This window comes from Bradyrhizobium sp. FW305-F6 (assembly GCF_058782905.1).
The window spans coordinates 939,359-1,165,172 of the sequence record NZ_JBYSYD010000002.1; the positions used below are offsets into that span (position 1 = coordinate 939,359).

The following is a 225,814-nucleotide window of genomic DNA, read 5'->3' on the forward strand; positions in this document are numbered from 1 at the left end:
AACGACGCCCGCTTCGTCCTGATGTCGCTCACGGAAAAGGCGACGGCCGAGATCGAGAAATTATCGAAGCGAAAGCTCGCCCTGAACTCGACGATGTTCAACGATCTGAACGAGAAGACCCTGGCTGAATTGAATGCCTCGCTGGCAACGATCGCCAAGAACGCCCGGCTGGCTGCGCGATTGCTGGCGATCGACGCGTCTTGATCGGCAGATGCAGGATGCGGGGGTGGACGCCCGAGCCGGACGCTGCTGTCGTCGCGCCGCGGGGTCCTGCAAAGCCCGCCGCCCAAGCGAAAACGCGACGAGATTTGGATGAACCGTCATCGCACTTTCGGTTGTCGTTCGCGCCTGATCTTTCCGGAAAACCAATTCGGCCTTTTTCCGGATCATGCTTTAGAGCCGGGTCACCGCGTCGAGCTTACGGGCAGCTCCAAGCTTGCTGGCGAGCCACTCCACAATGAAGTCGTCAACGGCGACGAAATTCTCGACCTCGCCGAACGGATGCGGGACATTGTTGGGCACGACCACCGAGCAATCGGCTCCAATCCGCCGGTAGTCGGCTTGGAGTTCGAGAGCATCCTGCTCCCAGACCATCGAGCGGCTCCCGACGACCATGAGCAGCGGGCACGGGACTCGACGCGGCGGCAGCACAGCCTCTCTCGAGATCCCGTCGGGGACGGCCTGCCCGGTCATCCAGCGAAGTGACGCCTGGCACATGACCGGACGCACCAGCCCGCCGTCGCAGACGGCCGCCGCGATCCTGCGATCCGAAAGCGCAAGGCGGGAGGCATGAGCGGCGCCCACTCCTTCGCCATAGATACCGATCCGCCGCGGGTCGACATCAGGGCGTGCTTCCAGATAGTCCAACCAGAACTGAAGCCTGTGCTCCGGCTTGAAGGAGCGATGAACGGTCGAATTGGCCGGGTCGACGAGCAGGAGCGACATGGTCCCGCAGAGTGCGACGGGCAACAGCCTGCTGATCATCGAGCCCAGGGTAGCATCGTCGTCACCGACGCAGATCACCGCCGGCGCGGCAGAGCCGTAACGAAGCGCCGGCAGAAAGAAGCCGGCCAGAGCGCCTTGATCGAAGCAGTCGATCTTGACGCGCTCGATCGGCAGACCAGCCTCCGTCTCCAGGCCTCTCAGGCCGGTGCCGACCTCGTCTGCGAGGGCGGCACTCTCGACATCTCCCGGATTGCACAGACTTCTGACGACTTCGAGGGCCGTCAACGAGCACAGCCACGCCTCCCCGGCAATCTGAGCCGAACGCGTTTCGCGCGCAGATTCGGCCAATGTCCGGTAGTCGTCGGCGACCCTCAACCAGTCCGAAATCCACAGATGCCGGTGCTGCTCGCGCGCAAGCTCCGCGACCGACAGGCTTTGGAAGAAATGGGAGGCTCGATCCCGCAAATGTGCCAGATCTCGTCCGGCGCCGTCGCACGAACGGTGAAGAGGATATTCAGCTTGCATGTCAGCCCCCGAACGACGCCGCCCAGGATTGCCCGGACTTGCCGGCATCGCGCTCTGCGCGGCGCCACGCGGCAAAGCTGCTGCGCGCGGTTAGCATTCCATACGAGCGGGCTTGGGCACAAAGTCCCGGCCGGCTCACCCCAATCGTCACGTCCCCAGCTCCGTCGCTGATACACAGTCAGGCGCCGCGTAACCTTCCGGCTCTGCGCAGCGGGCTTCGTCATTTCTTGTTGCGATCGGCCTCAAAACCACCCGTGCCGACACAAGAGACATGCCTGTGTAAGCCCCGATTGTGAAGGCACGTTATGGTGAAGGATGCAGCGCATTACCATCAAGTGCCAAGCCGTAGGACAACGTCAAGAACGCCCATTGTGACAGTCATTCGCGAACGACTTGTGACAACGATGGTCGCGCCCCGGCGAGTGCAATGGCCGCAACGCGCCCAATCAGGAAAGCGAAGTCGTCCCTGAAAGCCCTTACCCCGGGGCACTGCCATTCCCTTGTATGCATTATCCCAGTTGCCATCCTCCCGCACTTCGCTTTACATGCCGCCAAAACCCGACCGCGGATGACGGATGGGGCTGAAAATCACACAGATCTTCAAGGGATGAAGCATGGCGCGCAACATATTGATTCTCGGAGCTTCTTACGGCTCGCTGCTGGGCACCAAGCTGCTGATGGCCGGGCACAACGTGACCTTGGTCTGCCGCGCCAAGACTGCGGAGCTGATCAACCGCGACGGTACCGAGGTGCGTATCAAGCTGCGCGACGAGGCGGTGCACCGTGCGATCTTCTCGCGCGACCTGCCCGGTAAGCTCGATGCGGTGACGCCCGCCAATGTCGATCTCTCCCGCTATGATCTGGTCGGCCTTGCGATGCAGGAGCCGCAATACACCAACCACACCGTGCGCGTGCTCATGATCAAGATCGCCGCTGCGCGGCTGCCGTGCCTGTCGATCATGAACATGCCGCCATTACCCTACCTGAAGCGGATTCCGGCGCTCGCCGACATGGATCTCGAGGAGGCCTACACCAATGCGCAGGTGTGGGAGCGGTTCGAGCCGGGCCTGGTGACGCTGTGCTCGCCCGACCCTCAGGCGTTTCGTCCGCCGGAGGAAGCCGCCAACGTGCTTCATGTCGGCCTGCCCACCAATTTCAAGGCATCGGTCTTCGCCGACGAAAAGCACAACAAGCTGCTGCGCGAGCTCGAGGCCGACATCGACGCGGTGACGCTCGGCGGCCACGACGTGCCGGTAAAGCTGAAAGTGTTCGACTCGCTGTTCGTGCCCCTGGCCAAATGGTCGATGCTACTCACCGGCAACTACCGCTGCATCACGCCGAACGAGCCGCAATCGATCCGCGACGCCGTGCATGGCGATCTTGCGCGTTCGCAGACGATCTACGAGCATGTCGATGCGATCGCCCGCCGCCTCGGCGCCGATCCCCAGGACCAGGTGCCGTTCGCGAAATACGCCAAGGCCGCGGAGAGCCTGCTCAAGCCGTCGTCGGCGGCGCGCGCGGTCGCCAGCGGCGCGCCCTTCATCGAGCGCGTCGATCTCCTGGTGAAGCTGATCTCACATCAGCTCGGCGTGCCCAACACCGAGATCGACCGCACGGTCGATACCGTGGACCAGAAGCTGAACGAGAGGATCGTACAAGGCGGCTCCGGGTCGCAGTAGCGCCGCCGCGTCCAGCGACGCCGGCGCTCAGGCCGTCAGAAATGATTGCAGCCAGATCAGGCCGGTCACGGCGACCAGCGTCACCGCGCCGGTGCGCGTGACGAGGTCGGGACGCCCGAGGCGACGGGCGCCGCGGCCGAGCGTTGCCCCGAGAATGATCCACGCGGCGCCTGCGGTGACGATCTGAAGTGCGATTGCGCCGAGCCAGGGCAGCAGTTCGAGCGGCCCGGCTCTTAGAGGCAGGAGCAGGAAAGCGAAAACCAGCGCTTTCGGATTCAACAAGGTCGTCAGCAGCACCTGACCGAACGTCACCGCAGCGCCGTCGCGCAGCGCGCGCGTGTTGACGCGCCAGAGCATGACGGCGAGGCACAGGACGTAGATCGTCACGGCGACGCGGAGCACGAGCGCCGCGATCGGAATGTCGCTGATGACCGGACCAAGCGCCAGACGCAGCACCGCGATCGCCAGCAGATAGCCGCACAGCTCCGCCGCGAGCAGGTGAAGGGAGCGCCAGATGCCGGCCGCTGCACCCGATGTCGCGAGCAAGGTGTTGGTCGGCCCCGGCACCGCCAGCAGAAAATAGGTCGCCGTGAAGAAGGTCAGAAAAGTCATACGGCCAGATAGCAGGTCCAGGCCGCGCGGATCTTGATCTGCGTCATTTCCGGCCGAGCAACGCTTCCGCTCTCGTGTGGCTCGGCGCGGCACTGTTCCCGGTGTGGCATGAACTCGACGATGCCCTTCAGGGACCCGGACGCTCAAGGGCCCTTCACATCGCGCGCTTGCGGAGCGGCGAATCACGACTGGGTGAGACAATCGCGTGCGCAGTGCCATCACCGGCGCTTCGCAGCGAAGCGCGCCAATTTCGGGGGCGAAACGACCTCCCCTGACGCGCCGGTCCGTCATTCCCGCAAGCGCCGCATGCGCGCACGGAGGGCTCGCATCCTTGCCAGCGCCAAGAAGATGAGTGCTATATGTTTCTAAGTCAGGTTTCAGAAACCTGTTTGCCGGTCTGTCGTCCGGCGCGATCGCAATGCGACTGAGAGAACAAGAAAAAGAAGAATGGACCAGGCGATGCTGAGCGTCGTCCGCGCAGTGGAGGCAGGCGCGACGACCATGAAGGGCGTGATCGACGCCACCGGATTATCCCGTCTCAAGATCGAACGTGCATTGACCGCGCTGGAGAAGCAGAAGCTGCTGGTCCGCGACGGCTACGGGTTCCGCGCGACCGGCCTGCCGAAGGCGGCGCGTCCGGCCCGGCAATGCGGCTCGTGCAACGCCTGCTGCGATATCCTCGAAGTGGCGGCTGTCGACAAGCCGGTGAACCAGCTGTGCAGGCACTGGCAACAGGGGACCGGATGCACCATCTACGACCGCCGCCCGCAAATGTGCCGGTCGTTCACCTGCGCCTGGCTTCAGGGCCATCTCGATGACGACTGGTTCCCGGAGCAGGCCGGCCTCGTGGTGCATTTCAGCCAGGACGCCGTCAATGTCACCGTGGACGACGATTGTCCGGACCGCTGGCGCGAGGAGCCGTATTTCAGCCGGCTAGCCGAATGGTCGCTGAACGGAATCAGGCGAATCGGCAACCGCGGTTATGCCACGCTCGTCGTCGCCGGCAACGACCGCTTCCTGCTGCTTGGACGCACCATCGTTCCCGAGCCGACGCTGTCAGGCACCGCCTTCCTGCCGCTCACGGCCGATACCTTCCGGTTCTGGCGGGCGACATCGCCCGAGCATTTGCAGCGGCTTCACGAGCGCATCGCCGAGATCGAGCGGATCAGGCAGGAACTCGGCTCGTGCGCGATTCCAGCGAACGAGGACGACGATCCGCAGCCCCCGTACCGGCCCGCACTACTCCGGTTGTCCGGCCACGCCTAAACGCTGCCGTAGGCAACGCGGCATGATTCACCCCGCACCGCTCGACGCGCCCCGGCTGGATTGATAAGCCCCTGTCCGCGAATGACGGGACTTGAGTCGGGGACATGACGGTTGCGATCGAGATGGGGCAGACCACGGCAGGCGCCGCGGCCGCCATGGACCTCGAGGAACTATTGGCGACCCGCCTCCTGGTGCAGGGCAATTCGGGCTCCGGCAAGTCGCATTTGCTGCGGCGGCTGCTGGAACAGAGCGCACCGTGGGTGCAGCAGGCCATCATCGACCCCGAGGGCGACTTCGTCACGCTGGCCGAGCGCTTCGGCCATCTCGTGATCGAGGCCGAGGACCACACCGAGCGCGGCCTTCAGGTCGCCGGGGAGCGCGCGCGGCTGCATCGCGTCTCCACCGTGCTCAATCTCGAAGGCTTGGATGCCGAGAACCAGATGCGCAGGGCCGCCGCGTTCCTCGGCGGGATGTTCGACGTCGACCGCGACCATTGGTACCCGATGCTGGTGGTCGTCGACGAGGCGCAGCTGTTTGCGCCTGCGGTGGCCGGCGAAGTCTCGGACGAAGCACGAAAGCTCTCGCTCGGCGCCATGACAAATTTGATGTGCCGCGGCCGCAAGCGCGGGCTCGCCGGCATCATCGCGACGCAACGTTTGGCCAAGCTCGCCAAGAACGTCGCGGCGGAAGCCTCGAACTTCCTGATGGGCCGGACCTTCCTCGACATCGACATGGCGCGCGCCGCAGACCTGCTCGGCATGGAGCGGCGGCAGGCCGAAGCCTTTCGCGATCTCGAGCGCGGCCAGTTCATGGCGCTGGGACCTGCGCTGTCGCGCCGCCCCTTGCGTCTGAACATCGGCCCGACCGAGACCTCACCGCGCAACTCGACGCCGCGGCTGATGCCGTTGCCGGAGGCGATGCTGGAGGATGCGCGCGCCGTGATCCTGGCGGCGCCGCCGCCGGATGCCAGCCGGCCGCAGCGACGGCCGGCACCGGATCTGCTGGAGCAGCTTCGCGCGGCGAAGGCCGCCGCGGTCCCGGAGATCCGGCCAGAAGCGGTCGAGATTCCCGTCAGTGCCGAGGAGCTCGCCGAACGGCGCGAGCGCGTGGATCGCACGTTACGCGCCGTGATGGCTGAGCCCGATGCCGGCTTCCGCGCCATCGGCGTGCTCTATCAGGAGTTCGTGGTCCGCTGCCGCATCGAGGGGCTCGGCGCGGCCGTGCCCGATCTCAACGAATTCCGCCGCATGCTGACCCATGCGCGCGCCGGGCTTGGCGCCGATCTCACCGACGACGACGCCTGGCAGGACGTGTCGCTGCGCGCCTCGATCCTGCCCGACGACATGCAGGGCGTGTTCATGATGATCGCGCGCGCCGCGAAGGAAGGCTGGCCCTGCCCCGGCGACGCCGCGATCGCGCGCGCCTATGGCTCGCATTCGCTGCGCCGGGCGCAGCGGCTGCTGAGCTATATGGAGGAGCAGGGCCTGATCGTGGTCCAGCTCGACGGCGCCGGCCGCCGGATCGTGACGCTGGTGGAGCTCGCCTGGGCCACCGCGCCGGGCGATCCCCATGGCGACGATTTGGCGGCGGAGCCCGCACTACGCGCAGCGTCGCTCTGAGCTGCGGTATCAGGAACGCCTCATCGCGGCGAGACGGTCGCAGCGCGTGTCCAGCCCAGCGCCGGCGCGACCGTCCCCGCAACGAGATCGATCGAACGCAGGACATGCGGGTGCGGCGGGTCGACCGAATGCACCTGGAACACGAGATCCGTCACCCGGTCCAGCGTGGTATCCGAGGCGAGCGAGGCGATGACGTCGCCGGCATCACCGACATGGGTGTCGAACGCCGCGATCATCGCCTCCAGCGCCTCGCCCGGATCGGCGTGGCCGCCCTTGAGGAACTGCGGTCGCGCCCGGCGCAATCCTATGTCTGCAAAGCGCAGCGCATCACCACGGTCGTCGGCGACGAAGACGCTGCGCGAGGCCATGATGCGCGGCTCGCAGCCCCGCGGCAGCGCTGCGAGATAGGCATCGATGATCGGATACTGGATCTCGGCGAGCGACGCGTTCGGCGCCTCCTTGGTTCGCGGCTGGGTGCGCGAGAGCAACAGACCATCGCCGGCCTCGCCGGCGCGGACGCCGCCGGCGACCGAGAACGTAGCCTGCCAGATGCGCTTGTCCAGCTGCGGCCGCTGCGGATAGAGCGTGTCGCCACCATGAAGCGGCTTGCCGGTCAGGGCCTGGCGGACGATGTCGAGATTGCGGGCGAAGACCTCGTTGCGCCGGGCGCTGTCGAGGCCGAAAGCGGCGAATGCCGATGGATTGCCGCCGGTGCCGACGCCGAGCTCGAAGCGGCCGTTGCAGAGGAGATCGAGCACCGCGGCGTCCTCCGCCACCCGCACCGCATTCTCTAGCGGCAAGGTCACGATGCCGGTGCCGAGGCGGATGCGCGAGGTTTGTGCGGCGACGTAGCCGAGGAAGGTGAAGGGCGACGGCAGTCCGCCCTCGCGCTCGTGGAAATGCTGCGCGATCCACGCGGAATCGAGCCCCGCCTGTTCCGCGTGGACGATCTGCTCGGCGGCGATGCGATACCGCTCGGCGGCCGAGGCCTCGTCGAGCAGCCGTGTGAAGAAGCCCAGGCGCTTCAGGTTCGCAAAGCGTTTCATATGACCCCTGCGAGGATGGTCACGGCCTGATGATGTCGGTTGCCGCGGTTCCAGACAAGCGGGCATGGTGCCAGGTTTGCTCGCGGGTTCGCCCCTTCCCGCGTATCCGGGAATGGCGGGCTCGCATCGATGAGCGTCGCGCTCCCTCCCTCGCGGCTGCGACGCTCAGGCCCGCCCGCCCTCTTTGACACCCCCGAGCCTGACGTGCTGAACTGGCGAGCGTTGAGCCGGTGACGACGTTTCTTCATGAAGGTGGAGGGCATCCGATGAACGAGAACGAGATCCGCAATCTGATCGCAGAGGTGAAGCAAGGCACGCTGTCGCGGCGCTCGTTCATCAGGACGATGGCGGCGGTCGGGATCGCGGCGCCGATCGCGAGCCAGATCCTGGCCTGGCACGACGTGGCGATGGCAAACGCTACGCTCTCCTACAAGCCGACCAAGGCCGGCGGCGGCGGCACGCTCAAGATCCTGCTCTGGCAGGCACCCACTTTGCTCAATCCGCATTTCGCGCTCGGCACCAAGGACCAGATCGCCGCGCGCATCTTCTTCGAGCCGCTCGCCGGCTGGGACAAGGAGGGCAACCTGATCCCCTGCCTCGCCGCCGAGGCTCCGACCAAGGCGAACGGCGGCCTTGCCGCCGACGGCCTGAGCGTGATCTGGAAGCTGAAACGGGGCGTGACATGGCATGACGGCAAGCCGTTCACGGCCGACGACGTCGTCTTCACCTGGCAATACGCCGCCGATCTCGCGACCGCGGCCTATACGACCGGCTCCTACAAGGACATCAAGGTCGAGAAGATCGACGACCATACGGTCAAGGTGAACTTCAAGGCGCCGACGCCCTTCTGGGCCGATCCGTTCGTCGGCTCGGTCGGGATGATCCTGCCGAAGCATCATTTCGGCGACTATGTCGGCGCGAAGTCGCGCGAGGCGCCCGGCAATCTGAAGCCGGTCGGCACCGGCCCCTACAAGTTCGTCGAGTTCAAGCCGGGCGACATGATCCGCGCCGAGCGCAATCCCGACTATCACATCAAGAACCAGCCGCATTTCGACGCGGTCGAAGTCAAGGGCGGCGGCGACGCGGTCTCCGCGGCGCGCGCGGTGCTGCAGACCGGCGAATACGACTTTGCCTGGAACATGCAGGTGGAGGAGGAGGTCCTCAAGCGCATGGAGGCGGGCGGCAAGGGCAAGCTCGACATCACGCCGTCGGGCAATGTCGAGTTCATCATCCTCAACACGACGGACCCCTGGACCGAGGTCGATGGCGAGCGCTCCAGCGTCAAGTCCAAGCACCCGACGCTATCCGATCCCGCCGTTCGCCGCGCGATCAACCTGTTGATCGACCGCGATTCGATCCAGAAGTTCATCTACGGCCGCGGCGCGGTTGCGACCGCGAGCTTCGTCAACGCGCCCAAGCAGTTCAAGTCGCCGAAGCTCAAATACGAGTTCGACATCGACAAGGCCAACAAGATCCTCGACGAGGCCGGCTGGACCAAGGGCGCGGACGGCGTCCGCGAGAAGGACGGCAAGAGGCTGAAATACGTGTTCCAGACCTCGACCAACGCCCCGCGGCAGAAGACCCAGGCCATCATCAAGCAGGCCTGCCAGAAGGCCGGGATCGAGATCGAGATCAAGGCGGTCACCGCCTCGGTGTTCTTCTCCTCCGACGTCGGCAACCCCGACACCTATTCGAAATTCTATGCCGATATGGAGATGTACAATACGACGCAGCCGCAGCCCGATCCGGAGCGCCTGCTGAACCAGTGCGTGTCCTGGGAGATCGCCACCAAGGACAACAAATGGCTGGGCCGCAACAACTCGCGCTATTCAGATCCAGAAGCCGACAAGGCCTACAAGGCGGCCCAGAACGAGCTCGATCCGGCCAAGCGCGCCGCGCTGCTGATGAAGGTCGACGAGATCTTCTGCGGGGCCAACGTGTTCCTGCCGCTGCTCTCGCGCCACATCGTCAACGCCAGCGTCAACAATTTGATGATCGACATTTCGGGCTGGGACACCATCACGTGGAATGTGGCGGCGTGGTATCGAACCTGAGGGGAGCTCGGCTAGGACTCGCAGCTCCCAGGCACCCTACAATGCGCCGAAGGACGACGTGAACGTAGGTCGCACAAGTTCAGTTGCGGCCAGTAATTCCTCCACTGTGTGCGCCAGATCACAGCAGAATCGAGTAGCATGCCCTACAAAGATGGGGCATGGCCGCAAACAAGGTAACGGCGGTACGCACGAGGCTGGGAAGACGATCAACAGCTATGGACTTTGCGAAGCCGCCACGGTGAAGAACCCGGCGGCTTTTCCTTTTGCAGGCCACGCTTAGTGCCAGGTCGTGTCCGCTTCCACGATCACCACCCTGACTTCAGGGTCTTCCGCCGCGTTGCAGGCGCAGGGCATGCCCTCGCCGCAGCGGCAGCCGCCGAGCTTGTCGCTCCAGACCCGGAGCGGATGGTTTTCGCAGACCCATCCGAGACCCTGGCAGAACGGGCAGGTCCTTTCGGTCACAGCGTATCCGGGGTCCGCAGCGTGTTCGACCCATCCTCGTTGCGCAGCTCCTGCTCGGCGGCGTGCCAGAATTCCTCCTCGCGCCCTTCCGGCTTGCCGGCCTGCTCCCACAGGCGATGCGCGCGTTCTCTGATGTCTTGTTCGGTCGGCTCGGACAATTGCACCTCCTGTTGGAAGCACGGCCCCACCGTGGGGGGTATGGGGGGCTTGGAGGCGGGGCCGTGCAGGCCAGCATCGGCGGCGACGCTGACCCGCGGATTCAAGCGTCGACCATGGGCAAGAGTTCCTTCGCGCCTCTGAGGACCTGCAAGAGGTCACGCCCTTGTCAGAGCCGACCGTCAGAAGTGAAGCGGTCGCGACCTCATGCGACGACCCGGACCCAGGCCGGCGTCAGTTCCCCTTCCGTGACGGCATAAGACGTTGCAGCAGCAAGTCGTTCGACTGGGCCGGTAAGGTGGGCAACCGCCGCTTCAGTTCGGCAAAGGCGCGATCGGTGATGTCGAGCGTATTGTCGATGTCCCCCGCCGTCATGGCGGCGTTGAAGAACATGTTGTGATAGGGGTGAAGATAGGCGCCCGATCGCACCGCAAAGCCGGTCCAGAAGTAACCCTTCCGCATGTCGGGATCGTCCTCGAACAGGATCTGCGGCATCTGCGAAGGACCGGTCTGCCGAACCGGAATGCCGTGCGCGGAGGACTGGGCTGCGATGCCCGCCCGCAACCGGGTGGAGTTGGCGATGATCCGTTCGAGATAATCGGTCGTTCTGATCTCGCGAAGGGTTGCGATGGCTGCCGCCATCGGCACGGCAGAGAACCAGAAAGAGCCGGTCACGAAAATGCTGGATGCGGCGCCGCGCACCTTCTCCGAGCCGACAAGTGCCGAGATCGGATAACCGTTGGCGAGCACCTTTCCCCATGCGCTGAGATCCGGCTGCACGCCATGGACGGACCAGCTGCAATCGCGCGAGAGGCGGAAGCCGGTACGCACCTCGTCCAGGATCAGCAACGCGTCGGCATCATCACAAAGCTTTCTCAGCCCGACCGCATATTCGGTCGACGGCGTGTACTGGTCGGCGAATGTCTCGTGGCGAAACGGCGTCGCGAACACACCGGCGACATCGCCGTCCGCCTTGCGGAACGCGTCCGCCGCGCTGTCGAGATCATTGTAGTCGAAATAGACGATGTGGGCTCTGTCTTCCGGGGCAATGCCCGTCATGTTGGGCGTGTTCCAGGGCGCCGCGCCATGATAGGTGCCCCTGGCCACCAGGATCTTGTTGCGACCCCGATATGCCCTCGCCGTGACCATCGCCATCGACGTCGCGTCGCTGCCGTTCTTGCAGAACATGGCCCAGGCGGCGTGGCCGATCATGGCCACGAGATCCTCGGCCAGCACGACCATGGCCTCGGACGGCCCGGTCATCGTGTCCCCCATCGCGGCCTGGGCCTGCGCGGCTTCTTCGACGACGCCGTGCCGATAGCCCAGCAGATTGGGACCGAAGGCACACATGTAGTCGACATAGCGATTGCCATCGCAATCCCAGAGATAGGCTCCTTGCGCCCGCGAGAAGAACTGGGGGAACTCTTCCGGCAGCAAGGCAACGGACTCATGTCCATACATCCCCTTGGGGATGACCTGCCGGGCACGTTCGCGCAGTTCGGTATCCTTGGAGTTTCTCTTCATGAATGTCCCCGTGAGATTGGAGGGGCCCGCGCCTCGTCGTGACCGACGTCGTGGTCTCTAGCTCGCATTCGCGATCGCGGGACGTAGCTGTCTCCACGGCCTCGCCGCCTCGAAGGCGGCTGCGGCCTGCAGGACGCCGAGATCGTCGAAGCGCCGGCCGACGATCTGCAGACCCACCGGCAGACCTGCGCGGGTCATCCCGCAGGGCACACTCGCCGCAGGGTGGCTCGACATGTTGAAGGGGTAAAGGAATTCGGACCATTCGAGCCAATCCCAATCGTGCTCGGGCCAATGCTCCGGCCTGACGCGTTCCACCGGGAACGCCGCAACGGAGGCCACAGGCGTAACGAGATAGTCCCGGTCCTCCAGGAAGGTCGATATCTGCGCGACGTAGGCGAATTTGCGCTCACGCATGTTGATAAAGTCGGTTGCTGAGTAGTCGGCTCCCGCGCGAATGCAGGCGACGAGATCGCTGCCCATCCGGCTCTCCCACTCCGGCAGCAGCCCGGCCCGCCTTCCCCAGAGAACCTTCCAGAAGAAACGCCCCAGTTCCGGGCCGAGCGGCCCCCACGATGGGGTCACGTTCTCCACCTCTGCCTGAAGCTCCCCGGCAAAAACCTTGACCGCAGATTCGACAATCTCCGCGATCTCGTCGTCAACGCGGGCGTGACCGAGATCCGGACTGAAGGCGATGCGCTTGCCCTTCATCGAGGCCCTGAGCTTGGCGCGGTAGGCATCGGGCCCAGCTTCGCAGGACGTGTGGTCGAGCGGATGCGGACCGGCCATGACCTCCAGCATCAGCGCGGCGTCGGACACCGTTCTCGTCATCGGTCCGATATAGGTGGCGTAGTCGTTGTTGGAGACGGGCGCGTAGGGGACCCGTCCATAGGTCGGCTTCAACCCGAAGACGCCGCAGAAATGGGACGGCATTCGAATCGAGCCGGCGCCGTCCGAGCCGAGATGCAGCGGTCCAAAGCCGGCTGCGGCCGCAGCGCCCGCGCCGGCCGATGAGGCGCCGGCGTTGAATCCGCGTTTCCATGGATTGTGCGTCACGCCCGTCACCGGATTGCGGCTGATGCCGGACCAGGCGAGCTCCGACATTGTGGTCTTGCCCAGGATGACCGCCCCTGCCTCGCGCAGCCGCGCGACGACGACATTATCGCCGGCCGCAACCGCGCCCTTCAGTGCGTGCGAACAGGTCGCGGTCTCGTAGCCGGCCACATCGAAGGCATCCTTGATCGTGACCGGCACCCCTTCGAGAGGACGTGCCTCGCCGTCGCGCAGGCGCCGCTCCGAGTCCTTGGCTGCGGCCAAGGCGTCGTCGCGCATGACGACGGAGAACGCGTTGATGGCCGGATCGAGCGCCTCGATCCGTTGCAGGATAGCCGAGACGGTCTCTACCGGGGAGAGTTCGCGGCGATCGTAACGATCCTTCAATTCCAGGGCTGTCGCGTAGCCCATCTCGGCATGCAAGTCGTTCATGTCGTCAGCCGTCCTATGTCTGCGTCGGCCGCCGTCGCAACGCTTCAGCAGCTTCGAAAATCAAGCCTTCTTCACACCATAGAACTGCGAGAAGCCCGAGGGAATGTCACTGAGCTTTTGCGAATATGCCGCCGGCTGCGCGAAGTACCCGAGCGGCAGGTAAGGGGTGTCCTGCATCGCCTGCGTCTGGATGTCGCGTACGAGGCGCATTCTGTCCTCGCCATGGGCCGACAGGAACGCCAGGCGCAGCGCCTCGATCTTCTCGCTGCGCGGCCAGCCGAACGTGCCGGCCCGCCCGATCCCCCTCAGATAGGAGTGTGCCGCAGGATTGATCGCCGACGCGCCGGGCACGTAGTTGCACCATGCGCTCCAGCCACCCTGATCGAGGGGGCGCTGCGAAGCGATGCGCTGCAGGACGGTGCCCCAATCGGAGACCTGATAGTCGACCTCGAGCCCGATCTTTCGGAACATGTCGGCAGCGACGAGGCTCATGGAATTGAGCGCATGCAGGTCGGTCGGAACGACGAAGACAATACGCTCGCCCTTGTAGCCGGCTGCCTCGAGGTCACGCTTTGCCTTGGCGTAGTTCGGCGCTCCAGCAAAAGCGTCCATGCCGGCATCGTTGGCGTAAGGCGAGCCGGGCAGGAAGAAGCCGACATTGTCCTTCCAATAATCCGTATTGGTGCCCATCACCGCGGTCATGAACTCGGACTGGCTTATGGCGGACAGAATGGCGCGCCGGATCGCGGGATTGTCGAACGGAGGCACGAGATGATTCAGCCTGATCATCCCGAGATAACCCCCGGTATCCTTGACCTCGACCTTGAGGTGGCGCCGCTTGGCAAGCAGCGGCAGCAAATCTGGTGTCGGCTGCTCCCACCAGTCGACTTCACCGACCTGGAGGGCTGCCGCGGCCGTGGCCGCATCCGGCAGAACGCGCCAGATCACGCGGTCCACATGCACGACCTTGGGTCCGGCCATGAAGCTGGCAGCGCCAGAAAATCGCGGCACATATCCGCCGAAGCGCCTGTACACGACCTGAGATCCGACGACGCGTTCGTCGGCCACGAACTGGAAGGGCCCGCTGCCGATCATCTGCTTGACCTGTTCGGTGCCCGGCGTGAGCGCCAGGCGTTCGGGCATGACTGGGCACACGCTCGAGGGCTTGCCGAGCGCATAGGGCAGCAGGGGAAATGGCTTCTTCAGCTCGAACACGATCTTGTAGTCGGAAACCGCGGTGAGCTCGGCCGTCGCCTCGCGCAGGTCTCCGCCGAAAACGTCGCGGCTCCACCAGCGCTTGATGCTGGCTACGGCGTCTCGCGCCAGAACCGGCTCTCCATCGTGGAACTTCAGGCCGTCGCGCAGCGTCAACGTCCAGCGCAGCCCGTCGCGGTCGATCTGGTGACCGGCCACCATCTGCGGCTGCGCCTCGAAATGCTCGTCGACGCCATAAAGCGTATCGAACACCATCAGCGCGTGGTTGCGGGTGACGAGGCCGGTCGTCTGCACGGGATCGAGCAAGGTCAGATCGGATTGCGGAACGAAGGTCACGACCTTCTCGCCCGCCGCCGAGGCCAGATTGGGCGCGGCCATCGAGGCAGCGGCCGAACTTGCGACCTTCAGAAAGTCTCGTCGGTTCATGGCACCCTCTCTAAGCGACGGATCCACGCAGGGATCGACCTCGCCCGAACGATAGTGATAATAATTTCGATTAACAAGTTGGGTTTTTGAGCAGGATCGCCCAAGCCGGAATCGCAGCAATTTCATCCAGATAATCCAATCACTGCGAAATCAGCCGAATAAATCATCAGAGTGACGCCCAGATCAACGGCAGCCTCCATAACGGGGGCGCCGAGCTGGTTGAGAATTAATCGAATAAAATATCAATATTTGGAGCCATCTCGGGGCATTGCCTGGTGGGATCGGCTCAGGTCGCCCTCCCCTCCGCCGGAGACGAAGCACCATCACTGAGAGCGAGGTCGCAGACAGTCTTGATGGAAGGCGCGTCGCTCACGGCCGGCGCCGCTCGACGATTTCCGGCAAGTAGCACCGCAGATAGACGGTGGCGCATCTGATCGATTCCGAGAGATACTCAGGTGTGATGGAGCGATGCAGGCTGTACGACAGCGCCCAGATTCCATCGACGAGCGCGATCGACACCGCCACCCACTTCTCGAGATCCGGTAGGTTGGGCATGTCGAAGGTCGCGCGCAGATAGGCCGTTCGTTGCCTTGCGAGGTCGGCGTTGCCGCTCAGATCGGTATTCCTGACCTCCACGCTGACGCCTGCCCCCATGAACAGGCGCAAGGCGGCGGGATTGCGATTCAAATGCGCGGCGCCGGCTCTCTGGCTGTTGGCGATGTACTCCTGCCAGCTCTGAGGCGGAGGATGAACGGGCGTCCGCGCGCGCGCGGCGATGTCTGCATGATAGCGCTGCGCCAGAGCGACGAAGGCTGCATTCCGATTTGGAAAGAAGTGATAGACCGAGGCGAGAGGCACGCCGGATTTCTCCGCGATCTGGGCCAGGCTGATATCCTCGTCGAGCTTCTCGGCAAGCAATTCGGCCGTGGCATCGAGCAGGAGTTGAAGCCGTTCGCGGCCACGCTTGCGCATGGGCGACCGTTGCCCATCAGCCACTCCTTTGCCAGTACCGGAATTATTCGTCATCACGCACGGAGATTCGGACGATGCTCCCTGGACCCTCAACGTAGTAGCGCCGACCCAGGACCAAGGATGCCTGGAATTTAGTTAGCATCATCCAAATCAGGGGATCAACAACAGCCCATAGGCTGCAGCGATCAAGCAGGGCTTGCTTGCCGCAAAAAGCCGGGCGCATCGACGAAAGCGGGCGCGGTCTGGATCGCATCGAGCTCGTTGCGCCCGATGCGCCGGCGAAGCACCTCGATGCGTCCTTCGTCGGTATCGAATTGAAACGATGTCCTCTGCCGCGCCGCCGAGCACTTTCAGGATGTCGCGGGGACCGCTCCTGACCGCGGCCGCAAGCGCTGCGGCCGCGTCCTCCGGCGTCGTCATGCGACCTTCAACGCGGCCTCGCTGTCGGCGTTGAGGAATCCGGTCAGCCGTTGCCTGATCAGTCGCTCCGCATCCGCCATGATGCGGTCGATCAGTTCCTTGACCGTCGGAATGTCGTGAATGAGCCCGACGACCATCCCGCAGCTCCAGGCACCCGCATCCATCTCGCCATCGACCATCACCTTGGGATAGACGCCGGCGACCTGATCATGGATGTCCTCGATCTTGAGGCTCTTGCCCTTCTCGCGCTCGACCTCAAGGAGATGCTCGACGCCCTTGTTGTTCAGCACCCGCTCGGTATTGCGGAGCGCGCGCATGACGAGGCGGGTGTCGAGCTCGGATGCGGCGACCAGCGCCTTCTTGACGTTCTCGTGCACCGGCGCTTCCTTGGTGGCGATGAAGCGCGTGCCCATGTTCATTCCGGAAGCCCCCATCGCCAGCGCCGCAACCAGGCTGCGCGCATCGGCCATGCCGCCGGACGCAATGAAGGGGATCTTCAGCTCATCGGCAGCCCGCGGCAGCAGGATCATGTTCGGAATGTCGTCCTCGCCGGGATGACCGCCGCACTCGAAGCCGTCGACGCTGACGGCATCGCAGCCGATCTGCTCGGCTTTCAGCGAATGCCGGACGGAGGTGCATTTGTGGATCACCTTGATGCCGCCAGCCTTCAGCGCGGGCATGTATTGCTCGGGGCTGCGACCGGCCGTTTCGACGATCCTGACGCCGCCCTCCCTGATCGCGGCGATGTATTCCGGATAAGGCGGCGCGCTGAAGGTCGGCAGGAAGGTCAGGTTGACGCCGAACGGCTTGTCCGTCATGTCGCGGCAGCGCGCGATCTCCTTGGCCAGCAGCTCCGGTGTGCGCTGCGTCAGGCCCGTGATCAGGCCGAGCCCACCCGCGTTCGACACCGCGGCCGCCATCTCGGCGAAACCGACATAGTGCATGCCGCCCTGGACGATCGGATGCTCGATGCCGAACAGTTCAGTGATCGCTGTCTTCACGAATGACCTCCCCGCGTTTCCGCTCAGTGAATGATTTCGAACAGACCGGCAGCGCCCATGCCGCCGCCGATGCACATGGTGACGACGCCGTACTTCGCCTTGCGCCGCCGGCCCTCGATCAGAAGGTGGCCGGTGAGCCGCGAACCCGTCATGCCGTAGGGGTGGCCGATCGCGATCGAGCCGCCGTTGACGTTGAGCTTGTCCGGATCGATGCCGAGCTTGTCGCGGCAATAGATCACCTGCACCGCATAGGCTTCGTTGAGCTCCCAGAGGTCGATGTCGTCGATCTTCAGATTGTGGCGCTTGAGCAGGCGCGGGATTGCGGCCACCGGACCGACGCCCATCTCGTCCGGCTCGACGCCGGCGGCGACGAAGCCGCGGAAAATGCCGAGCGGCTTGAGGCCCTTCCTGGCCGCGATCTTGTCGCTCATGATCACGCAGGCCGAAGCGCCGTCCGACAGCTGGCTGGCATTGCCCGCACTGATGGTCTTGCCCTCGAACACCGGCTTGATCCTGGCGAGGCCCTCCGCGGTGGTTTCCGGTCTCGGGCCTTCGTCCTTGGTGAGCGTCACCTGCTCATAAGTGACCTCCTTGGTGTCCTTGTTGACGAGCGCCATCTTCGTCGTGAGCGGCACGATCTCGTCGTTGAACCGGCCCGCCTGCAGCGCAGCGCCGACACGGCGCTGGCACTCGAGGCTGTATTCGTCCTGCTTGTCGCGGCCGATATTGTAGCGCTCCGCCACGACCTCGGCGGTATCGAGCATCGACATGTACATTTCGGGCTTCATCGCCATCAGCTCGTCGTCGACGGCGTGGAACCTGTTCATGTGCTCGTTCTGCACGAGGCTGATCGACTCGATGCCGCCGCCAATCGCGACCTCGACGCCGTCGAGCATGATCGAACGTGCGGCCACGGCGATGGCCTGCAGGCCCGAGGCGCATTGCCGGTCGATGGTGGTGCCGGCGACCGTGACGGGCAGGCCGGCCCGGATCGCGCCCTTGCGCGCCACGTTCATCACCATGGTGCCCTGCTGCATCGCGCAGCCCATCACCACGTCCTCGACTTCGCCGGGCGCGATGCCTGCCCGCTTCACCGCTTCGGCCATCACATGCCCGGCCATGGTCGGGCCGTCCGTGTTGTTGAGCGCGCCGCGATAGGCCTTGCCGACGGCGGTCCTTGCGGTGGAAACGATGACTGCTTCAGTCGTCATGCTGGCCTCTTCTCTCTACGCGGCCGCGTCCAGCTGTGCGTAACGCAGCACGTGGAAGGCGGGATCGCCGAACTGGATGTTGATCGAGGAGATACGCTTGAAATAGTGCCCGACGTTGAGCTCGTCGGTCATGCCCATGCCGCCGTGAAGCTGCACCGCCTGGTCGGCGACGAACTTGCCGGCATAACCGATCTTCGACTTCGCGCCGGAGGCAAGCCGCGACAGCTCGGCATCGCCGGAGTTCAGGCTGAGGGTCAGATGCTGCATCAGCGAGAGTGCCTCCTGATGCGCGATGAACATGTCGACCATGCGGTGCTGGAGAACCTGGAACGAACCGATCGTCGTGCCGAACTGCTTGCGGGTCTTGGAATAGTCCAGCGTTGCTGAATTCAGCTCGCCGATGGCGCCGACGGCTTCGGCGCACAGCGCGCCGATGACGCGGTCGCGGCAGGCCTCCAGCGCACCGACGCCCTCTCCTTCCCTGCCCAGCAACTGCGCGCGAACCCCGCGCAGGCTGATCTCGGCGGCGCGCCGGCCGTCGATGGTCTTGAAGCTCTGGAGATCGAGGCCCGCGGCATGGCGGTCGACCACGAACAGGCCGACACCGCCGCGGTCGTGCTGTCCCCCGCTGGTCCGGGCCGAGACGATCAGATGATCCGCCCAGGGCGCCGCCACCACCATGGTCTTTTCGCCGCTCAGGACATAGTCGCTTCCCTCGCGCCGCGCCTGGGTCGCGACGTTGGCGAGATCGAATCGGGAGGCCTTCTCCGTCCAGGCCAACGCCCAGAGCTTGCTGCCGTCGATGATGCCTGGAATGAGATCCTGCTTCTGCTCCGGCGTGCCCAGATGCTCGATCAATCCGCCGGCCAGCACCACCGTCTCGACGAAGGGCTCGACGACAAGGTGACGGCCGAACTCATGCATGATGATCATGGTCGACAACGGACCGCCGCCGAGACCGCCCGCTTCTTCTGAAAACGGTGCCGCGAGCAGGCCGAGCTCCGCGAAGGCCTGCCATTGCGTCCGGCTGAAGCCCTCCTCGCTCGCCACGATCCTGCGCCGCGCCTCGAAATCGTATTGATCCCGCAGCAGCCGCTGCACGCTGGAGCGCAGCAACTCCTGTTCTTCCGTGAACTGGATATCCATCCGATCCTCCCGATGCGCCGCGGCTAGAGGCCGAGCACGGCCTTGGCGATGATATTGCGCTGGATCTCGTTGGATCCGCCGTAGATGCTGAGCTTGCGCGCGTTCAGATACTTCTCCGACGCGGTATGAGCGTGCTCAGGCCCCGGCATGAAGTGGTTGGCGCCGGCCGGGTGCTCGCGGATGGCAAGGCCGTAATTGCCGATCGCGCGATGGGTGAGCTCGGTGATGTCCTGGAAGATCTCGGTGCCGCGGATCTTGAACAGCGAGGCCGCCGGGCCCGGATCGATGCCGCGCGCCATTTGGGCGACGACGCGCAATTCCGTGGCCTCCAGCGCCAGCACATCGAGCTCGACGCGGGCGATGTCCCGCAGAAACTCGAGATGCGCCGGGTCGTCGGCCGGGATCTCGGCCTTCACGATCTGCTTCAGCTTGCTGATGTAGCGGGTGGAGCGGCCGATGCCGGCCATGCTGGTGCGCTCGTTGCCGAGCAGGAATTTGGCGTAGGTCCAGCCCTTGTTCTCCTCGCCGACCAAATTCTCCACGGGCACGCGGACGTCTTCTAGGAAGACGTCGTTGACCTCGTGGCTGCCGTCGATCGTGATGATCGGCCGCACGGTGACGCCCGGCGATTTCATGTCGATCAGCAGGAAGGAGATCCCCGATTGCGGCTTCGCATTGGGATCGGTCCGCACCAGGCAGAAGATCCAGTCCGCGTGCTGCGCCAGCGTGGTCCAGGTCTTGTGACCGTTGACGATGTAATAGTCGCCCTCGCGTACCGCCTTGGTCCTGACGGTCGCGAGGTCCGAGCCGGAGCCGGGCTCCGAATAGCCCTGACACCACCAATCCTCGCCCGACAGGATGCGCGGCAGGAAACGCTTCTTCTGTGCCTCGTTGCCGAAGGTATAGATGACGGGACCGACCATGGTGACGCTGAACGCCAGCGGCGGCAGCGTTCCGGCCCGTGAGGTCTCCTGTTCGAAGATGAAGCGCTGCGTGATCGACCAGCCGGGACCGCCATACTCCTTGGGCCAAAGGGGCGCGATCCAGCCCTTCTTGTGGAGAATCCGGTGCCAGAGCAGCGACTGCTCCTTGGTCAGATCGGTCTCGGGGTTGGGGACGCGCATCTCCTCCGGATAGTTCTCCGCAATGAATGTGCGAACCTCGTCGCGAAATGCAGCGTCCTCAGGGGAAAGCTTGAGCTCCATCGCACTGCTACCACTTCTCACCGAACGGGCGGATCTCCAGCTCGAAGGTCCAGGCGCTGCGTGGCTGCTGATAGAGCTGCCAGTAGGATTCCGCGACGGAAGACGGCGGCATCAGGAGGTCGGGATTGTCGAGCGCGTTCGGACCGAGCGCTTCGAGCCGGCGCTGGCGCACCCATTCGGTGTCGACGCCGGAATCGATGATGAGATGCGCCACGTGAATGTTCTTCGGACCCAACTCCCGCGCCATCGCCTGCGCCACCGCCCGCAGGCCGAACTTGGCGCTGGCAAAGGCGGCATAGCCGATGCCGCCGCGCAAGCTCGCCGTCGCGCCGGTGAAGAAAATGTTGCCCTTGCCGTGCGGCAGCATCAGCCGCGCCGCTTCGCGGCCGGCCAGGAAGCCGGAATAGCAGGCCATCTCCCAGACCTTGCGGAAGACGCGCTCGGTCGTATCGAGAATCGGAAAATTGACGTTGGCGCCGATGTTGAAGATGCAGACGTCCAGCGGCGCATGCTTGTCGGCATCATTGAGGAAGGAGATGACCTCCTCCTCCTTCCGCGCGTCGAGCGAGCGTGCATGGATCTCGCCTCCGGCCGCCTCGATCTCCTTGACCAGCGGCTCGAGCTTCGCGCCGTTCCTGCGACCGGCAAAGACGGTGAAGCCCTCCGAAGCGAACTTCTTGGCAATCTCGCCGCCGATGTAGTCGCCGGCACCAATCACGGCCACGGTCGCGTTTCTCTTCTGCACGGGTCGTCTCCCGGTTGGGTTGAACGTTTCGAAGCTGTTCTGCGGATGGCGGCCGGCGGCGCTATGCTGTCCTGGCGACCGGCTGCCTGGTCTGCTCGAGGATGGACTCCTCGACGTCGCGAAGCTGATCCTTGCCGAAGAACATCTCCTTGCCAACGAAGAAGGTCGGCGAGCCGAACGCTCCCCGGCTGACGGCGTCGTTGGTCAGATCGATGAGCCTCTTCTTGACGTCGTCCTGCTGCGCGCGAGCGATCAGTTTATCGATATCGATGCCGGAGGAGATGAAGGCACTCCTGAAGATTTCGGGATCGTCCATCTTCTTCGGCTCTTCCCACATATGGTGGTAAGCCGCCCGGAAATAGGCCTCGAAAACGCCTTCGAATTGGGCGGCGACGGCGCCGCGCATCAACATCAGCGTATTGACCGGGAAGAACGGGTTCTGGCGAAACTTCGTGACCTTGTGGCGGCGGATGAACCGCTGAGTCTCGAGCGCCTGGTACTCCGGCTTGTTCTTGATGCCGCGAAGGGAATCGAATGGCGACATGTTGCCGGTGGCCTTGTAGATGCCGCCGAGCAAGACAGGGACGTAGTCGAACCGGACGCCGGTGCGCTGCTCGATGCCCGGGATGGCCAACTCCGCCAGATAGGCGTTGGGGCTGCCGAAATCGAACTGGAATTCAACTTTCAGGGTCATGTCGCCTTCCTCCGGGAGCGTGGGCAGCTGCCGGCGTCGCAGCAGCGCCGGCCTATTTTTTATCATCATATAGTTCTAAAATAGAACTGTCAATTGTCGGGCGGGTCGCCGAGCACGTAACAGCTCCGAGTCTATTGTTTGGAGCTCAGTACCTATCTAGAATGCAAAGAAGGCTACACTGGCCTCCGGGACGATTCGAGGCCCGCATGCGGGTTGCTGGAGTGTTTGAATGAAGTGGAAAGAACTCGAGGAAGAGCCGTGTTCGATGGCCCGGACCATCGGCGTGATCGGCGACCGCTGGACGCTCCTGATCCTGCGCGAATGCTTCCTGCGTACCCGCCGCTTCGAAGGCTTCCAGTCGGCGCTCGGAATCACCAGGCATTTGCTGGCCGAACGGCTGAAGAAGCTGGTGCGGCAGGGCATCCTGCGGCGCATTCCCTACCAGGAATCGCCCAAGCGCCATGAGTACATCCTGACCCAGAAGGGGCTCGATCTGTATCCGATCATGATGGCGATCGTGCATTGGGGCGATACCCACATGGTCGACGAGCGCGGCAGGCCGTTGCTGCACCAGCACCGCAAATGCGGCAAGGACTTCGATCCGGTCATGGTGTGCTCCGAATGCGGCGAGCCGCTTTCGGCCAAGGAGGTTCACACGCATCCGGGGCCGGGCGCCCGCAGCACCCCGGCGGACCCGGCGCCCGCGGCCGCGAAGACCAAGGCGCGCTCCCGCGCCGCCTGAGCATTCTCGGCAAACCTGCAACCCGCGGGCCGCCGGCGTCACTCCCATATCCGGATCACGTCGCCCGCCGTCTCGCGCGCATAGAGACGTTCGACCTGCTCCGCGCGGACTTTCAACACGGCGCGCTGATTGACATAGGCCTTGTCGGTGATCTCTCCTGCCGCCATTGACGGCGGATCCTTCAGAAGGATGAAGGAGCAGATCTTTTCGCTGCTTCCGACCCCCTCGTTGTAGCTCCGGAAGCGATCCTTCAGGAACTGGATGACGAGAGCATCGGAGGTCAGGTCTCCCCCTGGAGCTGCCGCGAGCCTGGCCGCCTCGGTCGGGTTCAGCCAGCAGAGCAGCGCGCACGCCTCGCGATTTTCACCGGCAACGACGATGTCCAGCAGGACCCCGCCGGCTGCGGCGAGAACGGCCGCGCGCATGTTTCCGACCGGGACCCAGGTGCCGTTCGCGAGCTTGAAATTTTCCGAGATCCGCCCGGTGAAGCGCAGCCCCCGCTCCGGCTTCTCCGGATCCAGAAACGAGACGGTATCGCCGATCCGGTAGAAGCCTTCTTCATCGAAGGCCTTGTCGGTGAGGTCAGGCCGGCCGAGATAACCCGGCGTGACATTGGGTCCCTTCACCCTGGCCTCGTAGGAATCGGAGACCGGGAGCAATTTGAGCTGGAGCCCCGGCGCCGGAAGCCCGATCTCGCCCGGCCGGTCCGTCGCCCAATGCGTCGTGCTGATGGTCGGCGCGGTCTCCGTCGTGCCGTAGCCCGCCATCACCGGAATCCGCCGTCCCGTAATCGAGGAGGCCAACCGATACAGCTTCTCCAGCGTACCTTGCGAGATGGCAGCGCCCGCGTAGGTCATGCGGTCCATCCGCTTGAACACGCCGGCGCCGAGCTCGGAATCCTGCTCGATTGCGTCGCAAAGCAGATTGTAGCCGGCGGGGACGTTGAACATGGCGGTCGGCGAGATCTCCTTGAGGTTGGCGAGCGTCTTGTGAAACAGCTGCGGGACCGGCCGGCCGTCATCGATGTAGAGCGTTCCGCCGTTCTTGAGGATGCCGTGGAGGATGACGTTGCTGCCCATGGTGTGGTGCCAGGGCAACCACTCCACCTGGACCGGCGCCGTCGGCGGCGACACCAGCAGGCTGCTCATCTGCAGCGAGCTCGCCATCATGCGGTGGGTGTTGAGCACGCCTTTCGGAGAGCCCGTCGAGCCCGACGTGAAGAGAATCTTGGCGACATCGTCGCAAGCAACGGCGCGGCAGGCACGGTCAAATTCCTCGTGACCGGATCGGTCAGTCAGCACGCGGAAGGGGACCGTGTCCGGCGCGCCGTCGACGCTGATCCATGTCGCCTCGGCCAGTTCGGGGATGGAGCGGCCGGCGGAGAAGTCGCGCCCGCTTTGCACGAACACGACATTCGGCCGCAGCACTTCCGCGACCTCCTTGAGCCGCGCAAGCCCGCCGGGCATCAGCGTGTAGTTCGGCGAGATCGGCGCCAGGATGATTCCGACCGCCATCGCCGCAAACGACATCACGGCGTTCTCGATCGAGTTTCCCGACAGGATCGCCAGTTTGTCGCCCGGCCTGGCGCCCATCTCGATCAGGCTTTGGCCGACCGCCTGGACCTGCGACCACGCCTCGCGATAGGTGATCTCGTCCCATCCGCCTTTCGCATTGCGCTGCGCGAGGAAGACCCGGTCCGGAGCCGCCTCCGCCCAGCTCGGCAGAAAATCGGTGATGCGCCAGTCACAGGGCGTCCATGCGAGGGGCGAGCTCAGGACCAGCGTGCCGTCGGAGCGGCGCTCGATGTGCAGCTCCCTCGGCGCAAACTTCAGTGCCGTCGTCATCAACATGATCTCCTGGCTTGCCGGAAGCCGGCTCCGCGCCCCGTTACGATTTCCGCCGCACGCTCATTCGGACCTGGCGTCCAGCACGTCTCCGAAGGCTTCCCAGGTGGCGCCGTTCCATCGCTGCAGGCGCATCTGGGTCCAGATCATGTTCTCGGTTTCACTGGTGTTGACCTTGATTCCCGGCAGCGCGGTCGGGACGACGAAGTCCCGCAGATTCTTGGCCTGCGCCACGATGTTCTTGCGGGAGAGATCATTCCCGCATTGCTTCAGGATCTGCTCGAGCAGGATGCCCTGCTGATAGCCGGTCAGATAACTGCCGTTGGTGACGTCGACGCCCGGCAGGTATTTGTCGAGGAAGGCGCGGTACGCCTGCATGCCGGGATCGTCTTTCCAGGCGGGATCCAGCAGGTCCTTGTTGATGGTCCCGACGATCACGCCGACCGACTTGTCGAGACCGGCGGGCGTGAGCGTGCCGCCGACCGAGCTGGACGGGAAGTTGATGATGACGGTCGCCTTCCAGCCGATCAAGGAGGCCTGCCGGATCGCCTGCGCGGCGAATTTCGGCGTGCCCGCGATCACCAGGGCCTCGGCGCCGGAGCTCTTCAGATTGGTGATCTGTGAATCGATGGTGGGTTCGGACACCTCATAGGAGGCGGCGACGACCTTGCGATCGAAATCCTTGCCGAGAAACGTTTTGAAGGCGTTGAGATAATCTTTGCCGAGATCGTCGTTCTGATAGAGGATCGCGTATTTGGCGTTCGGCAGCGTCCGCGTCAGATATTTGGCGTAGATCTTTCCTTCGGTGTCGTAGCTGACGAGGCCCGTCGTGGTCAGCGGGTGGCTGGCGATTTCGGTGAACTTGGACGATCCGCTGACGATCGCGATGCTGGGTACGTTCTTCGCCTTCAGATATTTTGCCGTCGCCGAAATGCCGGGCGTGCCCAGTTGGCCGAACATGAAGGCAATTTCGTCGCTCTCGACGAGCTTGCGGGCCTGCTCCACCGCCTTGGGCGGGCTGTAGGCATCGTCATAGGCGATATAGTTGATCTTGCGCCCATTGATGCCGCCGCGATCGTTCACGGACTGGATGTAGGCGACCAGGCCCTTGCCGACGACGCCGATCGATGAGGCAGGTCCACTGAAAGGAAACACCCCGCCGATCTTGATCTCCGTCGCCGTAACACCCGGCTCGTCCGAGGCGAATGCCGGGCTGCTCAACAGCAACGCCAAAACAGCAAGGCTCTTCCATTTCGTCAGCATGACCCGTCCTCCCTTGTTGCCCGCCCGCGCGGAGCATCGACGCCACCGAAACAGCGTCGCACCCGACCGGGCTTGCGGCCGTTGAACCCGGCCGTCTCAGAGCAACATACAGTTCTTTTTTTGAACTCGTCAAGTGGAGGGGGTGGTCATCGTGAAACGGCGACGGGCCTACGTCGGCGATCGCAGGCTGCACATTTGTCATTTTTGCCGACCTTATGGGCCCGTTTTCAGCAGCTTTCCCGGACTGAACGACGGCCTGACAGGGGCCGGTCTATTCATTCTATTATGATACTGACTGAGGCGTGAAGGACCAGACGCGCGCTGCGCAAATAGCCCTGCTCGAAAAAGCAATTCGGCTTCCCGCAACAAGTCGGCTGGTTTGCGCGTGAATCGCGAGACACGAAGCAAGGGCGCGCCATGTTCGCCAGCCTCGAATCCCTCTGGTAGACTTCGACCTGCGCGACCGCAGTTGCGCAGCTGATGGCGCCGACGTGCCTGGTGCAGGCGCCGGCGATCGTGACATTCGCAACGGAGAAGATCATGGCATCGCATGACGGGACGAGGATGTTGGCCGGCCAGGTGGCGCTGGTGACAGGCGCAGGGCGAGGGCTCGGCCGCGCCTTTGCGGAGAAGCTCGCCGCGCTCGGCGCCGGCGTTGCGATCCACGGCATGCGCGAGAACGGGCCGGCGGAATATGGCGAAGGCACCACGCTGACCGCGGTGGCCGCGGAGATCGGCCGGGACTACGGCGTGCGCACGCAGCGCGTACTCGGCGACCTCACCAGGAGCGAGGATATCGCGCGCGTCATCGCCGAGACCGAAGCCGCGCTCGGGCCGATCGACATCCTCGTGCACAATGCCGGCGGCGACATCGCGGCCGCGGGCGGCAAGCCCGATCCGAACGACGCGGTGAACATCACCGAGCCCGACGTGCGCGCGGTGCTGGAGCGCAATCTGCTCTCGACCATCCTGACCTGCCAGGCGGTCGCGAAGGGCATGATGGAGCGGCGCCGCGGCCGCATCGTCACGCTCGGCTCGGTCGCGGCCTTCAAGGGCCGCACCAACGGCGCGATCTATGCGGTGTCGAAGGCCGGCGTCACGCATTATACGCGCTGCCTCGCCGACCAGCTCCGCCCCTTCGACATCGCGGTCAACTGCATCGCGCCCGGCGACACCCGCACCGGCCGTTTCCTCGGCACCCGCGCCGTCGATCCCGACCGCATGGTCGAGACCGGCACGCTCGACCGCATCGCCACCGTCGACGAGGTCGCGCGCGTGGTCGAGTTCTTTGCCGGCCCGATGGGCGCGTTCGTCTCGGGCCAGGTGCTGCGCATCGACGGCGGCGGACAGGCATGGCCGGCGTAAGCGTTGCGGCGGAGAGGGACCGGATGGGGTGCGGGGTAGAACATCGTGAGAGGAGCCGCGCTCTGCGGTGCAGCGTCGAACCGGCCAATGCGTCGCATCGTGCGAGGGATTCTGGATTGCTTCGTCGCTCCGCTCCTCGCAATGACGGACTGTGGCGCTGCAAGTGCTTCTCCAATCTCCACTGTCATTCCCCGCGCAGGCGGGGAATCCAGTACGCCGCGGCCTCTCGGTTCAATTACGACGACCTCTGGAATACTGGATCGCCCGCCTTCGCGGGCGATGACAGCGAGTGTGTGGCGACAGACACGCCTTCGCGGCCTCGCGGCGCAATCCGCCCGAGCTTTGCTTGGCCACGCCACCCTCCAAAACCAAGAGGGCGCAGGGAAGGCCGGGTGCTGACAACGCACCCGCGGTCTGCTGCGCAATAGGCACACGCAGAAGAACCGCACAGCAGCATACAGGTGGTGCCGATCACTCGGCCTTCCCTGCGCGATGGTCGGACGGCTTATGCCGCGCTCTCCCGGGAGCCGAACTTTCCCTCTGGCCTCCCTCGCCCTCACGGAATTCACCGTCCCTCGCACCGGTTGACGCGAGAGCCGCATCCGCAAGAGCTTGACCGTAGCAACGACGGCCAGGACCACACGGTTTTGCCGTACGCACGGCCCGCCATTTCGCCGCAGTTTTCCCAATGCCGTCGACAGCGCCGGAAACTTACAGACGAGACGAAACCTAGCAGCGCCGTTCGTCCGCGCGCGGCCGCGAGCTCACCGGGGACTACCCTCCCTGCCCGCGCCTCTCGCGCCCGACGCTGCCGCGTCCACCGCAAGCCCGGCTCGCGAACAAGACGACGACGCGATCGCCCCTCAGGATGAGCCGGGATGGACGAGACATACGCCTTTTCCGAAATTCGGTAAAGGGGAATATTTTCGCGGGGAGGGGTTGACGGGGCCGGGAAACAGGGGCGCGGCTCGACTGCTTCGCATTCAGAAAGTGATGACCAGCCTATGTCACCAAGTAGGCATACATAAACATCCTGCGGTCCATCGATCGCGACCTATTCGCTCGTCTGGATAGCCCTGAACAGCCTTCGTGCAGTCTCTTCGGCTCCCTCCGACCATTGCGCCCCAACTCTATCAGCCAAGATGGGCGAATATGCATAAATATCTTCGGGCCTAACATCATGCCAGACTGGCAAAATGACCCGTTTCTTCTCCACGAGCTCGCGCGTGAATATTGAATCGTACTCGACCTTCGTCCAACCACTGTTCTTCAGAAAATTTGGCGTAAGTATCAGCACACACTTCGGGCATTCTCTCAATCCGCGCTCGATCCCCTCCCGCAAGCTATCTCCGACGTGCAGTGAGTACTGATCAAACCAAACTGGGCACATCAATTTTTGCAATTCTAGCGCCAATGGCTCGGCGATGAGTTTCTTATCCCGACTGTCGTGTGAAATAAAAGCAAGCGGCCTCTCGAATTGATTACGATAGTTCATGTACTCGACGCTTCTGAATGCCAGTTTGTGCCCGACTAACGCCGCCTCGCTCGTAAGGCGATCGCGATATTCCGGCTTCACGGGGCGCTCCGAATAAAGATAGATCATACCGGTGAATAGTAAATCCTTGCCATCCGTTGTCTCATTGGAAAAGCCGGCAATCACACCGGTGCGCTTGACAGGCAGATCCAGCAAGTGCGGCACTTCGCGCAGTGCAAACGCTTCCGGAAGCTCAACTTCGAGCATCTCTGGAATGTAGAAGGAGATGTATTGAGCGCGTGCTTCGAAATCGAAGTGAATGCGGGCAGTAATTTGGCCAATCTCTTCTCCGCTCTCGTTTTTGAACGACCATTCTTCGTGCGCGGTCAGATTACTTGCGCCGTCCTTGATGAAGTATTCCTTTAAGGTCGCCACCGATCTCTCTCCTGCCCCGGTTGGACTTGATGAAGGGGATTAGGTCGGGCGAAGTTCGTAGGATGGTAGAGCGAAACGAAACCCATCTATACCACCCGACATAAAGCGTGATGGATTTCGCAAGAGCTCTACCCATCCTAGGCGCCGCGGGATTTGCCCTAGTTAGGGTGCCACCACCCTAAACCAGTCACGCATGGTCTGCCTAATTCGGGCCAGTTCCTCTTCTGGGATCGTACTCATGTGGCAGATGGTATTGCGAAGGTGCACTAAGAGGCGCGCTTCTTGAATAAGGCCTTTGTCGCGGATTAGGTCGTCAAAGCCTTCCTTCCACTTTTCATCGATGACCTTGAGCAGCTGCGGCAAGGTCATGAGAGCGGATTTGTCGCGCGATCCTAGCGACATCCAGCTCTTTACTTCCTCCTTCGCCTCCAGATCTCGAATTTCCTTCTGTACATCACCCGGCACGAGATCAAACCAATTCTGCACGGTGCCTTCTTTTGAGAGCACTTCAACGATCATTTCTCGGAGGTACGCCTCGAATACGAAGAATAGCTTGTAAGGCTCCGAAGCGGCGACCGCGTTCCGCACGCTCTCCGGCACGAGCAACGCAAGATCAACTTCATCGGACAGCGCGAGGGTCTCTTTTGGAACAACGCTCTCGATTTTAGAGATCGTTCGGTCGGCTGTTTTGCCGAGCATCACGAAAAGAGAAGCGGTCGCATCCACCGTCATTGAAACGTCTTCCGGATGGCGTTGAAGATATTCAGGTAGACGTCCTCCGTCGCGCTTGAAGGGAGCACGACTTGGATGTTGTAGTGAAACTCTGTCCGAAGGCCTTTGATTTTGCGACCAGCACTGCTTCCGTGATCGTCGGCCTCCCCGTCGTTATATTCCCTTTCCTTTTCCCGCTTCGGAAACTCCGGGGTCGGTGGGACAAAATCGGCCAACTTAACCACAGCGCCGAATGTCTGCGCGATGCGCTGCGTCATATCTTCATCTGTCCCGGCCACCTGAGCGACCAAGCCTTTCAGCTCCTGCCCAGTGCGCGTGAACGCCTCTTCGTCCGCGTCGAAAAGTGGACCATAGGCCTTCCTTATGCCGTTGCCGATGACGATGCGCCGCTGCTTCTCCGATCCTTTTAGCTTGCTGTATTCTGGCGTGGGCTTGTTCGACCCATCAATGAAACCGAGATTGCGGAGGAAAGGGATGAGGGGGCGATCACCTGTGGCCTTAAGCCCGATAGGTCCCTGGAGAAAAGCGTGCGTAAAACTTTCAGGAATTTTCGCGCTCGCAATCTTATCAAAAAGTGCGGCGACGTTTTTGTAGCTGCTCAAGTACGGCAATTGGACGGCCATAAAAAGTACTCCTCAGCGAATCAGCCAAGGGCAAAATTAGCACTCCCGTTTACTGAGATCGCTTTGAGGGTGCAGTATCCCACTGTTTCACATGCCAACCCACAGCCCTGCATACCGCATCGGGAGGCTCTTGGGTTTCTGTCTCTCTTGGAACGTAGTCAAGTCCTAAGCTCTGCTCGACTAGATGCTACGTGCTTGAAACATTGGTAGCGGGGGAGGGACTCGAACCCCCGACCCCAGGATTATGATTCCCGTGCTCTAACCAGCTGAGCTACCCCGCCACAGGGATCGCGGCGGCAACTGAGGCCGATCTCGCGAACGCGCGGCATATAAGGAAGGGGGCGGGGGTAAGTCAACGCCAAAAGCTTCCGCCTTCGCCGGGCTTCCGCCTTCGCTAAAGCTTCGGCGGACAGGTCGGCGGGACGAGTCGGCGAGGCCATTTCGGCGCCGGATTTTCCCGTTTTGAAGACCAGACTCGCGGAGCGTCCCCTCACCCGGATCGCATCTGCGATACGCTCCGGCCTCTCCCCGGCGGGGAGAGGCGAAGGGAAGCGGCCGCTATTTCGGCCGCACGTTTGGATCGCCGCCGGGGGTGCCGGGGGGCGGAATCACGGGGGTGTTGCTGTCAGTGCTGGGCGCGGGGGCGTGCATGTCGGGGTCGACGCCGGCGGGCGGACAGAGCACGCCGTCGGTCTTGGCGAGCTTGTCGCCGAGCGGTTCCCGGGACTGACCGGTGGTGGTGCCGTCGGGGGTGGTCGCCAGCCGGTCGGATGGGGCACAGCCGGCGGCGCGTTGCGGGGATGGCGGTGCGGTCGCTTGCGGCGGCGTTGCCGGGGCGGGTGGCGCCTGTGCGATCGCGCTGCCGGAGGCGGCGATCAGGAGGCTGGCCAGAATGACGTTCGATGTGGTGCGCATGGGAGGCAAACGCGCGGCTGGGGCGCGATGTTCCCGGGCGCAGTGCGATGTGATCGGGGGTGGGATTTGCGGTGTTTTCCGCGTCGTCGAGCGGAGCGAACTGTCCGCTCGCGGGATATTGCCTGGTGGAAAGAGCCCTCTCCCCGGCCCTTCCCCGCGCGCGAGGGATGGAGCGCAGCGGCTGCTTGGCTGCGCGCTCGACAAAATCGCGCTTACGACTTCACGTAGCGGATCAGGGAGAAATGGCCCATCGGCGGCATGGGGCGGCGCTCGGTGAGGGTGACGCCGCCGTGCCTGGCGGCCCAGTTCACGAGGCGCGCCCAGGGGAATTCCGGGCGCCAGCCGAGGCGGCGGGCGATGGGGGCGAAGGCGAGCTCGAACAGTTTTCGCGGACCCGCCTCGGCGCCGATGTGGTTGACCAGGATCAGCTCGCCGCCGGGCCGAAGCACGCGCACGAACTCGTCGAGCGTGCCCTCGGGATCGGGCACGGCGGTGATGACGTATTGCGCCACCACCGCGTCGAAGAACGCATCGGGGAAAGCGAGGTTCTTCGCGTCCATCACCGAGAGCACTTCGACGTTGGACAGGCGAAGCGTGCGGACGCGCGCCTGCGCCTTGCGCAGCATCGGCTCGGAAATGTCGACGCCGCAGATCTTCGTGGTGCGCGCGTATTCGGACAGCGACAGGCCGGTGCCGACGCCGACGTCGAGCACACGGCCGCCGATGCGGTCGGCCTCGGCGATGGTCGACTGCCGTCCGGCGTCGAACACCTTGCCGAACACGAGATCATAGACCGGCGCCCAGCGGCCATAGGCCTTCTCGACCCCGGCCCGCGAGATGTCTGCTGCCATGCCCCCTGCCCTTACGCTTTTCTAGTGTGTGATGCGTGTTGGTGAAATCGATGCCGGCTCCGCGCTCGGTCTAGCGCCTCTCCCGCTCGCGGGAGAGGTCGACACGCTCGCAAGAGCGTGGCGGGTGAGGGTTCTTTCCTCTCGCGATATATCGCTGGTGGAGAGAGCCCTCTCCCCTACCCTCTCCCGCAGGCGGGAGAGGGGGTGCACCTTCGCTGCGGCTAGGGTGGGGCTCAATCTCATTACGCTCAGCCGCGCACGGCTTCCGCGAGCGGACGCGAGGTGGCTGCGCCAAACTTCGCTGCGGCGCTTTGAATAAAGCCGCCGCCGAGCACGCGGGCCTGGCCGCTGGCTGCGTCGTAGAACACGCAGGCCTGGCCGGGCGAGACGCCCTCCTCGCCGGCGACGAGCTCGACCTCGTAATGGCCATTGCCGCCGCGCAGCCAGGCTGCTTGCGGGCTGCGGGTCGAGCGCACGCGCACGAACATCTCGAGGCCGCCGCCGATGGCGCGATCGATGTCGCCGCCGCCGATCCAGTTGACGTCGCGCAGTGCGATGCGGTGCATCTTCAGCGCATCGCGCGGGCCGACAACGACGCGGCGCTGCGCAGCATCGAGCCGCACCACGAACAGCGGCGAGCCGGAGGCGATGCCGAGACCGCGGCGCTGGCCGACGGTGAAATTGGCGATGCCGTTGTGCCGGCCGAGCACGCGGCCCTCGAGATCGACGATGTCGCCGGGATCCATCGCGTTCGGCCGCAGCCGCGTGATGATGTCGGTGTAGCGCCCCGTCGGCACGAAGCAGATGTCCTGGCTGTCGTGCTTGTCGGCGACCGCAAGGCCGAAGCGGCGCGCGAGCTCGCGCGTCTCGGGCTTGGTCATGTCGCCGAGCGGAAAGCGCAGGAAGTCGAGCTGTGACTGCGTGGTCGCGAACAGGAAATAGCTCTGGTCGCGGTCGGCGTCGGCCGCGCAGACCAGCGCGCGCGAGCCGTCGCCCTGACGGCGCGAGGCGACGTAATGTCCGGTGGCGAGCGCCTGGGCGCCGAGCTCGCGGGCGGTCTTCAGGAGGTCGCGGAACTTGACGCTGCGGTTGCACTCGATGCAGGGCACCGGCGTCTCGCCGAGCGCGTAGGAATCCGCAAAATTGTCGATGACGGACTCGCGAAAGCGGTCCTCGTAGTCGAGCACGTAATGGGGAATGCCGAGCTTGGCCGCGACGTCGCGGGCGTCGTGGATGTCCTGGCCGGCGCAGCAGGCGCCCTTGCGGTGGGTCGCCGCGCCATGATCGTAGAGCTGCAGCGTGATGCCGACGACGTCATAGCCCTCCGCCTTGAGCAGCGCAGCCGTGGTCGAGGAATCGACGCCGCCCGACATGGCGACGACGACCCTGGTGTCCTCGGGACGGCCTTCGAGATCCAGACTGTTGAGCATGGGCCCTAAAGCGTTGTGACGGCGGCGGAGCGCGATCCGCGGATTGCTGTGCCTTCTCGCGGGATGGCGGCGATCTCCCGGAACTCTGGTTCCCGAAGAGCACGGCTGCCCAAGTCGAAAGCGGCTGAGAGTGACCTCTTTAATATAGGCGGCCTTCCGGTGAAGCAATCACGCGGGCAGCCGCTTAGGGCAATTCTTGCCGGGGCGGCAGAAATGCCGGGGTCGCGGCGATCCGTCCGCCGGCTGCCATGAAAAGATAAACGATTGAATTTGTTGAACAAATCTGCACGGAGAGGTGCTGGCCCGCTCCTTGCTACCCCTTGTCCGAGATTGCTTCCAAGGGGTTGCCAGTGGTTGGTCGTACGTCAGATGTCGTGGCAAGCGTGCAGATCCCGAGCGCGCAGCAGAAGCCTGTGCGCTCGCAAGGCGGGAAGGACAGCTCGGCGAACGACTCCTTCGGCTCGCTGGTTGACAGCAACAACCAGGCGATCAGCAACAATACGCAGGCGCAGGACACCGCGCCGCGCCGGAACGAGCCGTCCTCGACCGCGTCCGAGCGGAATGCCCGCGACACCTCGTCCACGGACAAGCCTTCGCAGGGCAAGGCGAGCGACGACACCGACGCGCCTGCGCCCGCGAAGAACGACAAGAGCGAGGCGAGCAGCGATCCGGCCGAGGATAGCGGCAAGGTCAAGGAGTCCAAGGACAAGTCCGAGACGTCGGAGACCAAATCGTCGGACAAATCCGACGAGACCAAGGGCGATGAAGCCAGCGGCACGGACGTTGCCACCGCCGCCGCCGATGCGGCCGCCACCGCGCCTGTCGATGCAACGCAGGCTGCCCTCGCCGATCCCGCCGTCATCGTTGCCGCTCCCGTCGTGCCGGTTGATCCGAACGCGGCTGCGAGCCAGGCCGGCGATGCCGCCGTCCCGCCGCTGGCGATCGCCGCGGCAGGTCTTGCCGCCAGCGCCTCCACCGCGGCGCAGATCGCGGGCACCAAGACCGATACCGCCACGACCGGCGACAAGAACGCCAAGGCCGCAGGCGCCGAGGTCGATGCCGACACCACGGCGGCGCTCGGCGAGGCCGCAACCGGCACGGGCGAAACCGCCACGACCGAGGCGAAAGCCAATGGCGGGCTGATCGCCGCCGTCAGCCAGGGCACGCCGAAAACCGCGTTCAAGGACGCCGTCGCGGCGCAGGCCGAGACCGACATCTCCAATATCGGCCAGGACAGCGGCAACGCGAACGCTGCCGCGGTAACGGCCAGTGGCACCCATGCGCAAGGCCTCAAGCCCCAGGGCGAGAGCGGAGCGACCGAGGCCAAGGCAGCTGCCGTCGAGCGCGCCGCCGATCCGGCACAGGGCGCGCCGGCCGCGGCCGCGCATACGGGCACGCAGGCCGCAACTGCCCCCTCCGACACCAGCGCGCAGGCCGCCTCCGCCGTGCAGGCGCCGCTGACCCATACGACCTCGGCCGCCACCGCATCCACCGCGACGCTCACCGCGACCGCGGCGACCCACGCGGCCGTTCCGGTCAGCGGCATCCCGATCGAGATCGCGGCCGCGATTCGCGCCGGCAAGTCCCGGTTCGACATCAGCCTCGACCCGGCCGAGCTCGGCAAGATCGACGTCCGCATCAATATCGACCGCAACGGCAACGTCACCTCGCATCTGACGGTGGAGAAGCCGGAGACGCTGCAGATGCTGCGCCAGGACGCGCCGCAATTGCAGCGCGCACTCGACGATGCCGGCTTCAAGACCGGCGGCAACGGGCTGTCCTTCAGCCTGCGCGACCAGAATTCATCGGGCCAGAATTCCGGCCAGAACAACGACAATGGCGGCAACGCCCGCCGGCTGATCATCAGCGAGGACGAAACCGTCGCTGCCGCGCCCGTCGGACGCGGCTACGGCCGCATGCTCGCGTCGAGCAGCGGCGTCGACATCAGAGTGTGAGGAGTATCGAGACATGACCACCACGAATGCCGCGACCGCCCCCTCCGTCGTCTCCGGGACGACCGACCTGCCGAAATCCTCCTCGTCCAATACGCTGAGCTCGACCACGGGGTCGACGCTCGCCGGCAACTTCCAGACCTTCCTGACCCTGCTGACGACGCAGCTGCAGAACCAGAACCCGCTGGATCCGCTCGACACCAACCAGTTCACCCAGCAGCTGGTGCAGTTCGCCGGCGTCGAGCAGCAGCTCAAGACCAACGATTCGCTGGCCCAGCTCGTCAGCCTGCAGCAGACCACGCAGGCGACCCAGGCGCTGGGCTTCGTCGGCAAGACCGCCCTGGTCGACGGATCGACCGCGAGCATGACCAACTCCACGGCTGTCTGGCATCTCAACGTGCCGACCGACTCCACGGTCGAGATCTCCATCGCCAATTCGAGCGGCCAGACCGTGTTCAACGGCAAGTACACCGCCGCCGCCGGCAACGACATCCCGTTCACCTGGAACGGCATGGGCAATGACGGCACGCAATGGCCCGACGGCAAGTACACGATCTCGGCCACGGGCAAGGACGTCGCGAACAACAATGTCGGCATCGCCGCGCAGGTGCAGGGCGTGGTGTCGTCGGTCGACCTGACCCAGTCGCCGCCGCTGCTCACCATCGACGGCGCCAGCTACACGCTGAGCCAGGTCAAGAGCATCATCGCGACGAGCAGCAATTGATAGCGGAACACCGCAGCAACAAACTCCGGTGTCATCCCCGCCTAGTGCGCAATTGCGCGCGGGGGCGGGGATCCACAGCCACAGGGAGTGGTTGCAGCGCATACTGGTAACCCCGAGTCGTCGTCAAACCCCTTCCTGGGGTTATGGATCCCGGGCTCGCGCTCCGCGCGCCCCGGGATGACAAAGAGAGGGCCTCCGCAATGCGACCGCAGGCTCCATTCGTTAGTAAAGTATTTACGAACTCCGCCTCGGCCCGCCCGGATGTCACCGTCGCGCCGGCCGAGACGGGCCTGTTCCGGCAAGATTCAAGGAGAATTGTATTGAAGCCTTAGGCTTAGCGGATTTTTAAGCCGCGGGGGTTACGGTTACGGCGTGAGTTCAGTGGTTGAGAGTTTGTGAGTACGCCATGACAGAACCCCATCGCCCGAGGGTAAAATACGTCATCGGGCCGGACGGCAGTCCGTTGACGATCGCGGATCTGCCTGCACCCGGCACCAAACGCTGGGTCATCCGCCGCAAGGCCGAAGTCGTCGCCGCTGTTCGTGGTGGACTTCTCTCCCTCGAGGAGGCCTGCAGCCGTTATACCCTGACGGTCGACGAATTCCTCTCCTGGCAGTTTTCCATCGACCAGCACGGTCTGGCGGGCCTTCGCACCACCCGCATCCAGCAATATCGCCAGTAAGCGATCCGGAAATCTGCGGTGTTTGACGAAAATCGGCCTCGCTTTGCGAGGCCGTTTTTCTTCATGATGCACTTTTGTCCGACCTCTTAACCTTCGTTAACCATATCGAAACCATCACCTAGGCAATAATTGCCCACTCGGCCTTTCCAGTGAAAGCGGCCGAAGCTGTGGGGCGGTTGCTTGCAAGGGCTTGCGGACTTTCTGAAGAGTATCGGCGCCGCCCGGTTCGGGGCGATGATCGCGGTCACCGCCGCGCTCATCGGCTTCTTTGCCTTCGTCATCATGCGCGTCACCACGCCGCAGATGACGACGCTGTTCACGGACCTGTCCGTCGAAGATTCCTCGAGCATCATCAAGGACCTGGAACGCCAGGGCATCCAGTTCGAGATCCGCAACGAGGGCTCCATCATCATGGTGCCCAAGGACAAGGTCACGCGTCTGCGGATGAAGCTCGCCGAGGGCGGGCTGCCCAAGGGCGGCGGCGTCGGCTACGAGGTGTTCGACAAGTCGGACGCGCTCGGCACCACCTCCTTCGTCCAGAACATCAATCATCTGCGCGCGCTCGAGGGCGAGCTCGCCCGCACCATCCGCGCCATCGACCGCATCCAGGCCGCCCGCGTCCACCTGGTGCTGCCCGAGCGCCCGCTGTTCGCGCGCGAGGCGCCGGAGCCGTCGGCCTCGATCGTGGTGCGCGTCCGCGGCGCGCTGGAGGCGCCGCAGATCCGCGCCATCCGCCACCTCGTCGCCTCCGCCGTCAACGGGCTGAAGCCGCAGCGGGTCTCGATCGTCGACGAGGCCGGCCAGTTGCTCGCCGATGGCGCCGCGACCGACCCGGAGCAGGCGGTCGGCGAGGAGCGCCGCATCGCCTTCGAGAAGCGGATGCGCAAGCAGGTCGAGGACATCGTGTCCTCCGTGGTCGGATCCGGCCGCGCCCGCGTGCAGCTCGCCGCCGATTTCGACTTCAACAAGGTCACCCAGACCTCGGACAAGTTCGACCCCGAGGGCCGCGTGCTGCGCTCGAGCCAGACCCGCGAAGAGCAGAGCATGACCGCCGACAACAACGGCCAGGTCACCGTCAACAACGAACTGCCCGGCAACCAGCAGAACAACGGCGCCACGGCCAAGGACCAGAGCAAGAAGTCCGAAGAAACCAACAATTACGAGATCTCCCGCACCACCAAGACCGAGGTGACCGAGGCCGGCCGGGTCAACCGCATCTCGGTCGCGGTGCTGGTCGACGGCATCTACAGCAAGAACGAAAAGGGCGAGCTCGCCTACCAGGACCGCACCAAGGATCAGCTCGACCGCATCGCCGCCCTGGTGCGCTCGGCGATCGGCTTCGACCAGAAGCGCGGCGACCAGGTCGAGGTCGTCAATCTGCGCTTCGCCGACGCCCCCTCCACCGCTCCGATCGGCGAGCCCTCAGGCTTTCTCGGCATGCTCCAGTTCACCAAGGACGACGTCATGTACTTCGTCGAGCTCGGCGTGATGATGCTGCTCGGCCTCGTCGTGCTGTTCCTGGTGATCCGCCCGCTGGTCAAGCGCATCCTCGCCTCCGACGAGGTCGCGGCCGCGATCTCCGGCGTGCTGACCGGCCCCGCCGCTTCGGAAGAGGCGCCGTCCGCCAGCCAGCCGCTGCTGCCGAGCGGCGCCGCCAGCGCGATCGACGTCGCCACCGTCCAGGGCCAGGTCCATGCCCAGTCCGTTCATCGCGTCGGCGAGCTCGCCGAACGCAACCCCAACGAAACAGTCGCGATCATCCGTCAATGGCTGACCGAGCCTGCGAAGTAACGAGCAACTCCGCCAAGCAACTCCGCCAAGCGAATCAAGAAGTGATCTGAAATGGCCGCCTCCATCCAAAACGCCAACTCCAACGACATCACCAGCGTGATCTCCACGCTGGGCCAGCGCGCCGGCAGCCGCGTGGGCAAGTCCGAAGCGCTGGCCGGGCCCAAGCGCGCTGCGATTCTGATGCTCGCGCTGGGCGAGCAGTATGGCGGCAAGATCTGGGGCCTGCTCGACGACGACGAGGTGCGCCAGCTCTCGCTGGAGATGTCGACGCTCGGCACCGTCGAGGTCGAGACCGTCGAGGACATGCTGCTCGAATTCGTCTCGCGCATGTCGGCTTCGGGGGCGCTGATGGGCAATTTCGACGCCACCGAGCGGCTGCTGCAGCAATACCTGCCGCCGGAGCGGGTCAACGGCATCATGGACGAGATCCGCGGCCCGGCGGGACGCAACATGTGGGAAAAGCTCTCCAACGTGCAGGAAGAGGTGCTCGCAAACTATCTCAAGAACGAATACCCGCAGACCATCGCCGTGGTGCTGTCGAAGCTGAAATCGGAGCACGCCGCGCGCGTGCTCGGCATCCTGCCCGAGGAGCTCGCGCTCGACGTCGTCAACCGCATGCTGAAGATGGAGGCGGTGCAGAAGGAGGTGATCGAGAGCGTGGAGAAGACGCTGCGCACCGAATTCATGTCCAACCTGTCGCAGACCCGCCGCCGCGACGCCCACGAGGTCATGGCGGAAATCTTCAACAACTTCGACCGCCAGACCGAAACCCGCTTCATCACCTCGCTGGAAGAGGACAACCGCGAATCGGCCGAGCGCATCAAGGCGCTGATGTTCACCTTCGACGACCTCGTGAAGCTCGACTCGGGCTCCGCGCAGACCCTGATGCGCAACGTCGACAAGGACAAGCTCGGCGTTGCGCTCAAGAGCGCCAACGAGGACGTCCGCAACTTCTTCTTCGGCAACATGTCCTCGCGTGCGGCCAAGATGCTCCAGGACGACATGGCGGCGATGGGCCCGGTGCGCCTGCGCGACGTCGACGAGGCCCAGGCCCTGCTGGTCAATCTCGCCAAGGACCTCGCCGCCAAGGGCGAGATCATGCTGACCAAGAACCGCGCCGACGACGAGCTGGTGTACTGATGGCCGCTCCGGCAAAATTCCTGTTCGATACCGACTTCGCGGCGCCGGAGCGGTCGACGCGCGAGAAGGCCGCGACCGCGGCCGAGATCGCCCAGAAGGTCGCGGAAGCCGAGGCGCGCGCCTATCAGGACGGATTTGCCGCCGGCCAGCGCGAGGCCAAGGCCGAAAGCGACCGCCGCATTGCGCTTGCCATGGAAGAGATCAACATCGCGATCCGGGGCGTCGCCTCCGGCATCGGCAACATCGAGACCCGGATGGAGACCGAGGCGGTCGAGGTCGCGGTCGCAGTGGCGAAGAAGCTGTGCGCCGACCTCGTCGCCGCCGAGCCTCTCGGCGAGGTCGTCGCGCTGGTCAAGGACTGTTTCTCGCATCTGGTCGCAACGCCGCATCTCGTCGTCCGCGTCAACGATGCGCTCTACGAGGCCGCGCGCGAGAAGATCGAGCGGCTGGCCAGGCAGAGCGGCTTCGAGGGCCGGCTGGTGATCCTGGCCGAGCCGGAGATTGCCACCGGCGACTGCCGGATCGAATGGGCCGATGGCGGCGTCGTGCTGGAGCGCGGCGCCATCGCCGCCAAGATCGACGAAATGGTCGGACGCTACATCGCGTCCCGCAGGGGGAATTAAGCCATGAGCGACACCGACGGACAGGTCCCGCTGCCCGATCTCAACGGCCCGATGCCGCCCACCGGCACCGACGTCGGCTACAACGAGGACGAATACGCAGCGCGTGCCGCGGCCGACCTCGAAGCCGTGTTCGACGTTCCCGTTCAGGTCTCGGCCGTGCTCGGCCGCTCCAAGATGGACGTCGGCGAGCTCCTCAAGCTCGGTCCCGGCACCGTGCTCGAGCTCGACCGTCGCGTCGGCGAAGCCATCGACATCTACGTCAACAACAAGCTGGTCGCCCGCGGCGAGGTCGTCCTGGTCGAGGACAAGCTCGGCGTGACCATGACGGAAATCATCAAGGCCGAACGCGGCTGACACGACAACGCAAGGACATGACGCGCGGCAGCGCGAACAGACGGACAGGAGACTGACATGCGGCTTCTCATCGTTGGCACATTGAAGGGCCAGCTCACCACCGCCACCAAGATCGCGATGGAGAACGGCGCCACCGTGACTCATGCCGAGGATCACGAGCAGGCGATGCGCGTGCTGCGCGGCGGCAAGGGCGCCGACCTCCTGCTGGTGGACGTCGCCCTCGACATCCGCGACCTCGTGCTGCGGCTGGAGGCCGAGCACATCCACGCCCCGATCGTCGCCTGCGGCATCACCAACGACGCCCGCGCCGCGGTCGCCGCGATCCATGCCGGCGCCAAGGAATACATCCCGCTGCCGCCGGATCCGGAACTGATCGCTGCGGTGCTCGCCGCCGTCGCCAACGATTCCCGCGAGCTGGTCTATCGCGACGACGCGATGGCCAGGGTGATCAAGCTGGCCCAGCAGATCGCCGGCTCCGACGCCTCGGTGATGATCACCGGCGAATCCGGCACCGGCAAGGAAGTGCTGGCCCGCTACGTCCACACCCGCTCGGCTCGCGCCAAGCGCCCGTTCATTTCGATCAATTGCGCCGCGATCCCCGAGCACCTCCTGGAGTCCGAGCTGTTCGGCCACGAAAAGGGCGCGTTCACCGGCGCGGTCGCGCGCCGCATCGGCAAGTTCGAGGAGGCGACCGGCGGCACGCTGCTGCTCGACGAAATCTCGGAGATGGACGTCCGCCTGCAATCGAAATTGCTGCGCGCCATCCAGGAGCGCGTGATCGACCGCGTCGGCGGCACCAAGCCCGTGCCGGTAGACATCCGCATCATCGCGACCTCCAACCGCAATCTCGCTGACGCAGTGCGCGAAGGCACCTTCCGCGAGGACCTGCTGTTCCGCCTCAACGTCGTCAATCTGAAGATCCCACCGTTGCGCGAGCGTCCCGCCGACATCCTGGAGCTCGCCCAGCATTTCGTAAAGAAATATGCCGAGGCCAACGGCGTGCCGCTGCGCCCGATCTCGGCGGATGCCCGCCGCGTGCTCTCCGCCAACCGCTGGCAGGGCAACGTCCGCGAGCTGGAGAACACCATGCATCGCGCGGTGCTGATGGCGCAGGGCGACGAGATCGGCGCTGACGCTATCATCACGCCGGACGGCGACCGCCTCGACCTTGCGAGGACGCCGCCGGCAGTGGCGCATGCCACCATGGCCGCCGAGCAGGTAACGCGCGCGCTGGTCGGCCGCACTGTCGCCGACGTCGAGCGCGACCTGATCCTGGAGACGCTGAAGCACTGCCTCGGCAACCGGACCCATGCCGCCAACATCCTCGGAATCTCGATCCGCACGCTGCGCAACAAGCTCAACGAATATGCCGATGGCGGCATACCGATCCCGCCCGCCGGCACGCCCGGCGAATATCCGCGGATGCCGATGGTGGGGGCGTAACAGCTCCCAGGCTGGTTGCGATTGCGAATGCCCGGGCCTGTCCCGGGCATTTTCGTTTGGCGTACACCAATACTCGCCCCGTCATCCTGAGGTGCGAAGCGCGCGATGCGAACGCATCGCGTGCGGAGCCTCGACGGATGAACGGCCACCGCCGGGCCGTCGCCCTTCGAGGGCCGCTGAAGAAGCGGCCGCCTCAGGATGACGGATAACTCAGCACGCGGCGCAGAGCCGCATCGCATTCTCCGACTAGGTCGCGCCTGCGCCAGGCCCTATAACCTCGCCCGAGAACCACACCGAGGGACCACATGTCTGAAGCTCAGATCACGGACTGGCTGGCGTCGCAGAAGCAGGCGATGATCGACCTGCTGCGCGACATCGTGAACATCGATTCCGGCTCCTACGACAAGGAAGGCGTCGATGCGGTCGGTGCGCGGTTCGAGCGGCATTTTGCCGAGCACGGCATCCCGTTCAGGCGCGAAAGCCACGACACGTTCGGCGACGCAATTCATGCCGAGGTGGCAAAGCCCGGCAGCAACGAGCCGCCGGTGCTGTTGATGGGGCATCGCGACACCGTGTTCGGCAAGGGTGAGGCCGGGCGGCGGCCGTTCACGATCCGGGACGGCCGCGCCTATGGACCCGGTGTCGCCGACATGAAGTCCGGCCTGGTCATGAACGTGTTCGTCGCGACCGCCTTCCACAAGTTCGGCGGCTCACCGCATCCGATCAAGGTGTTGATCACCTCGGACGAGGAGATCGGCTCGCCCTCCTCGCGGCCGGTGATCGAGCGCGAGGGACGCAGCGCGCGCGCCGTGTTCAATTCCGAGCCGGGCCGCCCCACGGGCAACGTCGTGACAGGACGCAAGGGCGGCATCTTCATGCACATGGCCATCACCGGCAAGGCGGCCCATTCCGGTGCCAACTTCGCCGCCGGCGTCAGCGCGATCGGCGAGCTCGCGCACAAGATCGTGCAGATCCACGCGCTGACCGATCTCGACAAGGGCATCACGCTCAATGTCGGCCTGGTCTCGGGCGGACAGTCCGTCAACACGACGGCGCCCTATGCCGAGGGCCAGATTGATCTGCGCTATGTCGATCCGGCCGATCGCGCGCGGATCATGGGCGCGATCGAGACTATCGTTGCGACGTCCTACGTGCCGGGCACCAATGCGACGCTGACGATCAAGGGCGAGTTCGTGCCGGTGGTGCAGAGCGAGAAGTCGAAGGCGCTGTTCGAGAGCTACCAGGCCGCCGCAAGAGACGTCGGCCTTACCACGCTCGAGGGCGAATTCTCCGGCGGCTGCGCCGATTCCGGCTTCACCGCCGCCGTGGGCACGCCGACCATCTGCGGCCTCGGGCCGGTCGGCGGTCTCGCGCACACCCCGGAGGAATATCTTGAGGTCGACAGCATCGTGCCGCGCGCACAGACGCTCGCGCTGGCGATTTTGCGGGGGTAGTCCCGCACTCCGCCGTCATGCCCGGGCTTGACCCGGGCATCCACGTCTCTCGTCGGTCGTGGCTATACGTGGATGGCCGGGTCAAGCTCGGCCATGACGAGGAGAGAGTGTCGTCACGAATAACTCGGCGCGTCGGGCTTGCGGAAGATGTGGATGGGGTCGCCCGGCACGATCGGCGATCCCGAGAATATCGCGTAGGCGTAGAGGGCGAGATAGGCGATCGCGAGCGCGCCGATGGCGTAGAAGGCCCAGGTCGCGACGCGCTTCATCGTTCCGCTCCGTTGCCGTCCCGGCGGGACAGCCCTGGCCGCTTCTAGAGCGATGTGGCGGAAAAGGCCAGCCTCTGCACCGATAGGCCGGGCGATCAGGTGCCGCGGCGGCTTCGTCCGGGAACGCTGACCTCCGCGAGCCTTGCCGCGTCTTCGTCCTGGTCGACCGCCAGATATTGGCCGTGCCAATAGGCCAGCGCGGCGGTGCGGGCCGAGCTCCTGATGGTCCTGACGCGACCGATGACGATGCCGTGGGAATGCCGCTCCACGATCTCCTCGACCTCGCAGTCGAACGCCGAGAGCGCGCCGACCAGCAGCGGAACGCCCGAGGTGGCCGTCACCCACTGGCTGCCCGCAAAGCGATCGGCGCCTTTCAGCCCGCCCTTACCGGCAAAGCGTTCGGCGACATCGAGCTGGTCGGCATTCAGGATATTCACGCCGAAGGCGCCGTTGCGGCGGATCAGCGGAAACGAGGAGGCGTCGCGGTTGATGCTGACCAGCAGCGTCGGCGGCTCGACCGACAGCGAGGTGACCGAGGTCACCGTCATGCCGGTGATGTCCTTGCCCCGCCCGGCGGTGATGACGCTGACGCCGCCGGTGAGATGGCGCATGGCGCCGCGAAAATCGGCGGACGAGACGGGGATTTCGGTCATGAGATCGCGGGGCACTACATTCATGGCATTGCTCCCCGAAACGGGGATTCCCTCATATTTAGGTACGATCGTCTGCCGACAAAAGGTGGCTCAGGATCGAGCCTTCGAGGGCCGCAAGCTCGGCCGATCCGCGCTGGCGCGGCCGGGCGGCGTTGACCGTGACGTCATGGGCAATGCGCCCCTCGTCGATCACCAGCACGCGATCCGCCAGCGCGACCGCCTCGGAGACATCGTGGGTGACCAGGATCGCGGTAAAGCCCTGATCGCGCCAGACCCGCTCCAGGAGGCGCTGCATCGAGATGCGCGTCAGCGCATCCAGCGCGCCGAGCGGCTCGTCGAAGGCAAGCACGCGCGGGCGTGAGACCAGCGCACGGCCGAGCGCGACGCGCTGCTTCTGGCCGCCCGACAGCACCGCCGGCCATTGGTCGCGCTTTTCGGCAAGGCCGACCTCGATCAACGCCTTCTCGGCGCGGTCATGCGCATCCTTGGAAGCACGATCGCGGCCGAGCCCGACCTCGACATTGGCGAGCACGCGCGCCCAGGGCAAGAGCCGCGGCTCCTGAAACATCACGCGGATATCCTCGGGCTGAATATCCTGGCCGAAGCCGATGCTGCCGGCATCGATCTTGTCGAGGCCGGCGATCAGGCGCAGCAGTGTGCTCTTGCCGCAGCCGCTTTTGCCGACGATCGCAACGAACTGGCCGGCGGGGATGTGCAGGTCGATGCCGCGCAGCACCTCGTTGTCGCCGAAGGACTTTCGCAAGCCGCGGATGCTGAGCGGCAGGCCGCTGGCCTGCACCGGACGATCCTCGCGCACCACGCGGGCGTGAGGCGCGAAATTAGCGCGGCTGGCGAGCTCGGTCTCGGGAAGAGAAGTACGAAGCGCTGTCTGCATGTGATTCCCGGTATGTCTCAACGTTTTTGGAAGGCGGGGTGCCAGGAGAGGGTCAAGCGCTCCAGCACGCGGGAGGCGCTGTCGGCGAGCTTGCCCAGCAGGGCGTAGATCAGGATCGAGAGCACGACGACGTCGATCAGCATGAACTCGCGCGCCTGCATCGCCATGTAGCCTAGCCCTGAGGACGCGGCGATGGTCTCGGCGACGATCAGGGTCAACCACATGATGCCGAGCGCGAAGCGGATGCCGACGAAGATCGAAGGCAGCGCACCCGGAAAGATGACGCGGCGGAACAGCTCGCCGTCGGTCATGCCGTAGATGCGGCCCATCTCGATCAGCTGCGGATCGACCGTGCGGATGCCGTGCAGCGTGTTGAGATAGATCGGGAAGAACACGCCCAGCGCCACCAGGAACAGTTTTGCGCTCTCGTCAATGCCGAACCAGAGGATGACCAGCGGGATCAGCGCCAGATGCGGCACGTTGCGCACCATCTGCAGCGTGGTGTCGGTGAGCCTGGCCGACAGCTGCGACAGGCCGTTGGCAAGACCGAAAGCGAAGCCGATGCCGCCCCCGATCAGGAAGCCGATCGAAGCGCGCCAGAACGAGACCCAGATGTTGCGGACGAGCTCGCCGGAGAGCAGCAGCTTCCAGCCCGCGAGTACGACATCGCTCGGGGCCGGCAGCACCCGGGTCGGCACGAAGCCGGTGACGCTCGCGACCTGCCAGATCGCGATGATGGCGAACGGCACGATCCACTGGATCAGGCCGTCGACGCGCGGCAGGCGGAAGCTGCGTGGAAGCGAAATGCTGTCGATCACGCTCATGACTGCGACACCCGGTGCTGCGGACGGAAATCGCTGCCGACCGTCTCGCCGAACGGACCGCCGCTGAAATGCAACTTCCTCACGTTGGAAGGCTGCTCCAGCGCGAGCAGCGGGAAGACCAGCTCGGCGAAGCGGTAGGCTTCCTCCAGATGCGGGTAGCCCGACATGATGAAGGTATCGATGCCGAGGTCCTGATACTCCTTGATGCGGGCCGCGACGGTCTCGGCGTCGCCGACCAGCGCGGTGCCGGCGCCGCCGCGCACGAGGCCGACGCCGGCCCAGAGGTTGGGCGCGATCTCGAGCTTGTCGCGCCTGCCGCCATGAAGCTGCGCCATGCGCTGCTGGCCGACCGAGTCCATGCGGGCGAAGTTCTTCTGCGCCAGCGCGATGGTGTCGTCGCTGACATGCTTGATCAGCTCGTTCGCGGCACGCCAGGCTTCGTCATTGGTCTCGCGAACGATCACGTGCAGACGAATGCCGAAGGAGAGCTTTCTGCCGCGCGCTGCCGCGACCTCCCTCACCTTCGCGATCTTCTCGGCAACCAGCGCCGGCGGCTCGCCCCAGGTGAGATATTTGTCGACGGTGTCGACCGCGACGTCGATGCCCGCATCGGACGAGCCGCCGAAATACAACGGCGGCCGCGGCGACTGCACCGGAGGAAACAGCAGTTTGCCGCCCTCGACATGGATGTGCTTGCCTTCGGCGTTCACCGTCTTGCCGGCGAGCAGATCGCTGTAGACGTTCAGGAACTCGCGGGTGACCTCGTAGCGCTCGTCATGGCCGAGGAAGATGCCGTCGCCCTTGTTCTCGACGGGATCGCCGCCGGTGACGACGTTGACGAGGAGCCGGCCATTGCTGATGCGATCCAGTGTCGCCGTCATGCGCGCGGCGACGCTGGGCGATTGCAGGCCCGGGCGGACCGCCACGAGATAGCGCAGCCGCTCGGTGAAGGGCGCGACACTGGAGGCGACGATCCAGGAATCCTCACACGACCGGCCGGTCGGCAGGAGCACGCCGAAATAGCCGAGCTGGTCGGCGGCCTGCGCGATCTGGCGCAGATAGTTGAAATTGACCTCGCGGCCGCCGATCCCGGTGCCGAGATAGCGGCCGTCGCCGTGCGTCGGCATGAACCAGAGGATGTTGGCGTTGGGTTGCTTGCTCATCGATGTGCCCCTAGCCGTAAGTCGTGCCGACGGCGGCGGCGACGATGCCGATCGAGAGCACGATGGCCGCGATCAGACGCTGGATGATACGTCTCATGTTCAAACCCTTGTGGATGGGAAGATTGGTCGGCACGGTCAGGCTGCCGGGTTGCGCCAGACGATGTCGCGGATCTGAATCGGCTTCGGGATCAGGCCGAGCTTGTAGAAGCGGTCGGCGACGCCCTGCTGGGTCGTGACGATCTCGTCGGTGACGGGGCCGACCACGAAGTTCGCGCGATTGGCCGCGAGGGTCTGGATGTCCAAGGGAACGCCGGTGATCGCGGCGAGCGATCTGGCGACCTCGTCGCGGTGCTGCTCGGCCCATTGGCCCGCCGCAGTCGTCACGTCGACGATCTGTTGCAGGATGGCGCCATGGTTCTTCGCGAACTCGCGGTTGGCGATGTAGAAGGAATTGGTCTTGGTGACCTCGTGCGAGTTGATCAGGATGCGGCCGTTCTGCTTGGTCTCGCCGATCGCGAAATAGGGATCCCAGATCGCCCAGGCCTCGATGCTGCCGTTGGCGAAGGCGGGGCCTGCGTCCGGCGGCGTCAGATAGACCGGCGTGATGTCGGCATAGGTGAGTCCGGCCTTCTCCAGCGTCTGCACCACGACGTTGTGCGCGCTGGAGCCCTTGGTGAAGCCGATGCGCTTGCCCTTGAGATCGGCGATGCCGCGGATCGGCGAATCCTTGGGCACCAGGATGCCCTGGCCGTTGGTGATGGGCTGGCCGGCAGCATAGACGATCGCGGCTCCCGCGGCCTGCGCGAACACTGGCGGGGAATCGCCGACGGCGCCGAAATCGACGCTGCCGACGTTCATGGCTTCCATCATCGGCGGGCCCGAGGAGAACTCGATCCATTTCACCTCGATGCCGCGCGGGGTGAAATGTTTTTCCAAGGCGGCCTGCTGACGCGTGATGACCAGCACGCCTGTCTTCTGATACCCGATACGAATTTCCTTCACCGCCGCGCCTTGCGCAATGGCGGGCGAAGCGAGCGCAGCGGCGGCGGCAGTTCCAACCGAAAGCTTCAGAAAGTCCCGACGCTGCATACGACACTCCCGGCCGCGCGCGGCCATCACCATCCGTCTTCGGGAATGATGGTGCGGGTCAGCAGAGGTGTCGAGACGTCCGGGAAAATAGCGATGCCAGCACTGCCGTGCATGCTGCGCGCGTGATTAATCTTTCATGCGGCGAAGCGTATAAGGATGGAATTTTTCTGCACGCGAATGTGACCATCGCGGGCTCGTAACAAGAAATGCGAAAACAACCCCATGCACAGTAGCCGGGGCGTGCAAGAACAATGACTTACGATTTATCCGAAATATGTTTGACCCGTCGGGCAAAACAGGGGCAGAATGGCATCGCAAAGGTGGATCGGGGGCTCACCGGCCTAGCGCCACCTCACCGGCAGATTCTGCAAGCCCCGGAATGCCCAGCCGCCGAGCCGCACCTCTTCGTCATCGGCGATCTCCAGTCTGGCGCGCGCGAACACCGTCGGCAGCGCGACGTCGGCGATCATGGCGCGCGAGGCGAAGGCCCCCGCGCAGAAATGCGGGCCGGCGCCGAAGGCGACGCTCTTGGAGGTGTCGCGGCGCACGTCGAACTGGTCTGCGCGCTCGAAATGTTTCTCATCGCGATTGGCGGAGCCGAACATCAGGAACACGCGCTCGTCCGTCTCGAACGACACGTCGCGGATCGTCCAGGGCTTTGCGATGCGCCGCGGCGACATGCCGATCGGCGAGATCCAGCGGGCGTATTCCTCGAAGGCCTGGAGCCAGGACACCTCGCCGCGCCTGACAAGATCGAGCTGATCGGGATGGGTCAGCAGCGCCCAGACCGTGCCGGCGATCGCCTTGCGCGGCTCGTTCTGGCCGCCCGAGATCGCGAGCTTGACGTTGGCGCGCACGCTCTCCATCGCCATGCCGGAGGCGAGCAGCACGCCGAGGATGCTCTGGTCCGGGCGCTTGCGCATTACCGGCAGGATATCGTCGATCGCGGCGTCGATGCCGGAGGTCGCCGCATGGCAGCGAGCCTCGACGGCGGGATCGCCGGCATAATTGGCGATGCCCTCGATCATGCCTTGCGACCACGCATCCATGTCCTGAAAGCCGATATTGGTGAGGCCGGTGATCGACTTCAGGCATTCGCCGGAGAACGGCAGCGCGAAGTCGCGCATGAAATCGATCCGGCCGGGCCCGAGGCGATCGAGGATGCGATCCGCATGAGCCTGGAACTGCGCGGTCCAATGCGCCTTCACCGTCTTCGGCGACACGGTCGGAAACATCGCGCGGCGCTCGGCCAGATGCGCCTCGCCGTCCTTGCGCATCATGTTGTGGCCCATCAGCCGGTTCATCAGACCGGCGGGCTGGTGCGAGGAGAACACGTCGATCTGCTTCTCGGAGACCGAGATGTCGTCGCGGCTGGTGAGCAGCGTCGAGCCGAGCTGCGGCACGAAGGCGATCGGCGCCTCCTTGCGCATCGTCGCGAGCATCGGATAGGGGTCGGCCCAGAACGCGGCCGGGTCGATGTCGATGCGCGGCGCGGTGCTCAAGGCGGTCTCCCCGGGGGTTTGTGTGCTTCAGGGCAGACTAGCGAACTCCGCGCCCGGCGTCTGTCCCCAGCGATGGGGACGAAGGCACCAGAGCAGTCATTCGGTCGTCAGGTTTGCGGGGCAGAGCGGCAAGGAAGTCCTCGCGGCGCACAACCCTGACAGCTGCCGGGACCTGGAGATCGTCGCCCGCCGGCTTGGAAATTTGCGGTGGCGACCGGTTTCTGTACACTCGGCCTGCAAATCCAACACAGGATGGTCATGGCCACACTGCTCATCGTTGGCGCGACGGGGCTGGTCGGCGGCCGCGCAATGGAGCTCGCTCTGGCGGACCCTCGCATCACGCGCATCGTCGCGCCGACACGGCGTGCGCTGCCGCCCCTGGAAAAGGTGGTCAATCCTCGGCTCGATGATCTGCTTGCCGGTGCCGGCGGTGAAGAATGGCAAGCCGACGGCGCGATCTGCGCGCTCGGAACGACGCGGGCGACGGCGGGGTCGGCAGCGGCGTTTCGAGCGGTCGATTACGAGCTGGTGCTGCTCGTAGCGCGGCGACTGCGCGAGGCCGGGGTTGGTCGGTTTGCGCTGGTGTCGTCCCTGGGCGCCAGCCCGCGATCCTTGTTTCTCTACACGCGGACAAAGGGCGAGGTGGAGCAGGCGATCGGGGCGCTCGCTTTCCCGTCCCTGACGATCCTGCGGCCGGGCTTCCTGGACGGCGAACGCGCCGAAAGCAGGCCAGTCCAGCAAGCGGTGCGGATTGTCCTGGGCCTCGTATCCCCCCTGTTGCCGCGGGTTGCGCGTGCCAGTTCGGTGACCAACGTGGCCCGCCAACTCATCGAGGCGTCTGTTGCCGGCGAACCAGGAACGCACGTCATAGGAGCCGCGCAACTGGCGGAGGGTGGCAGCTGACACCGCCGATCCCGGCGCTGCTGACGATTCGCCGAGGCGACGACCCGCCCCCTGGAGCTACCGGACCTCGGCAACCTTCGGTCCGGACGCCGGCATCTGCGCGTTGGTTGCCGCGGGCCGGTTCGGCGGCGCTGCCGGGTCCGGCGATCGGGACGCGGCGTCCGGCGGCGTTCCCGGGGATGGTTTGCGGGCAGCGGCACTCGGAAGCACGATCACTTTCGCGCCGACCTTCACCCGCTCGTAGAGGTCGACGACGTCGTCATTGGTCAGCCGGATACATCCCGACGACACCCGCTTGCCGATCGTATCGGGTTTGTTGGTGCCGTGAATCCGGTATTCGGTTTCGCCCAGATACATCGCCCGCGCGCCCAGCGGGTTGCCGGGACCGCCGGCCATGAACCGCGGCAGGTAGGGCTGACGCGAAACCATCTCCACGGGCGGGCGCCAATCCGGCCATTCTGCCTTGCGCGCCACCGTCTGCTCGCCGGCCCACGCGAAACCTTCGCGGCCGACGCCGATGCCGTAGCGCATCGCCTGCCGCTCGTTCAGGACCAAATAAAGAAACGTGTTTCCGGTATCGATGATGACGGTGCCCGGGGCCTGGCGGCTGGCATAGTCGACCACCTGCCGGACCAATGCTCCCGGCGCATCAGCGTCGGCCTTCGGCGGTTCGGCCAGCGGCGCCGGGGCCGGAATCGGAGCCGGCGCAGGCGCGGAGGCATGAACCGGAGGTGCCACGTAGACCGGAGTTGAAGACGCTTGGGCCTGGGACGCGGGCGGCTTCCGGGCCGGCACGCTGGCCGGACGGGACAGCAAGCCGTACCCCAATGCGGCGACGGCCACGACGCCAATTCCAACGCGCGCGGCCATCGGGAGGGCGATGGTCTCTGCCTTGCCACGTTTGGCCCGCTTCTTCATCGCTTTCCCCGGGGTCACCATGCCCAAGACAGGTATCGAGCAAGTTTTAAGAAACTTCGAAGCGATGCGGCCGAGACCGGAACCGTTCCGTGTGGTTAACGCCGGGCTCTTGCTCGGCATCATGCAAGACCGCCGCCTGCTGATTTCAGATCAGCCCGCCGCCACCGGCGTCACCCCAGTTTGGCACCCGCTTTGAATCCGGCGCAGATCGTGCGCACAACGTTGCGCGCCATCTTCTCGCTGGGGAGATTGGCCGCGACGGCGGTTGCCACGTGAGCGGGATGGACGAACACGGTCACCGCGTCCCGCACCACACCGGCGGCGGCCTCGACATCATCGACTCGGATTTCACCGCGCTTTTTTGCATCAGCCAGGATGCGGCCGACCAGGGCGGTCATCGCTTTCGAATACGCCGCGATGATTTCCGGCCGCTCCTCCACGATGCGGCGATACAGGCCGTAAACCTCTGCATCGTCAGCAAACCGCTCGCGCTTGCGGGCATGTAACGCAATCACCATGCCCTCCAGGCGCTCTGCGAAGGATCCTTTCGCCTCTACGAATTTTTTCGCCATCTCTTCCTCGTCGCGCATCATCTCGACGACAAGGGCGTCGAAGATGTCTGCCTTGGATCGAAAGTGGCGATAGATGGTGGTGTGCGACGTGCCAAGGGCACGCGCGATGTCGACCACGTTGGTCTTTGCCTCGCCATGCCGACGCACCTGGGCTCGGGCGGCCTCGAGGATCTGCTCTCGGAAGGAATTGTCGTCGGAAGGGGGACTTGAGGGCATATCGACCTGCGTTTCCCGGCAAGGGGTACAGCAAAGCCGCCTTGCCTTCAAATACGAACAAAATATGAATTATGTTCGTTGACTTTTGAACGCGCCCGCGACATGATCGGGCACCGTTCAGCCCGAGAGGTTCGTCATGAATGATCTCCTGAAACCATCCGAACAGGCCCGACTTGCGCTCGTGACCGGCGGCTCCGGCTTTGTCGGGGGACGTTTGATCTCGCACCTTCTCGCCCGGGGCTGGCAGGTGCGGGCGCTGGCTAGAGCTGCTTCGAGCGAGGCGCAAGTCAAAGTGCTCGGAGCGATGCCGGTTCGTGGCGCGCTCGACGACGAGCAGGCGCTGCGAACGGCGATGCAAGGCTGCGAAATCGTGTTTCACGCTGCTGCGCACTTCAAGCTTTGGGGCAAGCAAGAGCTTTTCGATCGGACCAATGTCGAGGGCACGCGTGCCGTCGTGAACGCGGCGGCGGCGTCGCCCAGCGTGCGCCGCGTGGTCGCGGTCAGCGCAGCGGCGGTGGTCATGGGCGATCCCGAGCCGATGCTGGATGCCGACGAGAGTCTTCCGTTACAAGTCCGCGCCTTCTCGCCCTACGCCTCATCGAAAGCTGAAGGCGAACGCATCTTGCTGGCCGCCAACGGCGTCCGCCCGGGCCTGGAGACGATCGCGCTGCGGCCCCCCTTCATCTGGGGAGGCAAGATGCCGACGCTCGATCACATGGTGGACACGGTGAAGGCTGGGCGGTGGCAATGGGTCGCTGGAGGCACGCAGGCCATGTCGAGCTGTCATGTCGACAATCTGTGCACCGCGCTGGTCCTCGCCGCAGACCGGGGCCGCGGCGGCCAGGCGTATTTCGTCGCAGACGCGGAGCAGAGCACCCTCAAGAGCTTCATCTCGTCGCTGCTCGCCACCCGCGGGATAAGCCCGCCGGACAAGTCCGTCCCGTTCGCCATGGCGTGGACCATGGCCGGCCTCATGTCAGCGGCGTGGCGTCTTCTGCGCCTCAGCGGCGAGCCGCCAATCACGCGCCAGATGCTGCGCCTCATCGGCAAGCCGTTCACGATCAGCACCCGCAAGGCGCAGGACGAACTGGCCTACGCACCGCAAATCACGATGAGAGAGGGACTTGCCGCGATGCGGCAGCCTGATGCCGACTTCGCCGGTCTGGCTGACCATTGGGGAGACCGGCGCGCAGTCGCCGTCTCGTGACGGCGAACGTCATGCCGGCCGGATGTGTGGTCGCTTTGCTCGGTGTCGCGGACTTGCCGACCCTCTCGTTCCAGGGCCGTCGCATATGGGAGCGATCTCGCCTGTGGCCATTCTTCGAGACGCCTGCCGTGGGCGGGCCCTCAGGATGAGGACCGAGTGCGTGGCGCTCGTTTCAGCAGGCTCCGATGCCGCTTAGCCTCATCTTGAGGGCCCGCCGGAGGCGGGCGTCTCGAAGGAGGAGGCTCGCACGAAGCACCATATGCGATGGCCCTGCCTCTAGTTCACTCCGCCAGGCCCCGAGAGCAGCCGCAGCACGATTGCGAACAATTCGTTCTGCGAGGAGATGCCGAGCCGCTCATAGGCGCGCTTGCGGTAGGTCAGGGTCGAATGCAGGCCGATGCCGAGTTCGCGCGAGATCGCTTCGGAGTTATAGCCTGCGAGGATGCGGCGGCAGACCTCCTGCTCGCGCGGCGTCAGCGCGGAGAGCGGCGCGTGCGTTGCGAACAGCGCCGCAACATCGGTTGTCGGCTCCTTGCGAAAATGGCGCGCGACGCTGGCAGCGATCGCCGGTGCGATCGTCCCGAGGCGCTCGCGCTGCGCGGCGCCGAAGCGGCCCTGCGACATGATGCGGTAGAAATTGACGTAGAAGCAGGTGTCGTCCACCCAGATCGCGGCCGCGCATTTGTCGACGATGCCGGAATCGCGGAAGAAGATCTTTCGATAGCGCGCGCCGTACATGCGCGGCGCGAAGGCCGGCAGCATGATCGGCGCACGGCCCTCGCCTTCGAACAGCGCCTCACGGTTGGGATCGGATTCGTGAAACTGGCCGGCATAGGCCGCGCCGAGATCGCCGCCGATCGGAATGTTGCCGGCATCGAGCAGGCAACGTGCCGCACCCGTCCGACTCAGCGCGAACACCATGCAATGACCGACACCGGCCTGCTGGCGCAGCGTGTCGATCAGGACGTCAGGGAAATCCGGGCGGCCGATGGCGAGCACCGCGGACGTGACGTCGCTGGCCGCCAGATCTGAACCTGCCCCATTTGACTGCATCCTCGCCTCCGTCTTCTTCTTCAACGTGGGCGACCTCAGGCCGAAATCACCTTGTCCAGGTCACCTTGTCCAGGTCACCTTGTCCAGGTCACCTCGTCCAGGTCACCTCGTCCAGTTCACCTTGCCGCCACCCCCGTGCATCTGTCTCCGCAAGCAGCCGCGACTTCAGGAGGAGGGCTACGCTTCGTCACAATTTCAAGTGCAGACAACAAATTGCTCTGCTTGACGCCGAGCGCCGCGATCGAGATGTAGGGAGCGACGGGTTTGCCCAGGAGGGCATACAGAGCCGCGTTTGCTTCCGCCACACCCAGGTCATAAGGCATTTGTGCACCGATGGCGTGTATTTGGCCGCGAGCGACATAGAGCGCACTATCGGGCCCGAGATCGTTCGTCGTCACGACGATGTCCTCGCGACCCAGCGCCTGCGCAGCCGCAATCGCCTGCATTGCAGGATCAGCCCACACGGCAAAGATGCCTTTGATGGTCGGGCGCGCCGTCAGCATCGCGATGGTCTTGTGATAGACTTCGCTAGGCTGGGTGAACTTCTCGACTACCGCGAGCCGAACGTCCGGGTGGGAGGTCAATGTCCGCTCGAAGCCACGGCGACGCGCCGCAATCGAGTAGTAGGAGTCGTAACTGTAGGTGATCAGCGCGACCTCTCCACGGCCACCGATCGCCTTCAGGAGCTCCTCAGTCGCAAAAGCCGCATTCTGCTCGTTGTCGGACGCAACCACCGTGACATAGTCCTTCCCCGGTTGCAGTCCGTGAGGCACGTTATCCATGAAGATGAGCTTGATCCCGGCCTCGCCGACGCGCCGATAGGCCTGCGCCTGCGTGGCTGGATCGATCGGGACCGAAAACAGGACGTGAACCTTCTGGTCGGCCAAGGCCCGCAGCTGCGCCGATTGCCGCGCTGGATCCTGAGCCGCATCCGTCACGGCCACGACCTCCACCCCGTATTTGCCCAGGGTGTCGGAGATTGCCTGGACCTGCAGCGAATTCCAAGGCGTATCCAGCGCCTGCATCGCGATGGCGGCACGGTAGCGCCCGTTGCGCAGCTTTGTCAGCTCCTCTGCCGTGAAGACCGGCGGCAGGGGTGGCGTGGCAGGAGCTCCCTCGGGAAAACCGACGACCGGTTGCCCTTTCGCCGAGAGCGGCAGGGGTCCGGTCTGGTCATCCCCGGCAAGGCTCGGCCGGCCCTCCGATAGCACTGCGGCGGCCAACGCCGCGGCCAGCCAGAGCGCTCCCCCCTTACTCATCGGCCCGCTCCGTGCGAGGAATTCGCGGCAACGTGGAACCATCGGACGGTAGCAGGGTTCCATGTTTCTCAAAAGGGTTCCGGGGCAAGCGTGAGTCCATCGAAACAGAGCCTTTTCTGGCCGCTGCGGCTGATCGCCGTTCTGAGCCTCGCATTGCCCGCGGGGGTTCTGGCATTTTCCATTTGGCAGGATTGGCAGTCAATACACGAACAGGCGCGGGAGCGCATCCAGAGCTCGCTCGACGTGCTTCACGAGCAGACCCAGAAGTCGCTGCAAACCGTCGAGCGCTCGATCTCGGAAACCAATGAAGTGCTCCGCGGCATGTCCGACGAGGCGATCCGCGCCTCGGAATCGGCGCTGTATCTCAGGCTCAAGCGCACCCAGCAGGCCTTGCCGCAGATCGAGTCCATTTGGGCCTTCGACAAGAACGGGCATCCCCTGGTATCCAGCACGATCCTGCCCGTCCCGAGAGATCTGAACAACTCCGACCGAAGCTACTTCCAAGCGCAGCTGAATTCGTTCGACACCTATATCAGCGAGGTGCTCCGCGCCCGCGTCGGGACGCAGCGGTTCTTCGTCGTCAGCGGCCGACGCACAAGCGATCCGGCCGCCGGCTTCCAGGGCGTGATCGGCATAACCGTCACTCCCGACAGTTTCTCGGAATTTTATCGGAAGCTCTCGCGGGGACGGGACGCATTCGGCCTCGTTCGCTCCGATGGAACGGTGCTGGCCCGCTTTCCCGAGGGCCGTATCGAAGACATCCGGGGACCGAACGACCTCTCACGCGCCATGGAGAAGCAGCCGACCGCAGGCTTGCTGGAGATGCAATCGCCGCTGGATTTGCTGGAAAGGATCGTTGGTTATCAAAAAGTGCGCGGCTACGAGATCTATGTGGTGGCCGGCATCGAAAAGGCCGCGCTCCGCGCCGAGTTCTGGCGCGACACATTGCTGCGGCTTGCGGTCGGCATTCCGATCGCGCTGAGCCTGCTGGCGCTGTCACTCTATGCACTGCGGCGCGCCGAAAGCTATCGGGATGAGGTGGTCCGGCGCGAAGCCGCGGAAGCTGCGCTGAAGCAAGGTCAGCGGCTGGAGGCACTCGGCCAGCTCACGGGAGGGGTCGCGCACGACTTCAACAACCTGCTCATGGTCATCCAGGGCAGCGCGCACAGGATCAAGCGCACTCTGTCCGCGGACGCGCGGCTGGCAAGATCGTTTCAGGCGATCGAGGAGGCGGTGAACCGGGGAAGCACGCTAACGCGGCAGCTGCTGTCCTTCTCGCGCCGGCAGCCCCAGGATCCCGTGGTCGTGGACCTCAAGTTCAGGCTTCCCCAGATGCAGGAGATGCTTCAGGCGAGCCTTCGCGGCGACATCGTCGTGCGAACCGAAATCTCCCCCGAACTCGGACGGTGCAAGATCGACGTCAACGAGCTCGAGCTGGCCCTGCTCAATCTGGCAGTTAACGCGCGCGACGCCATGTCCGACGGCGGCCAGCTGATCATAGGAGCCAGGAACGTCGGCGCCTCCGAAGCTCCGCCGGGCCTGTCCGGTGAGTACGTCGCGATCGCCGTTCAGGACACCGGTTGCGGTATCCCGGACGAGATTCTCGATCGGGTGTTCGAGCCCTTCTTCACGACGAAGGAGGTGGGACGGGGAACAGGACTTGGCCTTTCGCAGGTCTATGGATTTGCCCGACAGTCCGGCGGGACGGCGATCGTCGAGAGCCAGCAAGGCCGCGGCACGCGCGTGACCATCTATCTTCCGAGGACCTTCGACGAGAGCGCTTCGGCCAGTCCTGCCGAGGCAGCGGAAGAACTGCGGTTCACCGGAAAAGTATTGCTGGTGGAGGACAACCGCGACGTCTGGGAAGTGACGCGCGGCCTGCTCGAGGATCTCGGGTTCAGCGTCGACCTGCTCAGTGACGCGGAGAGCGCGCTGAGGCATCTGCAGACGTCGGACCAGGCCTACCGCTTCCTCCTCTCCGACATCGTGATGCCGGGCCCCATGAACGGACTCGAGCTCGCGCGCAGAGTTCGGGAATTGCCGGGCACGAGCCTTCCGATCATACTTGCCACCGGCTATAGCGCGCAGGCGCAGGCTGCGTCCGACGAAGGCTTCGTGCTCCTGCGCAAGCCTTACGGCGTCCTCGAAATCAGGAAGGCGGCGGCAACAGTTCTGGCCGACCGCGGTACGGCAAGAGTCGCATGAGCCGCGGTTCGGGATCGAACCTCTCGATCAGCGTGCCGAGCCAGCCCTGCGAATCCAGCTTTCAAGCGCCACGGCGGCTTCCGCTTCGGGGGCCTTGCGCAGCAGCAGATCGCGGTCGTGCCCCGGCGCCCTCTCCTGCGCGCTGGACTTGGCCGGGGTGGCGGACGCAAGCAGGCGTTCGCGTGACGGTCACGTCACGTCGGGGATTGTCGAAGCGGGCGGTGAATTCTCTCTCGGCGCTGGTGCTCCCGGTGCCCTGCAGCCGCCACGTCATCAGATCCTTGCCGTTATTCGCATCGAAAAGCCGGCAGCTCTCCTAACAGGAATTGAATAAAGCAACTTGCTCGCGACAACGAGCACGAAGCCTTTATGCACGACACGGCCCCCTCCAACGGCGCGACCATTGACGCGCCAGCCGGACGCCGTTGTGCGGCCGGACTCGCGACCTGGCGTTGCGTTAAATCAAGTGAACAGGTTGCGCCCCTGAATCGGCGCGTCGGCCAGGCAACGAGAAATATAAGTGCGAGCCCTACCCGGCGCGCGCGACATCGATCGCGAGCTTGCCGTAGCGGTCGGTGAAGGCCTCGGTGTCGATCTCCTCCAGCTCGATCTCGCCGTTCATCACGCCGCGTTTCCATTCGGCCTGAGCCGGATCGTTCTGGAACTCCGGCATCACCTCGCGGCCGAACAGCTCGAGCGATTCGCAGATATGCTCGTGACTGTTCTTGCCGGCCTGGTTGAGCAGGATGACCTGGTCGATATGCGAGGACTGGAAGCGCTTCAGCTTCTTCCGGATCGTCTCGGGCGAGCCGATCAGGCCGCCGCGCAAGGCCGCCTCCTGGGCTTGCGGATTGTCACGCTTCCACTTGTTGTACTCGTCCCACATGTTGACGGTGTAGGGCGCGGGACGCTGGCGGTTCTGCGCGGCGCCATAGAAGCGGAGCGCGAACTGGAAGAAGGTAGCGCCGTCGGCGCGGGCACGCGCCTCCTCGTCGGTCTTGGCGCACATGAAGAACGAGACCAGCGCCATGTTCGGGTTGATCTCGTAATCGGCGAGCTTGTGCAGCCGCTTGGTCATCGCGTTGTAATAGGCGTGCACCCAGGCGTGCGCGGCATCGGCGCTGACGAACTGGAAGCCGAGCGCGCCGAAGCCGTGGCGGCCGGCGCGCTCGATGGTCGGCAGCTGCGAGCACGCCATCCACAACGGCGGATGCGGCTTCTGCACCGGCTTCGGCACGACGTTGCGCAAGGGGATGTCGAAATACTTGCCGTGGTGCTCGCTTCCGGCGTCCCTGAACATCGGAAAGATCGCAGCGACGGCCTCCTCGAACACCTCCTTCTTGGTCTCCATGTCACGGCCGAACGGCTCCAGCTCGGTGATGGAGGCGCTCTCGCCCATGCCGAATTCGCAGCGGCCGTTCGAGAGCAAGTCGAGCACCGCGACACGCTCGGCGACCCGCGCCGGATGATTGGTGGTGAGCTGGAGGATGCCGTGGCCGAGCCGGATGTTCTGCGTGCGCTGGCTTGCAGCTGCCAGGAAGGATTCCGGCGAAGGCGAATGCGAATATTCCTCGAGGAAGTGATGCTCGACCACCCAGGCATGATCGTAGCCGAGCTTGTCGGCGAGCTCCATCTGAGAGAGCGCGTTCTGGTAGAGCCTGAGCTCGTCACCCGCTACCCAAGGCCGTGGCAGCTGCAACTCGTAGAAGATGCCGAACTTCATGGCGTCGTTCTCCCGCATTCTTTTTGTTAGTCGCATCTTAATGCGTGAGGCGGCGCTGTCTACGGAGCGCTGATTCCGCCACGCGGAAGGATCTTACCGGCGGTCAGCATTTCACACGTCCGGCGCGGGCGCCGCGCGCTGCGACATCCGGTTCGGCGCCCGATTGATCCAGATCAACGCCTCGTCGGCCCGCGGGCATCTAAGGTAGGCCAAGGCGACGGCCCGGATGCCGTCTCGATTCCCCACATCATTCGAGAGACCGGACATGTCCGCCCCTGAGGACGCGACGTCGCGCGTGCGCCGTAGGCGCATGGAGATTTTCGCCTTCCTGTTCCTGACCGCAATCGTGATGCCCGTGCTCGCGGTCGGAACGGTCGGCAGTTACGGCCTTGGCGTCTGGATCTACCAGATGTTTGCCGGCCCTCCCGGCCCGCCGCCCTCCCCGCATTGATCCGCAACCAGCGAAAGACAGGCATCATGGCTCACGCCACACTCAACCGCCGCGCCTTGATCACCGGCCGGGTGCTCGGCGCCGACCGCGTCATCGCACCGCCGGGCGCCGAGATCGCCAGCATCCTGGTGCAGGCGCGTCCCGAACGTCTCGCCGAGCTCGAAGCCGAGATCATTGCGCTGCCGGGCTGCGAGATCCACGGCCGCGACGCGCGCGGCAAGCTCGTCGTCGTGACCGAAGCGCCCGATGCCGGCAGCCTCGGCACCCTGCTCAACACCATTCAATCGCTGCCCAACGTCTATTCCGCAGCGCTCGTCTTCCACGCCATCGAAACCGCCTGAGTCAGGAAGAGCCATCATGACATCGCCCAAGCTCGACCGCCGCCAGATGCTCAAGCTCGAGGCAGCCGCCATCGCCGCTGCCGCCGCCGGCATGCCCGCCCCGGCGCTCGCCGCCAATCTCGTCAGCGAGCGCAACAACAGCGAAATGAAATGGGACAAGGCCGCCTGCCGCTTCTGCGGTACCGGCTGCTCGGTGATGGTCGCGACCAAGGAGAACCGCGTCGTCGCCACCCATGGCGACATCAAGGCCGAGGTCAATCGCGGCCTGAACTGCGTCAAGGGCTACTTCCTCTCCAAGATCATGTACGGCCACGACCGCCTGACCCAGCCGATGCTGCGCAAGACGAACGGCAAGTACGACAAGAACGGCGAATTCACGCCCGTCTCCTGGACCGAAGCCTTCGACATCATGGAGCTGAAGTGGAAGGAGGCGATCAAGAAGCGCGGCCCGAACGGCGTCGCCATGTTCGGCTCAGGCCAGTGGACGATCTGGGAAGGCTATGCCGCCTCGAAGCTGTTCAAGGCCGGCTTCCGCACCAACAACATCGATCCCAATGCGCGCCACTGCATGGCCTCGGCAGTCGCCGGCATGATGCGCACGTTCGGCATCGACGAGCCGCCCGGCTGCTACGACGACATCGAGGCCACCGACGCCTTCGTGCTGTGGGGCTCCAACATGGCGGAGATGCACCCGATCCTGTGGACGCGCCTGGCCGACCGCCGTCTCTCCGCGCCGCATGTTCGCGTCGCCGTGCTCTCGACCTTCGAGCACCGGTCGTTCGACCTCGCCGACATCGGCATGGTGTTCAAGCCGCAGACCGACCTCTACATCCTCAACGCCATCGCCAACCACATCATCAAGACCGGCCGCGTCAACAAGGACTTCGTCGCCGCGCACACCGTGTTCAAGCGCGGCCAGACCGACATCGGCTACGGCCTGCGGCCCGAGCATCCGCTGCAGAAGAAGGCGACGGGCGCCGCCAAGCCCAACGACGCCACCGACATGAGCTATGACGAGTTCGTCAAGTTCGTGTCGGAGTACACCCTTGAGAAGGCCGCCGAAATGTCGGGCGTGCCGCTCAACCGCCTGGAAGCGCTCGCCGAACTCTATGCCGATCCCAAGACGAAGGTGGTCTCGTTCTGGACCATGGGCTTCAACCAGCACACCCGCGGCGTCTGGTGCAACAACCTCGTCTACAACATCCATCTGTTGACCGGGAAGATCTCCGCGCCCGGCAACAGCCCGTTCTCGCTGACCGGCCAGCCCTCGGCCTGTGGCACCGCGCGCGAGGTCGGCACCTTCTCGCACCGCCTGCCCGCCGACATGGTCGTCACCAACAAGGCGCATCGCGACCACGCCGAGCACATCTGGCAGCTGCCCGAAGGCACCATCCCCGACAAGAACGGCGCGCACGCCGTGCTGCAAAGCCGGATGCTGAAGGACGGACTGATCAACGCCTATTGGGTGCAGGTCAACAACAACCTCCAGGCCGGCCCCAACATCAACGAGGAGACCTATCCGGGCTTCCGCAACCCCGACAATTTCATCGTGGTCTCGGATGCCTATCCGTCGGTGACCGCGCTCGCGGCCGACCTGATCCTGCCCACCGCGATGTGGGTGGAAAAGGAAGGCGCCTACGGCAATGCCGAGCGGCGCACCCAGTTCTGGCACCAACTGGTCGCGGCGCCAGGCGAAGCCAAATCCGATCTCTGGCAACTCATGGAATTTTCAAAACGCTTCAAGATCGAGGAGGTCTGGCCCGCGGAGTTGATCGCCAAGAAGCCGGACGTTCGCGGCAAGACGCTGTTCGACGTGCTCTACAGGAACGGCCAGGTCGACAAATTCCCCGTGAGCGAAATCGAGCCCGGCTACGCCAACGACGAATCCAAGGCGTTCGGCTTCTACGTGCACAAGGGCCTGTTCGAGGAATATGCCCAGTTCGGCCGCGGCCATGGCCACGACCTTGCGCCGTTCGACACCTATCACAGGGAGCGCGGCCTGCGTTGGCCCGTCGTCAACGGCCAAGAGACGAGGTGGCGTTTTCGAGAGGGCAGCGACCCCTATGTCAAGCAGGGCGCCGAGGTGCAGTTCTACGGCCATGCCGACGGCAAGGCGCGCATCTTCGCGCTGCCTTACGAGCCGCCGGCGGAATCGCCCGACAACGAATATCCCTACTGGCTCTCCACCGGACGCGTGCTGGAGCACTGGCATTCAGGCACCATGACGCGCCGCGTGCCCGAGCTCTACAAGGCCTTCCCCGAAGCCGTCTGCTTCATGCATCCGGACGACGCGCAGGAGGCCAAGCTCCGCCGCGGCGACGAAGTGAAGGTGGTCTCCCGCCGCGGCTTCATCCGCGCCCGGGTCGAGACGCGCGGCCGCGACCGGCCGCCGCGCGGCCTCGTGTTCGTGCCGTGGTTCGACGAATCCAAGCTGATCAACAAGGTGACGCTCGACGCCACCGATCCGATCTCGCTGCAGACCGATTTCAAGAAATGCGCCGTGCGCATCGAGCGGGTGAACATGTCATGATGAAACGATCCGCAATCATCCTGCTCGCCTTCGCGATCGCAGCCGGCACGAGCTCACTGACCGCGCAGACCGTGACCTCCGGCCTGCGCGGCCCCACTCCGCTCAATGACGAGGGGCCGGCGCCGCCGATGCTGCCGAACCGTAACACCTCCGAGAAGGAGGTGCGCAACTATCCGGAGCAGCCGCCCGTGATCCCGCACAGCATCGACGGCTACCAGGTCGACCTCAACGGCAACAAGTGCCTGTCCTGCCATGCACGGGCGCGCACCGCGGAGTCGCAGGCGCCGATGGTCTCGATCACGCATTTCATGGACCGTGACGGCCAGTTCCTGGGCTCGGTTTCGCCGCGCCGCTTCTTCTGCACCGAATGCCACGTGCCGCAGAACACCGCCAATCCGCCGGTCAGCAACGATTTCGTCGACATCGACACGCTGCTGTCGCGCACAAGCCCGGGTGGCCGCCGATGACGACGACCGCTGACGAGTCCAACGCAGAGCTGAAGGCCAAGCGCGGCTTCATCGTGCGGAGCCGGGCTTTCATGCTCGAGCTCTGGCAGGTCCTGACCCGGCCAAGCTCGGTGTTCGCGCTCGGCACCCTGGTGCTGGCCGGCTTCGTTGCCGGCGTGATCTTCTGGGGCGGCTTCAACACCGCGCTGGAAATCACCAACACCGAGAAGTTCTGCACCGGCTGCCACGAGATGAAGGACAACGTCTACGCCGAGCTGAAGTCGACCGTCCACTTCACCAACCGCTCCGGCGTGCGCGCGACCTGCCCGGACTGCCACGTGCCGCACAACTGGACCGACAAGATCGCGCGCAAGATGCAGGCGTCCAAGGAGGTGTGGGGCAAGATCTTCGGCACGATCGACACGCGGGAGAAATTTCAGGATCACCGCCTCGAATTGGCGGCGCACGAATGGGCACGCTTCAAGGCCAATGATTCCCTGGAATGCCGCAACTGCCACAGCGCCGATTCCATGGACATCACCAAACAGTCGCCGCGGGCCTCGGTCGCGCACCAGCGCTTTCTGTTCACCAAGGAAAAGACCTGCATCGACTGCCACAAGGGCATCGCCCACCAGCTGCCCGACATGCGCGGCGTTCCCGGCTGGCAGTAGGCTTGCACTCCCGGCGCACCACGCGGGGAGCGGCGCGTAGACAATTTCAGATCTGCCGAATTCTGATAGCGAAAGTTCCATCTGGAGGTTTCAGAATACCGCTGCGTTATGCCCTGTTTAAATCGCAGGACCGATCATGTCCTGGCGCGGCGGAAGCGTGCGCGGTCCTCCTGCGATGGCCAGAAAAGCATGATGCAGCAGACGAATTCGATCATCGACGAGCTCGAAGACGCGGTCCGTAACGGCTCCTCGGCCAAGCGGATCGAGACCTTGCGCCGGGTGACGGACCTGTTTCTCGACCAGGGGCAGCGCCTCAGCGACGATCAGGTCGAGGTCTTCGATCATGTGCTCTCGCATCTGGTGACGCGGGTGGAAAGTCGGGTCAGGGCCGAGCTCGGCGATCGTCTGGCGCCGCTGGATTACGCACCTGCCGGCGTGCTCGAACGCCTCGCCTGGGACGACGAGATCACCGTCGCTGGCAAGGTGCTGTCCGAGTCCAATCGCCTGAGCACCCCGACGCTGGTCGAGATCGCGAAAGCCAAGGGGCAGGATCACCTGTTCGCCATTTCCGGCCGCGCCGACCTGCCGGAGGTCGTCACGGACGTCCTGGTGGAGCGCGGCGAACGCAAGGTCATCCGCCGCCTTGCCGACAACAGGACAGCCCGCTTTTCCGAGGACGGATATGACGGCATGGTCGCGCATGCGGAAGCCGACGAAGCGCTCGCCGAAGCGCTCGGCCTGCGCATCGACCTTCCCATCAAGTATCTTCGCGACCTGCTGCAGCGCGCGACCGAAGCCGTGCGCGCGCGCCTTGCGGCCATTGCACCGCCGGAGCTGCAGGCGGAGATCAAGCGCATCCTCGCCGCGATCACCAGCAAGGCGGCCCCGCCGGAGCCGAAGCGGGATTTCAGCCTGGCTGAAGCGGCCGTTAAGCGGATGAAGGGCCTCAACGAACTCAACGACACCGCCATCGCCCGCTTCGCGGAAACCAAGAGATTCGACGAGGTTGCCGCCGCGCTCGGACTTCTCAACAACAGCGCGCCCACCGAGCTGATGGCGAAGGTTCTGGAAGGGCCACGTGCCGATCTCGTGCTGATCCCCTGCAAATCGGCAGGCCTCGGTTGGCCCACGGTCGAAAAAATCCTCTGCAATCGTCCGATCAAGTACCGCATCGACGAGGCCACCCTGAAGCTCGCGGGCACGGATTTCGCCAAGCTGTCCCCCGCGACGGCCGAGCGCACACTGCGCTTCTGGCAGCTGCACGACCGGATCGACAAGTAGCCGAGGCCCCGCAGGACGGCCTGACCGCCGCTTGAACGGCCAGCCGCAATGGTTAGCTTGCGAGAAGCGGCGAATCGCCGGTTCTCTCTCAAGACAAACATGGCCACGTTCACCCCGCATCAGGATGCCGCGCTCAAGGCCGTCGGCGACTGGCTGAAAGCAAGACCCGGACGGGGCGGCACGCCGCCGGTGTTCCGCCTGTTCGGCTTCGCCGGCACCGGCAAGACCACGCTGGCCCGGCACATCGCCGAAGGTGTCGACGGAGAGGTGAAGTTCGCAGCCTTCACCGGCAAGGCCGCCCTCGTCATGCGCAACAAGGGCTGCGACGGCGCCTCCACCATTCATTCGCTGATCTATCGTGCCCGCGAATCCGGCGAGGAGCAGCCGAGCTTCGAATTGTGGGACGACGCGCCGGCCTCCAAGGCCAAGCTGATCATCATCGACGAATGCTCGATGGTCGACGCCGAACTCGGGCGCGACCTGATGTCGTTCGACTGTCCTCTCCTGGTGCTGGGCGATCCCGCGCAGCTGCCGCCGATCCAGGGCGGCGGCTTCTTCACTAATTCCGAGCCGGACGCGATGCTGACCGAGGTGCATCGCCAGGCCCAGGACGATCCGATCGTCCGGATGTCGATGGACGTCCGCGAAGGACGCGAGCTCGACGTCGGCCGCTACGGCGAGAGCGAGGTGGTGCCGCGCAAGGAGCTCGATCCTGACAGGGTCATGGGCGCCGACCAGATCCTGGTCGGCCGCAACAACACCCGACGCGCCTACAACATGCGGGTACGCCAGCGCCAGAACATCGAGGACGCCTTCCCGGTCGCCGGTGACAAGCTGGTGTGCCTGCGCAACAACCGCAAGAAGGGCCTGTTCAACGGTGGCCTTTGGCGCGTGAAGTCGCGCAACACTTCGCGTTCGAAGTCGCGTATCCTCAGCATGCGGCTGTCGCCCGACGAGGATTTCGGCCACAAGGTGACCAAGGTCTCGGTGCGCGCCGATTGCTTCGAGGGCGGCATCGAGCAGATCGGCTGGGAGCAGCGCAAGCCCTATGACGAGTTCGACTACGGCTACGTGCTGACCGTGCACAAGTCGCAGGGCTCGCAATGGGACGATGTCGTGTTGTTCGACGAGAGCTTTGCGTTTCAGGATTCGCGGGCACGGTGGCTGTACACGGGTATCACGCGGGCGGCGAAGCGGCTGAGCGTGGTGGTTTAAAGCGACGTCAGCATGTAGTCAGGGGCCGCTCCAGCCACCCATGATTTTTCCGGACAACCGCTGCGCACTTTTCCGGATCATGCTTGAGCGGGAGTTCCGCATCCCGCCAAGCCGGCCCGCAGATGTCCCGAGCCGCATGCTCACGGTCTCGTGTCCGCGGCGGCGTAACGATCAGCGGCGACGTCCGTATCTCGGATGTCGGGAAAGCGCGACCGGGCTGTTCGCCCGGTCCCGATCGCCCTAGACTGTCACCTTCCGAGAGAGGATTGCCATGCGCCGAATTGCCCTCGCCTTCCTGGTTGCCGCAGCCGCCCCCCTGACGCTGGCCTTCACGATGCCGTCCGGGGCCGCGGAGGACGCGGTCGTGATCCCGGCCCCGGCCGTGGACGCCGCAGCTTCGAGCGGAATCCAGACCGCCGTACTTGCCGGTGGCTGCTTCTGGGGCGTGCAGGGCGTCTTCCAGCACACGGCGGGCGTGGTCAACGCCGTCTCCGGCTATGCCGGCGGCACCAAGGCGACCGCCGACTACCAGAGCGTCTCGAGCGGCCGCACCAGCCATGCCGAGGTGGTCGAGATCAAGTACGACCCGAAGAAGATTTCCTATGGGAAGATCCTCCAGATCTACTTCTCGGTGGTGCACGACCCGACCCAGCTCAACCGCCAGGGCCCGGACGTCGGCCCGCAATATCGCTCGGCGATCTTCACAACGTCCGACGAGCAGAAGAAAGTGGCGGAAGCCTATATCGCCCAACTTAACGGCGCGAAGGCGTTCAAGAAGCCTATCGTGACCAAGGTCGGCGCGCTGGAGGCGTTCTATCCGGCGGAGGCCTATCACCAGGACTATCTGACGCTGCACCCGAACCAGCCCTACATCGCCTATAACGACATCCCCAAGGTCGAGAACCTGAAAAAGCTGTTCGCGGATAACTACATCGAGAAGCCGACGCTGGTGAATGCCGGCAAGGCCACCAACTGATCGAAAAATCATCCTGAGAACGGGAGACCCATGCCCGATACCAAGACGAAGATCACGGACGACAAAGTCAGCAAGAGCGAAGAGCAGTGGCGGCGCGAATTGACGCCGATGCAATACGCCGTGCTGCGCGAGAAGGCGACCGAGCGTCCCTTCTCGGGCGAGTATGAGCACGAGGAGCGTGCCGGCACTTACGTCTGTGCCGGCTGCGGCAATTCCTTGTTCGAATCCGACGCCAAGTTCGATTCCGGCTGCGGCTGGCCGAGCTTCAGCCAGCCGGCGGTCGAGAGCCACATCGACGAGGAGCGGGATACGAGCCATGGCATGGTCCGGACCGAGGTGCTCTGCTCCAAATGCAGCGGCCATCTCGGCCATGTCTTCCCCGATGGACCCGGACCGACCGGCCTGCGCTACTGCATCAACTCGGCGGCGCTGAAGCTGGAGCCGAAATAAACGAAGTCCGACGCCGGGTTCCACCATGGAACCCGGCGTCGCGATATGCCTTCCTCCAGTGGGGTGCGGCCCAACATCCTGTTTCGGCGACCGCCAGGGAGGAGGCCGTGACGCTTGGGACCATCCTGATCATCCTGGTGATCATCTATCTGCTCGGCGGCCTGTCGGGCCGGTTTGGCGGGTATGGCTATGGCCTTGGCCATTCCGGCATCGGCCTCGGCGCGGTCGTGCTGGTGGTCCTGGTCGTGCTGCTGCTTCCTGGCAAAGTGTTAACGACTTAAATAATTGAAATTACTATACTTTTCTCGTTCGCTTGGCTGCCATGCGCGGATTCATCATCTCGCGTCGCAGGGGTCGCATTTTTGTCAGATCGGCCTATATTAGAGGGCGACAATGCATGTGGCGGGCCCGCTCGATTGCGGCCTCTGCCCTCCCCCAAACTCACGCGCTTAAAGCCCCAGAGAAGATCACGAGGTCTTTGACCATGCGTCCACTGCGTCCGTTCAACTTCAACACCTCCGCCGAACTCTTCCCCGCCGCAATCCGTAAGAAGAAGCGCGCGGGCTTCACCTATCGCCGGTTCGGCACCGCAGCCGAGGCCGTGCAGTTCGCGATGGAGCAGTTGCCGACGGATTCGCTGAACGGCGCCTATCTCCAGGTCGAGGAAGCACGCTTCGACCAGAACGGCATCCGCTCGCTGTACGAGAGCGAGGCCTTCCCGCTGCCCCGCCGGCCCAAGCCGGCTCCGGCCGCAGAGACCGACGCCGACGCCGCGTAAGCTTTTCCAACACTGTTCGATGTGCGCAGAAGGCGCGACGGCCGAAAGGTCGTCGTGCCTTTTGTGTTTTAGGGAAAGATGTTCGTTTTCGTGCCCCGGACGCAGCGCAGCGCTCCTTCGGCGGTGCGCTGCAGAGCCGGGGCCCATCCATCAACATGCCCTTTGGCTCCTGGGTCCCGGCTCTACGGCGCGGCGCTTGCGCGCCGCACCTTGTCCGGGACATGAGAGCAGGAGGAAGAGCCCCTACATCCGCGGCTGCTTTTCCAGCCAGCGCTGAAGCAGGCGGACGTTGCGCATGTTGGCGCGGAACATGACGTCAAAGGCGTCGCCCGCGAACGGGACGAGGCCGACCACGCCGTCGACCGCGACATTGCCGAGCATGCGCGCGGTAATGTACCAGGGCGCGCCCAGCGCCCTCGCCTCCCGCACCAGCCACAGGGAGATCGCGGTCGTGATGATGTCGCCGACCACCGGGATCAGGCCGATCAGCCCGTCGATCCCGTAACGGATGTTGGTGCCGGGCAGGATGAAGGCGACGTCGAGCAGCTTGGCGATGGCCTCGAGCCGCGCGATCCGCTGCTCGCGCGTCAGATTGCCGAACGGGCTCGCCTGCCCGAACTCGAAACGAAACTCGCGAAATCCCTGCTCCAGCGTCTCGGGACGAATTTCCTGGCCTTCCTGGTCGATGATCGGCCCGCGGGCCTGCTTGCCGGAAGAGGCCGCGCGCGGGCTACCCTCGGAACGGGATCGGCGCGGAGCAAGGATATCGTCGTCGGACATGGTCATGGCTTCTCGGCAACGCGCGGGCGCGGTGGAGGTTGCGGGGCCGCGCTCGAAGGTCGCGCGCTTTAGGTCGGCGCCACCACCGCCGGCGGCTCCTCGACATATCTATGCACGAGCCAGGAAGAAATCACCGCCGGGACGAACCCGACGAGGCCGTACAGGATGACCTGCACCGCGCCGGAATCCGGCCCGCGCGAGCTGTGGGTGAACGCGGCCAGGACGAAGGCGAACAGGCCGACCAGGAGCATCCGCACGCCGGGGCTGATCCGGCGGACGTGGATCAGGATGTCGTCGACCGCGCCGATCATCAGCGCGGGCAGGAAGCCGAACAAATAGCTGTATTGCAGGGTCTTGAAGAACACCGCGAACAGCTTGCCGACCTCGCCGAGATTGGTGTGGGCCCAATAGCCGGACTGGTAGGTCGTCGTCAGCAGCAACAGGAACCCGCCGACGAACGGAACGACCAGCGCGAACACCAGATAGCGTTTCATCAAGCACCTCACCCTCTGTGAGCTTTATAGCAGTGCCGGGGGAACCTTGAACAGCGGGCGGAGCGCTCTCCCCCTCAAGGAACAAGTGGCAAAGCGCCGAGTTCATGCTGGACCTGATTTTACCCCTGTTTGAATGGAGCGCTGATGGCCCGCAAATTTTTCTTGGCGACGATCGCACTGGCAGCGTTGAGCCTGTCCGACGCGCCCGCATTCGCTCAAGGCCATATGGGAACGCCCCAGGAGCAGAAGGCTTGCTCGCGCGACGCTCAGCGTTTCTGCCGCAAGGACCTCGGCAACGACATGGCGGTGCAAGGCTGCCTTCAAGCCAATCGAGCCAAGCTGTCGAAATCTTGCAACAAGGTGTTTCAGAGCCACGGCATGTGAAGACCGGCACCATCCCGGCGAATGGAGCGTGAAGCCATGTTACGCGACGAACAACTCTCCATCCTCCGGGACATCAGCCAATCCGTTGCCTTTGCCGACGACCGCCAGGGCAAGGTGGGACAGCTGATCGCCGACGGCTACGTGATGAAGGACGGTGATTTGTTCGAGCTCACGGCGAAGGGCGTCACCGCCGTCGAGGAACATGCGGCATCGCTCGGCTTGAGCGATGCGGAACCAGCGAGCGTATCCCCCGAGCGGCTGATCTGACCGCCGACGTGACTCGCGTGCAACAATTGCGAATTCCTTTACGCCGGCCATTGCAGGCGCACGACAATGGCGCATACTTGCCTCGGGCGGCGTAGCACTTTCGATTCGGGCATCAAGAAATCGAGCGACCACATGCGGGACCAAAGTGCCCGACGTGAAGGCTGTGACATGCGGCAGATCAAGCCGCGTGCGGCGCCCCAGAACCAAGTGGCTCAAGCCCAGGACCTCGGGGACCCATTCCACATGACACGCCTTCAGACGATCGCTTCACTCTTCGCTGTCGCCGTCACCGGCCTCGCACTGCAGATGACACCCGGCCTCGCCTTCTCGTCCGAAGCGCAGCAGATGTGCTCGGGCGATGCGATGCGGCTGTGCTCCAGCGAGATTCCGGATATCCCGCGGATCACCGCCTGCATGGTTCGCAACAAGTCGCAGGTCAGCCCAGGCTGCCGTACCGTGATGGACCGCGAGCACGCCGCCGCGACGGCATCGCGCAAGCGGGAAGCGGCGGCGCAGTAGCGCTACAGGTACATCCAGAAATGTCATTCCGGGGCGACGCGCAGCGTCGAACCCGGAATCCATTTTCCGGCATCACGTGCTGCGCGATGGATTCCGGGCTCGCGCTACGCGCGCCCCGGAATGACGGCGGCGGCCTCAATCGCCCCACTGGGCGAAGGCGTCGTTGAAGGCGCGCTCGCCGGGGGCACCCTTCTCGATGGCGATGATGGCGCGGCGCTGGTTGGCATAGACCAGCGGCACGTCGAACCAGGAGCGCTCCTTCAGGAGCTGCACGTTGCGGGCGCGGTCGGCGTCGACATTGGACAGGCCGACCAGGAAGAAGCCGTCGGTGACCTTGACCGCGAGACCGGCGAGCGGCGTACCGCGCGCCTGCTCGTTCGACTTCATCAGGATGCCCGGCACGTTGGAGACGCTGCCGCCCGGGAAATCCGGCGGCAGGATGAAGGTCAATTCCGCGGTGTGGCTCGCCGGCAGCGAGGAATCGGTGTTGCGGCGGAACGACATCGTCATCTTGAACTTGCGATCGGGAATCTCGATGTCGGCGCGCACGGCGACGTCGGCCTTCTGGTTGCCGGAGGCCTTGATCTGCTCCAGCCGCCACACCACCGAGCCGACATATTGCTTGCCCTTGGGGTCGGACGGATCCTCGTCGTAGAGCACGACCTTCTGCGCCACCGGCGCGACCGGCTGGTCAGCCGAGGGCTGGCCGACGCGATCGGGAATCTTCGGCTTGCTCTGCGGCTGGGCCGGGGTCGGCGTCTCCGCCACCTGGGTCGGCGAGGACCTGAACAGGTTGGTGGCGCGCTCAAGCAGCGGTTTACCCCAGAGGATGCCGGCGCCGACCAGAATCAGCACGATGCCGACGGCGATCGCGCTCTTGAACGGGAAGGCGGAGCCGGTGCGGACGCGCTTCTTGGCCTCGCGCTCGGGGGCGGCGCGCGGACGCGGCGACGGCGGCTGCGGCGCGTAGCGTTCAGCCTCCTCGACCGATTCGTCGTAGGAATAGGGCGCCTCGGCCTCCGCGGCGCGGTTTTCCAGGCTCGGCTCCAGCCGGTCGAATTCCGGCGAGGGCGAGGGCACGTTGGCGTAGGTGCGGCGCGCGGCGCGGCTGGCCTGCGCGGCGGCGCCGCCGAGATCGTTGGCATCGGCCGTGATGTCGCGGAAGCCGCGGACGCCCGGCGCGGGCGGCAGCGGTGGCGGCGGGCCGACATCGGGCGGACGGCGCCCACCTTGGCGATCACGCCCGGCCGGCGGCTCCGCTGCCGGCGGCGGGGCGGACGGGGGCCCCTGGCGCGGGGCGTCGAAACGAGGCGCGCGCGGCGGACGCGGGGCCTCACCGGGGTCATCGACGTTGAAGGACGGGCGGTCGGCGCGCGGCGGAGTCGGAGCCGGGCGCGTGCGCGGCGGCGCGGCAGCCGGGTTGCCCTCGGCAGCTCGGGTGCTGGCGCGGCGGAACGCGTCGCCACTCGAGCCGGGGCGGGCGCCACCCCCGGGCCGCGAGGCCTCGCGGGCACGCTGGGCGGCCTCCGATTCGACCTTCCGGACGGCCTCCTCCAGCGACAACCGTTCGCGGGTGATCTCCGATTCGGAGAGCGGCGGCTGCACGCTGCGCAGTTGTGCGATCAGGGCCGTGCGCGCCCGCTCATAGAGCGCGCGACGGCTTTCGCCGGGAGCATTGGGGTCCAGGGCGGCAATAGCGCGGGCGATCAGCGGATAGTAATCAGCCATTTCTACTCAACTATATCCGCGTCCTGGTAAGAGATCGTTAAGCCTCAAACGGGTTTTGCACGAGGATAGTATCCTCGCGTTCGGGGCTGGTGGAAAGCAGTGCGACCGGGCATCCCACCAATTCCTCGATCCGCCGGACATATTTGATGGCTTGGGCCGGCAGGTCGGCCCAGGACCGCGCGCTCGCGGTCGGCTCCTTCCAGCCCTCGATGGTCTCATAGATCGGCTCGACGCGGGCCTGCGCGCCTTCGCCGGCCGGGAAATGGTCGATCTCCTTGCCGTCGAGCTTGTAGCCGGTGCAGACCTCGATCGAATCGAAGCCGTCGAGGATGTCGAGCTTGGTCAGCGCCAGGCCATTGATGCCGCAGGTCCGGACCGCTTGGCGCACCAGCACGGCGTCGAACCAACCGCAGCGACGCGGACGGCCGGTATTGGTGCCGAACTCGCGGCCGCGCTCGCCGATCTTGCGGCCGATCTCGTTGTCCTGCTCGGTCGGGAATGGGCCTTGGCCGACGCGGGTCGTATAGGCCTTGCACAGGCCGAGCACGTAGCCGATCGTGCCGGGACCGACCCCCGCGCCGGTCGCCGCCTGCGCCGCCACAGTGTTGGACGAGGTGACGTAAGGATAGGTGCCGTGGTCGACGTCGAGCAGCGCGCCCTGCGCGCCCTCGAACAGCATGCGCTTGCCGGCGCGCCGCTCGATGTCGAGCAGGCGCCACACCGTCTCGGCATAGGGCAACAGCTGCGGCGCCATCTCCATCAGTTCTTTCAGGACCACCTTGCCGTCGAATTCGGGCAGGTTGAGGCCGCGGCGCAGCGCATTGTGGTGCGCCAGCAGGCGGTCGATCTTGTGCGGCAGGGTCTGAGGATCGGCCAGATCCATCAGGCGGATGGCGCGGCGCCCGACCTTGTCCTCATAGGCGGGCCCGATGCCGCGGCGGGTGGTGCCGATCGCGGTCGCGGCGCTGGCGGACTCGCGCAAGGCATCAAGCTCGCGGTGCAGCGGCAGGATCAGCGTGACGTTTTCGGCAACGCGCAGATTGTCGGGGCTGACATCGACGCCCTGCGACTTGAGCCTGGCGACCTCGTCGAGGAAGGCGGCGGGATCGAACACCACGCCGTTGCCGATCACCGACAGCTTGCCCTCGCGCAGCACGCCGGAGGGCAGCAGCGCGAGCTTGTAGGTCTTGCCGTTGATGACCAGCGTGTGGCCGGCGTTATGGCCGCCCTGGAAGCGGACGACGATATCCGCCTGCTCCGACAACCAGTCGACGATCTTGCCCTTCCCTTCGTCGCCCCACTGGGCGCCGACGACGACAACATTGGCCATTCGCGGGTAATCCTGTTTCAAACTGTCGAAAAGGCATGATCCTCGCGGAAAACCGGTGCCCACTTTTCCGGGATCATGCCTGCGCCCAGCCCAATCGGCGGCCGGAGCCGCCCGCACGCAAGGCAGCCAACCGGATAAAGGAAGCAGCCCCTCTAGGCAAGCAAGAAGGGGGCCTATTCGGGGTCCCTAGCCCGGCCCAAGCCATTGATATCCGCAGAAAATCCAGAACTCGCGGGGGTCCTCGCAACGGCTTCGACCAAAGCGTGAGGGACACCGTCGCCGCCGGCATGGTCGCGATGCGTCCGCCCCCTGTTGATGCAACCTCGCTTTCCGTGTCTTTGGACGGTGCCGGGTGATCAGCCGGCCCGGACCTCGCCGGGCCGGAAGCCTCGGCGTATTCCACGCGGGGCTTCGACGATCATAATGTCCGCCACCGACCAGACCACGAGCGCGGAAACATCCGGCCACAGCTGGATCGCCAACCAGCCGTATCTGCTGCTCAGCATCACCGCGCTGTGCTGGGCCGGCAACGCCATCGTCGGGCGGCTCGCCGCCGGCCATATCCCACCGGTCACGCTGTCGTTCCTCCGCTGGTTCTTCGCCTTCCTGCTGGTGCTGCCGTTCGCGTGGAAACACCTCGCGCAGGACTGGCCGGCGATCCGCAGCAAGCTCGGCCTGATGGTCACGCTCTCGGTCACCGGCATCGGCGCCTTCAACACGCTGCAATATTGGTCGCTGGAGCACACCCAGGCGCTGAATACGCTGCTGCTGCAGTCGGCCGCGCCGCTGCTGGTGGCGCTGTGGTCACTGGCCATTCTCGGCATCCGCCTCACCGCGGCGCAGGCCTTCGGCGTGCTGCTGTCGATGTGCGGCGTGCTGACCATCCTGCTGCATGGCGACTTCACCACGCTGTCGAACATCGACTTCAACAAGGGCGACCTGATCTTCCTGCTCGCGCTCCTGATCTTCGCGCTCTATTCGGTGCTGTCCCTGAAGCGGCCGCCGATGCACGGCCTGTCGTTCCTCGCCTTCACCTTTGGCTGCGGCGCGGCCTGCCTCGTTCCGCTGGAGATCTGGGAACTGTCCGTGCGCCCGGTGATGAAGCTCGACGGGCCGAACCTGCTGACGCTGTTCTACGTCGCCGTCTTCCCTTCCGCGCTCGCCTATCTCTGCTTCAATCGCGGCGTGCGCCTGATCGGCGCCAACCGCGCCGCGCCGTTCTTCCATGTCGTGCCGGTGTTCGGCTCGGTCATGGCGATGGTATTCCTCGGCGAGCACCCGCAGGCGTTCCACTTCATCGGCTTTGCATTGGTGCTCGCGGGCGTGTTCGCGGCGTCAAGGAAGCAGGCGGCGTAGCCGCAAGTTGTCAGAGCGCACCGCTGTCCGCTTCACCCTCCCCTGGAGGGGGAGGGTCGACTCACATTGAGCGAAGCGAAATGGGAGACGGGGTGGGGTGGCAGTCTCTCCGCGGACGCGCTGCCCGAGTGGAGAGATCACCCCACCCCGCTCGCGCGACGCGCGATCGACCCTCCCCCTCCAGGGGAGGGTAAGAAAGAGCGCAGGCTATTTTATCTTGAACTTGCTGTAGGCTTCGCTCGTCGCGATGATGACGTGCTCGGCGCAGCCGTTGACGCGATGCGGGTCGGCTTCACGCTCGTAGGTTTCCGACGTCATCATGTCGAGGAAGACCGCGACCGTCGGATAATATACCAGCGCGACGAAGTCCCAATTGTTGCCGTCATGCGGACCGAGCGCAACCGTCTTGGCTTCGCCGGTCCAGAGCAGCGTGCCGCCGCGCGCCCTGATCATCGGCACGGTGATCGAGCTGTAGCGCAGATACGCGTCCCAGCCAGACCCGTCGCCGTCGCGCGAGCGCGCGTGGAAGCGCATCAGGTTCAGCATCACCACCGGCCGATTCGGATCGAGCCGCTCCAGCCCCTCGATGTTCAACATATTGACCGCCAATGGCACCTCCTCGGCTCAGGCCTGCATTGTAGCATTGCGACTGCGTGACTTGTGCCATCCCGGCCATCCGGCGCAAGCTCGTTCGCAACGCCAATGACGACCGCTTCGCCCGCGCCAAAGGCCGCCAATCCGGCCAGCTGGCTCAACAACCAGCCTTATCTGCTGCTCAGCCTGACCTCGCTGTTCTGGGCGGGCAACATCGTGCTCGCGCGCCATGTCGGGGCGCATGTGCCGCCGCTGACGGTGACCACGATCCGCTGGTACGGCGTGTTCCTGATCCTGCTGCCGTTCGCCTGGCCGCATCTGAAGCGCGACTGGCCGGCCTTGCGCAAGAGCCTGCCGTTGATGCTGTTCCTGTCGCTGGTCGGCTTTGCGTTCAACAACGCGATCTCGTACTGGGCGATGCAATACACCGAGGCGCTGAACGCGCTGCTGATCCAGTCGGCGGGTCCGCTGTTCGTGGCACTGTGGTCGCTGGTGCTGTTCGGCGTGCGGCTGACCGGGGCGCAGCTCGGCGGCATCGCGATCTCGCTGCTCGGCGTGCTGATCATCATCCTGCGCGGCGAGATCACCGCGCTCGCGAGCATCAGTTTCAACCGGGGCGACATCATGTTCGCCTCCTCGCTGGTCGCGTTCGGCCTCTACTCCGTGTTCATCCCGCGGAGGCCGAAGATTCATCAGCTCTCCTTCCTGTCCTTTACCACCTGCTGCGGCGCGACGATGCTGCTGCCGACGGCGATCTGGGAGGCGGCCAGCGGCCGGGTGCTGCACCTGGACGCGATCACGCTGGCGACGCTGGGCTACATCCTGATCTTTCCCTCCACCCTCGCCTATCTCTTCTTCAACCGCGGCGTCGCGTTGATCGGGCCGAACCGGGCGGCGCCGTTCTTCCATCTGGTGCCGGTGTTCGGCTCGGCGATGGCGATCCTGCTGCTGGGCGAAAAGCTGCAGCCGTTCCACCTGATCGGCTATGCGATGGTGCTCGCCGGCGTCGTGCTCGCATCGCGGCAGGGCTCGGCGGCAAAGTAATTCCGCGCGACGGACGATGCACTCTCGTGTCCCGGACGCGGCGCAGCGCGAAGCGTTGCGACGCAGAGCCGGGACCCAGGCTGCCGCAAGCATGGGCCCCGGTTCAGCAGTGCACCACGCCGCCAAGAGCGGCGTGCTGCACCGCGCCCGGGGCGCGAAACTCATGTCTTCCGATCTTGATGAAGACAAGCTAGGTTCCCCGCCAACGAAAAAGAGGGAACGACCACACATGATTTTTTCAGCGTTGATTCGAAACCTGCGGACCGTCGGCGCGGCCGCGCTTGTCCTCACTGCGGCATCCACTGCTCAGGCCGACACCTATCCGAGCCGCAACATCACGCTGGTGCTGCCGTTCGCGGCCGGCAGCGGGACCGACACCACCACGCGGCTGATCTCGCAGCATCTGTCGCAGGCGCTCGGCGTCGGCATCGTGATCGAGAACAAGGCCGGCGCCAACGGCATGCTCGCGGCGACCTATGTCGCGAAGGCCGCTCCCGACGGTTACACGCTGCTGGTGACGACCAACACCACGCATTCGGCCAATCCCTATCTGCTCAAGAGCCTCACTTACGATCCGGTCAAGGACTTCACCCCGATCGCCCGCACCGGCGACCTGCCGTTCATGCTGGTCATCAATCCGGAAGTGCCGGCCAAGTCCGTCGCCGAGCTCGTCGCCTACGGCAAGGCCAATCCGGGCAAGCTGAGCTACGCATCGGGCTCATCCTCGGCGATCGTCTCGGGCGCGACCTTCGCGCACAATGCCGGGCTTGACCTGTTGCACGTGCCCTACAAGAGCTCGCCGCCGGCGCTGAACGACGTCATGGGCGGCCGCGTCTCGATGATGTTCGTCGACATCCTGACCGGCCTTCCGCATGTCAACGGCAACGCGCTGCGCGCGCTCGCCGTCACCACCAAGGAGCGCTCGCCGCTGGTGCCGCATTTGCCCTCGATGCAGGAAGCGGGCGTGCCCGATTTCGACATCTCGTCCTGGCAGGGTTATTTCGGCCCGGCCGGCATGCCGAAGGAAATCGTGACGCGGCTCAATACCGAGATCCGCAAGATCATCGAGAATCCGGAGGTGAAGGCCAAGCTCGCCACGCTCGGCATGGACGCCTTCTCCGGCACGCCGGAGCAGCTCGCCACGTTCGTGAACGAACAGCTCGTGCTGTGGGAGAAGCTGATCACCAACGCGAAGATCGAGAAGCAGTAGGACTCCGCATTCTCCGTCATGGCCGGGCTTGTCCCGGCCATCCACGGATATCCGCGCGCGCGGTGCCCGAGAACGTGGATGCCCGGGACAAGCCCGGGCATGACGTCGGAGTTGATGGCAAGGGCTCTCGTGATGAGCTTACGCCGCGCGGACCTTGGCGAGGAAGCCGTCCACCGCGCTGCGCAGCGCACCGGACTGGGTGTCCAGCTCGCGGGCATTGGTGAGCACGTCGCCGGCGGCAGCACCGGTCGCTTCCGCGGCCGAGGTGACGCTGCCTATATGGGCGTTGATTTCGCTCGAGCCGGCCGCGACCGACTGGATGTTGCGGGCGATCTCGCGCGTCGCTTCGCCCTGCTGCTCGATCGACGCGGAAATGCCCGCGGTGATCTCGCTCATCTCGGCAATGGTCTGGGTGATGCCGCCGATCGCCGCGACGGCGTCGCTGGTCGAGGTCTGCATCGCGGCAACCTGCGCGGAGATCTCCTCGGTCGCCTTTGCGGTCTGGTTGGCGAGCGCCTTGACCTCGGAGGCGACGACGGCGAAGCCGCGGCCGGATTCGCCGGCGCGCGCCGCCTCGATGGTGGCATTGAGCGCGAGCAGATTGGTCTGCGCCGCGATCGAATGAATGAGCTTGACCACCTCGCCGATCTTCTCGGCGCCGGTCGAGAGCTCCTGCACCGTGGCGTTGGTGCGCTCGGCGTCGTTGACGGCGCGGCTCGCAACTTCGGTCGAGCGCGTGACCTGACGGGAGATTTCCGCAACCGAGCTCGACAGCTCCTCGGCAGCCGCCGCGACAGTGCCGACGTTGCCGGAGGCCTTTTGCGAGGCGGCACCGACCGTCGCCGCACGGGAGGAGGCGTCACTCGCGGTCGCCGTCATCGACTGCGCCGTCGTCTGCATCCCGGCCGCGGCCGTGGAGACCGAACGGACGATGCCGTTGACGCTGCGTTCGAAGTCGTTGGCGATCTCTTCCATCGCGCTGCGACGTTCCGCCGCTGCGCGGTCCTTGGCATCGGCCTCGGTCTTCTCGAGGTTGCGGATGCGAATTGCGTTGTCCTTGAAGATCTGCACGGTCGAGGCCATCGCGCCGACCTCGTCGCCGCGGCCGACGCCCGGAATGTCGCCCTCGAGCTTGCCGTCCGCGAGGTCCTTCATACGGGCGCCGAGCAGCGCCAGCGGGCGGCTGATGCCGCGACCGATCAGCCAGGCAACGCCACCGGCAACGATGACGATGCCGAGCATGGCAAGGCCGAGCATCCAGTAGACCGGCCCCATCTTGGCATCGATGTCGTCGAGATAGGCGCCGGTGCCGACATACATGTCGAAGCCGGGCACCGCCACCGCATAGCCGATCTTGCGGATCGGCTTCTCTTGCCCCGGCTTCATGTACTCATAGTGCAGCAGGATCGATCCCTTCGCCTTCACACCCTCCATCAGTTCGACGGACAGTTTGCGGCCGTTGGTCACGACGTCCATTCGGTTGGCACCGATCACCTTCGGATCGGGTGCAAGCTGCGTGATGCCGTCGTAGGAGGTGCCGAACAAATAGCCTGCCCCGTTGTCGTAGGTCATCGCGTTGCCGTAGCGGCGAATCTCGGCCATCGCCGCGTCCTTCGTCATCTCGCCGGCATCGACCCGCTTTTTGAGCGCAGCCGCGTAATTGCGTGCCATCTCCACGATCGCCTTGGCCTGGTCGATGCGCGCATCCACCATCTCCTGCTTCATCAGGTAAGCGGCCAGGACGCCGGAGATGCAGAGACCCAACAAAGTGACGCCGACGAGAATGCCGAGCTTCGGGGCGATCTTCAGATTGCTCAATTTCACGGGTGGGCTCCGAATAATGGGATACGGGCGCGCGACGAGATCGATCAAATTCGAATCAAGTTTTAGGGGCCGAGCCCTTAGCAAGTTCCTTACGCACCTCCGTAGAAGCCCGGAGCTTGTGCGGAAAAGCGGGAATATACCTGGCCCAAGACAACCGTGAATTGTACGCACTCGCCCGGATTTCGCGTAAAAGACGCAAAGGCCCCCCGTCGAGGCGGGTCACGACAAGAAACCAGATCGGGAGCAGAGAATGCCGAAATACAGGGTGGTGACGCCCAAGGGTGCGAGCTTCACCGTCGCGGGCAGCGATTATTCCTACGAGCGCGAGGCGCTCGATCCGATCGATGCCGAGATCGTCGAGGCGCCCGCCGACGAGGCCGGGTTCATCGCCGCGGCGAAGAATGCCGACGCCATCTACGCCAAAAGCATCCCGATCACCAAGTCCATCATCGACGCGCTGGAGAGCTGCAAGGTCATCACGCTCGGCTCGGTCGGCGTCGACAGCGTCGACGTCAAGGCCGCCACCGCGCGCGGCATTCCCGTCACCAACATCCCCGACACCTTCATCGAGGAGGTCGCCGACCACGCCATGATGCTGCTGCTCGCCGGCTTCCGCCGCCTGGTCGAGCAGGACAGGATGGCGCGTGACGGCCGCTGGGCCGAGGGGCGGCCGGCGCTGCTCAAGATCCCGAGGCTGATGGGCCAGACGCTCGGCTTCGTCTCGTTCGGCCGCGTCGCCCGTGCGGTCGCGAGGCGCGCCGCGCCGTTCGGCCTGCGCATGATGGCCTATGATCCCTTCATCCAGGAAACGCTGATGTACGAGCATGGCGTGATCCCGGCGACGCTGAACGAGGTGCTGTCGCAATCCGATTTCGTATCGATGCATGCCCCCGCGCGACCGGAGGTGCACCACATGCTGACCGAGAAGCACTTCCGGCAGATGAAGAGGGGTTCGATCTTCATCAACACCGGTCGCGGAGCCACCGTGGACGAGGAGAGCCTGATCAAGGCGCTGCAGGAGGGCTGGATCGCCCACGCCGCCCTCGACGTGCTGGAGAAGGAACCGCCGTCGCACAACAATCCGCTGCTCGGCATGGAGAACGTGACCCTGACCGCCCACGTCGCCTCGGCCTCGGCACGGTTTGACGAAGCGCGCAAGCGCCGGGTGGGCTACGAATTGTCACTGGTGTTGCAGGGCATGTGGCCGGTAAGCTGCGTCAATCCGTCGGTGCTGCAAAACACCGCGCTCCGCCGCTGGCAGCCCGTCAGCATGGACCGCGGACCGAACAGCTAGGCGGCCGGCGCGAACGCGCCAAGGACCAAACGGCCCCTTCACCGGCGATCAACGCCGGGAAGGGAGACATCATAGGGAGGTACTGATGAGGAACGACATCACACGTCGTGATGCCTTGGCGCTGGGCCTGTCCGCTGCAACGCTTGCTGCTACCGGTGCTGCAGCGCAAACATCCAACATCAAGGCTGCCGATGTTCCGGCACCCAAGCGCGAGATCGAGAAGGGCGCAACCTTGCGCATGCTGCGCCCGGTGCGCTTCGTCCAGGCCGACGAGGACGTGTTCCGCGCCAATGCGGCAAAATTCACCAAGGAGACCGGGGTCGAGGTCAAGGTCGATTTCGTCGGCTGGGAAGACATCAACCAGCAGACCGCGGTGACCGCGAATTCCGGGGCCGGCCCCGACATCATCATCGGCTTCTCGGACGCACCGCACATCTACATCGACAAGCTGATCGAGCTGACCGACGTCGCCGACTATGTCGGCAAGAAGTATGGCGGCTGGCTGCCGCTGGCGCAGCGCTACGGCAAGAAGAACAAGAGCGACGCCTGGATCGGACTGCCGTTCGGCGCCACCGCCGGCCCCCTGATCTACCGCAAATCGATCCTGCAATCGGTCGGCTTCGACAAGGTGCCGGAAGACCATGCCGGGATTCTCGACCTGTGCCAGAAGCTGCACAAGGCGGGCAAGCCGGCCGGCTTCGCGCTCGGCAACGCCAAGGGCGACGGCAATGGCTTCGCCAACTGGGCACTATGGTCGCACAACGGCTCCCTGCTCGACGAGGAAGGCAATGTCGTCATCAACAGCAAGGAGACGATCGCCGCGCTGAACTGGGTCAAGCAGCTCTATCCGACCTTCATCGCCGGCACGCCGTCCTGGAACGACGTCAGCAACAACCGCGCCTACTCCTCGCAGGAGATCTCGCTGACCGCGAACGGCGTCTCGCTGTACTTCTCGCTGAAGAACGACCCGGCGACCAAGGCGATCGCGGAGGACAGCGAGCATCAGCTGCTGCCCAAGGGTGTCGCCAAGATCTCGCCCATGGCGGGCCTGACGCTGAATGCCATGGTGTTCAAGCACAGCCAGTATCCCAACGCCGCAAAGGCCTTCCTGCAATACATGCTGGAGAAGGACCAGTACGAGCCGTGGCTCAATGCCAACTCCGGCTATTGGTCCCAGCCGCTGGCAGCCTATGCCGAGTCCGCCGTGTGGTCGCAGGATCCCAAGGTGAAGCTGTTCAAGGACACGATGAACAGCACCTATTACGACGGCTACAAGGGCCCGATCTCGACGGCGACGGGTGCCGTCAGCGCAGACTACGTGCTGATCCAGATGTTCGCGGCCGTCGCGACCGGCGCCGCGACGCCGGAGGCCGCCGCCGCGGAAGCCGAGCAGCGCTGCAAGCGGTACTTCCGGCGGCAGGCTGCGAAGTAACGCCCGATAACGCGGCCGTCATTGCGAGGAAAGAAGCGAGGAGGCAATCCAGAGTGCAACTGCAAAGACAGACTGGATTGCTTCCGCCTTCGCCAAGGCTTCGGCGGAGAAGTCGCTTCGCTCGCAATGACGGTGTGGTAACAGCCAAGAACAGGACAACGCCCTGATGTCCGTGACCACCCTCTCTTCCCCCGCGCTGGCGCAGCGGCAGCCGAACTGGATCGTGCGCCTGTTCGACTACAAGCCGTTCCTGATCGTGATGTGCCTTGCACCCGCGATCGGGCTTTTGACCGTGTTCCTGACCTATCCGCTCGGGCTCGGCATCTGGCTGGCCTTCACCGACACCACGATCGGCCGGCGGGGCGTCTACATCGGTATCGAGAACTTCCAGTATCTGGTCACCGATCCCCTGTGGTGGAACGCGGTGTTCTACAGCGTGCTCTATACCGGCATTGCGACCTTCGGGAAGTTCGCACTCGGCTTCTGGCTCGCGCTGCTGCTCAACAACCATTTTCCCTTCAAGAGCCTGCTGCGCGCGATCATCCTGTTGCCCTGGATCGTGCCGACCGTGCTCTCGGCGCTGGCGTTCTGGTGGATTTACGATCCGCAGTTCTCGATTATCTCCTACCTCCTGGTCGACGTGCTGCATTGGCGCGACAGCAATATCGACTTCCTCGGTTCGCCCTGGCCGGCGCGCTTCTCGCTGATCGCCGCCAACATCTGGCGCGGCATTCCCTTCGTCGCGATCTCGCTGCTGGCGGGTCTGCAAACCATCTCCCCCGCGCTCTACGAGGCCGCAATGCTGGACGGGGCCACCGCCTGGCAACGCTTCCGCTACATCACCTTCCCGATGATGATGCCGATCCTCGCCATCGTCATGACCTTCTCGATCATCTTCACCTTCACCGACTTCCAGCTGGTCTACGCCATCACCCGCGGCGGCCCGGTGAACTCCACCCACCTCCTGGCGACGCTGGCGTTCCAGCGCGGCATCGCCGGCGGCGAGCTCGGTGAAGGCGCCGCGATCGCGGTGTCGATGATCCCGTTCCTGGTATTCGCGACGCTGTTTTCCTATTTCGGCCTGGCGCGCCGCAAATGGCAGCAGGGAGAGGCCAATGACTGACACCGTCGTGCAACCGACCGCGAACGCCAAGGCGCCGCCCGACACCATGGCCTGGGATTCCGGGCTGCGGCGGCTGATGATGATCTATCTGCCGCTCGGCTGCTTCGTGCTGATCCTCTTGTTTCCGTTCTACTGGATGGCGATCACCTCGTTCAAGCCGAACGCGGAGCTGATGAACTACAAGGACAACAACCCGTTCTGGATCTCCTCGCCGACGCTCGCCCACATCAAGCACCTGTTGTTCAACACCGCCTATCCGCACTGGCTGAAGACCACGATGCTGGTCGCGATCGGCTCGACCACGCTGTCGCTGGTCGCGAGCACGCTGGCGGCCTACGCCATCGAACGCCTGCGCTTCCGCGGCAGCCCCTATGTCGGCCTCGGCATCTATCTCGCCTATCTCGTGCCGCCCTCCATCCTGTTCATTCCGCTCGCCACCGTGGTGGTGCAGTTCGGCCTGTTCGACTCGCCGATCGCGCTGATCCTGGTCTACCCCACCTTCCTGGTGCCGTTCTGCACCTGGCTGCTGATCGGCTATTTCAAGTCGATCCCCTACGAGCTCGAGGAGTGTGCGCTGGTGGATGGCGCGACGCGGCTCCAGATCCTGCGCCGGATCACGCTGCCGCTGGCGGTGCCCGGCCTGATCTCGGCCGGCATCTTCTCCTTCACGCTGTCCTGGAACGAGTTCATCTACGCGCTCGCCTTCATCCAGAGCGGCGCCAACAAGACCGTGCCGGTCGCGATCCTGACCGAGCTCGTCACCGGCGACGTCTACCAGTGGGGCGCACTGATGGCGGGCTCGCTGCTGGGCTCGCTGCCGGTCGCGATCTTCTACTCGCTGTTCGTGGATTACTACGTGTCGTCGCTGACGGGCGCGGTGAAGGAGTAGCAGAACTAGGCCAGCCGCGCCTTGAGGCGCGGCGTGGCCCAATCCAGAAATGCGCGGAGCTTGAGCGGAGCGGGCTTTCGCTCCGCGTAGATGAGATGCACGGGCCAGGGCGCCTGCTCGAATTCCTCCAGCATGAGGACGAGCTTGCCGCAACGTCGTGCAGCCTCCATCTTGTAGGACATCACGCGCGTGACGCCGGCGCCTGCGACGGCCGCTTCGACCGCCGCTTCCGAGTCGCTCACCGTCAATCTCGACCGTATCGGCACCGTGACCTCGCTGCCGTCCTTGACGAACTTCCAGCTCTTTTGCGCCGCATGGCTGTCGACGCCGATACAATCGTGCGACGCCAGATCGGCGGGCTCAATCGGATGACCCCGCTTTGCGAGGTATCCGGGACTGGCGCAGAGCACGAACCGGACCGAGCCGACCCGGGTCGCGATCAGGTTGCTGTCGGGCAGACTGCCGATTCGAATCGACACATCGATGTTGTCGTGGACGGTGTCGACGATGCGATCGGTCAGGACGAGCCGCAGCGCGACCTCGGGATAAGCCTCCATGAACTCGAGCGCGATCGGCAAAAGATGCATGTGGCCGAGGCCCCACGGCGCCGTGACCGCGAGATCGCCCCTCGGACTTCTGTACTCGCCGGAAACCTCCCTCTCGGCATCGTCCACCTGCGCGATGATCCGCTTGCAGGCCTCGATGTAGGATCTTCCCGCATCGGTCAGCGCCATCTGGCGCGACGACCTCTGAAACAGCTGGGCATTCAGCCGCGCCTCGAGCTCGGCAACCGTTCGGCTGACCGTTGCGACCGGCATGCTAAGGCGCCGCGAGGCTGCCGAGAAGCTTCCTGTGTCATTGACGGCGATGATGACCGACATCGCCTCCAGCCGGTCCATCAGACGCGTCTTTCCGTAACCTGAGAAGTTGCTTCTCGATTTTATGGGCTGATCCCGCCGGTCGCAATCGTTTACGCGAAGCTCGCTGCGGACTTTGGAATGGACGGCTGGAAGGTGCCTGGAAAATAATCATGACCAACGAGAACAACACACATCCATCGGCCGGCCTCGATCGCCGGCACCTCGTCCTCGGCTTGTCCGGCGTTGCCGTTGCCGCGGCTGCGCCGGCTGCCGCGGCGAAACCACAACGCGATCAGGCCAAAGCCGCAGCCTATCCGGTCACATTCCATCGGACCAGGACCGTCGACGGGATCAAGATCTTCTATCGGGAGGCTGGGCCGAAGGATGCACCGGTGGTGCTGCTGTTGCACGGCTTTCCGACGTCATCGCACATGTTCCGCAACCTGATTCCGGCGCTGGCCGACCGGTACCATGTGATCGCTCCCGACTACCCCGGTTACGGGCAGAGCGACATGCCGCCACGGGCGACATTCAAGTATACGTTCGATCGTTTCGGCGAGCTCGTCGACGGATTGCTCGACCAGCTCGGCGTCAAGCGCTACGCGATGTACGTCATGGACTACGGCGCACCGGTCGGCTGGCGGCTGGCGCTGAAGCATCCTGAACGCATCAGCGGCCTCGTCGTCCAGAACGGCAACGCCTACGACGAAGGCCTGAAGGAGTTCTGGAATCCGATCAAGCAGTACTGGGCCGACGGGTCAGACGCGAGCCGTCAGGCACTGATGAAGCTGCTGACTCTGGAGACGACCAAATTCCAGTACACCGACGGCATGTCCGATGTGAGCCGCATCTCGCCCGACAACTGGGTCCATGACCAGGCGCTGCTGGACCGGCCCGGCAACAACGAGATCCAGCTGGACATGTTCTACGACTACCGGACCAATCTGCCGCTGTACCCGGCAGTGCAGGCCTACTTCCGCAAGCACAAGCCGCCGACGCTGATCGTGTGGGGCAAGAACGACTTCATCTTCCCGGCCGACGGCGCTCATCCTTACAAGCGCGACCTGCCCCAGGTCGAGTTTCATCTCATCAACTCCGGCCACTTCCTGCTCGAGGACAGGTTCGACGAGGTCACGCCGCTGATTCGCGATTTCCTCGCCCGCAAGATTGCCTGACATCGAACCGGCCTCCGCGAGGTCGCCGCGGCGACCTCGCCAATCCAGACAGGGACAACGCTGCGGCCTTTGGCCCAGCTTCACAAAACTGCAATCTGCCGTCCGCATAAGCGTTGCGTCCACCAACAGGAGACGCACATGCGCGCGACTTTTCTCAGCACCGTCGCAACGATCGTTCTCGCCGCGAGCGCCGCGCTCGCGCAGAGCGAGGGCGAATTCCCGGCCAAGCTCGCCGGCCACGTGGTGATGCCGGCGGAGACTTTCATCGACGCCCCGGCTGACGCCCCCGCCGACCTCAAATCGGCAGGCAAATACACCACCGGCAAGCGGGTCGACGCACTCGGCACCGTCATGGGCAAGTCCTACGAGCGTCCCACCGGCGTGTCGCTACCGTTCAAGGGCCAGCCGCTGCAGGGCCATTCCGGCATCAAGACCATGCCCGACGGCAGCTTCTGGGTCGTCATCGACAACGGCATGGGTGCGCGCGCCAACTCGCCGGATTCGATGCTGTACCTGAACCGCTACAAGATGGACTGGGCGAGCGGCAAGATCGAGCGGCTGGAGACCATCTTCCTGCACGATCCCGACAAGAAGGTGCCCTTCCGCATCCTGCATGAGGACACCCAGAAGCGCTATCTCACCGGCTCCGATTTCGATACCGAGGGATTCCAGATCGTCGGCGATACCTTCTGGATCGGCGACGAGTTCGGCCCCTATATCCTGAAGGCCGACAAGACCGGCAAGGTTCTCGGCGTGTTCGACACGGTCGCCGACGGCAAGCCGGTGCGCTCGCCGGACAATTGGTCCGTGGGAACTCCGGCCGCGCCGGGCGCGACCTACACCAACGTCAATCTCCGCCGCTCCAAGGGCTACGAGGGCTTTGCCGCGTCGAAGGACGGCAAGTTCCTCTACGGCCTGCTCGAAGGACCACTGTGGGACGCCGAGAAGAAGGAGTGGGAGAAGGTTGACGGCAAGGAAGCCGCCCGCATCCTCGAATTCGACGTCGCCGCGGAAAAATTCACCGGCCGTTATTGGCACTATGTGTTCGAGCAGAACGGCAACGCCATCGGCGACTTCAACATGATCGACCCGACGGCGGGCCTCATCATCGAGCGCGACAACGGCGAAGGCACCGCTGACAAGGCCTGCCCGCAAGGCACTCGCGGCGAGAACTGCTTCCCTGACCTCGCCAAGTTCAAGCGCGTCTACAAGGTCGAGCTCACCGACGCCAATGTCGGCAAGCCCGTGCGCAAGATCGGCTATATCGACCTGATGAAGATCAGGGATCCCGACAAGAAGGCGAGGAAGCCGCTCAACGACGGCGTCTACACTTTCCCGTTCTTCACCATCGAAAACGTCGACCGCGTCGACGACACCCACATCATCGTCGGCAACGACAACAACCTGCCGTTCTCCTCCAGCCGCGATCCCAACAAGGCCGACGACAACGAGTTCGTTCTGCTCGAGGTCGCGGATTTCCTGAAGGCGAAGTGAGACGAGTTCTTTCCTCTCCCTCTCCCCACTCGCGGCAGGGCAATCGCATTTGAATATCGCAGAGGTCGTCATGCCCGGGCTTGTCCCGGGCATCCACGTTCTTTGTGCTGTGTGGCAAGGCGTGGATGGCCGGGACAAGCCCGGCCATGACGCTGCGGAGACAGACGGTATGCGATAGCCGTGCCACTTGCGGGGAGAGGGTTGGAAATGACAGCGGCCTCATCCCCGTCATTGCGAGCGCAGCGAAGCAATCCAGATTCTTTACGCGGAGACAATCTGGATTGCTTCGCTACGCCGCAATGACGAGGATAGAACTTCAGTCCGACCTCTTAACGAGGTCGCGGAGACGACCCCTCGTACCCCTTACACGTCAGACCGTGAATGGCTGCGAGCGAGCATCCTCACCTCACCGTAAATTCCACCGGGATCGTAAAGCTCATCGAGCCGTTCTTGATCTCGTCCGGAAACGGCGGGAACGGCGCAGCCTGGCGGAGCATCGACATCGCCTGAGCGTCGAAGGCAGCGACGCCGGACGCACCACTGAGACGGCTCGCCGTCACCTGCCCGCCACGACCGAGGGTGAAGCTGAGCCTTGCAACGCCGCGCTGGCCGCCGGCGCCGGCCGGATATGAGTGGAAGCGCATCAGATGGGCGCGGACGCGCTGGTTGTAGGTCGCGATTGCGGAGGCGGTCGCCCCCGCACTCATGGCGGAAGCCATCGGCGCCTCGCGCTCGGCACGCGCTGGTGCGCTGGTGCGCGGCGCCGGCGTGGCGTCCGACGGCTTCTTCGCCTCGCGGCGGACCACTTTCGGCTTCTCCAGCGCGGGCTTTTCCACCGGCACGATCTTCGCCGGTTCGGGCTTGGCCGGCGTCGGCTGCAACTTCTGCTCCGGCGGTGCAACGACCTCCGGCCTTTCCTGCGGCGGGGTCGGCGCGATGGTCTCCTCGATGGCCTGTTGCTGCACCGGCTCTGGCGGCGAGGCATCTGCCTCCTGCATCGAGGGTCCCGGCGCGACGTCGTCCAGCGCAGGCTGCGGCGCCGACGTCACCGGCGACATGTCGATCATGATCGCGGGCAGGCTGACGCCCTGCTCCGGCTGCGATCTGAGCCAGTTCATCGCCAGCAGCGCCGCGGCGACATGCAACGCCACGATCGCCGCCGCTGAGCCCCCCCAGCGCGCGCCATCGCGCTCCTCAAGCGGCTGGTGCAAGGCGAAGGCGTTCGCGGCCATCAGCTGCGTCCGTCGAGGCCGACGAGAGCGACCTTGAGATAGCCGGCATTGCGCAAAGTGTTCATCACCTCCATCAAATCGCCATAGGAGACGGCCTTGTCGGCGCGCAGATATATGCGCTCGTCCTTGCGGCCCTTGGTGGCGGCGGCAAGCGAGGCGCCGAGCGCCTCGCGGCCCACGAGTTCCTCACCCACCGCGATCGAAAGGTCCGGCTTGACGGTGACGAACACCGGCTTGTCGGGCCGCGGCGCCGGCTCGGCCGCGGTCGCGGGCAGATCGACGCCGATGTCGACGGTGGCGAGCGGGGCCGCCACCATGAAGATGATCAGCAGCACCAGCATTACGTCGATGAACGGGGTGACGTTGATCTCGTGGGTGACGTCGAGATCGCTGGCGTCGCTACGCGAGCCGAGCTTCGATGCGCCGAGCTTCGCGGCCATGGGCTACTCCGCCGCCCGCGCCAGACGGAAATGGCCGTGATCGCGCTGGCGGCTCACCAGCAGCATCAGCTGCGCCGAGGCGTCGCCGAGCAGGGCACGGTAATTGGCAATGCCGCGGACGAGATGATTGTAGATCACGACCGCCGGGATCGCGGCGACGAGCCCTAGCGCAGTGGCGAGCAGCGCCTCCGCAATGCCGGGCGCGACCACTGCGAGACTGGTGGTGTGGCTCTCGGAGATGCCGATGAAGGAGTTCATGATGCCCCAGACGGTGCCGAACAGGCCGACGAACGGCGCGACGGCGCCGATGGTCGCGAGCACGCCGGTGCCGCGCGCGATCTGCCGGGACATCGCTGCCTCGACCCGCTCCAGCCGCAGCGCGACGCGTTCCTGGAGGCCGTCATCAAGCACGCCGCCGGAGAGCTCCGCTTCCCTGGCGCAGGACTGGATCAGCTGCGCAACGGCATCGCGCGCATCACCGGTCCGCGCGGCTGCCTCGGCCAGCGTCATGTTGCCCTCAAGGGCGCGAGTCCGCTGCAGGGCGAGCGCGCCCTTGCGACGCAGCTCGATCGTCTTGGCGAGCCACACCGTCCATGTCGCCAGCGACGCGACGGCGAGCCCGACCATCACGATCTTCACGATGATGTCGGCCCCGATGAACATGCCCCAGGGCGACAGATTGCGCGGCAACAGCGCTTCGTCGATCGCGAAGGCCGGCGCCGGCGCGAAAGCCAGCGCGATTGCGAGGATCACGAGCCGTAGCCTGGAAATGCCCTGCATCCCGATCTCCCAATGAAGGAAAGCTATGCCGCGATGCGGTCCGCAAGCCCGCGGAAGCGCGCCAGCTGGTCCGCGCGCAACGCCCTCGTCTCGTCGCGGCCGACGAAGACCTTGAACATGATGCCGCCGTCCGCATTGACGAAGGCGACGAAGGCCGACGACTTGCCCATGAACGGCCGCTCCACGAAGGCGATGCCCGCGCAGCGCTCGTGGCGGAGATGGCCGTGCAGGCCCTTCGGCTGCATCAAGTTGAAATAGCCGCGGCCGATCTCGCCCGCCGGAACGGCTCCGGTGAACTCGAAGATCGCATCGTCGGTGTGCACGATCAGGGTGACCTCGCCCCATTCCGCGATGTCCTGCATGGCGGCGGCAAAATGTTCGCCGTTCCCGATGCGCACCATGGAGGGCGGCAGCGCCTCGATCACCGCGCGCGGCGTGACGCTGCGCTCGCGCGCAACGTCCTCGATCACCGCGCCGGGATTGTCGGCCATATGCGCCCTGAGATCGGCGAGATCCGTGCTCAGCATGTCCGTCTCCCTGGCTCGCCTCAGGCGGCCGCGCTCGTCTTGCCCTCGGTCATGATGACCTCGAATCCTTCGAACTTGGGGTGGCCGAGATAGAGGCTCTCGCCGGTCTTGTTGTCGGCGCGGGCGTGAGCACGGCGGAATTCCTCAGAGCGCGTCCAGGCCTCGAAAGCCGCCTTGTCGACCCACACGGTATGCGAGGAGTACAGCGTGTGATCCTCGGCGACCGGCCCCTTGAGCAGATGGAATTCGACGAAGCCCGCCATGCTGCCGAGATAGGACTCCCGGGTGCGCCAGACGGTTTCGAACGCGGCTTCCGAGCCGGGCTTCACCTGGAAACGATTCATTGCGATGAACATTTGGGTCTCTCCTTCTGATCGAGATGAAAGCGCGCCGAAGCCGCGCTGGAGCATCAGCGCGGCCCGGGAGGTTGTTGTGTTGCGGCGACGCCGGTCGGCTTACGCACCTCCAAAGTGGATCTTCATGCCGGCTTTGTAGACTCTGCCCGGCCCCGGGCTCGACCACAGCACGTCGTTCTGCGACGTGCCGTCGGTCGAGCTGCCCGGAATGGCATAAGGCCGGTAGTACTGGTTCAGGAGATTGTCGATCGACGCCGTGAACACGATGTCCTTGGTGGCGTTGTAGGTCATGTACAGGTTGACCAATTCATAGCCGGTCGCGGGCAGATAGCCGGCGGGCACGTCGTTGTTGGCGCCGAAGGAGGCCCACTGCGCCGTCAGGATCAGCGTGCGATCGAGCAGGCGGACACCACCGGTCGTGACGACCTTGCGCGGGGTGATGGTCGCGAGCCCGATATTGGTGGCGACGTTCTTGCCCTGGATGTAGTGCCCGGCGACGCCGATGAACCAGTCGCCGGCATCGTACATCGTCTCAGCCTCAAAGCCCTGGATGCGGGCATTGGCGATGTTCTGATACTGGTAGAACTGGCTGAACGAGCCGAACGGGGGGACCGGGACCGGCGCCGAAGCGACCAAATCGATGTAATCGCTGACGTCGTTACGGAAGAGATTGATCTTGCCGCGGAAGGAGTCGTTGGCACTGAAGATGTTGTCGTATTTCAGGTTGAAGCCGACTTCCTTGTTCTTGCCGACCTCCGGACGAAGGCCCGGGTTCGGCAGGAAGCAGAACAGGCCCACCGTGCCGTTCGGGCAGACGAAGAAGGCCGGTCCGCCGCCGGTCGCATGCGCACCGGAGATCACCGTCTCGGTGATCGATGGCGCGCGATAGCCTTCGGCATAGCTGACATAGGGCTGGAAGCCTGGCACCGGCGTGACGCCGAGGGTGATCTTCGGCGAGAACCGGTCTCCGCCGGTGCTGGTCCGCCCCGAATCGAGGTCGTAGCGGTCATAGCGGATCGCGCTCACCGCCTCGAACCAGTTGCTGTAGTTCTGCTTCAGCTGGACAAACCCGCCCGACACGGTCCGGATGCCGCTCGGCGTCGTGATGTTGGAATTTCCGCGGCTGTCGGTCGTGATCACGTCGTCCTGAAAGGCGTCCACGCCCCAGGTGACCGCATTGCGCCAGTCGCCCACATTGAAGCGGGTCGTGTTGTTGACGTCGATGCCGTAGGTGTTGAGGACATAGCCGCGCTTGTCGCCGACGCAGCCCGAGATGTTGTTGCCGACGTTGCCGGCGCCGCAATAGGCCGCGCCCGAGGTCGAGTAGTGATAGGTCTTGGTCTGGTCGTTATCGACACGATTGCCGTAGAGCGACATGTGCCAGTCGAACAGATTGTCGCTCGGCAGCGAATAGTTCCAGGTGATGGTGCCGGTGTAATTCTTCGTGTCGGACGCATAGACCGACGAGCCCTGATAGAGCGCGCGCTGTGCCGCCGTTGCGACCGGGCCGCGGTTGAACTGGCCGACGTCGTACTGAAAGTCCTGGAAGACGGCGCCGAATTTCACCTCATGGCCGAGGGCGGGCCGTACCGTGAGCTTCATCAATCCGGCCTCGACCTGATTGCCGGTGTTGCCGATCTCGGTGCCGTTGCCGTCCTTGTAGTTGCCTTGGGTGCGATAGACCGCGCCACCGAAGATGTCGACGTCGGGCGATGCGCGCACGCCGCCGAACACGGAGCCGAGGCCGCGATTGTTGTTTGATCCGTAAGAGCCCGAAAGATCGACGCCCCAGCGCTCGCCGGGGCGCAGCACGTCGTTGATGTCCTTGGTGCGGAACGAGACCAGGCCGCCGATCGCACCCGAGCCGTAGATGTTGGCGGTCGGCCCGCGCACCACATCGACGCCGCCGATCAGTTCAGGATCGAGGAAGAACGAGCCGTTGGCATTATGGCCGGTGCGCTGGTAGTTTTGCCGCGCGCCGTCGACGACGACCGCGACGCGGCCGAAATCCTGCAAGCCGCGGATGTTGATGACGGTCGCGGGATCGTCACCACGCTCCTGGAACGACACGCCGGGGACAGCATAAAAGATGCCGGACAGCCGGTTCGGCTGGATCCCCTGAATCTGGTCGAGCGAAATGGAGCTGACGGGCGCGAGCGAGTCGATCGCGCGCTCCTTGGTCTTCGTGGCCGCAGCCGTGATGGTGTCGAGCACCTGAACGGGCGGGGCGCTGCCCGCCTGCGCGCGGGCGTCCATCACGCCTGCGCTGGCCTGCTGCTGCGCGACCTGAGCCGCCGGCTTGCGCTTGGACTGCTTCGGCCTTTCCGCCGACGCGTTTTCGGCCCGCGGGGACGCAGTCTGCGCGGGACTGCTCTCCGTCATCACTACCGCGATCGAAACAACCGACGCGCCCAATATCAGGGCGCGCGAATACCTAGCCCCGCCAGCCATATCAGCCTCAGCCTGCACTTCACTTTTATTTTGGAGTCTTTGGCTGGCGTGCGTTCGCAACGAACGACTGGCTGGCTGATTTCGAAAGCCCGCGGGCAAGTTACCCGCTGTCGTGATTGGTAACGTGGCAACACTCTGACGGTCAATGACATCGCCTTGCAGTTTATATCGATTGTAAACTGCCGCCGTTGGAATGCGCCTCGCGCCGCCTATACAAAGCAGGACGCATCTGAAATTTCGAAAGCGCATCACAACACAATGTCAGCAACATCCGGAGACAGCAGCGGCGTCGCGGCAGGGCCGGCGGGAAGCCCTTCTGCGCCAACGAGAACCCTCACCATGCGAGGGAGCCGGATCGATAGCCGGGAGCTGTTTGCGGCCGAACGCGAGATCATCATCGCGCATGGCGAGGACAGCTATCGCCTGCGGCTGACGTCGCAGAACAAGCTGATCCTGACGAAGTAAACCGCAATGACACTTTGTCGCACCGTCGCAAGCGTGATGTTCTCCTGCACATTCGCGCTCGTGTCCGGCGTGCATGCCGCCGGTATCATCGTGCATGATGCACGCCATCGCGACATCGCCGTCACCGATGTCGCGCGCACGGTGTCGATCGGCGGCGCCATCACCGAGATCCTCTATGCGCTCGGGCTGGAGAGCCGCCTGGTCGGCATCGACACCACGAGCCTCTATCCGCCGGCGGCGCTGCGGGACAAACCCAATGTCGGCTACATGCGCCAGATCTCCGCCGAAGGCGTGCTCGGCCTCAACCCCACCCTCATCCTGGCGATCCAGGGCTCGGGCCCGCGCGAGACCATGGAGATCCTGGAGACGGCAAAAGTGCCGCTGGTGCTGGTGCCCGAAACCTACTCCGAGGACGGCCTGATCGAGAAGATCAAGCTGGTCGGCCATGCCATGGGCGTCGATGCGCGCGCCGAATGTCTCAGCGCGGCCGTCGGCGCCGATCTTGCGCAACTCCGCGCCCTGCGCGCCAAGGTGACGAAGCCGGTGCGGGTGATGTTCGTGATGTCGCTTCAGAATGGGCGGGCGATGGTTGCAGGCCACAAGACCGCGGCCGACGAGATCATCCGGCTCGCGGGCGCGGCCAACGCGGTCGACGATTACGATGGATATAAGGTCATCAGCGACGAGGCGATCGTGGCCGCAAAGCCCGATGTCGTGCTGTCGATCGAGCGCGGCAAGGATTCGCTGCAGGCCGATGCGGTCTACACCCATCCCGGCTTTGCGCTGACCCCGGTCGCGGCCAACAAGAGCTTCATCACCATGGATGGGCTTTATCTGCTCGGCTTCGGGCCGCGCACCGCCGCGGCGGCGCGCGATCTCTCGGTCAAGCTCTATCCGGCCCTCGCTGCGAGCGGCGCATTCACGTCGGCGCTGCCGACGGCGAATTGCCAGCAATGAGCGTGGCCGCCGGGATCGAAGCGCGAAGCCCACGACACAGAGCGGGACGCTGGACCGCATCGTTCGCGATTCCCCTCCTGCTCGTGGTGCTCCTGGTCACCGCGATCGCCGCTCTGACGGTCGGCGCCGCCGGCATCCCGCTCTCCAGGCTGCCAGCCGCGCTGGGCTTGGCCGGCGAAAGCACGGCCATGACGGCCCGCGACCAGCTAGTGCTGTGGTCGATCCGCATTCCCCGGATCGCAGCGGCCGCGATGATCGGCGCCCTGCTCGCCGCGGCCGGCGCGATCATGCAAGGCCTGTTTCGCAATCCGCTCGCCGATCCGGCCCTGGTCGGCGTCTCCAGCGGCGGCGCGCTCGCAGCAGCGAGCGCGATCGTCTTCACCGATTCCCGCTTCGGCGAGGCGCTGCGCTTTCTCCAGGCCGAGCTGTTGCCGCTGGCGGCCTTCGCAGGCTCGCTGGCGACGACCGCGGTGCTCTACGGCATCTCCAGCCGCTCCGGGCGCACATCGATTGCGATCTTCCTGCTCGCCGGCGTCGCCATCACCGCGATCGCCAACGCCGGCGTCGGGCTGCTGGTCTTCATCGCCGACGACCGCCAGCTTCGCGACATCACGTTCTGGATGCTCGGTTCGATGAGCGGGATAACCTGGACCAAGGCCGCAGTGCTCGCGCCGATCCTGGTCATCGGACTTGGCGCCTGCACTTTCATCGCGCGCGGCCTCGATCTCCTCGTGCTGGGCGAGGCCGACGCCTTTCACGGCGGCGTCGATGTCGAGCGCCTCAAGCGGATCGCGATCATCATGGTCTCGGCCATGACCGGCGTCGCGGTGTCGATCAGCGGCGTGATCGGCTTCGTCGGCATCGTCGTGCCGCATCTGCTCCGTCTCGTGATCGGCCCGGCGCATCGCCTGCTGCTGCCCGCCTCGATGTTTCTTGGCGCGATTCTGATGGTCGGCGCCGACACGCTGGCGCGCACCATCGTGGCCCCCGCGGAGATGCCGATCGGCATCCTGACCGCGACGGTCGGTGCGCCCGTCTTTCTCTTCATCCTGCTGCGCCAGCGCGGGCTCGCAGCGCCATGACGGCGGTGATCGAGGCAAGACAGTTGAGCAGGCGCGCAGGCCGCGCGACGCTGCTCGATGGCGTCGGCCTGGCGGTAACTGCGGGCGAGATGGTCGCCATCATCGGCCCGAACGGCGCCGGCAAGTCGACGCTGCTGCGGCTGCTCTCCGGCGACCTGCGCCCCAGTGCAGGCGAGGTGAGGCTGAAGCAGCGCGACATCGGCAGCTTCGCGCCGCGCGAGCTCGCCGCGCGCCGCGCCATGCTGTCCCAGCATATCAACGTCACCTTCCCCTTTACGGTCGAGGAGATCGTGCTGATGGGCGCGGGCGAGCGCAGCCTTCGTGATGCCCGTCCGCTCGTCGAGGCCGCGCTGGACGAAGTCGGCCTCGCACATTTCCGCGAACGGCAATTGCCGACGCTGTCGGGGGGCGAGCAGCAGCGCGCTCATTTCGCCCGCGTGCTGGTGCAGCTCGCCTGCGGCGAGGCCGAGCACGGCCCTGGACTTCTGTTGCTGGACGAGCCGACCTCGAGCCTCGATCTGCGTCACCAGATCGACCTTGTCGACGCGGCGCGACGCCGAGCGGCGGCCGGCACCGCGGTGATCGCGATCCTGCACGATCTCAATCTCGCGATCCGCTTCGCCGACCGGCTCGTTGTGCTGAACGGCGGCAGGCTTGTCGCCGACGGCCCGCGCGCCGATGTCGTCACGCGCGAGAGGATCCGGGATATTTTCGAGATCGACGCGGTGGTGCATCAGGCCGACGGCATGCCGTATGTGCTGCCGCAGTCGATGCGGGCGGCTGTGCCGCCACGGTGAAGGTCGGCTCCCTCCCCCGCTTGCGGGGGAGGGTTGGGAGAGGGTGTCCCCACAACGGGACAATCCCCTAGAGGTGAGAGCCCTCTCCCGCAAGCGGGAGAGGGAGTGCACTTCCTCCGTGGCGAGCAATCTACCCCGCCGGGACGATCACCATGCTCTTGTCCTTCGGCCAGCGGACGCGCCAAGCGAAGTTGATGTCGCGGACCTCGCCGGGCTTGGCGTCGAACGACCATTGCAGCACGCCGCGCTTGTCGCGGATGTTGGTTGCGGTGGGCTGGGTGCTCGACGGCAGCATCTCGACGACTATGTCTTCGTTCTCGCTGACCGGCAGCTGGTCCTCGATGGCGACCTTGATCGGGAAATCGTGCCCGTTGCGGATCGTGGTCTTGAATGCGCGCTCGTCGGTCTTCGACGTCGTCACGAGCAAGCCGGCCGAGCCCTCGTTGCGCTTGAGCACGGCGCGTTCGATTTTCACCTTGTCGTCGGCGCCGAAGCCGAGCCGCACGATGTCGTCCTTGGCGGACGCGGTGATCTTGCCGCGGCCGACGAAGACGCCGTCCCGGTAGATCGCGACCTTGCCGGGCAGCAGCGTGGTGTCGTCCGCCTGCTTGAAGCTGGCTTCGAGGAACGCGGTCGGGTCCAGTACCGGCGCGGCACGCACCGAGAGATCGGCGGGAACGTTGACCGAAGCGATCCGGAGGCTCTTGGCGCCTTCGGCCGCGCCGAGGCTGACACGGCCGGGAATTTTGAAGGTGGCCTGGAAGTCGCCGATCTCGGCGACGGCCTGTTGCTCGTCGGCGCTCTGGCGCGGCTCGGCCGCCTCTGCGATCTTGGCCATGGCCGGCGACTGCGCCTGGCGCGTCATCGGGGCCGGCCGCGCCAGATCCGAAGCCGTGCCGAGCGCCAACGGCTTCGGCACTTGCGGATATTGCGCCACCAGCGGGTTCAGCTCAGGGGCACTGCCGCCGCGGCTGATGCGGACCGTGGAGACGCCGAGCGTCACGTTGGACCAGTCCTCGCCGGTCGACTGCGTCACCTCGGCGCGACGGACGAGCTCGAGCTGCGGCTTGCGGTCCTTGGCGCCGGTATCGAGCCGCGCGTCGTAGAGCGGCACCCAGCGCGCGTTGCGCACGGCGTAGGTCACCCGCAGCGTCGCCTTGGTCGCCGCGGCTGAAGCGACGTCGATCCGCACCTCGAGCTTGCTCGGCGGCTTGGCCGAGCGTTCGGCTTCCAGTTGCGCGATCTGGCGGTCGAGTTCGCGCTGCTTTCGGGTGGCATCACGGATGGCGGTGTCCGCGGTCGCGATCTCTTCCCCGACCGCCGCAAAGGCGGCACGCCACTCGGTGATCGGCCTCGCCTCGCCCTTGTCGCCGAGGCCGGCAGGAGAGGTTTCTGCAAAATGCTGCGCGAATTTGCGCCGCGCGGCGGCCGAGTCGATCGCGCCTTGCAGATCGGCGCGCTGGTCCTTCAACGCTTCGATACGCTTGTCGAGTTCGGGCAGGTTGACCGGCGGCGCAGCTTTCGGCGGGCGCGCGTCAATCGTGCCGATGGTGAGCTTGGCGCCCGCCTCGCCCTCGACGCGGAGGGATGACGGATCGAGCGAGAGCGGAAAATCCCTGGCGACCAGTGTCGAGTCGCCGGAAGCGAGGTCCAGCGACATGACACGCGTGACGGTGGCGCCGTCAGGATAGACGGTCACCGTGTCGATCGTCGAAGTGGCGTCCACGTTGGCCGCCCATGACGGCGATGCGAGGGCCGTGGTCACCAGGACCAGGCCCGTGGTCGCCAGATATTTCGCGGTGATGCGCATGAAAGTCCCTCCTGCGGTATCGCGCGCCGCCAGCCTGACGCGCGAGAAATGCCTCGCCATCGTGGTTGGACGCGGCAAGGAAGGAACCGGTTCGATTGGGGTTTCCGTGGGGCATCGCCGCGGCGGCACCAGGGCCGCGGGACGCTTTCGCCGCCTCAGCAGCGTCAGGCCTGGGCCGGCAAACCCTGGCCGAAGATGCGGCGGAGCAGATCGGTGACGTTCCTGGCACCCGCCTTCTTCAGGATGCTGGCGCGGTAGCCCTCGACCGTCCGCGCGCTCAGATGCATCCGCCGCGCGATCTCCTTGTTGGTGAGGCCGGCGGCGAGATGCTCGAGCACGTCGCCCTCGCGCCCGGACAAGGGCTCGCAACCAGGCAGCCAGCGCTGCCGACTTGCACCGGGTTGCGCGAATTCGTCGATGGCGGCGTCGATCCGCCCGACGACATCGTGGGTGCGGAACGGCTTCTCGATGAAGTCGACCGCGCCGTTCTTGATGGCGTCGACCGCCATGGCGATGCTGCCGTTCGCCGAAGTCACCAACACCGGTGCCATGCAGTTTTCCTCCCGCAGCCGCCTGAGCACGTCGAGAGCGGAGCGATCCGGCGGCATCTCCAACAGCACACAGGCCGGCATCCGCGCCTTGGCTTCCGACAGCAGAGACGCACCATCGGCAAAGCAAATCACGTCATAGGCGCTCTGCTCAAGCGCGGCGGAAAGTTGTTCGCGGGAGGCGGCGTCAGTGTCGATGACGAATACCTCGCCCTTGGAAAGCATGTTCCCCGGCATAATCCCGATCCAGCAATGTCTTGGTCAAATCGCCCGAGACGGCCCGGGGGCTCCGTCGCGCCCCGCCGTCCACGCACGGCATTCCCGCCAGTGCTTCGGTTTTCCTTATGTATGTTCCATCCAGTTCCAGGATTTGACGGATGGGGACAGAAACTTTACATTTCGGGACATCTGCGGGAATGGCTGGCAGGAACGGTTTGCATGACCGATCTCATTCGCAGCGCAGGCCTGAGCTGTTACCCCGAGGTCGCCCGGTCGCTGGGGCTCGATCCCAACCAGATCATGCGCAAAGTCCGGCTGCCGTTGGCCTGCCTGGACAGACCGGACGTCCCGATCGCCGTCACCGGCTTGCGCCGCCTGCTCGAATTGTCGGCAAAAGCGTCCGGTGCCGAGGATTTCGGCTTGCGTCTCGCCGAGCGCGGCGGCCTGACCAATTTCGGCACGGTCGGCCTGATCGTGCGCGAACAGGCGACCGTCGGCGAAGCGATCGAGGCGTTTTCGCGCTTCATTCATCTCCATCATGACGGCATGCGGCTCGACGTTGCGCGCGGCAGACAGACCGTGACCATCACGTTGCATCTGCGCGGCCGGCAGCCGCGCGCGGCGCGCCAGTCGATAGACATGGCGCTCGGCAGCGTCCATCGCATCATCCAGTCGCTGTTCGGCAGCGATTGGCGTCCGCTGGAAGTCCATCTGCACTACCCGCCACCGCATGACAGCAAGCCCTACCGCGACTTCTTCCGCTGCCGAGTGACCTTCAATGCGGATGACGATGCGATCGTGCTATCGGCGCACGACATGGAGCGCCGTATCCCAAGCGCGCATCCCTTGATCGCGGATTACTTGCGCAAGCGGATCGAGGCGATCGAGAGCAGGCCGGGGAACTGGGAGGAGCGGGTCGACGAGGTGGTGCGAACCCTGCTCGCCAGGGGCGACTGCACGGTCGAGCGCGTCGCCGAGCATCTCGCCTGCACCCGCCGCACCATCCACCGCCACCTCGCCGCATCGGCCACCAGCTTCTCGGCCATCCTGGACGCTCAACGCGCCGATCTCGTGGTCCAGCTGATCGAGGATCCCGACCGGCCGCTGGCCGACATCGCGATCCAGCTTGGCTTCTCCGCGCAAAGCGCCATGGCGCGCTGGTTTCGCGGCCGCTTCGGCTGCACCATCACCGCGTGGCGCAGAGGCGTGCGGCCCCTGACTGAGCCACCCGCGGCGACTGCGGCCTGAGCTCAGCGTGCCGGAACAGGCAGGCCCATCGTGGCGAGGGCCCTCCGCCGGCTGCCGGCGAGCAGCGGGCCGAACGCGACGGCGAATCCGAGGAAGGCGACGATCCAGCCGCAGGCAGCGATGTGCACCAACACGTCGTGATGCGCGGGCAACAGGACGGCCGCGACCCGGGCCAGAGCCCCGACGATGATTGCAGCATAGATCGCCTGGACGGCCGGCGAAGCCGTCAACGCCTGTCCGGTATGGCCGAGGCTCGCGCGGGTCATCACCGCGAGCGTCATCGTTCCGGCCGCACCCGCCATCCAGGCGTGGATGCCCGCGCTTGGCGGCAGCTCGCCGAAGGCGGCCAGCGCATTCAGGATGAAGCCGAACGGCACGAAGACATAACCGACGTGCAGGATCACCAGTAGCCGCTCGCGCGCGGTGCGATCGCCGGCCCAGCGTGCAAGCCGAACCAGGTGCAGCACGCCAGCCCCCGCCATCGCGACGCCGGCGATCATGGTTAGCGGCGCCACGATCCATGCGATCAGCGCGAGCGCGCTCAATCCGATCACGGCGCCGTCGAAACGCCCGAACGGCACCGGCAGGCGACCGGGATTGAACTTGACCAGCCAGTTGCGGGTGAAGCTCGGAATGATGCGCCCGCCGATCAACGCGATCAGCAGGACGACCACGCCGATACCGACGCGGATGCTGACATCGGCCGTGCCCTGAACATGCGTTTCGACGTGAAAGCCGAGATTGCCGGCAAGCAGGACCAGCACCAGCCCGACCACGGGCAGATTGCGCCAGTTGCCGCCTGCGATGATCTCGCGCGTCGCCGCGGCGACGACCAAGGTCAGGAAGGCCGCATCGACGACGAGGGCAAAGGCCCAGCCGAGATCGGCGGACACCGTCACCGCGATCCGCCCGGCAAGCCAGACCATCAGCAACGCCCCGAGCGGCGTCCCCTGGATCGGCAGCCGCCCCGTCCAGTTCGGGATGGCCGTGAACAGGAATCCGGTGATCACGGCCGGCAGGAAGCCGTAGAGCATCTCGTGGATGTGCCAGTCGCGCGGCGCGAATGCGGAGCTCACCGACAGTTCCCCATGGAACATCGGCAACCAGGCCAGGATCGAGAGCCCCGCCTGGATCGCGGCAAGCAGGAAAAAGGGGCGAAAGCTGTTCGCGAACAGCGGCCAGCCCGCAAAGTTGCGGGATCGGGCGCCAGCCATGGCTCAACTCCAAAAAATTCGGACCGTCGTATCTGGAAAAATACTGCCGCCCCGCCGTCCCCTTATTGCGCTATCGCAAACTACCGGACGATTGCAGGTGCCATCACGCATAGCGCGCGGCCCCGATCGCCATCACGAGGCCGATGGATTCCGGGCTCGCGCTTCGCGCGCCCCGGAATGACGGTGGAGCGACCTTACACCGCCCGGCTGTGCAGTTGCTTGCCCGGATCCAGATGCGCGTCGAACGCCGCTGCCACGGCGCGGACCAGGAAGCGCGAGTCCTTGGCGACGGCGAGCCTATCGCCGTCCACCCTCACGACGCCGTCGGAGATCAGCGGCGTCAGGCGCGGCGCCGATTTCAGCATCGCGCCCGCCTCGGCGCCATGGCGCGCGCAGATGTCGCCGAGATCGGCGCTGAACTCGCACATGATGCGTTCGATGATGTCGGCACGCAGCCGGTCGTCGTCGGTGAGCCCATAGCCCTTCGCGGTCGCGAGGCGCCCTGCGGCGACGCTCTGCGCATAGGCGCCGATCTGCACCTCGTTCTGGACGTAGCCCTGCGGCAGATGTCCGATCGCGCTCGCGCCGAAGCCGATCAGGGTTTCGCTTTTGTCGGTGGTGTAGCCCTGGAAATTGCGCCGCAGCGTTCCCTGCTCGAAGGCCAGGGCCATGGAATCGTCCGGGCGCGCGAAATGATCGAGCCCGATCTGCACGTAACCGGCCTCCTTCAGCGCATTGGCGATCGCGCAGGCCTGGTCGTGGCGCGCGGGGCCGTCGGGCAGCATGGCCTCGTTGATCATGCGCTGGTGCTTCTTGAAACCGGGCACGTGAGCATAGCCGAACACCGAAAAGCGGTTTGGCGCGAGCGCGAGGCTGCGCCGCACCGTGTCCAGGCACGAAGCGACGGTCTGGTGCGGCAGCCCGTAGATCAGGTCGAAATTGATGCCCTCGATCCCGGCGCGGCGGAGCATGTCGACCACCGACGCCGTCTGCTCGTAGCTCTGCACGCGGTTGATCGCCCGCTGCACCACGGGATCGAAGCTCTGCACGCCGAGGCTCGCGCGATTAACGCCGGAGAGCCGCAGGGCCTCGACCATGTCCGCGGTCAATGTGCGGGGATCGACCTCGACTGCGATTTCGGCCGAAGGCAGCACGAAGAATTTCTGGCGCATCGTTGCCATCAGTTCGGCGAAGGCCTCCGGCGCCATGATCGTCGGCGTGCCGCCGCCGAAATGGATGTGCTCGACCTTGATGCGGCGACCGATGGTTTCGGCGACCAGCGCGATCTCGCTGCGCAGCGTGCGCTGGTAGCCGGCAACGAGCTCGTCGCGGCGGACGATCTGGGTATGGCAGCCGCAGTACCAGCACATCTCGCTGCAGAACGGCACGTGCAGGTAAAGCGAGGCGCTGCCGCTCACCGGCAGTTGCGCCAGCCAGCGGGCATAGGTGTCCGGACCGATCGTGCTCGTGAAGTGCGGCGCGGTCGGATAGCTCGTATAGCGTGGCAGCCGCTCCTCGCCGTAGATCGCCGCAAGATCAGCTCTCATATCTTACCCATTCGTAAATTTCGGCCGCGTCAGGCACCACGGCAAATCACGGAATGAGCTCAGATAACCCGAATGCGCGGGAGCGACTTTGCGCTCGCGCAAAGCGCGGAAGCCGATTCCCGGCCATGGTCGAAATTATTCGCCGGCCATCCGGAGCGTTTGCCATGAGGCTTCTCGAACTGATTCTGTCCCTGCTCTCCCTGCTCGAGGTCCGCGGCCATATCCCGCGGTTCGACGACTTCCGGCCGGCCCCCGCCGCGTCAGTCCCCGTCGGGGTGGTGCGCGCCCTGTCCGCAGCGATTGCCGTCTTCGCCGCGCTCGCGCTGGCGCTCTGGGGATTGGTCTGGCTTGCCATGTATCTGCTCTGACGTGTCTGCTCTGACGCATCCGTTCTGAAGTCTCTCCTCTGAAGCGGAATGGGTTCGGCTCGAGGAGATGCCGTGGCAGGCCAGCGCGTCGCAGCGGCTGATCGAGGCGTGACCGGCAAGATCATAGGGGGCGCGCATCGCTCTTCCATGATGGTCTCAGCAATGATTAGAACGACTCTAAACTGATATTGGAATCACTCTAAGTCATGCATCTTCGCGACATCGCGCCGCTGACTTTGCCCCCTCGCCTGCGCTACTCAGTCCGACGTTCAATTGCGCGCGTGGGAGCAGCCCTTATGATTAAACTTCGTATCCTTGCAGCGACTGCGGCCGTGTTGGGCCTGACGACGTCCTTCGTGTCGGAAGCAGCCGCCAATGGTGAGGTCAACGTCTATACCTATCGCGAGACCAAGCTGATCCAGCCGCTGTTTGACGCGTTCAGCAAGGATACCGGCATCAAGGTCAATGTCGTCTCCGCGAGCTCCGGCCTGGAGCAGCGCATGAAGGCGGAAGGCGCCAACAGTCCGGCCGACGTACTGCTGACGGTGGACATCGGCCGCATCGACGAGGCCGTGCAGGCCGGCGTCACCCAGCCGATCAAGTCGGAGGTGGTCGAGAAGGTCGTGCCGGCGCAGTATCGCGACCCCGACGGACAGTGGGCCGGCATCTCCATGCGTGCGCGCGTGATCTATGCCTCGAAGGATCGCGTCAAGCAGGACAAGATCACCTATGAGGAGCTCGCCGATCCCAAGTGGAAGGGTAAGATCTGCATCCGCTCGGGCCAGCACATCTACAACAACGCGCTGTTTGCGGCCTACACGGCCAAGTACGGCGAGGCCAAGGCCGAGGAATGGCTGCGCGGCGTGAAGGCCAATCTCGCGCAGAAGCCGTCCGGCGGCGATCGCGAAGCGGCGCGTGACGTTGCCGCCGGCAAATGCGACATCGGCATCGGCAACACCTATTACTGGGCGCTGATGATGAACAACGATCCCGAGAAGAAGCCGTGGGCGGAAGCGACCCGCGTCATCCTGCCGACCTTCGAAGGCGGCGGCACCCACGTCAACCTCTCGGGCGTGCTGCTCGCCAAGCACGCGCCCAACAAGGCCAACGGCATCAAGCTGATCGAGTGGCTCGTCAGCGAGCAGGCGCAGCAGCTGTATGCCGACCAGAACTACGAATACCCGGTCCGCGCCGGTGTCGCCGTCAACCCCACCATCGCCGGTTACGGCAAGCTCAGCCCGGATCCGTTGCCGATCGCAAAGATCGCCGCCAACCGCAAGGCTGCGGCCTCGCTGGCGGACAAGGTCGGCTTTGACAACTGACCTCTGGCGGCCCTCGTCGCTTAAACTCGAAGACGCTACGCGCGCACGGCCTCGCGCGAGAGGCCGTGCCCACGCCGGACGCGCCGCAACCGCCATCGCGGTTGCAGCCGCGATCCTGGTCGCCTCGCCGGTGGTCTCGATCGTTGCGCTGGCTTTGCAGCCGGCGCCCGATGTCTGGCACGACCTGATCAACTACGTGTTGCCGGCCGCGCTGCTGGACACCGCCCTTCTGCTCGCCGGGGTCGGCGCGGTCACGCTTCTGATCGGCGCGGGGACTGCGCGGGTGATATCGCGCCACGATTTTCCCGGCCGGGGCATGCTGCTGTGGCTGATGCCGCTGCCGTTGGCGATACCGACCTATCTCGCAGCTTACGTCTATGCCGACCTGTTCGAACCGCTCGGCCTGGTGCATCGCACCTTGGCGCTCTGGCTGCCGCTGCGCGATGCCCTCGGCCTTTTGCCCAACCTGCGCTCGCTGCCGGGCGCCATCTTCGTGATCGGGCTTGTGCTCTACCCCTACGTCTATCTGTCTGCGCGTGCGACCTTTCAGGTTCAGTCTGCCGAATTCGCCGAGGCTGCCACGACGCTGGGCGCCGGCCGATGGACTGTTTTCTGGCGCGTCTCACTGCCGATGGCGCGGCCGGCGCTCGCGGTCGGCGTGGCGCTGGTCGCGCTGGAAACGCTCAACGACATCGGCGCCAGCGAATATCTCGGCATCCGCACGCTGACCGTCTCGATCTTCACCACATGGCTCAACCGCGGCAGCCTTGCCGGTGCGGCGCAACTCGCATGCTTTATGCTGGCGATTGTCGCCGGCCTGATCGCGATGGAGCGTTACGGCCGCCGCAACACCAACACCGAATTCTCGGCCGAGAACCCGCAATTGAGACAGCGGACCCCGCTGTCGGGCGCTCGAGCGTGGCTGGCGCTCGCGGCCTGCATGCTGCCGGTGCTGATCGGCTTCATCGTGCCGCTGTGCTATCTGGCGCATCAGGCGCTCGGTCGCGGGCTGCTCGCGAATTTCGACCCACTGCTGTGGCGGCACACCTTCCATTCGTTTGCCTTTGCAGCGCTGGCGACTCTCATGGCGCTGGTACTTGCGCTGGCCACAACCATCGCCCACCGCTTTCGGCCGGATCCTCTGCGCTATGTGGCGATGAGCATCGCGCAGACCGGATACGCGCTGCCGGGGCTCTTGATTGCCCTGGGCCTGCTGACCCCCGTGCTGGCGGTCGATAGCGCGTTGAGCGCGGTCGCAACCTGGACCGGACGTTCGGCGCCCGGGCTGGTCCTGGTCGGCACCGGGGCGGCCGTCGTCATCGCCTATGCGATCCGCTTTCTGGCCGTGCCGGTCGGCATGATCAAGGCCGGATTCGACAGCATTCCGCGCGACTATGACGAGAGCGCACGCACGGTCGGCGCCAGCCAGGGCGTCATGTTGAGGCAGATCTATCTGCCGTTGCTCCGGCCGGCGATGCTTGGCGCGGTCATCATCATGTTCGTCGACTGCCTGAAGGAGCTGCCGGCAACGCTGCTGCTACGGCCCCTCAACGTCGAAACGCTGTCGACGTCGATCTACCAGTTCGCAAGCCGCGGCAATTTCGAGGACGGCGCGCTCGCGGCCCTCCTGATCATCGCCGCCAGCATCGGCCCCGTTGCCTGGCTGACGCGGTTCTCCGAGGTGCCGAGCGGACCGGCCTGAAGACGTGCCCATCAGGCGAGGCCGTGCGAGCCGCCCCCCAAGAGGGTCAAGACCTTATCGTCCGCCGTCAGGCGAGACGACCTGACCGGGCGATGGCTCAGGTATTCTTCAGCGCGACGCGGAATTCGGCTTCAGTCTTGGACTTGATCTCATCCAGCGTGACGCCGTCGGCGAGCTCGATCAGCGCCATGCCGCCATCGCCGTGCTTGTCGATGGTGAAGACGGCTAGATCGGTCACGACCATGTCGACCACCCGCTCGCCGGTCAACGGCAGATTGCACTTCTTCAAGAGCTTAGGGCCGTCCTTTGCCGAATGCTCCATCACCACGATCACGCGCTTGACGCCGGCGACGAGATCCATCGCCCCGCCCATGCCCTTGACCATCTTGCCGGGGATCATCCAGTTGGCGAGATCGCCGTTCTGGGCCACCTGCATGGCGCCGAGGATGGAGAGATCCATATGGCCGCCGCGGATCATGCCGAAAGACTCGGCGCTCGAGAAATAGGAGGTCGAGGGCAGCTCGCTCACGGTCTGCTTGCCGGCGTTGATGAGATCGGCGTCTTCCTCGCCCTCATAGGGGAACGGACCCATGCCCAGCATGCCGTTCTCGCTCTGCAGGGAGACGTCGATGCCATCAGGGATATAGTTCGAGACCAGCGTCGGAATACCGATGCCGAGATTGACGTAATAGCCGTCGCGCAATTCCTTTGCAGCGCGCGCGGCCATCTGTTCACGGGTCCAGGCCATATGAGTCTCCTGTTGCGCTTAAGCGGCGGGGCGCGGGCGGGTGTTGCGGAATTCGATGCGCTTCTTGGCCGTGCCGACCTCGACGATGCGCTTCACGAATATGCCGGGCGTGTGAATGTGGTCGGGGTTGAGCTCACCGGCCGGAACCAGATGCTCGACCTCGGCCACCGTCATCTTCGCGGCGGTCGCCATCATCGGGTTAAAATTGCGCGCCGTCTTGCGGTAGATGAGGTTGCCCGCGGTATCGCCCTTCCAGGCGTGCACGATGGCGAGGTCGGCGAACAGGCCGCGCTCCATCAGATATTTCTCGCCGTCGAACTCCTTCACTTCCTTGCCTTCGGCGATCAGCGTACCGACGCCGGTCTTGGTGTAGAAGGCCGGGATGCCGGCGCCGCCGGCGCGGATGCGCTCGGCCAGAGTGCCCTGCGGGTTGAATTCGAGTTCCAGCTCGCCGGCGAGGTATTGCTGGGCGAACAACTTGTTCTCGCCGACATAGGACGAGATCATCTTCTTGATCTGGCGGGTTTCAAGCAGGCGGCTGAGGCCGATACCGTCGACGCCGGCGTTGTTGGAGACCACCGTCAGGCCCTTGACACCCGACTCCCTGATCGCGTCCGACAGCTCCTCGGCAATGCCGCAGAGGCCGAAGCCCCCCGACATGATCATCATGTTGTCCTTCAGAATGCCTGACAGAGCCGACTTGGCGTCGGGATAGACCTTGTTCATGCAAATGACCTTCGACTGAACCTACGGCTAGCGGGCATCGCGCCTCATTGGCGGCGATTATTAGGCGAAATCCTCCAAAGCCGTCAATGATACGGGGTTCTCCAGCCCGCCCCTGGGTGATAGAAGCTGCCCAGGCCGGGGGCATAACTATGCGGCGGCCTTGAAAGCGACAAGAAAACCCATCAAGTTGCGGCACTTAACACCATAGCATCCGGGCATCGGCACGCAGGTTCGCGGCCCGCCCTTCCGGCTCCAACGACCGACCCGATCAGGACATGCCATTGACCATGGCCCAAGGAATGAAGCGCCTCGGGACGCCGATCGCGGCGCTGCTCGGCATCGTGCTGGTCGCCCTGATCGCGACCTCGTGGCTCATCAACCGCGACGCGCTGCGCAAGGCCGTCGAAGCGCAGATCCGCGACGTCACCGGTCTCGAACTCAATGTGGCAGGCAGTATCGACATCTCCGTGCTGCCGGCGAGCTACATCTCCTTCCGTGACGTCGGCCTCAAGGGCGGCGGCACCAGCGCTCCCGCGCTCCAGGTAGACGTGCTCACGGCCAATTTGCGGCTGCTGCCGCTGCTGCTGCAGCGGTTCGAGATCTCCGACCTGACGCTGCTGCGGCCGCGCATCCATGTCAGCCTCAAGCCGGACGGCGAGAGCAACTGGACACCCTTCATCCAGACCATCGCGCGCACCATGAAGCCAGGGGCCGAGAACCAGGTTTCGTTCTCCGAGATCCGGATCCAGGACGGCGTGCTCGATTACGAGGACGCCGCCACCCATGCCACCGAGAAGTTCGAGGACATCGACCTGTCGCTGGCCTGGCCTTCGATCTCGCGCTCCTTTGCCGCCACCGGACAGTTCGACTGGCGCGGCGAGCGCGTCGACGGCTCGATCAGCTTTTCCGATTTCGTCGCCGCCCTCTCCGGCGACCGCTCCGGTTTGAAGGCGCGGATTGCCAGCGCGCCGCTCAAGCTCGCCTTCGACGGCAGCGTCGCCAATCGCACCAGCCCGATGATGGAAGGGACCCTCACGATCGACAGCCCGTCCTTGCGCAACGCGCTGCGCTGGACCGGGCAGCCGCAGCCCGCCAGCGGCGGCTTCGGCCGCTTCGCGCTGAAGGCGCGCGCCAACGTCGTCGGCCCCTCGATCGCACTCACCAACGTCAATGTCGAGCTCGACGGCAACACCGCCGAGGGCGTGATGACCTACGCCAACAACGGCCGGCAGACCCTGCAGGCGACGCTCGCCGCCGACGCGCTCGACTTCACGCCTTACATCTCGACGTTCCGCCTGCTCGCGAGCGGCGCGCGCGACTGGAACAGGCAGCTATTCGATCTCAACGGGCTCTCGACCACCGACCTCGACATGCGTCTGTCGGCCGCCAAGCTGACGGTCGGGCCGACCAAGCTCGGCCGCACCGCGATCGGCGCCAATTTGCGCAACGGCACGCTGGCGCTCTCGGTCGGCGAGGCGCAGGTCTATGGCGGCATCGCAAAGGGTTCGTTCGGCATCGCCCGGTCCGATACCGTTGCCGACATCAAGGCGCAGTTCCAATTCACCGACGTCGATCTCCAGGCCTGCGCCACCGAGCTGTTCGGCCTCAACAAGCTGTCCGGCCGCGGCAACATCAACGTCTCGCTGTTCGCCTCGGGCTCGAGCCCGTTCGGCCTCGTGCAGTCGCTCGACGGCAGCGCCACCGTCACCGGGCACGACGGCGCGATCTCCGGCTTCAATGCCGAGCAGCTCCTCAAGCGCCTGGAGCGGCGGCCGCTGTCAGGCGGCGGCAATTTCCGCAGCGGCTCGACGCCGTACAACAATCTCACCATCGCGGTGAAGTTCTCCGACGGGATCGCCACCGCAGAGGACATCCGCATTGAAGGGCCCGCGGCGAAGATCACATTGACCGGCACTGCCTCGGTGCCGACGCGTGAATACGACATGAAGGGCGTGGCGAGCCTCAACACGGCGTCCGGCTTCCAATTGCCATTCATGGTGCAGGGTCCCTGGGACGATCCCCTGATTTTCCCCGACCCCGAGAGCCTGATCCGGCAATCGCCTGCGGCGTCTCCCTTCCTCGATCTCCTGAAGCAGCGCATCACGGGCGGAAAACGCCCCGAGGGATCGCCGACGGCGGAGAATGCGAAAGAGGGCGCGAAGTCGAACTGACGATCGTGCGCCGTGGAGCGCGCGCGAATTGATCAGGGCGAATTGATGCGGCGATTGCATCGATGCGCGCGTTAATCATCGCCACATCGCGACACCCGACCTAGGTCTGACGACATGCTGCGTTGATTGCGCTACCATCCTGCGCTAGTGTTTCTTCGACCGGTTAAAACACCGGCCGTTTGAGGGAGAAAAACGTGAAATCCAAGGTTATTGGCGCAGTTTCATTGGCGGTCGCTGCGGTTGGGCTGTTTGCCGCCACCGCGCCCGCATTTGCGCAACAGAAGACGATCACGGTCTGGTGGGGCAAGGGCTTCTATCGGTCCGAAGACGACGCGCTGATCGAGACGATCAAGAAATTCGAAGCCAAGACCGGCATCAAGGTGGAACTGTCGCAATACGCGATCCAGGACATGATTCCGAAGACGGTCGCGGCGCTCGACGCCGGCACAGTTCCTGATGTCGCCTATTCCGATTCCTATGACGTGCAGGCGCAGGGCAAGTGGGCCTATGAGGGCAAGCTCGAGGACCTCACGGACATCATGGAGCCGATCAAGGGCCGGTTTGTCCAGAACACCCTGGATGCCTCGATCCTCTACAACGACGTCGCCAAGAAGAAGGCCTATTACGGCTTCCCGCTGAAGCAGCAGAGCATGCACGTCCAGATCTGGGGCGACATGCTGGAGAAGGCCGGCTTCAAGCAGAGCGACATCCCGAACGACTGGACGGGCTATTGGACGTTCTGGTGCGACAAGGTGCAGCCGGCGATCCGCAAGGCGACCGGACAGCGCGTCTACGCCGTCGGCCAGCCCATGGGCGTGGAATCCACCGACTCCTTCCAATCGTTCTACACCTTCATGGACGCCTATCACGTCAAGCTGGTCGACGACGACGGCAAGCTGCTGGTCGACGACCCCAAGGTCCGCGACGGCCTGATCAAGGCGTTGAAGGACTACACCGGCACCTACATCAAGGGCTGCACACCGCCCTCCTCGACCACCTGGAAGGACCCGGACAACAACGTCGCCTTCCACAACAAGACGATCGTGATGACCCACAACTTCACGATCTCGATCGCGGCGAAATGGTACGAGGAGTCACAGAATCAGAACCTCACGCCGGAGCAGCGCGAGGCCGGCAAGAAGGCTTATGAGCAGGACATCATCACGGCGTCCTTCCCCAAGGCTCCGGATGGTTCGACCATCCGCTACCGCTCCGACGTCAAGACCGGGCTGATCTTCACCGCGGCCAAGAACAAGGCCGAGGGCAAGCAGTTCATCAGCTTCCTGCTCCAGGAAGAGAACATCCGTCCCTACATCGAGGGCGCGCTCGGCCGCTGGTTCCCGGTGACCAAGGAAAGCCAGGAAAGCCCGTTCTGGCAGGCTGACAAGCACCGCAAGGCCGTCTACACGCAGTTCAAGGGTGGCACCTCTCAGTTCGACTTTACCAGGAACTGGAAGTTCACGATCCTGAACAACGAAAACGTGTGGGCGAAGGCGATGAACCGCGTCGTCAGCGAGAAGGTTCCGGTCGAGAAGGCCGTCGACGAACTGATCGCCCGCATCAAGCAGGTCGCGGGTTAACTCATCCGTCCCTCTCCCCGCCTCGCGGGGAGAGGTGTTAGAACAACACCGGCCGCGTTTCGCGGCCGGCTTCTCTTTGAAGAGTCCGAAAAGAATGGCGATCACGCTCTCTGGCGATCAGGCAATGCCCGGCCCGCCCCTGTCGTCGCGGCTGACCCCGGCGCAGGTCTGGGGCATCGTGCTGCTCGCGCCCTATCTGCTCGTTTTCCTCGCTTTCGTCGTCTATCCCGTCTGCTACGGGCTGTGGCTGGCACGTGATCCCGCGAACTATGTCGCGCTCTACAATGACCCGATCTTCGCGCGCGCTGCCGTCAACACGCTGATCTTCCTGGTCGTCGGCATCAACATCAAGATGATGATCGCGCTGTTCCTGTCCGGCTTCTTCGCGGTGCAGCGCACCTGGATCAAATGGCTCTCGGTGATCTTCATCCTGCCCTGGGCGGTGCCGTCGATCCCGACCATTTTGTCGGTGCGCTTCATGCTCAATCCCGAATGGGGCATGATCAACCACGTCATCTTCTCCCTGACCGGCGATGACGGGCCGAACTGGCTGAACGACCCGACCGTGGCGCTCTGCATGGCGATCGCCGTGCACATCTGGAAGTCGCTGCCGTTCTGGACGCTGATTCTGATTACCGGACGCCTTGCGATCTCGCACGATCTGTTCGAGGCCGCCGAGGTCGACGGCGCGAGCTGGTGGCAGAAATTCCGCTACATCACCTGGCCGTCGATGCAGACGCTCTACGTGACCTGCACGCTGCTCTCGATGATCTGGACGCTGGGGGATTTCAACAGCGTTTATCTGCTCACCGGTGGCGGGCCTGCCGACCTCACGCACGTGCTGGCGACTCTCGGCATCCGCTATCTCCGGCTCGACCAGCTCTCGCTCGCGATGGCGTCCATCGTCTGCGCGATGCCGTTCGTCCTGCCGCTCGTGTACTTCATGATGAAACGGTTGTCGCGATGAAGCTCCCCTCTCTCCGTGACGTCGCGACGGAAGCGCGGCTGCTGCTGATCGGCATCCCCGTCTTCCTGTGGACGATGATCCCGATCTATCACATGTTCCTGTTCGCGATCTCCCCGAAGGAGGACGCGTTCTCGGGCAAGCTGTGGCCGGACCATCCGACGCTGCACAACTTCGAGATCGTGTTCAAGCAGCAGCATTATTTCCTGCGCGACTTCTACATCCAGTTCTGGAATTCGACGGTGATCGCCGTCTCCGTCGGCGTGCTGACGCTGTTCATCGCGACCGCCGCGGCGTTCGCGATCTCGCGGCTGAAGGTGCCGGGCGGGCGCGCCGTGCTGAACCTCGCGCTCTTCACCTATTTCATCCCCGCGGCATTTCTCGCCGTGCCGATGTACCGCACCATGGGCAATTACGGCCTGCTCAACAATCACTGGTCGCTGATCCTGGCCATGGTGACGATCGCCTCGCCTTACGCGATCTGGGTGCTGAAGCAGGCCTCCGACAAGCTGCCGGTCGAGCTGGACGAAGCCGCGGTGATGGACGGCGCCACGACGCTGCAGATCTTCCGCCTGGTCTATCTGCCGCTGATGATGCCCTCGCTGGTCGCGATCGGCACCTATGCGGTGCTGCTGGCCTGGAACGAATATCTCTACGCGTTCCTGCTGCTCTCCAACGACCGCGAGATCACCCTCCCCGTCGCGCTCGGCAACTTCCTCGCCGCCGACGATTCACCGTGGGAGCTGCTGATGACCACCGGCTTCATCTACGCGCTGCCGCCGGCCGCGGTCTATTACGCCTTCCGCCGCTACATGGTGGGCGGGCTCACGGCAGGTGCGGTGAAGTCGTAGCCGTCTCCTTCGTCATTGCGAGCGAAGCGAAGCAATCCAGACCACTAATGCGGATGGACCCTGGATTGCTTCGTCGCAAGAGCTCCTCGCAATGACGGCGGGCCTCACAACGGCGCCGCGCTCTCGCCCTGCGAACTCGACAGTTTCGAGGCGAGCGAGGCGATGACGATGACGACTGCGATCACGGCGATCACCAGCGTGCAGATCGCGTTGATCTCCGGCTTCACGCCGAGCCTGACCTCCGAATAGATCCGGATCGGCAGCGTCGCCGAGCCGGGCCCCGTGGTGAAGCTCGCGATCACGAGATCGTCCAGCGACAGCGTGAAGGCCAGCATCCAGCCTGCGACGATCGCGGGGGCGATCAGCGGCAGCGTCACCGCAACAAAGGCCCGGACAGGATTGCAGCCGAGGTCCATCGCCGCCTCCTCAAGCGAGCGATCGAGCGAGCCGAGCCGGGACTGCACCACCACGGCGACGAAGCACATCGTCAGCGTGGTGTGGGCGATCGTCACCGTCCAGAAGCCGCGTTCGGCATTCAGCGCGACGAACAGCAGCAGCAGCGACAATCCGGTGATCACCTCCGGCATCACCAGCGGCGCATAGAGCATGCCGGAGAACAGCGTGCGGCCGCGGAAACGTTCGCCGCGCGACAGCGCGATCGCCGCGAGCGTTCCGAGCAGCGTGGCGATGGTCGCGGAGGCGACCGCGACCCGCAGGCTCATCCAGGCCGCCTCGATCATGGCGCGATCGTTGAAGAACTCGCGATACCAGCGCAGCGACCAGCCGCCCCACACCGTCACCAGGCGCGAGTCGTTGAAGGAATAGATGACGAGGATGAGGATCGGCAGATAGAGGAACGCCAGCCCCAGGGCCAGCGAGGCGATGTTGAAGCGGGAGAGACGAGAGGCCTTGCGCATCGCCGCTACCTTCCCCGTTCCAGCTGCCGCTTCTGCAGCCGCTCGTACAGCAGCAGCGGCACCAGCAGCACGACCAGCAGCACGATTGCGGCGGCAGAGGCGACCGGCCAGTCCTTATTGGTGAAGAACTCGAGCCAGAGGGTCTGGCCGATCATCAACGCGTTGGAGCCGGCCAGCAGGTCTGGAATGACGAATTCGCCGACGATCGGGATGAAGCACAAGAGCACGCCGGCGCCGACGCCGGGCAGCGACAGCGGGAAGGTAACGAGCCAGAACACCTGCCATGGCGGCGCGCCGAGGTCGGAGGCCGCCTCCTCCAGCACCGGCTCCATCTTGGCGAGCGTCGCGTAGAGCGGCAGGATCATGAACGGCAGGTAGGAATAGACGATGCCGATATACATCGCGGTGTCGGTGGAGAGCCACACCACGGGCTGGCCGACCAGGTGCAGCACCAGCAGGATCTGGTTGAGCAGGCCGTCGTGCTGGAGAATGTTGATCCAGGCATAGATGCGGATCAGGAACGAGGTCCAGAACGGCACGATCACCAGCACCATCGCCACCGCCTGCCAGCGCCTCGGCAGCCGCGCCATGCCATAGGCGATGGGATAACCGATCAGCAGCAGCAGCGCAGTCGCGGTCACGGCGACGGTCAGGCTGCGCACATAGGCGAACACATAGAGGTCGTCCGAGAGCAGCAGCTTGAAATTGTCGATCGAGAGCGCTGCGAACGCGGCCCTGAGCGCGCCCCACCCGGCTACCAGGTCGAACACGGGCTCGTAGGGCGGCTGCGCGATCGCCGTCTGCGACAGGCTGATCTTCAGCACGAAAGCGAACGGCACCAGGAAGAACAGCACCATCCAGACGTAAGGCGCGATCGCGGCGAAGCGCGCCGGCCTTGCGAAGATGCGGCGGGAGCTCATGATTGCAGCACCATGCAATCGTCGGGCGTGAACCAGGCGACGACATGCTGGTTCAGGCTGTAGGCATCGACGTCGAGCCGCGCGCTGTTGGCGACAGACGCCCGCACCATCCCGCCGGTGTCGAGCTTCACCTTGTAAGTGGTGGTGCCGCCGAGATAGCAGATATCCGCGATCACACCATCGAGCCGGTTGATCGCGCTCTCGCGGCCGGCCTCGCTGACCGGGCCGCGGCGCGACAGCTTCACCTTCTCGGGGCGGATCGCAACCGCCAGTTTTCCGGTGCCGACGGCTTCGCGCGGCTCGGCCACCACCAGCGCCCCCGCATCACGCGTGCCGATCACCAGACGATGGCCATCGCGCAATTTGGACTCACCGTCGAAAAGGTTGATGTCGCCGACGAACTCCGCGATCCAGCGCGAGCGCGGCGCCTCGTAGAGCTCGCGCGGGCTCGCGACCTGGGCGAGCTTTCCCGCCTTCATCACGCCGATCCGGCTCGCCATCGTCATCGCCTCCTCCTGGTCGTGGGTGACGATGATGAAAGTCATGCCGAGCCGCCGCTGCAGCTCCATCAGCTCGCCTTGCGTGCTCTCGCGCAGCTTCTTGTCGAGCGCCGCGAGCGGCTCGTCGAGCAGCAGGAGCTGCGGCCTGCGCGCCAGGGCGCGGGCAAGCGCCACGCGCTGGCGCTGGCCGCCGGAGAGCTGGTCGGGCTTGCGCTTCTCCAATCCCTCGAGCTTGACCAGCGCGACCATCTCCGCCACGCGGGTGGCGATCTCGGCGCGCTTCATTCGAGCGCGCTTCAGGCCGAAGGCGATGTTGTCGCGCACCGACAGATGCGGGAACAGCGCGTAACTCTGAAACATCATGTTGATCGGACGCTCGTGCGGCAGGGCCTGCGCGATATCCTTGCCGCCGAGCAGGATGCGCCCCTGGTCCGGTGCCTCGAAGCCGGCAAGCATGCGCAAGAGGGTGGTCTTGCCGCAGCCGCTGGGCCCCAGCAGCGCGAAGAACTCGCCGGCCTTGATGTCGAGCGAGACGCCGTCCACGGCGCGGAACGTGCCGAAGGTCTTGGCGACGCCCTCGATGCGCAATAGCGGCTGACCCGCGCCGGAAAGTGCATCTCCGCCAGCCGTTTCAACCGCAACGTTCGTTCCGGGCAATTCTTGCGCCATGGTCCCCGCCAACCCCGATACCGCCGCACGCTAGCGGCCGATCGTCTTTAGCTCAACCGGTTCGGGGCGCATGCGGCCGTCGAATGGGAGCGCAGCAGCCCCATCACTAGAGCCATTTCCGTTCCGATGACATCGGACGGTGGCTCTTGTTTCATGTTCTGACGCGTTTTGCTGATGCGAACCGGTATCTACTTCGCTCGAAGCGCTCTAACCGGTCTTCAGCGCGAGCTCCACGGCTTCGACGCGGCCGATCAGGCCGGCATATTTCCCGATCGGTAGCGGCTTGCCGAGCAGATAGCCCTGCACGCCGTCGCAGCCCTCCCTGGCGAGGAAGGCGAGCTGGTCCACCGTCTCGACGCCTTCGGCGACGATCGACATTTCGAGGCCGTGACCGAGATCGATCACAGCGCGCACGATCGCCGCCGATTGCGGGTTGCGGCCGAGATTGATGATGAAGGCGCGGTCGATCTTGATCTTGTCGAACGGGAAAGCCTGGAGATAGCTCAGCGAGGAGTAGCCGCTGCCGAAATCGTCCATCGAGATGCGCACGCCGAGCGCCTTCAGGCGGCGCAGCAGCGCGAGACCGCGGTCGAAGTCCTCGATCAGCACGCCTTCGGTGATCTCGAGCTCGAGCCGGTCGGGGGCGAGGCCGGTCTCGAGCAGGATCGAATGGACGAGGCCGACCACGTCGCCGTGCATGAACTGCGCCGGCGACAGGTTGACCGCGACCTGGAGCGGCTTCGGCCAGGACGCCGCCTCGCGGCAGGCCTCGCGCAGGATCCACTCGCCCATTTCGACGATGAGACCGCTTTCCTCGGCGATCGGGATGAATTCGGCCGGCGAAACCTGGCCGCGCACCGGATGCTGCCAGCGTGCCAGCGCCTCGAAGCCGATGATCTCGCTCTCGGCGACGCTGTGACGCGCGGCTCCCTGCGGCTGGAAGGCGAGCGAGAGCTCACCGTTCTTGACCGCCACGGAGAGGTCCTGGTGCAGCACGCGGCGATCGCGGATCTGCCGGTCCATCTCCGGCTGGTAGAGGCTGATCGTGCCGCGCGACTTCTGCTTGGCGCGGAACAGCGCAGCGCCGGCATTGGCGAGCAGCGAGGCGCCATCGGTGCCATTTTGCGGAAACACCGACATGCCGGTGGTGATGCCGGCGCGGACCGGCCGGCCGTCGATCTGGAAATCCTTCGCGACGGCTTCGCCAATCTGCCGCGCCAGTGCGAGACCCGCGTCGGGCTGCTTGCCGTCGATGATCAGGCCAAACTCGTCGCCCGACAGGCGCGCGACCACGCCCCCGCGCGCGGAATCCAGGAGCCGCTGGGCCACCTCGATCAGGTACTTGTCGCCGAGCGCATGGCCGAAGACGTCATTGACCTCCTTGAGGCCGTCGAGGTCGACGCAGAGGACGGCGAACTCCTCGCCCGTGCCTTCGCAGGCCTCGATCATCTGGGTCAGCGCCTGAAGGAACGCGGCCCGGTTCGGCAGATCGGTGAGGCCATCGTGATAGGCCATATGCGCCATGCGCAACTCGGTCTGCCGCCGATCGGTGACGTCCTCGTGGGTCTTGATCAGATATTGCGGCTCGCCGGCATCGCCGAGCACGGTGGCGCGGCGGGTCAGGAACAGGCGCAGGCCGTCCTTGGTGGAGATCGGATGCTCCTCGGTGATCATCCCGCGTTTCCTGATCGCCGCCTCGTCGCGCGCGATGATCAGCTTGGCCTCTTTGGCATTGAAGATGTCGGAGGCGGTCAGGCCGGTGGCTTCCTCGCGCTTGCGGTTGAGGATCGTTTCCGCGCTGCGGTTGGCGAGCAGATAGCGGCCGTCCTTGACCTGTTCCACGATCAACGCAACGGGGATGTTGTCGACCACGCGCTCGAGGAACTTCTTGGTGCTTTCCAGCTCCTGCGACAGCGAGCGGCGGTCGGTGATGTCCTCGAACACCAGCAGCAGGAAACCGGGCCTGTTGCCTTCGTTGCGCACCGCGATCCGGATCGAGGCGACCATGCGACGTTCCCCGCCCCGCTCGACTTCGAATTCGTTGCGGAACTGCCCATCCGGGGAATTGAGCGCCGCCCGGTCGGCCGTCTCGATGCTGTCCGCCGAGATCGGCGCGAACAGTTCGCGTGCATTCTTGCCGACGACATGGTCCCGTGAAAAACCCCAGAACCGCTCATAGGCAGTATTGGCGAAGATGTAGCGGCCGTCCTCCAGGCTCTTCGCCGCGACACAAGCCGGGACGTTGTCCAGCACGCTTTCAAGGAATTGCTTGGTGGAGGCGAGCTGTTGCGACAGCCTGCGCTGCTCGCTGACGTCGAGATGGGTCGCCACCGAGCCGCCGTTCGGGAGCACGAAATACTTCACCAGGATGGCCCGCCCGTCCGGCAGCTCGGTGATCAGGCCGTTGCTGCTTGCAGCCTTCTCGTAGAACTCGTCGTCGGTGACGCCAAGGACGCCGCGCTCGCGGCGCAGCCTCAGGATGTCGTAGCCGGTCATGTTCGGCCGGATATCCGACCGCGTTAGGCCATAGATCTCGAGATAGCGGTCGTTGCAGAAGATGATGCGGCGCTGCGCGTCCGTCATCACCACGCCCTGGTTGAGATTGTTCATGGCGGACGAGATGAAGGCGTTGCGCCGCAACTGCGAACGCTTGGATCGGCGCAGCCAGGAATGGATCCACAGCACGATCGCCGCGAGAAACGAGCAGAGGACGATGCCGGCGATCAGGGTTTCCCAGATCACGCCGGGATCGAGCCGGGCGAGATCGCCCGGAACGGCAAGGCTGTCCGATGCCGCGAAGGCACGCGCAGGCGCAACCGCACCGGCCAGGCACAGCAAGGCCTGCACAGCGATCGGAAGCGTGCTGCCCACGTGCCAGTTCTTCTCAGCCATCAGCCACCCGCGATTCAACGTCGGATTGTCTGGCCTGGCGGGTTTGGATCGGGTAAACGCCTGTTGGCACAACAGAAATATGTGACGTGAAATACGGCAATTGCCCTGACATGATAAACGCCCTCTTAATGGAAAACGCCGCCGCGCGGCCGTTCCCCGGCCCGGTGCCCCCGACCCTCCCAGCGGCCGACCTGCACAACCATGGATAGGGTCGACTGCGTCGTCGTCGGAGCCGGCGTGGTCGGTCTTGCGGTGGCTCGAAAGCTCGCGCAGGCCGGGCGCGAGGTGATCGTGCTCGAGGAAGCCGAGGCCATCGGCACCGTGACCTCCTCGCGCAACAGCGAGGTGATCCATGCCGGCATCTACTATCGCGCCGGGAGCTGGATGGCGCGCATGTGCGTGGCCGGCAAGCACGCGCTCTACCGCTACTGCGCCGAGCGCGGCATCCCGCACAAGAATTGCGGCAAGCTGATCGTCGCGACCAGCCCGAAAGAGACCGAGAAGCTGCAATCGATCAAGGCGCATGCCGAAGCGAACGGCGTGCTCGACATGCAGCTGCTCTCGGGGGAGGCCGCACGCGCGCTGGAGCCGGCGCTCGCCTGTGACGCCGCGCTGCTGTCGCCGTCGACGGGCATCATCGACAGCCACGCCTACATGCTCTCGCTGCGCGGCGAAGCCGAGGACGCCGGCGCCGCCTTCGCGTTTCACACTCCGCTGATCCGCGCCAAAGCGGCGAACGGCATGATCGAAATCGATGCCGGCGGCGAGGCACCGATGACGTTGCAATGCAGGCTCTTCGTCAACGCCGCGGGGCTGTCGGCGACGCATGTGGCGCGCAACATCGACGGCATGCCGCTGGACCGAATTCCGCCGGCCTATCTCGCCAAGGGAAACTATTTCAGCTGCAACGCCAAAGCGCCGTTCTCGCGCCTGATCTATCCGGTGCCGGAGCCCGGCGGACTGGGGGTGCACCTGACGCTGGACATGGCAGGGCAGGCGCGCTTCGGGCCTGACGTCGAATGGATCGAGACGATCGACTACGAGGTCGATCCGTCGCGCGCCGAGCGTTTCTATCCCGCAATCCGTAAATACTGGCCGACGCTGCCCGACGGCGCGCTGATGCCGAGCTATTCAGGCATCCGCCCGAAGATCGTGCCACCGGCGGTGGCCACCCAGGATTTTCTAATGCAAGGCCCGCAAGATCACGGCGTCGCAGGGCTGATCAATCTGTTCGGCATCGAATCGCCGGGACTGACGTCCTCGCTGGCGATCGCCGACCACGTCGCCGAGCTCGCGAACATCTAGAACGCTTCGCGCAACGTGGATGAGGCTTAGCTCCGAGAGGACGCGCCCGAGCAGGAACGCTCGCCGCGCAAGCATCCTGCGCAGGTGCGCACCTTGCGGCAGGGATGAGCGCGAACGCTCTCATCCCTGCGTGAAGGACGTGATCAACTCGACGCTGTTACGGGGGGTTACTAGTGGAGCGTGTCGCTGTGCTTCAGACGCTCGATCTGGTCCTTGACCATCAACTTCCGGCGCTTCAACTCAACAATTTGCAGGTCGTCTGTTGAAAGGTGCACGAGAGCTTCGTGCAATTCGTTTTCCAGAAGTTTGTGCTTCCGTTCCAATTCAACGAGATGTGCCTGAATTGTCATTCGAAACCTCCTCGGTAGGGTTGAACCTTTAGGATTCGATCCGGACGGCCAAGTCTACATCACCGATTCGTCCTGTCGATGGGTATCCGTCGTCGCAGCGTCATTTTTGAAACTTCATATGTAACGAAGCGTGACTAAAGGGGAACCACGCGGAAAAATCCATGGTATCAAGTGTCTGCGCAGCGCCGCGGCCCCCAGCACAAAATATGTTGCGGGAGATCGGCGGGCGAGCGCCGCAGATCGCTTGCGATCACGCGGCGCAAGGACGATAATTTCCGCAGGGCGTCCACAGCCCAGATCTCACGCCTATCGGTTTTCGGCCACCGCAGACATGACCAATGAAGATGAGCGTGAGCTCGAAGCCGAGCTCACCCGGTTGCAGCAGGAACACCGAGACCTCGATGCGGCGATCGATGCGTTGCATCAATCGCCTGCCCCCGACTTGTTGCGGTTACAGCGGCTGAAGAAACGCAAGCTGTTGTTGCGCGACCGCATCGCGTTCATCGAAGACCAGATAACGCCCGACATCATCGCCTGATCCACAGCCTGATTAGAGGGACCCGCCAGTTGGAATCCGCTTGACTCCAAAAGAACAAAATAAGAACATTCTAGCTGCCCCAACGCCCCACGCCCGAGGACACGCATATGTCGGCAGCCGCCTTTCTCGACAACAGCCACTATGAGCAGGCCTGCGATCAGGCCATCGCGATGTGCGACGGCAACCTGCGCAGCACCATCAAGGCCCTGATCATGGCCAACGAATATCTGGAAGCCGAGCTGGAGGAATTGCAGGCGGCGGTCTCCGCCGGCTGCATTCCCGAGACTTCACGCAGCAAGATGCGGAGCAAGAGCAGCGCCGCCTGAGTTTCAAATATCGGAGCAACGCCATGTCGGATGTGACCTATTACGTTGCAATGCCCTTCTTGATCGACAGTAACGGCTCACCCGTCGCGGGGGCCGCCGAAGAATGCCAGAGCTCGACGGCCGCGTTGCGGCGCGCCGAGCTTCTGGCACATGGTGCCGGCCACATCGGCGCAGTCGCCTTCAGCCGCAGCGGCGATCCCATGACGGGCGAGTTTGGCGACGCCACTTTGCTGCGCAAATTCGGCAACGTGCCGGACGATCTGGCCACGCTGTAAATTCAGCTGCTGACCAGCCTGATCCGCGGCTCGTGCCGACGCTGCGCCTTGCGCACATACATCGCGGCGTCCGCCTCCTCCAGGACGCGCCCGGCATCGGACTGCGGACCGAGCAAGGCGACGCCCGCGGAGGCGCCCGCCGTCACCGATTGCCCGCGAAAAACGAAGGGGAGTTCGTCGATCGCCTGCTCGAAGGCCGCCGCCTTGGCCTTGGCATCGGTCTCGCTCAGATTCCAGAGCAGCAGCGCGAACTCGTCACCGCCAAGCCGGCCGACGACGTCCGAGGCGCGCACCTGGCGCCTCAACGTGGCGACAATCGCCCTCAGCACTTCGTCGCCGGCGACATGACCGAAGGAATCGTTGATCGGCTTCAACCGATCGACGTCGAGAACGATCAGCGCCCCGCTGGCGCGGTAGCGTTTCATATAGGCTATGGCACGCGCCAGCTCGCGCTCGAAACCGCGCCGGTTCGGAATCTCGAGCAGGAAATCGGTGTCGGCGGCCGCCTCGAGTTCCGAGATTCGCAGCCGGGCCGCCTTCAGCTTGCGCCTGAGATCGCGGATGATCGCCTTGCTGTCGTCGGCAGCGGGCGCCCTGCGCGAGGCCGGCTTGGCGGGGCGTTTCGGGGCGGCTCGGGATCGGTCGGCGCTGGTTTTGCGACCCTTCTTGGCCTTCGCAGCCCTTGCCCTTTTTGGTTTCTTCATGGGCATCCTGCTCAATGAAGGCTTGCGGGGATTCACCAAGACAGGATAGTGGATTCCCTTCTCCTTGCCACCGCCTTGCGAGCCGCCGGCCGGAACCGTTAATCTGGCCTATGTTTCTGTTTTTCTGGGCACAATTGACCTCATGACCGCGCCGATCGCCATCATTATGGGAAGCCAGTCGGACTGGGACACGATGCGCCATGCCGCCGACACGCTCGAAGCGCTGGGCGTCGCCGCCGACGCGCGCATCGTTTCGGCCCACCGCACCCCCGAACGCCTGTTTACCTTCGCCAAGGGCGCCAAGGCGGCGGGTTACAAGGTGATCATCGCCGGCGCCGGCGGCGCGGCACATCTGCCCGGCATGGCGGCGGCGCTGACGGAGCTCCCGGTTTTCGGCGTCCCCGTCGAATCCAAGACACTCAAGGGCCTCGATTCGCTCTATTCGATCGTGCAAATGCCTGCAGGCATCCCGGTCGGTACCCTTGCCATCGGCAAGGCCGGCGCGATCAATGCCGCATTGCTGGCGGCCGCCGTGCTGGCGCTCTCCGACCCCGCTCTGTCGGATCGCCTCTCCGCCTGGCGCAAGGCGCAAACGGACGCGGTTGCCGAGCGCCCGGAGGACAAGGCGTGACGGACACCAGGCATGTGAAGCTGAAGCCCGGCGACACCATCGGAATCCTCGGCGGCGGACAATTGGGCCGGATGCTGGCCATGGCCGCGGCGCGGCTCGGCCTTCGCTGCCAGGTGTTTTCGCCCGATCCGGATTCGCCCGCGTTTGACGTCGTGCTGAACGCGACCTGTGCCGAATACGCCGACGTCGAGGCGCTCGAGCTGTTCGCCGGCGACGTCGACGTCATCACCTACGAATTCGAGAACGTGCCGGCAGCGGCCGCGATGGTGCTGGATGCGCGCCGCCCGGTGCTGCCCAACCGCAAGATCCTCGAGACCACCCAGGACCGCCTCGCCGAGAAGGATTTCGTGACGCGGCTCGGGATCGGCACGGCCGCCTACGCCGACGTCACGTCAGTGGCTTCGTTGCGCGAGGCGATCGTCAGGATCGGCCTTCCCGCCGTGCTCAAGACCCGCCGCTTCGGTTATGACGGCAAGGGCCAGGCGATCATCCGCGAGGGCGACGACATCGCCAAGGTGTGGACCAGCCTCGCCACCAAAGCGGCGATCCTGGAGGCTTTCGTGCCGTACGAGCGCGAGATCTCGGTGATCGCCGCGCGCGCCGTCACAGGCGAGGTCGAGTGCTTCGACGTCACCGAGAACGAGCACCGCGACCACATTCTGAAGATCTCGCGCGCGCCCGCGCCGATTCCGGATGCGCTCGCCGAGGAAGCGCGCAGCATCGCCGGCAAGATCGCAGGCGCACTCGACTATGTCGGCGTTCTCGCCGTCGAGATGTTCGTGCTCGCCAATGGCACCGGACCGAGGGTGCTGGTCAACGAGATCGCTCCGCGCGTGCACAATTCCGGGCACTGGACGCTCGATGGCGCCTCGGTCTCGCAGTTCGAGCAGCACATCCGCGCCATCGCCGGCTGGCCGCTCGGCAAGCCCGTGCGTCATGGCGAAATCGTCACCATGACCAACCTGATCGGGGACGAGATCAACGATTACGAGAAGTGGCTGAGCGTGCCGGGCGCGACAGTGCACATCTATGGCAAGGGCGCGCCGCGCCCCGGCCGAAAGATGGGGCACGTCACCGAAGTGCACCCCACCGCTGGCAAGTAACGGGACCGCGGCTTCGCGCTGCGATCCCGCTTTGCGATCACGCCGTCTTTGCGCCTGCGACGACGCCCGTGGGCTCTTCGCTGAGCCAGCGATAGACCACTCCGCCGAGCGCGCCGCCGATCAGCGGTGCAACCCAGAACAGCCAGAGCTGCGACAGCGCCCAGCCGCCGACGAACAGCGCCGGACCGGTGCTGCGCGCCGGGTTCACCGAGGTGTTGGTGACGGGAATGCTGACGAGATGGATCATCACCAGCGCAAGCCCGATCGCGAGCGGCGCAAAACCCGCCGGCGCCCGGCCATGCGTGACCCCCATGATGATGAACAGGAACATCATGGTCATCACCACCTCGGTGAGGAAGCCGACCATCATGCTGTACTGACCGGGCGAATGCGCACCATATCCGTTGGACGCAAAACCCTTGCTGACGTCGAAACCGGGCGCCCCGCTGGCAATGACATAGAGCAGCAATGCGGCGACGATCGCACCCGCCACCTGGGCAATCACATAGGGCAGGATCTGGCCCGTCGGAAAGCGGCCGCCGGCGGCGAGACCGACCGTGACGGCCGGGTTGAGATGGCAGCCCGAGATGTGGCCGATGGCATAGGCCATGGTGACCACGCTCAACCCGAAGGCGAGGGAGACGCCGACGAGGCCAATGCCGACCTGCGGGAAGCCGGCCGCGATCACTGCGCTTCCGCAGCCTGCGAATGTCAGCCAGAAGGTGCCGATGGCTTCGGCAGCGTATTTTTTCGTGTCCATTGTAGTCCCCTCATTGCAAGACCCGGAACAAGCTCCGGTCGCCGCCCCGCCCGTGGCGTCAAGCCGCCCAAATCGGGGCCGCGTGGAGGTATTTTCGCCGCATTTAATGGCCGAACTTGGCCCGAAAATCCGCTTGGCCGGTGGACATGCCCGGTTTTGTCTGATACATGGGCGCGCTCAAGGTAAAGGGCTTGCGCGTTTCGCCATCCCCTTTGACTTACCAGAATTCAAATCCGATCCACCTGAAGAGGATGCCGCGTGCAGGTTCTCGTTCGCGATAACAATGTCGATCAAGCCCTCAAGGCGCTGAAGAAGAAGATGCAGCGCGAGGGAATCTTCCGCGAGATGAAGCTCCGCGGTCACTACGAGAAGCCCTCCGAGAAAAAGGCCCGCGAAAAGGCCGAAGCCGTGCGCCGCGCACGCAAGCTCGCCCGCAAGAAGCTGCAGCGCGAAGGCCTGCTGCCGATGAAGCCGAAGCCGGTGTTCGGAGCCGGTCCCGGCGGTGATCGCGGCGGCCGTAGCGGCCCGGGTGCAGGTCCGCGCGGACCGCGCTGAACTACCTAGCTAGACTTCAGTTTTCGATGACGCGGGCCACTGGCCCGCGTTATTGTTTGCGGGCGGTGCCTTCTCGGATCGGCACTGCCGATGCGGCAATGAAGCGCGATGAGATTGGGTCGAAACATCGCGCTTGGGTTTTGTTGTTCGAGCATGATCTTTCTGGATCATGCTTTAGCGCGAGCGAACCGTATATGGCCTCTCCTTTCCCCGAGCGCGGCTGGCCGCGGCTACGCCGGATCTGGCGGCAGCCGCTCGCGCTCGCCGTGATGGGGATCGCAGTCTGCGGCTGCTCCTTCGATCTCGGATCGCTCCTCCCTGAGAAGGACAAGCCGCAGGAGGCCCCCAAAATAGCCGCACCCGCCGAGAGCGCGGTGAGCGCCGGCAACGTCACCGAAGCCCAGGCCCACACCGCCAAGGCCCAGTCCCTGGCCAAGTCGGGCGAGACCGCAGCAGCGCTCGACGAGTTCAATCGCGCGGTCGGGCTCGATCCCTACAATGCGCAGGCGCTCTATGGCCGCGCCCTGATCTACCAGGGCAACAACCAACACGAATTTGCCATTGCCGATTTCAGCGCCGCAAGCGGGCTCAACCCGCAGAAGGCCGAGCCGCTGCTTGGCCGCGCCAACAGCTATCTCGCGCTCGGCAAGATCAAGGAAGCCGCAGCCGATCTCGACGAAGCCTCCGAGGCTGATCCGCACAACGCGCAGGTCTGGACCACGCGCGGCCAGGTCTATGAGCGGCTGGGCGATAGGGCCAAGGCAGCGGCGTCCTACACCAGGGCTGTTGCGCTTCGCCCCCGCGACGACGCCGCCCGCAGCGGCCTTGCCCGCGTCGGCGGCTGACGGCTTGGCGCATCGCGGCGCGAATCGTCACCGCGCCTTGGGTCGTTGTTCCGCATGATTTTTCCGGAAAACCGCTTCGCGCTTCTCCGGATCACGCTTTATTCGGGGGTGGCGCTCTTCGGCAGAACGGCGTTGAACATCGACTTCATGCCCGACAGCATCTCGTCGGCGACGTTCGTCTTCTTCGGCCGCGGCAGGGCGCCGCCCGCGTCGGCACGCAGGTCGAGGGGTGGCGCGATCACCGGCACGGGAATGTCAGCCGGCGGCGTCACCCGATTCGGATCGTCGTTGCCGATCGAGGCAGTGTAGGGCGGATTGGACCCACCATTGCCATAGGCCTCGGGCGACGGCGTCGACACCGTGATTGGCGGCGGCAGCGGACGAACCGGGGACGGCTCGACATTGACGACCCGCGAGGCCTCCGGCGTGCGGGCGGCCTCACGCACCACGGGCTCCGCCGGCTTGGTCTCCACCGCGCGAACCTCCGCAGGCCTGGCTTCGGCAGATCTGGGCTCAGCGGCCTTGGCCTCGGTAGCCTTGGCCTCGGCCGGCTTGCCCTCAGCAGATTTGGCCTCGGCAGACTTGCCCTCATTCGACTTGCGCAGGCGCTCGATCGCAGCACGCGCGAGATCGTTGGCGTCGGGGGTGGCGGCGGGGGAAGCCGCCGTCGAGGCCGAATTGGCCTCAACGACCGGAGCAGAGGCAGCCGGAGCTGACTTGGCCGCGGCCTTGTCGCGCGCAGAAGGACGGCCGCGCGGGCCGTTTTCCGCGGGAGCCACGTCGGCGGCCTTGGCCTCGGCCGAAGGCTGATGATCGGCAGGCTTCTCGACCGTCGCCCTTTCGGCGACGCTCTTCTCGGAAATGCCCTTGGCCTTGACGCCAGGGGCAGGAAGGTTGGCGGCGGCATCCGGTTTGCCGTCACTGCCCGTCTGGGCGGGCGCGACCACGGCGGCTGGGGTGTCGGCCGCCGGCTTGGCGTTGATGTAGTGGTTAACGATGTAAGCCCCGATGATCGTGGCGAGCACCGAGGGGAAAATATCCGTCGAGATTTTAGCGAGGTATTTCAGCATTTCTCGGCCACTCCCCGCGCGATCTGATGCGGGAACTTTAGGGCATTGTGAGGGATCAACTGCGACGGATCGATGGCAGACAGGAGCGCCGGCTTATGGTTTCAGCTCTATTTCAAGGAACACGATCTCGGTTGAGGTTTCGTTAAGTACGTCATGCTCGACGCCGGCCTTGCGGAAATAGGACTTTCCCGCCGCGAGCTGCGCTTTGGACCGCTCGCCATTCGGCGCCACGATGGTCATCTCTCCCGCCACGACCGGAACGATGACATAGTCCATGCCGTGGGTGTGATGTCCCGTGGCGCTGCCGGGCAGGAGCCGCCATTCGGTCACCCGGACCTGCTCATTGTCGACCTGAACCTCGGATTTGGCGGCAAGCATCGGAATTCTCCTGATCGGGGCTCGGCAGCAGTAGCAAATCGGGCGCGAGATTCAATGCCAGTGCAGGATCGGGACGACCGGCAGGAACGTCAGCAGCAGGAACAGCGGGATCAGCACGGCGCCGGCGCGCAGGAAATAACCGAAGAAGCTCGGCATCTGGATGCCGCTTTCACTGGCGATGCTGCTCACCATGAAGTTCGGCGCATTGCCGATATAGGTGAGCGCTCCCATGTAGACGGCCCCCATGGAGATCGAGGCAAGCGTGCCGGAGAGCTGATGCATCAGCACTTGCGCATCCCCGCCGGCGAGCTCGAAGAACAACAGATAGGTCGGAGCATTGTCGAGGAACGCGGACATCAGGCCGGTAAACCAGAAATAGACGACCTCACGCGGCGCTCCGTCCGGCCCCGTCACGGCGGTGAGCAGCCAGGCGAACGCACCGTCATGTCCGGCATTGAGCATGGCAATGACCGGGATGATGGCGACGAAGATGCCGGCGAACAGCTTCGCGACCTCGCGGATCGGTTCCCAGGTGAAGCCGTTGGCCTGCCGGTGTTCGTCCGGCGTGAGCCACACCGACAGCGCCGCTATCGCGAGCAGCACCAGATTGCGGGCGATGTCCTCCAGCTCCAGCTTGGTGCCGAGAATGTCGAACGCAACGCCCGGCTTCCACATTGCCGAGGCCAGCAGACTGGCGGCGATGGCCGCAATCAGCACCAGATTGACGAGCCCGCGGATGCGGACCGGCTGGGCGGGGCCGGCGCCAACGGGCGGCGGCTCGCTCCGGAAACGCCAGAGGTCGATGGCGGCGAAGATCGCGAGCAGCAGCCCGGCCACGATTGCGGTCTGCAGCCAGATGGTTCGCGTGGTCCAGAAGAAGTCGACGCCGTGCAGGAAGCCGACGAACAGCGGGGGGTCGCCGAGCGGGCTCAGCGCGCCGCCTACATTTGCAACCAGGATGATGAAGAAGATGACGACATGGACGTTGTGACGGCGCAGCCGGTTGGCGCGGAGCAAGGGGCGGATCAGAATCATCGCCGCACCCGTGGTACCGACGATGCTCGCTCCCAACGTGCCGAGCGCGAGAATGCCGAGATTGGTCGCCGGCGTCGCCTTGATGTCTCCAGTGATGAGGACGCCGCCGGCTACGACATAGAGCGAGAACAGCAGCACGATGAAGCCGAGATACTCGGCGAGCAGGGCGTGAACGAGCGCCGCCAGCGTTGCCATGCCGCCGGCGAAGACGACCAGGGAGCCGAGCGACAGCACCGCCCAGGCCGCGGTGATCTTGCCGTAATGGTGGTGCCAGAATTTTGCGAACAGCAGCGGACCCAGTGCGATCGACAGCAGCAGGCCGGCGAAGGGCAGCGCATAGGGCAAGCGCATCGACGCGCCGTCAATCGCCGCGGCAGCCCATGCAGGCTGCGGAAGCAGCGCGAGCGTCGCAGCGATGATCACGCAGCCCCGGCAAGTCACAAGCCGTTCAGTAAGCAATGAAGCGCCTCGCTGTCTCGATCGCGCCAAACGCATCGAGATTGTCGTGTCCGCCGCCCGCGAAGCGAACGAACTGCTTCGGTTCATGCGCGAGCCCGAACAAACGCTCTCCGAACGCGATCGAAATGGCAAGGTCATTGGTGCCGTGCATCACCAACAGCGGCACCGTGACGCGCGCGATCCGCTCGTCGGAGCGAAACTGATCGCGCATCAGCAGGCGCACGGGAATGAAGCGGAACTGCGAGGCAGCGACGTCCACCGTCGAAGTGTATGGCGCCGCCAGGATCAATTTGGCGACGGGGTGTTCGGACGCCATGGCGACCGCGACACCCGTCCCCAGCGAAAAGCCCCAGACGACGATCCGTTCCGCGGCATATCGCGCCGTGGTGAACCCGTAGGCGGCCGCCGCATCGCGCAGCAGCCCCTCTTCGCTCGGCGTCCCGCTCGAGCCGGCATAGCCGCGATAGGACAGTGCCACGAGGCCGGTGCCGTCGGCCGTCATTGCCTTGAAGCTGCTGACGCGCCCGGCGAGGAAATCGCCGTTGCCGGGGAAGTACAGGATCACGGGACGGCCAGGCTTCGCCGGCACGTGCCAGACGATCACCTTCTCGCCGTCCGACGTGGTCAGAATGTGCTCTTCCGCCTCGGGCAGGCCGGCAGCATCAGGCGCGGTCCGGCCGACGGGCGGGATCGGAAACAGCAACTCGCGCTGGCGGACGTACAGCACGAGGAGACCGGCCAGGTAGACGGTCACGAGCAGGATGGCGATCCACTTGACGACGGTCATGATTGCGCGGCGCGCCCCTCGATTGAGCCTAGGGCTTGCGATGGCTCCGCAGCAATTTCATGACGTCAGGGCGCAGACTGGCCGGAACGTCGCGGCAGCCGCATGCCGCCTTGTGAGCAGCGTGCCATTCGGCGCGCTGCTCGCGCGTGGCTTTGGACGGCATGGGATGGGACCGGTGCCATTCCTTGTTGATGGACACGGTCCCTTCCGCCTACATCGCCTTGACGATGTTCTCGGTGACCTTCTTGGCGTCGCCGAGCAGCATCATGGTGTTGTCGCGATAGAACAGCGGATTGTCGATGCCCGCGTAACCGGAAGCCAGCGAGCGCTTGATGAACATCACGGTGCCGGCCTTCCAGACCTGGAGCACGGGCATGCCGTAGATCGGCGAGGTCTTGTCCTCTTCCGCCGCCGGGTTGGTGACGTCGTTGGCGCCGATCACGAAAGCGATGTCGGCCTGCGCGAATTCGGAGTTGATGTCCTCGAGCTCGAACACCTCGTCATAAGGCACGTTGGCTTCGGCCAGCAGCACGTTCATGTGGCCGGGCATGCGGCCGGCGACCGGGTGAATGGCGTATTTCACCTCGACGCCTTCCTTCTTCAGCATGTCCGCCATCTCTCGCAGCGCGTGCTGGGCCTGCGCCACCGCCATGCCGTAGCCGGGCACGATGATGACCTTGGAGGCGTTCTTCATGATGAAGGCGGCATCGTCAGCCGAGCCGAGCTTGGCCGGCTTCTGCTCGCCGGTTCCCCCACCGGCGGCAGCCGTCTCGCCGCCGAAGCCGCCGAGGATGACCGAGATGAAGGACCGGTTCATCGCGTGGCACATGATGTAGGACAGGATCGCGCCCGAGGAGCCGACCAGCGCGCCGGTGATGATCAGCGCGGAATTGCCGAGCGTGAATCCGATGCCGGCCGCGGCCCAGCCGGAATAGGAGTTCAGCATCGAGATCACGACCGGCATGTCGGCGCCGCCGATCGGGATGATCATGAGCACGCCGAGCGCCAGCGCGAGGATGACGATCATCCAGAAGTCGAACGCACTGCCGGACAGCACGAGACCGACGATGAAGAACACCAGGGCCAATGCGAGGCCGATGTTGATGATGTGGCGGAACGGCAGGATGATCGGCGCGCCGCTCATGCGCGCCGACAGCTTCAGGAACGCGATCACCGAGCCGGTGAAGGTCAGCGCGCCGATGGCGACGCCGAGCGACATCTCGACCAGGCTCTGCGGATGAATCTTGCCGGGGGTCCCGATGCCGAAGGCCTCCGGCGCGTAGAACGCGCCGGCCGCGACCAGCACCGCGGCCATGCCGACCAGCGAGTGGAAGGCGGCGACCAGTTCAGGCATCGAGGTCATGGGCACGCGGCGGGCGATTACCGCGCCGGCACCGCCGCCGATCGCGACCGCGAGGATGACGAGGATCCAAGCCACGCCGTCGGCCGGCGGATGGCTTGCGAGCGTGGTGGCGACCGCAATCGCCATGCCGATCATGCCGAACAGATTGCCCTGGCGCGAGGTTGCCGGGCTCGACAGCCCGCGCAGCGACAGGATGAACAGCACCCCCGCCACGAGATACAAGAATGCAGAGAGATTGGCGCTCATCTCAGGTCCCCATTGATCCCTTCAGCCCGAGGTGGCCGCTTACTTCGACTTCTTCTTGTACATCGCCAGCATGCGCTGGGTGACGAGGAAGCCGCCGAATATGTTCACGCAGGCGAAGACGAGGGCAACGAAGCCGAAGCCGCGCGCCCAGCCCGAGCCGCTCGAAATCATGCCGACACCCACCGCGAGCAGCGCGCCGACCACGATCACCGAGGAGATCGCGTTGGTGACGCTCATCAGCGGCGTATGCAGCGCCGGCGTCACCGACCAGACGACGAAATAGCCGACGAAAACGGCGAGGACGAAGATCGACAGCTGGAAGATGAAGGGGTCGACGAGCTGTGCTGCATGCTCCATGGCGGCTCTCCTTAAACCCGATTTAAGATGATTTGGGCTGGAAGTTCGGGTGGATCACGGCGCCGTCTTTCGTCAGCGCAGTGGCCTTGACCAGTTCGTCGTCCCAGTTGACGGCGAGCTTCTTCTCTTTCTTGTCGACCATGGTCTCGATGAAGGAGAACAGATTGCGGGCATAGAGGCTGGAAGCCGAAGCCGCAACGCGGCCGGCGACATTGGTGTAGCCGACGATCTTGATGCCATCGACATCCACGACCTCGCCCGGCTTCGCACCCTCGACATTGCCGCCGCGCTCGACGGCGAGATCGACCAGAACGGAGCCCGGCTTCATCGACCTGACCATCTCGGCGCTGACGAGCTTCGGCGCCGGCCGGCCCGGAATCAGAGCGGTCGTGATCACGATGTCCTGCTTCTTGATGTGCTCGGCGGTGAGCGCAGCCTGCTTGGCCTGGTATTCTTTCGACATTTCCTTGGCGTAGCCGCCGGCGGTCTGCGCGTTCTTGAACTCCTCGTCCTCGACCGCGAGGAATTTCGCACCGAGCGATTCCACCTGCTCCTTGGTCGCGGGACGCACGTCGGTGGCGGTGACCACGGCGCCGAGACGGCGCGCGGTCGCGATCGCCTGGAGGCCGGCAACGCCGACACCCATCACGAACACCTTCGCCGCCGGAACGGTGCCGGCGGCCGTCATCATCATCGGGAAGGCGCGGCCGAAGGCCTCTGCCCCCTCGATCACGGCGCGGTAGCCGGCAAGGTTGGCCTGCGAGGACAGCACGTCCATCACCTGCGCGCGGGTGATGCGCGGCATCAATTCCATCGCGAAGGCGGCAACGCCGGCATCGGCCATCGTCTTCAGCGCGGCCTCGTTGCCGTAAGGGTCCATGATGGCGATGACGAGGGCGCCGCGCTTGTACTGCGGCAGCTCGGACGCCTCCGGGCGTTTCACCTTGATGACGATGTCGGCGTCCTTCAGCGCGTCAGTGCTGACGGTGGCACCAGCCGCGGTGAATTCGGAATCCGGCAGGCCCGACTTGATGCCGGCACCCGGCTCGACGGCGATCTCGGCCCCGAGCGCCCTAAATTTCTTCACCGTATCGGGCGAAGCGGCGACGCGCGGCTCCGACGGATCGATTTCCTTGGCAACGGCGATCTTCATAGGCCCTCCGGCGACGCGGGAAAAAGCGCGCACGCGAACTTAGCGTTACTCCCGCAACGTTGGATACCGGTTTTGAAACCGGCTTGAATGCAAATTTTATGAGCACCGTCGACGCTGGCGGTGCGGCAGTCGATCGATCAGGTGAGGAAGATCGCCATCAGGATCACGATGAGCGCGACCGAGACCGTGCCGTACTTCACCAGCTTGATGAAGCCCTCGTAGGTCTGCTCGTGCGCAACATAGTCGTTGCCGTCGGCGGTGGTGTAGGCCACTTCGCTATGGTCAGCCATGGATGTCCCCAGTCGAAAGTCGAATTCTCGGGCTGGGATACCTTAAAGATTTGAACAGGGCAACGGCACCAGGGCGGAGTTTCCCGCAAATCGGGTCATTTGGAATTCCAATTGTCGCGGATCCAGCGGACGAGGCTCTCCTCGCTGACTTCGCCGGCGGCGAGAGAGAGTATGATGGTCGTCGCTTCCGCCGGATCGGGACTGAACGCCACGCCATTCTTGTGCAGAAAGACCATCATCGCCATGAAGGCAATCCGCTTGTTTCCATCGACGAACGCATGATTCTTCGCGAGCCCGAACGCATAGGCTGCGGCAAGCTCGTCCAACGACGCCTGCTCGTACCGCCATTTGTTGATCGGGCGATCGAGCGCCGACCGCAACATGCCTTCGTCACGCAGCCCAGGCGCGCCTCCGAAGCGTCGGAGTTGCCGGCTATGAATGGCGACGGCCTGCTCGTAAGTAATCCAGAGCGGCTCCTGAGGATCGCTCATTGCACAACCAACTATTTCGCAAGCGCCGCGAGCGTGTCGCGATACTTGTCCATCACCTCGTCGGCGATTTCCATCGTCCGCTCGAAGTCGGGATCGTAGGGCAGGGCCTGGAAGCCACCGCCCGGCAATTCCACGATGTGCAATTGCTGACCACGCTTGAGATCGAGCCGTTGCATCAATTCACGAGGCAGCAGCAGTCCGTCGGAATTGCCAATCTTCTTGATCTCGATCTTCATGGCACGGCTCCAGCGAGTTATACATATGTATAACATCGCCCAAGGTTTAGTTCAACAGATGTTTTACGTGCGCTCCATCCCCAAAAGCGCCCAAGCACCTCAGCCCATCGCCTCGAGCTCGTCGATCATCCCGGCGATGACGCTGAGCCCGCCGTCCCAGAACTTCGGGTCCTTGGCATCCAACCCGAACGGGCGCAGCAGCTCGGAATAATGCTTGGTGCCGCCGGCGGCGAGCATGTCGAGATAGCGCTCGGCAAAGCCCTCATTCGCGTTCTCATAGACGGCATAGAGCGAGTTCACGAGGCAGTCGCCGAACGCATAGGCGTAGACATAGAACGGCGAATGAATGAAGTGCGGGATGTACATCCAGTAGTTCTCGTAGCCCGCCTTGATCTCGATCGCCGGCCCCAGGCTCTCGCCCTGCACCGACAGCCAGATTTCGCCGAGCCGCGTCGCGGTGAGTTCGCCGTTCTTGCGCTCGGTGTGGACGGCGCGCTCGAAGGAATAGAACGCGATCTGCCGCACCACGGTGTTGATCATGTCCTCGACCTTGCCGGCGAGCAGCGCCTGCCGCTGTTTCGCGTTCTTGGTCTGCGCCAGCAGCCGCTTGAACGTGAGCATCTCGCCGAACACGCTAGCGGTCTCCGCCAGCGTCAGCGGCGTCGGAGCCATCAGGGCGCCGTTCTTCGCGGCGAGCACCTGGTGCACGCCATGGCCGAGCTCGTGGGCGAGCGTCATCACGTCGCGCGGCTTGCCCTGGTAGTTCATGAGCACGTAAGGATGCGCCGACGGCGTGGTCGGATGCGAGAACGCCCCCGGCACCTTGCCCGGCCGCACCGGCGCGTCGATCCAGCGATCGGTGAAGAAGCGCTCGGCGATGTCGGCCATTCTGGGCGAGAAGCCGCGATAGGCCGTCAGCACCATGCTTCGTGCCTCCGGCCAGGCGATGACATCGGTTGCTGCAAAGGGCAGCGGCGCGTTGCGGTCCCAATAAGCCAGCCGCTTCTTGCCGAACCACTTCGCCTTGAGCGCATAATAGCGATGCGACAGCTTCGGATAAGCTGCGCGGACCGAGGCGACCAGCGCATCCACCACCTCGCGCTCGACGCGGTTGTTGAGGTGCCGAGAATCGGCAACGTCCTTGAAACCGCGCCAGCGGTCGGAGATGTCCTTGTCCTTGGCGAGCATGTTGGTGATCAGCGCAAAGGTGCGCTCATTGGCCTTGAAGGTTTTCGCCAGCGCCTCCGCCGCGCTCTTGCGCTTGGCACCGTCGCGGTCCTGCAGCAAATTCAGCGTCGGCTCGATCGCGAGCTCCTTAGGCCCGACCTTGAAGCGCAGGCTCGAGATGGTCTGATCGAACAACCGGTTGAAGGCTGAATAGCCGGTCTGCGCCTTCTCCAGGAAAAGCTGCTCGAGCTTGTCGTCGAGCTGGTACGGCTTCTCCTTGCGCAAATCCTCGATCCAGGGGCGATAATGCGCAAGCTCGGAAGCCTGCATCGCCCGGTTCAAAATATCGTCATCGATCCGGTTCAGTTCGAGCGCGAAGAACAGTAGATGCGTGGACGCCGCCGTCAGGCGCTCGGAAACGTCGCCGTAAAACTTTGAAATCGCAGGGTCCACGCTGTCCCCGGCATGAACGAGACCAGCATAGGAGCCGAGACGGCCGGCGAGATCGTCGATCGCCTCATAGCGTCGCACCGCTTCGGCGAGCCATTTTCCGCCATCTTCGTTTGCTGTCCCTGTCGCCAGCTTGCCCTTGTAGTCGGTCTCGAAGGCGACGCAGTCGGCATCCATTTTTTCGAGATCGCGCGCCACCTCGGGCGCGTCGATACCGGAATAGAGATCGCCAAGGTTCCACTCCGGGAGCTTGCCGGTTTTGCTCGCAGGCCTTGCGGCCGAAGATCTGGAGGGCTTTGCCTTGGCGGCAGATTTCTTGGCGGACGTCTTCGGAGATGTCTTGGCGGCAGGCTTGCGGAGAGCAGACTTGGAGCGCGAAATCATTGTGTGGGAAACCTGTGTTCAACAATCGCGACGGCGGGCGGGGGCATCAAGGTTTAAGCGTGCGTTAATCGGCTTCGGCCAGAGTGCCCCGATTCGAGACAGATAGTAGTAGCGTGCGGGGAACACCATGGCTGCCAGTATTTTGATCGCCGACGACGACGCTGTAGCCCGCCGGCTGATCGAGAACATGGTGCAGAAATGCGGCTATGAGACGGTGGTGGTAGACTCCGGCGACGCCGCCATCGCCGCCCTCACCGCTCCCGACGGTCCGGCTGTCGACGGCGTCGTCCTGGACCTCGTGATGCCCGGCCTCGACGGCATGGGCGTGCTGGCGAAAATCCGCGAAGCCGGCCTCAGCATCCCCGTCATCGTGCAGACCGCCCATGGCGGCATGGACAACGTGATCTCGGCAATGCGCGCGGGCGCGGCCGATTTCGTCGTCAAGCCGGTCGGCATGGAGCGGCTCCAGGTCTCGCTTCGCAACGCGCTCAACACGTCCGCGCTCAAGGGCGAATTGCAGCGCATCCGTCACAGCCGCGAAGGCCGGCTGACCTTCTCCGACATCATCACCCGCGCAGAGGCAATGACCCCGGTGATGCGCGCCGCGCAAAAGGCGGCGAATTCCGCGATTCCCGTGCTGATCGAGGGCGAGTCCGGCGTCGGCAAGGAAATGTTCGCGCGCGCCATCCACGGCAGCGGCGAGCGCAAGGCCAAGCCTTTCGTCGCGGTCAATTGCGGTGCGATTCCCGACAACCTCGTCGAGTCCATTCTGTTCGGTCACGAGAAGGGCGCCTTCACCGGCGCCACCGAGCGGCACATGGGCAAGTTCGTCGAGGCCCATGGCGGCACGCTGTTTCTGGACGAGGTCAGCGAGCTGCCGCTGACTGCGCAGGTGAAGCTGCTGCGCGCGCTGCAGGAAGGTGCCGTGGAGGCCGTCGGCGGCCGCAAGCCGGTCAAGGTCGACGTCCGCATCATCTCGGCAACCAACCGCAAGCTGCTGGAGCGGGTGAAACAGGGGCATTTCCGGGAAGATCTGTTCTATCGGCTGCACGTGCTGCCGCTGACGATCCCCTCGCTCCGCGCGCGGCGCGAGGACATCCCGCATCTGCTCAGGCATTTCCTGGCGCGCTTTTCCGCCGAGGAGAACCGCCCGATCAGCGGCATTAGCGGCGAAGCGGTGGCGCACCTGGCCCAGCTCGACTGGCCCGGCAACATCCGTCAGCTGGAGAACGCGGTCTACCGCGCCGTGGTGATGAGCGACGGCGACCAGCTCGAGCTGGACGATTTCCCCCTGCTCGCTTCGCAGCCGCATCCCGTCACGGATATTCCGACAGCGCCGCTGATGCTCGAGCCGGCCATGCCGTCTGTGGTATCGGGTAGCGAAATACCAATCGCACCGCTCGCTGCTGCGGGAACTCTCGCCATGCTCACCGCCACCGGTGATGTCCGCTCGCTGGAGGACATGGAGAACGAGATCATTCGCTTTGCGATCTCGCACTATCGCGGCCAGATGTCCGAGGTGGCTCGCCGCCTCAGAATCGGCCGGTCGACGCTCTACCGCAAGCTCGACGAAGCCGGGGTTCCCGGTCATGGCGGCAAAAGCGGCGAGGAGACGCACTGAGCTTCATGCAAACGGGCCGTCCGCGGACGATGCCAAGCCGTTGTAAGCTGTTCGCATGACGATGGAATTCGACGGCGGATTGAACCGTGACCTGGAAGTGACAGACACAGGAAAAGCGCGCGGCCGAAGCGCACAATCCGTTGCCAAGAGGCTCCCTTGAAGTCAGTTTGTCGTGAGTTGTCCCCGGTAGCGCTGGCTGCAAAATCGGGGCCTGTATATCGTCTGCGTCAGAATCGTTGCGTGCAGGCGTGCAACTTTCGAGGGGCCGGCGCGGTTTAGCCGAAACTCATTAGGCGATAACAGAGCTGTTCCCGGAGGGGCAGCTTACCCGAGGGGTGCGACACAATGCGTGACTGTTTGAACCACCGTGCGGGCTTTGACCGTGTCTTGATGACGGTCGCGGCAACTTTCCTCACGGTGTCGGCCAGCTCGGCCCTGGCGCAGGACCAGGCGCGCAGCAGCGCCGCCGAGCTCGCGATCGAAGCCGCGATCCCGCGTCCCGAGCCCGCAAACGTTCCGCCTCCTGCCGCCTCAGATATCAAGCTCGACACCACCGCGACGCTTCAGGACGGAGCCAAGGAGCCCGCGAAGGCCGAAGCCGCGCCGGCACCGGACAAGGCCGAGCCGAAGCCTTCCGGCGTTGCGACCACGCCCGCCGCCGAGCCGCCGAAGAACGAGACCGCAAAGACCGAGCCCGCGAAGTCGGAGCCCGCCAAGGCCGATACTGCAACCGCGCCTGCTGCTGCTCCGGCCGCCGAACCGGTGAAGGCCGCGAGCAACGTTCCCGCGGCCGACCAGCCGGTCGCCGACAGGCTGAAGGACATCATCGGCGCCAAGACCTCGCGGCATTTCGACCGCAAGAACGAGCGCGCCGCGGTCGAGAAGTTCTACGGCGCGCGCGATTTCGCGCCGGTCTGGACGCAAGGCGGCAGCGTGACGCCGGCAGCCAAGGGCGTGATGGCGCGGCTGAAGGACGCGGCCTCCGACGGCCTCAATCCGGCCGACTATCCGGTGCCGGATTTCGCCGCCGCCACGACGCCCGATGCACTTGCCGATGCCGAGCTCAAGCTCACCGCGAGCATGTTCGACTATGCGCGCCATGCCCAGAGCGGCCGCATGCATTGGTCGCAGGCCAGCGGCGACATTCTCTATCCCGAGCATCCGATCGACCCCAACGAGGTGCTCGCCAAGGTCACAACCGCGGCCGACGCGTCCGCAACGCTCGACAGCTACAACCCGCCGCACAAGCTCTACAAGGAGCTGAAGGCCAAGCTCGCCGAGTTGCGCGGCCAGGGCAGCGGGCCGGTGGTCGAGATCGCCGACGGCCCTGCGCTGAAATACACTCCGGCCACCAAGAAGCAGGCCGAGATCGTCGTGGAAGATCCGCGTGTGCCGCAGCTGCGCGCCAAGCTGGGCCTCGCCGAGCACCCCGGCGATACCCGCTATGACGCCGGCGTCGCCGAAGCCGTGCGCAAATTCCAGAGCAATGCCGAGATGAAGGCGACCGGCATCCTCGACGACAAGACCGTCAAGGCGCTCAACACCCCCAAGCGCGACAAGCAGATCGACGTGGTGCTGGTGAACATGGAGCGCTGGCGCTGGCTGCCGCGCGACCTCGGCGCCCCCGCGCTGGGCGATGCGTATGTCATCCTCAACATCCCCGACTTCACGCTGAAGGTGATGCAGCGCGGCCAGCAGGTCTGGACCACCCGCGTCGTCACCGGCAAGCCGGGCAAGCATGCGACGCCGCTGCTCACCGAGACGATGAAGTACATTACGGTCAATCCGACCTGGAACGTGCCGCCGTCGATCGTCTACAACGAATACCTACCGGCACTGCAGCAGGACCCGACCGTGCTTCAGCGCATGGGCCTCAGGCTCGAGCAGAACCGCGACGGCTCCGTGCACATCTCCCAGCCGCCCGGGGAAGCCAATGCGCTCGGCCGTGTCCGCTTCAACTTCCCGAACAAGTTCCTGGTCTATCAACACGACACGCCGGACAAGCATCTGTTCGCCAAGGAAGAGCGCGCCTTCAGCCATGGCTGCATGCGCGTGCAGAACCCGGACCAGTACGCCTCCGTTCTGCTCAACATCGTCATGCCGAACGAGAAGTACACGCCGGAGCGTATCCGCAGCATGTACGGCAAGAGCGAGATCGACCTGAAATTCCCGACCCCGATCCCGGTCAACATCACCTATCAGACCGCATTCGTCGATGACGCCGGCAAGCTGCAATTCCGCAAGGACGTCTATGGCCGCGACGCCGTCATGATCAACATCCTGAAGAACAGCCGCGGCAAGGATCTCGAGAACGTGGTCGCGCACTCGCAGCCGAGCTATTCGCGGCCGGCAACGACGCTGCCCACGGGGGTTGCCGTGGCGAACAATGGCGGCGGCTTCGGCTCGTCCGGGCCGAACTTCTTCGAGCGCCTGTTCGGGGCGCCGACCCCGGCCGCGCCGCCCGCCCCGGTCGGCAGGCGGCCGCAACAGCAGCAGCGGGTGTTTACCCGCTGAGGACGGCCTAGAGCACGCATTTCCTGAAATTCCACAATGAAATCAGCGACTCCATCCCTCGGATGGAGTCGCTTAACGTTAACCATGTCCCACCATCAACCTGGGCAGCGGGCGTTTTTTTGCCACAGTCAACCGCTTAGGATCGTACTCTGACTTGGTTTTGGGGGCGGGAAGGTCAACCTCGAATTAACCTTCTCGCTTTAAGAAAGCGTTCATCCTCTTTCGCGCTGCTACGGGGTTGGCGGGAGAGTCCATTTGAACGCTCGTCGACTGGGTGGGCTCATACGTGCTGACTGGTCTCGCACGCAAATTCGCTGTGCTGTCGTTGTCCCATGCGGGAGTGAAGGCCGGATCCAGGATCGGCCTCGCTGCCGCATTGCTGCTTGCCGCCGCGGGCTCGGTTCATGACGCCGCCGCGCTGAACGAGACCAAGACGCTTTCCTTCCACCACACCCATTCCGGCGAGGACCTCACCGTCACGTTCAAGCGTGAAGGTCGCTATGACGAGGCGGCGCTGAAGCAGCTCAACCACTTCCTGCGCGACTGGCGCACACAGGAGCAGACGGTCATGGACCGTCGCCTGTTCGACATCCTCTGGGAAGTCTATCGCGACGTCGACGGCAAGCAGCCGATCCAGATCATCTCCTCCTATCGCTCTCCCGCCACCAACGCCATGCTCCGCCGCCGCTCCTCCGGCGTGGCGCGCTCCAGCCAGCACATGCTGGGACATGCGATGGACTTCTACATTCCCGGCGTGCCGCTGGAGCAGATCCGCTTCGCCGGCCTGCGCCTCCAGCGCGGCGGCGTCGGCTTCTATCCGACCTCCGGCTCGCCCTTTGTGCATCTCGACACCGGCAGCGTCCGGCACTGGCCCCGCATGACGCACGACCAGCTGGCCCGCGTCTTCCCGGACGGAAAAACGGTGCATCTGCCGACCGATGGCGTTCCGCTGAAGAACTATGAGCTCGCCAAGGCCGAGATTGAGCGGCGCGGCAGCGGCGACGATTCCGGCAGCAAGCCGAATTTCTTCGCAGCCCTGTTCAAGAGCAAGTCGGCAGCTCCCGCGGCCAGCGACGAGGATGACGAGGGCGCGCCGGCCCCGGCCGCAAAGCCGGCGGCACCGACGATCGTTACAGCCGCGGCCAAGCCCGCCGAGCCGGTGCCGACGCCCCGCGCCAAGCCGCAGATCGCCGCAACCCTCCAGCTCGCCTCGGCCGATGCGCAGATCGTTGCGCCGCCGAAGCCCAAGCCCGCTCCCGTGGCTGACAAGCCTTCACCCGCCAAGCCGGAGACGCCGGCGGACATCATCAATGCCCGCGGGTTCTGGGATGATGTTCCGGCCGCGCCGCAGCAGGCGACGCCGGCGCAGATCGCCGCGCTGAAGGCGCGCCAGGCGCTCGCCGCAGCCACAGATCCGCAGCCAACCGCAAGCGTCTCCAGCGCAACCCTTCAGGCGCTGGCTTACGCGCCGGCCGCCTCTCCGGTCGATCGCGCCAATGTCGTCGCCGCCTCGGCGCCGATCCCGCGCACCGCCCGCCCCGCCGCCTCGTCCCGCACCATGGCTCAGGCAACCGAGATCAACACGGTGGTCGGCAAGAGCATGGACGGCAGGATCGCAACCGCGACCCGCCTCTCCGCGGCCAGGACTGAGAGCATCTGGCTCAAGATCGTAATGCTGTCGCCGAGCGCCAGCCGCGCGATGTCGGTGACGCTGATGGGCGAGCTGGATACGGCGGCCCTGCGCGGCTATTTCGTCAAGCCGCAGGCCGTGATCGCGATGGGCTTTGCCGACGACCCGATGCCGGGCCTGTCCTGCGAGACCTTCTCCGGCAGCGCGACCGCAAAGCTCCAGACGACGTCCTTCGTGATGCGCACTGCCGCGCTGCGCTGATAGACGGGGCTGTTTCCAAAAGCTCGGTTTCACGGCCCGGCTGTTCGAAGCGGGCATCCGGGAAAGTCGCACGCGCCGAGACATCCCGGATATCGCTCCGCTCACCCCGGCTACAAGTGCCCTACCGCGCCCTCCTCCCGCGCCTGTCGAGATGATAGGTCAGCGCCAGCGACAGGCAGACCGCAAGCTCCTGCTTCGGTAGCCTGCCCGTCACAGGCAAAAGCAACGCCCGCGTCTGCCGGTATTCGAATTGATCGGGAAAGCGCTCGCGAAAACTGTCGACCAGCGTCGTCCTGCAGTTGAAGAGAATGGCGGCGTGGTCGGAGCCCTTGAGACGGCCGAGCCGGATGGTCGAGCCGCTGCCGGTCTCCTCCGTCAGATAGGCAGGTTCGCCCCATTTCAGCGTTTCGGTGAGGGGGCCGACATCGTCATGCGCAGCGGCGGTCTTGAAGATCAGCTCGCGCACCTGGAGCAGCCGCCTGCCGATCGGGGCCGGAAGAGCATTGAGGGCACGGCTCACCTCGCGCGGCAATGGCGGCTTAGTCACGGCGGGCTCCGTTCACAGACGAAGGGCAACATCGCCGATTCGTAACCCGGATTTCGGATCGCTCCACCCGGGCTACGGCAGGGTACCTGAGGCGATGCGCCTCAGATCATCCCCAGCGCCTGCATATAGGTCTCGAGAATGGTCTCGGCCTCGGCGCGCTCGTTGGGGTCCTGCTTGCGCAGGCGCACGATGGTGCGCAGCGCCTTGACGTCGTAGCCGTTGCCCTTGCTCTCGGCATAGACGTCGCGGATGTCGTCGGAGATCGCCTTCTTCTCTTCCTCCAGCCGCTCAATGCGCTCGATGATGGATTTGAGCTGGTCCTTGGCAAATTTCGTCGCGGGCTCGTCGTCGCGGACGGCGGCGGAGGTGGCCATCTAGGTACTCCCAATGAACTGGCAAAACGGGGTGACGCCGGCATCCCTCACCGCGCGTGCTGGCAGAACCCTTAGGGTTGGCGCCGCCGGCGTTCAAGCAAGCATCGCGCTCGTCCACAGAGCGCCCACACCTTCCTGCGGCGCGCCGAAGAAAGCTGTTGTGTGGTGCGACTCAGCAGGCCGCCGTGCCGCTCAATGCCCGTGCGGATGGACCTTCTTCATTGCCTCGAGCTGCTCGGGCGTCGCCGTGCCCTGATGCTTGGCCTTCCAGGCCTCGTAGGGCATGCCGTAGACCGCCTCCCGGCTCTCGTCCTTGCTCAAGGGCACGCCCTGGGCATCCGCGGCGTCCTTGAGCCAGTTGGACAGGCAGTTGCGGCAGAAACCGGCCAAATTCATCAGGTCGATGTTCTGGACGTCCGTCCGGCTCCGCAAATGGTCGACGAGGCGCCGGAAGGCGGCCGCCTCGAGCTCCGTTCTGGTCTTGTCGTCGATTGCCATGGTTGTCTTTCCCTAGGGCCATCCTGTCGCGGTCACCCTTACGGGATCAGGTGGGGCCTGTCACAGATTTTGCCATATCACGGCGCAAAGGGGCCGGAGCCCGGCTAGCGGGCAGTTCCCCGGCCGTGCGCCAAATCGTCAATGATCTGGTATAGCTTCCGCGACAATGATTGCCGAATCTCTCCGCTTCCCGTTTCGCCTGCTCGCCCGGTTGATCCCGGTGCCGGTGGTTGCGCTGCTGTGCCTCTCCGCCAGCCCGGCCTCCGCGGATTTCCGCCTCTGCAACAACACGTCGAGCCGGGTCGGGATCGCGCTCGGCTACAAGGACGCCGAGGGCTGGACCACCGAAGGCTGGTGGAACATCTCCTCGCGTTCCTGCGAGACGCTGCTGCGGGGCACCCTCGTCGCCCGCTACTATTACATCTACGCCATCGACTACGACCGCGGCGGCGAATGGTCGGGGCAGGCCTTCATGTGCTCGCGCGACAAGGAGTTCACCATCCGCGGCACCGAGGATTGCTTGGCACGCGGCTACGACCGCACCGGCTATTTCGAGGTCGACACCGGCGAGCAGCGGGCCTGGACGGTGCAACTGACCGACGCCAACGAACAGCCGGCGCAGCAACGCGTGCCCGGCCTGCCCGGCCCGGTTGGTCCGGGCGGGGTTCCCGGTTTGCCCAACAGCCCGCCCGGTGGTACGCCGCCCGCGCCTGGCCTCCCGCCACCGCCCCCGTCTGGAAATAAGCCATGAGGCGTCTTCGCCGTATCAAGATTCTCGCGACGCTCGGACCGGCCTCCTCGGACCTCGCGATGATCCGCCGCCTCTTCGAGGCCGGCGCCGACCTGTTCCGCATCAACATGAGCCACACCTCGCATGACAAGATGCGGGAGCTGGTGGCCACGATCCGCAACGTCGAAAGCAGCTATGGCCGGCCGATCGGCATCCTGGTCGACCTGCAGGGCCCGAAGCTGAGACTCGGCTCGTTCGCCGAGGGCGCGGTACAGCTTCAGAACGGCCAGACCTTCACACTCGATTCCGACAAGACGCCGGGCGATGCCACGCGCGTGCATCTTCCGCATCCGGAGATCCTGGCGGCGCTCAGGCCCGGCCATGCGCTGCTGCTCGACGACGGCAAGGTGCGGCTGATCGCGGAGGAGACCTCCAAGGAGCACGCGCTGACGCGCGTCGTGGTCGGCGGCAGGATGAGCGACCGCAAGGGCGTCAGCCTGCCCGACACCGACCTGCCGGTCTCGGCGATGACGCCGAAGGACCGCGCCGACCTCGAAGCGGCGCTCGTCACCGGCGTCGACTGGATCGCGCTGTCCTTCGTGCAGCGCGCCGACGACGTGCTCGAAGCCAAGAAGATGATCCGCGGCCGCGCCGCCGTGATGGCCAAGATCGAGAAGCCGCAGGCGATCGACCGCCTCGCCGACATCATCGAGGCCTCCGACGCGCTGATGGTGGCGCGCGGCGACCTGGGCGTCGAATTGCCGCTGGAGCGCGTGCCGAGCCTGCAGAAGCAGATGACGCGGATGGCGCGCCGCGCCGGCAAGCCGGTGGTGGTCGCGACCCAGATGCTGGAATCGATGATCCAGTCGCCGGTGCCGACCCGCGCCGAAGTCTCGGACGTCGCCACCGCGGTCTATGAGGGCGCCGACGCCATCATGCTGTCGGCGGAATCGGCGGCCGGCAAATTCCCGGTCGAGGCGGTCTCGACCATGAACCGCATCGGCGAGGAAGTCGAGCGCGACCCCACCTACCGTTCGGTGATCATGGCCCAGCGCCCCGCCCCTGAATCGACCGCGGGCGATGCCATCGCGGACGCCGCGCGGCAGATCGCCGAGACGCTCGACCTGCCCGCCCTGATCTGCTGGACCTCGTCGGGCTCGACCGCCGTGCGCGTGGCGCGCGAGCGGCCGAAGCCGCCGATCGTGGCGATCACCCCGAACATCAGCGCCGGCCGCAGGCTCGCGGTGGTCTGGGGCGTGCACTGCGTCGTGGCGGAGGACGCCCGCGACCAGGACGACATGGTGAGCCGCGCCGGCCAGATCGCGTTCCGGGACGGCTTCGTCCGCGCCGGTCAGCGCGTCATCATCGTCGCCGGCGTGCCGCTCGGCATTCCCGGCACCACCAACATGGTGCGCATCGCCTCGGTCGGGCCCGAAGGCGACGCCAATATGTGAGGCCCGCCGGGGCGGCCAAACAAAAAGTCGAAAAACACCCCATGCACAGTAGCCGGCCAGAACCGGCCGGCTTGCCGGGATGTCGCGAAAAAGCATGCGCGGGCAATGACCTGAAAGCGATCAGGTCGCCAACTCGCTCGTGAGCGCGATTTTTCAAGCCCCGACCAGCGCCTTGGTCGTCGGCAGCAAGGTCTGCTGCACCACGAGGCCGCGGGCGCGGGCGTCCATGACGCCGACTGCACGCAGCGCCAGCAGCGTCACGGTCTGCACCGCATCGCGCATCTTGGCGGGATCCCCGAGATTATCGGGCGCGAGCGGCCCGACCAGAGCCTCGTGCAGTGCGCCGAGCAAGGCGGTGGCGGCGAGCGCGGTGTCCTGCGCCGGAAGGTGACCGGCACGCACGGCGGCGTCGATCCGCGCGGCCATCTCGCCGGCGATCTCGCGCCGGCTGGCAAGGCGGGAGGCGCTGACATCGACATCGACGGGCTCGGCCAGGATGCCCCAGGCCAGCCGCCGCTGCGACAGCGTATGCACCGCCACGGTGGTGACGGCGGCCGCCAGCGCCGAGGACGGCCCCGGCGCGGCATCGGCCGCCCGCCGGATCGCCGCGAGCTCGTCGCGGGAGACCTCGGCGATGAGCTCGGAAATCAGGTCAGCCTTGGAGGGGAAATAGCGATAGACCGTGCCGGCCGCGACATTGGCCCGGACCGCGACCGGCGCGATCTGCACCGCCGCCATCCCGCCTTCCGATGCCGCCTCCCGCGCCGCCGCCAAGATCGCACTGCGCCGGGCCGCAAGGCGCTTCACCACTTGATGCGTCCGCCGATAAACCATGGCGCGCTTCCTGTCCCACACGCCCGCCGCACGCCCTGCGGCCCAGCGCTTCGTCACGTCGAAAATCAAATCGCCCCGCAAGGACTGAACAACTATTCAGGCGAGATGACAAGATGCAAATGCGTGAAGCGCCATGGGTGAGCGGGCTGGAGCGCCACTCCGATCGCGAAGGCCGACGAGGGCTTGCTCGCCCCATCTCGCGACCGAGCTTGCTGAAGAGCGGAAATGCCGCCCGTGAGAACATCGAGCCCACCATTGGCGGGAACTGTCGACAGGCGGATTGGAGAGATGGCTGGGACCGGGGAGAAGAACTGCTACTGCGCGATTTCCATCTGGAAGGATCTCCGCTCGATCTCGCCAGCATTTCGGCGAAGAATGAAAGTTGCCGTGTACGTGCCAAGCGGCCAGACGGAGCCTACCCGCTTCCTTCCGGCCGCGATAAAATACTGGGCCTGGTCTCGCGGCAGCTTTGGTGCTCGGTACTCAGCGATAACTAGTCCCTGAGGCGATCTCAGCTCAAGAGCTTGCTCGTCTTCCGCCTGAAGCCCGATTGCGCGAACATACGCAACTAAAGCGGCAGAATGAGAGCTAGGCGGAGATTGCTTGATCTCTCCGGTCTCGATCTCGTCCATGGTGACCGCTCGGTCAGCAAAGCCGGCATTGATGATCTCGGTCGGCCGATAGTTCGAAACGGGGTCTAGCGTGGACTGCCACAGCGAACGACCGACGTTGCATTCGCCTTTCGCGGCCGCCTCGGCAAAGGGATCCACCACAGTTCTGTCATGCCTCACCGTAAAATGCAGGTGTGGAAACTCGGTGTTTCCGGACAGACCCACCAGCCCAAGTGCCTGCCCGGACCTTACGCTGTCACCGGGCTTTACTCTGAGACTGCCTTTGGCCATGTGACAATATTGCGTGCTCCAGCCATTTCCATGTTCGACGACTGTGCCGTTGCCGCATTCCCTGCCGGCTATTGCGGCTTTGCCGAGGACTTTGACCGATACGTCATCCATGCCGTCGCGCGTGTGAGCAACGCGCCCCGAAGCGGCAGCAACGACCTCGACCCCTTTCCTCTGAAAGTCCAGATCGGGTAGCCGGATGTCGGTGCCATCGTGGCCGTCATAGGTTCGGTGACCGCATCGAAAGTCCAAGGTCTTTTCCGTGGGATCATGGTCAACGTAGTTTTGGATGAAGCACGTCGTTCCCAGGTTGCAGGCAACCGGCCAAGCAAAATGTTGCAGTTCGGAGCTGCTGGGTGCCGTCGCGCAAGTCATGACCGCGCAAAGCGCCGAAGCAGACACAGACGTTCTCATCCGATCTGTCCCGTTTTTTTCCGGACCGTGCCGTGCGAGACAACGCACCGTCCCGAAGCGGACATACGTGTCGGGCTAAAGAGCGATCGATAGCATTGCACGAAACTCACGCCCTGACCAAGTGGTTGAACGCCTGCTTGGGCATCTTTGAGCGCGCGCTGCCATCGCTGTCGAGAGTGTCGAGAGGCTGTGTCTCGTGACGGGAACCAGCCTCCAAAATGGTGGCAAATTGACGCAAGCAAACTGGCATCGACGTCATTGCTGTCTCACTGCGGTCATCCACGCACGAATAGACCGCAATCGAAGCGGCGATCGAATCAATTTAGGCGCTTGAAATTCAGACTCCAAATTTTGAGTCTAGTCCTCGCTATCTTTTGCTCGTGAGCAGGCCGCCGCTTCGAAACTGGTTTGGTTGCGCTACTATGCTTTACATCCACAAGTTATTCTGTATTGTTCACAACCGAGCGTTGACGTGCGCTGGCTCGCGTTGTTGCGGAGGCATCGATGTTTGGGGGCCGTGGTCGTGACTGGCGTTCGCAATACACTTGTTTGCGCAGAGTTCGCTCATCGCGCGTCGGCAAAGGCCGTCTGGTCATTTCCACCATCTTGTAATGCCGAAAGTTCGGACTGCCTTTCGCTGCGGTCGAACGGCGGTGGAGTGTCGAGTATGCGAACGGAGTGTCGACATGAAGCGGCACATGGGCGTCGTCCCCGCACTCCTCCTAATATTTCAATGGTCCGTAACTGAAGCGCGATCCTGCACACTTACGACGTGTCGCGCGGTAGCAACCGCTTGCTTGGGTTCATCCTGTAACCGAGATGCAGTATGGAGCATCATTCCGCATCAGGAGGGCTTGGTCCAGATGGTGGCAGACAACAAACCTCCGCTTGCATACTTTCTAGATGAACTACCAGCTGGCTTCGATCCTTCCCAGGTGACGAATGGCGCAAAGGAAGTTGCGATTGCGAGGGTGCGCGCGCTCGACATTCCAGTCTGGCTAGGAAGACGGGATAAGTCCGGCGTTGTGCCCATTCAACGCTCTCGCGACAAGAGTTTTGTCCGATTGCGGGTTCTTGAAGTGCGAAGCGGTAGCGCCGCCGTCGGCAAGACTTATGACGTCTATCTTGGCCAGTGGGACCGCGAGATGATCTATCCGCTCACGCCGGATCAACTCGCACACGACTACGTCGTCGTCATGTACTCCGATCCAAATGATGGAAAATACCGGCTCGTCGGGTTTCCGATCAGCAGCGCACAACACAAGGATTGGATGGCCAAGCGCTCGGAATACTGGCGCTCAGGGTACAGGAAATAAGATCAACTGATGGGGGAATGCAATGGCGTGGTCTGACGTCAAGATCAGATAAAATTCTATGGCCCGGACGCAGACGATCTGGGCAATGCGACGGGTTTGGACGGTATGCCTCCAACCGTCAACGGCATCGAGCCCTACGGCCCGCCGTTTGGTTTGGAACGATAACGGCTACGCGCGGTTCACATCGCACTGCAACATTTGTCGGGTGGCCGACATTTCGGGCAGGCACCCGAGGTGCACGAATGCCCAAAATGATCCGGGGACGCCGGCGTCCCCTCTCCAATCTGCGCACCAGTCATACGACAGGCCTTTCCCTATCGGTCGCTGCGGCGGTGGCAGCAGGGGCGCTTGCGGCGGCGGCCCTCCTGAACCGTCACCTCGCGAAGAAAGCCGAGAACGACAACCCGCCAGCCGGGCAGTTTATCGAGGTCGATGGTGCCCGGCTTCACTATGTGGAGCGAGGCTCAGGCGAGCCGCTCGTGCTTCTGCATGGGAACGGGAGCATGATTCAGGATTTCGAATCCAGCGGGCTGGTCGACCTGGCTGCCAAGAGCTACAGGGTCATCGTCATCGACCGCCCCGGATTCGGTCATAGCAGCCGCCCGCGCAATATGGTCTGGACCCCCGACGCCCAGGCGGAGTTGATCCGGCGAGCACTCGATCGACTCGGCGTTTCACAGGCGATCGTTCTGGGACATTCCTGGGGTGCATCGGTCGCCGTCGCCCTGGCTCTCAAGTTTCCCAAGCTGGTACGCGGCCTGGTTCTCGCCTCGGGCTATTACTATCCAACCCCGCGTGCAGACGTCGTCGCGATGTCCGTTCCCGCAATCCCGCTGGTGGGCGAAGTTGTTGGACACACGATATCACCTCTTGTCAGCAGGCTGATCTGGCCGCTCATGATCGCGAAGATGTTCGGACCGAAGTCGCCTCCCACAAAGTTTGAGCAGTTCCCGAAAGAGATGGCGCTCCGTCCGTCGCAAATCCGTGCTTCTGCCGCCGAGTCGGCCCTGATGATCCCGGACGCCTTCCATTTCGATGATCGGTACGGGGAGCTTGGAATGCCCGTGGTCATCATTGCGGGCCAGGACGACCGGCTCATCGATATCGAACAATCTGCCAGGCTGCATTCCGACGTTCCGCGAAGCGCCTTTCACCGTCTTGCTGGCAATGGCCATATGATCCATCAAACGGCAACAAACGAAGTGATGGCGGGGATCGACGAGGTTGCGCAGCTGGCGAAGGCGGCTAAGCCGCAAGCAGCTCGCGAAGTGTCGTCATGATTTCCGTAGGGCTATAGGGCTTGGGCAAAAACCGTCCGCCTTTCGGCAGATCTTCAGGATGGAGTTTGACCTGGCCCGAGGTGGCCACGATCAGGATCGGGGGCCAGCGGTGACGAACCGCGGCAGCAAGCATGAGCCCGTCCATGCTGCCCGGCATCTGGATATCGGTGAACAAGACCGTGATGTCGAAGCGGCGTTCAAGAACGGCAATGGCTTCATCCGCATTCGCCGCTTCGACGACTTCATATCCCTCTTCGATCGTTTCGATCGCGTTCATCCGGATCAGAAATTCATCTTCAACGACGAGGACGACCGCTCGTTTGCTCGCAGAATCCATTGGCCGTTACGCTCCACTTGAATTAACGTCGCCACGGCAGCCATGATCTCTAGAGAACGCGGCCGGTTTGCTAGAACCTTTTGAAGTCGGCGGAGTTGGCCGACGGCTGCGACTCGCAGCATCCCTCAAATTTCGCTTTGCTGTCCTCCGCACGGACAATGTTGCGCCCCGGGCTAATGGATCGCGGCCGATTAAATTCATACTCCGAGGAAAAACATGGAAGCGCAGAGCGACAGGCTGGCCGAGGCAGTTCCTGTTGAGTCCCCGGTGCCGGTCTGGGATGCCGATCATCTCCGCCTGGCTGTTACTGCAGCCGGGGTTGCACTTTGGTCGTGGAACGTGGACACCAATCGGCTCACGATGGACGAAAGGGCTTTCCACCTGTGGGGTGTGCCGCCCAGCGGTTCAGTGACGTTCGACGACCTTTCTTCGCATATTCACCCTGCAGATCGCGACCGCGTGAAAGCCGCCTTTGCAGCGACGCGCGCCATCATTGGAGCCTATGAAATCGACTTCCGCATCATGGTCGGCGAGGAGGTCAGATGGGTGTCGGCTCGCGGCCAAGGCAACGATGCAGATATCGTCAATCGTGTCATGTATGGCATCTTTCTCGACGTGACCGGACGAAAGCAAGCGGAAGAAGGCCACGAACTGCTGGCGGGGGAAATGAGCCATCGCGTGAAAAATCTGCTGGCCATCGCTTCCGGTCTCACGGCCATCACGTCACGGTCCGCGAAGACGACGTCCGAAATGGCGAAGGAACTGACGCATCGGCTCACCGCGTTGGGTCGAGCACATGATCTGGTTCGCCCACTACCGGGCCACGCAGGAAAAGCTGCGCTTCTTGGAGACCTGTTGACGGTCCTGCTCGCGCCTTATGACGACATGGGAGCATTTAGCGGCCGGGTGCGGGTTTCAGTCCCTCGCACGGGCGTAGGGGAGCAGGCGGCAACGACGCTCGCACTCGTGATCCATGAACTGGCCACCAATTCGCTGAAGTACGGGGCCTTGTCGTCGCTCACAGGCACATTGGATATATCCTGCGCCCCCGACGAGACCGAGGTGGTGATATTCTGGACTGAACGTGGCGGGCCGCCTGTCGTATCTCCGACAGGTGAAACCGGATACGGAAGCAAGCTGCTCAACCGCGCCATGACCCTGCAGCTTGGAGGCTCGATTTCGTGCGACTGGAGCGCCTCGGGGGTGATAGTGAAACTCAATATGACCAAAGACAGTCTCGCGCATTGAGGTGGCAAGGAAACGTGGTACCCCCGCGCCGGTCATTCCGGATGATGAGATCCAACGTGTGGCTTCATGAGGCCGGCTTTCGGGGCTGATCTGACACCGTTCCATTGATGATCGGGGAGCCGGACGCTTCGGCGCCCTTTGAACGCTCACGACGTGGAGCGGGCTGAGCCAATCTGCGTTCTCCAGATATACCTGGAAACGGAGGAACGTGGCTTCCTGGCGAAGGTTGGTCTGATGGAGACAGAATCTTCGCAAGCCGCGGGACAGTCCCCGTCGCGGCCGGTGCGGCGTCACGCCCGCCCTGGTCGCGGCCAGTCTATCCCTTATCGCGAAAGAGGCATATGTACAGGCAAAAGCCGGTCGATCTCCGCAATTCGCTGAATATGACCGATCAAGTGCAGGTCAGGGTCCTGCGCAGGCGGCTCAAGCTATCGGATGAGCAATTTAGAAACGTCGTTCGCAAGTCCGGCAGTTCAATCCGCGCCATCATCAAGGAAGCCGGCCGTCTGAAATAGGCCTCAGGTCCGGTCCGCAGCCAATTCGAGCCAATGAATCGAGGCAGTCCTTGAGCATCAAAATACAGGTCGGTTTCGACATGACCTACGACTTCCAGCAAGTCACACCATTGATTGCTGTCGTCGGCATGCATTTCACCCGCGCGTCCGACATCATTGTGCCGGATCACCTCGTCACCGAGCCGTCCGTGCCGATCTCGCCATATCGAGACGGCTTTGGAAACTGGTGCAGTCGGTTCGTTGCGCCCGCCGGCCGCATGCGCCTTTCCGCCAATGGTACCGTGCGCGATAGCGGCTTGCCGGATGTGATCGTGCCTTCCGCGGCGCAGTGCGCGGTCGAGGATCTGCCGCCTGATACCATCGTTTATCTGCTTGGCAGCCGCTACTGCGAAACCGATCGGTTGTCCGACATCGCATGGAAGCTGTTCGAGAAAGTGGCGCCGGGTTGGCCACGGGTCCAGGCGATCTGCGATTTCGTGCACAATCACATCGCCTTCGGCTATGAGCACGCGCGGCCCACCATGACGGCTTGGGAAGCATTCAACGAATGCAAGGGCGTCTGCCGCGACTATGCGCATCTTGCCATTGCATTCTGCCGCTGCATGAACATTCCGGCGCGCTATTGCACCGGCTATCTCGGCGACATCGGCATCCCGCCGCCCCATGCCCCCGGGGACTTTGCAGGCTGGTTCGAGGCCTATCTTGGCGAGCGCTGGTACACCTTCGATGCACGCAACAACACGCCGCGAATCGGGCGCGTCCTGATCGCGCAAGGCCGCGATGCGGCGGATGTTCCGATCGTCCAGACTTTCGGACCCAACACGCTCGTCAGCTTCAAGGTGTGGACTGACGAGCTTGTGTGAAGCGCTCGCCTCGGCGATTGGCTGCCAGGCGGCCGAGATTGATCTCGCTAATTGGTCGGAAGACTGTTACCACAGCTTCCATCACCGCGCGCTACGTGGCTGTTATCGGTGACTGAGAGCTTTGCGCTCCCGCCTAATCCCAGAGAAGGCGGTCAGATGGCAGATTCCGACAAGTTCGACATCCGTGAGTGGCTCGTGCCGCCTCTGTTGGTGCCCGTCTTCCTCGTCCTGCTGGTCGCGGTGACCGCCATTCTACAGTGGTAAGTCCGTTCAATCACATGCGTCGGAACTGCAAACCGGGGCCTTGAACCGGATCAGGTCAGGCGGGAGCCCAACATGGCAAACACGGCGATCATCAGGGATGCCTACGGGGTTCCGGCAATCTTCGTTGGTTCGAAGACTGGCCGGGACGATGCGCCCTTCGTCTTCGTGAGGGTTGGAGGTGAGGAGCGCCGAATGCGTTGGTCCGAATGGGATGCACTTCCGGCGTGGACCGGTGAGAGCCCCACCTGGGCAAGTAAAGCCAAATAGCTATGGAGTGCTCGGCATGAGAATGGTTCGAACAGGCACATGGACCGCTGCCCTTTTGCTCGCATCGGTACTGGGCCTCAACGCGCCGGCAGCTTTTGCCAAGGAGCCGAATTGCCGCGCGGTCGAAAGCAGCAGCGCGCGACTTTCCTGTTACGATGCGGCATTTCCTCCGAGAGCCGGGAAGCCAGCCGAAGCCGGCATCGAGTCATCGTCAAGCATCAGGGATCCATTGCTCGCGGAAGACGCCCGAACCGCCGCGAAGCTCAAGAGCATTTGCCGCGGCTGCTGAGTTTTCAACAAAGTGCTCGCTATCCGGAGGATAAAGGCGCACTGTTTCACGACCATCGAGCGGCCCTCAGCATCTATCGGTGGAGTGAACGCAAGTCGCGCTCTCGCTCAAACTCGCAGCGGAGCGCCACATGCCCCCAGGAAAATCCTCGACATTCGAATACCGCCTCGCGCAAGAGGCGATCAATCTGCGCCTACAGGCCGAAGGGATGCCCATTGGCGTCCGCCGCACGGAGCTTCTGCGAAAAGCCCGGCAGATCGATGTGGCCGGGGAAATCAACAATTGGCTGTCCTCCCCGGGTCTGCAGGCGCCCTCGTGAATTTATGTCTCGCTTTCGTCCGGCGTGATGAACTTCAGCACGCCACGTAGAGACCAACGTCTATCGGGATTTTACTCTCACCCTCCCGGGGCTGGTAAGCCGCCGCCTGCGCTTCATTTAAGCGGGCGGCGTTTTTGTTAGAACGGTATGCCGTTGGACGCGACGTCTCGCGGTTGACAGTGATTTCCATACTTTCTGAAACGCCGCTGGAAGAACGGCTTCAAGCTGATCACCTGTTCGAATCCCTGGGCTGATATCGCCGACAGAGACGTGCCACCGGCGACCGGCCTCGGTCATTCAATGGTTCCGGGCATGCGGATGTCGGTGATGAGCGCGTCAATCCGCTCGCCTGATGCGATGTACTCCATCGCATCATCTGCGGTGCCTGCTTCAACGACTTCAAACCCCGTGTCTCGAAGCTGCTCTGCACGTTAAATCGGATGAACCATTCGTCCTCCGCATCGCCATTCCCCAAAAAAAACGGGGAACCAAATCCCAGCGCGGGGTTTGCATTGTTCCGTTCCCAACCATCAGCGCAAACTGATCCTGCCGGATCACATTCACTGAAGGGGGAGCGGATTTGGTGCCCCTGGAGCGACCGGTCGGCCGCCTGAGGACCACCTAAGGCCAGGGAGGTATAGGTGTCATGGACGAGATCGAAGCAAGAACCATCCGCAAGGTGATGTGGCGGTTGCTGCCGTTGCTCTTCGTCTGTTACTTCGTCGCCTACCTCGACCGGGTGAACGTCGGTTTTGCCAAGTTACAGATGAACGCTGCGCTCGACCTGTCGGAGGCGGCATACGGTCTGGGCGCGGGCCTGTTCTTCGTCTCCTACTTCTTGTTTGAAGTACCGTCCAACCTCGCGCTGGACAGATTCGGCGCAAGGCTCTGGATTGCCCGCATCATGTTCAGCTGGGGCATCATCTCTGGCCTGTTCGCCTTCATCCCGGCGATCTCCGGGGCGACCGGGCTCTCGACAGAGTGGGTGTTCTACATCCTGCGTTTCCTGCTCGGCGTGGCCGAGGCAGGTTTCTTTCCCGGAATCATTTTCTACCTGACTTTGTGGTTTCCCTCGGTTTACCGTGCCCGGGTGGTCTCGCTGTTCATGCTGGCCATCCCCTTTTCGGCAATCGTGGGCGGACCGGTTTCCGGGGCTCTGCTGAACATCTCTGGCGCCGGCCTCGATGGCTGGCAATGGCTCTTCATTCTCGAAGCGTTGCCGTCGATCCTGATGGCCTTCGGTGTCATCTTTTACCTGACTGACAAGCCGGCCCTCGCGACGTGGCTCTCCACAGATGAAAGGGGCTGGCTCGAACGACGGTTGGAGGCCGAGACGCAGCACAAGGTGGCAGTCGAGCACGTGGGCATCGTCAAGGCGCTCACCGACCTTCGCGTCCTCACCTGCGCGTTCGTCTACTTCTGTCTCAACGCAGCGAGCTATGGCGTCGCGTTCTTTCTGCCGACGATCATCAAGGACTTCGGCGTCAGCAACTTCCAGACCGGCCTGCTAGCCGCCGTACCGTTCTTGTTCGGCGCGGTCGGAATGGTCCTGCTCAGCCGCAACTCCGACCGAACGTTGAGGCGTCGGGAGCATGTTTGCTTCGCCATGCTTCTCGCCGCGGTCGGTCTGGCGGGGGCGGGCCTGGTATCGGCGCCAGCGCTGGTGCTCGGCTTGCTCTGCCTGAGCCAGATCGGCGTTTCCGCGACGCCTCCTCTGCTGTGGCCGATACCGAGCGCCTTCTTGACGGGCACTTCAGCTGCGGCGGGGATCGCCGCGATCAATTCGATAGGCAACCTGTCCGGGTTCGCCGGGCCATACATGATGGGCTACCTCAAAGACGCGACCGGCAACTTCACGGCCGGGCTGCTGGTCCTGGGCGGCTGCGCGCTTGTCGGCGGCATTGTGGCGCTCACTTTCAAGGTGGATCCGAAGATGGAGGTCGCGGGCACGACGAAGAGAGGATTGGCCAAGGCGCCAGCCCACTGAAGGAGCGGGCCGTTGTCAGAACCCTCGGGGAACTGCGATCCGGGGAACCCAACACGCGCCATCAAACTCGATTTCCGTCCAGATCAGGCCAAACCCATCGTCCACGCGCCCCAATTGTACAGGGTACGTCAAGAAAATATTAGAGGAAGCCGGCTAAGGGTCTTTCAAGAGGGGTTCACGGATCCCGGACTTCTCGGTGGATCGACAGAGCGGCGCGGGATCGAGGCTTTTTCCTCGCGGTCTTGATGCTCGACATGCGTGAGCAGCGATGCGTGGATGTGCCGACTCCATCGTCCCCGTCAGGTCAGGGGCCGGGGTGACAAATCAATCGAGCGAAGTTCGACGCTTGTGGATCGCGATCGCCATTGTCGCGGCCATCGACCTCGTATGGCTTCGCGTCGCCGGAATGGCGGTGGCTATCGATCCAACGCAGGCAGTTACGTTCTGCGCGGCCGTTCTGCTCTCCATCGTCTACACGAGGTTGAGGCCGGATCGGCGTATCGCCGAGCTGGCGACGGCCTGCGCTCAGGTCATTGCCTTTACGGCCGCTGGAGCGACGCTCAGTTATCTGACCGTCACTGCAAAGTTTCCGCTGGTCGATGCCCAGTTGTCCCGCCTCGACACCCTGCTCGGACTGAACTGGCTGGCATTCTTCGAATGGGTCGAGGCCAGACCAACGATCAAAGAGGTCCTCACAATCGCATATCACAGCTGCATGCCGCAGGTCGCTGTCTTGCTGCTGTGGCTGAGTGCGTGCGGGCGCTTCGAAAGGATGCGCGAATTCGTCTGGCTGTTCGTGACATCGCTCCTCGTGATCATTCCAATTTCATGGATATTCCCGGCAGCGAGCGCGTGGGTCTACTTTGACGTCGTCGGGCGCGCCGACGCGTATCATCTGGCCGATTTCAACGCACTCCGTAACGGCGAGATGACGCGCATTTCATTGACGCAGGTGAATGGTCTGATCACATTTCCTTCGTTCCACGCTGCGCTGGCCATCATCCTGATCTACGCCAGCCGAGGCATGAAGGTGCTTTTCCCGGCATTCCTGGTCCTGAACTTGCTGATGCTGGCTGCAACACCAACCGTCGGCGGCCACTATTTCATCGATATCATCGCGGGCGCTTGTGTCGTCGCTTGCCTCGCATGCCTTCGCCAGCTTCGCTGGGGCACTTTGCTTGCGCGATGGAACACCACCCCATCCCACGCGGCCGGATAGCAATCCGCGCTCTGCAAGGGAGCCCGGAGCCGATCAGACGCTGGCATGCAGTGCGGAAGTCCCGCCTCGAACAATGATCGAACTTAGAGACCTACAGCGGTAAGCTGCGGATGCGAGCGCGACGCAGCTCCGAGCTGCAGAGCAGATGGTAAATGAATCCTTGCACCGCCTGACCTGAAGGACCGGTGCGGTTTACCCCAACTTAAATGCGATCATGCTCAGGTTCCGATGCGCTTTTGTGCGTGGTGGATCACCCCCGGGACTCCAATGTCGGTTTCCGTTATCAGCAGCGTTCCGGTCCGCGGCGTCGCGCGATGGCTTTTGCCGGTCGGCATCGGCGTCGGCGTGTACCTGTTCTTCCTGGGCGTCGGCGACATCATGCTGCGGGATTCGGATACGCTGTGGCAGATCAAGATCGGGCAGTGGATCCTCGAACACCGCGCGATGCCCTACACCGACATCTATTCGTTCACGCGCGCCGGCGAGGCATGGATCTCGAGCTCCTGGCTGTCGCAAGTCCTGTTCGCACTGGTCTACGAGCCATCGAACTGGTCGGGCGTGGTCATCCTGACATCGCTCGCGATCGGCGCGACGGCGGCGATCTTCGTTTACCTGCTCGAGCCCTATCTGGAGCCGGCACGCGCTTTCGTGCTCGTCACCCCCCTCCTCTTCATGTCGATGGGTCATTTTCTCGCGCGCCCGCACATGCTGGCGCTGCCCGTCATGGTGGCCTTCGTCGGCGGGCTGCTGGCGGCCGCAGATCGGCGTAGCGCGCCGTCCTGGCTATTGCTGCCCCTGATGGCGCTGTGGGCCAATCTTCACGGCGGCTTCGTCATGGGCCTCGCCCTGATCGGAGCCATCGGCCTCGATGCGATCGCGTCCTGCGATCGCAAGGACCGGATTGCACTGGCGGCGCGCTGGGCCGCGTTCGGCCTTGCCGCGCTCGCCGCAAGCTGCTGCACGCCCTATGGCTGGAACACGCTCCTGGCGTCGACCAAGATCCTCAGCCTCGGCAAGCTGCTCTCGCTGATCTGGGAGTGGATGCCGGCCGACTTCAGCTCGCTCGACCTGTTTGGCGCCAGCCTGCTCGGCTTGATCGCTATCGGCTATTACAGCGGGGTGGTGCTGTCATGGACCCGTATATTTCTGCTGCTCGGGCTGGTCTGGGCGGCACTCAACCACGTCAGAAACATCGAGGCTTTCGCGCTGTTGACGCCGCTCGTGCTGGCAAAGCCGTTCGCCGAACATTTCGGAGTGACGAGAGCGCTCGCGCTGAAGGGAAGCGAGGCGCGCCCCTCCTTTGCCCTGACCGCAATCGCGGCGCTGGCCATCGTCGCGGCCGGCTGGAGCATCACGCGGTCCTATGCCACGCCGAGCCGGTATGCGTTCATCGGCAATCAATCGCCAGCGGCCGCGGTCGACGTGCTCGAAAAGCGGCACGCGCAACGGATCTTCAGCACCGCTCCGATCGGCGGCTATCTGATCACCCGCAACATCAAGACCTTCATCGATGGCCGCGCGGAGCTTTATGGCGAGCAGTTCGTGCTCGACTATTTCGATGCCGTCGAGGGCAAGAACGTGGACACCCTGCTGCGCCTGCTCGAGACTTACCGGATCGACGCGACGCTGCTGAATACCACCGTTCCCGCCGCAAGAATCATGGACCACCTGCCGGGATGGAAGCGGCTCTATGCGGATGATGTTGCCGTGGTGCACGTCCGCGACGACGCGCCGACGCAGCTGCCTTCCGCATCACGGTGAGCCCAAACAAGGCCGCCAGCTCTCGCGGGCCTTCGCCGACGCAAAGCTTACCCCAAGTCATCCTTCGGCTGCAGCGGCCCCTCGGGTCGCTTTTGCAGCGGGATGTCTGAGGCTCATCACAGCTCGCCTGCCAAAGCGCACGTCCCGAACCATGCACCTCGGCCGATTGTCCGGCTGCAGGCGCCGCGCACGAAAAAGAGCCCCGCCAGGGACGGGGCCCTTCGTTATTCCAGTGGTCGTCCGGCCTTACTTGAGGCTGGTCGAGATCGAGCTGAACTTGGTGTTCAGCGTGCTGCCGAGGTTGTTGACGACAGTGATGATCGCCAGCGCGATGCCGGCGGCGATCAGGCCGTATTCGATGGCGGTGGCGCCGGATTCATCCTTGAGGAAACGCGCAACGAGGTTCTTCATAGAGTGCTCCAAATGAGTACACGAGGCTACAACTGATCTGGTCTTTTCGGCTTCCCAGCGCCGCCCGACCGTGGAGGCGAACCTAGAGGCAAAGAATTTCGCCGCAGTTAATTCGACTGCGTAAACACCGAGCGGATTGCGTGTATTCGTCGATGGTAAATCGAATTCCAAAACGATCCGTTAAATTGTCGGGATATGAAGCCGGCTGAAGCGGCCGATTTACCCGAAGTTATGACCGGGCGTGGTCCAATGCCGCCCGCTCGGGCCGACAAGAACGACAGGACGACGAGGCGGCATGTCCCTTTCCTTTGCCAACAGCATCGCGGTGCAGGGCCGTGCGCGCGCCCTGGTGCCGCTGTGCGTCGGGGCCGGCGCCTATCTGTTCTTCTTTTTTCTCGGCGACACGCTGCTTTCCGATTCCGACTCGTTCTGGCAGATCAAGATCGGGCGATGGATCCTCGACCACGGCGCCATGCCAACCGCCGACTTCTATTCCTTCACGCGGGCGGGCGCGCCGTGGATCTCGACCTCGTGGCTGTCGCAGGTCGCATTCGCCTTCTTCCATGCGCAATGGGGCTGGGCGGGTCCCGTCATCCTCTCCGCGGCCGCGATCGCGCTCGCGCTCGCGCTCCTCGTCCAGCTGCTCGAGGCGCATATCGAGGCACCGCGCGCAGTGCTGTTCGCGATGCTGGCGCTGCTGCTGTCGATCCACCACGTGCTGGCGCGCCCGCATATTCTGGCGCTGCCGGTGATGGTGGCGTGGGTCGGCCTGCTGATGGCGGCGGCGGACCGCAGGAGTGCGCCGTCCTGGACCTGGCTGCCGCTGATGGCGCTGTGGGCGAACCTGCATGGCGGCTTCGTGCTCGGGCTCGCGCTGATCGGTCCGATCTCGCTCGAGGCGGTCGAGCATGCCGAGAAGGGACGCCGGCTCGCGCTGTTCATGCGCTGGGTGCTGTTCGGAATCGGCGCGCTGGTCGCGAGCTGCTGCACGCCCTATGGCTGGCGAACGCTGCAGGGTGCGTCCAACATCCTCAGCCTCGGCGAGGTGCTGACGCTGATCTTCGAATGGATGCCGGCAAACTTCGCAACGTTCACCCCGTTCGAAGGCGCCCTGCTGGCGCTGATCGCATTCGGCTATTATCGCGGTCTGGTGCTGTCGGCGCCCCGGATCTTCCTGATCCTGTTCCTGACCTGGAGCGCGCTGACCCATGTCAGGAGCATCGACGCCTTTGCCTTTTTGCTGCCGCTGGTGCTGGCAAAGCCGCTCGCCGAAATGTTCCCACGGCCCAAGCCCGACGCGGCCGGTGCCGACAGCTGGCCGGGCCGCTACATGACAACGCTCGGCGCGCTGGCAATCGTCGCGGCCAGCTGGACCTCGACCTCGCTCTATTTGGGGCACCACCGCTTCACCTTCACGATGACGCAGACGCCGGTTGCAGCCGTGGACCTGCTCGAGCAGCGCAAGGCGCAGCGCATCTTCAACGCCTATCAATTCGGCGGCTATCTGATCTCGCGCGATATCCCCGTCTTCATCGACGGCCGCGCCGAGCTCTATGGCGAGAAATTCGTGATGGATTTCTTCAAGGCGACCGAGGGCAAGAAGCCCGAGCTGCTGCCGCGCCTGCTCGACGAGCACAAGATCGACGCGACGCTCCTGGTCGCTGATGCGCCGGGCCCGCAGATCCTCGACCAGCTCAAGGGCTGGAAGCGGATCTATGCCGACGACATCGCGGTGGTCCATGTCCGCGACACCGCGACCGCGGCGCCTTCGAAGTGAGGACCTGCTCGAGGGCGCCCACTTGGACGTGTCGCGACGACGGAGGTGCACTCACCTGAGCGCGCGCTTCGTCCTTCGAGACGACCGCTTCGCGGTCTCCTCAGGGTGAGGCTAAGCAGCATCAGTTCGTTGAAACCAGCGCAACACACTCGATCCTCATCCTGAGGCCCGCCACCGGCGGGCGTCTCGAAGGATGGCTACAGGCGAACTCGCTCCCATATGGTTTCTTTCAGCAAGCCGACCCTGACAGATCCGGCGCCCCCCGATCCGGACCGAGCCGCGGCGATGTTCTTGTTCGCGGTGCTGGCGGCTGTCTCGCTTCTTCCGGTGCTGCTGACCCCTATCCCGGCGATGGTCGATTATCCCAATCACCTCGCCCGCATGTATATTCTCAGCCAGAACGGCACCCCCAATGCCAATCCGCATTACGAGGTGACCTGGGCGTTCTATCCCAACCTCGGCATGGACCTTCTGGTGCCGCAGCTGGCGCGGCTGATGAGCGTCGAGAGCGCCACGCGGTTGTTTCTCCTGCTGAGCCAGTTGCTGATCGTCACCGGCGCGCTTCTGCTCGAATGGGTCCGGAAGGGGCGCGTCCGTCTCGCCGGCTTCGCTGCGCTCGCTTTCCTCTATTGCCTGCCGTTCAGCTGGGGGTTCGTGAATTTCGAGTTCGGGCTCGGCCTCGCGCTCTGGGGCATCGCCGTCTACCTGCGGCTGGCCGACGGCCCCTGGCCGCTGCGGTTCCTTGCCAATCTGATCTTCGTCACCGCGCTCTACGTGGCGCATTTCTTTTCGCTCGGCATCTACGGCGCAACGCTCGGCCTTTTCGAACTGTCGCGCATGTACCAACGCAAGGTCGCGTATCCCGTCGCGGCCGCGCGGCTTGGCGCCTTGGCTCTCCCGGCGCTGGCGCTGCTTGCGATCATGCATGTCACGGCAGGCGCGATCGGAAGCGACGGCAACGATTGGTTCGTCGCATTCAAGCCGGTCTGGCCGCTCCGCATCATGAACGGCTACAATCTGACGGCCGCGGCGGTGACCGGACTCGTGCTGATGACCGCGCTGCTGTTCGCCGCAAGGCGCGGCGTTCTCAGGCTCGATCCGGCCGGGATATGGCTCGCGAGCGGCTTCGCGCTGCTCTACCTCGTCATTCCCTCAAAACTGTTCGGGACCTCGTTCGTCGATCTTCGCGTGATCCCCGCCGCGGCCCTGATCCTGCCGGCGTTCTGCTCGCTGTCGCTTCCGAGCAGGGCCTGGGGAACGGCGGCGCTCGCCGCGACCAGCGGCGTCATCCTGCTCAATCTCGCCGTCGTCTTCGCGGTCTGGCTGCCTTATCGCGCCGACTACGCGGCGATCATCGCCTCGTTCCAGAAGATCGACCGCGGCTCGCGCGTTCTCGTCGGCAGCACGGGCAACAACGGCGATCCGCCCTTCGCCGACCTCACCTCCTATCCGATGTATTATGCGCCGACGCTGGCCGTGCACTACGCCGACGCATTCGTGCCCAACCTGTTTACCGAAGAAGGCAAGCAACCGGTGCGGCCGCGCGCGGCGGTGCGCGATATCGCCATCCCCTATGGCGGCCCGGTGCCGTTAGCCCTGCTTGCCGCCATCGCCACGGGTCAGCCGCCGGCGGACGCTCCCCAGTTCGTCCGCAGCTGGCACCGGGATTTCGACTACCTCTATGTGCTGGGACCGCCGGCCGCAAATCCGCTGCCGGATCTGCTGCATGTGCTGGAGAGCTCGCAGCGGTTCGTCCTCTACAGGATTCGCCGCAAGCCCTAGGAAAGGCGCAGCGGCACGGACGTGGTTAACCGGGCTTCATCATTTCGCTCTGTCGCGCGCTTGAGCCATGCTCCGGGCGATAGACCCTTAACGGTTGCGGCAAGGCGGCCTTAACCAGGGGCTCATAGACTTCCGCCCCTGCACCCCAATCGGACTCTTTCGCATGGCGGCCAGCTCCAGATCGATCCGCTACAGCCTCGTCATTCCCGTGTTCAACGAGGAAGCCGTGCTGCCGGTGCTGTTGCGACGGCTCGACCAGGTCATGTCCCGGCTCGACGGGCCGGCGGAAGCGATCTTCGTCGACGACGGCAGCAGAGATTCCAGCCCGATCGTGCTGCGCGCGCTGGCCGCGCGCGATCCGCGCTTTCGCTACATCGGCCTGTCCAGGAATTTCGGCCATCAGGTCGCCATCACCGCCGGCATGGACGCCGCGCAGGGCGACGCCGTCATCGTCATGGATGCGGATCTGCAGGATCCGCCCGAAGTGATCGAGCAATTAATCGCGAAATGGAAGGAGGGCAACGACATCGTTCACGCCCGCCGCCTGTCGCGCGAGGGAGAGAGCCGCTTCAAGCGCGCGACCGCGCATCTGTTCTACCGGCTCCTGGGCAGGATGTCCTCGGTCGGCATTCCCGCCGATGTCGGCGACTTCCGACTGATCGATCGCAAGGTGCTGGATGCGCTGAAGCAGATGCCCGAGCAGGATCGCTTCGTGCGCGGCATGATCGCCTGGCTCGGCTTCCGGCAGGCCGAGGTCGCCTTCCACCGCCTCGAGCGCGCCGCGGGCGAAACCAAATACCCGCTGTTCAAGATGATCCGCCTGGCGGTGAACGCCGCGCTCGGCTTTTCCGATCTGCCGTTGCGGCTCGCGATCTGGTGCGGATTGACGGTCTCCGGACTCGCGCTGCTCTATGGCGGCTGGGTGGTCCTGTTGTGGCTCAGCAAGGACAGCCATCTGGTGACCGGCTGGTCCTCGACGATGGTCGTCGTGTCGCTCTTGTGCGGCATCAACATGCTGATGACGGGTATTGTCGGGCTCTATGTCGGGCGCATCCATGCCGAGGTGAAGCGCCGCCCGCTCTACGTGGTGCAGGCCCGCATCGGCTTCGACCGCGACGCGGCGTCGGCGACGCCCGCGATCCACGCCGTCAACGAGTGACCCCGCGCATGGCCGAGCTCTTTGACGGATATCACGACAACTACCGCGATGTGGTTCAATCCTCGATCGACTTCTCGGGCCTGCCGCACGACTTCTTCATGCGCGCCAAGGCCGATCTGCTGCGCGAGCTGATCGCGCAGAGGCTCGGCACGGTCCGGCCGGACATGCTGGACGTCGGCTGCGGCGTCGGCAGCCTTCACCCGCTGCTGCACGGCATGGTCGGCGGGGTGAGCGGCATCGATGTCTCGTCCGCCAGCCTGACGCAGGCGCGCGCTCGCAACCAAGGGGTCGACTACCGGGAGTTCGACGGCCGCAATTTCCCGTTTGCCGACGCCAGCTTCGACCTGGTCACGGCCATCTGCGTGATGCACCATATCGTGCCGGCCGAATGGGCGAGGTTCATCGCGGAGATGCGGCGCGTGACACGCCCGGGCGGGCTCGTCTGCGTGATCGAGCACAATCCGTACAATCCGCTGACGCGCCTCGCCGTTGCGCGCTGCGAGTTCGACCGGGACGCGGTCCTGCTCGGTGCCGGCACGTCCCGGAAGCTGATGGCGGCGAGCGGCCTGCGCGAGATCGGCGTGCGGCACTTCCTGCTGCTGCCCTGGGACAGCAAGCCGGCGCGACGTCTCGAAGCGGCCCTCAGCGGGGTCTGGCTCGGGGGCCAATACGCCGCCTTCGGCACGGCGTGAATTATCTTTGCTGATCTCGGCGCTTGTGCACGACCGCCACATCGTCGCTGTAGACGCGCTGCCACTGCGGCAGCCGGTCGAGCATTGCGACCGCCGGCGTGCTCGGAGCGAGCAGCGTCGCGCCGATGCTGTAGTCATCGAGCAGCTTGAGAAAGTCTCCGAGGTCGATCAGCGCCAGCGCGCGGTTGTAGCGGTCGATGAACGGCCCGCCGTACAATTCGCCGCGGCCGTCGATGAAAGTGGGAATGCCGGCAAAGATCAGATAGCCGCCGAAACCATAGTCGTTGAGCACGGGTCCCGCCTTGGCGAGGCCGGCCTCCGCGACGGCGGCCTGGGGCGTGATGGACGGAGCCGGCCTGACTTCGCGCGCCAGGGCCACGGCGCTGATCACGATCAGCGCGCCGAGCCCGGCCAGCTTCAAGCCACGCGCGGGAGCCGCCGCATCGTCTGCGGCCGGTCCGCCGAAACTCCGCCCCAGCGGGGCCGCCAGATAGAGCGGCGCAAGCATGGCGAGCAGATCCGCATTGCGCATCTGCGCCAGCGCGAAATGGAGCAAGCCGATCAGCACCAACGCCCGCACCACCGGCAGCGTGACGCCGCGCGTGAGCGCGAAGATGCCGGCCAGCAGCAGCAGTTCGAAACCGCCTATGCGACCGAAATCCTGCGGTCGCCATTCCGAGATCCAGGCCAGCGCCGGACCGAGGCCGAGTGTCGTCAGCGGCATCAAGAGCGGTTCAGGGCCGTGCGGCGTCAGGCAGGACGCCGCCAGGGCAAGTGCAGAGAATGGCAGCCATCGCAGCAGCACGCGCGGCCATTCGCTTCGCGGCTCACGCAGCAGCGCCTCGAGCACCGCCGGGCCGATCAGCCCAAGAGCCAGCACCACGCTGCCGTGCAGATTGGTCCACAACACCAGCAGCGGCAGCGCCCAGTATGGCGGAGGCGTGCCGCGATCCATGCAACGAACCAGCGCGGCCGCCCAAATCACCATCAGCGGCAACACGAGGACATGCGGCCGCGCCAGCATGTGCGGGGCCACCAGAATGACTGCTGCGATCACCATGAGCAGGGTGAGGCTTGGCGGAAGCGAGCGCAGCAGGAAAAACGTGAGCAGGGCGAAGGCGAGCGCTATCGCGGCGGCCGCGATCGCGACGACGCCAGGCCAGCCGGCAAGCGCGTAGACAGCGGCATAAATGACTTGGGACAACCATTCGAAGGGGACCCAGGGCGCGCCATGCTTCGAAAACGAAAAGGGGTCGTTCGCCGGCAGGGAGCCATGCGCGATGATCCAGCGCCCGACCTCGATGTGAGAATAGCTGTCGGGATCACCGAGCAGCCGCGGCCCGGCCACCAGCAACACGGCATAGAGGCCGAGCCCCACCGCCCAGGGGAGCGCTGCACGTGCCGGAAACGGTTGAACCGCGCTGTGGGCGACCTGATCAGTCATGGCGGGCCAAGTTAGGCCGCAAGCGTTAAGTTCTTCTTAGTGTTTCCCGCGTTCGCGAAAGCGCGCTACCCGAACAGATCGATCAGGAGCAATGCGGCGCTTGTGAACAACCCCGCAATCGGCACCCAGATCGGTACGACGAACACGCCGGCAGGAGGTGCCGCTTCCTTCGCCTTGATCCGAAGAAGGGCCAGGTTGACCAGAACGAAAATCCCAAGCGTCAGGCGCGAGGTCCATTCGGCCAGTCCGGTCAAGGGAACGCCGAGAGCGAGGATCAGGATGGCGCCGACTCCGAACAGAGTTGCGACCACCGGCGCGCCCGTTCTGGCGTTCACCCGGGCGAGCAGGGCCGGAAGGCTGCCCTGGTCCGCAAGCCCGTACAGCACGCGTCCGATCATGAGCATGTGAACGATGATTCCGTTGACTGTCGCAATGATCGCGACGGCGCTCAGGACCCAGAGAGGAAGACCGGTCAACCGCTGGAACACCAGGGCAAGCGGGGCGGAGGAGCGCGCGAGCTCGGCCGGGGGCACCGCAACCACGGCGACCCAGACCACAACCATGTAGAGCAGCGCCGTCACGCCGAGGGTGATCAGCAGCGCCCAGGGCAAGGTCCGGGACGGATTCTTCATTTCCTCGGAGATGTTCACCAGGTGCTCGAACCCGATGAACGCAAACACGGCAAGCAGCGTCGTCTGCGCGATGCCGGCCCAGGCCGCTTCATCGCCGATGGGGACCCACAATTCGGGCAGCCGCGAGATCAGGGCGTCGCCCTGAACCAGCCCGGCCCCGACGATGAGGACCAATCCTCCGATCTCCACCACCGTCATCAGCCCGGCGAAGCTGATGGACTGAACCGCGGACAGGCAGGCGATCGCACCCATCGCGAGCACGACGCCCGCGATGATCCAGCCGGAAGGTAGCGGCAGGAATACACTGATGTAGCCAGCACTCCCGACCGTGATGGTCGCGCCGGAGATCGTCGCCGCGGCAACGACGAGCAGCCCTGTGGCGCCGGAGAGCCACTTGCGATGGAATGCGGCCTGGACATAGGCAGCCTCGCTTGCCGCAACCGGCAGGCGCGTGCCGAGCTCGGCGAAGGTGCCGGCCGTCATGCCCATCACGATCGCCGCGCCTAGGAACGCCAGAGGCGCGTGCATTCCGCTCCGCGCGGCGGCCGCTCCCACCAGGACGTAGATGCCGGCGCCGATGGTCACGCCGAGCCCGTACAGCACCGCGTGCGTGAGCGTGAGCGATCTGATTAGCTTCGTTGAACCGTCCGGCGTTTTCCTGATACCAGGCTGCTGATTGGCAGCTATTCCCACCTCCTGCATGGCCTGGGATCAATGAGAGAACAGGATCGGGATCGGCGGCTTGGACAGCAGCGCCCTGGTCGCGCCGCCGAGCACGAATTCCCGCCACCTCGGCGTTCCGTACGCGCCCATCACGAGAACGTCGATGCCGTGGGAGAGCACGTGGGCTCCGAGGATCTCGCCAATCGGCTTGCCGCCGGCATCGATCTTGTCGAGCACGACCTCGACACCGTGACGAGCCAGATTCTTCGCCAGTTCTTCGGCGGAGTGTTTCGAATCGAGGGCTTTTTCATTGGTAACGGTCACGACGCGCACGGTTTTCGCCGCTTCGAGCAAAGGAAGCGCGTCGGAAACCGCGCGCGCAGCTGTGCGGCTGAAGTCCCAGGCCACGCAAACGGCATCAAGCCGGAATGGATGCGAGCGCGGAGCAGTGGGGAGGATCAGCGTCGGCCTGCCGGATTCGAAGATCACCTCCTCGGCATAGCCGAGATCATGGGATTCCGGCACCGCCATGATCGTGAGATCGCGAAGCCTCGCATAGTCGACCAGCAGTGCCGCCTCGCCCGCGGTTGCACATTGCTCGAAGATGATCTCGTGCCGAATGCCGGATTTCGCGGCCGAGGTTTCGAATGCCGCCAGCAGCGCTTTCGCGTTGTCGCGGCTCTTGGCAGCCTCGCGGGCAACGAGCGCGGGAATGTCCAGGATGGCATCCCCGAGCAGGCTCCCGCGCACTTCGGCATGAACCTCGCAGGAGATGGCTGCGAGATGCGCATCCAGAACGGCGGCTATCTCAACCGCGCCGTCGATCACCGAAACCGGCGTCGGTTGCGGATAGCTCGTCAGGGTCAACAGTACATCCTTGAAGGCCATGGCTCCCTCCTTTGAGGAGTGGGAGCCTAGCGCGATCGAGGTCCACTCTCTTGACCGACCGCAAGCCATTCAGGCGGAATGGCTGTGGCAAAACGGCCTAGGCACGAAGGCAATCGCAAAGGACTGCTCCGCTCCACCCAGCGCTTCGACAGGAGGCGCCAGCAGAAAGCCAGCTCGCGATGACGAGCTTCAGGCAGAAAAAACGCGGCGTTTCCGCCGCGTCTTTCGATTCCATCTGCTGCCAAAATTAAGCCTGCGGCTGCGGCTCCAGGCCGGGATCGGGCCGCGGGCGCGGCTTGCCGGCCGGAGGCACGGCGGAGGCGCGCGGCGTAGTCGGCTCCAGCACGGACTCGCGGTTCGGCTTCTTGCCGTTCAACAAATCGATGATCTCGTCGCCGCTCAGCGTCTCGAACTCGAGCAGGCCCTTGGCCAAGGTTTCGAGATCCTGCCGCTTCTCGGTGAGGATACGCTTGGCTTCGTTGTAGCCCTCTTCAACGAAGCGGCGGATCTCGGTGTCGATCTTCTGGACCGTGGCTTCCGACGCATTCTGGGTGCGCGATACCGACATGCCGAGGAACACCTCGTCCTGGTTTTCGCCGTAGGACACGGTGCCGAGTTCGTCCGACAGACCCCAGCGTGTGACCATCATGCGCGCCAGTCGCGTCGCCTGATCGATGTCGGAAGAGGCGCCGGACGTCACCTTCTCCTTGCCGAAGATCAGTTCTTCCGCGACGCGACCGCCCATCATGATGGCGAGGCGCGAAGTCATCTGCTCCAGCGACATCGACAGCTTGTCGCGTTCTGGCAGCTGCATGACCATGCCAAGCGCACGGCCGCGCGGAATGATCGTCGCCTTGTGGATCGGATCGGTGGCGACGACGTTGAGGCCGACGATGGCGTGGCCACCCTCGTGATAGGCCGTCAAGAGCTTCTCTTCCTCGGTCATGACGAGCGATTTGCGCTCGGCGCCCATCATCACCTTGTCCTTGGCCTCCTCGAACTCGGCCTGCGTCACCATTCGCTTGTTGCGGCGGGCGGCGGTCAGAGCGGCTTCGTTGACGAGATTCATCAGGTCGGCGCCGGAGAAGCCCGGAGTGCCGCGCGCGATGGTCTTGAGGTTGATATCGGGCGCCAGCGGCACCTTGCGGACGTGCACCTTCAGGATCTGCTCGCGGCCGACGACGTCGGGGTTCGGTACCACGACCTGGCGGTCGAAGCGGCCCGGACGCAACAGCGCGGGATCGAGCACGTCGGGACGGTTGGTCGCCGCGATCAGGATCACGCCCTCGTTGGCCTCGAAGCCGTCCATCTCGACCAGCAGCTGGTTCAGCGTCTGCTCGCGCTCGTCATTGCCGCCGCCGAGGCCGGCGCCACGGTGACGACCGACCGCGTCGATTTCGTCGATGAAGATGATGCAGGGCGCATTCTTCTTGGCCTGCTCGAACATGTCGCGGACGCGGGACGCGCCGACGCCGACGAACATTTCGACGAAGTCGGAGCCGGAAATGGTGAAGAACGGCACGTTGGCTTCACCCGCGACCGCACGCGCGATCAGGGTCTTGCCGGTACCGGGAGGACCGACCAGCAGCACGCCGCGCGGAATGCGGCCGCCGAGGCGCTGGAATTTGCCGGGATCGCGCAGGAATTCGACGATCTCCTGCAGGTCCTGCTTGGCCTCATCCACGCCGGCGACGTCCTCGAAGGTGACGCGGCCATGCGCTTCCGTCAGCATCTTGGCGCGCGACTTGCCGAAGCCCATCGCCTTGCCGGCGCCGCCCTGCATCTGCCGCGACAGGAAGATCCAGACGCCGATCAGCGCGATGAAGGGCAGCCAGGAGACCAGCAGCGAGACGAACCAAGGCACGTTGTCGCCCGGCGGCTTCGCGGTGATCTGGACCTTGCTGTCATAGAGGCGCTTCACCAGCGTCGGATCGTTCGGCGCATAGGTCTGGAAGCTCGAGCCGTTGGTGAAGGTGCCGTGGATATCGGGCCCCTGGATCACGACGTCGCGCACATTGCCGCGGTCAACCTCGCTCAGCAGCTGCGAGAACGCGATGTCCTGCGAGGAGGCCCGCTGACCCGGATTCTGGAAGAGCGTGAACAACGCCAACAGCAGCAAAACTATGATGACCCAGAGGGCGAAATTGCGCAAATTGGCGTTCATCGATCTTCCTTCGTGGTCGCGCGGATCGCGACCCTGATCCTTGGGCAGTGGCTTTGGTCAATGCGAGGAAATCCCAAGGAATCCTCATCGTTAGACGGATACAATTTAGGTGCCGCCCCCGTCGCTGCCAAGGGAACGAGATGGGACTATTTATCCCATCTTAGCGCGATTCCCGCTGAAATAATGGCGTTCGATCGGGGGTTTTTCCGGCCTGGTTAAGGTGGCCTGACGCCGCCGGGGCAGATTGGCCGGTGTCATGATGCGCCCGATGTCGTGCTCATCTTCCGGTGCTCCGCCGGGCCGGTGCCGGCGCAATGTGGATACGCCCGCCCGCGAGGCTGATCAAGGCTCCCGCGAGGGTCTGCTTCAGCACTGGCCGGTCGGTGGCGCGCCTGCGAACGCTTGCAGCGATCGCCTGGTCCAACGCGGACAGCAAGGCTTCGACCTTGCCGAGTTCCGCCGGCCCTTCATGTCCGAGCGCGTTGACGGCCCGCAGCAGCAGCCGCAGCCGGACCTCCTCCGGCAGGGCGGCAAATGCCGCCGCCTCGAAGCTCCGGACGCCCGCCTGCGGCGCATCGCCGCGATCCCGCAAGCGGAGAAAGCGCTCTGCGCCGTCCGCGAGCACCTCGACCGCCGCATTGGCCCGCGCCAACCTTGCCGCAAGCCGAGCCAGATTTCTGCTGTCGCCGCCCTCGGCCGCCAGAAGCGGCAGCAGCGCGCGCAGCCGCGGCCGGGTGAAGGCGGTATCCCGGTTGGTGGGGTCCTCGGCAAAGCCGATCCCGGCCCGCCTCAAGGTCGCGATCAGCTGCGATTTGGGAACATCGAGCAAGGGACGCGCCAGGACTAGTCCGTCGCGCTCGCTGAGGGGCGCCATGGCCGACAGTCCGGCAAGGCCGCTGCCGCGCAAGAGGCGCATCAACAGGGTCTCGGCTTGGTCGTCGCGGGTGTGGGCCGTCAGCACATGGCCCGCGCCAGCGGTCCGCGCGGCCCCTGCGAGCAGACGGTACCGGGCCTCGCGCGCAGCGGCAGGCAGCCCGGTCTTCGGCTTTGCGCCGCGCCAGCGCAGGGTCCGGTGCGGCAGGCCGAGCTCGGCGGCGAGTTGCCTGACCTCGCGCGCCTCGCGGGCCGCTTCCGGGCGCAGGCCGTGATCGACGGTGACGACGGTGAGTTGCGGGCCGCGCGCCAGGCCGCGCCGCCAGCGCGCCGCAAGCCACATCAGCGCGACCGAGTCGGGCCCGCCCGAGACCGCGAGCACCAAGGCCGGCTCAGCTTTGAAGCGCGCGAACAGGCGCCTCGCCTCCAGTGCCGAGATCGGTGAATTGTCGTCGTCTGACATGACGAGGCCCTGACAGTCGCCGGCGGATGCTCGCAAGGTTTAGCGCAGCACGTTCCGACTTGTCATGCCTCTGGACGTCAGCACTTCACCCGCTTCTGCTCGCGATCGACGGCGGCTTTGACGCCGGCGGACGCGCGCGGATATTTGCGGCCGATCTCGCCGAAGGCGGCGCAGGCCGCCTCCTTCTCCTTGAGCGCGGCGAGCGACTGGCCGAGCCGCAGCAGCGCATCCGGCGCCTTGGCCGATTTCTCGTATTTGGTGGTGACGCCGAGGAAGGCTTCGGCGGAATCGCGATATTGCTGGCGCTGGAAGTAGCTCTCGCCGAGCCAGTATTGCGCGTCTCCGACCAGGGGGTCGCTCGGGAATTTCTGCGCAAAGTTCTTCATGGTCTGCTCGGCGAGCGCATAGTCCTTGCGCTGCATGTAGCCGATGCCGAGGTCGAACTCGTCGCGCGGCGTCGCCGAGGGCGGCAGCGTCGTGAGGCCGGCGCCGCCCGATGGCGCCGGATAGCCCGGCTGGGCCGATGGATAGGCCGGCTGTGCAGCCGGCGGCACACCCTGCTGGTAGCGGGGGTTGGCAGTGGCGAGATCGAGCGGCTCGCCGGCGCTGCGCCCGCCCGGTGCCCCGCTCGGAGCTCCTGCCGGCATCGGCTGTTGCCCGCCGCCCAGCGCGCGCGGCGCACCAGGCGCATTCGGATTCTGGTTCGGATCGAAGGCATCGCCGCGGCGGCGCGAGCCGGGTGCGCCGGGCGCCGGCTGCTCCTGAACGATCGGCGCGGGCGAGGCGATCTGCGGCTGTTCGTAATTCGGCTGCACCGCCTGCTGTTGCGTCCCCTGGCGATAGCCGGGTGCGACCTGAGCTGGTGCGGTTTGCGCGGGCGGCATCGCCGCGACGCTGGGCGCCTGTCCGGGCGCGGCCTGCGCACCGCCCTCAAGCGCCCGCAGCCGCTCCTCGAGCTGGCGGTTACGGTATTGCAGCTCCTCGTTCTGGCCGGTGAGCTGGCGCAGCCGATTCTCCAGCCGCTCGATCCGCATCTCCGCATCGGCGTCATCCGACTGAGCGAAGATCGATTGCGCAGTTGCGGGCGCGCACAAGGAGAGCAGCGCGGCGGTCGCCACGGTGCCGGTAAAGAGCTTAAATCTGGATGACATTTTGCCCTGACGAGGAAACCGAAATGGCCTGCGACGGAACATTCGACGCGCCACAGATCGAGGTGGAGTACGCCAAAAATGTGACTGGCACCAAGGGTTTTAAGTCACAGAATGCTGAAACGAAACCGGCGCCCGAAAGGGCGCCGGCATAATCTGTTTCTGAAGATGAACGCCGCCTGACCGATCCTCAGGAGCTCGCGTTCAGCACGGTCACGGCACGACGGTTCTGCGACCAGCAGGAGATGTCGTTACAGACGGCCACCGGCCGCTCCTTGCCGTAGGAGATCGTGCGCATGCGGTTCGGATCGATGCCGCGCGAGGCAAGGAACGAACGCACCGACTGCGCACGGCGGGCGCCGAGCGCGATGTTGTATTCGCGGGTGCCGCGCTCGTCGGCATGGCCTTCGATGGTAAAGCTGTAGCGCGGATAGCTCTGAAGCCACTGCGCCTGCTTCTCCAAGGTCACGATCGCCTGCGGGGTCAGATCGGTCTGGTCGCTTTCGAAGAACACGCGGTCGCCGACGTTGACGACGAAGTCCTGCTGGCTGCCCGGCGTCGCCGCATTGGCCATCGCATCCGTCGCGGCATTTTTGTTGGCGCAGGCGCCCATCGACAGTGCGACGGCGAGCACCGCGGCCAGCTTCAATCCCTGGAGGATACGCATAGGATGTCTCATTCCGGAGCCTCCACGCTCACGTTAGTCCACTGCTGTCCGGTCTACAGGGGGTTGGTTAAGCGAACGTTCCGTCAACCTTGACGGAACCTTGCCGCAGCCGGTCAAATGCCCCCAACCAGCGAAAAGCAACCGGCATGGTTAATGGGTTGTAAATGTGGCGTGAGGGTGAAGGCAAGCAGGGATAATGGCTAAAAGGCAGGCTTCGCCTGGTCTTTTGGCCCCGCGGCATCGCCCGTCGCCGTCGCGGCCGGAACGGTGACTGATCCGGGCCGCACGATCAATTGACCGGTAAACTTCAGACTTGCGCGGCGGCGCTCCCGACCAGCACCGGCCGGGAGGCAGGCTTGCGCTGAACGCCGCGCTCGAACAGCATCCGCCGCTCGAACGCGTTCGAGCGCATGATGGGAAAGCGTGTCAGCACCTTTTCCCGGAGCTGCCGGAAATCGGACGCCATCAACGACGTCTTCATCGTATGCCACCCCGGAAAAGCGCGCGGTTCGGCCAGGGGCTCATGCAGGAAGACGCGGCGATAGAACGGCTGGTGATCCGGGCGCACCATCGCGAGGCCGGTATCGGCGTTGAAATACTCGCAAGCCAGATAGGCCAGCCTCAGGGTCAGATACGGAAGCTCCGGAAGTCCCTTGGCCTTTTCGGGGTCCGCCGCAAGCCGTGCGGGGTCGACGAACACCTCGCCGCGATCGAGACGTCGATGGAGAACATCGCCATACAATTCGGTTGAATAGGACAGGCGGCATTCCGGCGTCAGGACGTGAATCCGCAGCGAACTGCATAGCTCACCGTCGACATAGACCCCGAAGATCCAGACGTTCGGCGCGTCGTCATAGACATCGCAAACACGCCGGGTCTCTGACGGCAAAATCAATCCGCCGTTCAGATAGGCCTTGTAGCGCAGAAGGTAGACTGGATCCCTTTCCTCGGGCGTCTCGAGCAGCCGGTAGTCGATGCGGTCGAACAACGCTGCCCCGCGCACCAGCGACGGACCGCGTGGCTCGGCATGAGACGACATCCTGTACTCCCAAACTCTCGATCAACTTCCACGAGTGGACAAAGATTAATGGGTTCTTAACAAGATTGCAAAGCTTTAGCGGGGTTAGGGTTAACCTTTGCGGCCCGCAAAATCACGGGTGCGATCGCTGCATCGATCGCGTGCGATCGGGTGCCGTGCCGTCAGCAGAGTCAGCGGGAGGAGACCACGATCAACTGCTCTTGCATGCGGCTGCCATGCGAAGCGTTGAGCAATTGTCGGACCCGCACCGCCGGGACCGGGCGGCTGAACAGGTAGCCTTGGCCTTCCGTGACGGTGCCGTCGGCGCTGATGAGCTCGAGTTGCTCACTGGTCTCGATGCCCTCGACCACCACCGACATGCCGAGGTCGGCGGACAGCCGCGCGACGCCCCGCAGCAGCGTCAAAGGCCGGTCGCTATCGATGCCTTCGAGGAAGGACCGGTCGATCTTCACCTTCTGCATCGGGAAATTGTGCAGATAGCTGAGGCTGGAATAGCCCGTGCCGAAATCGTCGAGCGAGATGCGCACGCCGAGCGCGTGCAATTGCGACAGGATATCGTGCGTGAGCTGGGTGTTACGCAGCAGCGAGGATTCCGTGATCTCGATCTCGAGCCGATGCGCCGGCAGGCCCGACACTTCGAGAGCGTAGCGGATTTCGCTCAGCACGTCGCGCTGGTGGAATTGCTGCGGCGAGAAGTTGACGGCGACGCTGACTCCGTCCGGCCACTTCATGCATTCCAGGCAGGCGCGGCGCAGGATCCATCGGCCGAGATCGACGATCAGGCCCATGTCCTCGGCGACCGGGATGATGTCGACCGGCGAGACAGTGCCGCGGACCGGATGGTTCCAGCGCAGCAGCGCCTCGCAGGTGCTGATCTTGCCCGTCTTCAGATTGACCAGGGGCTGGTAGAACAGCTCGAATTCCTCGTTCGCGAGCGCCTTGCGCAGGTCGAGTTCGAGGATGCGGCGCGCCTCGACGGTTGCCGCCATCTCGTCTCGGAAGAAGCAATAGGTGCCGCGGCCGTCGGCCTTGGCGCGATAGAGCGCCATGTCGGCGTTCTTCAGGAGCGTGTCGGCACTGACGCCCTCAGGGGAGGTCAGCGCGATGCCGACGCTGGCGCCGATCTCGACCAGATGATTGTCGATCCGGTAGCGTTCGCTCAAGCGCTCGACGATACGGCGCGCCAGCGCGGCGGCATCCTCTGGCGCCGTGATGTTCTGCTGGAAGACCACAAACTCGTCGCCGCCGAAGCGCGCGACGAAATCCTCGGGTCGCAGCATTTCGCGCAGGCGATTGGCGACGGCGCAGAGCAGCTGGTCGCCGCAGGGATGGCCGAGCGTGTCGTTGACCTGCTTGAACTGGTCGAGATCGATGAACAGCAGCGCCGACAGACGCTCGGCATGATGGGAGGCCGCCAACAGACATTCGATCTCGTCGCGGAAGTGGACCCGGTTGGGCAGCGCCGTCAATTCGTCGTACCGGGCCAGATGGGTGATCTTGGCCTCGGCATTGCGCCGCTCGGTAATGTCTTCAAGCAGCAACACTGCGCCTCCGTCCGCCATCGGCTGGACGGTCCAGGACAAGGCACGGTTTCGCCCCGAGGGATCGATGGTGACGATCTCCTTCGCTTGCGAAGACTCTAACCCGGCGATGATCATCTCGCCGCTCGAAGCCGATATCGAGCCCGCGCTGATGCATGCAGCCACGACGTCACGCGCGCTGGCGCCACTGCGAACGAGATCCTCGGGCAGGTCTAGCATCTCGCCAAACCGATGATTCATCACGGCAAGCTGCCTGTCGACGCGGAACATGCACAAGCCGTGCGGCATGTTGTTCAGCGCGGTATCGAACTGGCCAGCGAGGGCTGCTTCGCGTTCGCGGGCCACGACGGCCCGCATGAATATCCTGTGCAGATTGGCGGAAAGCTGCATCACCGCCAGCAGGAACGCGGCGCTCACAAAGGCCATGGCGATGTAGTAAGGCGTGCCACGCACCGCCAAGGCGATCACGGCGGGACCGAACTGAAGCACGGCCTGTTGATGAAATATCGACGGGCGTCCGTAGGCCCTGCCCGCTCCTCCCGCCAGGATTCCCGTGGTCACGGACAGGGCGATGAGGTGGACGACGGGATCATCGTTGCTCAGCAGTGCTGTCGAGCACCACGTTCCGATCGCGGCGGCCTGGATCAGCGCCCCGCGCCGATAGCGCTTCTGCCACTTGTCGGCTTCTTCGGCAGTGAGAGCCGACTTGTGAGGGCTGAAGCGCCGGATATCGAAAACCCGGATCGCGCCCGCGACCACAAGAAACAGCACGCAGGCCCAAAGTAATGTTTGCCCGGTCTTCAGCGCGGTCAGGCTTGCCCCAAACGCAACGAAGACGATGCCCGCGAGCAACGGGCCGGACGCTTCGAACAGGGAATCGATCAGCGCCGCCGAAACCTTCGGCGCGGCCTGTCCTTGATCGGGTTCTCCGCTCTGGCTTGCGAGCTGCATCTGGGTTTGTACGCGCGTCCTGTTTGGCGCGTAGTTTTACCCAGCCGAGATGAAGCCTTTCTGAGGGAACATTGTTAAAGTCGAGTTGTTTTCGCCAACAGCAAGCCTGTTTCCGCTTAAAAATCAAGCAACTAGGCAAGCCCTGCCGAGTACAAGGTGAAGAAAGGCTTGTCTTGCGCAGCCAACCCGGAAAAATCGGCGCACTTTTTCGACAACATCGCGTGTCTGAACGGGCGAGATCCTCGCCGCGATATCTTCAGCCGCCGGAGGTCGAGGACAGCAGCGGCGACCATGCCGGGTCGGACGCAAAGCCCGGCGTCGGCACCTTCAGCTCGTTGCGGCCCGAAATGTCGACCGAGTACAGCGACGGTCCGCCGTTGCCGCCGGGATCGCGGAAGAACATCAGCACGCGGCCGTTCGGCGAGAAGGTCGGGCCTTCGTTGTGGAAACCGGAGGTGAGCAGCCGCTCGCCGGAGCCGTCCGGCTTCATGACGCCGATTGCGAATTGACCGCCGCCCTGCCTGGTGAAGGCGATGTAATCGCCCTTCGGCGACCACACCGGCGTCGAATAGCTGGCGTTGGTGTCGTCCTTGGAGAAGGAAATGCGCTGCGCCTGCCCGCCGCCCGCGCTCATGACATAGATCTGCGACCTGCCGCCGCGATCGGATTCGAAGCAGATGCGGCTGCCGTCGGGCGAGTAGGACGGCGAGGTGTCGATAGCCGGGGTGTCGGTGAGACGCGTGGTCGAGCGCGAGCGCAGGTCCATCACGAACAGGTTGGAATTGCCGCCCTGCTGCAGGCTCATGATGACGCGCTGGCCGTCCGGCGAGAAGCGCGGCGCGAAGGTCATGCCGGGGAAATTGCCGACGATCTCGCGCTGGCCGGTCTCGATGTTGTAGAGGTAGACCTTCGGATCGCCCTGGCCGAACTCCATGTAGGTGATCTCTTGCGAGTTCGGCGAGAAGCGCGGCGTCAGCACGAGGTCGGAACCGCGGGTCAGATAGCGCACGTTGGCACCGTCCTGATCCATGATCGCGAGCCGCTTGACGCGGCGCTCCTTCGGCCCGGTCTCGTCCACGAACACGACGCGGCTGTCGAAATAGCCTTTTTCGCCAGTCATCCGCTCGTAGATCTGGTCGGAGATAATGTGGGCGATGCGGCGCCAATATTCCGGCGAGGTGAAGTATTGCTGGCCGGCGAGCTGCTGGCCATTAATCACGTCCCACAGGCGGAATTCGGCCTTGAGCCTTCCGTCCGGCTGCCGCGTCATGCGGCCGGTGACGAGGGCCTGCGCGTTGAGGGTCTTCCAGTTCTGGAAATTCGGCGCGACGTCCATGTTGCTGATGCGCTCGATGAAGGCGGCCTGGTCGATCGGCGTGAACAGGCCCGAACGCTTCAGATTGTTGGTGATGACCTGCGTGACGCCGTTGCCGACGTCGCCATCGGAAGGCGAGCCGGGCAGGAAATTGGTGATCGCGATCGGGATCGGCTGAAACGCCGTGGGATCGATACGCAGGCGCCCGTCCTGCCCCTGAGCGAAGGCACGTCCGCTCCCAAGCATCGCGAGCGTCGATCCGGTCAGCGTCAGGAAGCGGCGGCGGTTCATCGATCGAATGTCATTCATCGCAAAATTCTTTTGTTCGGATGTCACAACATATCCTTCAGGCCGAAGCGCATCGGAATGGTTTTCCAGGTGTCATACTGCTGCTTCGGCAGGAACGAATAGACCTGACATTGCACGATGGCGCGCTTGCCACTCTCCGCGACGGCCTGAGCAATCGACCGAGACGGCCCTCTCGCTGCAACGACAACCGGCTCGGATGCCAGCGTTCCATCGATCTTCATGTAAATGTCGATGTCGACTTCGTACTGATCGGCATCCTGCCCGTTATAGGTGGGCGTAAAGCAGCGCCTGACCGCTGACATGAACGCGCCCTGCCAGGTCGCGACATTGTTGGCGGCGGTCCCGGTCGTGGATCCCAGCGACGCCGATGCATTCAGCGCCGAGCCGGTCTGCTCGTGCCGGGTCGCGGCGCGCTTGTCGAGGTCACGCTGGATCTGCGCGGGATCGAAGGTGCGCTCCTTCGGCTTGGGCTGCGGCTGCACCGCCGCGACCTTCTGCTCCACGGGCTTGGGCGGCGGCTTCTTGGTCTCCTGCTTCTTCATGAGTTCGGCGAGCGGATCTTCCTTGGCCGGATCAGGCTTCTTGTCCTGCGGCTTCGGCTCCTGCTTCGGCTCTTCCTTGGGCTTCGCCTCGACGACGGGCTTGGGCGGCTCGGGCTTCTTCTCCACCGGCTTCTCGACGGGCTTTGGCGGCGGCTCTGGCTGGGAGTTGGTCTTGATCAGCTCTTTCTTCTCGGTGACCTTGCCGACCGCATCTTCCTCGGGCTTCGCTTCCGCGATCTTCTCGACCTTGGGCTTCGGCTCTTTCTTGTCACCGGTCTTTTGCCCCGACATCATCTGCGCGAGCTGATCGGAGGAAATGATGTCGACCGGGAGGGATTCCTGCGTAGCGATGTAGGCCTTGCTGCTGAAGGTGACGAGCCCCCATCCCAGCACGAGGACATGGAGGGCAATCGACGCAACGAGTGTCTTGTCGACGTTCACCTTCACGGCCTCAAGACCCCTGATCCGCTTCCGTGACGAGGGCGAGCTTCTTGAACCCGGCCCCCGAGAGCTGGCCCATCACCTTGGCCACCGTACCGTAATCCGCCTTCTTGTCGGCGCGCAGATAGATGCGCTCCTCCAGCCCGCCCCGCGCGTCCGTGATGGCCTTCAGCTTGGGGATCAGCTCGTTCATCGCGATCTCGGTGTCGTTGATGAACACCTTGCCCTTGATGTCGACAGACATCTGAATCGGCTTCTGGTCGCTGTTTTCGATGCTCTTGGCCTGGGTCTGCGGCAGGTCGAGCGGGACGCCGACCGTCAACATCGGTGCCGACACCATGAAGATGATGAGCAGCACCAGCATGACGTCGACCATCGGCGTGACGTTGATCTCGGCCACGACCGGCTTGCGCCGGCCACGGCGCCCGCCGCCGCCGGACGAACTCGCAACGTTCATGGCCATGATCGCGTGCCCAAATTGCCCTTCACATTATACATGCCGTCCATCAGCCCCGCTCGTCGATCTGACGAGACAGAATGGCTGAAAATTCATCAGCAAAGCCCTCGAGCCGCTGGGCCTGCCGGTTCACCTCGGAGGTGAACTTATTATAAAAAATAGTGGCAGGAATGGCGGCGATAAGGCCGACGGCGGTCGCAAACAGCGCCTCCGCGATACCGGGGGCGACCACCGCCAGAGAGGTATTTTTCGACGCCGCGATCGACTGGAAGCTCGACATGATGCCCCAGACCGTTCCGAACAGGCCGACGAAGGGGCCGGCGGAGCCCACGGTCGCCAGCACCAGCAGGCGCCGTTCCAGCCGTTCGACCTCACGCGCGATCGAGACGTTCATCACCTTGTCGATGCGCATCTGAAGCCCCGCGACCGAGCGGGCATGGCTCTCGAAGGAACGCTTCCACTCGCGCATCGCCGCCACGAAGCAGGCCGCCATGGAATGCGTCGGCTTGGCCGAGAGCGTGCGATAGAGCTCCTCGATCGACTCGCCCGACCAGAACGCCTGCTCGAACCGGTCCATCGAGCGCCGGGTGCGCGCGTAGAGGAAGATCTTGTCGATGGCGATGGCCCAGACCCAGACCGAGCAGGCCAGAAGCCCCAGCATCACCGCTTTCACGATCCAGTGAGCCTGCCAGAACAGCGCAATCAGCGACACGTCGGCGGAGGCAGCAACCGGAAGGGCTGACTGAGCCAATTCGGCCGGATTCATAAGCAGTATCCTCTCAAGGCGATCGTTACCTAATGTCTACGGCCAGCAAACGGGCCGGTGTTCCCCAACAGCCGCGCTGGAACCGGCGCGGCCGCCAAGCCCGCTCAAAGCCTTGTCTTTCTGGGGTGCAGGGCTGGTCCAAAAGCTCGTCCAAAGCCGGCCGCCTGCATTCCCCGCCAAGATGTCAAAACTATGGGCCTCGACACGTCCTCGGGCGCGACTGTCCGCAATTACCAGAGCCCGGCGTTGGTTAATGCGGGGTTACCGGCGGCCAATTTGGCTGCGGGAAAGGTAGGCAGCGCAGCAGGATGGCTGGCGGGCACCCAGGGTGTCCCGTGCGGGAGACAGGATCGCGCCTCAAGCCGCCGAGGCCGGCTCGGGGCAGTTGGTCAGCCGCGCGGGATTGCCGATTGCGGTGCAACCCGGGGGGACGTCACCGGTCACGACAGTCCCGGCGCCGATCTTGGCGAAATCGCCGATCTCGATGTCGCCGAGGATGGTCGCGCCGGAGCCGATGAACACGCCGCGACCGATGCGAGGCGAGCGTATCGGCAGGCCGCCATGGCGTCCGATGCTGACGTTCTGCAGGATGGTGACCTCGTCGCCAACGACGGCGTTGGCGCCGATCACGATGCCGGTGGCGTGGTCGAGATAGACGGCGGACCCGATGCTGGCCGCCGGATGAATGCTGACCTGAAGCGCGTTCGAAGCCTCATTCTGAAACAGCAGCGCGGCGTCGCGATGATCGTGACGCCAGAGCCAGTTCGAGACGCGCCAGGCTTGCAGCGCGACATATCCCTTGAAGTGCAGCAGCGGCGGCAACAGTCCGGCGATCGCGGGATCGCGGAGCACGATGGCGCGCAGGTCGCGGCCAGCCGCTTCGACCAGATCCGGCTGGCCGCGAAAGGCATCGCAGGAAAACGTCGTGAAGCGCTCGCGATCGGCGGCGCTGCCGCCCAGCCGGCGTCCGATCAGGTCGGCCAAGGCGGCGGTAAAATCGTCATGGGCAAGGACGGCATCGGCGAGAGCCCTGCCGAAGACGGGATCCGCCGCCGCAGCGCGCCGCGCCTCGCCGCGTATCTCCTGCCAGAGGATATCGCTCGCCTTGATCGCAGCTTCCGCCATCTTCGCCGCCTGCGGTGTTTTGACGCTTGCTTCTCATCGACGAATATAGGAGCCAGAGAGCCGGTGCGCCAATTGACGTCAGCGACATGCGGTCGCCGAACGCCCGGCAACGAGCTTGCTTGCCGGAGAGCCCCGCCCGTATAGTCCGTAGGTTCTTTCGGCCCAAACCCGCGGTGGTCTGCCATCCGCGGGTTTTTCGTACCCTCGGGCCGTCAGCGCCGGATCAATCCTCTTCCCACGTCATCCGAGGTCACGCTCAAATATGTCGCCCAACGCCCCCGCCGACGACCAGCATGACGACGTCATGTATCCATCCGCCCTGCCGTTCTTGCTGGTCCACCTCGGCTGCCTGGGGGCAATCTGGTCGGGCGTCACCTGGCAGGCGGTCGCGATCTGCGTCTCACTCTATTGCTTGAGGATGTTCGCGATCGGCGCGGGCTACCATCGCTATTTCTCGCATCGGGCGTTTGCAACGAGCCGGGTGTTTCAGTTCATCCTGGCCTGCCTTGCGCAAAGCACCGCGCAGAAGAGCGTGTTGTGGTGGGCGGCCAAGCATCGGCACCATCACCTGCATTCCGACACCGAAAACGATGTCCATTCACCGCGTCACCGCGGCTTCCTCTACAGTCATCTCGGCTGGATTTTCTATCGACGGCACGACGCGACTGACCTCGTGAAGGTCGGCGATCTCGCCGCCTATCCCGAACTGATGTGGCTGCATCGGCTGGAACTGCTGCCGGCGCTGGTGCTGGCAGGGCTGTGCTTCCTGATCGCAGGATGGTCGGGTCTCGTCGTCGGCTTCCTCTGGAGCACGGTGCTGCTCTATCACGCGACCTTCTGCATCAACTCGCTCGCCCATGTGCATGGGCGCAAGCGCTACGTGACCGGCGATGATTCCCGCAACAACTGGCTGCTGGCGTTGTTCACGCTGGGTGAAGGCTGGCACAACAATCACCACGCCTACCAGAGCAGCGTGCGACAGGGCTTTCGCTGGTGGGAGGTCGACGTGACCTATTACATCCTGACGCTGCTGTCGTGGATCGGCGTAGTCTGGAACATGAAGGCACCGCCCGAACAGGTGCTTCGCAACGAGCAGCCGCTCGGCGCGCGGGTCATCCAGCGGGCGGCCCGCGAGCTCGCCGGACGGTTCGATGCGCAGACCCTGGCCCACGCGATCTCGTCGGCGCGCCGCCGGGCCGATCTCGCCCAGTTGCAGCTGCCGACGCTGCACGACATCCTCAATCGCGCACATGAAGGTGTCGACGCGCTGACGCATCTGCATCTGCCGAAGATCCCGACCCGCGAGGAGTTTCTCGCGGAGGCCAAGGCGATGTTCGCGCGAACCCGATCGCTCAACGAGATCGTGGACCACGCCTACGAATACTTCCTGGCCTCGGTTCGCGCGCAGCTCGCGGCGGTGCGCTGAACCTCGACCGTTTCCCCAAAACCAAACCGCCCGCCTGCGGGTTACGCAAGCGGGCGGCTCGGGGCCATCAGGACTTTGGGGGCATGCGCCTGAAGGCTTTGAGAGGTGCGAACCGTCAGGTCAGCCCTGCTGCTGGTCAGTCGGCGGCGGGGTCGGACGCGTCTTGTGCTGCGCCATGAACTGGTCGAACTCTTCCTTGTCCTTGGCGTGACGCAGACGGTCCAGGAAGTTTCTGAACTCGACCTGCTCTTCCTCGAGCCGGCGCAGCGTTTCAGAGCGGTACTCGTCGAAGGCGCGGTTGCCGGATGACGACGGGCCGAAGCCAAAGCCGAAGCCGCGGCGCTCCATGCGGTCGCGCATGCGATCCATCTTGTACTGCATCTTCTCCATCTTGTTCTGCCAGCGATCCGGGTGGCTCCAGCACGACATTCTTCTGCTCCCGAGTGTGAAAAAGAGAAGGGCAAGCCCGATCGGCCACCAGATGATGAAGCCGAGGATGGTCACGGCGATCCAGCCCGGATGCCAAGGCGTATCGAGCATGCGGGGACGCTCGTAGTGTTGGTTTTGGTCCGAAGGGCCGCGCCAGCGATTGACGTCAGCGGTGTAGGCCATTTCCCATCTCCATCACGGCACCAGCGCCGTTGTGAATGTAAATAACATTTACATAGCTAAACCATCGCGTGATTTTGTCAAGCCGGCCGCCAGACACGCCCGCGTGATTATTTGCGCAATTTCATTTCGGCTTGCCCCAGGGACTGCCGGGCGGCAGGCCTGAACCGGAGGACCCCTCCGGCGGCACAGGCGGCGGCCCGGCGCTTTGTCCCGCCGGACGACGGTCAGTCGGAAAACCGAGGCCGCGCAGATAAATCAGCACCTCGGCCTCGAGCAGTTCGTCCGGCGACATCGGCAGTTTTCGTCGCGCGGCGTCGCCGCGGGAAAATAGCGAGGCGACGCCATGCGCCATCGACCAGATGTGCAGCGCCATCATCATCGCTGGCGGCCGCGGCGTGCCCGGAGGCGTCAGCGCCGCGAGCCGCTCGGCCGCGGCGCGAATGATGTTGAAGGCCCGCTCGCTCGCGGCCTGGAGTGCGGCATTGGCATCGACCGGCACCCCCGATTCGAACATCGCGTTGTAGAAGGCGGGCTCCTCGCGGGCGAAGGCGAGATAGGCCTTGCCGACCCGTTCGAACGCGGTGACCGTATCAGGACGTCCGTCGTCCCAGGCCGCAGCGAGGCGCGCCTCGAATTGCTCGAAACCGCGCTGCGCGATCGAGGACAGCAGCTCTTCGCGATCGCGGAAATGCCGGTAAGGCGCCGCCGCGCTGACGCCGGCCATGCGCGCGGCGTCGGCAAAGGTGAAGCCGGCCGCGCCCTTCTCGGCGATCAGCCCGAGAGCGGCCTGCAGCAGCGCTTCCTTCAGATTGCCGTGGTGATAGCCGCGCTCGGCGCGGCCCTGCTCCTTGCGCCAGCTCATGTGAACGAGCTTTACATGAGCCGGGCGCGAAGGTCACTAGCGGGAATCGGGTGTGATTAACCCGTACGTCCCCCCAGTCTTCCGGGTTCGGTCCTGCGGACCGCCCCAGAATGACGGCTATCCCCTGATGCTACATCTGCGGAATCGGCAGGACCGGCATCACTTCGATCGCCTCGCCCGGAAAAATCGCAAAATGCGGGTGGTTCTCGAACAGCTTTGCAGCGTCCTCCTGCGAAGCGGCCCGCACCACCGTGAACCCGGTCAATGCATTGCTGATCTCGGTGATGCCCTTGGCGTCGATCCTGCGGGTCTTGCCGAGCGGGCCGCCCATCTCGACGATCACATCCTTGTGCTTCTCGACCCAGCCATGCCAGGCGGCCATGCCCTCCTGTTCCTTCGCTTTCCGTTCGGCCTCGGGCAGCGCGCGCCAAGCTGCCATTTTCGAGCCGCTCGTGCTGCCGAGATAGACGGCCAGGAATTTGTGGTCGGTGCTCATAGGTCTCTCCCGCGTTGGTCAACTGACGACTGCCGCGAACTCTCCGCGGCCGCCGACCTCTTCAACTCGTCGAATCCGGCCGCGGCCTGCTGCACGTCCTGCGGAAAATCGGCCATTTCCTGCACCTGCCGGATCTCGATGATTTCGTTGGGCGCGGCCGGGCACTTCCTGGCCCACGCGATCGCCTCCGCGCGCGAGGCAACCTCGATCATCCAGTAGCCGCCCAGAACTTCCTTGGCTTCGATGAACGGTCCGTCGGTCACGACCGGAACGCCGGTCACAAACGAAACGCGCGCACCCATCGACGGCGGGTGCAGGCCGTCCAGCGTGATCAACACGCCGGCATCCTCGAGCGCCTTGTTGTAGCGCATCATCGCCGCGACACGCTCCGGATCGAGTTGCACGTCCGGCGGCGCAGCCTCGTAGCCGAGCGGGATCATCAACATCATGAATCGCATGGTGCTCCTTACCCTGGTTGTCAGGGAGAGCAGGTGCGAGCCGCCGCCCTCGCCTTCAAGACGAACAAAGGTCCGGCGAACCGACACGTCGACGCGAATTTTTGGACTCGACTAGCGCAAACCGGAAAAATAATGCGCGCCCCTCCCGTACAACTACGGGTCGCTTTATGAACTCCATCGTGCATATGGAGCTGAAACGCCCAAGAGTTGAATGACTTAAAAAGCACGCCGTAAAATCGCGGAACTCAATCGGGCTCTCCCTTAGTTTACAGATGCTCAAGAAGAGCATGCAACTTTTTCCTTCCAGACCCGTACGACGATCCTCCAATTTGCCACCGGGAACATTGCGGAGCTCACGTGTTCAATTTCCAAAGCAAGAAGGTCAGGCATGCTATCGCAGAGGTCGAGGCGCTTGACCGCTCGCAGGCCGTGATCGAGTTCGACCTCGACGGCACCATACTCGATGCCAACGAGAACCTCCTGAAGATGAGCGGCTACACGCTCGCCGAGATCAAGGGCAAGCACCACAGCATCTTCGTCAGCCCGGTCGAGCGCGAGAGCGCCCGCTATCGCGACTTCTGGGCCAGCCTCAACCGTGGCGAGTTCCAGACCACGCAATACAAGCGCTTCGGCAAGGGCGGGAAGGAAGTTTGGGTCCACGCCTCCTATGCGCCGCTGCGCGACGAGAACGGCAAGGTCGTCAGCTTCATCAAGTTCGCGACCGACATCACCGCGTCCAAGATCAAGACCATGGAAGATTCTGGCAAGATCGCCGCCATCAATCGCGCCCAGGCGGTGATCGAGTTCAACATGGACGGCACCATCATCAGCGCGAACGAGAACTTCCTGAACGCGATGGGATACTCGCTCGACGAGATCAGGGGCAAGCATCACAGTATGTTCGTAACGCCGGAAGACCGCGCCAGCCCCGCCTATGCCGCCTTCTGGGCCAAGCTGAACCGCGGCGAGTACGAGGCGGCCGAATACAAGCGGTTGGGCAAGGGCGGCAAGGAAATCTGGATCATCGCCACCTACAATCCGATCCTCGACGAGAACGGCAAGCCGTTCAAGGTGGTGAAGTTCGCAACCGACGTCACCGCGCAGAAGATGAAGGCCGCCGACAATGACGGCCAGCTCGCCGCCATCCAGAAGTCGCAGGCCGTGATCGAATTCAACATGGACGGCACGATCCGCACCGCCAACGAGAATTTCCTGAAGGCGATGGGTTATTCGCTGGCCCAGATCAAGGGCCAGCACCATTCCATGTTCGTCGAGCCGAACGAGAGGAATTCGGCGGCCTATCGCCAGTTCTGGGAGACCCTCAACCGCGGCGAATACCAGGCCGCCGAATACAAGCGGATCGCCAAGGGCGGTCGAGAGATCTGGATCCAGGCATCCTACAACCCGATCTTCGATCTCAACGGCAAGCCCTACAAGGTGGTGAAATACGCCACCGACATCACCGCGCAGGCGATCGGCCGCAAGAAGGCCGACAATGCGCGCGGGCTGATCGACGCGGTTGCGGCCGGCAGCGAGCAGATGAGTGCGTCGATCCGCGAGATCTCCGAAACCATGGCGAAATCGCGCGAGACATCCAAGGTCGCGACGACGCGGGTCGAGTCCGCGGACAGTCAGGCCCAGAAGCTGGCCGCGGCCGCACAAGCAATGAGCGGCATCGTGGAGATGATTTCCGGCATCACCAGCCAGATCAACCTGCTCGCACTCAACGCCACGATCGAGTCGGCCCGTGCGGGCGAGGCCGGCCGAGGTTTTGCGGTGGTCGCCTCCGAGGTGAAGAACCTCGCGAGCCAGGCCAAGCAGGCGACTGACACCATCACCTCGGAGATCGACGCCCTGAACGTCATCTCCGGCGACGTCGCCGGCTCGCTCACCGCGATCAAGGCCGCGATCGCCGCCGTGAACGAGTTCATCGCCTCCACCGCCGCCGCAGTCGAGGAGCAGAGCATCGTGACGGCCGACATGTCAGCCAACATGCAGCGCGCCTCCGCGGAGCTGGCGTAGGCGCCCTCCCCGATCTGGCCATTCTTCCGGGACCGCTGAACGAGCGGGTCCTCGGAGTGGCGGTGCATGCGGGAGCTCCGGCATAAGTACTTCCTCGTCGGGACGAAAGCGAAGTAAAAGGGCGCCGGCCGCCTCAAAAGCTTCCGTTTCCGACAGAAGGACTGATCAGCCTATGCCGCAAGCCTCGCAAAAAGTCGCCCTCGTCACCGGAGCCGCACGCGGCATCGGGCTTGCGACCGCGAAGAAGTTCCTCGCCGAGGGCTGGCACGTGGCGCTGCTCGACATCGAGGGCGAGCTGCTCGGCCGCACCGTCGCCGAGATCGGCCGAGACGATGCGACGCTGGCCCTGACCTGCGACGTCTCGGACGAAGCTGCCGTGAGCGATGCGATCGCGGCGATCGAGGACCGGTTTGGCCGGCTGGATGCGCTCGTCAACAATGCCGGGATCGCAGTGTTCGCACCGCTGATGGAGACTTCGGAAGCCGACTGGCGCCGCGTGCTCGAAGTCAACCTCACCGGGCCGTTCCTCTGCACCAAGGCGGCGATACCCTTGATGCGCGAAGGCCATGGCGGCGCCATCGTCAACATCACCTCGATCTCGGCGGTGCGCGCCTCGACGCTGCGCTCGGCCTACGGCACCAGCAAGGCGGGCCTTGCGCATCTCACCAAGCAGCTCGCGGTCGAGCTCGCCTCCCTCAACATCCGTGTCAACGCGGTCGCGCCGGGGCCGGTCGACACCGCGATGGCGAAGCAGGTGCACACCAAGGAGATCCGCGCCGACTATCACGACGCCATTCCGCTCAACCGCTACGGCCTGGAGGAAGAGCTCGCGGAGGCGATCTACTTCCTGTGCTCGGGAAGCGCGAGTTACATCACCGGCCAAATTTTGGCCGTGGATGGCGGCTTCGATGCAGCCGGGATCGGCCTGCCGACGCTGCGCGGGCAACGACGGAATGGGTAGGCACGAGATTTGTAGGGTTGGCAAAGGCGTGCAAGCGGCCTGCTCATCATTTCTCCGGATATGAGGCGGCAATGCCGGGCGCGCGACGCTTTGCCCATCCTGCAAGAGCGAGTTGGTGGAGAGTTCATGCGACGCATCTCATTCCTGACGGCCCTGATGCTCGCATCCGCGCTGCTCGCCGTCACGCCCGCGGCGGCTGAAATCCGCATCATCCAGTCTCCGGGTGGACAGGTCGGGCCGTTCCTCGATCTGTTCGAGAAAGTGCGCGACAGCGGCGAGCGCGTCGTGATCGACGGTCCCTGCCTGTCCGCCTGCACGCTGGTGCTGAGCATCGTGCCTGGTGAGCGCATCTGCGTCACCAAACGGGCCGTGCTGGGCTTCCACGCCGCGCGTTCGGTCGACCGGCGCGGACGCTTCTACGCGGAGCCGGAAGCATCGGTCGCGGTGCTTGCGGCCTATCCCAGCCCGGTGCGGGAGTGGATCAGTCGCCGCGGCGGCCTTACCTCACGGCTGCTGCTGTTGAAGGGGCGAGATCTCGCCGCGATCTATCCGCGTTGTCGCTGATGCAACCGGCAACGGCCGCTGCGCTCGCTGCCAGCGTGCGCAGAAGGATTAGCGCGAGCGGGCGCCGGTTGCGTCTCTCAAAAGAGAGACTGTAACGCCGGCATCAGCTTCGCGCTGGCGCAGATGAGCATTCCCCAAAGAGCAAAATTGATTTGCAGCGCCGCCGCCATCGGTCGCTCCCCTCCAAAACGTCCATCCCGAATTTGTAACTTTTATGAAAAAATAGCGATTCCAGCATGCAGTTCATAGCCCAATATTTCGCCAATTGTTGTGCGATGCAGTTGGATTCACCACGCGCTTCATTGCGCCGCAATCTGCTGCGAGAGTACGATTCGTAGGCCGGCGAGTTTGTTTTGCCTTGAGTTCCATTGAACCGACGACGCGCGCGTCCCAGTGGATTGTTCGCGTCGTTTACGGAGGCAAAGGCCCGGCATGATTCGGCACGGCTTCATCTTGCTCACTTTTTGTACAGTGCTGATCGGATGCGCAGACGCCCCGGCGCAGGAACGTCGCTCCTTCGCATGGGATGGTCTTGGCAAGGATCCGAACCGTCCGCATGTCGCCAAACGGCGCGTCACGGACGGCGCGCCGGCGGCACCTGATCCCAATCAGGAGCGGGAAAAGGTGCTCGGCACCTTGCGCCCCTATTCCGAGGCGTGGTGGACGGTGCATGACGAAATACAGGCGGAGAACGACCGGCAGCTCGGCAGCAAGCTCGTGATCTGCCCTCGCTGTGTGGAGTCCTCGCCGTCGCGCCAGGACGTCACCGGATCAGTTAGGTAGGAGAACCAACGGCCGGCCGCGCCCGTCACATACCCTCGGCCGGGCAGTTCACCATCCAGGGAATGCCGAATTTGTCGGTGCACATGCCAAAGCCCTTGGCCCAGAAGGTCTTGCTGAAGGGCATGGTGACGCTGCCGCCGTCGGCGAGCGCGTTGAACTTGCGCTCACCATCCGCGGGATCCGTGACCGTGATCGAGATCGAAAAGCCCTGCGGCTTGTTAAAATGTTCGGCCGGGGCGTCGGATGCCATCAGCACGCTGCCATCGGGAAACGACATCCGCGCATGCATGATCATCTTCTCGCGGCCTGGCGTCGCCGGCACCTCCGGCGGCGCATCCGACGCGCGCATCATCGCCTCGATCTTGCCGTCCAGAATCCTGGCGTAATAGTTGAACGCCGCTTCGCAATTGTCTTGGTAGAACAGATAGGGATTGAGCATCGTTCTCTCCTCTTCGCTGGCTGTGGGACCTATTGCTTCTCGGCGAGCCTTTTCAGGCTGGCGAGGCCGGTCTCGAAATCCTTGCCGATCATGCTGTCCATGTTGATGAACACCTGCATGAGCTTGGACAGGAATGGGGCCGGACCGTACATCGCCCATGTGACGAGTGTGGCATCGCCCTGCGGCACAAAGGTGAACTCGGCGGTGTTGTGGCCCTCGAACGGCCGCTCGAAATCGAGCTTGATGCGGAGCTTGGAGGGCCCGTTCGCGTCGAGAATCTCCATGCGTCCGGCGCCGACATTGTTGTTGCCGTCCCAGGCGTAGGTTGCACCCTTGCCGTCCGCAGCTCCGCCGAAAGTCCGCTTCATGGCGGGATCGCGGCTCTCATACGGGGACCAGGCGGTCCAGCGATGAAAATCGGCAACGTACGGGTAGATCGCGCCCGCCGGCGCCTTCATGGCGAGGCTGCGCTCGACGCGGAATGTGTCGGGTTTCGTCAGGGCGAAGACGAGGATACCCGCAAGCCCGATGGCCAGCACGACGGCGATGATGGCAATGGCTTTCAGCATGGAGGGCTCCCGGTGATACGCGCAAAGGACGAACGCGAACGGCGGGGGCCGACAATCAACTGAATATTTTTTTAACGTCATTCCGGGCGGTCCGAAGGACCAGACCAGGAATGACGCGTCCCGCGTCACTTCGCCTTCGCGCTTTCCTTTGCCTTCGGCTGGCTGTCCCGGATCAGGCGGTCGAGATGCATCCGGATGTGAGCGGCTTCGGCCGAGGTGTTGGCGAGCGCGATGGCGCGGTCGAAGGCTATTCGGGCCTCGTCGTTGCGGCCGAGCTGCATCAGGAAGGCGCCCCGCACGCCGTAAAAATGGAAATAATTGGCGAGCTTGGTCGCGAGCGGCTCGATCAGTTCGAGCGCGGCCTGTGGCCCGCGCACCTTGGAGACGGCGACCGCGCGATTGAGCGTCACCACCGGGGACGGCTGCACGACTTCGAGCGCGCCGTAGAGCAGGTCGATCTGCGTCCAGTCGGTCTCCTGCGGCGTTGCCGCGCGCGCATGCAGCGCGGCGATTGCAGCCTGGATCTGGTAGGGCCCGCTGCGGCGGTGGCGCATCGCCTTGTCAATCAGGGCGAGGCCCTCCGCGATCATGGTACCGTTCCACAGGGACCGGTCCTGGTCGTCCAGCAGGACCAGCGAGCCATCTGCGGCGAAGCGCGAGGCGCTGCGGGCGTGCTGCAACAGGATCAACGCCGTCAGGCCCATGATCTCCGGCTCGCTCGGAAACAGCCGCAGCAGCAATCGCGCCAGCCGGATCGCCTCCTCGCAGAGTGGCTTCCTGATCTCCGCAGTGTCCCCGCTCGCCGAATAGCCTTCGTTGAAGATCAGGTAGATCATCGCGGCAACGCCCGCGAGACGCTCGGAGCGCTCCACCGCCCCGGGCGTCTCGAACGGCGTCCCGGCCTCGGCAACCTTTGCCTTGGCCCGTGTGATGCGCTGCTCCATCGCCGCTTCCGAGACCAGAAAGGCGCGCGCGATCTGCTTCACGGTAAGGCCCGAGACGATGCGCAGCGCCAGCGCGATCTGCTGCGTCGCCGGCAGTTGCGGGTGGCAGCAGATGAACATCAGCCGCAGGATGTCGTCGCGATAGTGCGAGCCGTCGAGGCGCTCGGCGAGCGCGCCTTCGGCGTCGTCGAGATCGGAGATCGCCTGGTCGTCCTCCGGCAGCGGCTGCTGCTTTCGGGCGCGGCGCACCTCGTCGATCGCGACGTTGCGGCCGACCATGATCAGCCAGGCGGCGGGATCGCGCGGCGGCCCGTTCTGCGGCCAGGCCTTGAGTGCGCGCAAGGACGCGTTCTGAAACGCCTCCTCCGCGGTATCGAGATCGCGGAAATAGCGCAGCAGGGCGCCCACCGCCTGAGGTCGCGCCGAGGTCAGCGCAGTCTCGATCCAGGCGGTGTCGGCCTCGCTCACGTCAGATTCCTCCGGGCCTGAACACGCCGACGGGACGCACCTCGTAGGCGCCGCCGGGATTGGCAGAGCCCAGCTCGCGCGCGACGTCGAGCGCGTCGTCGAGGTTCTTGCAGTCGACGATATAGAAGCCGAGCAGCTGCTCCTTGGTCTCGGCATAGGGACCGTCGAGCACCAGCGGCGGGTCTTCCTTGCGCAGCGTCGCCGCCGCCGTGGTCGGCAACAGCCGCGCCACGGGCCCGAGCCGGCCCTGGCTGGCGAGATTCTCCTGCACCACGGCGAGCTTCTTCATCACGGCCTCGTCCTGGTCCTTGCTCCAGGAGCCGACGAAATCCTCATCGTGATAGCAAAGGATGGCGTAGAGCATGAGCGGCACTTTCCTCGTCTGTTCTAAGGACGCGCCAATATGCCTCGCCCCGACAGGGCTGCGGAAAAAAATTGCAAGAAAAATCCGGCAGATCGTGCCAAGGAGAGCCTTCTCGAGCGGAACCGAAAGAGGCACTTCGAATGACCACGGGCACACTGGCCGTCCTGATCAACAGCACGCAGCAGAATTGGCTGCCGGAGCGCTGGAAGGCCCGCTTCGACGGGGTCTGCGGGGGCCGTCGCGTGGTGCTGCTGCCCGATGCCGGGCTCGATCCGGCCGAGGTCCATTATGCCGCTGTGTGGAAGCCGGCGCCGGGCGTCCTCGGCGCGTTCCCCAATCTGCGCGCGATCTTCAATCTCGGCGCTGGCGTCGATGCGCTGATGGCGGACAAGAGCCTGCCCGAGGTGCCGCTGGTGCGCGTCGCCGTCCCCGATCTCACCAACCGCATGACCGAATATGTCGTGCTGCACGTGCTGATGCATCACCGCCAGGAGCTGTACCTGCGCGACTCGCAGCGCGCAAAGCGCTGGGCGCCGCTCTATCAATGGCCTGCCAGCGCGGTGACCGTGGGCGTCATGGGCCTCGGGACTCTCGGCGCCGATGCGGCTGATGTGCTGAAGCGGCTCGGCTTCCGCGTCGCCGGCTGGAGCCGCAGCCCGCGCACGATCGAGGGCGTCGAATGCTTCCATGGCACCGCGGGCATGGACGCCTTCCTGCGCACGACCGACATCCTGGTCTGCCTGCTGCCGCTGACGCCGGACACGCACGGCATCCTCAATCGCGACGCCTTCACAAAGCTCAACCGCAACAGCCCGATCGGCGCGCCCGTGCTGATCAATGCCGGCCGCGGCGGCTTGCAGAACGAAGCCGATATCCTGGCCTGCCTCGACGACGGCACGCTGGGCGCCGCCTCGCTCGACGTCTTCGTGCAGGAGCCGCAGCCGGCCGAGAGCCGGTTCTGGACCCATCCCAAGGTGCTGCTGACCCCGCACAACGCAGCCGATACCGACGCCGACGCGATCTCGGCCTATGTCGCCGAGCAGATCAAGCGGTTCGAGGCCGGCGGCGCGCTGGAGAACGTGGTGGACCGGACGCGGGGGTATTGAAGCTTCGCTTCCAGCCTACCCCTTAGCGCCGAGCATCACATCAATCGCACTCTTCACGATCGCCTCGAGCTCCTTGCGCGGCACGCGGGCGCGCGAGCGGATGGCGATGGTGTGCATGGTGGCTGACGCGACCTGCGCCAGCGCGAAGAGATCGGCGCTCTCCGGCAACTCTCCCTTCTCCTTGGCACGGCGAAAGCAACTGGCGAACGCCTTGTCGATCCCGGCGAGGCCGTCCAGCACCATGGCGCGGATCTCGGGATCGCCGACGGCTTCGGACGCCGCAGTGACGATCGTGAAGCAACCGCGCGGGCCGGCGTCGCCGGACAAATAGATATCCAGCGCGGCCGCGTAGATGCGCTCCAGCCGCTGACGCAGCGGCATCTCCTCGCGGAAGATCGTCCCCATCGCCGCGGCAGCCTCGTCGCGATAGCGCTGGTAGCTCTTGATGTAGAGCTCGCGCTTGTCGCCGAAGGCGCCGTAGAGGCTCGGGCGGTTCATACCGGTTGCAGCGCTGAGATCGTCGAGCGAGGTCGCGGCGAAGCCTTGCTTGCGAAACAGATCGAGCGCCTTGCCGAGCGCAACGCCGGGCTCATAGGCGCGCGGGCGGCCGCGGCGCTTAGGTTGGCCGGCAGCAGCTGGCGGCTTCGCTTTTTGTACCATTTCGCAAATTAATCCTTGACTGCGGTCATATTATGCAAGATGGTACAAAAATCAATCTGGCCAGGTTGAGCGTCCCCCAAAGAGGAATTGCCCAAGGAGGCACCAGATGGATCTCTATTTCTCGCCGCTCGCCTGCTCGATGGCGACACGCGTCGCGCTGTACGAAGCCGGCGCCGAGGCGAACTATCTCGAAGTTGATCCGCCGACCAAGCGGGTACTGAACGACGGCTCCGACTTCCGCGCGGTAAATCCGATCGGCCTCGTGCCGACGCTGCGCACCGACGACGGCGTGGTGCTGACCGAAAATGCCGCGATCCTGCAATATGTCGCAGACCGTTTTCCGCAATCCGGCCTCGGCGCCAGCGCCGGAATCGAGCGCACGCGGCTGCATCAATGGCTCTGCTTCATCGGCACCGAGCTGCACAAGGGGCTGTTCGTCCCCCTGCTCGACCGCAAGGCGTCGCAGGAAGCCAAGGCGTATGCCTTGGAAAAGAACCTGTCGCGGCTCGACTATCTCGACAAATATCTGAAGGGACGCGAGTTCCTGCTCGACCATTTCAGCGTGGCCGACGCCTATCTCGTCACAGTCATCAACTGGGCGGTGGCGACGCCGCAGATCGAGCTCGCGACATGGCCGAACGTGAAGGCCTACCACGAGCGCCTGCGTCAGCGGCCGTCCATCGCGAAGGCGATCGCCGAGGAGTTTGAGCTGTACAAGGCCGAACTCGCGCGCAAGAAGGCGGCGGCGTAAGCCGCGGAGCTTGGCCACGGCACGTCTGTCGTGTCCCGGACGCGCTGCAGCGTTCTTGCGCTGCTGCGCAGCGCCGGGACCCAGAGAGCTCCACATTCGCTGACGCATGGGCCCCGGCTCTGCAGCGCACCACGCCGCACCGGACGATGCTTCGCATCGCCGGGGGGCGCGCTGCGCTGCGTCCGGGGCACGAGACCGCTGCCTGGCGATAACCGCCCGCGACGAGATGTCGATTATCCGTACAGCACTCGCGGCAGCACTGTGACGATGCCGGGCCAGAGCGTCAGCAGCAACACGAAGCCGACCATGATGATCAGATAAGGCATCGTCACGCGGGCGATGTAGCCGAGACCGTCGTCGGTCAGCCCCTGGATGACGAACAGATTGAAACCGACCGGCGGCGTGATTTGCGCCATCTCGACTGCCATCACGAGGAAGATGCCGAACCAGACCTCGTCGAAGCCGGCGCCCTTCACGATCGGCAGCACGATCGGCAGCGTCATCACGATCATCGAGAAGCCGTCTAGGAAGCAGCCGAGTACGAGATAGAAGACGATCAGCGCCACGATCAACATGAAGGGCGACAGGCCGAGCCCCTTGACGAACGCGGCCACCGCCTGCGGGATGCCGAGGAACGCGGCGGCATTGCCGAGGATCGAGGCGCCCAGCACGATCAGCGCGATCATCGAGCAGGTGATGACCGAGCCGACCAGCACGTCGCGCATCACCTGTTGCGACATTGCGCCCTGCGCCCAGGCGACCAGCGCCGCGCCGAGCACGCCGACGGCGGCCGCCTCCGACGGCGTCGCAAGCCCGCCGTACATCGAGCCGAGCACGCAGGCGATCAGGAAAAGTGCCGGCGCGAGATCCTTCAGCGCCGCGAAACGTTCGCCCCACGGCACCTGCGAAAGCTTGGCTTCCGTCTCGGGCACCATCGCGGGCCTGAGAGTCGTGTGCAGCATCACCCAGGCCATGAAGGTAGCGGCCAGCAAGAAGCCCGGCAGCACGCCGGCCGTGAACAGCTTCAGGATCGAGACGTCGCCGAGCACGCCGTAGATGATCATGATGTTGGAGGGCGGGATCAGGAAGCCGAGCGTGCCGGCGCCGGCGAGCGAGCCGATCGCGATGTCGCGGGAATAGCCGCGGCGCGTGAGCTCGTTGAGCGACATGCGGCCGATCACCTGCGTGGTGGCGGCCGACGAGCCCGAGATCGCCGCGAAGATGGTGCAGCCGATCACGTTCACATGGAGCAGGCGGCCGGGCAGCAGGCCGGCCCACGGCGCGAGGCCCTGGAACAGCGAGCGTGACAGGCGGGTGCGGAATAGAAGTTCGCCCATCAGGATGAACAGCGGCAGCGCCAGCAGCTCCTGCGTGGTCAGGATGTTCCAGGCGTATTGCGGCAGCAGCTTGTCGAGCGGGATCGAGCGGAACATCGCGAGCAGCACCGTCGCGGTGAGCGCAAGCGTGAGGCCGATCCAGACCCCGCACGCCAGCAGCGCGAACAGGATCGCGAACAGGGCGACGACTTCGATGGTCATGCGATCTCGAATCCGGATGCGGGCAAAGCGGTCATTCGACGGGCGAGGCCTTCATGCGATGATCCTCCAACGGCAGGCCGAGCGCGGCCTGTATCGCGCGCGCCAGGAACTGGAGCGTCAGCAGCAGCATGCCGAAGGTGACGACCGCCTGCGGAAACCACAGCGGCGTATTGCTCGAGGTCGAAACCTGGCCGCGCACGAACGCGCTCCAGGCGAACTTCGCCATGGCCGAGGTCAGGAACGCCATGAAGGCGAATCCGGCCGCCGCCGAAAAGATCTCGAGCGCGCGCTGCACCGGCGCCGGTACGTTCTTCAGCAACAGCACGACGCGGATGTGCCCGCCGACGCGCAAGGTCATGGCGGCGCCGAAGGTGAAGGACGCCGCCATCAGATAGGAGGAATATTCCCACGCGATCGAGATGCTCGGCGGGAAGAACGGCAGGAAATTCGACAGGAAGCGGGTCGCGACCTCGCACAGCATCAGCAGCGTCAACGCAAGCAGGCATCCGCCGCCGATCCAGCCGTCGAGTCGGCCGAGGCGATCGATGCCGTCGAGGACGAGGCGCAGCGGCGCGGGCGCCGCTGCATTGAGGCTCTGCGGAGCTTCGGGCGAGATGCTCACCACGACATCGTCCTCAGCCGCGCTTCATTTCGGCGAGATAGGCCCGCACCGGCTTGTCGGCCGCCGCCACGCGCTTGAGGAAGGCGTCGAGCTGCGGCGCGGTCTTGGCCCGGATCTCCGTCATCATGGCTTGCGAGACCGGCACCACCTCCATGCCGCCTTCCTTGAGGCGGTTGAGGCTGTCGACATCGGCCTTGAGTGAATTGGCCCAGAAGCCCGGCTCCATCTTCGCCGCGATATCCGCAACGAGCTTCTGCTGGTCGGCGCTGAGCACCTTCCAGGCGTCGAGATTGACGGTGAGCATCTGCGACGACCAGACGTGGTTGGTCGGGTAGACGTATTTCAGGAATTCCCAGAACTTGCCGTCGACGCCCGACACCGACGAGGTGGAGACGCCGGCCACCGCGCCGGAGGCGAGCGCGGGAATGGTCTCGCCCCACGGGATCATCACCGCCGCCATGCCGATCGCATTGAGCATCTCGACGGCGTTCTTGTCGGGCACGCGGATCTTGATGTTCTTCAGGCCCTCGACATCGGCGACCTTCGCCTTCAGATGCAGGTACTGCGTCGGCCACGGCACGATGTAGAGGATCTTCTGGTTGTTGCGCGCGGCGATCTTCTCATATTCGGGCCGCACGTATTTGTGCAGCACCTTCAACTCCTCCACGGAGCCGCAGAGGAATGGGATGCTCTCGACGCCCATGAAGGGCTCGTCGCCGACCTGCTGGATGTTGAGGACGTCGGCGAGCGGCACCAGGCCGTCGCGCACGGCGCGCAGATGCTCGGGCCCCTTGAAGCCGAGCTGACCGCCAGCCTTCACGGTGATGGCAACCGCACCGCCCGTCTGCTTCTTCACCTCCTCGGCGAAGGCCATCGCGTTCTGGGTGTGGAAATTGCCGTCGGGCCAGACGGTCGACATGTCCCAGTTCGTCGCCGCCCGGGCGCGGGTCGAGATGTGGCCGGCGGCGAGCAGCGTTGCTGCACCCGCGGTGAAGTTACGTCGCGTGATCATGAACCCCCTCCGTTTTGCCAAACGCGTCGATGCGTCAACGCGCGTACCCATAAACCCTGACTGCATTCTCCGAGGACACGAGGCCGCTCGCGACGTCGTCACTCACGGCCGCACGATCGCGCGTCGCCGGATCTCCGATACCGGCGCCACCGGGCGTCAGCACCACCAGCCGATCATCCGGCGGCACCTGCTGAAAGCCCTTGCCGCGCAGTTTCTTGCCGGACTTGAGCCCGACATAGCCGGCCTCGCCGTCCCGGCCGCCATCGCGTCCGCGCGGCGGATGATCGATGCGATCGAACGCGGCGAGAATGTCGAACGGAGCATCGACGCCGCTGCCGACCTCGATGATCTGGCCGAGACCGCCGCGGGTGCGCCCTGCCCCGCCGGAATCTGGACGCAGTTCCTTGCGCCAGAAGATCAGCGGCGTCTGCGTCTCCGCGATCTCGACCGGCGTACCGCGCACGCCGCTGGGGTAGGCTGTGGCCGAGAGCCCGTCCTTGCCGAAACGCGCGCCGGTACCGCCATTGGAGGTCACCGCCATCGAGAACCCGTAATTGCCGCCGACGCCGCTACGCGTCTGTCCGCGGACGTTGAGATTCCACAGGCACGAGGTGCCTTCGGCCGGGACGCGCTCGGGAATGATCTGGCGCAGGCAGCCGAACACCACGTCGGGCAGCATCTGGCCGATGATGTGGCGCGAGGCGACCGGCGCGGGCTTCGGCGCATTGAGGATCGCGCCCGCTGGCGCCGACACCGTCAGCGGCGAGAGCGAGCCGGCATTGTTCGGGATCTGCGAGGCGACGACGCAGCCGAGGCCGAAAACGGTGTAGGCGGTGGTATAGGACAGCGGCACGTTGATGCCGAACTTCGAGGCGGCGGACGTCCCCTCGAAATCGACGTGAATGCCGGTATCCGAGATCGTCAGCGTCGCCGCCAGCGTCACCGGCGCATCATAGCCGTCGACGACCATGGTGTTGCGCCAGCTGCCCTTCGGCAGCTTGGCGATCTCGGCCAGCACCGCCTCGCGCGAGCGGTCGCAGATGTAGTCGCCGAGCTCGTCGAGCGTGTCGATGCCGAACTCGCTCATCATCTCGACCAGGCGCTCGCAGCCGACGTCGTTGCAGCCGGCGAGCGAATAGGTGTCGCCTTCGGTGTCGATCGGCAGCCGCGTGTTGGTGCGGATCATCGCCATCAGCGTCTCGTTGACGACGCCCTGGTCGATCAGCTTCAGCATGGGGATGTAGAGCCCCTCCATGAACACGTCGGTGGCATCGGGCCCGAAGCCGATGCCGCCGATGTCCATGAGGTGGCTGGTGCAGGAGAACAGCGCTACGACCTTGCCGTCCTTGAAGCACGGCGTGGTGACGACGAAGTCGTTGAGGTGGCCGGTGCCCATCCAGGGATCGTTGGTGATGTAGGCGTCGCCCTGCTTCATCGTCTCGATCGGGAAATGGTCGATGAAGTGCTTGACCGATTCCGCCATCGAGTTGACGTGGCCGGGCGTGCCGGTCACCGCCTGCGCCAGCATGCGTCCCTTGAGGTCGAACACGCCGGCGGAGAGGTCTCCGCATTCGCGCACGATCGGGCTGAATGCGGTGCGCAGCAGCACTTGCGCCTGCTCCTCGACCACGGCGATCAGCCGGTGCCACATGATCTGGAGGTCGATCAGGCTCGCGCCATTTGCCTTGCTCATGATCAGGCCGCCTTTCGTTCCATGACGATGCTGCCGGCACCATCTATGTGGGCATCAAAACTGTTGGAGACGAAGGTGGAGGTCTCGTCCTCCGCGATTACGGCAGGGCCGGCAATGGTGGCCCCCGGCGCCATGTCCTCGCGGCGATAGAGCGGGATTTCGATCACCTCGCCGGCGCGGCCGTCGAAGAATTTGCGGCTACCGACGGCCTGTCCAGCCGGCTTACGCGCCACGGAAGCGACGGCGGGCGGATTGCGCGCCTCGGTGGTGGCGAGCACCGACCAGCTCAGCACTTCGATCGCAGCGCCGGGGATCGGACGCTCGAACATCGCTGAATAATCGGCCTCGAACTGCTGGCGCAGACCAGCGAGATCGGCCGTCGTCAGCGGACGGTTCGGCAGCTCGACCGAGATCTCGTGGCCCTGCCCGACATAGCGCATGAAAGCCGCGCGGCGCTCGCGCACCGGTGCGCCGGCGGCTCCAGGCTCGACCAGCGCGCGCGCTTCGGTCGCCATCTCCTGAAGCAAGTCGGAGACCGCCGCGGTGTCGAAATCATCGAGCCGGACGTGACGGCTGCGCACCAGCTCGTAGGCGATGGGCGCTGCCAGGAATCCGACCGCCGAGCCGACGCCGGCATTCGAGGGCACGATCACGCGGGAGACGCCGATCTTCTCGGCAACGCGCGCCGCATGCAGCGGCGCAGCGCCGCCGAACGCGATCAGCGTGTGCTGGCCGACCACGGCACCGCGCTCGACCGCATGCACGCGCGCCGCGCTCGCCATGTTCTCGCAGACGACCTCGTGCACGGCATAGGCCGCGGTTTCCGCGGACAGGCCGAGCGGCACGCCGACGTCGCGGAGCAGGGCTTGCTTCGACAGCTCCGGATCGAGCTTGATGGTGCCGGCCGCGAATGCGTCGGGATCGATCATGCCGAGCGCGACGTCCGCATCCGTCACCGCGGGACGCTGGCCGCCACGGCCATAGCAGGCAGGCCCAGGTTCCGACGAGGCGCTCTCCGGGCCGACGGTGACGCGCTTCATGGCGTCGACATGGGCGATCGAGCCGCCGCCGGCGCCGATCTCGACCATCTCGATCACGGGAATGCGCACCGGCAGGCCGGAGCCCTTCAGGAAGCGCGCGGCGCGATCGACCTCGAACACGCGCGAGGTCTCGGGCTGGTATTTTTCGATGAGGCAGATCTTTGCCGTGGTGCCGCCCATGTCGAAGGACAGCACCTTGCTCTCGCCGAGCCGCGCTGCGATCTGGGCCGCGAAGATCGCGCCGCCGGCGGGACCGGATTCGACGAGGCGCACCGGAAAGCGACGCGCGGTCTCGATCGAGGTGACGCCGCCGCCTGACGTGACGAGGTAGATGGCGCCGCGAAACTGCTCGACCTGCAAGGCATCGGCCATGCGGGCGAGATAGCCATCGATCAGCGGCTGCACATAGGCATTCGCAACCGCCGTCGAGGTGCGCTCGTATTCACGGATCTCCGGACACACGGCCGACGACGCCGTCACCGAGATGCCAGGCATCTCCTCGCTGATGATCGTGGCCGCGCGGCGCTCGTGCTCTGGATTGGCATAGGAATGCAGGAAGGCGATGGCGACGCTCTCGACACCGAGCTCGCGCAATTTCGGCGCGAGCGCGCGCACAGAGGCTTCGTCCAGGGGGAGGCGAACGGCGCCGTGCGCGTCGATGCGCTCGGGCACGGTGAAGCGGAGGGCGCGGGGCGCAAGCGGCTTCGGCTTGTCGATGCCGAGATCATATTGGTCGTAACGGCTTTCGGTGCCGATATCGAGCACGTCGCGAAAGCCTTCGGTCGCGATCAGGGCCGTCTTGGCGCCCCGGCGCTCGATGATGGCGTTGGTCGCGAGCGTCGTGCCGTGAATGAAGACATCGATGTCGCTGATATGAGCACGCGCGTCCGTGAGAATGAGGCGCATGCCGTCGAGCACGGCCTGCTCGGGCCGCTGCGGCGTCGTCAGCACCTTGCGGGTTTTGCGGTCCTGCCCCACGTCCAGCACGATGTCGGTGAACGTGCCACCGATATCGACGGCAAGCCGTACCTCGGCTCCCTCAAGCATTCCAAATTCTCCGTGCTGATCGTCAAGACTGGGTCCAAAAGCGCAGCAATTCCCGTGCCATGAGGCATGCCTGCAGCGCTGTGCCCGGCTATTTTGCGCGGCACCTATGCAATAGGCAAGGCGTGTTCGCCGCCGGCGCGATCAGAGCAGGAATGCAAGCGCCGTTTCGCAGCGCTCCTCGACTTTCAGCGCCAGGAGATCGTCGGCGCGGGTGCGTCCGAGATTGACGGCGGCGATCGGAATGTTGCGCTGCGCAGCCGCCTGCACGAAACGGAAGCCGGAATAGACCATCAAGGACGAACCGACGACCAGCATGGCATCGGCCTGCGCCAGGTGATCCTTCGCCGTCGCCACCACGTCGCGCGGCACGTTCTCGCCGAAGAACACGACGTCGGGCTTGAGGATGCCGCCGCAGGCTTCGCATGAGGGCACCTCGAAGGAGGAAAAATCCTCGTGCTCCAGATCGGCATCGCCGTCGGGCGCATCGGCGGCATCGAGCGTCAGCCACTGCGCATTGGCGCGGCCAAGCTCGTGCTGAAACGCCTCGCGGGGCATCTTCGCCCCGCAGCCCATGCAGCGGACCAGATCGAGCCGGCCATGCAGGTCGATCACCTGCCGGTGGCCGGCCGACTGATGCAGCCGGTCGACGTTCTGAGTCAGCAACATCCCGCACCGCCCGTTCGTCTCGAGCCGGGCCAACGCGTGATGCGCATCGTTCGGCCGCGCCTGGCCGAACCGCCGCCAGCCGATCAGGCTGCGCGCCCAATAGCGCCGGCGCGTCTGCTCGTCCGACATGAACGCCTGGAAATTGACCGGCTGGGTCCGTTTCCAGTTGCCGTGACTGTCGCGATAATCGGGAATCCCTGAGTTGGTGCTGCAGCCGGCGCCGGTCAGCACGAACAGGCGTTCGTGCCGGCCGATGAACTCTTCGAGCGGAGGTCTTGCTGGAGGGAGAGGGACGTTCGTCATGGCGCATGATGTAGTTCGCGCCGGCCCGTTTTGCCAGATGACGACAATCGCCGGCGCATGCCTAGCGCGGAGACCGCCGTCCCGTGCGATCGAGCGGACGAGCTTGCTCTTGTCCCGCGCTCCGCGCGGCCTGCTGCAGCGTCAGCCGGAACTCGTCCCGCTTCGCGTGCACCGAGGCGATCGCATGCCCGACCGCAACGCCGAGACCGACCAGCGCTGCTTCCGAGAGCTGCAGGCTCGCCTCGATGGTTTCCGGCACCGCATCGGTTGCCCCGATCGCGTAGAGGTGGCGGGCATGATCGGCGTCCCGCGCGCGCGACACGATCAGCACATCTGGACGCACCGCCCGGATCCGCTCGACGATCGCATCGATCGCCGGCCGCGACTGGATGGTGATGATCACGCCGGTCGTTTGCATCAGGCCGCAAGCTTCGAGGAAGCCCAGCTCCGTCGCATCGCCGAAATAAACCTTGTGACCGTCGCGGCGGTCGCGCGCCACGCCGACGGCCTCGTGATCGACCGCGATGTAATTCAGGCCATGGCCGGTCAGCAGCGAGCAGACCACCTTGCCAACACGGCCATAGCCGACGACGATGGCTTGTGCCCGGTCGCCGGGCGGCCGAGCCGCGAGTTCGGGATCTGGTGTGCGTTCGCTGCTCAGCTTGGCGGCCAATCGGCGCCCGAGCATGCCCAGAAGCGGTGTCAACGCCATCGTCACGGCGGTGACGGCCACCGCAAAGCCCGACACGCCGGGTTCGATCATGCCCCCGGCCGCGGCCATTCCGATGCTGACGAAGGCGAATTCGCCGACGGGGCCCAGCAGGAAGCCGATCTCGATTGCCGCCGGCCATGAGAGCCTGAAGAGGCGACCCAGGATGATGAGCACGATCGCCTTGCCGACGAGAATGCCGACGACGGCGGCCAGCAGCCAGCCGGGCTCGCGCAGAAACACGCGGACGTCGATGGCCATCCCGACGGTGAAGAAGAAGATACCCAGCAGCAGGCCCTTGAACGGCTCGACGGTGGCCTCGATGGCTTTGCCATATTCGGTTTCCGCCAGCATCAGTCCCGCAACGAAGGCGCCGAGCGCCATCGACAGGCCCGCCTGGTGGGCCGCGAGCCCCGCGCCGACGATGACGAACAGGGTCGCCGCGACGAACAACTCCGTCGAATGGGTGCCCGCGACCATCTGGAAAAGCGGACGCATCAACAGCCGCCCGATCAGAATCAGGGCAACGACTGCCATGACCGCCTTCAGGATGGCACTGGAGACGTGCGCCACGACCGAGCCGCCGCTGTCTGCGCCGAGCACCGAGACGAAGACGAGAATCGGGACGACCGCAAGATCCTGCGCCAGCAGCACCGAGAAGCTGGCGCGCCCGGCCGTTGTCGCAAGCCGCCTCTCGCTGGAGAGAAGCTCGAGCACGATCGCCGTCGAGGAGAGCGCAAGGCTCGCGCCGAGGATGACCGCGGCATCGGAGTCTTGCCCCGACAGAAGCGCCGCGCCGAATATCAAGGCGGACGTCGTCACCACCTGCAGGCCGCCAAGCCCGAACACCAGGCGCCGCATCGTGACGAGCCGCCGGAAAGACAATTCGAGCCCGATCAGGAACAGCAGGAAGACGATGCCGAGATTGGCGATCCCCTCGACGTTGTGCGCGTCCGTCACCGTGAACCAGTACAGGAATGGCAGTTGCTGCACGAGCGAGCCGAGCCCAAGCGGACCGAGAATGGCGCCGGCACCGAGATAGCCCAGCACCGGATTGATGCCCCAATGGCGTACGATGGGCACCACGACGCCGGCAGTCCCAAGGACCACCAGCGCGTCGCTATAGGCGTTGATGTTGATGGTCGTGGTCACGGGCCCGTCACGCGTCGGCGTCTGCCGAAAGTGGCAGCTCCGTCCGGGGTCGATAGCACACGGCACCACAGTCCCCAACCGGCGCTTGGTCCATCCCGGCGCGACGCACGCCGAGTCCGGCGCCGAAGTTCAGCTCGCCCAGTTCTCCCGGAACTCGGGAAACAGCGTCACACCTCCGCAGGCGTAGATGGTCTGCCCGGTGATGTAGCTCGCATCCTCGGAGGCGAGGAAGGCGAATACGGCGGCGATCTCCTCCGGCGTACCGACACGGCCGAGCGGAATGTGGCTGGTGACGACACCGCGCTTTTCGGGATCGCCGGTCCAGGCCGCGTTAATGGGCGTGTCGATCGCGCCGGGACCGACCGCGTTGACGCGGATACCTCGACCGGCGAATTCCAGCGCCAGCGTGCGGGTCAGGCCGGCCATGCCGCTCTTGCTGATGGAGTAGGCGAGATAGCCGGGCTTCGGAACGATTTGATGGATGCTCGAGCAGTTGATGATGCTGCCGCCTCCGCCACGCGCGACGAAATGGGCGAGCGCCTTCTGGGCACAGAGCACGGCGCCGTTCAGGTTCACGTCGATGATCCGGCGATAGGTCTCGATGTCCAGGGCTTCGCTCGGCGATTCCCGCTGAAAGCCGGCATTGTTGACGAGACAGTCGAGGCGCTTCCAGCGCGCCAGGATCGTCTCGAACATCGCGGCGATGTCCTGCTCGTTGCCGACATCGGCCTTGACGATGACATGGTCGGGCTTGCCATGGCCACGGTCGCTCGATGCCGCCAGCGCCAGCGCGAGCGTCTCCTCGGCCCCCTCGGCGCTGCCGAAATAATTGACGGCGACCGTCGCGCCTTCCTGGGCGAGCCGGACGGCGACGGCGCGGCCAATCCCTTGCGAAGCACCGGTCACCAGCGCGTATTGGCCGACGAGGCGCGAGGAAAAGGAGGTCGAGCGTTCTGTTTGCGGCATATGTTCTCTCCGGGATGCATCATCATGGATGGAACCGGCGTTTTATTCCACCCGGTTGTGCATACGCTACGCGCATTCCTGGACCCGGTGCGGCCGGTAGCTGGGAGGAATCGATCGGCCAAGGCGAGGCCGGTCACAAGGCACTCGACACATCCGCCGGTCGTTGAGGATCGGCCGGCGGCGCCGCATGCCTGGGCTGCAAAGGCAGGCACTCCGATTATCGGAACGGCCGCGAGCCTGCCCCATCCAGAGCCTGCCGCCGCCGGCCGTCACCGTGGTGGCCGCGATCGACAACAAGCGCGCATGCGGCTTAGCGAGCGATCTTCGTGCAAACAGACAAAAATGTGATTGTCGCTTCAGCGGCGGCCATCACATGATGCAAGTCATGCATGATTCAGATCATGCATGATCAATGCGTTTCGGGGCACACTCTATGACACAAATCGCGATCCAGCCAGCCATTCACCGCCGGCACCAGCCCTGGTACAAGATCCTCTACGTCCAGGTGCTGATCGCGATCGCAGTCGGCGTGCTCATCGGCTATTTCTATCCCGATCTCGGCAAGGCCTTGAAGCCGCTCGGCGACGGCTTCATCGCGTTGATCAAGATGATGATCGCGCCGGTGATCTTCTGCACCGTGGTGCACGGCATCTCCTCGATGGGCGATCTCAAGCGCGTCGGCCGGGTCGGGCTGAAGTCGCTGATCTATTTCGAGACGGTGTCGACCGTCGCGCTCGCGGTCGGCCTTCTGGTCGGCGAGGTGCTGCAGCCCGGACGCGGCTTCAACATCGATCCAGCCACCATCGATCCGAAATCGGTGGCTTCATACGTCAGCAAGGCCCACGAAGACGGCATCGTCGCCCATCTGATGGCGATCATCCCCGACAGCTATCTGGGCGCGATCGCGCGCGGCGACCTGTTGCAGGTACTGCTGATCTCGATCCTCTCCGGCTTCGCCATCGCCTTCCTCGGCAAGGCAGGCGAGCCCATTGCGAATGCGATCGACACGGCCGCGAAGATGTTCTTCGGCATCATCCGCATCATCGTGCGCGTCGCGCCGATCGGCGCCTTCGGCGCGATGGCGTTCACCGTCGGCGCCTACGGCCTCGGCTCGCTGCTCAACCTCGCGGCGCTGATCGGCACGTTCTATCTCACCAGCATCCTGTTCGTGCTGGTCGTGCTGGGTGCGATCGCTCGCCTCGCCGGCTTCTCGATCCTGCGCTTCATCGCCTACATCAAGGACGAGCTGCTGATCGTGCTCGGCACGTCCTCCTCCGAGACGGTGCTGCCGCAGATGATCCAGAAAATGGAGCATCTCGGCGCCTCGCGCTCGGTCGTCGGCCTCGTCATTCCGACGGGGTACAGCTTCAATCTCGACGGCACCAACATCTACATGACGCTGGCGACCTTGTTCCTGGCGCAGGCAACCAACACGCATCTGACCATCTGGCAGGAGCTCGGCATTCTGGGCATCGCCATGATCACCTCGAAGGGCGCCTCGGGCGTCACCGGCGCCGGCTTCATCACGCTCGCGGCAACGCTCTCGATCGTACCTGACATTCCGATCCAGTCGATCGCGATCCTGGTCGGCATCGACAAGTTTATGAGCGAGTGCCGCGCGCTGACCAATCTGATCGGCAACGGCGTCGCCTGCGTCGTCATCAGCATCTCCGAAGGCGAGCTCAACCGTGAAGCCCTGCACGAGACCATGGCCCATCCGTTGGAGATGGGCGAGGCGCTGGAGCCGGGCGGTGGCGGGTAGATCGAAGGCAGGCGAAGTTCAATTTCTGACGCGGCAGTTTCCCGGAGTGGAAAAATCAGGGGATAAGCGTCACAGCAGCGGCACTGCGATCACGGATTCATACTCATTCTTGTCTACCCGACACGCTGGGGCTGGGCGTCGAGCTTTTGCTATTCGAACGATGTGCCTTTCGACTCACGTCCGCCGGGGGAGATCGAGCTGCCGCGTGATCCCGATTGCCTGCAGGAATGCCTCGTCATGACTGACGACAAGCAGCGCGCCGTCATAGGCCTTCAGGCCGGCCTCGACGGCTTCGATGGACTCGAGGTCCAGATGGTTGGTCGGCTCGTCGAGGATCAGCAGGGATGGCGGAGTCACCCCGCCAAGCACACAGGCAAGGCCTGCACGAAACAACTGCCCGCCGCTCAGGCTTCCGACGATCTGCAAGGCAGCATCGGCGCGAAACATGAACCGCGCCAGCGCGGCATGGCATTCATTCGCTCCCGCCTTCGGATTGAGACGGCCAAAATTGTTCAGGATGGAGGTCGCGGGATCGAGCAGGCTGACCTTCTGGTCGAACAGCGCGAAGTCCGGCCTGACCCGCACGATGCCGGAGAGCGGGCGCAGCTCGCCCGCGATCAATTTCAGCAGCGTCGTCTTGCCAGAGCCGTTCGGGCCGCCCAGCGCGACGCGCTCCGGACCGACGATCGCGAGCGATAGATCGCGGAAGACCGGCCGCTCCGGCCGATAGCCCGCACTGACGCCGTCGAGCCAGAGCACTTCCCTGCCCGCCGGCAGGCCGGTCGCCGGCAACCCGACCGACAATGGCTGAACAATCTCGATACGCCGGCGCGCCGTGTCCGCAGCATCGATGGCCTCTGCGCGCCGCCGCTCGGCGATTTGCGCGCTCCTGCCACCGCTGTCCTCACTGCGATCCTTGCGTGCTCCGGCCAGGATGCGCGGCATGTCGCCCTTGGCGCGCTTCTTCCTGCCGCCGCCGTCCCTGCGCGCTTTCCTTTCCGCGGCCTCTTGCGCCTTGCCGTCAATCTCCGACAGGCGCCTTTCGGCATGGGCGAGATCATGCCTGGCGGCCGCAAGCTCGACGGCCTTCTGCGCGCGGTACCGGCTCCAATTGCCGCCGTATCGCATGGCTCCCAGCGACGTCAGCTCGACGATCGCATCCATCGTCTCCAGCAAGCCCCGGTCGTGGCTGACGACGATCGCCCCGCCACGCCAGGTGGCGAGCAGATCAGTCACCGCCTTGCGTGCGTCCCGATCGAGATTGTTGGTGGGCTCGTCCAGGAGCAGGAAGTCGGGCGCGGCGAAGATCAGTGCGGCGAGTCGAAGCCGCGTGATCTGGCCGCCGGACAGGCAAGACAGCTCCGTGTCGGGAGACGGATCGAACCCGAGGCGGGCCAGCGCGGTCTCGAGCCGCGTCTCGAGCGTCCAGTCAATCGCAGCGATCTCATCGGCCGAGGCATCGCCTCGCTCTGCACGGCGAAGCAGCTCCAGCGCCCGGCGCACGCCGAACAGGTCGGCTACGGTCGCGCCGGCGAGCACCTGCACATCCTGCCGCAACAAGCCGATGGTGCCGTTGATCAGAACGCGCCCTGATTGGGGCACATGCTCCCCCAGGATCGACGCAAGCAACGTCGTTTTCCCGACGCCGTTGCGGCCGACCAGGCCGGTCCGCTCGGCCGCGAATGTCAGATCGATGTTGGAGAGAAGAGAGCGGCCGTCAGGCGTGGACAGCGACAGGTTCGACAGAATGATCGAGGCAGGCATGGAATTCCCCGTGAGCAAGGCAGGTGGGCTTTGCGGTCGGGGTCATATCCATGGCGGCACGTATCCTGATTGAGGAGCTCTCCAAGTAGTCCCATCGAAGGGCAAGATCAAGGCGGGCGCGCGGAGGACGACAGCGCAGGAGGCGCCGTCGTCCTCCGTCGCCGTGCGCCATCAACCCTTCAAAGCGGTCACCACCACCTCGATCAGCGCGCCGCCGCCGAGATCGGCGACGCCGACGGTGGCGCGGGTCGGCAGATTGTCGCCGAAGAACTCGGTCCAGGCCGCATCCATCTCCTTCTTCCTGGAGAGATCGGTGACGAAGATCGAGGCGCTCACGACGCGGGACTTGTCCGTTCCCGCTTCCTTCAGATAACCGGCGATCTTGCCGAGGATGTTGCGGGTCTGCTCGCCCATCGAGACCGAGGTGTCGTCGGCAATGGTGCCACCAAGGAAGACGAAGCCATTGGCCTCGACGGCGCGGTGCATGATGGGCGTGCGGATGCTGCGGGTGATGCTCATGATGTCCTTTTGTTGCTAGAGCATGGAAGGATGGAAGCGGTCGATGCCGAGACCGCTGATCCGGGTCTGGGTGCCGCCATTGACGATCAGCTCCGCCATGACGGCGCCGGCGCCGGGGCCGAGCTGGAAACCGTGCAGCGAAAAGCCGAACTGGTGATAGAGACCCTCGTGACGGCTGCTCGGCCCGAACACCGGCAAATCGTCCTTCATCCTGGCCTCGATGCCGGCCCAGGCGCGGACGATGGTGGCGCTGCGCATCACCGGAAACAGCTCGAACACGGTCTGCGCGCTGGTCGCAAGGCTCTTCCAGTCCAGCACCGTCTCGTTGCGATCCTGATCGGGCGTCGCCAGATGTCCGCCGCCGATCAGCACCGTGCCGTTGTTGAATTGCTTGAAGGAGAGCTTTCGCCCGCGCAGGATCACGACGGGATCGATGAAGTGCGGCACGCGCGAGGTGATCATCAGCATCGGCGCCACGGTCTCGACTGGCACGGGCTCGCCGAGGTCGGCGGCGATCCTGCCGGCCCAGGCGCCCGCCGCATTGACCAGCACCGGCGCGGCAAAGCTCTCGGGGCCGGCATCGACGCGCCAGAGGCCGTCTTTATGACGGATGTTGCAGGCGGCCACGCCCTCGCGCACAATGGCGCCCAGCTGCTCGGCCTTGCGGCGGAACGCCGTCGTCGTCTGCGCCGGATTAGCCGCGCCATCGCGGCGCGAGACCACACCGCCGGGACAGGCTTCGGCGACGGCCGGCACGAGGCGCCGCAGTTCAGTCGCGTCGATCAGCTCTTCATGGGTGAAGCCCAGCGCATTGAGCTCGGCAACGCGCGCGCGGCAGACCGCGAGCTCGTCCTCATTCTCGGCAACCAGCACCTGGCCGTAGCTCTCGAAGCTGCAATCGTCGTCGAGGAGATCCGTGATCTTCTCCCAGATGCCCATCGAGCGGATCGACAACGGGATCTCCGGGATATGCCGCGCGAGCTGACGGACGCCACCGGCATTGACGCCGGAGGCGTGACGGCCGGCATAGTCCTTCTCGATCAGCACCGGCTTCAAGCCGGCGAGACACAGATGCAGCGTGGTCGAGCATCCGTGGATGCCGCCGCCAATGACGATTGCATCCACGATCCGGGTCACCCGCGCACCACCGCCTTGACGTCGGCCTCGCTCTTCGGAACGGCCGCGAGCTCCGCAAGCGTGATCGGCTTCACCGGCGCGCGCAGCCGGTAATAGCCGATCTCCTGCGGACTCTTGCCGCGCGCCTGCGCCATCAGCTCGGTGACGGTGAGGCCGCAGAGGCGACCCTGGCACGGGCCCATGCCGGTGCGGCGGTAGGCCTTGAGCTGGTTCGGCCCGGTCGCGCCGATCTCGACGGAATCGAGAACGTCCTTTGCGGTGACCTCCTCGCAGCGGCAGACGATGGTGTCGCCTGTGGGTATCCGGAACTGCGGCGCGGGCCGGAACAGCGTGTCGAGGAAGACGCGACCGCGTTCGGCCTTGGCGAGGTCGGCGCGGAGCTGCGCCATCGGTGCGAGCTTCGCGGCAGCCATCGGGGCCAGCGCTTCGACCGCGGCACGCGCCGCGATACGGCCACGCACCACGGCGGCGTTCGCACCGCCGATCCCCGCGCCGTCGCCGGCGATCGCGATGCCTGCAACCGACGAGTTTCCGCTCGCATCAAGCACCGGCGACCAGCACAGTTGCAGATCATCCCAACGATGCTCGACGCCGGCCGCCATTGCCAGGTTGACGTTGGGCACGACACCCTGATGCAGCAGCAACAGATCGGCGGGAATGGTCTCGCGCTTGCCGCCCGCAACATAGCTAACGCCGGCGAGCTGACCGTCACCGGACGCGGCAAGCTCCGTCACGCCGGAGACGACCCGCACCTTCGCCTTCACCTCGCGCATCATCGCGATGCCCTTGGCGAAATAGGGCGAGGTGAGGAAGGCGAAAGCGTGCGGCAACGCCGCGAAATAATTGCCTCGTCCGGTGGTGTCCAGGATGCGGTCGATGCGGCCTCCGAGGCGGAGGATCTGCGCGGCGAGCAGCCAGAGCAGCGGCCCCTGCCCCGCGATCACCGTGGGTCCGTCGGGCACCAGCGCCGACGATTTCAGCATGGTCTGCGCCGCACCGGCCGTCATCACGCCCGGGAGCGTCCAACCGGGGATCGGGAACGGCCGCTCCAGCGCGCCGGTCGCCAGAATCACGCGCTTGGCCTTGACGAAGGCGGACGCGCCACCGACCGACACGGCGATGTCGAGATTGCGGTCGAGACTCCAGACCGTCGCGCGATGGATGACCTCCGCGTTGCTCGCCCCGAGCGATCTCACGAGATCGGCTCCGACCCAATAATCGGCGCCGAGCCGATTGCGGTCGGTCACCGGCGTCGAAGAGATCGCGCGGAACACCTGGCCGCCGGGACCGATGTTCTCGTCGAGCAGCAGCGTCGACAGGCCGGCGTCGGCGGATGTTGCGGCAGCAGCAAGGCCGGCAGGCCCCGCGCCGATCACCACGACGTCATAATCTTCGCGCTTGGGAGCCACAGTCATTTTCCGATCTCCCGCTTGCCCTTCTGGATTTCGATCTGCATGCCCTCGGCGACGGGCACGAGGCAGCCCTGGCGGTTGCCGACGCCGTCGATGGTGACGAGGCAGTCGAAGCACACGCCCATCATGCAATAGGGCAGGCGCGATGCGCCGCTCACCGCCGTCGAGCGCCGTGCGTCGACGCCGGAGGCCAGCAGCGCGGCGGAGACGGTGTCGCCGTGGCGCGCTGCGACGGCGACGCCGTCGACGAAGATCTGCACCGGTGGACGCTTGTCCTGCTCGGATCTCTTGAACATGGGATGCCTCTTGGCTCCTTTGGAATCTCTAATAGCCGCTGCTGTTCGCGGCACCCGCGCCGCCAAAACGGCTGGCGGAGAACGCGCCGACCACCTCCGGCTCGAGCGCGCCCTGCGCCACCATGCGCGCGATCTCGAAGGCGTGGTTGGAGGCGAGCGTCACGCCGGAATGGCAGCAGGCGACGAAAGCGCCGGGATGGGTCTCCGACTGGTCGTAGATCGGAAAGCCGTCCTGCGGCATCACGCGGATGCCGGCCCAGCTCCTGACCACGTTGAGCCGCGACAGATGCGGGAACATGCGCTGGGCGCGATCGGTCATGACAGCGCTGATCGAGTGCTTCAGGGTGCGGTCGTCCAGCTCGTCCTCCTTGCTGTCGCCGATCATCACCGTGCCCTCGTCGGTCTGGCGGATCGTGGTCAGCGGATGCGGCAGGAACGGCACGGTGCGCTCGGTCACCACGATCTGGCCGCGGGTCGGCCCCATCGGCGCATGGAGGCCGACCATCGGCGCCAGCGTCTGGTTGGCGTTGCCGGCGGCGAGCACGATCTTGGCGGCACGCAGCTCGCCCTTCGGCGTGGCCAAGCGAAATTCACCGCCGCTCTTGCTGATCGCCGAGACCGGCCGCTCCGGAAGGTAGTCGATCCCGAACGCCTTGAAGCCGGTATGGAACGCGCGGAACGTACGCAGCGAGTTCACATGTCCATCAAGAGGACAATAGCTGCCGCCGGAGACCTCAGGGCCGATCAGCGGAAGCGACTTCTTCACCTCGGATGCGGGCAGCATCTCCATCTTGTAGTCGGCGGCGCCTGCCTGGTTGTGCATGCGCTTGACCAGCTCGGTGCGCTGGCCGAATTCGTCTTCGCCGAGCGTGAGATGAAAGCCGCCATTCTGCTGGAGGCAAACGTCCAGCCCGGTCTGCTGCTTCAGCTCCGAGGCGAGCCGGCTCCACGTTTCCGCCGCCCGCACGGTCCACACCGTATAGGCGGGCATCCCGAGCCCCTTGCTCTGCACCCAGACCAGCGCAAAGTTCGCGCGCGAGGCGCGCTTGGTGATGTCGCCTTCGTCGAGCACCGCGACCGTCTTGCCGAGCCGGCCGAGGCCCCAGGCAATGGCGGAGCCGAGCAGTCCGCCGCCGACGACGGCGACGTCGTAATCCGTACGCATAGATTCTCCTATCGCCCCGTATCGCCCTTGCCGGCGAGCACGCGGTCGAGCCCGTAGAAGCGGTCGAGCAGAATGAGGGCGGCCATGGTGATCGCGATCACGCAGGCCGAGACCGACGTCACCAGCGGATCGATGTTGTCCTGGATGTAGAGGAACATGCGCACCGGCAGCGTTTCGGTACCAGGCGCGGCAAGGAAGACGGTCATGGTGAGATCGTCAAAGGACTGGATGAAGGCGAGCGCCCAGCCGCTGATGACGCCGGGCAGGATCAGCGGCAGGGTCACGCGGCGGAACAGCGTCCAGCCGCCGGCGCCGAGCGAGACCGCCGCCATCTCGACCGTGCGGTCCATGCCGGTCGCGGCCGCCAGCGTCAGCCGCAGCGCGAACGGAAACACGATGATGACATGCGCGATGATCAGCGCGGCAAAGCTGCCGCCCAGCCCCGCCGAGGTGAAGAAGCGCAGGAACGCGATGCCGAGCACGACGTGCGGGATCATCAGCGGCGACAGGAACAGCGCCGCCAGCGCGTCGCGGCCGCGGAAGCGGTAGCGCGCGAGCGCGAGCGCGGCGGGCACGGCGAACAGCAGCGCCACCAGCGAGGACAGCGCGCCGAGGCCGAGGCTGACCCAGAAGGCGTGTATGAACTCGGGATAGTTCGCGATGGTCCTGAACCAGCGCAGCGAGAAGCCGTTGGTCGGCAGCGACAGATATCCTTCAGGCGTGAACGCGACGAGGCAGACCACCAAAATCGGCGCCACCATGACGATGACGAAGATGGCGTGGAAGATCAGCGCCAGTGGGCCGTTCCGTCTCATCGGAACACCTCCGCATAGCGGCGCTCGATCAGCGCGTTGCTGCCGACGACGATCAGCACAAGGGCGGCCAGCAGCAGCGTTGCCACGGCGGCGCCGAGCGGCCAGTTCAGCGTGTTGAGGAATTCGTCATAGGCGAGTGTCGCGGCGACCTTGAGCCGGCGGCCGCCGATGATCGCGGGCGTCGCGAAGGCGCTGGCCGACAGCGAGAACACGATGATGGCGCCCGACAGCACGCCCGGCATGATCTGGGGCATGATGATGCGGCGGATGATCGTCATGGGGCCGGCACCGAGCGACATCGCGGCGTTCTCGATCTGCGGATCGAGGCGCTGGAGTGCGGCCCACACCGACAGCACCATGAACGGCATCATCACGTGCGCGAGCGCGACCACCATGCCGGTTTCCGTGAACATGAAGGGAATGGGCGAGCGCATCACGCCGAGCGACATCAGCAGTTTGTTGACGAGGCCGTTGTTACCGCCGAATAGCAGCGCCCAGCCGAGCGTGCGCGCGACGACGGAGATCAAGAGCGGTCCGAGGATGACGAGCAGGAAAAAGCTCTTCCAGCGGCCGCTCATGCGGTTGAGGATGTAGGCTTCGGGCGCTCCTAACAGTGCCGTGAGCAGCGTCGTCAGGATCGCGATGCGGAAGGTCCGCCAGAACATCTCCGCGTAATAGGGGTCGGTCGCGATCTCGTGCCAGTTCTTGAGGATGAAGACCGGCTCGATGCCCTTGTACTGGCCCCAATCGTGGAACGACAGCATCACCGTCATCGCCAGCGGAATCAGCAGCACGCCGACGAACAGCATCAATGCAGGCGCCGTCAGCGCCCACGGCGTACGCGCACTGCCCTCCTCCGCGGCCGCGCTCATGCGCCAGCCCTCGCGCGGACGCTCATGTCCTCGGGCCGCCAGGTGAGCCGGACCGCGTCGCCTTCGGCCGGCTGCGCCTTGCCGTCGTTCTGGCGGATCACGATCGCCGGTCCGCATTCGCTCTCGCACTGGAACAGCCAGTGATTGCCCTGGAAGATGCGCGTGATGATCTTTGCGCTGAGCCCTGTCCCGCCAAAGCCGATTCTCTCCGGGCGAATGCTGACGGTGACGGGACCGCCGAGCCCGGCCGGCGCCGGTGCGCGCCAGGAGCCGGCTACCAACTGCGTCGGCGCGACGGTCCGGTCGATTGTTCCGGCAAAGTCGTTGGTCTTGCCGAGGAATTGCGAGACGAAGGCCGAGGCCGGCCTTTCATAAGTCTCCTGCGGCGTGCCGATCTGCTCGATCTTGCCCTGGCTCATCACCACGATGCGGTCGGACAGCGACATCGCCTCGTTCTGGTCGTGGGTGACCAGGATCGTGGTGGTGCCGATGGTGCGCTGGATCTGGCGTAGCTCGATCTGCATCTCTTCGCGCAGTTTCGCATCGAGGTTGGACAGCGGCTCGTCGAGCAGCAGCACGCTCGGCTTGATCACCAACGCGCGCGCCAGTGCCACGCGTTGCTGCTGGCCGCCGGACATGCGGCGCGGATGACGGTCCTCAAAGCCCGCGAGGCCCACCATCGCGAGCGCGGCGCGGACGCGCTCTGACCTTTCAGCGCGTGGCACGCTGCGCATCTCGAGGCCAAAGGCGACGTTTTCCGCCGCGGTCATGTGCGGAAACAGCGCGTAGCTCTGGAACACGATGCCGAGGCCACGCTTGGCCGGATGAACCGCGGTCAGGTCCTTGCCCTCGAGGCGAATGGCGCCGCGCGTGGGATCGAGGAAGCCCGCGATCATCTGCAATGTCGTGGTCTTGCCGCAGCCGGACGGGCCGAGAAAGGAGATGAACTCCCCCTTCCCCACCGACAGGCTGAAGTCTTCGACCACAGTCTGCGCGCCGAACTCTTTTGCGACCCGATCGAGCTCGAGATAGGCCATGACGCTGTCTCCGCCGCGACGATCAGCGCTCGACCTCGCGGTTCCAGCGCTTGGTCCACTCCTCGCGCTTCTCGTTGATGACGGTCCAATCCGGATTGTAGAGCTTGGCGGCGCGCTCGCCGATCGGCGCCATCTTGCCCAGCTCGGGCGGGATCACCAGCGATTTCAGCACCGGGCCGTAGCCGTAATCCTTCAGCAGCACGAGCTGGATCTTCGGATCGAGCAGCATCTTGACGAAGCTCGCAGCGAGCGGCGAAGCGTTGGGCTTGTTGATCGGACACGCCGTGGTTAGCAGGGTCGCCGCGCCTTCCTTGGGATAGACGAAGTCGACGGGAAAGCCGGTGTTGGCAAAGCTCTGCACGCGGCCCGTGCCCCACACCGCGATCACGGCCTGGCCGGACTGGAACAGCTCGGTCATCTTGCCCGGCGACGGCTCATAGGCGAGCACGTTCGGATTGATCTGCTCCTTGAAGATCTTGAAGCCGGAATCGACGTTGGTCTCGCCGCCGCCGTTCATCTTCGAGAGCATCACCAAAGCCTCGAGACCGTAGGTGTTGTTGATCGGCGGGATCACGAGCTGCTTGGCGTATTTCGGATCCTTCAGGTCGTTCCACGAGGTCGGCGGCGCCCAGCCTTTCTCCTTGAACACCTTGGTGTTGTACATCAGGCCGGTGGCGACGATGCCGATCGCGACGGCGCGATCGTCCTTAAAGCGCGCAGTGTCGTAGAGATCGGCGGGCAAGCCGTCGAGCTTGCCGCAGAAGCCGAGCTGGATCGCCTGGTACATCGGGCCGTCGTCGACGATAGCAACGTCGATCTGCTGGTTGCCTTTCTGCGCCTGAAGCTTTGCCAGCGTGTCGGTGGAGTTGCCGGCGACATACTCGACCTTGACACCGTTTGCCTTCTCGAAGGCCGGGATCACCTCGTCGCGGATCGTCTTCTCGAACGAGCCGCCATAGCCGGCGACATAAAGCGTTTTCTGCTGGGCCGAGGCGACCGAGGGGGCGGCAATGAGCGCTGCGATGCTGACCGCGGTCAGAAGGCGAAGAGTCTTCATATGGACTGATCTCCAATACCGGAATGAGGTGACGTGCCGACAAGTCTCCGGCCGAAGCGCCTGCCGCATTTCCTTCCGCGCAAACCCTCTCCGACCAGGGCTCCGGCGCCCGTTCGGCGATTCTGGCGCGGTCTGGAGGTTCGAAGCCCTCCAATCTGCCGAAAAAGCGGGCTGTCTCCAGCTCTGATGAAAAAGATCGCAACCTATACTTCCATCGTCCAATGAATAATGGCACCCTCTGCATGCTAAAATGTTATGATTGGATCATGGGATGGCGCGGATCAATTCGCGGCAGGTGGAGGCCTTCCGAGCGACGATGCTGACCGGCAGCGTCACCGAGGCGGCGAAGCTGATGGCGGTGACGCAACCCGCGGTCAGCCGGCTGCTGCGCGACTTCCAGGCGCTGCTCAAGATGGAGCTGTTCGAGCGGCGCGGCACCGGCCTGGTGCCGACCGCGGCGGCGATGGCGCTCTACACCGAGGTCGAGCGCTCCTTCGTCGGCCTCGAGCGCATCACCGCGGCGGCCGAGGAGATCCGCGGCCGCCGCACCGGCTCGTTGCGCATCGCCGCGCTGCCGGCGCTGGCAAACGGCTATCTGCCGCGCCTTGCCGGACACTTCCTGATGGAGCGTCCCAATCTCAACCTTGCCTTCTTCGGCGTGATCTCGCCGATCGTGGTCGACTGGGTGCTGAACAACCAATGCGACATCGGCTTTGCCGAGGTGCCGATCGCGCATTCCGGCCTGCCGAGCCAGCGGCTGCCCGCCTTGGCACGCGTCGCGGTGCTGCCGACCGGTCATCATCTGGCCGAGAAAGAGGTGCTGGAGCCGCGCGATTTCGAGGGCGAGACCTTTATCTCGCTATCGGCGGGTTCGTCGAGCCGGCATCTCGTCGACCAGGTCTTTCATCGCCACGATGTCCGCCGCGTGCTCAGGGTCGAGACCACGCTGTCGGAGATCATGTGCGGCATGGTGTCGTCGGGGCTAGGCGTTTCGATCTGCGATCCCTTCACCGCGCAGGAATTTGCAACGCGTGGCGTCGTCGTGCGGCGCTTCCTGCCGCGCATCGACTTCGAATTCTCCGCGGTCTTTCCGGCGCAGCGCAGCCCCTCGCCGGTGGCGCTGGACCTGGTCGAGACGATGGGCAAGGCGCTGGTGGAGTTCGAGGACGAGCCTGCACGGGATTTTGCGCCCGGTTGACCTGGTCTGCTATGGTCCCGCGGTACTCTATCGCCTCCGCGGGTAACACATGGCACGCATCACGATCATTGAGACGGGGCTCGTTCCTGAAGAGCATCGTGAGCGCCATGGCTCATTTCCGCACATGTTCGCGCGCATGATCCGCACCGAGGACCCCACAGCTACGGTCGACGTCGTCAGCATCCCCAACGGTGACGCGCTTCCCCATCCCGGCAAGCTCCAAGCGGTGCTGATCACCGGCGCCGCGGCGGGCGTCTATGACGGGCTCGACTGGATCGCGCCGCTGGAGGATTTTGTCCGCAAGGCTTACGCCAGCAAGACGCCGATGGTCGGCGTCTGCTTCGGCCACCAGCTGATCGCGCAGGCACTCGGCGGCACGGTCCGCAAATCGGAGCACGGCTGGGGCATCGGCCGGCATGTCTATCAAGTGCTGCCGGAGAACGGCGTGATTGACGGCGAAGCGGTTGCGGTTGCCGCCTCGCATCAGGACCAGGTGATCGAGCCGCCAAGCGACGCGCTGACGATCCTCTCGTCCGACTTCACCCCGCATGCCGGCCTGCTCTACGCCAATGGCACGACGCTGACCGTCCAGCCGCATCCGGAGTTTGACGTGGAGTTCGCGCGAGTGTGCTGCGAGCTGCGCGAAGGGAAAGCGCCGGAGGAGGTCGTTGCCACGGCGAGGCAGTCTCTCGCGCAGCCGCTGGACAGCGCGAAGCTCGGCGGCGCGATCACGCGGTTCTTGGCGCGCGGATTTATCTCCTCATCCTGAGGGCCCGCCAAAGGCGGGCGTCTCGAAGGATGAAGGCCCGGATGCAGCAGCGGGGCCTGCATGGTTCGAGACGCCGCTGCGCGGCTCCTCACCATGAGGATCGACCAGTTGCTTGCGCGGCTCAGAACGGATCCGTTCCTAGCCCCGGCACATCGGCCGGCCTTGGCCCGGGCGCAGGCCAGTGAAACCGCCGATCCTTCTCAGTGATCGCAACGTCGTTGATCGACGCCTCCCGCCGCTTCATCAGGCCGTGCTCGTCGAACTCCCACTGCTCGTTGCCGTAGGAGCGATACCATTGGCCACTTCCATCATGCCATTCGTACTGGAAGCGCACGGCGATGCGGTTGCCGTCGAAGGCCCAGAGGTCCTTGATCAGGCGATAATCCTGCTCCTTTTCCCATTTGCGGGTGAGGAAGGCGACGATGGCTTCGCGCCCCTGAAACACCTCCGAACGATTGCGCCAGCGGCTGTCCTCGGTGTAGGCGAGCGACACGCGCACCGGATCGCGCGAATTCCAGGCGTCCTCGGCCATGCGGGCTTTTTGCGCGGCAGTCTCGCGGGTGAAGGGTGGAAGCGGCGGGCGCGACATGGTGGCCTCATCGGTTGATCGGACCGGGAATGTATCGCCGCAATCGGCAAAGTCGATAGCCCAACCTCTATCGAGCGATCACGAATTCAGATCGGCCTTCATCAGCGCGCGGATCGACTTCGGAATCGGCTGGGCCCGGCCGCCGCTAATAAAGGCAACGCGGACCTCGGCCTTCACCAGCACGTCGTCGCCGCGCCTCACCTCCTGCGCCAGCATGATGGACGCCCCCTTCACCGCGACCGGCCAGGTCACGATGTCGAGCACGTCGTCCATCCGCGCGGGCTTGAGGAAATCCAGATGCATCGAGCGCACCACGAAGGCGAAGCCTGTGCCCTCCGTCTCGGTCTGCTCGAACAGCGCCTGCTGTTCGGCGCCCATCAGCCGGAGATGATTGGTGCGGCCGCGCTCCATGTAGCGCAGGTAGTTGGCGTGATAGACGATCCCCGAAAAATCGGTGTCCTCGTAGTAGACGCGGACCTGCATGTGGTGGCGGCCGTCGCGGATCTCGCCGTCGAGATGGGCAGTCACGTCACGAGCCTCTTCGCTTGTCGCTGTGGCTCCGTTTTGCGCAAAAACCGCGGTCCGCGCAAGCCAGTCAGGACACAACCGGCGCGGCCCGCCCCAGCGTCACCTCGACGATCTCCGGCGGCACGCCGACGCGGAGCGGCATGATGCTGCAGCCGAGGCCGCCGGAGATGATGACGTCGCATTTCAGCCTGACGTGACCATAGGCGAGGCGGATGCCATGCTGCGGCGGCACCGCGGGCGACCAGCCGAGCAGGCGGACCTGGCCGCCATGGGTGTGGCCGGACAGTTGCAGCGCCACACGCGCCGGCACGCGCGGCGCGATGTTGGGCTCATGGGCGAGCAGGATGATGGGCGCATCGTCCGTGACCTTGGCAAGTGTCGCGTCGAGATCGTCGGCACCGAAGCGCGTCATACTGCGAAACCGGCGTGCCGGAAGGAAGGCGAGCTGATCGCCAAGTCCGGCGAGCCAGAACGGACGGCCGTCCTTGGTGAGGCGCACGGCATCGTTCTCGTAGACGGGGATGCCGGCCGTTTCCATCGCGCGGTGCGCGACGGTCACGCCCTGCCCGGCCCGCTGCACCGTCCTGTCATCCCAATAATCGTGATTGCCCATGACGGCATGGACCCCGAGCGGCGCCTTGAGGCCGGCCAGCACGCGCGCCCATTCGGTGCAGGGAATGATGCGCGTGACCTGATGCAGGCCGGCGACATAATCGCCGAGCAGCACGATGAGGTCGGCGTTCAGGGCGTTGGTACGGTCGACGATGGCCGCGACCCGGTCCAGCGGCATCCAGGGATCGCAGGCGTGGAGGTCGGCGATGACGGCGATCTTCAGCGGAAGATCGGCCGGCCACTGCCGCGGCACCGGATGATAACGGGTGACGCGAAGCCGCAGCATCGGCTCGACCCCGACGCCGTAGGCTGCGGTCGAGACACCGAGCGCGGACAGGCCGCCGACGGAACGGAAGAAATGACGGCGCGTGATCATGGAAGCCCGATGTTCATACAGCCTTCTGATGCGGCCCGATTGGAGCGGAATTGGGGTGCGCTGGTGCAGGCCGTCTGCATCTGCGTGCAGAGG

The 225,814-nt window shown here is 64.7% G+C and carries 215 protein-coding genes, 1 tRNA gene and 1 pseudogene (1 of these 217 only partly in view); 90 read left to right on the forward strand and 127 right to left on the reverse strand.

Annotated elements, in window-relative coordinates:
• Positions 1-204, forward strand: the end of a protein-coding gene (locus AC3WLX_RS15750) for a MarR family winged helix-turn-helix transcriptional regulator (RefSeq protein WP_366865483.1). 276 nt of this gene lie to the left of the window's left edge; the window shows 204 of its 480 coding nt (coding positions 277-480); the start codon falls outside the window, past its left edge; the stop codon is at positions 202-204.
• Between the two features lie 189 nt (positions 205-393).
• Here the strand turns inward: AC3WLX_RS15750 and AC3WLX_RS15755 are convergent, their stop codons facing one another.
• Positions 394-1,518, reverse strand: a complete 1,125-nt coding sequence (locus tag AC3WLX_RS15755) for an alpha/beta hydrolase family protein (protein ID WP_492336630.1) — start codon at positions 1,516-1,518, stop codon at positions 394-396.
• A gap of 566 nt (positions 1,519-2,084) precedes the next feature.
• Between AC3WLX_RS15755 and AC3WLX_RS15760 the strand changes: the two genes are divergently transcribed.
• Positions 2,085-3,149: a ketopantoate reductase family protein gene (locus AC3WLX_RS15760; protein ID WP_291628829.1), complete on the forward strand. Its 1,065-nt coding sequence runs from the start codon at positions 2,085-2,087 to the stop codon at positions 3,147-3,149.
• A 27-nt stretch (positions 3,150-3,176) separates the two neighbouring features.
• Here AC3WLX_RS15760 and AC3WLX_RS15765 read toward each other — a convergent pair whose 3' ends face one another.
• Positions 3,177-3,761 carry a LysE family translocator gene (locus AC3WLX_RS15765; protein ID WP_492336631.1) on the reverse strand — a complete coding sequence of 195 codons (585 nt, stop codon included), beginning with the start codon at positions 3,759-3,761 and terminating at the stop codon, positions 3,177-3,179.
• 447 nt (positions 3,762-4,208) lie between these two features.
• On the opposite strand from AC3WLX_RS15765, the gene AC3WLX_RS15770 reads away from it, so the two are divergent.
• On the forward strand, positions 4,209-5,027 hold the full coding sequence (locus AC3WLX_RS15770) for a YkgJ family cysteine cluster protein (protein WP_492336632.1): 819 nt from the start codon (positions 4,209-4,211) through the stop codon (positions 5,025-5,027).
• A 104-nt stretch (positions 5,028-5,131) separates the two neighbouring features.
• A complete protein-coding gene (locus tag AC3WLX_RS15775) occupies positions 5,132-6,646 on the forward strand; it encodes a helicase HerA domain-containing protein (protein WP_492336633.1) in 1,515 nt (504 codons plus the stop codon).
• A gap of 20 nt (positions 6,647-6,666) precedes the next feature.
• Here AC3WLX_RS15775 and AC3WLX_RS15780 read toward each other — a convergent pair whose 3' ends face one another.
• Entirely contained in the window at positions 6,667-7,692 is a 1,026-nt protein-coding gene (locus AC3WLX_RS15780) for a putative FMN-dependent luciferase-like monooxygenase (RefSeq protein ID WP_492336634.1), read from the reverse strand.
• Between the two features lie 266 nt (positions 7,693-7,958).
• On the opposite strand from AC3WLX_RS15780, the gene AC3WLX_RS15785 reads away from it, so the two are divergent.
• On the forward strand, positions 7,959-9,746 hold the full coding sequence (locus tag AC3WLX_RS15785; RefSeq protein ID WP_492336635.1) for a peptide ABC transporter substrate-binding protein: 1,788 nt from the start codon (positions 7,959-7,961) through the stop codon (positions 9,744-9,746).
• 276 nt (positions 9,747-10,022) lie between these two features.
• Here AC3WLX_RS15785 and AC3WLX_RS15790 read toward each other — a convergent pair whose 3' ends face one another.
• The 13 genes and pseudogenes from AC3WLX_RS15790 to AC3WLX_RS15850 form a co-directional block, all read right to left on the reverse strand.
• A complete protein-coding gene (locus AC3WLX_RS15790) occupies positions 10,023-10,208 on the reverse strand; it encodes a hypothetical protein (RefSeq protein ID WP_291621600.1) in 186 nt (61 codons plus the stop codon).
• Positions 10,205-10,366 carry a DUF2934 domain-containing protein gene (locus tag AC3WLX_RS15795; RefSeq protein ID WP_291621598.1) on the reverse strand — a complete coding sequence of 54 codons (162 nt, stop codon included), beginning with the start codon at positions 10,364-10,366 and terminating at the stop codon, positions 10,205-10,207. The genes AC3WLX_RS15790 and AC3WLX_RS15795 overlap by 4 nt, the downstream gene beginning before the upstream one ends.
• Positions 10,367-10,598: 232 nt before the next feature.
• On the reverse strand, positions 10,599-11,888 hold the full coding sequence (locus AC3WLX_RS15800) for an aminotransferase class III-fold pyridoxal phosphate-dependent enzyme (RefSeq protein ID WP_492336636.1): 1,290 nt from the start codon (positions 11,886-11,888) through the stop codon (positions 10,599-10,601).
• A 57-nt stretch (positions 11,889-11,945) separates the two neighbouring features.
• Complete coding sequence (locus tag AC3WLX_RS15805) at positions 11,946-13,370, reverse strand: amidase (protein WP_492336637.1); 1,425 nt, start codon at positions 13,368-13,370, stop codon at positions 11,946-11,948.
• Positions 13,371-13,430: 60 nt separating this feature from the next.
• Positions 13,431-15,011, reverse strand: coding sequence for an ABC transporter substrate-binding protein (locus AC3WLX_RS15810; RefSeq protein WP_492336638.1), 1,581 nt, complete (start codon positions 15,009-15,011; stop codon positions 13,431-13,433).
• 369 nt (positions 15,012-15,380) lie between these two features.
• A complete protein-coding gene (locus AC3WLX_RS15815) occupies positions 15,381-15,983 on the reverse strand; it encodes a TetR/AcrR family transcriptional regulator (protein ID WP_492336639.1) in 603 nt (200 codons plus the stop codon).
• Between the two features lie 218 nt (positions 15,984-16,201).
• A pseudogene (locus tag AC3WLX_RS15820) lies at positions 16,202-16,397 on the reverse strand (DUF2950 family protein); the annotation flags it as partial.
• Between the two features lie 2 nt (positions 16,398-16,399).
• Positions 16,400-17,404, reverse strand: coding sequence for an NAD(P)H-dependent flavin oxidoreductase (locus AC3WLX_RS15825; protein WP_492336640.1), 1,005 nt, complete (start codon positions 17,402-17,404; stop codon positions 16,400-16,402).
• A gap of 23 nt (positions 17,405-17,427) precedes the next feature.
• Complete coding sequence (locus AC3WLX_RS15830) at positions 17,428-18,615, reverse strand: acetyl-CoA C-acyltransferase (RefSeq protein WP_492336641.1); 1,188 nt, start codon at positions 18,613-18,615, stop codon at positions 17,428-17,430.
• A gap of 15 nt (positions 18,616-18,630) precedes the next feature.
• Positions 18,631-19,761, reverse strand: coding sequence for an acyl-CoA dehydrogenase family protein (locus AC3WLX_RS15835; RefSeq protein WP_492336642.1), 1,131 nt, complete (start codon positions 19,759-19,761; stop codon positions 18,631-18,633).
• 23 nt (positions 19,762-19,784) lie between these two features.
• Positions 19,785-20,966 carry an acyl-CoA dehydrogenase family protein gene (locus AC3WLX_RS15840; RefSeq protein WP_492336643.1) on the reverse strand — a complete coding sequence of 394 codons (1,182 nt, stop codon included), beginning with the start codon at positions 20,964-20,966 and terminating at the stop codon, positions 19,785-19,787.
• Between the two features lie 7 nt (positions 20,967-20,973).
• Positions 20,974-21,711: an SDR family oxidoreductase gene (locus AC3WLX_RS15845; RefSeq protein ID WP_291621584.1), complete on the reverse strand. Its 738-nt coding sequence runs from the start codon at positions 21,709-21,711 to the stop codon at positions 20,974-20,976.
• 61 nt (positions 21,712-21,772) lie between these two features.
• Positions 21,773-22,405 (reverse strand): 2-hydroxychromene-2-carboxylate isomerase, encoded by a 633-nt coding sequence (locus AC3WLX_RS15850; protein WP_291621582.1) that lies wholly within the window; start codon positions 22,403-22,405, stop codon positions 21,773-21,775.
• Between the two features lie 229 nt (positions 22,406-22,634).
• On the opposite strand from AC3WLX_RS15850, the gene AC3WLX_RS15855 reads away from it, so the two are divergent.
• A complete protein-coding gene (locus tag AC3WLX_RS15855; protein ID WP_492336644.1) occupies positions 22,635-23,147 on the forward strand; it encodes a winged helix-turn-helix transcriptional regulator in 513 nt (170 codons plus the stop codon).
• Between the two features lie 38 nt (positions 23,148-23,185).
• Here AC3WLX_RS15855 and AC3WLX_RS15860 read toward each other — a convergent pair whose 3' ends face one another.
• Together AC3WLX_RS15860 and AC3WLX_RS15865 are read right to left on the reverse strand one after the other, a co-directional pair.
• Complete coding sequence (locus AC3WLX_RS15860) at positions 23,186-24,991, reverse strand: AMP-binding protein (protein ID WP_492336645.1); 1,806 nt, start codon at positions 24,989-24,991, stop codon at positions 23,186-23,188.
• 63 nt (positions 24,992-25,054) lie between these two features.
• Positions 25,055-26,254, reverse strand: coding sequence for an ABC transporter substrate-binding protein (locus tag AC3WLX_RS15865; protein WP_492336646.1), 1,200 nt, complete (start codon positions 26,252-26,254; stop codon positions 25,055-25,057).
• Between the two features lie 540 nt (positions 26,255-26,794).
• Between AC3WLX_RS15865 and AC3WLX_RS15870 the strand changes: the two genes are divergently transcribed.
• The gene (locus tag AC3WLX_RS15870) at positions 26,795-27,619 is read left to right on the forward strand and encodes an SDR family NAD(P)-dependent oxidoreductase (protein WP_492336647.1); all 825 of its coding nucleotides are present in this window, start codon (positions 26,795-26,797) and stop codon (positions 27,617-27,619) included.
• A 1,054-nt stretch (positions 27,620-28,673) separates the two neighbouring features.
• Here the strand turns inward: AC3WLX_RS15870 and AC3WLX_RS15875 are convergent.
• From AC3WLX_RS15875 to mnmA, 7 genes are all read right to left on the reverse strand, one after another.
• Complete coding sequence (locus AC3WLX_RS15875) at positions 28,674-29,528, reverse strand: toll/interleukin-1 receptor domain-containing protein (RefSeq protein WP_492336648.1); 855 nt, start codon at positions 29,526-29,528, stop codon at positions 28,674-28,676.
• 162 nt (positions 29,529-29,690) lie between these two features.
• Entirely contained in the window at positions 29,691-30,260 is a 570-nt protein-coding gene (locus AC3WLX_RS15880) for a Swt1 family HEPN domain-containing protein (protein ID WP_492336649.1), read from the reverse strand.
• Positions 30,257-30,883 (reverse strand): DUF5343 domain-containing protein, encoded by a 627-nt coding sequence (locus tag AC3WLX_RS15885; RefSeq protein WP_492336650.1) that lies wholly within the window; start codon positions 30,881-30,883, stop codon positions 30,257-30,259. The genes AC3WLX_RS15880 and AC3WLX_RS15885 overlap by 4 nt, the downstream gene beginning before the upstream one ends.
• A 204-nt stretch (positions 30,884-31,087) precedes the next feature.
• Positions 31,088-31,164: transfer RNA gene (locus tag AC3WLX_RS15890), tRNA-Met, on the reverse strand.
• 277 nt (positions 31,165-31,441) lie between these two features.
• Positions 31,442-31,798, reverse strand: coding sequence for a hypothetical protein (locus AC3WLX_RS15895; RefSeq protein WP_492336651.1), 357 nt, complete (start codon positions 31,796-31,798; stop codon positions 31,442-31,444).
• 212 nt (positions 31,799-32,010) lie between these two features.
• Positions 32,011-32,649, reverse strand: a complete 639-nt coding sequence (locus tag AC3WLX_RS15900; RefSeq protein WP_492336652.1) for a class I SAM-dependent methyltransferase — start codon at positions 32,647-32,649, stop codon at positions 32,011-32,013.
• A 248-nt stretch (positions 32,650-32,897) separates the two neighbouring features.
• Positions 32,898-34,079 (reverse strand): tRNA 2-thiouridine(34) synthase MnmA, encoded by a 1,182-nt coding sequence (mnmA, locus tag AC3WLX_RS15905; protein WP_492336653.1) that lies wholly within the window; start codon positions 34,077-34,079, stop codon positions 32,898-32,900.
• Positions 34,080-34,429: 350 nt separating this feature from the next.
• Between mnmA and AC3WLX_RS15910 the strand changes: the two genes are divergently transcribed.
• The 9 genes from AC3WLX_RS15910 (at position 34,430) to AC3WLX_RS15950 (ending at position 44,242) form a co-directional block, all read left to right on the forward strand.
• Positions 34,430-36,034: a flagellar hook-length control protein FliK gene (locus tag AC3WLX_RS15910; RefSeq protein WP_492336654.1), complete on the forward strand. Its 1,605-nt coding sequence runs from the start codon at positions 34,430-34,432 to the stop codon at positions 36,032-36,034.
• Between the two features lie 13 nt (positions 36,035-36,047).
• Positions 36,048-36,755 carry a flagellar hook assembly protein FlgD gene (locus AC3WLX_RS15915; RefSeq protein ID WP_291628464.1) on the forward strand — a complete coding sequence of 236 codons (708 nt, stop codon included), beginning with the start codon at positions 36,048-36,050 and terminating at the stop codon, positions 36,753-36,755.
• 406 nt (positions 36,756-37,161) lie between these two features.
• Positions 37,162-37,437, forward strand: coding sequence for a CtrA inhibitor SciP (gene sciP / locus AC3WLX_RS15920; protein WP_002714638.1), 276 nt, complete (start codon positions 37,162-37,164; stop codon positions 37,435-37,437).
• 180 nt (positions 37,438-37,617) lie between these two features.
• Complete coding sequence (gene fliF / locus AC3WLX_RS15925) at positions 37,618-39,228, forward strand: flagellar basal-body MS-ring/collar protein FliF (RefSeq protein WP_492336655.1); 1,611 nt, start codon at positions 37,618-37,620, stop codon at positions 39,226-39,228.
• Between the two features lie 51 nt (positions 39,229-39,279).
• The gene (gene fliG, locus AC3WLX_RS15930; protein WP_492336656.1) at positions 39,280-40,368 is read left to right on the forward strand and encodes a flagellar motor switch protein FliG; all 1,089 of its coding nucleotides are present in this window, start codon (positions 39,280-39,282) and stop codon (positions 40,366-40,368) included.
• The gene (locus AC3WLX_RS15935) at positions 40,368-40,991 is read left to right on the forward strand and encodes a FliH/SctL family protein (protein WP_291628469.1); all 624 of its coding nucleotides are present in this window, start codon (positions 40,368-40,370) and stop codon (positions 40,989-40,991) included. The genes fliG and AC3WLX_RS15935 overlap by 1 nt, the downstream gene beginning before the upstream one ends.
• A 3-nt stretch (positions 40,992-40,994) precedes the next feature.
• Positions 40,995-41,345 carry a flagellar motor switch protein FliN gene (fliN, locus tag AC3WLX_RS15940; RefSeq protein ID WP_057027996.1) on the forward strand — a complete coding sequence of 117 codons (351 nt, stop codon included), beginning with the start codon at positions 40,995-40,997 and terminating at the stop codon, positions 41,343-41,345.
• 57 nt (positions 41,346-41,402) lie between these two features.
• On the forward strand, positions 41,403-42,788 hold the full coding sequence (gene flbD, locus AC3WLX_RS15945) for a sigma-54-dependent transcriptional regulator FlbD (RefSeq protein WP_492336657.1): 1,386 nt from the start codon (positions 41,403-41,405) through the stop codon (positions 42,786-42,788).
• Positions 42,789-43,093: 305 nt separating this feature from the next.
• On the forward strand, positions 43,094-44,242 hold the full coding sequence (locus tag AC3WLX_RS15950) for a M20 family metallopeptidase (protein ID WP_492336658.1): 1,149 nt from the start codon (positions 43,094-43,096) through the stop codon (positions 44,240-44,242).
• 113 nt (positions 44,243-44,355) lie between these two features.
• Here AC3WLX_RS15950 and AC3WLX_RS15955 read toward each other — a convergent pair whose 3' ends face one another.
• The 8 genes from AC3WLX_RS15955 to AC3WLX_RS15990 form a co-directional block, all read right to left on the reverse strand.
• Positions 44,356-44,511 carry a hypothetical protein gene (locus AC3WLX_RS15955; RefSeq protein WP_492336659.1) on the reverse strand — a complete coding sequence of 52 codons (156 nt, stop codon included), beginning with the start codon at positions 44,509-44,511 and terminating at the stop codon, positions 44,356-44,358.
• 95 nt (positions 44,512-44,606) lie between these two features.
• The gene (locus AC3WLX_RS15960) at positions 44,607-45,188 is read right to left on the reverse strand and encodes a flavin reductase family protein (protein WP_492336660.1); all 582 of its coding nucleotides are present in this window, start codon (positions 45,186-45,188) and stop codon (positions 44,607-44,609) included.
• Between the two features lie 34 nt (positions 45,189-45,222).
• The gene (locus AC3WLX_RS15965; protein ID WP_492336661.1) at positions 45,223-46,059 is read right to left on the reverse strand and encodes an ATP-binding cassette domain-containing protein; all 837 of its coding nucleotides are present in this window, start codon (positions 46,057-46,059) and stop codon (positions 45,223-45,225) included.
• A gap of 17 nt (positions 46,060-46,076) precedes the next feature.
• Complete coding sequence (gene ssuC / locus AC3WLX_RS15970) at positions 46,077-46,883, reverse strand: aliphatic sulfonate ABC transporter permease SsuC (protein ID WP_492336662.1); 807 nt, start codon at positions 46,881-46,883, stop codon at positions 46,077-46,079.
• A complete protein-coding gene (gene ssuD / locus AC3WLX_RS15975) occupies positions 46,880-48,046 on the reverse strand; it encodes an FMNH2-dependent alkanesulfonate monooxygenase (protein ID WP_492336663.1) in 1,167 nt (388 codons plus the stop codon). The genes ssuC and ssuD overlap by 4 nt, the downstream gene beginning before the upstream one ends.
• A 10-nt stretch (positions 48,047-48,056) precedes the next feature.
• Entirely contained in the window at positions 48,057-48,179 is a 123-nt protein-coding gene (locus AC3WLX_RS15980; protein ID WP_291627728.1) for a hypothetical protein, read from the reverse strand.
• Positions 48,180-48,181: 2 nt separating this feature from the next.
• Complete coding sequence (locus AC3WLX_RS15985; protein ID WP_492336664.1) at positions 48,182-49,135, reverse strand: sulfonate ABC transporter substrate-binding protein; 954 nt, start codon at positions 49,133-49,135, stop codon at positions 48,182-48,184.
• Between the two features lie 341 nt (positions 49,136-49,476).
• Positions 49,477-50,637: a cytochrome P450 gene (locus tag AC3WLX_RS15990; protein WP_492336665.1), complete on the reverse strand. Its 1,161-nt coding sequence runs from the start codon at positions 50,635-50,637 to the stop codon at positions 49,477-49,479.
• A gap of 258 nt (positions 50,638-50,895) precedes the next feature.
• Here AC3WLX_RS15990 and AC3WLX_RS15995 point away from each other — a divergent pair, with 258 nt between their 5' ends.
• The gene (locus AC3WLX_RS15995) at positions 50,896-51,540 is read left to right on the forward strand and encodes a Rossmann-fold NAD(P)-binding domain-containing protein (protein ID WP_492336666.1); all 645 of its coding nucleotides are present in this window, start codon (positions 50,896-50,898) and stop codon (positions 51,538-51,540) included.
• A 57-nt stretch (positions 51,541-51,597) separates the two neighbouring features.
• On the opposite strand, the gene AC3WLX_RS16000 is transcribed toward AC3WLX_RS15995, so the two are convergent.
• Both AC3WLX_RS16000 and AC3WLX_RS16005 read right to left on the reverse strand, forming a co-directional pair.
• Positions 51,598-52,458 (reverse strand): L,D-transpeptidase, encoded by an 861-nt coding sequence (locus AC3WLX_RS16000; RefSeq protein WP_492337301.1) that lies wholly within the window; start codon positions 52,456-52,458, stop codon positions 51,598-51,600.
• Between the two features lie 170 nt (positions 52,459-52,628).
• A complete protein-coding gene (locus AC3WLX_RS16005) occupies positions 52,629-53,246 on the reverse strand; it encodes a TetR/AcrR family transcriptional regulator (RefSeq protein WP_492336667.1) in 618 nt (205 codons plus the stop codon).
• Between the two features lie 181 nt (positions 53,247-53,427).
• On the opposite strand from AC3WLX_RS16005, the gene AC3WLX_RS16010 reads away from it, so the two are divergent.
• Positions 53,428-54,453, forward strand: coding sequence for an NAD-dependent epimerase/dehydratase family protein (locus AC3WLX_RS16010; protein WP_492336668.1), 1,026 nt, complete (start codon positions 53,428-53,430; stop codon positions 54,451-54,453).
• A 276-nt stretch (positions 54,454-54,729) separates the two neighbouring features.
• Here AC3WLX_RS16010 and AC3WLX_RS16015 read toward each other — a convergent pair whose 3' ends face one another.
• Positions 54,730-55,506, reverse strand: coding sequence for a helix-turn-helix transcriptional regulator (locus tag AC3WLX_RS16015; RefSeq protein WP_492336669.1), 777 nt, complete (start codon positions 55,504-55,506; stop codon positions 54,730-54,732).
• Between the two features lie 116 nt (positions 55,507-55,622).
• A complete protein-coding gene (locus tag AC3WLX_RS16020) occupies positions 55,623-56,765 on the reverse strand; it encodes a substrate-binding domain-containing protein (RefSeq protein WP_492336670.1) in 1,143 nt (380 codons plus the stop codon).
• A 90-nt stretch (positions 56,766-56,855) separates the two neighbouring features.
• On the opposite strand from AC3WLX_RS16020, the gene AC3WLX_RS16025 reads away from it, so the two are divergent.
• On the forward strand, positions 56,856-58,970 hold the full coding sequence (locus AC3WLX_RS16025) for an ATP-binding protein (protein WP_492336671.1): 2,115 nt from the start codon (positions 56,856-56,858) through the stop codon (positions 58,968-58,970).
• 529 nt (positions 58,971-59,499) lie between these two features.
• Here AC3WLX_RS16025 and AC3WLX_RS16030 read toward each other — a convergent pair.
• Positions 59,500-60,693, reverse strand: coding sequence for an LLM class flavin-dependent oxidoreductase (locus tag AC3WLX_RS16030; RefSeq protein ID WP_291624184.1), 1,194 nt, complete (start codon positions 60,691-60,693; stop codon positions 59,500-59,502).
• A 265-nt stretch (positions 60,694-60,958) separates the two neighbouring features.
• Here AC3WLX_RS16030 and napE point away from each other — a divergent pair, with 265 nt between their 5' ends.
• From napE to AC3WLX_RS16085, 11 genes are all read left to right on the forward strand, one after another.
• Positions 60,959-61,144 (forward strand): periplasmic nitrate reductase, NapE protein, encoded by a 186-nt coding sequence (gene napE, locus AC3WLX_RS16035; RefSeq protein ID WP_492336672.1) that lies wholly within the window; start codon positions 60,959-60,961, stop codon positions 61,142-61,144.
• A 26-nt stretch (positions 61,145-61,170) separates the two neighbouring features.
• Positions 61,171-61,485, forward strand: coding sequence for a chaperone NapD (locus AC3WLX_RS16040; RefSeq protein ID WP_492336673.1), 315 nt, complete (start codon positions 61,171-61,173; stop codon positions 61,483-61,485).
• 16 nt (positions 61,486-61,501) lie between these two features.
• Complete coding sequence (gene napA, locus AC3WLX_RS16045; protein WP_492336674.1) at positions 61,502-64,015, forward strand: nitrate reductase catalytic subunit NapA; 2,514 nt, start codon at positions 61,502-61,504, stop codon at positions 64,013-64,015.
• Positions 64,012-64,482 carry a nitrate reductase cytochrome c-type subunit gene (locus tag AC3WLX_RS16050; RefSeq protein WP_492336675.1) on the forward strand — a complete coding sequence of 157 codons (471 nt, stop codon included), beginning with the start codon at positions 64,012-64,014 and terminating at the stop codon, positions 64,480-64,482. Before napA ends, AC3WLX_RS16050 begins: the two co-directional genes overlap by 4 nt.
• Positions 64,479-65,132, forward strand: a complete 654-nt coding sequence (locus tag AC3WLX_RS16055; protein ID WP_291625242.1) for a NapC/NirT family cytochrome c — start codon at positions 64,479-64,481, stop codon at positions 65,130-65,132. The genes AC3WLX_RS16050 and AC3WLX_RS16055 overlap by 4 nt, the downstream gene beginning before the upstream one ends.
• Before the next feature lie 192 nt (positions 65,133-65,324).
• Positions 65,325-66,413 (forward strand): DUF2336 domain-containing protein, encoded by a 1,089-nt coding sequence (locus AC3WLX_RS16060; RefSeq protein WP_492336676.1) that lies wholly within the window; start codon positions 65,325-65,327, stop codon positions 66,411-66,413.
• 99 nt (positions 66,414-66,512) lie between these two features.
• Positions 66,513-67,628 carry an ATP-dependent DNA helicase gene (locus AC3WLX_RS16065; RefSeq protein WP_492336677.1) on the forward strand — a complete coding sequence of 372 codons (1,116 nt, stop codon included), beginning with the start codon at positions 66,513-66,515 and terminating at the stop codon, positions 67,626-67,628.
• 271 nt (positions 67,629-67,899) lie between these two features.
• Positions 67,900-68,604: a peptide-methionine (S)-S-oxide reductase MsrA gene (gene msrA, locus AC3WLX_RS16070; RefSeq protein WP_291625234.1), complete on the forward strand. Its 705-nt coding sequence runs from the start codon at positions 67,900-67,902 to the stop codon at positions 68,602-68,604.
• A gap of 30 nt (positions 68,605-68,634) precedes the next feature.
• Complete coding sequence (msrB, locus tag AC3WLX_RS16075; protein ID WP_492336678.1) at positions 68,635-69,054, forward strand: peptide-methionine (R)-S-oxide reductase MsrB; 420 nt, start codon at positions 68,635-68,637, stop codon at positions 69,052-69,054.
• A 107-nt stretch (positions 69,055-69,161) separates the two neighbouring features.
• A complete protein-coding gene (locus AC3WLX_RS16080; RefSeq protein WP_492336679.1) occupies positions 69,162-69,335 on the forward strand; it encodes a DUF3309 family protein in 174 nt (57 codons plus the stop codon).
• Between the two features lie 203 nt (positions 69,336-69,538).
• On the forward strand, positions 69,539-69,832 hold the full coding sequence (locus tag AC3WLX_RS16085) for a hypothetical protein (protein ID WP_027560969.1): 294 nt from the start codon (positions 69,539-69,541) through the stop codon (positions 69,830-69,832).
• 243 nt (positions 69,833-70,075) lie between these two features.
• Here AC3WLX_RS16085 and AC3WLX_RS16090 read toward each other — a convergent pair whose 3' ends face one another.
• Entirely contained in the window at positions 70,076-70,618 is a 543-nt protein-coding gene (locus tag AC3WLX_RS16090; RefSeq protein ID WP_291625225.1) for a DUF4112 domain-containing protein, read from the reverse strand.
• A gap of 62 nt (positions 70,619-70,680) precedes the next feature.
• The gene (locus tag AC3WLX_RS16095) at positions 70,681-71,106 is read right to left on the reverse strand and encodes a DUF5413 family protein (protein ID WP_291625223.1); all 426 of its coding nucleotides are present in this window, start codon (positions 71,104-71,106) and stop codon (positions 70,681-70,683) included.
• A 144-nt stretch (positions 71,107-71,250) separates the two neighbouring features.
• Here AC3WLX_RS16095 and AC3WLX_RS16100 point away from each other — a divergent pair, with 144 nt between their 5' ends.
• From AC3WLX_RS16100 to AC3WLX_RS16110, 3 genes are all read left to right on the forward strand, one after another.
• Positions 71,251-71,490 (forward strand): hypothetical protein, encoded by a 240-nt coding sequence (locus AC3WLX_RS16100; RefSeq protein ID WP_291625221.1) that lies wholly within the window; start codon positions 71,251-71,253, stop codon positions 71,488-71,490.
• Positions 71,491-71,511: 21 nt separating this feature from the next.
• A complete protein-coding gene (locus tag AC3WLX_RS16105; protein WP_492336680.1) occupies positions 71,512-71,757 on the forward strand; it encodes a hypothetical protein in 246 nt (81 codons plus the stop codon).
• 243 nt (positions 71,758-72,000) lie between these two features.
• Positions 72,001-72,276, forward strand: coding sequence for a hypothetical protein (locus AC3WLX_RS16110; protein WP_492336681.1), 276 nt, complete (start codon positions 72,001-72,003; stop codon positions 72,274-72,276).
• Positions 72,277-72,411: 135 nt separating this feature from the next.
• Here the strand turns inward: AC3WLX_RS16110 and AC3WLX_RS16115 are convergent, their stop codons facing one another.
• A complete protein-coding gene (locus tag AC3WLX_RS16115) occupies positions 72,412-74,004 on the reverse strand; it encodes a hypothetical protein (protein WP_492336682.1) in 1,593 nt (530 codons plus the stop codon).
• Positions 74,005-74,041: 37 nt separating this feature from the next.
• Positions 74,042-75,334, reverse strand: a complete 1,293-nt coding sequence (locus tag AC3WLX_RS16120) for an adenylosuccinate synthase (protein WP_492336683.1) — start codon at positions 75,332-75,334, stop codon at positions 74,042-74,044.
• A 423-nt stretch (positions 75,335-75,757) separates the two neighbouring features.
• On the opposite strand from AC3WLX_RS16120, the gene AC3WLX_RS16125 reads away from it, so the two are divergent.
• Positions 75,758-76,690 carry a DMT family transporter gene (locus tag AC3WLX_RS16125; protein WP_492336684.1) on the forward strand — a complete coding sequence of 311 codons (933 nt, stop codon included), beginning with the start codon at positions 75,758-75,760 and terminating at the stop codon, positions 76,688-76,690.
• Positions 76,691-76,897: 207 nt separating this feature from the next.
• Here the strand turns inward: AC3WLX_RS16125 and AC3WLX_RS16130 are convergent, their stop codons facing one another.
• Positions 76,898-77,287, reverse strand: coding sequence for a DUF1330 domain-containing protein (locus AC3WLX_RS16130; RefSeq protein ID WP_492337302.1), 390 nt, complete (start codon positions 77,285-77,287; stop codon positions 76,898-76,900).
• A gap of 105 nt (positions 77,288-77,392) precedes the next feature.
• On the opposite strand from AC3WLX_RS16130, the gene AC3WLX_RS16135 reads away from it, so the two are divergent.
• Complete coding sequence (locus tag AC3WLX_RS16135; RefSeq protein ID WP_492336685.1) at positions 77,393-78,328, forward strand: DMT family transporter; 936 nt, start codon at positions 77,393-77,395, stop codon at positions 78,326-78,328.
• A 232-nt stretch (positions 78,329-78,560) separates the two neighbouring features.
• Positions 78,561-79,538, forward strand: coding sequence for a Bug family tripartite tricarboxylate transporter substrate binding protein (locus AC3WLX_RS16140; RefSeq protein WP_492337303.1), 978 nt, complete (start codon positions 78,561-78,563; stop codon positions 79,536-79,538).
• Positions 79,539-79,676: 138 nt separating this feature from the next.
• On the opposite strand, the gene AC3WLX_RS16145 is transcribed toward AC3WLX_RS16140, so the two are convergent.
• Positions 79,677-81,362 carry a methyl-accepting chemotaxis protein gene (locus tag AC3WLX_RS16145; RefSeq protein WP_492336686.1) on the reverse strand — a complete coding sequence of 562 codons (1,686 nt, stop codon included), beginning with the start codon at positions 81,360-81,362 and terminating at the stop codon, positions 79,677-79,679.
• 250 nt (positions 81,363-81,612) lie between these two features.
• Here AC3WLX_RS16145 and AC3WLX_RS16150 point away from each other — a divergent pair, with 250 nt between their 5' ends.
• The 4 genes from AC3WLX_RS16150 to AC3WLX_RS16165 all read left to right on the forward strand — a co-directional run bounded on the left by AC3WLX_RS16150 (position 81,613) and on the right by AC3WLX_RS16165 (position 86,100).
• Positions 81,613-82,656, forward strand: coding sequence for a C-terminal binding protein (locus AC3WLX_RS16150; protein WP_492336687.1), 1,044 nt, complete (start codon positions 81,613-81,615; stop codon positions 82,654-82,656).
• 85 nt (positions 82,657-82,741) lie between these two features.
• Entirely contained in the window at positions 82,742-84,088 is a 1,347-nt protein-coding gene (locus AC3WLX_RS16155; RefSeq protein WP_492336688.1) for an ABC transporter substrate-binding protein, read from the forward strand.
• A gap of 166 nt (positions 84,089-84,254) precedes the next feature.
• Positions 84,255-85,211, forward strand: coding sequence for a carbohydrate ABC transporter permease (locus AC3WLX_RS16160; protein WP_291631777.1), 957 nt, complete (start codon positions 84,255-84,257; stop codon positions 85,209-85,211).
• Entirely contained in the window at positions 85,204-86,100 is an 897-nt protein-coding gene (locus AC3WLX_RS16165; protein ID WP_492336689.1) for a carbohydrate ABC transporter permease, read from the forward strand. The genes AC3WLX_RS16160 and AC3WLX_RS16165 overlap by 8 nt, the downstream gene beginning before the upstream one ends.
• 5 nt (positions 86,101-86,105) lie before the next feature.
• Here AC3WLX_RS16165 and AC3WLX_RS16170 read toward each other — a convergent pair whose 3' ends face one another.
• Positions 86,106-86,999: a LysR family transcriptional regulator gene (locus AC3WLX_RS16170; RefSeq protein WP_492336690.1), complete on the reverse strand. Its 894-nt coding sequence runs from the start codon at positions 86,997-86,999 to the stop codon at positions 86,106-86,108.
• A gap of 131 nt (positions 87,000-87,130) precedes the next feature.
• Between AC3WLX_RS16170 and AC3WLX_RS16175 the strand changes: the two genes are divergently transcribed.
• The gene (locus tag AC3WLX_RS16175) at positions 87,131-88,135 is read left to right on the forward strand and encodes an alpha/beta fold hydrolase (RefSeq protein ID WP_492336691.1); all 1,005 of its coding nucleotides are present in this window, start codon (positions 87,131-87,133) and stop codon (positions 88,133-88,135) included.
• Between the two features lie 138 nt (positions 88,136-88,273).
• Entirely contained in the window at positions 88,274-89,629 is a 1,356-nt protein-coding gene (locus tag AC3WLX_RS16180) for an esterase-like activity of phytase family protein (RefSeq protein ID WP_492336692.1), read from the forward strand.
• Positions 89,630-90,030: 401 nt separating this feature from the next.
• Here AC3WLX_RS16180 and AC3WLX_RS16185 read toward each other — a convergent pair whose 3' ends face one another.
• The 6 genes from AC3WLX_RS16185 to AC3WLX_RS16210 all read right to left on the reverse strand — a co-directional run bounded on the left by AC3WLX_RS16185 (position 90,031) and on the right by AC3WLX_RS16210 (position 95,415).
• A complete protein-coding gene (locus AC3WLX_RS16185) occupies positions 90,031-90,861 on the reverse strand; it encodes a TonB family protein (RefSeq protein ID WP_492336693.1) in 831 nt (276 codons plus the stop codon).
• Positions 90,861-91,301, reverse strand: coding sequence for a TonB system transport protein ExbD (gene exbD, locus AC3WLX_RS16190; protein ID WP_492336694.1), 441 nt, complete (start codon positions 91,299-91,301; stop codon positions 90,861-90,863). The genes AC3WLX_RS16185 and exbD overlap by 1 nt, the downstream gene beginning before the upstream one ends.
• 3 nt (positions 91,302-91,304) lie before the next feature.
• Complete coding sequence (gene exbB, locus AC3WLX_RS16195; RefSeq protein ID WP_492336695.1) at positions 91,305-92,081, reverse strand: tonB-system energizer ExbB; 777 nt, start codon at positions 92,079-92,081, stop codon at positions 91,305-91,307.
• A 23-nt stretch (positions 92,082-92,104) separates the two neighbouring features.
• Positions 92,105-92,608, reverse strand: coding sequence for a heme utilization cystosolic carrier protein HutX (gene hutX / locus AC3WLX_RS16200; protein WP_492336696.1), 504 nt, complete (start codon positions 92,606-92,608; stop codon positions 92,105-92,107).
• A gap of 20 nt (positions 92,609-92,628) precedes the next feature.
• Entirely contained in the window at positions 92,629-92,964 is a 336-nt protein-coding gene (hmuQ, locus tag AC3WLX_RS16205; protein ID WP_291623975.1) for a heme-degrading protein HmuQ, read from the reverse strand.
• Positions 92,965-93,063: 99 nt separating this feature from the next.
• Positions 93,064-95,415, reverse strand: coding sequence for a TonB-dependent hemoglobin/transferrin/lactoferrin family receptor (locus AC3WLX_RS16210; RefSeq protein WP_492336697.1), 2,352 nt, complete (start codon positions 95,413-95,415; stop codon positions 93,064-93,066).
• A gap of 258 nt (positions 95,416-95,673) precedes the next feature.
• On the opposite strand from AC3WLX_RS16210, the gene AC3WLX_RS16215 reads away from it, so the two are divergent.
• The 4 genes from AC3WLX_RS16215 to AC3WLX_RS16230 are packed head-to-tail and all read left to right on the forward strand — an operon-like array spanning position 95,674 to position 98,716.
• Positions 95,674-95,880, forward strand: coding sequence for a hemin uptake protein HemP (locus AC3WLX_RS16215; RefSeq protein WP_291623978.1), 207 nt, complete (start codon positions 95,674-95,676; stop codon positions 95,878-95,880).
• A 6-nt stretch (positions 95,881-95,886) separates the two neighbouring features.
• Positions 95,887-96,837 (forward strand): heme/hemin ABC transporter substrate-binding protein, encoded by a 951-nt coding sequence (locus AC3WLX_RS16220; RefSeq protein ID WP_492336698.1) that lies wholly within the window; start codon positions 95,887-95,889, stop codon positions 96,835-96,837.
• Positions 96,834-97,919 (forward strand): FecCD family ABC transporter permease, encoded by a 1,086-nt coding sequence (locus AC3WLX_RS16225; RefSeq protein WP_492336699.1) that lies wholly within the window; start codon positions 96,834-96,836, stop codon positions 97,917-97,919. Before AC3WLX_RS16220 ends, AC3WLX_RS16225 begins: the two co-directional genes overlap by 4 nt.
• Positions 97,916-98,716 (forward strand): heme ABC transporter ATP-binding protein, encoded by an 801-nt coding sequence (locus AC3WLX_RS16230; protein ID WP_492336700.1) that lies wholly within the window; start codon positions 97,916-97,918, stop codon positions 98,714-98,716. The genes AC3WLX_RS16225 and AC3WLX_RS16230 overlap by 4 nt, the downstream gene beginning before the upstream one ends.
• 130 nt (positions 98,717-98,846) lie before the next feature.
• Here AC3WLX_RS16230 and AC3WLX_RS16235 read toward each other — a convergent pair whose 3' ends face one another.
• Positions 98,847-100,526 (reverse strand): mucoidy inhibitor MuiA family protein, encoded by a 1,680-nt coding sequence (locus AC3WLX_RS16235; protein ID WP_492336701.1) that lies wholly within the window; start codon positions 100,524-100,526, stop codon positions 98,847-98,849.
• Between the two features lie 164 nt (positions 100,527-100,690).
• Entirely contained in the window at positions 100,691-101,311 is a 621-nt protein-coding gene (locus AC3WLX_RS16240) for a response regulator transcription factor (protein WP_492336702.1), read from the reverse strand.
• Positions 101,312-101,512: 201 nt separating this feature from the next.
• Between AC3WLX_RS16240 and AC3WLX_RS16245 the strand changes: the two genes are divergently transcribed.
• Positions 101,513-102,541 carry an AraC family transcriptional regulator gene (locus tag AC3WLX_RS16245; protein ID WP_492336703.1) on the forward strand — a complete coding sequence of 343 codons (1,029 nt, stop codon included), beginning with the start codon at positions 101,513-101,515 and terminating at the stop codon, positions 102,539-102,541.
• A gap of 2 nt (positions 102,542-102,543) precedes the next feature.
• On the opposite strand, the gene AC3WLX_RS16250 is transcribed toward AC3WLX_RS16245, so the two are convergent.
• Positions 102,544-103,755 (reverse strand): NnrS family protein, encoded by a 1,212-nt coding sequence (locus AC3WLX_RS16250; protein WP_492336704.1) that lies wholly within the window; start codon positions 103,753-103,755, stop codon positions 102,544-102,546.
• 194 nt (positions 103,756-103,949) lie between these two features.
• The gene (gene hemN, locus AC3WLX_RS16255) at positions 103,950-105,302 is read right to left on the reverse strand and encodes an oxygen-independent coproporphyrinogen III oxidase (RefSeq protein ID WP_492336705.1); all 1,353 of its coding nucleotides are present in this window, start codon (positions 105,300-105,302) and stop codon (positions 103,950-103,952) included.
• 164 nt (positions 105,303-105,466) lie between these two features.
• Between hemN and AC3WLX_RS16260 the strand changes: the two genes are divergently transcribed.
• The 3 genes from AC3WLX_RS16260 to AC3WLX_RS16270 all read left to right on the forward strand — a co-directional run bounded on the left by AC3WLX_RS16260 (position 105,467) and on the right by AC3WLX_RS16270 (position 108,694).
• Entirely contained in the window at positions 105,467-105,670 is a 204-nt protein-coding gene (locus tag AC3WLX_RS16260; RefSeq protein ID WP_492336706.1) for a hypothetical protein, read from the forward strand.
• A 296-nt stretch (positions 105,671-105,966) separates the two neighbouring features.
• Positions 105,967-106,992, forward strand: coding sequence for a Fe(3+) ABC transporter substrate-binding protein (locus tag AC3WLX_RS16265; protein WP_492336707.1), 1,026 nt, complete (start codon positions 105,967-105,969; stop codon positions 106,990-106,992).
• Between the two features lie 94 nt (positions 106,993-107,086).
• Complete coding sequence (locus AC3WLX_RS16270) at positions 107,087-108,694, forward strand: ABC transporter permease (protein ID WP_492337304.1); 1,608 nt, start codon at positions 107,087-107,089, stop codon at positions 108,692-108,694.
• Positions 108,695-108,791: 97 nt separating this feature from the next.
• Here the strand turns inward: AC3WLX_RS16270 and AC3WLX_RS16275 are convergent, their stop codons facing one another.
• Together AC3WLX_RS16275 and AC3WLX_RS16280 are read right to left on the reverse strand one after the other, a co-directional pair.
• The gene (locus tag AC3WLX_RS16275) at positions 108,792-109,442 is read right to left on the reverse strand and encodes a CoA transferase subunit B (RefSeq protein WP_492336708.1); all 651 of its coding nucleotides are present in this window, start codon (positions 109,440-109,442) and stop codon (positions 108,792-108,794) included.
• Positions 109,443-109,460: 18 nt separating this feature from the next.
• Positions 109,461-110,168: a CoA transferase subunit A gene (locus AC3WLX_RS16280; RefSeq protein WP_492336709.1), complete on the reverse strand. Its 708-nt coding sequence runs from the start codon at positions 110,166-110,168 to the stop codon at positions 109,461-109,463.
• A gap of 287 nt (positions 110,169-110,455) precedes the next feature.
• Here AC3WLX_RS16280 and AC3WLX_RS16285 point away from each other — a divergent pair, with 287 nt between their 5' ends.
• From AC3WLX_RS16285 to AC3WLX_RS16300, 4 genes are all read left to right on the forward strand, one after another.
• Positions 110,456-112,339, forward strand: coding sequence for an AsmA family protein (locus tag AC3WLX_RS16285; protein WP_492337305.1), 1,884 nt, complete (start codon positions 110,456-110,458; stop codon positions 112,337-112,339).
• Positions 112,340-112,533: 194 nt separating this feature from the next.
• On the forward strand, positions 112,534-113,919 hold the full coding sequence (locus tag AC3WLX_RS16290) for an ABC transporter substrate-binding protein (protein ID WP_492336710.1): 1,386 nt from the start codon (positions 112,534-112,536) through the stop codon (positions 113,917-113,919).
• 94 nt (positions 113,920-114,013) lie between these two features.
• A complete protein-coding gene (locus AC3WLX_RS16295) occupies positions 114,014-114,886 on the forward strand; it encodes a carbohydrate ABC transporter permease (protein WP_492336711.1) in 873 nt (290 codons plus the stop codon).
• Positions 114,883-115,734, forward strand: coding sequence for a carbohydrate ABC transporter permease (locus AC3WLX_RS16300; protein ID WP_291622244.1), 852 nt, complete (start codon positions 114,883-114,885; stop codon positions 115,732-115,734). The genes AC3WLX_RS16295 and AC3WLX_RS16300 overlap by 4 nt, the downstream gene beginning before the upstream one ends.
• Before the next feature lie 104 nt (positions 115,735-115,838).
• Here the strand turns inward: AC3WLX_RS16300 and AC3WLX_RS16305 are convergent, their stop codons facing one another.
• From AC3WLX_RS16305 to AC3WLX_RS16320, 4 genes are all read right to left on the reverse strand, one after another.
• Positions 115,839-116,651: an ABC transporter permease gene (locus tag AC3WLX_RS16305; protein WP_492336712.1), complete on the reverse strand. Its 813-nt coding sequence runs from the start codon at positions 116,649-116,651 to the stop codon at positions 115,839-115,841.
• Positions 116,652-116,656: 5 nt separating this feature from the next.
• Positions 116,657-117,571, reverse strand: coding sequence for an ABC transporter permease (locus tag AC3WLX_RS16310; RefSeq protein ID WP_492336713.1), 915 nt, complete (start codon positions 117,569-117,571; stop codon positions 116,657-116,659).
• Positions 117,568-118,740: an ABC transporter ATP-binding protein gene (locus AC3WLX_RS16315; RefSeq protein WP_492336714.1), complete on the reverse strand. Its 1,173-nt coding sequence runs from the start codon at positions 118,738-118,740 to the stop codon at positions 117,568-117,570. Before AC3WLX_RS16315 ends, AC3WLX_RS16310 begins: the two co-directional genes overlap by 4 nt.
• 207 nt (positions 118,741-118,947) lie before the next feature.
• Positions 118,948-121,632: a sensor domain-containing protein gene (locus tag AC3WLX_RS16320; RefSeq protein WP_492336715.1), complete on the reverse strand. Its 2,685-nt coding sequence runs from the start codon at positions 121,630-121,632 to the stop codon at positions 118,948-118,950.
• Between the two features lie 201 nt (positions 121,633-121,833).
• On the opposite strand from AC3WLX_RS16320, the gene AC3WLX_RS16325 reads away from it, so the two are divergent.
• Positions 121,834-122,937, forward strand: a complete 1,104-nt coding sequence (locus tag AC3WLX_RS16325) for an NAD(P)/FAD-dependent oxidoreductase (protein WP_492336716.1) — start codon at positions 121,834-121,836, stop codon at positions 122,935-122,937.
• A 170-nt stretch (positions 122,938-123,107) separates the two neighbouring features.
• On the opposite strand, the gene AC3WLX_RS16330 is transcribed toward AC3WLX_RS16325, so the two are convergent.
• The gene (locus AC3WLX_RS16330; RefSeq protein ID WP_024337663.1) at positions 123,108-123,287 is read right to left on the reverse strand and encodes a YdcH family protein; all 180 of its coding nucleotides are present in this window, start codon (positions 123,285-123,287) and stop codon (positions 123,108-123,110) included.
• 331 nt (positions 123,288-123,618) lie between these two features.
• Between AC3WLX_RS16330 and AC3WLX_RS16335 the strand changes: the two genes are divergently transcribed.
• The 3 genes from AC3WLX_RS16335 to AC3WLX_RS16345 all read left to right on the forward strand — a co-directional run bounded on the left by AC3WLX_RS16335 (position 123,619) and on the right by AC3WLX_RS16345 (position 124,426).
• Positions 123,619-123,825, forward strand: coding sequence for a YdcH family protein (locus AC3WLX_RS16335; protein ID WP_008546179.1), 207 nt, complete (start codon positions 123,619-123,621; stop codon positions 123,823-123,825).
• Positions 123,826-123,932: 107 nt separating this feature from the next.
• Positions 123,933-124,151 carry a hypothetical protein gene (locus AC3WLX_RS16340; RefSeq protein WP_492336717.1) on the forward strand — a complete coding sequence of 73 codons (219 nt, stop codon included), beginning with the start codon at positions 123,933-123,935 and terminating at the stop codon, positions 124,149-124,151.
• A gap of 23 nt (positions 124,152-124,174) precedes the next feature.
• Positions 124,175-124,426, forward strand: a complete 252-nt coding sequence (locus AC3WLX_RS16345; RefSeq protein ID WP_291622209.1) for a hypothetical protein — start codon at positions 124,175-124,177, stop codon at positions 124,424-124,426.
• 2 nt (positions 124,427-124,428) lie between these two features.
• Here the strand turns inward: AC3WLX_RS16345 and AC3WLX_RS16350 are convergent, their stop codons facing one another.
• Positions 124,429-125,130 (reverse strand): GGDEF domain-containing protein, encoded by a 702-nt coding sequence (locus AC3WLX_RS16350; RefSeq protein ID WP_492336718.1) that lies wholly within the window; start codon positions 125,128-125,130, stop codon positions 124,429-124,431.
• 142 nt (positions 125,131-125,272) lie between these two features.
• Between AC3WLX_RS16350 and purE the strand changes: the two genes are divergently transcribed.
• Positions 125,273-125,761 (forward strand): 5-(carboxyamino)imidazole ribonucleotide mutase, encoded by a 489-nt coding sequence (gene purE, locus AC3WLX_RS16355; protein WP_492336719.1) that lies wholly within the window; start codon positions 125,273-125,275, stop codon positions 125,759-125,761.
• Positions 125,758-126,864 carry a 5-(carboxyamino)imidazole ribonucleotide synthase gene (locus AC3WLX_RS16360; protein WP_492336720.1) on the forward strand — a complete coding sequence of 369 codons (1,107 nt, stop codon included), beginning with the start codon at positions 125,758-125,760 and terminating at the stop codon, positions 126,862-126,864. Before purE ends, AC3WLX_RS16360 begins: the two co-directional genes overlap by 4 nt.
• A 37-nt stretch (positions 126,865-126,901) precedes the next feature.
• Here the strand turns inward: AC3WLX_RS16360 and aqpZ are convergent, their stop codons facing one another.
• Positions 126,902-127,624: an aquaporin Z gene (gene aqpZ, locus AC3WLX_RS16365; RefSeq protein WP_492336721.1), complete on the reverse strand. Its 723-nt coding sequence runs from the start codon at positions 127,622-127,624 to the stop codon at positions 126,902-126,904.
• Between the two features lie 258 nt (positions 127,625-127,882).
• Between aqpZ and rpsU the strand changes: the two genes are divergently transcribed.
• Positions 127,883-128,179, forward strand: a complete 297-nt coding sequence (rpsU, locus tag AC3WLX_RS16370; protein ID WP_014492442.1) for a 30S ribosomal protein S21 — start codon at positions 127,883-127,885, stop codon at positions 128,177-128,179.
• 194 nt (positions 128,180-128,373) lie between these two features.
• Positions 128,374-129,024, forward strand: a complete 651-nt coding sequence (locus tag AC3WLX_RS16375; protein ID WP_492336722.1) for a tetratricopeptide repeat protein — start codon at positions 128,374-128,376, stop codon at positions 129,022-129,024.
• 98 nt (positions 129,025-129,122) lie between these two features.
• Here AC3WLX_RS16375 and AC3WLX_RS16380 read toward each other — a convergent pair whose 3' ends face one another.
• From AC3WLX_RS16380 to AC3WLX_RS16435, 12 genes are all read right to left on the reverse strand, one after another.
• Positions 129,123-130,094: a hypothetical protein gene (locus AC3WLX_RS16380; protein WP_492336723.1), complete on the reverse strand. Its 972-nt coding sequence runs from the start codon at positions 130,092-130,094 to the stop codon at positions 129,123-129,125.
• 93 nt (positions 130,095-130,187) lie between these two features.
• On the reverse strand, positions 130,188-130,472 hold the full coding sequence (locus AC3WLX_RS16385; RefSeq protein ID WP_492336724.1) for a cupin domain-containing protein: 285 nt from the start codon (positions 130,470-130,472) through the stop codon (positions 130,188-130,190).
• Between the two features lie 51 nt (positions 130,473-130,523).
• Positions 130,524-132,002 carry a sodium:proton antiporter gene (locus AC3WLX_RS16390; RefSeq protein ID WP_492336725.1) on the reverse strand — a complete coding sequence of 493 codons (1,479 nt, stop codon included), beginning with the start codon at positions 132,000-132,002 and terminating at the stop codon, positions 130,524-130,526.
• Positions 131,956-132,753 (reverse strand): alpha/beta hydrolase, encoded by a 798-nt coding sequence (locus tag AC3WLX_RS16395; protein ID WP_492336726.1) that lies wholly within the window; start codon positions 132,751-132,753, stop codon positions 131,956-131,958. The genes AC3WLX_RS16390 and AC3WLX_RS16395 overlap by 47 nt, the downstream gene beginning before the upstream one ends.
• 28 nt (positions 132,754-132,781) lie before the next feature.
• Positions 132,782-132,952, reverse strand: coding sequence for a hypothetical protein (locus AC3WLX_RS16400; protein WP_492336727.1), 171 nt, complete (start codon positions 132,950-132,952; stop codon positions 132,782-132,784).
• A gap of 12 nt (positions 132,953-132,964) precedes the next feature.
• Entirely contained in the window at positions 132,965-134,362 is a 1,398-nt protein-coding gene (locus AC3WLX_RS16405) for an NAD(P)(+) transhydrogenase (Re/Si-specific) subunit beta (protein WP_291622397.1), read from the reverse strand.
• 39 nt (positions 134,363-134,401) lie between these two features.
• The gene (locus tag AC3WLX_RS16410) at positions 134,402-134,719 is read right to left on the reverse strand and encodes a proton-translocating transhydrogenase family protein (RefSeq protein ID WP_028180801.1); all 318 of its coding nucleotides are present in this window, start codon (positions 134,717-134,719) and stop codon (positions 134,402-134,404) included.
• A 22-nt stretch (positions 134,720-134,741) separates the two neighbouring features.
• A complete protein-coding gene (locus tag AC3WLX_RS16415; RefSeq protein ID WP_492336728.1) occupies positions 134,742-135,872 on the reverse strand; it encodes a Re/Si-specific NAD(P)(+) transhydrogenase subunit alpha in 1,131 nt (376 codons plus the stop codon).
• A gap of 137 nt (positions 135,873-136,009) precedes the next feature.
• A complete protein-coding gene (locus tag AC3WLX_RS16420) occupies positions 136,010-136,162 on the reverse strand; it encodes an aa3-type cytochrome c oxidase subunit IV (protein ID WP_008546229.1) in 153 nt (50 codons plus the stop codon).
• A gap of 95 nt (positions 136,163-136,257) precedes the next feature.
• Positions 136,258-136,653 (reverse strand): type II toxin-antitoxin system death-on-curing family toxin, encoded by a 396-nt coding sequence (locus tag AC3WLX_RS16425; RefSeq protein WP_492336729.1) that lies wholly within the window; start codon positions 136,651-136,653, stop codon positions 136,258-136,260.
• Between the two features lie 11 nt (positions 136,654-136,664).
• Complete coding sequence (locus AC3WLX_RS16430; protein WP_027545558.1) at positions 136,665-136,889, reverse strand: AbrB/MazE/SpoVT family DNA-binding domain-containing protein; 225 nt, start codon at positions 136,887-136,889, stop codon at positions 136,665-136,667.
• Positions 136,890-136,988: 99 nt separating this feature from the next.
• Positions 136,989-138,890 (reverse strand): M3 family oligoendopeptidase, encoded by a 1,902-nt coding sequence (locus AC3WLX_RS16435; protein ID WP_492336730.1) that lies wholly within the window; start codon positions 138,888-138,890, stop codon positions 136,989-136,991.
• A 127-nt stretch (positions 138,891-139,017) separates the two neighbouring features.
• Here AC3WLX_RS16435 and AC3WLX_RS16440 point away from each other — a divergent pair, with 127 nt between their 5' ends.
• The 3 genes from AC3WLX_RS16440 (at position 139,018) to mepK (ending at position 144,916) form a co-directional block, all read left to right on the forward strand.
• Positions 139,018-140,511: a sigma-54-dependent transcriptional regulator gene (locus AC3WLX_RS16440; RefSeq protein ID WP_492336731.1), complete on the forward strand. Its 1,494-nt coding sequence runs from the start codon at positions 139,018-139,020 to the stop codon at positions 140,509-140,511.
• Positions 140,512-140,856: 345 nt separating this feature from the next.
• Positions 140,857-143,025, forward strand: a complete 2,169-nt coding sequence (locus tag AC3WLX_RS16445) for a L,D-transpeptidase family protein (RefSeq protein WP_492336732.1) — start codon at positions 140,857-140,859, stop codon at positions 143,023-143,025.
• Between the two features lie 286 nt (positions 143,026-143,311).
• Positions 143,312-144,916: a peptidoglycan L,D-endopeptidase MepK gene (gene mepK / locus AC3WLX_RS16450; RefSeq protein ID WP_492336733.1), complete on the forward strand. Its 1,605-nt coding sequence runs from the start codon at positions 143,312-143,314 to the stop codon at positions 144,914-144,916.
• Between the two features lie 121 nt (positions 144,917-145,037).
• On the opposite strand, the gene AC3WLX_RS16455 is transcribed toward mepK, so the two are convergent.
• From AC3WLX_RS16455 to AC3WLX_RS16465, 3 genes are all read right to left on the reverse strand, one after another.
• Entirely contained in the window at positions 145,038-145,463 is a 426-nt protein-coding gene (locus tag AC3WLX_RS16455) for a DUF1801 domain-containing protein (protein WP_492336734.1), read from the reverse strand.
• 101 nt (positions 145,464-145,564) lie between these two features.
• A complete protein-coding gene (locus AC3WLX_RS16460; protein WP_008546273.1) occupies positions 145,565-145,837 on the reverse strand; it encodes a DUF2312 domain-containing protein in 273 nt (90 codons plus the stop codon).
• A gap of 192 nt (positions 145,838-146,029) precedes the next feature.
• The gene (locus AC3WLX_RS16465) at positions 146,030-146,335 is read right to left on the reverse strand and encodes a DUF1244 domain-containing protein (protein WP_291622374.1); all 306 of its coding nucleotides are present in this window, start codon (positions 146,333-146,335) and stop codon (positions 146,030-146,032) included.
• 166 nt (positions 146,336-146,501) lie between these two features.
• On the opposite strand from AC3WLX_RS16465, the gene AC3WLX_RS16470 reads away from it, so the two are divergent.
• The gene (locus AC3WLX_RS16470; RefSeq protein WP_492336735.1) at positions 146,502-147,086 is read left to right on the forward strand and encodes a DUF1036 domain-containing protein; all 585 of its coding nucleotides are present in this window, start codon (positions 146,502-146,504) and stop codon (positions 147,084-147,086) included.
• Positions 147,083-148,519, forward strand: coding sequence for a pyruvate kinase (gene pyk / locus AC3WLX_RS16475; protein WP_492336736.1), 1,437 nt, complete (start codon positions 147,083-147,085; stop codon positions 148,517-148,519). The genes AC3WLX_RS16470 and pyk overlap by 4 nt, the downstream gene beginning before the upstream one ends.
• A 153-nt stretch (positions 148,520-148,672) precedes the next feature.
• Here the strand turns inward: pyk and AC3WLX_RS16480 are convergent, their stop codons facing one another.
• Together AC3WLX_RS16480 and AC3WLX_RS16485 are read right to left on the reverse strand one after the other, a co-directional pair.
• On the reverse strand, positions 148,673-149,353 hold the full coding sequence (locus tag AC3WLX_RS16480; protein WP_492337306.1) for a TetR/AcrR family transcriptional regulator: 681 nt from the start codon (positions 149,351-149,353) through the stop codon (positions 148,673-148,675).
• Between the two features lie 314 nt (positions 149,354-149,667).
• Positions 149,668-150,654, reverse strand: a complete 987-nt coding sequence (locus tag AC3WLX_RS16485; RefSeq protein ID WP_492336737.1) for a M23 family metallopeptidase — start codon at positions 150,652-150,654, stop codon at positions 149,668-149,670.
• An 875-nt stretch (positions 150,655-151,529) separates the two neighbouring features.
• On the opposite strand from AC3WLX_RS16485, the gene AC3WLX_RS16490 reads away from it, so the two are divergent.
• Complete coding sequence (locus AC3WLX_RS16490; RefSeq protein ID WP_291623103.1) at positions 151,530-151,982, forward strand: hypothetical protein; 453 nt, start codon at positions 151,530-151,532, stop codon at positions 151,980-151,982.
• A gap of 251 nt (positions 151,983-152,233) precedes the next feature.
• Positions 152,234-153,262 carry an alpha/beta fold hydrolase gene (locus AC3WLX_RS16495; RefSeq protein ID WP_492337307.1) on the forward strand — a complete coding sequence of 343 codons (1,029 nt, stop codon included), beginning with the start codon at positions 152,234-152,236 and terminating at the stop codon, positions 153,260-153,262.
• Here AC3WLX_RS16495 and AC3WLX_RS16500 read toward each other — a convergent pair.
• A complete protein-coding gene (locus AC3WLX_RS16500) occupies positions 153,228-153,599 on the reverse strand; it encodes a response regulator (RefSeq protein WP_291623105.1) in 372 nt (123 codons plus the stop codon). The genes AC3WLX_RS16495 and AC3WLX_RS16500 overlap by 35 nt on opposite strands.
• Before the next feature lie 216 nt (positions 153,600-153,815).
• Between AC3WLX_RS16500 and AC3WLX_RS16505 the strand changes: the two genes are divergently transcribed.
• The 7 genes from AC3WLX_RS16505 to AC3WLX_RS16535 all read left to right on the forward strand — a co-directional run bounded on the left by AC3WLX_RS16505 (position 153,816) and on the right by AC3WLX_RS16535 (position 162,331).
• Positions 153,816-154,847 carry a sensor histidine kinase gene (locus tag AC3WLX_RS16505; protein ID WP_492336738.1) on the forward strand — a complete coding sequence of 344 codons (1,032 nt, stop codon included), beginning with the start codon at positions 153,816-153,818 and terminating at the stop codon, positions 154,845-154,847.
• Between the two features lie 341 nt (positions 154,848-155,188).
• Positions 155,189-155,362, forward strand: a complete 174-nt coding sequence (locus tag AC3WLX_RS16510) for a hypothetical protein (protein ID WP_492336739.1) — start codon at positions 155,189-155,191, stop codon at positions 155,360-155,362.
• A gap of 56 nt (positions 155,363-155,418) precedes the next feature.
• Positions 155,419-156,225 (forward strand): transglutaminase-like domain-containing protein, encoded by an 807-nt coding sequence (locus AC3WLX_RS16515; protein ID WP_492337308.1) that lies wholly within the window; start codon positions 155,419-155,421, stop codon positions 156,223-156,225.
• Between the two features lie 950 nt (positions 156,226-157,175).
• Positions 157,176-157,364 carry a hypothetical protein gene (locus AC3WLX_RS16520; protein ID WP_291623111.1) on the forward strand — a complete coding sequence of 63 codons (189 nt, stop codon included), beginning with the start codon at positions 157,176-157,178 and terminating at the stop codon, positions 157,362-157,364.
• Positions 157,365-158,010: 646 nt separating this feature from the next.
• On the forward strand, positions 158,011-159,351 hold the full coding sequence (locus AC3WLX_RS16525; RefSeq protein ID WP_492336740.1) for an MFS transporter: 1,341 nt from the start codon (positions 158,011-158,013) through the stop codon (positions 159,349-159,351).
• A 316-nt stretch (positions 159,352-159,667) separates the two neighbouring features.
• On the forward strand, positions 159,668-160,570 hold the full coding sequence (locus AC3WLX_RS16530) for a phosphatase PAP2 family protein (RefSeq protein WP_492336741.1): 903 nt from the start codon (positions 159,668-159,670) through the stop codon (positions 160,568-160,570).
• A 267-nt stretch (positions 160,571-160,837) separates the two neighbouring features.
• Positions 160,838-162,331 (forward strand): hypothetical protein, encoded by a 1,494-nt coding sequence (locus AC3WLX_RS16535; RefSeq protein WP_291623118.1) that lies wholly within the window; start codon positions 160,838-160,840, stop codon positions 162,329-162,331.
• A 246-nt stretch (positions 162,332-162,577) separates the two neighbouring features.
• On the opposite strand, the gene AC3WLX_RS16540 is transcribed toward AC3WLX_RS16535, so the two are convergent.
• A complete protein-coding gene (locus tag AC3WLX_RS16540) occupies positions 162,578-162,742 on the reverse strand; it encodes a Flp family type IVb pilin (RefSeq protein ID WP_492336742.1) in 165 nt (54 codons plus the stop codon).
• Between the two features lie 295 nt (positions 162,743-163,037).
• On the opposite strand from AC3WLX_RS16540, the gene AC3WLX_RS16545 reads away from it, so the two are divergent.
• The 4 genes from AC3WLX_RS16545 (at position 163,038) to AC3WLX_RS16560 (ending at position 168,152) form a co-directional block, all read left to right on the forward strand.
• Positions 163,038-164,519: a hypothetical protein gene (locus AC3WLX_RS16545; protein WP_492336743.1), complete on the forward strand. Its 1,482-nt coding sequence runs from the start codon at positions 163,038-163,040 to the stop codon at positions 164,517-164,519.
• A 219-nt stretch (positions 164,520-164,738) separates the two neighbouring features.
• Complete coding sequence (locus AC3WLX_RS16550) at positions 164,739-166,301, forward strand: hypothetical protein (RefSeq protein WP_492336744.1); 1,563 nt, start codon at positions 164,739-164,741, stop codon at positions 166,299-166,301.
• 163 nt (positions 166,302-166,464) lie between these two features.
• Complete coding sequence (locus tag AC3WLX_RS16555; protein WP_492336745.1) at positions 166,465-167,460, forward strand: glycosyltransferase family 2 protein; 996 nt, start codon at positions 166,465-166,467, stop codon at positions 167,458-167,460.
• 8 nt (positions 167,461-167,468) lie between these two features.
• Complete coding sequence (locus AC3WLX_RS16560) at positions 167,469-168,152, forward strand: class I SAM-dependent methyltransferase (RefSeq protein WP_492336746.1); 684 nt, start codon at positions 167,469-167,471, stop codon at positions 168,150-168,152.
• 1 nt (position 168,153) lies between these two features.
• Here AC3WLX_RS16560 and AC3WLX_RS16565 read toward each other — a convergent pair whose 3' ends face one another.
• The 14 genes from AC3WLX_RS16565 to AC3WLX_RS16630 form a co-directional block, all read right to left on the reverse strand.
• Positions 168,154-169,596, reverse strand: a complete 1,443-nt coding sequence (locus AC3WLX_RS16565) for a hypothetical protein (protein ID WP_492336747.1) — start codon at positions 169,594-169,596, stop codon at positions 168,154-168,156.
• A 65-nt stretch (positions 169,597-169,661) separates the two neighbouring features.
• Positions 169,662-170,930 (reverse strand): APC family permease, encoded by a 1,269-nt coding sequence (locus AC3WLX_RS16570; RefSeq protein WP_492336748.1) that lies wholly within the window; start codon positions 170,928-170,930, stop codon positions 169,662-169,664.
• 9 nt (positions 170,931-170,939) lie between these two features.
• A complete protein-coding gene (locus tag AC3WLX_RS16575) occupies positions 170,940-171,779 on the reverse strand; it encodes a universal stress protein (protein ID WP_492336749.1) in 840 nt (279 codons plus the stop codon).
• 247 nt (positions 171,780-172,026) lie between these two features.
• Positions 172,027-173,943: an ATP-dependent zinc metalloprotease FtsH gene (gene ftsH, locus AC3WLX_RS16580; RefSeq protein ID WP_492336750.1), complete on the reverse strand. Its 1,917-nt coding sequence runs from the start codon at positions 173,941-173,943 to the stop codon at positions 172,027-172,029.
• A gap of 277 nt (positions 173,944-174,220) precedes the next feature.
• Positions 174,221-175,279, reverse strand: coding sequence for a tRNA lysidine(34) synthetase TilS (gene tilS / locus AC3WLX_RS16585; RefSeq protein ID WP_492336751.1), 1,059 nt, complete (start codon positions 175,277-175,279; stop codon positions 174,221-174,223).
• A gap of 77 nt (positions 175,280-175,356) precedes the next feature.
• On the reverse strand, positions 175,357-176,430 hold the full coding sequence (gene ybgF / locus AC3WLX_RS16590) for a tol-pal system protein YbgF (protein ID WP_492336752.1): 1,074 nt from the start codon (positions 176,428-176,430) through the stop codon (positions 175,357-175,359).
• Positions 176,431-176,617: 187 nt separating this feature from the next.
• On the reverse strand, positions 176,618-177,106 hold the full coding sequence (gene pal / locus AC3WLX_RS16595) for a peptidoglycan-associated lipoprotein Pal (RefSeq protein ID WP_291621339.1): 489 nt from the start codon (positions 177,104-177,106) through the stop codon (positions 176,618-176,620).
• Positions 177,107-177,401: 295 nt separating this feature from the next.
• Entirely contained in the window at positions 177,402-178,133 is a 732-nt protein-coding gene (locus AC3WLX_RS16600) for an N-acyl amino acid synthase FeeM domain-containing protein (RefSeq protein ID WP_492336753.1), read from the reverse strand.
• Positions 178,134-178,303: 170 nt separating this feature from the next.
• Positions 178,304-180,625, reverse strand: coding sequence for a putative bifunctional diguanylate cyclase/phosphodiesterase (locus AC3WLX_RS16605; protein WP_291621341.1), 2,322 nt, complete (start codon positions 180,623-180,625; stop codon positions 178,304-178,306).
• 256 nt (positions 180,626-180,881) lie between these two features.
• Positions 180,882-182,231: a Tol-Pal system beta propeller repeat protein TolB gene (tolB, locus tag AC3WLX_RS16610; RefSeq protein ID WP_492337309.1), complete on the reverse strand. Its 1,350-nt coding sequence runs from the start codon at positions 182,229-182,231 to the stop codon at positions 180,882-180,884.
• Positions 182,232-182,272: 41 nt separating this feature from the next.
• Complete coding sequence (locus AC3WLX_RS16615) at positions 182,273-183,238, reverse strand: protein TolA (protein ID WP_492336754.1); 966 nt, start codon at positions 183,236-183,238, stop codon at positions 182,273-182,275.
• Positions 183,239-183,242: 4 nt separating this feature from the next.
• The gene (tolR, locus tag AC3WLX_RS16620) at positions 183,243-183,695 is read right to left on the reverse strand and encodes a protein TolR (RefSeq protein WP_291621344.1); all 453 of its coding nucleotides are present in this window, start codon (positions 183,693-183,695) and stop codon (positions 183,243-183,245) included.
• A gap of 43 nt (positions 183,696-183,738) precedes the next feature.
• Positions 183,739-184,455, reverse strand: a complete 717-nt coding sequence (gene tolQ / locus AC3WLX_RS16625; protein ID WP_008546343.1) for a protein TolQ — start codon at positions 184,453-184,455, stop codon at positions 183,739-183,741.
• 357 nt (positions 184,456-184,812) lie between these two features.
• Positions 184,813-185,580 (reverse strand): serine acetyltransferase domain-containing protein, encoded by a 768-nt coding sequence (locus tag AC3WLX_RS16630; protein WP_492336755.1) that lies wholly within the window; start codon positions 185,578-185,580, stop codon positions 184,813-184,815.
• A 262-nt stretch (positions 185,581-185,842) separates the two neighbouring features.
• Between AC3WLX_RS16630 and AC3WLX_RS16635 the strand changes: the two genes are divergently transcribed.
• Complete coding sequence (locus tag AC3WLX_RS16635) at positions 185,843-187,006, forward strand: acyl-CoA desaturase (RefSeq protein ID WP_492336756.1); 1,164 nt, start codon at positions 185,843-185,845, stop codon at positions 187,004-187,006.
• Between the two features lie 120 nt (positions 187,007-187,126).
• Here AC3WLX_RS16635 and AC3WLX_RS16640 read toward each other — a convergent pair whose 3' ends face one another.
• The 4 genes from AC3WLX_RS16640 to AC3WLX_RS16655 all read right to left on the reverse strand — a co-directional run bounded on the left by AC3WLX_RS16640 (position 187,127) and on the right by AC3WLX_RS16655 (position 189,434).
• Complete coding sequence (locus AC3WLX_RS16640) at positions 187,127-187,618, reverse strand: DUF2852 domain-containing protein (protein ID WP_492336757.1); 492 nt, start codon at positions 187,616-187,618, stop codon at positions 187,127-187,129.
• 121 nt (positions 187,619-187,739) lie between these two features.
• On the reverse strand, positions 187,740-188,480 hold the full coding sequence (locus AC3WLX_RS16645) for a TetR/AcrR family transcriptional regulator (protein WP_492336758.1): 741 nt from the start codon (positions 188,478-188,480) through the stop codon (positions 187,740-187,742).
• A gap of 130 nt (positions 188,481-188,610) precedes the next feature.
• Positions 188,611-188,976 carry a hypothetical protein gene (locus AC3WLX_RS16650; RefSeq protein WP_291622165.1) on the reverse strand — a complete coding sequence of 122 codons (366 nt, stop codon included), beginning with the start codon at positions 188,974-188,976 and terminating at the stop codon, positions 188,611-188,613.
• Entirely contained in the window at positions 188,973-189,434 is a 462-nt protein-coding gene (locus AC3WLX_RS16655; RefSeq protein WP_492336759.1) for a YciI family protein, read from the reverse strand. The genes AC3WLX_RS16650 and AC3WLX_RS16655 overlap by 4 nt, the downstream gene beginning before the upstream one ends.
• Before the next feature lie 357 nt (positions 189,435-189,791).
• Between AC3WLX_RS16655 and AC3WLX_RS16660 the strand changes: the two genes are divergently transcribed.
• From AC3WLX_RS16660 to AC3WLX_RS16675, 4 genes are all read left to right on the forward strand, one after another.
• Positions 189,792-191,456: a methyl-accepting chemotaxis protein gene (locus AC3WLX_RS16660; RefSeq protein ID WP_492336760.1), complete on the forward strand. Its 1,665-nt coding sequence runs from the start codon at positions 189,792-189,794 to the stop codon at positions 191,454-191,456.
• Positions 191,457-191,628: 172 nt separating this feature from the next.
• Complete coding sequence (locus AC3WLX_RS16665) at positions 191,629-192,417, forward strand: SDR family NAD(P)-dependent oxidoreductase (RefSeq protein ID WP_291622172.1); 789 nt, start codon at positions 191,629-191,631, stop codon at positions 192,415-192,417.
• Positions 192,418-192,543: 126 nt separating this feature from the next.
• Positions 192,544-192,981: a hypothetical protein gene (locus AC3WLX_RS16670; RefSeq protein ID WP_291622174.1), complete on the forward strand. Its 438-nt coding sequence runs from the start codon at positions 192,544-192,546 to the stop codon at positions 192,979-192,981.
• A gap of 432 nt (positions 192,982-193,413) precedes the next feature.
• Positions 193,414-193,764 (forward strand): hypothetical protein, encoded by a 351-nt coding sequence (locus AC3WLX_RS16675; RefSeq protein ID WP_291622176.1) that lies wholly within the window; start codon positions 193,414-193,416, stop codon positions 193,762-193,764.
• A gap of 25 nt (positions 193,765-193,789) precedes the next feature.
• On the opposite strand, the gene AC3WLX_RS16680 is transcribed toward AC3WLX_RS16675, so the two are convergent.
• The 4 genes from AC3WLX_RS16680 to AC3WLX_RS16695 all read right to left on the reverse strand — a co-directional run bounded on the left by AC3WLX_RS16680 (position 193,790) and on the right by AC3WLX_RS16695 (position 196,548).
• On the reverse strand, positions 193,790-194,203 hold the full coding sequence (locus AC3WLX_RS16680) for a VOC family protein (protein WP_291622178.1): 414 nt from the start codon (positions 194,201-194,203) through the stop codon (positions 193,790-193,792).
• Between the two features lie 29 nt (positions 194,204-194,232).
• Positions 194,233-194,772, reverse strand: coding sequence for an SRPBCC family protein (locus AC3WLX_RS16685; protein WP_291622180.1), 540 nt, complete (start codon positions 194,770-194,772; stop codon positions 194,233-194,235).
• Positions 194,773-194,897: 125 nt separating this feature from the next.
• Entirely contained in the window at positions 194,898-196,184 is a 1,287-nt protein-coding gene (locus AC3WLX_RS16690; RefSeq protein ID WP_492336761.1) for an RNA polymerase sigma factor, read from the reverse strand.
• A gap of 1 nt (position 196,185) precedes the next feature.
• Complete coding sequence (locus AC3WLX_RS16695; protein WP_291622184.1) at positions 196,186-196,548, reverse strand: YciI family protein; 363 nt, start codon at positions 196,546-196,548, stop codon at positions 196,186-196,188.
• 140 nt (positions 196,549-196,688) lie between these two features.
• On the opposite strand from AC3WLX_RS16695, the gene AC3WLX_RS16700 reads away from it, so the two are divergent.
• Positions 196,689-197,654, forward strand: a complete 966-nt coding sequence (locus AC3WLX_RS16700; RefSeq protein WP_492336762.1) for a 2-hydroxyacid dehydrogenase — start codon at positions 196,689-196,691, stop codon at positions 197,652-197,654.
• A gap of 15 nt (positions 197,655-197,669) precedes the next feature.
• On the opposite strand, the gene AC3WLX_RS16705 is transcribed toward AC3WLX_RS16700, so the two are convergent.
• On the reverse strand, positions 197,670-198,314 hold the full coding sequence (locus AC3WLX_RS16705) for a TetR/AcrR family transcriptional regulator (RefSeq protein WP_492336763.1): 645 nt from the start codon (positions 198,312-198,314) through the stop codon (positions 197,670-197,672).
• A 106-nt stretch (positions 198,315-198,420) separates the two neighbouring features.
• Here AC3WLX_RS16705 and AC3WLX_RS16710 point away from each other — a divergent pair, with 106 nt between their 5' ends.
• Entirely contained in the window at positions 198,421-199,065 is a 645-nt protein-coding gene (locus tag AC3WLX_RS16710; protein WP_492336764.1) for a glutathione binding-like protein, read from the forward strand.
• Between the two features lie 233 nt (positions 199,066-199,298).
• Here AC3WLX_RS16710 and AC3WLX_RS16715 read toward each other — a convergent pair whose 3' ends face one another.
• The 8 genes from AC3WLX_RS16715 to AC3WLX_RS16750 all read right to left on the reverse strand — a co-directional run bounded on the left by AC3WLX_RS16715 (position 199,299) and on the right by AC3WLX_RS16750 (position 209,813).
• Positions 199,299-200,603 carry a TRAP transporter large permease gene (locus AC3WLX_RS16715; protein ID WP_492336765.1) on the reverse strand — a complete coding sequence of 435 codons (1,305 nt, stop codon included), beginning with the start codon at positions 200,601-200,603 and terminating at the stop codon, positions 199,299-199,301.
• Between the two features lie 31 nt (positions 200,604-200,634).
• Entirely contained in the window at positions 200,635-201,228 is a 594-nt protein-coding gene (locus tag AC3WLX_RS16720) for a TRAP transporter small permease subunit (RefSeq protein WP_492336766.1), read from the reverse strand.
• A gap of 10 nt (positions 201,229-201,238) precedes the next feature.
• Positions 201,239-202,237: a TRAP transporter substrate-binding protein gene (locus AC3WLX_RS16725; RefSeq protein WP_492336767.1), complete on the reverse strand. Its 999-nt coding sequence runs from the start codon at positions 202,235-202,237 to the stop codon at positions 201,239-201,241.
• Between the two features lie 34 nt (positions 202,238-202,271).
• Positions 202,272-203,930 (reverse strand): hydantoinase B/oxoprolinase family protein, encoded by a 1,659-nt coding sequence (locus tag AC3WLX_RS16730; RefSeq protein ID WP_291622200.1) that lies wholly within the window; start codon positions 203,928-203,930, stop codon positions 202,272-202,274.
• 2 nt (positions 203,931-203,932) lie between these two features.
• The gene (locus AC3WLX_RS16735) at positions 203,933-206,017 is read right to left on the reverse strand and encodes a hydantoinase/oxoprolinase family protein (protein WP_492336768.1); all 2,085 of its coding nucleotides are present in this window, start codon (positions 206,015-206,017) and stop codon (positions 203,933-203,935) included.
• Between the two features lie 141 nt (positions 206,018-206,158).
• On the reverse strand, positions 206,159-206,986 hold the full coding sequence (locus AC3WLX_RS16740) for an NAD-dependent protein deacetylase (RefSeq protein ID WP_492336769.1): 828 nt from the start codon (positions 206,984-206,986) through the stop codon (positions 206,159-206,161).
• A gap of 61 nt (positions 206,987-207,047) precedes the next feature.
• A complete protein-coding gene (locus tag AC3WLX_RS16745; protein WP_492336770.1) occupies positions 207,048-208,847 on the reverse strand; it encodes a cation:proton antiporter domain-containing protein in 1,800 nt (599 codons plus the stop codon).
• Positions 208,848-208,976: 129 nt separating this feature from the next.
• Positions 208,977-209,813, reverse strand: a complete 837-nt coding sequence (locus tag AC3WLX_RS16750; RefSeq protein WP_492336771.1) for an SDR family oxidoreductase — start codon at positions 209,811-209,813, stop codon at positions 208,977-208,979.
• A gap of 433 nt (positions 209,814-210,246) precedes the next feature.
• On the opposite strand from AC3WLX_RS16750, the gene AC3WLX_RS16755 reads away from it, so the two are divergent.
• Positions 210,247-211,575: a dicarboxylate/amino acid:cation symporter gene (locus AC3WLX_RS16755; RefSeq protein ID WP_492336772.1), complete on the forward strand. Its 1,329-nt coding sequence runs from the start codon at positions 210,247-210,249 to the stop codon at positions 211,573-211,575.
• Between the two features lie 174 nt (positions 211,576-211,749).
• On the opposite strand, the gene AC3WLX_RS16760 is transcribed toward AC3WLX_RS16755, so the two are convergent.
• From AC3WLX_RS16760 to AC3WLX_RS16805, 10 genes are all read right to left on the reverse strand, one after another.
• Positions 211,750-213,339 carry an ABC-F family ATP-binding cassette domain-containing protein gene (locus tag AC3WLX_RS16760; protein ID WP_492336773.1) on the reverse strand — a complete coding sequence of 530 codons (1,590 nt, stop codon included), beginning with the start codon at positions 213,337-213,339 and terminating at the stop codon, positions 211,750-211,752.
• 171 nt (positions 213,340-213,510) lie between these two features.
• Positions 213,511-213,858 (reverse strand): RidA family protein, encoded by a 348-nt coding sequence (locus AC3WLX_RS16765; RefSeq protein WP_061880884.1) that lies wholly within the window; start codon positions 213,856-213,858, stop codon positions 213,511-213,513.
• Between the two features lie 15 nt (positions 213,859-213,873).
• Positions 213,874-214,995, reverse strand: coding sequence for an NAD(P)/FAD-dependent oxidoreductase (locus AC3WLX_RS16770; RefSeq protein ID WP_492336774.1), 1,122 nt, complete (start codon positions 214,993-214,995; stop codon positions 213,874-213,876).
• The gene (locus tag AC3WLX_RS16775) at positions 214,992-216,410 is read right to left on the reverse strand and encodes an FAD/NAD(P)-dependent oxidoreductase (protein ID WP_492336775.1); all 1,419 of its coding nucleotides are present in this window, start codon (positions 216,408-216,410) and stop codon (positions 214,992-214,994) included. Before AC3WLX_RS16775 ends, AC3WLX_RS16770 begins: the two co-directional genes overlap by 4 nt.
• Entirely contained in the window at positions 216,407-216,703 is a 297-nt protein-coding gene (locus AC3WLX_RS16780; RefSeq protein ID WP_492336776.1) for a (2Fe-2S)-binding protein, read from the reverse strand. Before AC3WLX_RS16780 ends, AC3WLX_RS16775 begins: the two co-directional genes overlap by 4 nt.
• Before the next feature lie 28 nt (positions 216,704-216,731).
• Positions 216,732-217,868, reverse strand: coding sequence for an NAD(P)/FAD-dependent oxidoreductase (locus tag AC3WLX_RS16785; protein WP_492336777.1), 1,137 nt, complete (start codon positions 217,866-217,868; stop codon positions 216,732-216,734).
• An 8-nt stretch (positions 217,869-217,876) separates the two neighbouring features.
• Positions 217,877-218,683: an ABC transporter permease gene (locus AC3WLX_RS16790; RefSeq protein WP_492336778.1), complete on the reverse strand. Its 807-nt coding sequence runs from the start codon at positions 218,681-218,683 to the stop codon at positions 217,877-217,879.
• Positions 218,680-219,555: an ABC transporter permease gene (locus tag AC3WLX_RS16795; protein WP_492336779.1), complete on the reverse strand. Its 876-nt coding sequence runs from the start codon at positions 219,553-219,555 to the stop codon at positions 218,680-218,682. The genes AC3WLX_RS16790 and AC3WLX_RS16795 overlap by 4 nt, the downstream gene beginning before the upstream one ends.
• Entirely contained in the window at positions 219,552-220,592 is a 1,041-nt protein-coding gene (locus tag AC3WLX_RS16800) for an ABC transporter ATP-binding protein (RefSeq protein WP_492336780.1), read from the reverse strand. Before AC3WLX_RS16800 ends, AC3WLX_RS16795 begins: the two co-directional genes overlap by 4 nt.
• Before the next feature lie 22 nt (positions 220,593-220,614).
• Positions 220,615-221,649 (reverse strand): ABC transporter substrate-binding protein, encoded by a 1,035-nt coding sequence (locus AC3WLX_RS16805; protein WP_492336781.1) that lies wholly within the window; start codon positions 221,647-221,649, stop codon positions 220,615-220,617.
• A gap of 271 nt (positions 221,650-221,920) precedes the next feature.
• On the opposite strand from AC3WLX_RS16805, the gene AC3WLX_RS16810 reads away from it, so the two are divergent.
• Together AC3WLX_RS16810 and AC3WLX_RS16815 are read left to right on the forward strand one after the other, a co-directional pair.
• On the forward strand, positions 221,921-222,847 hold the full coding sequence (locus tag AC3WLX_RS16810; protein ID WP_492336782.1) for a LysR substrate-binding domain-containing protein: 927 nt from the start codon (positions 221,921-221,923) through the stop codon (positions 222,845-222,847).
• A gap of 49 nt (positions 222,848-222,896) precedes the next feature.
• Complete coding sequence (locus tag AC3WLX_RS16815; protein WP_492336783.1) at positions 222,897-223,616, forward strand: type 1 glutamine amidotransferase; 720 nt, start codon at positions 222,897-222,899, stop codon at positions 223,614-223,616.
• Positions 223,617-223,737: 121 nt separating this feature from the next.
• On the opposite strand, the gene AC3WLX_RS16820 is transcribed toward AC3WLX_RS16815, so the two are convergent.
• The 3 genes from AC3WLX_RS16820 to AC3WLX_RS16830 form a co-directional block, all read right to left on the reverse strand.
• A complete protein-coding gene (locus tag AC3WLX_RS16820) occupies positions 223,738-224,205 on the reverse strand; it encodes a nuclear transport factor 2 family protein (RefSeq protein ID WP_492336784.1) in 468 nt (155 codons plus the stop codon).
• A gap of 78 nt (positions 224,206-224,283) precedes the next feature.
• Positions 224,284-224,733, reverse strand: coding sequence for a tol-pal system-associated acyl-CoA thioesterase (gene ybgC / locus AC3WLX_RS16825; protein ID WP_492336785.1), 450 nt, complete (start codon positions 224,731-224,733; stop codon positions 224,284-224,286).
• A gap of 67 nt (positions 224,734-224,800) precedes the next feature.
• On the reverse strand, positions 224,801-225,721 hold the full coding sequence (locus AC3WLX_RS16830) for a metallophosphoesterase (RefSeq protein ID WP_492336786.1): 921 nt from the start codon (positions 225,719-225,721) through the stop codon (positions 224,801-224,803).
• Positions 225,722-225,814 lie beyond the last annotated feature (93 nt).

Coding starts and splice junctions, on each gene's coding strand:
- AC3WLX_RS15755 (WP_492336630.1), bottom strand. CDS start 1,518: ATGCCGGCAAGTCCGGGCAATCCTGGGCGGCGTCGTTCGGGGGCTGAC.
- AC3WLX_RS15760 (WP_291628829.1), top strand. CDS start 2,085: ATGGCGCGCAACATATTGATTCTCGGAGCTTCTTACGGCTCGCTGCTG.
- AC3WLX_RS15765 (WP_492336631.1), bottom strand. CDS start 3,761: ATGACTTTTCTGACCTTCTTCACGGCGACCTATTTTCTGCTGGCGGTG.
- AC3WLX_RS15770 (WP_492336632.1), top strand. CDS start 4,209: ATGGACCAGGCGATGCTGAGCGTCGTCCGCGCAGTGGAGGCAGGCGCG.
- AC3WLX_RS15775 (WP_492336633.1), top strand. CDS start 5,132: ATGACGGTTGCGATCGAGATGGGGCAGACCACGGCAGGCGCCGCGGCC.
- AC3WLX_RS15780 (WP_492336634.1), bottom strand. CDS start 7,692: ATGAAACGCTTTGCGAACCTGAAGCGCCTGGGCTTCTTCACACGGCTG.
- AC3WLX_RS15785 (WP_492336635.1), top strand. CDS start 7,959: ATGAACGAGAACGAGATCCGCAATCTGATCGCAGAGGTGAAGCAAGGC.
- AC3WLX_RS15800 (WP_492336636.1), bottom strand. CDS start 11,888: ATGAAGAGAAACTCCAAGGATACCGAACTGCGCGAACGTGCCCGGCAG.
- AC3WLX_RS15805 (WP_492336637.1), bottom strand. CDS start 13,370: ATGAACGACTTGCATGCCGAGATGGGCTACGCGACAGCCCTGGAATTG.
- AC3WLX_RS15810 (WP_492336638.1), bottom strand. CDS start 15,011: ATGAACCGACGAGACTTTCTGAAGGTCGCAAGTTCGGCCGCTGCCTCG.
- AC3WLX_RS15815 (WP_492336639.1), bottom strand. CDS start 15,983: ATGCGCAAGCGTGGCCGCGAACGGCTTCAACTCCTGCTCGATGCCACG.
- AC3WLX_RS15830 (WP_492336641.1), bottom strand. CDS start 18,615: ATGACGACTGAAGCAGTCATCGTTTCCACCGCAAGGACCGCCGTCGGC.
- AC3WLX_RS15835 (WP_492336642.1), bottom strand. CDS start 19,761: ATGGATATCCAGTTCACGGAAGAACAGGAGTTGCTGCGCTCCAGCGTG.
- AC3WLX_RS15840 (WP_492336643.1), bottom strand. CDS start 20,966: ATGGAGCTCAAGCTTTCCCCTGAGGACGCTGCATTTCGCGACGAGGTT.
- AC3WLX_RS15850 (WP_291621582.1), bottom strand. CDS start 22,405: ATGACCCTGAAAGTTGAATTCCAGTTCGATTTCGGCAGCCCCAACGCC.
- AC3WLX_RS15855 (WP_492336644.1), top strand. CDS start 22,635: ATGAAGTGGAAAGAACTCGAGGAAGAGCCGTGTTCGATGGCCCGGACC.
- AC3WLX_RS15860 (WP_492336645.1), bottom strand. CDS start 24,991: ATGACGACGGCACTGAAGTTTGCGCCGAGGGAGCTGCACATCGAGCGC.
- AC3WLX_RS15865 (WP_492336646.1), bottom strand. CDS start 26,254: ATGCTGACGAAATGGAAGAGCCTTGCTGTTTTGGCGTTGCTGTTGAGC.
- AC3WLX_RS15870 (WP_492336647.1), top strand. CDS start 26,795: ATGGCATCGCATGACGGGACGAGGATGTTGGCCGGCCAGGTGGCGCTG.
- AC3WLX_RS15880 (WP_492336649.1), bottom strand. CDS start 30,260: ATGACGGTGGATGCGACCGCTTCTCTTTTCGTGATGCTCGGCAAAACA.
- AC3WLX_RS15885 (WP_492336650.1), bottom strand. CDS start 30,883: ATGGCCGTCCAATTGCCGTACTTGAGCAGCTACAAAAACGTCGCCGCA.
- AC3WLX_RS15895 (WP_492336651.1), bottom strand. CDS start 31,798: ATGCGCACCACATCGAACGTCATTCTGGCCAGCCTCCTGATCGCCGCC.
- AC3WLX_RS15900 (WP_492336652.1), bottom strand. CDS start 32,649: ATGGCAGCAGACATCTCGCGGGCCGGGGTCGAGAAGGCCTATGGCCGC.
- mnmA (WP_492336653.1), bottom strand. CDS start 34,079: ATGCTCAACAGTCTGGATCTCGAAGGCCGTCCCGAGGACACCAGGGTC.
- AC3WLX_RS15915 (WP_291628464.1), top strand. CDS start 36,048: ATGACCACCACGAATGCCGCGACCGCCCCCTCCGTCGTCTCCGGGACG.
- sciP (WP_002714638.1), top strand. CDS start 37,162: ATGACAGAACCCCATCGCCCGAGGGTAAAATACGTCATCGGGCCGGAC.
- fliG (WP_492336656.1), top strand. CDS start 39,280: ATGGCCGCCTCCATCCAAAACGCCAACTCCAACGACATCACCAGCGTG.
- AC3WLX_RS15935 (WP_291628469.1), top strand. CDS start 40,368: ATGGCCGCTCCGGCAAAATTCCTGTTCGATACCGACTTCGCGGCGCCG.
- fliN (WP_057027996.1), top strand. CDS start 40,995: ATGAGCGACACCGACGGACAGGTCCCGCTGCCCGATCTCAACGGCCCG.
- flbD (WP_492336657.1), top strand. CDS start 41,403: ATGCGGCTTCTCATCGTTGGCACATTGAAGGGCCAGCTCACCACCGCC.
- AC3WLX_RS15950 (WP_492336658.1), top strand. CDS start 43,094: ATGTCTGAAGCTCAGATCACGGACTGGCTGGCGTCGCAGAAGCAGGCG.
- AC3WLX_RS15955 (WP_492336659.1), bottom strand. CDS start 44,511: ATGAAGCGCGTCGCGACCTGGGCCTTCTACGCCATCGGCGCGCTCGCG.
- AC3WLX_RS15960 (WP_492336660.1), bottom strand. CDS start 45,188: ATGAATGTAGTGCCCCGCGATCTCATGACCGAAATCCCCGTCTCGTCC.
- AC3WLX_RS15965 (WP_492336661.1), bottom strand. CDS start 46,059: ATGCAGACAGCGCTTCGTACTTCTCTTCCCGAGACCGAGCTCGCCAGC.
- ssuC (WP_492336662.1), bottom strand. CDS start 46,883: ATGAGCGTGATCGACAGCATTTCGCTTCCACGCAGCTTCCGCCTGCCG.
- ssuD (WP_492336663.1), bottom strand. CDS start 48,046: ATGAGCAAGCAACCCAACGCCAACATCCTCTGGTTCATGCCGACGCAC.
- AC3WLX_RS15985 (WP_492336664.1), bottom strand. CDS start 49,135: ATGCAGCGTCGGGACTTTCTGAAGCTTTCGGTTGGAACTGCCGCCGCC.
- AC3WLX_RS15995 (WP_492336666.1), top strand. CDS start 50,896: ATGGCCACACTGCTCATCGTTGGCGCGACGGGGCTGGTCGGCGGCCGC.
- AC3WLX_RS16000 (WP_492337301.1), bottom strand. CDS start 52,458: ATGAAGAAGCGGGCCAAACGTGGCAAGGCAGAGACCATCGCCCTCCCG.
- AC3WLX_RS16005 (WP_492336667.1), bottom strand. CDS start 53,246: ATGCCCTCAAGTCCCCCTTCCGACGACAATTCCTTCCGAGAGCAGATC.
- AC3WLX_RS16015 (WP_492336669.1), bottom strand. CDS start 55,506: ATGCAGTCAAATGGGGCAGGTTCAGATCTGGCGGCCAGCGACGTCACG.
- AC3WLX_RS16020 (WP_492336670.1), bottom strand. CDS start 56,765: ATGAGTAAGGGGGGAGCGCTCTGGCTGGCCGCGGCGTTGGCCGCCGCA.
- AC3WLX_RS16030 (WP_291624184.1), bottom strand. CDS start 60,693: ATGAAGTTCGGCATCTTCTACGAGTTGCAGCTGCCACGGCCTTGGGTA.
- napE (WP_492336672.1), top strand. CDS start 60,959: ATGTCCGCCCCTGAGGACGCGACGTCGCGCGTGCGCCGTAGGCGCATG.
- AC3WLX_RS16040 (WP_492336673.1), top strand. CDS start 61,171: ATGGCTCACGCCACACTCAACCGCCGCGCCTTGATCACCGGCCGGGTG.
- napA (WP_492336674.1), top strand. CDS start 61,502: ATGACATCGCCCAAGCTCGACCGCCGCCAGATGCTCAAGCTCGAGGCA.
- AC3WLX_RS16050 (WP_492336675.1), top strand. CDS start 64,012: ATGATGAAACGATCCGCAATCATCCTGCTCGCCTTCGCGATCGCAGCC.
- AC3WLX_RS16055 (WP_291625242.1), top strand. CDS start 64,479: ATGACGACGACCGCTGACGAGTCCAACGCAGAGCTGAAGGCCAAGCGC.
- AC3WLX_RS16060 (WP_492336676.1), top strand. CDS start 65,325: ATGCAGCAGACGAATTCGATCATCGACGAGCTCGAAGACGCGGTCCGT.
- AC3WLX_RS16065 (WP_492336677.1), top strand. CDS start 66,513: ATGGCCACGTTCACCCCGCATCAGGATGCCGCGCTCAAGGCCGTCGGC.
- msrA (WP_291625234.1), top strand. CDS start 67,900: ATGCGCCGAATTGCCCTCGCCTTCCTGGTTGCCGCAGCCGCCCCCCTG.
- msrB (WP_492336678.1), top strand. CDS start 68,635: ATGCCCGATACCAAGACGAAGATCACGGACGACAAAGTCAGCAAGAGC.
- AC3WLX_RS16085 (WP_027560969.1), top strand. CDS start 69,539: ATGCGTCCACTGCGTCCGTTCAACTTCAACACCTCCGCCGAACTCTTC.
- AC3WLX_RS16090 (WP_291625225.1), bottom strand. CDS start 70,618: ATGACCATGTCCGACGACGATATCCTTGCTCCGCGCCGATCCCGTTCC.
- AC3WLX_RS16095 (WP_291625223.1), bottom strand. CDS start 71,106: ATGAAACGCTATCTGGTGTTCGCGCTGGTCGTTCCGTTCGTCGGCGGG.
- AC3WLX_RS16100 (WP_291625221.1), top strand. CDS start 71,251: ATGGCCCGCAAATTTTTCTTGGCGACGATCGCACTGGCAGCGTTGAGC.
- AC3WLX_RS16105 (WP_492336680.1), top strand. CDS start 71,512: ATGGAGCGTGAAGCCATGTTACGCGACGAACAACTCTCCATCCTCCGG.
- AC3WLX_RS16110 (WP_492336681.1), top strand. CDS start 72,001: ATGACACGCCTTCAGACGATCGCTTCACTCTTCGCTGTCGCCGTCACC.
- AC3WLX_RS16115 (WP_492336682.1), bottom strand. CDS start 74,004: ATGGCTGATTACTATCCGCTGATCGCCCGCGCTATTGCCGCCCTGGAC.
- AC3WLX_RS16120 (WP_492336683.1), bottom strand. CDS start 75,334: ATGGCCAATGTTGTCGTCGTCGGCGCCCAGTGGGGCGACGAAGGGAAG.
- AC3WLX_RS16125 (WP_492336684.1), top strand. CDS start 75,758: ATGTCCGCCACCGACCAGACCACGAGCGCGGAAACATCCGGCCACAGC.
- AC3WLX_RS16130 (WP_492337302.1), bottom strand. CDS start 77,287: ATGTTGAACATCGAGGGGCTGGAGCGGCTCGATCCGAATCGGCCGGTG.
- AC3WLX_RS16135 (WP_492336685.1), top strand. CDS start 77,393: ATGACGACCGCTTCGCCCGCGCCAAAGGCCGCCAATCCGGCCAGCTGG.
- AC3WLX_RS16150 (WP_492336687.1), top strand. CDS start 81,613: ATGCCGAAATACAGGGTGGTGACGCCCAAGGGTGCGAGCTTCACCGTC.
- AC3WLX_RS16155 (WP_492336688.1), top strand. CDS start 82,742: ATGAGGAACGACATCACACGTCGTGATGCCTTGGCGCTGGGCCTGTCC.
- AC3WLX_RS16160 (WP_291631777.1), top strand. CDS start 84,255: ATGTCCGTGACCACCCTCTCTTCCCCCGCGCTGGCGCAGCGGCAGCCG.
- AC3WLX_RS16165 (WP_492336689.1), top strand. CDS start 85,204: ATGACTGACACCGTCGTGCAACCGACCGCGAACGCCAAGGCGCCGCCC.
- AC3WLX_RS16170 (WP_492336690.1), bottom strand. CDS start 86,999: ATGGACCGGCTGGAGGCGATGTCGGTCATCATCGCCGTCAATGACACA.
- AC3WLX_RS16175 (WP_492336691.1), top strand. CDS start 87,131: ATGACCAACGAGAACAACACACATCCATCGGCCGGCCTCGATCGCCGG.
- AC3WLX_RS16180 (WP_492336692.1), top strand. CDS start 88,274: ATGCGCGCGACTTTTCTCAGCACCGTCGCAACGATCGTTCTCGCCGCG.
- AC3WLX_RS16185 (WP_492336693.1), bottom strand. CDS start 90,861: ATGGCCGCGAACGCCTTCGCCTTGCACCAGCCGCTTGAGGAGCGCGAT.
- exbD (WP_492336694.1), bottom strand. CDS start 91,301: ATGGCCGCGAAGCTCGGCGCATCGAAGCTCGGCTCGCGTAGCGACGCC.
- exbB (WP_492336695.1), bottom strand. CDS start 92,081: ATGCAGGGCATTTCCAGGCTACGGCTCGTGATCCTCGCAATCGCGCTG.
- hutX (WP_492336696.1), bottom strand. CDS start 92,608: ATGCTGAGCACGGATCTCGCCGATCTCAGGGCGCATATGGCCGACAAT.
- hmuQ (WP_291623975.1), bottom strand. CDS start 92,964: ATGTTCATCGCAATGAATCGTTTCCAGGTGAAGCCCGGCTCGGAAGCC.
- AC3WLX_RS16210 (WP_492336697.1), bottom strand. CDS start 95,415: ATGGCTGGCGGGGCTAGGTATTCGCGCGCCCTGATATTGGGCGCGTCG.
- AC3WLX_RS16215 (WP_291623978.1), top strand. CDS start 95,674: ATGTCAGCAACATCCGGAGACAGCAGCGGCGTCGCGGCAGGGCCGGCG.
- AC3WLX_RS16220 (WP_492336698.1), top strand. CDS start 95,887: ATGACACTTTGTCGCACCGTCGCAAGCGTGATGTTCTCCTGCACATTC.
- AC3WLX_RS16225 (WP_492336699.1), top strand. CDS start 96,834: ATGAGCGTGGCCGCCGGGATCGAAGCGCGAAGCCCACGACACAGAGCG.
- AC3WLX_RS16230 (WP_492336700.1), top strand. CDS start 97,916: ATGACGGCGGTGATCGAGGCAAGACAGTTGAGCAGGCGCGCAGGCCGC.
- AC3WLX_RS16235 (WP_492336701.1), bottom strand. CDS start 100,526: ATGCGCATCACCGCGAAATATCTGGCGACCACGGGCCTGGTCCTGGTG.
- AC3WLX_RS16240 (WP_492336702.1), bottom strand. CDS start 101,311: ATGCCGGGGAACATGCTTTCCAAGGGCGAGGTATTCGTCATCGACACT.
- AC3WLX_RS16245 (WP_492336703.1), top strand. CDS start 101,513: ATGACCGATCTCATTCGCAGCGCAGGCCTGAGCTGTTACCCCGAGGTC.
- AC3WLX_RS16250 (WP_492336704.1), bottom strand. CDS start 103,755: ATGGCTGGCGCCCGATCCCGCAACTTTGCGGGCTGGCCGCTGTTCGCG.
- hemN (WP_492336705.1), bottom strand. CDS start 105,302: ATGAGAGCTGATCTTGCGGCGATCTACGGCGAGGAGCGGCTGCCACGC.
- AC3WLX_RS16260 (WP_492336706.1), top strand. CDS start 105,467: ATGAGGCTTCTCGAACTGATTCTGTCCCTGCTCTCCCTGCTCGAGGTC.
- AC3WLX_RS16265 (WP_492336707.1), top strand. CDS start 105,967: ATGATTAAACTTCGTATCCTTGCAGCGACTGCGGCCGTGTTGGGCCTG.
- AC3WLX_RS16275 (WP_492336708.1), bottom strand. CDS start 109,442: ATGGCCTGGACCCGTGAACAGATGGCCGCGCGCGCTGCAAAGGAATTG.
- AC3WLX_RS16280 (WP_492336709.1), bottom strand. CDS start 110,168: ATGAACAAGGTCTATCCCGACGCCAAGTCGGCTCTGTCAGGCATTCTG.
- AC3WLX_RS16285 (WP_492337305.1), top strand. CDS start 110,456: ATGGCCCAAGGAATGAAGCGCCTCGGGACGCCGATCGCGGCGCTGCTC.
- AC3WLX_RS16295 (WP_492336711.1), top strand. CDS start 114,014: ATGGCGATCACGCTCTCTGGCGATCAGGCAATGCCCGGCCCGCCCCTG.
- AC3WLX_RS16300 (WP_291622244.1), top strand. CDS start 114,883: ATGAAGCTCCCCTCTCTCCGTGACGTCGCGACGGAAGCGCGGCTGCTG.
- AC3WLX_RS16305 (WP_492336712.1), bottom strand. CDS start 116,651: ATGCGCAAGGCCTCTCGTCTCTCCCGCTTCAACATCGCCTCGCTGGCC.
- AC3WLX_RS16310 (WP_492336713.1), bottom strand. CDS start 117,571: ATGAGCTCCCGCCGCATCTTCGCAAGGCCGGCGCGCTTCGCCGCGATC.
- AC3WLX_RS16315 (WP_492336714.1), bottom strand. CDS start 118,740: ATGGCGCAAGAATTGCCCGGAACGAACGTTGCGGTTGAAACGGCTGGC.
- AC3WLX_RS16320 (WP_492336715.1), bottom strand. CDS start 121,632: ATGGCTGAGAAGAACTGGCACGTGGGCAGCACGCTTCCGATCGCTGTG.
- AC3WLX_RS16325 (WP_492336716.1), top strand. CDS start 121,834: ATGGATAGGGTCGACTGCGTCGTCGTCGGAGCCGGCGTGGTCGGTCTT.
- AC3WLX_RS16330 (WP_024337663.1), bottom strand. CDS start 123,287: ATGACAATTCAGGCACATCTCGTTGAATTGGAACGGAAGCACAAACTT.
- AC3WLX_RS16335 (WP_008546179.1), top strand. CDS start 123,619: ATGACCAATGAAGATGAGCGTGAGCTCGAAGCCGAGCTCACCCGGTTG.
- AC3WLX_RS16340 (WP_492336717.1), top strand. CDS start 123,933: ATGTCGGCAGCCGCCTTTCTCGACAACAGCCACTATGAGCAGGCCTGC.
- AC3WLX_RS16345 (WP_291622209.1), top strand. CDS start 124,175: ATGTCGGATGTGACCTATTACGTTGCAATGCCCTTCTTGATCGACAGT.
- AC3WLX_RS16350 (WP_492336718.1), bottom strand. CDS start 125,130: ATGAAGAAACCAAAAAGGGCAAGGGCTGCGAAGGCCAAGAAGGGTCGC.
- purE (WP_492336719.1), top strand. CDS start 125,273: ATGACCGCGCCGATCGCCATCATTATGGGAAGCCAGTCGGACTGGGAC.
- aqpZ (WP_492336721.1), bottom strand. CDS start 127,624: ATGGACACGAAAAAATACGCTGCCGAAGCCATCGGCACCTTCTGGCTG.
- AC3WLX_RS16375 (WP_492336722.1), top strand. CDS start 128,374: ATGGCCTCTCCTTTCCCCGAGCGCGGCTGGCCGCGGCTACGCCGGATC.
- AC3WLX_RS16380 (WP_492336723.1), bottom strand. CDS start 130,094: ATGCTGAAATACCTCGCTAAAATCTCGACGGATATTTTCCCCTCGGTG.
- AC3WLX_RS16385 (WP_492336724.1), bottom strand. CDS start 130,472: ATGCTTGCCGCCAAATCCGAGGTTCAGGTCGACAATGAGCAGGTCCGG.
- AC3WLX_RS16390 (WP_492336725.1), bottom strand. CDS start 132,002: ATGCGTTTGGCGCGATCGAGACAGCGAGGCGCTTCATTGCTTACTGAA.
- AC3WLX_RS16395 (WP_492336726.1), bottom strand. CDS start 132,753: ATGACCGTCGTCAAGTGGATCGCCATCCTGCTCGTGACCGTCTACCTG.
- AC3WLX_RS16405 (WP_291622397.1), bottom strand. CDS start 134,362: ATGAGCGCCAATCTCTCTGCATTCTTGTATCTCGTGGCGGGGGTGCTG.
- AC3WLX_RS16410 (WP_028180801.1), bottom strand. CDS start 134,719: ATGGAGCATGCAGCACAGCTCGTCGACCCCTTCATCTTCCAGCTGTCG.
- AC3WLX_RS16415 (WP_492336728.1), bottom strand. CDS start 135,872: ATGAAGATCGCCGTTGCCAAGGAAATCGATCCGTCGGAGCCGCGCGTC.
- AC3WLX_RS16420 (WP_008546229.1), bottom strand. CDS start 136,162: ATGGCTGACCATAGCGAAGTGGCCTACACCACCGCCGACGGCAACGAC.
- AC3WLX_RS16425 (WP_492336729.1), bottom strand. CDS start 136,653: ATGAGCGATCCTCAGGAGCCGCTCTGGATTACTTACGAGCAGGCCGTC.
- AC3WLX_RS16430 (WP_027545558.1), bottom strand. CDS start 136,889: ATGAAGATCGAGATCAAGAAGATTGGCAATTCCGACGGACTGCTGCTG.
- AC3WLX_RS16435 (WP_492336730.1), bottom strand. CDS start 138,890: ATGATTTCGCGCTCCAAGTCTGCTCTCCGCAAGCCTGCCGCCAAGACA.
- AC3WLX_RS16440 (WP_492336731.1), top strand. CDS start 139,018: ATGGCTGCCAGTATTTTGATCGCCGACGACGACGCTGTAGCCCGCCGG.
- AC3WLX_RS16445 (WP_492336732.1), top strand. CDS start 140,857: ATGCGTGACTGTTTGAACCACCGTGCGGGCTTTGACCGTGTCTTGATG.
- AC3WLX_RS16460 (WP_008546273.1), bottom strand. CDS start 145,837: ATGGCCACCTCCGCCGCCGTCCGCGACGACGAGCCCGCGACGAAATTT.
- AC3WLX_RS16465 (WP_291622374.1), bottom strand. CDS start 146,335: ATGGCAATCGACGACAAGACCAGAACGGAGCTCGAGGCGGCCGCCTTC.
- AC3WLX_RS16470 (WP_492336735.1), top strand. CDS start 146,502: ATGATTGCCGAATCTCTCCGCTTCCCGTTTCGCCTGCTCGCCCGGTTG.
- pyk (WP_492336736.1), top strand. CDS start 147,083: ATGAGGCGTCTTCGCCGTATCAAGATTCTCGCGACGCTCGGACCGGCC.
- AC3WLX_RS16480 (WP_492337306.1), bottom strand. CDS start 149,353: ATGGTTTATCGGCGGACGCATCAAGTGGTGAAGCGCCTTGCGGCCCGG.
- AC3WLX_RS16490 (WP_291623103.1), top strand. CDS start 151,530: ATGGTGGCAGACAACAAACCTCCGCTTGCATACTTTCTAGATGAACTA.
- AC3WLX_RS16495 (WP_492337307.1), top strand. CDS start 152,234: ATGATCCGGGGACGCCGGCGTCCCCTCTCCAATCTGCGCACCAGTCAT.
- AC3WLX_RS16500 (WP_291623105.1), bottom strand. CDS start 153,599: ATGGATTCTGCGAGCAAACGAGCGGTCGTCCTCGTCGTTGAAGATGAA.
- AC3WLX_RS16505 (WP_492336738.1), top strand. CDS start 153,816: ATGGAAGCGCAGAGCGACAGGCTGGCCGAGGCAGTTCCTGTTGAGTCC.
- AC3WLX_RS16510 (WP_492336739.1), top strand. CDS start 155,189: ATGTACAGGCAAAAGCCGGTCGATCTCCGCAATTCGCTGAATATGACC.
- AC3WLX_RS16520 (WP_291623111.1), top strand. CDS start 157,176: ATGCCCCCAGGAAAATCCTCGACATTCGAATACCGCCTCGCGCAAGAG.
- AC3WLX_RS16525 (WP_492336740.1), top strand. CDS start 158,011: ATGGACGAGATCGAAGCAAGAACCATCCGCAAGGTGATGTGGCGGTTG.
- AC3WLX_RS16535 (WP_291623118.1), top strand. CDS start 160,838: ATGTCGGTTTCCGTTATCAGCAGCGTTCCGGTCCGCGGCGTCGCGCGA.
- AC3WLX_RS16540 (WP_492336742.1), bottom strand. CDS start 162,742: ATGAAGAACCTCGTTGCGCGTTTCCTCAAGGATGAATCCGGCGCCACC.
- AC3WLX_RS16545 (WP_492336743.1), top strand. CDS start 163,038: ATGTCCCTTTCCTTTGCCAACAGCATCGCGGTGCAGGGCCGTGCGCGC.
- AC3WLX_RS16550 (WP_492336744.1), top strand. CDS start 164,739: ATGGTTTCTTTCAGCAAGCCGACCCTGACAGATCCGGCGCCCCCCGAT.
- AC3WLX_RS16555 (WP_492336745.1), top strand. CDS start 166,465: ATGGCGGCCAGCTCCAGATCGATCCGCTACAGCCTCGTCATTCCCGTG.
- AC3WLX_RS16560 (WP_492336746.1), top strand. CDS start 167,469: ATGGCCGAGCTCTTTGACGGATATCACGACAACTACCGCGATGTGGTT.
- AC3WLX_RS16565 (WP_492336747.1), bottom strand. CDS start 169,596: ATGACTGATCAGGTCGCCCACAGCGCGGTTCAACCGTTTCCGGCACGT.
- AC3WLX_RS16570 (WP_492336748.1), bottom strand. CDS start 170,930: ATGCAGGAGGTGGGAATAGCTGCCAATCAGCAGCCTGGTATCAGGAAA.
- AC3WLX_RS16575 (WP_492336749.1), bottom strand. CDS start 171,779: ATGGCCTTCAAGGATGTACTGTTGACCCTGACGAGCTATCCGCAACCG.
- ftsH (WP_492336750.1), bottom strand. CDS start 173,943: ATGAACGCCAATTTGCGCAATTTCGCCCTCTGGGTCATCATAGTTTTG.
- tilS (WP_492336751.1), bottom strand. CDS start 175,279: ATGTCAGACGACGACAATTCACCGATCTCGGCACTGGAGGCGAGGCGC.
- ybgF (WP_492336752.1), bottom strand. CDS start 176,430: ATGTCATCCAGATTTAAGCTCTTTACCGGCACCGTGGCGACCGCCGCG.
- pal (WP_291621339.1), bottom strand. CDS start 177,106: ATGAGACATCCTATGCGTATCCTCCAGGGATTGAAGCTGGCCGCGGTG.
- AC3WLX_RS16600 (WP_492336753.1), bottom strand. CDS start 178,133: ATGTCGTCTCATGCCGAGCCACGCGGTCCGTCGCTGGTGCGCGGGGCA.
- AC3WLX_RS16605 (WP_291621341.1), bottom strand. CDS start 180,625: ATGCAGCTCGCAAGCCAGAGCGGAGAACCCGATCAAGGACAGGCCGCG.
- tolB (WP_492337309.1), bottom strand. CDS start 182,231: ATGAACCGCCGCCGCTTCCTGACGCTGACCGGATCGACGCTCGCGATG.
- tolR (WP_291621344.1), bottom strand. CDS start 183,695: ATGGCCATGAACGTTGCGAGTTCGTCCGGCGGCGGCGGGCGCCGTGGC.
- tolQ (WP_008546343.1), bottom strand. CDS start 184,455: ATGAATCCGGCCGAATTGGCTCAGTCAGCCCTTCCGGTTGCTGCCTCC.
- AC3WLX_RS16630 (WP_492336755.1), bottom strand. CDS start 185,580: ATGGCGGAAGCTGCGATCAAGGCGAGCGATATCCTCTGGCAGGAGATA.
- AC3WLX_RS16635 (WP_492336756.1), top strand. CDS start 185,843: ATGTCGCCCAACGCCCCCGCCGACGACCAGCATGACGACGTCATGTAT.
- AC3WLX_RS16640 (WP_492336757.1), bottom strand. CDS start 187,618: ATGGCCTACACCGCTGACGTCAATCGCTGGCGCGGCCCTTCGGACCAA.
- AC3WLX_RS16645 (WP_492336758.1), bottom strand. CDS start 188,480: ATGAGCTGGCGCAAGGAGCAGGGCCGCGCCGAGCGCGGCTATCACCAC.
- AC3WLX_RS16650 (WP_291622165.1), bottom strand. CDS start 188,976: ATGAGCACCGACCACAAATTCCTGGCCGTCTATCTCGGCAGCACGAGC.
- AC3WLX_RS16655 (WP_492336759.1), bottom strand. CDS start 189,434: ATGCGATTCATGATGTTGATGATCCCGCTCGGCTACGAGGCTGCGCCG.
- AC3WLX_RS16665 (WP_291622172.1), top strand. CDS start 191,629: ATGCCGCAAGCCTCGCAAAAAGTCGCCCTCGTCACCGGAGCCGCACGC.
- AC3WLX_RS16670 (WP_291622174.1), top strand. CDS start 192,544: ATGCGACGCATCTCATTCCTGACGGCCCTGATGCTCGCATCCGCGCTG.
- AC3WLX_RS16675 (WP_291622176.1), top strand. CDS start 193,414: ATGATTCGGCACGGCTTCATCTTGCTCACTTTTTGTACAGTGCTGATC.
- AC3WLX_RS16680 (WP_291622178.1), bottom strand. CDS start 194,203: ATGCTCAATCCCTATCTGTTCTACCAAGACAATTGCGAAGCGGCGTTC.
- AC3WLX_RS16685 (WP_291622180.1), bottom strand. CDS start 194,772: ATGCTGAAAGCCATTGCCATCATCGCCGTCGTGCTGGCCATCGGGCTT.
- AC3WLX_RS16695 (WP_291622184.1), bottom strand. CDS start 196,548: ATGCTCTACGCCATCCTTTGCTATCACGATGAGGATTTCGTCGGCTCC.
- AC3WLX_RS16700 (WP_492336762.1), top strand. CDS start 196,689: ATGACCACGGGCACACTGGCCGTCCTGATCAACAGCACGCAGCAGAAT.
- AC3WLX_RS16705 (WP_492336763.1), bottom strand. CDS start 198,314: ATGGTACAAAAAGCGAAGCCGCCAGCTGCTGCCGGCCAACCTAAGCGC.
- AC3WLX_RS16710 (WP_492336764.1), top strand. CDS start 198,421: ATGGATCTCTATTTCTCGCCGCTCGCCTGCTCGATGGCGACACGCGTC.
- AC3WLX_RS16715 (WP_492336765.1), bottom strand. CDS start 200,603: ATGACCATCGAAGTCGTCGCCCTGTTCGCGATCCTGTTCGCGCTGCTG.
- AC3WLX_RS16725 (WP_492336767.1), bottom strand. CDS start 202,237: ATGATCACGCGACGTAACTTCACCGCGGGTGCAGCAACGCTGCTCGCC.
- AC3WLX_RS16730 (WP_291622200.1), bottom strand. CDS start 203,930: ATGAGCAAGGCAAATGGCGCGAGCCTGATCGACCTCCAGATCATGTGG.
- AC3WLX_RS16735 (WP_492336768.1), bottom strand. CDS start 206,017: ATGCTTGAGGGAGCCGAGGTACGGCTTGCCGTCGATATCGGTGGCACG.
- AC3WLX_RS16740 (WP_492336769.1), bottom strand. CDS start 206,986: ATGACGAACGTCCCTCTCCCTCCAGCAAGACCTCCGCTCGAAGAGTTC.
- AC3WLX_RS16750 (WP_492336771.1), bottom strand. CDS start 209,813: ATGCCGCAAACAGAACGCTCGACCTCCTTTTCCTCGCGCCTCGTCGGC.
- AC3WLX_RS16755 (WP_492336772.1), top strand. CDS start 210,247: ATGACACAAATCGCGATCCAGCCAGCCATTCACCGCCGGCACCAGCCC.
- AC3WLX_RS16760 (WP_492336773.1), bottom strand. CDS start 213,339: ATGCCTGCCTCGATCATTCTGTCGAACCTGTCGCTGTCCACGCCTGAC.
- AC3WLX_RS16765 (WP_061880884.1), bottom strand. CDS start 213,858: ATGAGCATCACCCGCAGCATCCGCACGCCCATCATGCACCGCGCCGTC.
- AC3WLX_RS16775 (WP_492336775.1), bottom strand. CDS start 216,410: ATGACTGTGGCTCCCAAGCGCGAAGATTATGACGTCGTGGTGATCGGC.
- AC3WLX_RS16780 (WP_492336776.1), bottom strand. CDS start 216,703: ATGTTCAAGAGATCCGAGCAGGACAAGCGTCCACCGGTGCAGATCTTC.
- AC3WLX_RS16785 (WP_492336777.1), bottom strand. CDS start 217,868: ATGCGTACGGATTACGACGTCGCCGTCGTCGGCGGCGGACTGCTCGGC.
- AC3WLX_RS16790 (WP_492336778.1), bottom strand. CDS start 218,683: ATGAGACGGAACGGCCCACTGGCGCTGATCTTCCACGCCATCTTCGTC.
- AC3WLX_RS16795 (WP_492336779.1), bottom strand. CDS start 219,555: ATGAGCGCGGCCGCGGAGGAGGGCAGTGCGCGTACGCCGTGGGCGCTG.
- AC3WLX_RS16800 (WP_492336780.1), bottom strand. CDS start 220,592: ATGGCCTATCTCGAGCTCGATCGGGTCGCAAAAGAGTTCGGCGCGCAG.
- AC3WLX_RS16805 (WP_492336781.1), bottom strand. CDS start 221,649: ATGAAGACTCTTCGCCTTCTGACCGCGGTCAGCATCGCAGCGCTCATT.
- AC3WLX_RS16810 (WP_492336782.1), top strand. CDS start 221,921: ATGGCGCGGATCAATTCGCGGCAGGTGGAGGCCTTCCGAGCGACGATG.
- AC3WLX_RS16815 (WP_492336783.1), top strand. CDS start 222,897: ATGGCACGCATCACGATCATTGAGACGGGGCTCGTTCCTGAAGAGCAT.
- AC3WLX_RS16820 (WP_492336784.1), bottom strand. CDS start 224,205: ATGTCGCGCCCGCCGCTTCCACCCTTCACCCGCGAGACTGCCGCGCAA.
- AC3WLX_RS16830 (WP_492336786.1), bottom strand. CDS start 225,721: ATGATCACGCGCCGTCATTTCTTCCGTTCCGTCGGCGGCCTGTCCGCG.